We start from the raw sequence: 186,547 nt of genomic DNA on the forward strand, positions 1-186,547 counted from the left end.
GCTCCAGTACCGCCATCAGATGGCCACCATCTTGCGGCGGCGCACGAGCCAGACGAAGAACGGGCCGCCGATCAGCGCCAGCACGATCCCGACCTGCAGCTCGCCCGGGCGCACCACCACGCGGCCGAGCACGTCGGCGACGAGCAGCAGCGCGGACCCGGCGAGCGCCGAGGCGGGCAGCAGCCAGCGGTAGTCCGGCCCGGTGAACGACCGGACGATGTGCGGGACGACGAGCCCGACGAACGCGATCGGCCCGCACGCGGCCGTGGCCGACCCGGCCAGCAGGGTGATCGCGACGACGCCCATCGTGCGGGTGCGCCGCACGGAGTGCCCGAGCGAGCGGGCGACGTCGTCACCGAGCGACAGCGCGTTGAGCGCGGGGGCGCTCGCGAACCCGATGAGCGCGCCCGCGAGCAGGAACCACTGCACCTGCCCGGCGATCTCGACCTCCCGGCCCGCGAGCGAGCCCACGGCCCAGAAGCGGTAGGCGTCGAGGGTCTGGACGTCCATGAGGATCACGGCCGACGTGAGGGCGGCGAGCAGCGCCGACACCGCGGCCCCGGCGAGCGCCAGCGTGACCGGGGTGGGCCCGCCGCGGGAGACCGACCCGAGCACGAACACCGCCACGCTCGCGGCGAGCGCACCGGCGAAGGCGAACCAGACGTACCCGTAGAGGTTCGTGACGCCGAACGCGTAGATCCCGATGACCACGAAGAACGCCGCCCCGTTGTTCACGCCGAGCAGCCCCGGGTCGGCGAGCGGGTTGCGGGTGTGACCCTGGATCAGCGCCCCGGCGAGGCCGAGCGCACCACCCGCGAGCACGCCGAGCAGCGTGCGGGGCATCCGCAGGGAGCGCACGACGATGTCGTCCTCGGTGCCGGCGGGGGTGAACAGGGCGTGGAACACCCCGTCCAGCGGGATCGCCTTGGCCCCGACGGCGATGCTCGCGAGGCAGGCCGCCACCAGGACGACCGCGAGGACCACGAGCCCCGCGATGCGGCGCCTGCGCATCCCCCCGACCGCGGGCGCGGGGGCGGCGGGCGTCGTCAACACGGACCCACCATAGGTGAGGCTGGCCTTCATCCCCTAGCGAGACCTGTCACAGCCCCAGGCGGCGGGCGATGGCGGCGGCCTCGCCGCGGGTGGCGGCGTCGAGCTTGAGCAGGATGCGGGAGACGTGCGCACTCGCCGTCTTCGGCGACAGGAACAACCGGGCGGCGATCTGGCGGTTGGTCAACCCTTCGGCGAGCAGGCGCAGCACGTCCTGCTCGCGGGCGGTCAGCCCGGCCAGGGGGGTTGCGGTCGCGGCCGGTGCCGCCTCGACGGGCAGCCGTCCGCGCCGGACGGCGGCGCCGACCGCTTCCGCGAGCGGTGCGGCGCCGAGTTCGGTGGCGATCTCCCCGGCACGGGCGAGCCGCTCGGCGGCCACGGCCCGGTCCCTGCGCACCAGGGCGGCCTCCCCAGCGCGCAGCAGGGCCCATCCCAGCGGCAACGGGAGCGGGGAGTCCTCCCAAGCGGCGAGCTCCGCCTCGCGGGCTGTGCCGGCATCGGCTCTCTCGGTGAGGGCGCGCAGCGCGGTAGCCCGGTGGGCACGCTGCACCGTGCCCAGTACCGGCAACTCGGCGAGCGCGCGCCGCACGGCCGGCTCGTCGTCCGGTTCCGGGCGGCGCCCACGCCGCAGCGCGACCAGCTCAGCAGCCAGCGCAAGGAGCGGCCATGCGTACTCCGGGGCGGCGGCGAGCACGACCGGCACGAACGCCGGGCGCAGCGCGGCGGCGGCCTCGGCCACCCGGCCACGCGCGAGGTGGGCGGTGGCGACGGCGTGGAGCAGGGGCAGCCGGTCCCGGGCAGCGAGCGCCTCCGGGACGTCGGCGGGTAGGCCCGGCGCCGGCCCAGCGGCCGGCACGTCCTCGTACGCCGGTCCGGCGAGCTGTCCGCGAGCAGCCAGAGCGTGTGTCCGGGGTGCCGCGAGCAACCAGCCGTCGACCCGGCCGTGCCCGAGCCGCTGGAACGGTTCGAGCACGTCGAGCGCATCGTCCCACTGCCCGAGGTCGACCAGTCCTGCGGCGAGCAACGCCCCGATCCGGGCGCCGACGCTGCGACCGACCCCGGCGTTGTTCGCGGCTTCGAGGGCGGTGCGGGCCGCCTCAACGGCGTCGGCAACGCGGTCCACCCTCCGCAGCAGCACCGCCTCGTCCACGGTGACGAGCACGGCCAGGTCAGGGGCACGGGCCTCGACGGCCAGCGCGGCGGCGCGGGCACGCAGCGGAGCCGCCCGGACCGGGTCCGTCGCCACGCCGGCCCGGACGACGGCTGCCGCAGCCACCGCGCGGGCGTCGCCCGCATCGGCAGCCAGCCGTTCGGCGAGCGCGGCGGTCTCCGCGGCACGCGCCCATTCGCCGTCGATCGCGTGCTCACGCGCGACCGCGGCGAGCAGCCGGGAACGCAGCGCTCCCGAGACCGGTGCCTGCTCCACTCCGACCCGCAGGTCGTCACGCACACCCGGCAACCCCAGTCCGCGCCGCATCGCGGCCTGTCGCAGCCGCACGGCACCCGCGACCTCCGCCGCACCCCTTCGCCGGGCTTCCGCCAGTGCCTGCGCGGCCAGCTCCATCCCGAGGTCGGGTTCGCCGCTGTCGTCGGCGGCCTCCACGGCCGCGAGCAGCACCTGGGGCCACGGCACGCCGACGACCCGCTCGGCGTCGGGTATCCGGGGCCACAGCGTGATGAGCCGGCGCAGCTCGGCCAGCCGCTGCTCCGCGTGGCTGAGCAGATCGCGCCCGTCCTGCGCCGAGCGCCAGGTCGCCGCCGCCGCGCGCGCCGGCTCTCCCGCGGCGAGCCAGTGCCGGGCCGTCTCGCTCGGCGCGTAGCACGCGATGGGCGGGGAGAGGGCAGGATCGGCCTCGATCGCCTCGGCGAAGCGCGCGTGCAGCCGGGTCCGCTCGCCGGGCAGCACGTGCAGCCGGTAGACCGCCTCCTGGACGAGTGGGTGCCGGAATCGATATTCGGCGCCGCCCGCGTCCGGAGGGCCGATGTCGATGATGCCCGCTGCGTGGGCCGCGGCCGCGTCGAGCGCGGCACCCGAAAGCCCCGAAACGGTTGTGAGCAGCGGCTGCCGGACGGGGTGCCCCGCCACCGCGAGGACGTGCACCAGCCGGCGGGCCGCGGCGGGCAGTCCCTCGACCGGCACGGCGAGCTGCTTGAGCAGGTGCTCGGCGTCCCCGCGGCCGCCGCTGTCCAGCAGTGCGTGGGCGTGAAGCGGGTTGCCGCCGCTGCGGGCGTGCACGGCGCCCACCCGGCCGGGGTCGCGCTCGCCGCGGGCCGCCGCGAGGTCCTGCGTCTCGATGGGATCGAGCGGCTCCAGGTCGACGGTCACGACATCCGGCGCGCCGGCGAGATCGGCCGGCAGCGCCGCGGTGCGCTGGTTCGGCAGCGGCGGACGCGCGGTGAGCACGAGCAGCACCGGACCGGCGGGCAGGTTCGCGACGAGGTGTGCCAGCAGGTCGGCCGTGGACGGGTCGGCCCAGTGGACGTCCTCGACCACGAGGACCACCGGTGCGTCCGCGGCCAGCCGCGCCACCAGCGCGAGCACCGACTCGAGCAGCCGCACCCGGGCGTGGTCGTCCCACCCCGGCGTCTCGCCGAGATCGGGTAGCAGGAACGCCAGGTGCCCGAGCGCCTGTGCGGAGACCAGCGACGCGATCCCGTCGGGGCGGCCGCGCACGATGTCGCGCATGATCGCCACGAACGGCAGGAACGAGGCGCTGTCCTCGGCCAGCTGCAGGCAGGTGCCGCGGAAGACCTGCGTGACACCGGATTCCTCGACGAAGCGGCGCACGAGCGCGCTCTTGCCGATGCCGGCCTCACCCCGGACCAGCACGGTCACCGGTCCACCCTTCTGCGCCGCCGCCCAGGCCTCGTGCAGCTGTGTGAGCGGTCCGGCGCGCCCGACGAAGGTTCGGGGTGCTCCGGCACTCATGCCGCGCATGATCCTCCAACGTGCACCGACGGGTCGGTGTGCGGTCCTGCTACCGGCGAGTGCGGCATCCGTCGGGCCTCCCGTGCTCGGAGAGGAGGGCTGCGGTTCCTCGCGTGGGGAGTGCGTAAGGAGGAGGCACTACCCATCTGGGCACTTTCCCGATGAGCCGGCGTGCGCGGTGCGGGATGGTCGGGGGCATGACCGTGCGGTGGGGTGTGGCCGGGCCGGGGCCGGTAGCCGACAAGGTGCTGCGGGACCTCGCCCACGTGCCGGACGCGGCACTCACCGCGGTCGGCTCGCGCTCGGCCGAGCGGGCCGAGGCGTTCGCCGCCGCGCACGCCCATGACGGGAGGGTCCCGACGGCGCACGGCTCCTACCGGGCGCTGATGGACGACCCGGACGTGGACGTGGTGTACGTGGCCACCCCGCATCCCACGCACCGCGCGCTCGCGCTGGCCGCGCTGGGTGCCGGCAAGGCCGTGCTGGTGGAGAAGTCGTTCACGGTGAGCCCGACGGCGACGCGGGAGGTCGTCGCGGCCGCAGGCGCCGCGGGCCGCTTCACCATGGAGGCGATGTGGACCCGATTCTGCCCGGCCACGGTCCGGCTACGCGAACTGGTGGCCGACGGGGCGATCGGCGACGTGTGCACGGTGACCGCCGACCTCGGGCTGCGCCACCCAGTGGACCCGGCCACCCAGACCTACCACCCCGAGCGGGGCGACGGCCTGCTGTTCCACCTCGGCGTCTACCCCGTCTCGTTCGCCCAGATGATCCTGGGCACCCCGGAGGAGGTCGTCGCGCACGGCGTCCTGCACGAGTCCGGAGTGGACGTGGAGGAGACGGTGCTGCTGCGCTACCCGGACGGCCGCTCGGCCCAGCTGTTCGCCTCACTCCGCAGCCCCGCCCCGGGAGAGGCGCGGGTGCTGGGCACGACCGGCTGGATCCGGGTTCCACCCCGGTTCCACTACCCCAGCCGGATCGTGCTGCACCGCGCCGGGCACGACCCCGAGACCATCGACGCCCCGCCCACCGGCGCCGGCTACACCCACGAGCTGGCCGAGGTGACCGAGCGCATCGCGGGCGGGCACACCCAGAGCGAGACCATGCCGCTCGCCGACACCATGGCCGTCCAGAACATCCTGGACCAGATCGCCGACCAACTCGGCATCCGCGTGATCGAAGGTCCCGTCGAACTGCCCTGAACTTCGGCAACCGCCAATTTGCGGGTTATGTCCGGACCTACTTTTGCGCAACGTCTTGTCCGACTCTGCATTCGGGACATTTGTCTGCGCCGGTCGCCTGCTTGCGCCGAGGTCGCGCCCGCGTCCAAGATTCTGGTGGGCGAACCGTCTCGCCTGTTGGTGGAGGGCGACGATGAGCGGTGGCAACCCGGGCGGGTTCGTCGGCCGCAATGCCGAGCTCGTCGCCGTCGCCGCCGCGTACGCGAGGGCCGAGCAGGCTCAGCCGACCGCCCTCTTCGTGACCGGTGATGCCGGAATCGGGAAGTCGCGTCTCGTCGCGGAGTTCCGCGGCACGGCAACGGACGCGCTGGTGCTGGTCGGGCGCTGCCTCGACCTGGTCCCGGCCGCTCCCTACGGGCCCCTCGTCTCGATGCTGCGCTCGCTCGTGCGCAAGATCGGCATGGACCGCATCCGCACCATGTGCCATGGCGGCGCGGCCGGCGAGCTGGCCCGCCTCATGCCCGGCCTCGGCACGCCGCCCGCCGACGGGGAGGGTGTGCGAGCCCGGCTCATGGATGCGGTTCTCGTGCTGTTCGAGAAGCTCGCGGCAGAGGCGCCGCTGGTCGTCGTCATCGAGGATGCACACTGGATCGACCGCGCCAGCTGGGACGTGCTCAGCTACTTGATCCACAATTCCGACGCCAGCCCGATCATGTTCGTCGTGACGCATCGCGAGCTTCCGCGCGGACATCCGCTCCGGGCTCCCATCGCCGACCTCGGCTGCCGTGAGCAGGTCACCGTGCTGCCGTTGGATCCGCTCGACCGCGCCGCTGTCGCGCAGCAGGCGACCGCCATCCTCGGGCACGAGCCGTCTGCGGACCGGCTCGACGACCTGGTCCGGCGCAGCGGGGGCAACCCGCTGTTCGTCGAGGCGCTGCTGGGCACCCACGGCGACGCGCGGTTCGGCGACGGTCCGGTACGAGACCTTCTCCTTGCGCCCGTCGAGCGGCTCCCTCCGCTGTCCCGGGATGCACTGCGAGTCGCGGCCGTCGGTGGGGCCGGGGTGGGGCATCGGCTGCTCGCCGCGGTCTCCGGGATGTCGGAGGAGGCCCTCGACGAGGCGCTGCGTCCCGCCGTGGGGGAAGGTGTGCTCGTCGCGACCGCCGACGGCTACCGGTTCCGGCACGACCTGATCGCCGAGGCCATCTACGATGTGCTGCTCCTGCCGGTGCAGCGGCATCGGCTGCACCGCCAGTTCGCCACGTTGATCGAGGCCGACCCCGGGCTCGCCCCGCCCGTGCTGGCGCACGCGCCGAGTGAGGCCGCTCGCCACTGGGAGGCCGCCGCCGAGTGGGCAGCTGCGCTGGGCGCCACCTGGCGCGCCGCGCGCGACAGCCGTGGACTGCTCGCGCACTCCGACCGGCTTCACATGCTGGAGCGCGTGCTCGCCGGGTGGTCGCGCGTGCAGCGACCCGACGAGGTCATCGGTGTCGGCCGGGCGGCTGTACTGCGGGAGGCGGTCGAGGCCGCGCACGAGAGCGGCGAGGCGGAGACCGGGCTGCGGCTGGCCGACGAGGCGCTCGACGCTGCGCTGGCCGTGGGGGCACACAGGCTCGCGGCGCTGGTTCTGGAGCGTCGGGCACGCATCCGCCGCCACCTCGGGATCGACGGCGCCGTTGCGGACATCGAGCGCGCGCTGCAGCTGGTGCCGGAACAACCACCGAGTACGCTGCGCTGCCGGCTGCTCGGCTATCTCGCCTACCGCTTGCGGGCGCGCGGCAACCGCGCCTCGGCCTACGAGGTGGCCTTGCAGGCCGAGGCCCTTGCCGGCGAGGTCGGCGACGGGTACGGCCTGGCGAACTCCCTCGTCACGCTGGCCGGGCTCGAGGCCGAGGAGGGTGATCTCGACCTTGCGCGCAGCGGGTGGGACCGCGCTCTCGAGATCGCGCGCCGCGAACGCCTGCCGATGCTGGTCGTCCATACCTACCTCAACCAGTCCGCCTCACTGGCGACCGCCGGTGAGCTCGACGCATCGATCACGGCGGCTCGCCGGGGTGTGCGGGAGGCCGGCACGGTCGGCCTCGCTCGCACGCTCGGTGTCTGCGCGGCGACCAACCTCGCCGGTGCGCTCACGGCGCGCGGCAGTTGGGACGAGGCGCTGGAGGTGTTGGCGCACGCGGTCGACCTTCGGCCGCCGCGCACCTACCTCGCGGCCGTGCAGGCTGTGCGCGGCCACATCCTCGTCGCGCGCGGAGACCGCGAAGCGGCAACCGCGGTTCTCGGTGAGACGCGCAGCCTGTTCCCGTCCCGCTTCGAGGCGGCGGGGGAGCAATTCGCCCAAGCCGCTTGGGAGTCGGAGCTGCACCTGCTGGAGGGCAATCCGCACTCCGCGCTCACGTGCGTCCTCATGGCCCTCGGCGAGTTCGCTGCCGATCTCGCTCCGTCCCGGGCGTGGCCGCTGATGGTGCAAGGCGCGCGGGCGCTGCGCCTCGCCGAGCACGCGGACCTCGCGAGGCGCTCGGCGGTGCCCGTCCCCGAGAACGCACTGACCGTCCTGCACGCGACCGCGGGCGCCCTCTCCTGCCGCACCCGCACCGATCGCGCGTGGCGGGCCTCCTTCGCCGCCGAGACATCCGATCGGGCCGGCCGGTGGGAGGCCCGCGAGGCAGAGCTGGCAGCGTGGGAGCTGACCGGTCAGCCGCACCGGATCGCGCTCGCTCTGGTGGAGTCGGCGGAGGGCTGTGTGGCGCAGCGGGACCACTGCCTCGCGGCCGAACGGCTGCGGCGCGCGATCGCCACAGCCGAGTCGCTGCGGGCTCGGCCGCTGCTCGACGCTGCGCAGAGACTCGCGAACCGGGCGCGGATCGAGGTGGCGGACCGGCCGGTCGAGCCGCCGGCGACACCGACGGGTCTCACCGCGCGGGAGAGGGCGGTACTGCAACGAGTCGCGCTGGGGCAGACCAACCGGCAGATCGGGCAGGAGTTGTTCATCTCGGCGAAGACCGTCAGCGTGCACCTGTCGAGGGTCCTGACGAAGCTCGGTGCGGCCAACCGCGGCGAGGCCGCGGCGATCGCGCACCGCCTCGGGCTGCTGAGCCGGGATGTTTAGGTAGCGCGCCACCGTCCGTCGCCTCAGATCAGAGCGACGACCGTTCCGATCCCGTACAGCTGTCGATCAGCGAGGCCCACGACCTCGATGTCACACCAGGCCGACAGTCCGTCGCACGCTCGCACCACGGAGTACGCCGACAGCGCACCGTTCGACAGGGGGCGCAGCACACTGGCGTGCAGCGAGACGGCGACGGTACGGCTCACCGGTCCGGTCGCCGCCGCGGAGATGGCATGCGTACCGGCGGCATCGATCAGCGCGAGAACCGCCCCCTCGTGAACGCGTCCGTCGGCGTCGAGGTTGTTCGCGATCGGCGGCATCAGCACGACCGCGGCGCCGTTGCCGACCGCCTCGAGCGCCATGCCCCGCGTCGCGAGCGAATCGGTCCCCGCCGAGCAGACTCCAGCAGCAGTGGGTGCAGGCGGGCCGGGCAGGTCGGCAGCTTCGCGCGAGGACGCGCCAAGGCCGGCGGCCAGGACCACGGTCGCCTGCCCGGCTCGCCTGCCGCCGCCCTCGGCGATGCGGACGTCGCAGAACCCGCGTCCCTCCGATCGGCGCGCCATCGCCGTCGACAGGTGGAACGTTCCGGTGCGTGCCGGTTGCCCGAAGAGGGCGATCTGAACGGACACCGGGCGCGATCGCTCCATGCCGTGGTGCAGCTGCCACTGCGCCATCCTCGATCGCGCAGCGAGCACGGCGGCAGCAGCGAGCGCACCGATGCGCCCGGCCCCGGCGCCGAGGCCCGACGCGTCGAGGCGGAGGTCGTTCCGATCGTCGCAACGCTGAATGCGCAGGCTTCGGACGAACGGGCTGCCGTCGAGCTCGCCGGACCGCGGGACAACCGGTGCATCCATCGCTTTCAACGGTGGTCTCCAGGCATCGATGGTTCTCGGGCAGTGATCGTCACCAACAGCGCGAGGGCGTACAGGCGTGACGTCGTGGCCGTACCCCGGCACCCTCAGGCCACCGCGGTCGCGGTGCCCGCCCAGGTGGCCAGTGCGGCGCGGAGGCCCGCGGCGTCGGGGCGGTCGGTCGCCCAGGCGAAGTAGCCGTCGGGACGGACGAGGGCCGTGGTGCGACGGTCGCCCGTCCAGTGCGCGTTGGCCACGTGGCCGGGCACGTCCGCGTCCTGACCGGCCGGTGTGATCAGCACGAACCTGCCGCCGCGCTGGAGGACGTTCAGCCGTCCCTCGGCCAGTTCGAAGTCGGGGGCGCGCCGTCCGGTCAGCTTGTGCGCGCCGCGCGGGGCCTTGTAGGCGATGCCGATCCCGGTGATCATCGACGCCGCCTCGTCGGCCAGCGGACGGACGTTGCTGACGACCGTTCCGGCCGCGCGGCGCAGCTGCCGGGCGGCGAATCCGCGTAGCAGGGCGGCCCGCACCAGCGCCCCGCTCATCCGCAGCACCAGCTTTCCGACCGCGTGCCGTTCGGTCTGGTAGGTGTCCAGCAACCGCTCGTCGGCGCCATCGCGCAGCACGGCCACCAGCTTCCAGCTCAGGTTGGCGGCGTCCTGGAGGCCGGTGTTCATGCCCATGGCGCCCGCCGGGGAGTGCACGTGCGCGGCGTCACCGGCGAGGAACACCCGCCCGACGCGGTAGGCCGGGGCCTGCCGCTCGTCGCTGTGGAACCGGGACATCCACGGGATCTCGGTGATGCCGTAGTCGGTCCCGAAGTTCATCCGGAGCAGTTCCTGGACCTCGTCCGCCTCCAGCGGCGCGTCGTCGGGGAGCTGATGGTGCCGGTTCCAGCCGGTCACCCGATGCAGACCGCCGCCCATCTCGGTGAGCAGCACGAACCCGTCCGTGACGGCGTTGACGATGAACGGCCGCTCCGGTGCCTGGTCGAGCCGGACGTCGGCCAGGATCAGCGAGCTGAGGATCGTCTCACCGGGGAAGGGCTGGCCGATCGCGGGCCGGACCGAGCTGTGCACCCCGTCGGCGCCGACCAGGTAGGGCGCGCGCAACGGGACGCCCGGCTGCCCGTCCTCGTCCTCCGTCCGGGCCGTGACGCCGTCCGCGTCCTGCTCCACCGCGACGACCTTGGTCTCGTACACGAAGGTGACCCCGGCCTCGCGGGCCCGGCGCTCCAGCACCTTCTCAACCTCGTACTGCGGGGTGAACAGGATGAACGGGTAGCGGGTGGGCAGCCGCGAGGGGTTGAGCCGGGCCGACTCGAACAGCGCCAACCGGCTGATGGTGTAGCCACCTGCAACGACCTCGTCGGCGATGCCGCGGGCGTCGAACTGCTCCAGCACCCGGGCGTGCACGACCAGCGCCCGGGACAGGTTGCTGACCTCGTGCCGGCGGCGCTCGACGAGCACGACCGACAGCCCCGCCTCGGCCAGATCCCCGGCGAGCAGTAGCCCGGTCGGTCCCGCGCCCACGACCAGGACGTCGGTGTTGGTGACGGTGGATGACATGGCGTCCCCCCTCGAGAGAATGTTGCCAACGTCGGTAGGCCGTCGGCTGTTGCCACACGGCAGGACGGCGGGTCCGCCGAGCCAGGTGGTGACGGCGCCCACGCACCGGACCCTCAGCAGATGCCCCGGTGCCGGCTCCGGCCGGACTCGTGACGAGGATGCGTCCCCCGGACCCAGCAGCGCATCGGTCACGTTGCCACGTGACGGGCGCCCAGAGCCTTACACCGGCGCTCGGAGCCGCCGAGTACGACACGGAGAAATGTCTCGGGCGCCCACGTTCCCACGCGTGTGCTGGGATGGCCCGGTGCGCATGCTGCTGCCCCTAGATCGCGACCTGGACGACGCGCAGCTCGCCGCCCGCTACGCCTACCCCGAGGACCTCGGCGCTCCGTTCGTGCGCGTCTGCTTCGTGGCGAGCGCCGACGGTGCGGTGTCGTCCGGAGGCCGCTCCGAGGGGCTGAGCTCGCCGGCCGACCGGCGCGTCTTCCGGCTGCTGCGCCGCCTCGCGGACGTGATCCTGGTCGGGGCGGGCACGGCCCGCGCGGAGGACTACCGCGGCGCCCGCAGGCCCACCACCGGCCGGGACACGCCGCCGCCGATCGCGGTGGTCACCGGCTCGGCCCGGCTGGATCCGGCCGGCAGGCTCTTCACCGACACCCGCGTGCCACCGATCGTCCTCACCCTCGCCGCGGCACCGGCCGAGCGGCGGGACCGGCTCACCGCGGCGGGGGCCGACGTCGTCGCGCTCGACCGGCTCACGCCGGACGCCGTGCTCGGCGAGCTCGGCCGCCGGGGCCTGCACCGCGTGCTCTGCGAGGGAGGGCCCACCCTGCTCGGCGAGCTCGTGGCGGCGGACGCGGTCGACGAGCTGTGCCTCACGGTGGCGCCGCTGCTCGTCGGCGGTCGCGCCGGCCGGATCGCCACCGGCCCCGACGGCGAGCACCTGCACCGGCTGGAGCTCGCCGACGTGCTGCAGGAGGATGGTGTCCTCCTGCTCCGCTATCGCCGCGACATCCGCGCTACACCGATCGAGTGACTTCGCGGGAGGGTGGTTCGGGAATCCGCGTCCCACTGGCGAACCCAAGAGGAGAAGGATCAGCCCCATGAGCGAGAGCACCGCGACTCCCACGACGACGACACCCTCCACCACCGTCTCGTCGCCTGCCCGGCTCGCCGACGACACCTCGCAGGGCAAGACCACGATCGCCGCCTCGGTCGTCCAGAAGATCGCCGGCATCGCCGCCCGGGAGATCTCGGGCGTGCACTCGATGGGCGGCGGCGTCTCGCGGGCCTTCGGCGCGCTCCGCGAACGCATCCCGGGCGGGGGCGCCGGCGCCGCCAACATCACCGGCGTGCAGGTCGAGGTCGGCGAGAAGCAGGCCGCGATCGACCTCGACATCGTCGTCGAGTACGGCGCGTCGATCGTCGAGCTGGCCCGCGCCGTGCGCCGCAACGTGATCACCGCCGTCGAGCGGATGACCGGGCTCGAGGTGATCGAGGTGAACATCGCCGTCAACGACATCCACCTGCCCATGGCCGTCGACGAGGACGCGATGCCGCCCGTGCAGTCCGCGCGCGTCGAGTGACCGCTCCCGCCAGCAGGATGACCGTCGTGCCGAGCCCACCCGACCCGGTCGCGCTGGCCGAGCGGGTGGCCGCCGCCGTGGCCGCGCACCCCGCGGTGGCCGGCCTGCACGGCGGCATCTACGGCTCGGTGGCCACCTACCTGCCGGGGCGCAGGCTGGTCGGCGTCCGCATCGGCGAGGGCGACGAACCCGTCGAGATCGCCGTCGTGGTGCACGCCGACCGCCCGATCCCGGAGGTGGTGCGGTCGCTGCGCAGCCAGGTGTCCCGGCTCTGCGGCGGTGCGGCCGTCGACGTCACCATCGCCGATATCGTCCTGCCCGACGAGACGGCGCTGGACGAGACGGCGCCGGACGACACGGCGCTGCCGGGTGGCCCGCGATGACCGAGGAGGAGCGGGCCGCCTACCGGGCATTCGTCCGCGAGAACCACCCCGATCGCGGTGGCGACCCCGAGGTGTTCGCCGCCGGGCTCGCGCGGTTCCGCGACGCGGACCGGCCGGCGGATGACGCCCGCTTCGACGCTCCCGTCGAAGTGGTGGGGCCGCTGCCGTTCCCGGTGCGGGTGGGGGTGGCGCTGATCCGCACCTGGCGCCGCAGGCGCAACCAGAGAGTCATTTAGGAGAACCGGATGAATGCCACCCAGACCGGCCTGCTGGCCGGCCTCGCGCTCGGACTGGCCGGTGCGTTCGGAGGCCTCGGCGCCTTCCTGATCGTGCTGGTCCTCGGCGCGATCGGGCTGCTCGTCGGCCGCGCCCTCGACGGCCAGCTCGACCTCAACGCCCTGCTCGGACGGGGCCGCGACCGGTGACCCCGCTCCCGGCCGTCGAGGAGCGTGGCCGGTTGGAGATCCATCCCGCCGTGCTGCGCAAGATCGTCGAGCACGCCGCCGACCAGGTGCCCGGCACCCTCCGCCACGAGCGGCGCCTCGCCGGCATCGACATCGGCGAGGCCGGGGCGAGCGCGCGCGTCACCACCGGGTCCGGCGACCCGCCCACCGTCGACATCCGGCTGGAGCTCACGCTCCAGTACCCGGCGCCCGTGCGCACCGTCGTCGCGGCCGTACGGGCCGCGGTCGGCGAGGAGCTCGCGCACATCGCGGGGCACCGCGTGCGCGCGCTGACCGTCACGGTCGCGGGCCTGCGTTCGGCGCGTCCCGCGGCGGCCCGGCTGCACTAGTGTCCCGGACCCCGGCGAAAGGACGAACGTCGTGCGCGTGCTGCTGCGGGTGCTCGCCCCGCTGCTGGGCCTTGCCGTCGCGCTGGTCGGGGTGCTGGTGCTCCTCGAGGTCGTCGCGGCGTCGGTGCGGCCCGACGACGGCGACGGGCTCGTGGTGCCGTGGCCGGAGTGGTACGCGGCGCTCGCGCGGACCGCATGGACCGACGCTCCGGTGCCCGGCATCGCGATCGGCACCGCCGTCCTCGGGCTGCTGCTCGTGCTCGTCGGGCTGCTCGCCCGGCGCCACGACATCGCGGTCGACGGGCCGGCCCCCGAGATCACCGTCACCACGTCGCCCCGGATGCTCGCGCGCCTCGTCGGGCGCCGGGTGCGCGCCGCGGACGACGTCGCCGCCGCGTCGGTCACGGCGTCCCGGCGGCGGGTGTGGGTGGCCGCCCAGGCGTGGAACGACGCCGGCCCCGAGCTCGCCGACGGCGTCCGTGCCCGCGTGGAGAACCTGCTCGACGAGATACCGCTGCACCACCGCCCCCGGGTCACGGTGACGGTGCAGGACCGGAAGGGACCGCGATGACCGGCCCGGACCCGCGGACGACCACCGCGCTGCGCCGCCGGGCGGCCGCCGCGATCGCGCGCTCGACCGTGGGCGAGCGCACGCTCGCCGTGGTGGTCGGGCTCCTCCTGCTCGCCGGAGGCTGCCTCGTCGCGCTCCTGTGCTACGGGGTCTTCGGCACCGGCCGCGCGAGCCGCCCGCTCCTCGACCCGATGATCGTCGACGCGCTGCGCACGCAGCCGCTCGTCGCCCGGTTCGCCGCGATCGTCGGCGGTCTGCTGCTCGCCGTGCTCGGGCTCGTCTGGGCGGCGCACGCCCTTCGCCCGGAACGCCGCCCCGACCTCGTCATCGACCCGGGCGGGCCCGACGGCGGCCCGGACACCTCCATCGTGGTGAGCGCCGCGGCCGCGGCCGAGGCCGTCGCCGCGCAGGCCGCCGCGCTGCCCGGGGTCGGCCGGGCCAGGGCCCGCCTCGTGGGCACCGAGGCCGCGCCCGCCATGCGCGTCACGCTGTGGCTCGCCGACGACGCGGACGTCCGCGACGTGCTCGCCCGGCTCGACGCCGAGGTGCTCGCCACGGCCCGTGCCTCCCTCGGGCTCGCCGACCTCCCGGCGGCGGTGCGGTTGGAGCTCGATCACCCGCAACCCGGCCCCCGGGTCGCCTGAGGAGCGGGACCCGTCCGTTCACCTCCCCCATACCGGCGGTGAGGCACGCTGTTCCCTGATTCAGCACGACCGGGAGGGCACCGTTGGCACGACCACCGCGCCGCGCGGTCGGGGCAGCTCTCCCCCGCCTCGTGGCGCTGCTCGGGCTCGTCGCCGTGCTGGCCGCGTGCACGGTCGGCCCCTCGCAACGCCCCCCGGTGGCCGTACGCGGCGAGAACGTCCCGGTGGCGCCCGGTTCCCCCACGCCGACCGACGTGCCCGAGCTCCCCGATCCGGAGCCGCAGGAAGCGAGCATCCCGTTCTTCGAGTGCACCGAGGACACCCTCGTCACGCTCGTGGACCCGCTGCCCGCCGACCGGCAGCTCCAGGTGGACTGCGGCGAGCTCACCGTGCCCGCCGACCCCGACCAGCCCTCGCTCGGCGCCGTCACGCTGGGCGTGGTCCGCGTCGGGGAGGCCGGGGCGCCCGCCGACCGGCCACCGCTGCTCGTGCTCGGGGACAGCACCCGCGAGCCGTCCACGCGGCACGCGGCGATACTCGCCGGGCAGGTCGACCCGGCCCTGCTGCGCCACTACACGCTCGTGGGCCTCGACCGCAGGGGCGCGGGCGAGGACATCCTGCACTGCGCGCCCGAGGACGCGCGCTCCGCGCTCGTGGACGCCGATGCCGCCTCCACCAGCGAGGCGGATCTCGCCGCGCTGCTCGAACGGGCACGGGCGGTGGTCCAGGAGTGCAACCTCACGCTCGACGGCGGCCTCGCCAGCTACCGCACGGCCGCGACGGCCGCCGACGTCGAGCTCCTGCGCGCGGCACTCGGCGTGCAGCGGCTCTCCGCGATCGGCGTGGGCGACGGTGCCGCCGCCCTCGCGATGTGGGCCAGGTCGGCCCCGCGCTCCGTCGGCCGCCTGATCCTCGACGGGCCGCCGCACCCCACCCAGGACGAGCCCGACCTCACCGACAGCCGCGCCGCCGCCGCCGAAGCCGCACTCGGCGCCTTCGGGGTGTCCTGCTCCGCGCGCCCCGACTGCCCGCTCGGCGCCGACCCGCGCGCCACGATCGCCGGGCTCCTCGCGCAGCTCCAACGCCGGCCGTTGCTCGCAACCGACGGCAGCAGGCTCACCGCGGGCGCCACCGTCACCGCGCTGCTGGCCGGGCTGGGCGAACCACGCCACTGGCCCGCGCTCGCGGCGGCCCTCGCCGCGGCGAACGCGGGCGACCCGGTCCCGATGCTGACGATCCTCGCGCCGCTGACCGGTCCGCGTGGCCTGTTCGACGGGATGCTCGCCACCAGCTGCAACGACACCCAGCGGCGCCTCGCGCCGGGCGAGATCGGCGAGGTCGCGCAGCGCTGGACCGTCGCGTACCCGACGTTCGGCTCGACGTTCGCGCTGCGGCTGCTCGCGTGCGCGCCCTGGCCGACCGGGCGCGCGGAGCCGCTCGCCGGACAGGCGGAGGCCGCGCCCCCGATCCTCGTGATCGGCACGGCCGCCGACCCGCGCGGCGCGCTCGACGGCTCCCGGCGCACGGCCGACTCCCTCGCCACCGCGCGCTTCGTCAGCTGGCAGGGCGCGGGCACCGGGGCCTACCCGCGCACCCCGTGCATCTCCGGTCTCGTGGACGCGATGCTGCTCGACGGAGTGGTGCCCGACTCCGGCACCCTCTGCCCGCCCTGATCGCCGCCGATACGGCTAGCAGTACAGCTTCTTGGCGAACTTCACGACGTCGCTCGCCTGGCTGCGGGTGACGTCCGGCAGCACCGCCGGCACCGACCGCGCGAGCTGCGCGTCGTCGGCCCCCTGGTCGAGCTGGGTGCAGATCGCGGCGGCCGCCTCGGTCTCGGCCTGGCCGCTGCTGCTCGTGGGGATGTCGGCGTCGCGCAGGGCGGTGAGGAAGGCGACCGCCTTCTCGCTGTGCGGGTCGATCGCGGACGCGGCGGGCTCGGGCTGCGGCCCCACCGGTGCGCTCAGGGCCGCCGGGGCGGGCTCCGCCGGAGCGGCCTCGGGCTCGGAGGTCGTGAAGAACGCCACGATCGCGGCCAGCACGAGCACCGCCCCCACCCCGACGGCGGCGATGACGGGCCGCGACCTGAGCCGGTCGACCAACCCGTTCTCCTCCGGCTCGGCGTCGTGCTCCGCGTCGTCGGCGTCATCGACGTCGTCCGTCGCCGCTGCGGGCTCGGCAATGGGCCGGCGCCGGGTCACCGTGGTGACCTCGGCGGGCGCCTGCGCCGGCTCGGGGGCCTGCGGCCGCACGGGGTCGCGCAACGCGTCGAGCCCGGTCAGCACGGCGGTGGCCTCCCCGTCCGCACCGTCGGGAGCCGCGCCGTCGCGGACCGGCCCGTTCCGGGGCCCGCCACGGGGCGGGGGCCCACCGGTACGGCCGGGCTCGTCGGGGCGGGCACCCCGCGGTGGCGGCCCCGCCGGGCGGCGCGGCGGCGGGCGCCGGCCCGGCGCGCGGGATGGCGCGATGAGCGGGACGGCCTGGGTCGGCGGTTCAGGCGCCTCCGTTCCGCCGTCCGGGCTGCCGGGCGCCTCGCCGCGGGCGACGGAGTCGGCGATCGCCCGCACCTCGGCCTCCGCCGCTTCGTTGGCCTTCGCGGCGGCCTCGGCCGCGGTCACGGCCGCCGCCTCGGCCTCCGCGGCCGCCCGCGCCGCGGCGGCGATGGCGGCGGAGGCGCGCTCGGCCGCCGATGCCGCCGCCTCCTCCGCGGACGCGGCGGCCTGCTCGGCGGCACGACGACGGGCTGCGTACTCCTCCAGCGGAAGCGCCGGTTCCTCCGGCGCGCCGCGCCTCGCGGGACCGGCCGGGGCCACGGCGCTGAAGGCGGTGGTGGGATCCGGCGCCGCGTCGCGCGGGTCCTGTCCCGCCTGCGGCCCGTGGTCGAACGCCGGGTCACCCGCCGGCGCCTCCGCCTCGGCGATGTGGATGCGCCCGGTGCGGGTGCTCTCGGTGAACGCGGGGTCGTCGCCGAACGGGTCCGCGGCGCGCGGGGGCGGTGCGTCGGAACGGTCGCGCTCGCCCGGGTCGAACAGGTCGGCGCCGAGCCGGTCCGGGCCGAGCAGGTCGGAGCCCGCCTGCTCGTCGGCGAACGGGGCCGGCGCGGACGGCCGGTCACCCCCCTCCCGCTGCGGACCGCTGGGCCGGTCGCGATCGGCCCAGCGACGCAACCGCGGATCCGCGTCCACCAGCTTCCGCTCCCCGCGCTCGGTGGCCAGCGGGTCGCGCTCGAGGTCGAGCCGGTCGTCGGCCCGGCGCCGCTCGTCCGACGGCACCCGGTCCACGTCAGCGGGAACGGCGGGGCGGTCCGGCTCGGGCGGCTCCGGGTTCAGCGGGTCCCGGCCCAGGAGCACGCGGTGCGGCGGTTCGGCGTCGCGGTCGAAGCGCGTGTCGCTGAGGTCGTCCTCCGGCTCGCGGCCGATCCCGTCGAGCACGCCGCGGTTCGGCAGCGGTGGCGCCAGGGGCGACCGGTCGAACCGGTCGCGCTCCAGCGGGTCCGGCCGGGCCCCGGGATGATCACCGTCCATCGGTACATCGTCCAGCGCATCCGGCTCCGGGGTGTCCCGGTCGCCGAGGCCGTCGCCGAACGGGCCCGGCTCGGCGCGGACACGCCCGGTCGAGAGCGCGTCGAGCGGGTCACCGTCGAGCCCCCTGCCGCTGAACGGCTGGTCGTCGAACCGACGGTCCTCGAACAGGCGGTCCTCGAACAGGCGGTCTCCGGCGCCGGGTTCGTCGAAGAGGCCCACGCCGGGCCGGTGATCAGGTGTGCGCCGGGCCTCGAACCCGGGCGTGGGAGCACCCCAGTCGTCGCTGCCCAGGTCGTCGCTGCCCAGGTCGTCGCTGCCCAGGTCGTCGCCGCCCAGGTCGTCGCTGCCGCGGTCGGACCAGCCCCGGTCGTCGGCCCGGTCCTGATCGATGCGGTCCTGACCGACGCGGTCGGGTTCGTCGTCGTCCGCGCCGTCGTCGCGGGAGCTCTCGCCGTGCAGGCGCGGTGTCGGGAAGCGCTCCTCCGGGCCGTCCGGGTCACCGCAGTCGGCCCGCGAGCGCTCGTCCCAGAGTTCGGGGATGTCGTGCAGCGGCTCCCGGTCCGGGGCGTCGCGCCGGGACGGGTCGCCCCACCCCCAGTCGAAGGCCTGCTCGTCACCCGCGCCCGCCAGCAACCGGTCGACCAGCGACCGATCGTCGGAGTCCGGATGCCGCCGCGCTCCCCCCTCGTCGGCCGCGGCATGCCTGGCTGCGCTGTAGCGCCCCGTCACCGCCTCACCGGCCATAGCACGCTCCCGTCCGTCCCCCAGATCACGTTCTTGCCGTGTCTGTACAACGAGCGGATCACGGGGAAGGAGCGGTCGCCCGCGTCACGGTGCGCCCTCGAGTGAGGTCCGTCACACCACGTATGCGCAGGTCACGCGGTACGCACCTCAGTGGTCACGCGCGGTCACCCCGGTCGGGTCCCGTGCACACGGCGGGTTCGACTGTTCGGGCTCGCGCCATACGCCCGGACGGACTAGCCGCCGGATCGGGTGAATCCGCGCGCCCTTGATCCCGCGCGAGGAGCTGCCTATGTTCGGACGAGAGCTTAGATTTAGCACCTGAACAAAAGGAGCGCTCGTGCCGGAACCGGCGGCGTGGTGGCGGCAAGCCGTCGTCTACCAGATCTACCCCCGCAGCTTCGCCGACGCCAACGGCGACGGCATCGGCGACCTGCCCGGGATCACGAGCCGCGTCGGGTACCTGCGCGAGCTGGGCGTCGACGCGGTGTGGCTCTCGCCCTTCTACCCGTCGGCGCTGGCGGACGGCGGCTACGACGTGGACGACCACCGCGCCGTCGACCCCAAGATCGGCACGCTCGCGCAGTTCGACGAGATGGTCGCCGCGCTCAAAGCGGCGGGGATCCGGCTGATCGTCGACATCGTCCCCAACCACACCTCGGACCGGCACGAGTGGTTCCGCGCCGCGCTCGCGGCCGCCCCCGGCTCGCCGGAGCGCGACCGGTACGTCTTCCGCCGCGGCGAGGGCCCGCACGGCGAGCGTCCGCCGAGCGACTGGACCGCGGCGTTCGGCGGGCCGGCCTGGGAGCCGGTCGGCGACGGGCAGTGGTACCTGCACATGTTCGCGCCCGAGCAGCCGGACCTGAACTGGGACAACCAGGAGGTCAGGGAGGACTTCCTGCGGACGTTGCGGTTCTGGGCCGACCGCGGCGTCGACGGCTTCCGCGTCGACGTCGCCAACGCTCTCGCCAAGGACCTCACCCCGCCGCTTCCCAGCCAGGCCGAGCTGGACGCCGAGGACCTCCCCGACGGCGTGCACCGGCTGCTCGACCGCGACGAGGTGCACGAGATCTACAAGGGGTGGCGGGAGCTCTTCGACCGCTACGACCCGCCGCGCACGGCCGTGGCCGAGGCGTGGGTGCGCTCGGCCCACCGCCGAGCCCGTTACGCCTCCCCGGAGGGCCTCGGCCAGGCCTTCAACTTCGACCTCTTGCTCGCCTCGTGGGACGCCGGTGACTTCCGCAAGATCATCGAGGAGAACCTGGCGCTCGCCCGGTCGGCCGGCACGTCGTCGACGTGGGTGTTCTCCAACCACGACGTCGTGCGGCACGCCACCCGGTTCGCGCTCCCGTCCGGCACCGATCTGGACGAGTGGCTCCTCGGCAACGGCACGAACCCGCCCGCGGACGCCGAGCGCGGCCTGCGCCGGGCCCGCGCGGCCACCCTGCTCGCCCTCGCGCTCCCCGGGTCCACCTACCTCTACCAGGGTGAGGAGCTCGGGCTCCCCGAGGTGGCCGACCTGCCGCCGGAGGCGCTGCAGGACCCCACCTGGACCCGCTCCGACGGCACGCGGAAGGGCCGCGACGGCTCCCGGGTGCCGCTGCCGTGGACCACGGCGGGCCCCTCGTTCGGCTTCGGCCCCGGCCCCGCCCACCTCCCCCAGCCCGCGGGCTTCGGCGAGCTGTCGGTCGAGCGCCAGGAAGCGGACGAGACCTCCACCCTCGCCCTCTACCGCCGGGCGCTCGCGGAACGCCGCCGCCTGCAGACCGACGAGGGCCTCGAGTGGGCCGACGCACCGCCGGACGTCGTGGAGTTCAGCCGTGCCAACGGCTGGACGTGCATCACGAACTTCGGGGAGACCCCGGTGCCGCTGCCGCGGGGCAGGCTGGTCCTGTCCAGCACACCCCTGCCCGGCAGCGTGCTCCCCGGCGACACGACGGCCTGGCTCGAGGTCGACTGACGCTCACACACCAACTGTGGCGCCCACACACCAACTGCAGTTCGTGTGCGGGCACCACGGTTGGTGTGTGAGCAGGTGTCGGCTACCGCGCCGCGTCGTCCAGGCCGCCGCGCAGGGCGTCCGTGATCAGCTCGATGTGCTCGTCGGCCAGGGTGAGGGGCGGCGACACCGCGACGGCGGAGACCATCGGCCGCACGAGCACGCCACGCTCGCGGGCCCCGGCGGCCACCGCGGCCGGCAACGCCGGGTTCGCAGCGAGCCGGTCGGGGTCGAGCTCGATCGCGGCGAGCACGCCGGTGCCGCCACGGGCCTCGACGACGAGGCGGTGGTCGGCGAGCGACTGCACGGCCTCGTGGAGCGGGAGCTCCAGCCCGTCGGCCCGCTTGAGCAGCTCCTCGTTCTCCATCACGTCGAGGTTGGCGAGCGCGGCGGCGCAGGCGGTGGGGTGGCCGGAGTAGGTGGCGCCGTGCCGGAACGGGGCGGCGCCGTCGGCGAAGAACGGCTCGGCCACCCGCTCGTGCGCCACGACCCCGGCCAGCGGCACGTACCCACTGGTGACGCCCTTGGCGAACGTGACGAGGTCGGGCTCGATCCCGAACCGGTCGACGCCGAACCAGTCGCCGAGCCGGCCGAACCCGCAGATCACGCTGTCGATGACGAGCAGCACCCCGTGGCGCGTGCAGATCTCGCGCACGCGCTCGATGTAGCCGGGGGGCGGGGGCAGCACGCCGCCCGCGCCGATCACCGGCTCGGCGAAGAACGCCGCCACGCGCCCCGCTCCGATCCGCTCGATCTCGGCCTCCAGCGCGGCCGGGTCGTCCCACTCGACCTGCACGACGTCGGGCACGAACGGGGCGGCGAGCCGGTTGGCCGGGATGCCGGCGAGCGCCGTGCCGAAGCCGTGGGTGCCGTGGTAGGCGTTGCGGCGGCTGATCAGCACGGTGCGCTCGGGCTGCCCGGTGCGGGCGAAGTACTCGCGGGCGATCTTCGCGGCCGTGTCGACCGCCTCCCCGCCGCCGTTGACCAGGAAGATCTTCGCCCCCGGTACGGGGGCCAGGCCGGCGAGCCTGCGGGTGAGCTCCAGCGCCGGGCGGTTCGCGACGTCGGCGAACGTCTGGTAGGTCGCGAGCTCGCGCATCTGCGCCGCCACGGCCTCGACGATCTCGGCACGCCCGTGGCCGACGTTGACGCACCACAGGCTCGCGGTGGCGTCCAGGTAGCGGCGCCCGGACTCGTCCCAGAGCCAGACGTCCTCGCCGCGCGTGACCACGAACTCGCCGTGGCGCACTGCGCCCATCGCGGCGAACGGATGCCAGAAAGCGGTGTCGGTCGCGTCACTCATGCCGGTGACGTTACGCGGTCAGTCGTCCAGCCTCCGCTCCTCCGACACGACGTGCACCGCGGCCTCCTCCGCCGACGCCGCTCCCCCGTCGATCCCGGCGTCGAGCGCGTACAGCTCCTCGTCACCGTCGAAGTCGTCGTCGATATCCCCGTCGGTGGAGACCAGGCGGCCGGCGCGCGCGTCGCCGACCTCGTCGTCGAGCAGCTCGCCGTCGGTGTCGGAGGCGTCGCCGATGCCGTCGCCGGTCCAGTCGCCGCCGTCGGGGAGCTCGCGCGCGAGCCGGGCGTCGAGGGGCTCGGCACCGGCCTCCTCACGGGCGGTGGTGCCCCACCCGGTGCTCGCCCACGGCTTCTCGGCGGGCGACCAGCCCTCGTCGAGCACGTCGCCGACGCCGCGGTCGTCGAGGCTGTCCTCCGGCTCGAGGACGCCGGAGTCGTCCTCGTCCGAGCGGTTCTCGGGATCCATGCCGCAAGGGTGGCACGCTCAGGGGAGGCGCTCCAGGGCGAGGAGCACCACGGCGGCGTCGGCCGGCACGGTGACGTCGCGCCCGGTGAGCTCGGCGAACTTGCGCAGGCGGTTGAGCACCGTGTTGCGGTGGCAGTACAGCCGCGCCGCGACCCGCGCCACGGACCCGGTGGTGGCGTAGGCGCGCACCGCGGCCAGCAGCCGCTCCCGCTCTCGCGGGGGCACGGCCGCGAGCCCGGCCAGCTCCACCTCGACGAGGTCGGCGGCCGTGTCCGCCATGCGCGCGGCCGCGAGCGGGAGCCAGGCGTCGGCGAGCTCGCGCGGGCCGTCCACCCCCGGGCAGACGTCGACGATCTCACCGGCGATCCGGGCGCTGCGGGGCACGTGGGCGAGACCGCGGGCGAGCGGGCCCACCCCGCACGGCACCCCCGCGAGCGCCGCCCGCACCGGGGCGCCCGTCCCGCCCTCCCAGCGCGCGATCAGCACGACGTGCCGGCCCGTGGACTGCACGTGCACCATCCGCCCGCCGGCACCGAGCCCGTCGGCGGCCCTGCGCAGCGCCGGCCCGGCGGCGGCCGAGGCCGCCGCGACGAGCAGAGCCGCGTCGACGGCCACGTCGAGGGCGACGGCCAGCCGCTCCACCTCGTCCGGGTCGGGATCGCCGCCGGCCAGCAGGGACGCCACCAGCATCGTGCGCTCGCCCTGCCGCTCCCGCCCGAGCAGCGCCGCCTCGGCCTGGTAGCTCACCTGGATCTGCGTCGAGTAGTCCTCGACGGCCGACCAGACGTCCTCGACGCGGGACACGAGCAGCGGCTCGTCGGCAGGCTCCGCCCGCTCCCGCAGGCCCGCCCAGAGCACGCGGAAGTCCAGCCGCACCGCTGTGAGCAGGTCGTTCAGCGGGACGCCCCGGCGCGCCCTGTCCCGGCCGATCGACGGCCCGATGTCGAGCAGCCGCTCCGGGACGGGCTGCCCGGCGACCCGGCGCAGCAGGTAGTCGAAGGTGCGGTCGGCGTCGGCTTCGAGGACCTCGTGCGGCACGACCCCGCGCCCGTACGGGCCGATCGCCCGCACGCGGCCGACGAACTCGGTGACGAGCGCGTCGGCGTCGGCGCGCAGGCGGCCGACGAGGGTGGTCCACCTGCCGTTCGCGGCGCCGTCGAACTGCTGCGGCATGGGCCCCCGCCTCACGTCAGCATGGTGGCTCTACTGGCACAACACGGCAGTATGGCCACCATGCCGGCGCGCTCGGGGGCCAGGCCCCGGCGCCGTCAGGCGCCCAGCGCCTCCGCCAGCCTCCGGCTGCGCTTGCGGTAGTCGGCCCTGGCGGCGAGGGCACCGTCCAGGTCCACCTCGACGAACCGGGTGCGGGTCTTCGGCGCCGACTGGGCGACGAGGTCGAGGTCCCCCGACAGCACGGTCGCGATCATCATGTAGCCCCCGCCCGAGACGGCGTCGCGGTGCAGGATGATCGGCTCGACGCTGCCCGGCACCTGGATCGACCCGATCGGGTACGGGGCGTCCACGATGTTGGACGGGTCCTGGCCGGCCCCGAACGGGGGCTCGCGCGGCACCGTCTCCAGCTCCGGCCCGGCGTAGCGGAACCCGATGCGGTCGGCCACGGGCGTGAGGTCCCACGTGGTGTCGAGGAACGTCGCGCGGCCCGCGTCGGTGAGGCGGTGGTCGTAGAGGCCCATCACGACCCGCACCTCGACGTCCTTCGCCAGGCCGGGCCGCAGGTCGCCGGGCACGCTCCGGCCCGGCGCCGCGCCCCCGGCAGAACCCACCGGCAGCCGGTCCCCGGTCGCGAGCGGCCGCCCGGAGAAGCCGCCGAGCGCACCGAGGGCGTAGGTCGAGCGGCTGCCCAGCACCTCCGGCACGTCGATCCCACCGGAGACCGCGACGTACGCCCGGGCGCCCGCGGTGAGGTAGGCGAAGCCGAGCACGTCGCCCGCCGAGACCGGGAACGACTCCCAGTTCGGGCGCTCGTCCCCGTTCACCTTCGGCACCATGCCCGCGCCCGCGACGGCGACCACGGCGTCCTCGGTGAACGCCAGTTCCGGCCCCATGTAGACGACCTCGAGCGCCGCTGCGCCCGCCGGGTTGCCGACGAGGAGGTTCGCGGCGCGCAGCGAGTACTGGTCGAGCGCGCCCGACGGCGGGATGCCCAGGTGGTAGTAGCCGGAGCGGCCGGCGTCCTGCACGGTGGTGGACAGCCCCGGCTTCAGCACCTCGATCACTTCAGGACCTCCAGCAGTCGGGCGTTGTACCCGTCGGGATCGTCGAGGAACGACTGCAGGTGGAAGTCGACGGGTCGCGCCGTGACGTGGAACGTGCCTGCCCCCACGTCCGCGATGAGCTCGTCGTAGCGCTCGCGGTCGATGGGGGTGAACCGCACGATGTCGGCCGGGCGGAACAGCACCATGAAGTCGGTGAAGTCCGGCAGCGTCTGCGACGGGTCGTAGATCGGGGCAGGCGTGATGCCGAACATCTGGTACCCGCCCGCGCCCCGCACCGAGTAGATGCAGGAGAAGCAGCCGCCGTAGCCGACGGTCTGCTTCGGGGTGTCGGTGCGTGGCCGCAGGTACTTCGGCACGATGATCTGCCGTTCCCGGGGCACCATCTGGAACAGGAACGGCAGCCCGGCCACGAACCCGACCATCGAGGTGAACCACGGTGAGCCGGAGTGCGCGGCGATGAAGTCGTCCACCGACGAGAAGCCGTTGATCCGCGCCGCGTACTCGATGTCCGTCGAGGACGGGTCCTGGTGGCGGTCGCGGAACCGCATCAGGGTCTCGGTGGTCCACGGGTCGCGGTAGAGCACCGGGATCTCCAGCACCCGGGTGGACAGCGCGAGCTCGTGGGCGTCGCCCACCTGCCGCTCCAGGTCCTGCAGCAGCGCGAGCAGGTCGGCGGGCTCCAGCACGTCCGGGTCGAACCGCACCTGGTACGACGCGTTCGCCGGGCAGATCTCCAGCACGCCGTCGGGCCGCGCGCCGGAGAGCTTCTCGGTGATCGCCATCGCCCGGAAGTTGGCCTGCAGGCTCATCTCCTCGGCCAGCTCGACGAAGACGAACTCGTCGCCGCCCCAGCTGTAGCGGGCCGGCGCCACACCGGTCGTCGCTGTCATGCGTCCTCCCACCACTGCTCCAACGTGCCGGTGTGGAACTCCCCCGCCCCGAACCACTCCTGGTCGAGGATCTCGGTGTGCAGCCCGGCCGTCGTCGCGACGCCCTCGACGGCGAACTCCGCGAGCGCCCGGCGGGAGCGGCGGATGGCGGACTCCCGGTCCTCGCCCCACACCACGACCTTCGCGAGCAGCGAGTCGTAGAACGGCGGGACGGTGACGTCGGGCTCGAGCCAGGTGTCGACCCGGACCCACGGCCCGGCCGGCAGCTCCACCCGCCCGACCTTCCCCGGCGAGGGCAGGAAGCCGCGCGCCGGGTCCTCGGCGTTGACCCGGAACTCGATCGCCCACCCGCGCGCCGTGATGTCGTCCTGCGCGTGGCGCAGCCGCTCGCCCGCCGCGATCCGCAGCTGCTCGGTGACGAGGTCGATGCCGGTGACCAGCTCGGTGGTGGGGTGCTCCACCTGGATGCGGGTGTTCATCTCGATGAAGAAGAACTCGTGCGTCTCGTCGTCCACGAGGAACTCGACCGTGCCTGCGCTGCGGTAGCCGACCTCGCGGGCGAGCCGCGCGGCCGCGGCGGTCATCGCCTCGCGCACGCCGTCGTCGATGCCCGGCGCGAGCGCCTCCTCCACCACCTTCTGCCGGCGCCGTTGCAGCGAGCACTCCCGCTCGAACAGGTGCACGGCGTCGGCGCCGTCGCCGAGCACCTGCACCTCGACGTGCCGCGCCCGGCGCACGAAGCGCTCCAGGTACATCCGCCCGTCGCCGAACGCGCTCGCCGCCTCCCTCGAGGCGTCCGGGAAGGCGGTGCGCAGCCCGGCCTCGTCCTCGACGACCCGGATGCCCCGCCCACCGCCGCCCGCGGCGGCCTTGAGCATGACCGGGTACCCGATCTCCGCGGCGGCGGCCACCGCCGCGGCGACGTCGTCGACCCCGCCTGCGGTGCCCGGCACCGTGGGGACGCCGGCGGCGGCGGCGACCTGGCGAGCCCGGACCTTGTCGCCCATCCGGTCGATCACCGCGGCGTCCGGCCCGACGAACGCGAGCCCGGCGTCCGCAACGGCTGCGGCGAACCCGGCCCGCTCGGACAGGAACCCGTAGCCGGGGTGCACGGCGTCGGCACCCGCCGACCGCGCGGCCTCGACGATCGCGTCGACCACCAGGTAGCTCTTGCCCGCCGGTGGCGGCCCGATCTCCACCGCCGCGTCGGCGAGCCGGACGTGGCGGGCCTCGGCGTCGGCCGTGGAGTGCACCGCCACCGTGGAGATCCCGAGGTCGCGCGCGGCCCGGATGATCCGCACCGCGATCTCACCGCGGTTGGCGACGAGGAGCCGTTTCACGCACAGCCTCGCTCACGCTCGGCCGGCGTTCCACGTGTGCGCTGTGACATCGATTCGCTCGCGAGCTCGCTCATCCCGCCTCGATCACCGCGACCGGCTGGCCCGCGTCGACGACGTCCTCGTTCTCGACGAGGAACTCCACGAGCGTGCCCGCCGCACCGGCCGGGACCGGGTGGAAGGACTTCATGACCTCGACGAGGCAGACGGTGTCGTCTGCCCCGATGCTCTGCCCCTCCTCCGCGTACACGTCGCTGTCCGGGTCCGGCCGGCGGTAGAAGACACCGGGGATCGGCGAGATCACCTCATGACGGCTCACGGGACTCCTCTCTGGTCCAGGTGGGGACGCAGTGCGTCGTGAACGGCCTTCGCGAGGTCGACGGCGTTGGGGGTGTCGGAGTGCACGCAGACGCAGTCGGCGCGCACCGGGATCTCGGTGCCGTCGACCGCGGTGGCGACACCGTCGGTGACGGCCCGCACCGCCTTCTGGGCCGATGTCCCGGGATCGAACGCGGCGTGCTCGCGCGTGATGATCAGCGAGCCGTCCGGGCGGTAGTCGAGGTCGGCGTAGTACTCGGACAGGAACCCGCCGGGGCTCGGCCCCCACACCCGCTCGTGGACGGTGCCCGACATCCCCATCAGCGGCACCCCGAACACGGCGGCGGCGTCGGCGACGGCCCCGGCGACCTCCTCGTCCCGGGCCGCCATCCCGTACAGCGAGCCGTGCGGCTTGATGTGGTTGAGCTCCATCCCCTGCTCGCGCAGGAAGCCGGCGAGCGCCCCGACCTGGTAGATCACGGCCGCCGTGAGCTCGTCGCGTTCCATCTTCATCTCACGGCGCCCGAAGCCCTCGCGGTCGGGAAGCGACGGGTGCGCCCCCACCCGCACGCCGTGCTCCTTGGCGAGCGCGACCGTTCGCCGCATGACCCGCGGGTCGGAGGCGTGGAAGCCGCAGGCCACGTTCGCGAGGGTGATCCAGGGCATCAGCCCCTCGTCGTCGCCGCACCGGTAGATGCCGAAGGCCTCGCCCATGTCGCAGTTGATCGCCACCATGCCCGGCCCTCCCGGATGTCGATCTCGGTAGCTCCGTGCTGGCAGTCTCGCGCGCCGCGCGGCCGCCTCGCCAGTCGGAGGACCTCACGGCCGCGGTCCGAACAGCTGGGCGGCCATCTCCAGCGAGCGGTCGACGACCTCGAACCCGCGTGGGAGCATGACGCGCTCGTACGCCGCGACCGCATCGACGGGTGCCGCCCCGCCGAGCAGCTCACCGGCGAGCGTCTGCGCGTCCCGCAGCGCGGTGTTGGCGCCCACCCCGCCGGTGGGCGGCATCGTGTGGATCGCGTCGCCGAGCAGCGTGACGGGGCCCGGTTCCCACGCGTCGACGCGCTCACCGGCCCGGAGCGTGATCGGGAAGAACGTGGCGGGGTCCCCATGGGCGAACAGCTCGCGGACTGCGGGATGCCATGCGGCCGTGGCCTCGACGGCCAGCTCCCAGATCTCCTGCGGCGCCATCCGGAACAGCTTGTCGTCCGGCACGCCCATGCGCTCGGGCGTGGCCGTGAGGACGGTCATGAGGTAGTCGGACGCGCCGTTCCGCGGCGGGGTGCGGAACCGCACCGGGGCGAACCCGGCGCCGTACCCGGTGCGGTCGGCCACCCACGAGAAGCCACGGTCGAAGTCCGCCGGCACCAGCGGGTCGGTGCCGGCGCCGAGCACCATCCGCCCGTACAGGCAGCGGATCCCGAGGTCCCGCACCGTGGCGTGCGGGACCAGCAGGCGACGCACCGCCGACCCGATGCCGTCCGCGCCGACCAGCAGGTCGCCCTCGTCGCTGCCGCCATCGGCGAAGCGCACGTGCACCCGCCCGGACCCCAGCACCTCGTACCCGCTCACCGCCCGCCCGAAGTGGACTGCGCCGTCCAGCCCGGTGAGCAGGCCCTGCCGGAACGTGTAGCGGTCGACGCAGGTGATCCCGTCGTCACCCGTGAGCGGGAACGTCTGGGCCATCACCTGCTCCAGCTGGTCCGTGTAGCCGGCCACCAGGTCCCCGTTGACGCCGCTGGTGCGGCGCACCAGGTCGAGGACCTCCGGTGGCAGGCAGGCGGCCAGCGCGGCATTGCCGTCGCCGTCGATGTGAATGCGGTAGCCCTGGTTGCGCAGCCGCGGCGAGGGTTCCCGCTCGTACACCGCTACGTCCAGGCCGCCCCGGCGCAGGCCCTGCGCGAGCGCCAGCCCGCCGATGCCGCCACCGCTGATCAGGATGCGTGTCATGCCCGGAGGTTATCATCTATCTGTTTGATTGAGTCATGCTGCTTTACAGGTTGTGCATCTGCACAGTTCGGGCGCCGGATCCGGTGGGACATTCGGCTTTCCCAGCACCGGAGCGGACACCATGCTGTCCCGATGCCGACCCCGGAGGGGCCATGCACCTGACCCCCCGCGAACACGAGCGACTGCTGCTCGCCGCGGGCGCCGACCTGGCCCGGCGCCGCCTCGCCCGTGGCGCCCTGCTGGGCGCACCCGAGGCGGTGGCGCTCGTCTGCGACGAGATCTGCGAGTTCGCCTGGGACGGCCTGCCGTACGAGGAGGTCGTCGCCAGGGCGCGCGAGCTGATCACGCCCGGACAGCTCGTCGAGGGCGTCCCGGCCGCGGTGCCCGCCCTGCAGGTGGAGGCGCTGTTCCCGCACGGCTCGGTGCTGGTGCACGTGGACGCGCCGTTCGGGCCGCCACCGCCCGACGGTCCGGGCGCGGTGCGCGCGGCAGGCGGGGACGTCGAGCTGGCCCCCGGCCGCGAACGGGCCACCGCCGTGCTGCGCAACACCGGCCACCTGCCGATCTGGGTGTCCTCGCACGTCCCGCTGGACCGGCTCAACCCCGCGCTGCGGGTGAGCGCCCCGGAGGGCCGTTACCGGCTCGACGTCCCGGCGGGCACGGCGGTCCGGGTGGACGCCGGCGCCGAGCGGGAGGTCGCCGTCGTGCGGATCGGGGGCACGGGGTGACCGCGATCGATCGCACCGAGTACGCCCGCCGCTACGGCCCCACCACCGGCGACCGGATCCGGCTCGCGGACACGGGGCTGTGGGTCGAGGTGGAGGCCGACGACACCGAACCGGGCGAGGAGCTGCTCGGCGGGTGCGGCAAGACCGCCCGGCACGGGGCGCTCGTGGAGAGCGTCGCCGACCGCTCCAGCGCACTGGACATGATCGTGCTCGGCGTCGTGCTCCTCGACCCGGTGCTCGGGATCCGCAAGACCAACATCGGCATCAAGGACGGCCGGGTCGTGGGCATCGGCCGCGCCGGGAACCCGGACGTCCTCGACGGCGTGGACCTCGAGGTCGACGCGCACACCGCGATGATCACCGGCGAGGGCCTGCTCGCGACGCCCGGCATCGTCGACTCGCACGTCCACCTGTCCAACGCCGACCTCGCCGCGGCAGCGCTGTCGGCGGGCGTCACGACGATCGTCGGGATGGGCATCGGCGGCGTCTGGGACGTCGGCGCCAACCCGCGCTACAACCTGCACTCCCTCATCGCGGGGTGGGCGGACGTCCCGATCAACGCCGCGTTCCTGGCCCGCGGATCGTCCACTTCGGCCGCGCTGCTGGAGGAGGCGGTGCTGTCGGGCTGCGCCGGGTTCAAGGTGCACGAGGACTGGGGCGCCACCCCGGACGTGATCGACACCTGCCTGGGCGTGGCCGAGGCCGCCGACCTGCCGGTGGCCCTGCACACCGACACGCTGAACGAGTCCGGCTTCCTCGCCGACACCCTCGACGCGGTCGGCGGGCGCACGGTGCACGCCTACCACGTGGAGGGCGGCGGCGGGCACCCCGACCTGCTCTCGATCGTCTCCCGGCCGAACGTCCTGACCAGCTCGACGACGCCGACGCTGCCGCTCACCCCGTCCACCGTCGCCGAGCTGCACCCGATGACGCTCACCGTGCACCGCGGCCACGCGCACGTGCCGAGCGACGCCGCGATCGCCGCCGGCCGCATCCGCGAGCACGCGATCTCGGCCGAGAACCACCTGCACGACCAGGGCGCGATCAGCATCGTCAACTCCGACGCGCTCGGCATGGGCCGCATCGCCGAGACCGCGCGGCGCACGTGGCAGCTGGCGTCCGTGCAGGCGGCGCTCGCCGGGGAGACCGGCCCCGACGTCGCGAACAACGCGCGCGTGCTGCGCTACCTGGCCAAGCTCACGCACAACGCGGCCGTCGCGCACGGGATCGCGACCCACGTCGGGTCGCTGCGGCCGGGCCGGCTGGCCGACATCGTGCTCTGGAACCCGGCCTGGTTCGGCGCGCAGCCCGAGATGGTGATCAAGTCCGGGTTCGTGGCATGGGGCGCGGCCGGCTCCGGCTCCGGGTCCACGCGGCTCACGCAGCCGCGCCGGATGCGGGCGTTCTACGGCGGGCACGGCGGCGCGCCCGCCCGGCTGGCGCACGTGTTCGTCTCGGAGCAGGCCGGCCGGGACGCCCTTCCGGCGGGGCGGACCTACTCCGCCATCGCCGACAGCCGCGGGCTGACCTGCGCCGACATGCTGCACAACACCGCCACTCCGCAGGTCGAGGTGGCGCCCGAACCGATCCCGGTCCGCGTCGACGGCCGCGAGGTCCCGCTGCACCGGTCCGCAACGCTCCCGCTCACGCGGCTGCACCACCTGGGTTGAGGGACAGATGGAGATCGACCTGCTCGTCCGCAACGCCGCCGTCGTCACCGTGGACGACGACCGGCCCCGCGCGCGCACGCTCGCGGTGCACCACGGCCGCGTGCTGGCGCTCGATACTCGTGACGATCGTGCCGGCCTCTCGGCGCGCACCGAGATCGACGCGCAGGGCGCCGCCCTCGTGCCCGGGTTCGGCGACGCGCACAACCACATGGCGTGGTTCGGGTCCTCGCTCGACGAGGTCGACCTCGCGGGCTCGTCCGACCTCGCCACCCTGTACGACCGGGTCGCGCAGCGCGCGGCCACCCTCGCCCCGGACGCGTTCGTGATCGGGGCGGGCTACGACGACACCGCGATCGGCGGCCACCCGCACCGCCGCGAGCTGGACCGGGCCGCCGGCGGGCGCCCGGTGGTGCTCAAGCACCGCTCCGGCCACGTGACCACGGTGAACAGCCCCGTGCTCGCGCGGATCGGCGTGCTCGACGGCACGGCGGTCGTGCCCGAGGGCGGGGTCGTGGTGCGCGACGCGTCCGGCGACCCGACCGGCACCCTCGAGGAGCAGGCCCAGAACCTGGCGACCGCGCTGCTCGTCCCCTATGCCACCGACGACCTCGCCCGCGCGATCGGCAACGCGTCCGCCGTGTACGCGGCGGAGGGCCTCACGCACGTCACCGAGTGCGGCATCGGCGGCGGCTGGGTCGGGCGTTCCCCGCGTGAGCTCGCCGCGTACCTGCAGGCGCGCGAGACCGGCGTGCTCACCGTGCGCGTGCAGCTGATGCCCGTGGCCGACGCGCTGCACCCCGTGGCCGGGCACGCGTCCGACCCCGACGGGATCGGCATCGATCTCGGCATCCGCACCGGCTTCGGCGACGACCGGCTGCGCATCGGCCCGATGAAGATCTTCACCGACGGCTCGCTCGTCGCCCGCACGGCCGCGATGCGTGATCCCTTCTGCGACCGGCACAGCCACGGCTACCTCCAGGACGACCCGGAGCTCCTGCGCTCCCGCATCCTCGGCGCGCACGCCACGGGCTGGCGGGTCGCGGCGCACGCGATCGGCGACCGCGCGATCGACCTCGCCCTCGACGCGATCGCCGACATGCAGCGCGCACACCCACGCCCGGACGCTCGCCCGCGCATCGAGCACGCCGCCGTCACCTCGCCCGAGCAGGTGGCGCGCATGGCGGAGCTGGGCGTCACGCCGGTGCCGCAGCCGCGGTTCCTCCACGAGATCGGGGACACGATGGCCGCGGCGGTCGGGCCGGACCGGTCGGCGGGCCTGTACCGGCACGCGAGCTTCCTGCGCGCCGGGCTGCGGGTGCCGGGCAGCTCCGACCGGCCGGTCGCGGCCGGGGCGCCGCTCCTGGGCATGCAGTCGATGGTGCTGCGCCGCTCCGCATCCGGCGCGGTGATCGGCCCGGACGAGCGCGTCGACGCCGCCACCGCCCTGCGCGCCTACACGCTCGACGCCGCGTGGGTCGCGGGTGAGGAGCGCGAGCGGGGCAGCATCACCCCGGGCAAGCTCGCCGACTTCGTGCTGCTCACCGACGACGTCACGGCCGTCGAGCCGGACCGGATCGGCGACGTGGGCGTCGTCGCGACGTTCGTGGGTGGGCAGTGCGTCCACGGCGCCGAGAAGCTCGGCATCGACCAGGAGGGATGACATGGCCGTCACCGTCACCGAGGCCGAGGCGCGCAAGGTCGCCTTGGGCGCGTTCGTCGGCACCGCGCTGGAGTGGTACGACTTCTTCCTCTTCGGCACCGCCGCGTCGCTGGTGTTCAACCGGCTGTACTTCGCGAGCGACGACGTGGTCGTCGCGACCGCGGGCGCGTTCGCGTCGTTCGCGGTCGGTTTCCTCGCGCGCCCGCTCGGCGCCGTGGTGTTCGGCCACCTCGGCGACCGCATCGGGCGGCGCAAGTGCCTGATCGTCACCGTCAGCATGATCGGGTTCGTCACCGGCGCGATCGGGCTCCTGCCCACCTACTTCACGATCGGCGTCGCCGCGCCGATCCTGCTCACGCTGCTGCGGCTGCTGCAGGGCGTCGCCGTCGGCGGGGAGTGGGGCGGCGCGGTCACGCTCGCCGTCGAGCACGCGCCGAAGGAGCGCCGCGGCCGCTACGCCGCGATGCCGCAACTCGGTTCCCCGATCGGCACGCTGCTGTCGTCCGGCGCGTTCCTGCTCGTCTCGCTGCTGCCGTCGGAGAGCTTCGACTCCTGGGGCTGGCGGTTGCCGTTCCTCGCCGCGTTCCCGCTGCTCTACATCGCGCTGTGGATCCGGCGGCGGGTCGAGGAGTCGCCGCTCTTCGAGCAGCTGCTGAAGGAGGACGAGCTGGCGAGCTCCCCGGTCGTCGACGTGTTCCGCACTACGTTCCCGCAGCTGCTGGTGGGGGCGGGTTCGGCGCTCCTCGGCATCGGCGGCTTCTACCTCATCACCACGTTCGTGATCAGCTACGGCACCGCGAACCTCGGCATGCCCCGCTCGCTCCTGCTCACGGCCACGCTCGTCGCGGCGGCCGTCGAGATCGTCGTGCTCGTCGTCGGCGGGCGGATGGCGGAACGCTTCGGGGCCGGGCACATCACGCTGATCGGCGGCGTGATCTCGGCACTGGTCGCGTTCCCCACGTTCTGGATGATCGACACCACCAACCCGGCGCTCGTGATCATCGGGGTGACGCTCGCCGTCGCCTGCCTGTCGATCCCGTACGCGGTGTCCGGGGCGCTGCTCACCGACCTCTTCCCGGCCCGGCTGCGCTACAGCGGGGTGGCGCTCGCGTCCAACGTCGCCGGCGTGGTGAGCGGGTTCGTCCCGCTGCTCGCCACCGCGCTGCTGGCCGCGAGCGGCGGCCGGTCGTGGTCGGTCGCGCTCCTGCTGATCGTGATCGCGCTGATCACGGCCGGGGCGGGGGCACTGGCCCCGCGCATCTCCCTCTCCCGCGACGAGGTGGTGTCGCGCGGGTAGGCCTCGGCGGTGTCAGGAAAGCCACTTTCACGACCTCTCGCGTCGTGAAAGTGGCTGCGCTCTCCCCGGCGAGCCCCCGCCTTGCTTCGCCGCGGCGGTGGTTCCCCGGAAGTGCGTTTGGGCTGACGTCCCGGCCGGAGGGCTGACCCGGCGGAGCACCAGCGACAGGGCCAGCGCTCCCGCGAGCAGCACCGTCACGTAGACCACCACCGCGGGCCAGCCGCCGTGGTCGTAGGCGACGCCGCCGGTCGCGCCGCCGACGCTGCTGCCCAGGTAGTAGGCGAAGAGGTAGAGCGAGGACGCGACGGCGGGCGAGCCCGCGGGCAGCACCGACGCGCGCCGGCCCACCCAGCTGCTGGCCACCGAGTGGGCCGCGAAGAACCCGACCGTCACCACCAGCAGCCCGGCGAGCACCGTGGCCAGCAGGTCGGGCAGCGTCACCCAGGCCCCGGCGACGGCCACGAGCACCGCGGCCCAGAGCACGCGGCGCCGGCCCCACCGGTCGCCGAGGCGGCCGGCCCCGGTGGACGCCCACGTGCCGGCGAGGTAGCCGAGGAAGACCAGCCCGACGAGCGCGGCCGGCAGCCCGAACGGCGGCGCCAGCAGCCGGAAGCCCAGGTAGTTGTAGACGGTGACGAACGCGCCCATCAGCAGGAACGCGATGCCGAAGAGGCACCGCAGCCCGGGATCGGCCAGCTGCGCGCGCAACGGCCGCCCCAGCTCGCGCAGTCGCACCCGCGGCGGGGCGGGGGCGAGCGCGGGCGGCAGCAGCATCCGGAACGCCACGGTGCACAGCAGCGACAGCCCGCCGATGACCGCCAGTGCCACGCGCCACCCGGCGACGTCGGCGACGGCGCCGGCCACGAGCCGCCCGGACAGGCCGCCGATCGTGTTGCCCGCGATGAGCAGCCCGACGGCGCCGCCGAGCCAGCGCGGCGCGACCTCGCGCGTCACGTGCGCCATCGCCAGTGCGGGGAGCGCGGCGAGCGTGACGCCCTGCAGCGCCCGCACCGCGACGAGCGCGCCGAACGTGGGCGCGAGCGGGGCGAGCACACCCAGCACGGCGGACGCCGCGAGGGCGGCCGTCATCACGCGGGTCCGGCCCCACGACTCGGCCACGGCGGAGAGCGGGACGATCGCGAGCGCGAGCGTGCCCGTGGTGGCCGACAGCGCGAGGCTCGCCACGGACGAGGACACCTCGAACTCCGCAGCGAGGGTCGGCAGGAGCGCCTGCACGCAGTAGACCAGCACGAACGTGGCCAGGCCCGCACACCACATCGCGGCACCGAGGCGCCGGTAGGCGCGCGTGCCGCGCTCGTGGCCCGCGACTGCCGGCACGGTCGTTGTCATCGCTCACCACCGTAGGCAGCCACCCTTCGATGCGTCCAATGCATCTCTGCCCGCCATACGATGAGGAAGTGGATGAGTCCGAGCTGCTGGCCGCCCTCGCACCCCGGCTGCGGCAGTTCACGGCGGTCGCCCGCACCGAGCACATGACCCGCGCGGCCGACGCGATCGGCGTGCCGCAGTCCACGCTGAGCCGCGGTATCGCCCGCCTCGAACACGACCTCGGGGTGGCCCTGTTCGTCCGCGCAGGCCGCGCCGTGCGCCTCACCCGCGCCGGCCGCACGCTGCTGCGGCACGCCGAGCGCGCCGTCGCCGAGCTCGACGCGGCGGCTCGCGAGATCGTCACCGACGCCGATGCCGTGCGCGGCCGCGTGGCGCTGGGCTTCCTCCACACGTTCGGCGCCGAGGCGGTGCCCCGGCTGCTGCGCGAGTTCCGCCGCACGCACCCGGACGTGCGGTTCGACCTGGCCCAGGGCGGCAACGACGCGATCATCGAGCGGCTGCGCGCCGGCGAGGTGGACGTGTGCGTGACCTCGCCGCTGCCCACCGACCCCACGCTCGTCAGCGCCCCGATGTACGAGCAGGAGCTGCGGCTCGTGGTGCCGGTCGACCACCCGATCGCCGCCGCCCACCGGGACGGGCTGCCTCTCGCCGCCGCGGCGGGCGCCCAGTTCGTGGGCTACCGGCCGGGCTTCGGGCTGCGCAGCCTCACCGAGGCGTGGTGCCGGGAGGCCGGGTTCGTGCCGCGGATGGCGTTCGAGGGAGAGGACGGCGAGACGCTGCGCGGCCTCGTCGGCGCCGGGCTCGGGGTGGCCCTGCTCGCCCCCTCGTCACACGTGACGCCGGGCGTGGTCGAGCTGCCCGTCACCGAGCCGCGCACCAGGCGCACCGTCGGGCTCGTCTGGGTGGCCGACCGGCCGGCCGGACCGGCTGTGCGCGTGTTCCGCGACTTCCTGCGCCGGTCCGGCCCGGCGCTGCTCGCCCCGGCGGGACCGGGCATGCTGGGCGCGTGATCGCGCCGGACCCTTCCGGGACCAGGCGACGCTGGTCGGCGAGCGCGTCCGGCTCGAACCGCTCGGCCCCGCCGTCCTGGACGACTACCTCGCCACGCCCGACGATCCCGAGTTGCCGCGCCTCACGGGAAGCCACGCCGACCACGATCGGGAGGAGGTCGTGGGTAGTCCGAGCACGCATGCTCGCCGCCGCGTTGGGCGCGGCGACGATCGCCGTCGCGATCCCCGTCGCCACCGCCGCTCCCGCCTTCGCCGCCGAAGCCCACTGCATCGACTACCTGCAACGCGAGGACGGCATCATCGTCGGCCCGAAGGTCAGGCAGGCCTGCGCACTGGGCGGCAGCGACTCGTGGGTGCTGCGGCAGCAGTGCTACCCGTTGCTGGTCGCCGCCGGGCTGAGCGACCGGAAGGCCGAGCGGGCGTGCTACTTCGCGAGCGAGTACTGAACCTCCTACGGTTTCCCGCATGAACGACGACCTCGGTCTCGACGTCCCGCTGCCCACCCGGGTGGAGCGGGTCGTCTCGATCGTGCCGTCGCTCACCGAGGCGGTGGCGGCCACCGCGCCGGGGCTGCTCGTCGGCGCCACCGACTGGTGCACCCACCCGCCCGACCTCGACGTCACGCGGGTGCGCGGCACCAAGAACCCGGACGTCGACGCGATCGTCGCCCTCGCCCCCGACCTCGTCCTCGCCAACCAGGAGGAGAACCGCGCGAGCGACCTCGACGCGCTGCGCGCGGCCGGCCTGGCCGTGTGGGTCACCGACATCCGCACGCTGGACGGCGCCTTCGCGTCGCTCGCCCGGATGCTCGCGGCGTGCGGCCTCGACCGGCCGGCCTGGCTGGACGAGGCCGAGGCCGCCTGGGCGGCGCTGCCCGAGCCGGCCGTCCGGCGACGCGCGGTCGTGCCGATCTGGCGCAGGCCGTGGATGGCGGTCGGGCGCGACACGTTCACCGGCGCCGTCCTCGCCCGGCTCGGCGTCGACAACGCGCTCGCCGACGCCGACGAGCGCTACCCGCGGATCGACCCGGCCCGCCTGCCGGCCCACGACCTCGTGGTGCTGCCCGACGAGCCGTACCTCTTCACCGTCGACGACGGGCCGGAGGCGTTCCCGGACGTGCCGGCCGCGCTGGTCAGCGGGAGGCTCCTGACCTGGTACGGCCCGAGCCTGGCGGAAGCTGCGCGCGACCTGCCCGCCGCGGTGGCGCGGTAGGGGTGGTGTGGCGAGAACCCTCCATGGCTCCACAACGCTGGTTTCCGCGGGCGAGAACAGCACTACGGCTCCATCGTGCTGCGCGGGTCAGAACTTCGGCAGCGCCGCCGAGGCGTGGACGCGCTCCCGGTCGTGGAACCCGAAGCCGGCGCCCTCGCGCCGGTACAGCTCGGCGTAGCGCTCCACCCGGTCGCGGTCCAGCTCGACGCCCAGCCCCGGGCCCGTGGGCACCGTGAGGTGGCCTCCGGAGTAGTTCGTGGCCGCGCCGCCGAAGCCGGCGACGACGTCGTCGGCGAGCAGGGCGCCGTAGGCCTGGTGGGCGGGGCGGGCGTTCGGCGTGGCCGCGAGCGCGTGCACGGCGGCCGCGAGGGCCACCCCCAGCTCGCCGAGGCTGTGCTTCACAACCGGCAGCCCGGCCGTCTCGCACATCCCGGCGGAGCGGCGCAGGTTCGCGAGGCCCCCGTCCATCTGGTTGTCCACCGAGATCACGTCGGCGGCGCCGGCCCGGATCACGGCGAGCTGGGCGTGCCGGGTCCAGGAGGCCTCGTTGGCCAGCAGCGGCACGTCGATGCGTGAGCGGACGTAGGCCATCTCGGCGAGGTTGCGGCCGGAGACCGGCTGCTCGACGAGCTCGAGGTCGTAGCGCGCGAGCTCCCGGATCACGCGCACCGCCGAGCCCGGCGACCAGGCCTCGTTGGCGTCCACCCTGATCCGCGCGCCGGGCCCGGCGCCGTCGCGGAGCGCGGCGACGCGTTCGACGTCCCGGCGCGGGTCGTCGGAGCCGACCTTGAGGTAGCAGGTGGAGAACCCTGCCTTCGTGGCCCGGCGGCCCTCCTCGGCGACCTCGTCGGCGTCGGAGCGGGCCACGTACCAGAAGAACTCGACGCTGTCGCGGAACCGGCCACCGAAGAGGTTCACCAGCGGCTGGCCGCACACCTTGCCCGCGATGTCCCAGCACGCCATCTCCACCGCGGCGATCGCCGGGCTGCTCGCGCCGACGTGGTGCCAGGTGCCGACCACGTCGATGCGCCGGACGAGCTGCTCGATGCGCAGCGGGTCGGCGCCGAGCACCAACGGCTCCAGGCTCGCGAACACGGAAAGCACGATGTCCGCCGACGGGTACGTCGCAGCCTCGCCGAGCCCCACGACCCCCTCGTCGGTCTCCAGCTCGAGCAGGACGCTCACCTGGCCGCGGCGCCTGCCGAACGCCCAGACCTCGTCCGCGCGGAACGGGACGGCGACCGGGGTGGTGCGCATGCCGGTGATCCGCATCAGGCCACCACCGTGAGCTCGCGCGCGACGGTCGTCAGCAGCTCGCACCCGTCGTCGGTCACGAGCGCGCTGTCGGAGACGACGTGCCCGACCGGGCGCTCGACCCACGACATGAGGTGGAAGACCATCCCGGCGACCACCTCGACGTCCCCGCCCGGCCGGATGCCGAGCACCTCCGGGCCGCCGACCCAGCTCGGCGGGTAGCCGATGCCGACGAGGTAGCCGCAGTGGTGCCGGCGTGGCATCCCGCCCACCGCGCGCTGCCACGCGGCGAAGACCTCGCCGGTGCGGATGCCCGGCCGCAGGGCGGTGCGGGCGGCGGCGAGCCCGGCGAGCGCGCGCTCGGAAGCCTCGACGGCCCCGGACGGCGCGTACCCCGGGTAGACCGTGCGCGACAGCGGTGCGTGGTAGCGGCGCACGCAGCCCGACAGCTCCACGAAGAGCCCGTGGCCGGGGCGCAGCGGGCGGTCACCCCAGGTGACGTGCTCCTGCCCGAGCATGGCGACGGGGCGGATCAGCGGGACGAAGCCGGGCGACTCGCCCCCGGCCGAGATCATCGCGTGGTACGTCGCCGCGGCCACCTCGCGCTCGGCCGCACCCGGGCGCGCGGCGGTGATCCCCGCCCGCATCGCGGCGTCGGACACCCCCGCCGCCCGGCGCGCCCAGCCCGTCTCGGTGGCCGACTGCACGGCCCGGGCCGACGCGAGGAGGCCGGTGCAGTCCACCCAGCTCAGTGCGGGGAGCGCGGCGCGCAGCGCATCGAGCACCGCGGGCGGCAGGAACGACCCGCGTCCCTCGACGCCCACCGTCCCGCCCTCCGGCACGATGTGGGCGAGCGCGCGGACCGCCGCGTCCGCGGGGTCCTCGCCGTCGGCGAACGTGACGTGCCGGACCTCGGGCACCTGGGCCACCACGGTGGCTCGCTCCATCTCGCGCGTGACGAGCACGGGTTCGCCCTCGGCAGGCAGCACGACCATCGTGAAGGCGAAGTAGCCGAGGTGGTCGAGTCCCAGCAGGTAGTACACGTTCTCGGGGCTGGTCAGCGCGACGGCGGTGAGACCGCGGGCTGCCATCGCGGCGCGCAGCGCGGTGGTGCGGGCCTGCCGCTCGGGGTCATGGAGCGGGGCCACCAGTGGGGCGGTGATCGTCACCCGCGAAGGGTGCGGCCGCGGCGGTCTTCAGGACAAGTGACGGTTTCTTCCGAGGATCAGTAGCATCACTTCATGTTGGAACCACGCAGGCTGCGGCTGCTCCGGGAGCTCGCGAGCCGGGGCACGATCGCCGCCACCGCGCAGGCGTGCGGGTACACGCCCTCGGGGGTCTCGCAGCAGCTCGCACTGCTCGAGCGCGAGGTGCGCACGCCCCTCCTGGTGCGCGCGGGCAGGCGGGTGGCGCTCACCACGGCCGCCCGGGTGCTCGTCGACCACGCGGAACGCGTGCTGGCCGAGCTGGAGGCCGCCGAGGCGGCGCTCGCGGGCCTCGCCGGCTCGGTCCGCGGCACGGTGGGGCTCGCGGCGTTCCCCACCGCGGCGGCGGCGTTCGTCCCGGCCGCGATCGCGCGCTGCCGCGCCGAGCACCCGGACCTGCGGGTGATCCTCTCCGAGCTGGAGACCGACGAGGCCGTGGCGGCCGTGCGGTCGGGCGGGATCGACCTCGCGCTCGTCTACGAGTACGCGGTGCTCCCCCGCGTCGCCGAGCCCGGCGCCGACGTCGAGCCGCTGTTCACCGAACCGCTGCTCGCGGCCCTCCCCTCCGGGCACGGCGCGCCGGAGCAGGTGTCGCTCGCGATGCTGCGCGACCAGGCCTGGATCGCCCCGCACAGCGACACCGCGCTGCGCGCCGTGCTGGACCGCGCCTGCGGGCTGGCGGGCTTCGCACCGACCGTCGACTACGCGAGCGACGACTACACGGTGATCGTCGCGCTGGTGGCCGCCGGGCTGGGGGTGGCGCTGCTGCCGCGGCTGGCCACCGAGGCGCTGTCCGCCGACGTCCAGCTACGCCCGGTGCTGGACCCCCCGTTGACGCGCACGATCTCCCTGGTGACCCGCAAGGGCAGCGCCGGAAACCCCCCGATCGCAGCCGTAGCAGCCGCCATCCGGAGCGCTGTGGAGCCGTAGTGCTGCCCTGACGGCCTCTCACACAGCGGTGTGGCTCCACAGTGCCGAGATGGGCATGATCCACAGCCGGCCGCCCAGATGGCTCGGGGCCGGAGCAGTGCACAGCACCAGGCCTGCCGCGAAGTCTCCGCCCATGCGCTGCTCCAGCAGACGCAACCCGCGGAGGTCTTCGGCTCGGACGGTGGCGCCGGCCTTGACCTCGACTCCGACGACTCGACCGTCACCGGACTCCAGAACGAGATCGACCTCGGCGCCATCGCGGTCTCGAAAGTGGTACAGGCTCGGCCGCGTCGAGGACCACTCGGCCTGGGCTCGCAACTCCCCTGCGACGAACGTCTCGACAAGACGCCCTGCGAGCTCGGCGTCAGCACGGAGCCGCCCGCCGAGCAGCCGCGCAGCGAGACCGGTGTCGGTGACCGTCACCTTGGGCCGGTGCACGACCCGCGCGGTCAGATTGGTGGACCACGCGGGAACGGTCTGGACGAGGAAGACGCCTTCGAGGTGCGCGAGGTAGCTATCGGTGGTGGGACGGGACAGCCCGATGTCGCGCGCCAGGTCGGCGATGTTGAGCTCACCTGACGTCCGGGCCGCACACAGCCGCAGGAGCCTCGGCAACTCGCGCAGGTACGTGGCATCGGTGACGGTGCGCACCTCGCGGTCGATGACGCCCTGGACGTAGCTGTCGTACCACGCCGTGCGCCGTCGATCGGTTCTCTCGAGCGCCGGGATGAAACCTCCTGCCATCGCCCGCTCCAGCACCTCGGACTTCGGCACGGCGGGTGGGCGGATCCCGGAGAGGTCGTCGCCGAAAGCTCGGTCGATCAGGCCCGGTGCCGCCCCACCACCGTCATCCAGCTCCGCCTGGGTGAACGGCCACAGGGTCAGCGCTTCCATCCGGCCCGCCAGTGAATCGGCGAGCTTGGGTGCTCCGAGGAGGCGAGTGGATCCGGTGAGCAGAAACCGGCCCGCCCGCCGTTCCCGGTCGACCTCCGCCTTCACCGCGAGCAACAGCTCCGGTACGCGCTGCGCCTCGTCGATGCCGACCAGTCCGGTTCGTCCGCTGACGAACCCGACGGGATCGTTGCGTGCAGCGTCGAGAACGGCCGCGTCGTCGAGGGTGAGCCACGTCCCCCCGGCATCGGCGACTACGTGTTCGGCAAGGGTGCTCTTGCCGGCCTGCCGCGGACCGGCGACCACGACGACCGGGGTGTCGGCCAGCGCATCCCGGAGGGGACCGATGAGTGAACGGGGCCGGTACACGCCGTCAGAATAGCGCCCTGCTCTGCGTTTCGCGGTCTCCAGCCCTGCAATCCGCGACCCGGTCTACTGCGATTCGCGCCGAACGCGCCTGCGATCCGCGGGCAACGGACCTGCATATCGCGCTCACGGCTCCGGCGCCTCCTTCACCCGCGCCACCAGCTGCGTGGGGTTCACGTAGCGCAGGGCGATCACCAGGAGGACCAGCATCGTGCTCGTGTAGATCACGGCCATGGCGTCCACCGACTGCTGCGCCCTGATCCCGGCGGCCGACATCGAGTAGTACAGCGCCACCACCAGGGTCTGCGAGTCCGGCCCCGCCGTCAGGAAGGTCAGCTCGAACATCCCGACCGTGCGGACCAGCACCAGGATCGACGCGGCCAGGATGCCCGGCACCAGCAGCGGGCCGAGCACGCGCAGGAACAGCGCCCGCATGCCGGCCCCGCACATCCGGGCCGCCGACTCGATGCTCGGGTTGATCTGCTCGATGAACGGGGTCATCGTGAGGATCACGAACGGCACCGACGGCACCAGGTTCGCCAGCACCACGCCGGACATGTTGCCGGCGAACCCGTACTTGTAGAGCACGGTGGCGAGCGGGATGCCGTAGGTGATCGGCGGCATGAGGATCGGCAGCAGGAACGCGAAGTACACCAGGTTCTTGCCGGGAAAGGTGCGCCTGGCCAGCACGTAGGAGGCGGGCACCCCGATCAGCACCGAGATCAGCACGACGAGCAGCGAGATCTGCAGCGTGACGACCACGACGTCGAACAGGTGGAAGCTGGTCCAGGCGTCGGCGTACCAGTGCGTGGTGAAGCCCGCCGGCAGCCAGGTGCCGAACCACTGCGTACCGAAGGAGCTGATCAGCACGGACCCGACCACGCCGGCCAGGTTGACCAGGAAGAACGCGACGGCGCCCCACACGAGCCATGCCCCGGGGCTCGCGACGATCCGGCGTCGCGTGGGGACGACGGTGGCCATCAGCCCTTCCCTCCCGTCGTGCCGGTGTAGAGCCGCGACCGCCACAGCAGCACCACGGCGATGACGATCAGCTCGACCGCGCCCATCACCATCGCGATCGCCGAGGCGAGCGAGTAGTCGTACTGCTCGTACGCGGCCTGGTAGGCGGCGAGCGCGAGCACGCGGGTCTCGCCCGCCGGGTTGCCGACCAGCACCGCCGACGGGAACACGCTGAACGCCAGCACGAAGGCCAGGCAGAACGTGGTGGCGAGGCCGGGCGCGAGCAGTGGCAGCGTGATGTAGCGGAACCGCGCCTTCCAGTCGGCGCCCAGCGTGGCCGCCGCCCGTTCCAGCGTCGGGTCGATCCCGGACAGGTAGGACAGGATCAGCAGGAACGCGAACGGGAACCCGGTGATCACCAGCGAGAAGAACACACCCCAGTAGTTGCCGACCAGCCGCGCGGGTTCGTCCACGCCGAGGCCCGTGAGGACCTTGTTGAACCAGCCTGCCGGGCCGAGGAAGTTGAGCAGGCCCTGGGCGGTGAGCACGGTGCCCAGCGTGATCGGCACGACGAGCACGGTGGTGAGCAGCCGCTTGCCGCGGAACCGCCCGCGCATCCGGTACGCGATGGGCACCGACGCCAACACGTTCAGCAAGGCCGCAGGCAGCGAGAGCCCGAGGGTGATCCAGATCGTGCCGCGCTGGTACGGGTCGGAGAAGAAGGCCCCGTAGCTGGCGAGCGGCCCGCCCTCCTCGGGCGCGAACGAGAGCTGCAGCCCGTAGAGGAACGGGTAGAGGAACAGCAGCACGACGAACAGCACGGCCGGGGCGAGCAGGAGCAACTGCCGGTCCACCCCGCGCTCGGCGAGCCGGTGGCGAAGGGCGGGTACCTGTGGGGTGCGCTCGGCCCGGTGGAGGGTGGCGGTCACGCGCCACCCCCGGCCCCGAACGACAGCATGGTGGCCTCACTGGCACAACACGGCAGCAAAGCCACCATGCCGGCATTCAGGAGGGCCCTCATCCCGCCACCTCCGCCAGCTCCGACGGGGCCGGTTCCGCGGCCTCCCTCGGGTAGACCAGCAACCGCTCCGGGGCGACCGCCAGCGTCACCGCGTCGCCGGGGGCGAGGCGCTGGTCGGTGCGCAGGTGGAGGGCGCGGCCGGTGCCGGTGCGGGCCTCGACGGCCAGCTCGCGGCCCTGGTACTCGACCACGTCGACGGTGGCGGTGATCCGGTTCTGCCCATCGGCCTCGACGACCAGGACGTCCTCGGGGCGCACCGCCGCGACGACCGAGGCCCCGGCCTCGACCGGGGACATCGCGGTGCCGACGAGCCGCAGGCCCTCGCCCTCGAGCACCACCTCGTCACCGGACGCCTGCGCCGCAGTCATCTCGACCATGTTGCGGAACCCCATGAAGTCGGCGACGTGCCAGTTGGCCGGCCGGGCGTGCAGGTCCTCCGGCGTGCCGATCTGCTGCACCCGGCCCGCCCGCAACACGACGAGCCGGTCGGCGAGCGAGAGCGCCTCCTCCTGGTCGTGCGTGACGTAGACGGTGGTCAGCCCGAGCGACTGGTGGAGCCTGCGGATCTCGGTGCGCATCTCCAGCCGCAGCTTGGCGTCGAGGTTGGACAGCGGCTCGTCCATGAGCACCAGCGAGGGCTCCAGCACGACGGCCCGCGCGATCGCCACGCGCTGCTGCTGCCCGCCCGACAGCTGCCCGGGCAGCTTGTCGACGTGCTCCTCGAGCTGGACGAGCCGGATCGCCTCGGCCGTGCGGCGCGCGACCTCGGCCTTCGACAGGCGCCGCATCTGCAGCCCGAACGCGACGTTGCGACGCACCGACATATGCGGGAAGAGGGCGTAGTTCTGGAACACCATGCCGAACCCGCGCTTCTCGGGCGGCAGGACGTCGATCCGCTTCTCCCCATCGGAACGGCGCTGCCAGATGCTGCCCGATGTGAGCGGCAGCAGGCCGGCGAGGCAGTTCAGCGCCGTCGACTTGCCGCACCCGGACGGCCCGAGCAGGGCGATGAACTCGCCCGCCCGGATCGTGAGGTCGAGATCGGCGAGCGCGTCCTTGCCGGAGAAGCGGCGCCCGACCCCGTCCAGGCGCAGCTCCTGGAACCCAGGGGTCATGAGTTGCCTCCGCCGATCTCGCGGTCCCACCGGTCGAACGCCGCGACCATGTCCTTCGTGGCGAGCGGGGTGGCCTTGGGGTTGTTCGCGATCAGCGCGTCGTACTCGGGACGACCGAACTGCCGGATCACCTGCTGCGACTCCGGCGGCGCCATGTCCAGGGTGACGCCGTCCACGGCCGGGCCCGGGTAGAAGTAGCCCGTGTCGTAGGCCTTGGCCTGCTCCTCCGGGGTGAGCATGAACTGGATCAGCGCGAGCAGGGCGGCCTGCTTGTCGGCCGAGACGCCCTTCGGGATCGCGGCGTAGTGCGCGTCGGTGACCCACGTGAAACCCTCGAGCGTGCCCACCTCGTACTCCGCCGGAACGGTGCCGAGCGCCCGCGGGTTGATGTCCCACCCGGTGGTGCTGACGATGATGTCGTAGGTGCCGTTGGCCAGGTTCTTCATCGTGTCCGACGTGCCGGACGGGTAGGACGTGATCGTCTTGTCGAGCTCGGCGAGGTAGGCCCAGGTCTTGTCCCACCCGTTCACCGGGTCCTTGGGGTTCGAGTCGCCGAGGATGTAGGGCAGGCCCATCAGGAAGGTGCGCCCCGGCCCCGAGTTGGACGGGCGCGCGTAGCCGACCTTGCCCGGGTGCGCCTGCGCGTACGCCAGCAGCTCCTGCGCGGTCTTCGGCGGGGTGGCCACGCGGTCGGGCGCGTACTCGATGAGCGGTCCCGAGGGGTAGTAGGTGACGACCACGCCCTGGTCGGCGGCCAGCTCCTGCATCGCGGCCGCGGGCTCGAGGTAGGACTTCATACCCGAGAGCCGGTCGGCGAACTGCGGCAGCAGCGGGGTGAACAGCCCCTGCTCGGTGCCGGCGGACAGGCCGTCGGTGCCGGTGAGCACCATGTCGATGCCGAGCCTGCCCGCGTCCTGCTGGGCCTTGATCTTGCCGGCCATCTCGGGCGCCGCCGCCTTCTCCGTGGTCACCCGGGAGACGATGTCCGGGTTCTTCGCCACGAAGTCGTCGATCATCCCCTGCGTGAGCTGCAGGTTGCCGGCCACGTCGAGGATGTTGAGCGTCACCGGCGCGGACGGCTTGTCCGGCACCTGCCCGGCAGGCACCTCCGTCGAGCCCGGCTTCTCCGGGGCGCCGCAGCCGGCCACCAGCAGGATCGCGCTGATCCCGCCCGCGGCGAGTGCCCTGCGCCATTGCACGGTCATCGGGTGGTTCCCTTCGTCGGGGGCGCGACCTCGGTGGTGGCGCGCACGATGAGCTGGGTGGGCAGTTCGCGGTGCAGGGGGCTCCCGTCCGCGCCCGCGTCGAGCAGCGACAACAGCAACCCGACGGTGGCCCGGCCCGCGGCCCGTTTGGGGACGGAGACCGTGGTGAGCGCGGGGTGGCTCATGGCCGACATGCCGATGTCGTCGCAGCCGACCACGCTCATGGCCGACGGCACCGGGATGCCCCGGGCACCGAGGCGGCTGAGCAGGCCGAGCGCCACCAGGTCGTTGTAGGCGATCACGGCCGTGGCCCCGGACGCGACCGCGAGGTCGGCCGCCGCGACCCCACCCTCGAACTGCGGCGGGAAGTGGCCGAGGTGCACCAGCTCGACGTGCCCCGCCTCGGCGCTGCGGTGCAGCCCCTCCTCGCGCTGCGTGTTGGACCACGACGTGCGCGGGCCCGCGACGAACGCGACCCGGCGGTGCCCGAGCGCCACGAGGTGCTCGAGGGCCTGGCGCATGCCGTCGGCGTTGTCGACGGTGACGCTGGGCCGATCGCCCGCCCTCCGGTTCATCAGCACGATGGTGGAGTCGGAGTCGACCGCGGCGAGCTCGTCGTCGGGCGCGCGCGGCGAGCACAGGATCAGGCCGTCCACCTGCTTGGCGAGCGCCCGGAGCAGGTCGGCCTCCACGCCGGCCTCCTCGTCCGTGTCGGCGATGAACACCGAGTGGTCCGCCGCCCGCGCCGCGGCCTGCACGCCCTTCACGACCGCCGCGAAGAACGGGTTCGACAGGTCGGGGACGATCAGGCCGAGGTTGCCGGTGCGGCCGGTGATCAGGCCGCGGGCGGCCCGGTTGGGCCGGTAGCCCAGCTCCCGCGCCGCAGCCTCCACGCGGGCCCGCGTGGTGGGTCGCACCAGCTCGGGCATGGACAGCGCGCGCGAGACGGTCGCCTGCGACACCCCCGCCGCATGGGCGACGTCGCGGATGGTCGCTGCCACGAGTCCCCCGTCGTTGGTCCGCTGTTGCGTGCGGAAGTCTGAAACCGTTTGCGGACGGCGTCAAGACCTGACCTACAGGCGAGTCGACTTCGTTGCAGGACGACCGGTGTAATCCGCTGCAATCCTTTCCAGAAGGTTCAGCGGACGCGGATCGCCGGGACGTCGGGCTTGCCGTACTCCTCGCGCAGGGCCGGGAGCAGCTCGCGCTCGGCGAATGTGAGGTAGTCGGGCTGCGTGTCGCCCCCCACCTGGACCAGCGCGACGTGGGTGAAGCCCGCGTCGACGAACGGGCGTACCACCTCGACGTGCGCCGCGACGTCCGGGCCGCAGGGGATGGCGCCCGCGACGTCGCCGGGTTTCACGAACTGGGTGGCCGCGGCGAATGCAGCCGTGCCGGGCAGCTCGGCGTTGACCTTCCAGCCGCCTGCGAACCAGCGGAACTGGTCGTGCCCGCGAGCCACCGCCGCGTCGCGGTCCGGATCCCAGCAGATCGGCTGCTGGCCGATCTTGGGCAGCGTGGTGCCCGCGGCGGCGTCGAAGCCGCTCACCAGGTCCGGCAGCGGCTCGACGGCGATCATCGCGTCGGCCACCGGCGCGAACGCCGCCGCCGACTGCTCCCCCGACACCGCGACCGCGATCGGCACGCCACCCTCCGGGCAGTCCCACAGCTTCGCGGAGTCGACGCGGTAGTGCTTCCCGCTGCGGTTGACGTAGCCGCCGGTGAACAGCTCCCCGATGATCTCGACGGCCTCGCCGAGCATCTCGTGGCGCACGTTCACCGGCGGCCAGCCCGCTCCCACCACGTGTTCGTTGAGGTTCTCCCCAGCCCCCAACCCGAGGCAGAAGCGCCCCTCGCCTGCGAGCAGCGCCACCGTCGCCGCCTTCTGCGCCACCACGACGGGGTGGTATCGCATGATCGGGCACGTCACGTACGTCATCAGCGGGATCCGCTCGGTGGCGGCGGCCACCGCTCCCAGCACCGGCCAGGCGTGCGGGGCGTGTCCCTGGCTGTCGAGCCACGGGAAGTAGTGGTCGCTGATCACCGCGAAGTCGAACCCCGCGTCCTCGGCCCCGACGGCGTCGGACACCAGCTCGCGCGGTCCACGCTGCTCGCAGAGCAGGGAGTAGCCGAAGGCGACCATCGTCCGTCCTCTCGCGTCGGGAGTGGTCCCGAAGCGATACCCGCGGACAGGGGCGCTTACGCCGCGCTGCTGAGGCGCTGCGCCATCGCGCGACCGGTCTCGACGGCGCGCTCGTGGGCGCGGACGCGCAGCGCCGCGGCCGTCTCGCGCAGCTCGGCCATCGCCGGGTTGACGTCGGCGAGGGTCAGCTCGCACTCGACCACGGTGAGGTCGACGTGGAAGACGTCCTCGAAGATCCGCCGCAGGTAGGGGGTGGCGTGGTCCCAGCCCTCGCGCGGCGTGCCGGCCCCGTACCCGCCACCGCGGGCGATCACCAGCGAGACCGGGTGGCCGGCCAGCGGGCTGCTGTCCCCGCCCGGCCGCAGCTGCGGGGACGTGAGCAGCAGGTCGATCCAGGCCTTGACGTGCTGCGAGATGCCGAAGTTGTACAGCGGGACGGCGATCACGGCGGCGTCCGCGGAGATGAGCTCGTCGGCCAGCTCGACGGCGAGGGCGAGCGCGGCGCGTTGCTCCGGCGTCTGCTGGTCCTCCGGCAGGTGCTGCGCCGTGGCCGCGTTCGGCCAGGCGTCCGACGGCAACGGGTCCGCTCCGAGGTCGCGGCGGAGCACGGCGTCGTCCGGGTGGTGGTCGGTCCAGGCCCGCTCGAGGCTGTCGGCGACCTCGCGGGTCACCGAGCCCTCGCGGCGGATGGAGCTGTCCAGGCGGAACAGGGTCATCGTGGGTCCTTCCCGGGGAGCCGTGCTGTCGGCCCGATCTTCTGTTAAGCAGACGATCGTGTCAACAGAGCATCTCGCGGAGAACATTCCCCGGTACGATCGAGGTGTGACCAGCCCCTCGAACGTCGAGTCCGACCTCGGCTGGGCGCTGGGCACCGTCACCCGCTCCTACCTGCGCACCGCGGCGGAGGCGGTGGCCGACGTCCCCGGCGGTCCCCGGGGCTACCAGGTGCTCTCCTCGGCGGCCGTGGGCGACGCGGGCAGCCAGCTGGCGATGGCCCAGCGCCTCGGCGTCGACCGCACGGTGATGACCTACCTCCTCGACGATCTCGAGAAGGCGGGGCTGGTCGAGCGCAAGCCCGACCCCGCCGACCGCCGCGCCCGCCGCGTGGTGCTCACCGAGCACGGCCGGGCCAGGCTGTGCGACGTCGAGCGCAGGCTGCGCCGGGTCGAGGACCACGTCCTCGGCCCGCTGGAGCCCTCCGAGCGCGACACCCTCCGCACGCTGCTGCAGCGCCTCGCCGTCGCGAGCGGCGAGGAGCGAGCCGACGCGTGCACCGTGGCCGAGGAGATCGAGAACAGCTGCTGAGGCATCGACCGGCCCCATCCCGGGTAGGCGGGGACCATGGCCGATGTCGACGACGAGCTGTGGGCCGAGTTCCACCGGGTGGTCAACATGACCTCGCGCGAGCTGTCGGAGTGGCTGCGCACCCGCGACGCCGGCGAGGAGGGCGAGGAGCTGCCCGACCAGGCCGGTACGCCCACCGGACAGCAGGTGCTCGCCATCCTCGGCAAGCGCCGCCAGGACCTGACGCCGCACGACACGGACGTGATGCAGCGCGTCGTGGACCGCGTGCACGCTCAGCGCCGCGACGACCTGGAGCCGACCGCCGGCCAGTCCGGCTGGCGCCACCGCCTGATGTCGCTCGGGCACGACCCGCTGAAACCGGCCGGGGCCTGAGCCCCGACGGTCGCAATCAGCACACCGAATCGTCGCTGGCCCCGGCCGCCCGCGACGCTGCCCGTAGGGGCCGCAGAGGCTCGGAGGTCATAGGTCGCGCCGGCGATCGCGCAGCGACGCCGGAGGCGCCCTCGACCTCCGAGGGGCCGCCCCGCACCATGCGCGGCGCGGCCAGGAGGCCGGCGAGAAGGACGCCACGGTCTTGCACACAGCCGTGACGCACTGCCCAGCCACGAGGCCCGGTCAGCCGGAGAAGTCTTCGCGAGCATGATCGGGAGGGGAGATCGTCGTCCAACGATCTTCGAGAGCAATCGTTCACCCTTGATCTCCCTGCGGCCGGGTGCCCGCGAGACCCGGCGCGGGGCGCCCGGGGCGATCACGTGGTGCCCCGCCGCGTGAAGAGGAGCTCGATCAGGCCGGCGTTGTCCTCGTGCCCATGGCCCTCGGCCGCCCGGCGCAGCATCAGCGGGTGGAGCGGTGCGAGCAGCTCGGGGCTCACGCCCTGTTCGTGCGCCGCATCGATCAGGTTGTGGTAGGCGGCGGCCTGCATGCCGAGGTTCGAGACGACATCGCGGGTGTAGTCGCGGGCGTCCACGAGCTGGGCGGTGCGTTCCTGTAACCCGCCGACGGCGGCCATCCAGCGCTGCAGCAGCGGCGCGAACCCGGTGGCCGCGACGCCGGCCGAGCGGACCATGGCGAACGCGTGCAGCTCCCCCATCATCGCGCCGTACATGGCGCTGAGCAGGGCGATGTCGTAGAGCGCCGCCCTGCCGTGGTCCGGCCCGACGTACCGGCTCTCGCCGAGGGCGTCGAGGGTCTCGCGGTGGGTCGTGAAGGCCTCCTCCGGCCCGCTGTAGAGCACGAACGCTCCGGGGGCCCCGATCATCGGGGGGACGGCCATGATCCCGCCGTCGAGCAGAGCGAAACCGTGGGTCCGCGCCCACTCGCCCAGCTCGCGGCCCTGGCCCGGGGTGCCGTTCGTCAGGTTCACGACCACGCGCCCGGCGAGCGCGGCGCGCACCGGGTCCAGCGTCTCGTGCACGGACCGGTGGTCCCACAGGCAGACCACCACGAGCCCGCTCGCCCGGACCGCCTCCTCCACCGCCGCGGCCTCCGTCGCCCCGCCGGCCACCAGGTCACCCGCCTTGCCGGGGGTGCGGTTCCACACCGTCACCGGCCGGCCCGCGGCGAGGAACGCGCGGGCGAGGGCCGATCCCATCGCGCCGAGACCGAGCACGGTCACGGACTTCTCGTCTGTCATGCCACGAGCGTCGGTGGCGGGGCGCACGGCCCCCGCACGATCGGCGCACGGCGAGGGCGGTGTCGGTGCGGCTAGTGGTCGCCGCCGGAAGTATCGGTGCGTACATCGGCGGATCCAGGTTTCCGCTGGGTGCGCCGGCGGGCCGGCCTCGTACTGGACGTACTCGGCCGGTTCGCCGGCGCGGCCAGCGGGAAGCTGGGCGTCGAGATGCGTGCCGTACTTCCGGCGGGGACCACTGGGCTAGTTACCGTTGCGGGGTGCGATTCGGGGTGCTCGGCCCGCTGGCCGTCTGGGCGGCCGACGGCAGCCCGGTGCGGGTGCCCGAGCGGAAGGTCCGCGCCCTGCTGGCCGACCTCATCGTCCACGAGGGGCGGCCGGTGGCCGTCGAGCGGCTCGTCGAGCACCTGTGGGGTGGGCGGGAGCCCGCCGACCCGCTGAACACGCTGCAGACCAAGGTCTCGCAGCTGCGGCGCACGCTGGGGCGCGACCTCGTCGTCCGGCAGCCACCGGGCTACCTGCTGCGGCTCGAGCCCGGCGCGCTCGACGTCCACCGGTTCCGCGCGCTCACCGCGCGGGCCCGGGAGGCGCCGGACGTGGGCGAGCGCGCCGCTCTGCTCACCGACGCGCTGGCGCTGTGGCGCGGCCCGGCGCTCGCCGACGTCCGTGACGAGCCGTTCGCGGCCGCGGCCGCGGCCCGGCTCGACGAGGAGCGGCTGGCCGCCGAGGAGGAGCGCGCCGAGGCGCTGCTCGCGCTCGGCGGAGCCGAGCTGGGTCCGCTGGTCGCCGAGCTTGGCCAGCTCGTGGCCCGCCACCCGCTGCGGGAGCGGCTGCGCGGTCTGCACATGCGCGCGCTCTACCGCGCCGGGCGGCAGGGCGAGGCCCTCGCCGGGTTCGCCGCGCTGCGCTCCGCCCTCGTCGCCGAGCTCGGGCTCGAACCCGGGCCGGAGCTCGTCGCCCTGCAGCGCGCGATCCTCGCGCAGGACCCCGCGCTGCACGGTCCGCCCGCGCGCCCGCGGCACACCGTCGCGGCCCCGCTCACCGAGCTGGTCGGCCGCGAGGAGGCGGTCGCCCGGGTGCACGAGCGGCTCCGCGTGGCGCGGCTCGTCACGCTCACCGGCCCGGGAGGGGTCGGCAAGACGAGTCTGGCGGTGGCGGTCGCCCGCGAGCAGCCCGCCGCCTGTCTCGTCGAGCTCGCCGGCCTCGACCGGCAGGTCTGCCCCGAGGACGAGTGCCCGGCCGAGCACTGGGTCGTCGCCGCGGTGGCGGGCGCGCTCGGGGTCCGCGACTCGGGTGACCTCGTGCACCGGGTCGCCGAGGCGCTCGCCGAGTCGCCCACGCTCCTGGTGCTCGACAACTGCGAGGAGGTCGTCGACGCCGTCGCCACGATCGCCGGGAGGCTGCTGCGGGCCGTGCCCGGCCTGCGGGTACTCGCCACGAGCCGGGAGCCGCTCGGGGTGGCGGGCGAGGTGCTCCACGAGGTCCCGCCGCTCGAGCCGCCCCCGGAAGGCGGCGACCTCGAGGCCGTGCGGGCGTCGAGCGCCGCCCGGCTGTTCGTGTCCCGCGCCGCCGCGGTGGCGCCCGGGTTCGTCCTCGACGCCGGCACCGCACCCGCGGTCGCGGCGATCTGCCGGCGGCTCGACGGGCTGCCGCTCGCGCTCGAGCTCGCCGCGGGGCGGGTGCGGGCCCTCGGCGTGCACGAGCTGCTGGCGCGGCTCGACGACCGGTTCGCGCTGCTCGCGGGCGGGCCGCGCGACGCACCCGACCGGCAGCGCACCCTGCGCGCCGTGGTCGACTGGAGCTGGGAGCTGCTCACGCCCGGCGAGCAGGTGGTGCTGCGGCGCCTCGCCGTGCACCCGGAGGGCTGCGACCTGGAGGCGGCCGAGGCGATCTGCGCGGGCGGCGGCGTGGGTCCCGGCGAGGTACTCGACCTGCTCACCCGCCTGGTCGACCGCTCGCTGGTGGTCGCCAAGGCTCCGCGGTTCCGGCTGCTGGAGACGGTGGCGGCGTACGGGCTCGAGCGCATGGCCGAGGCGGGCGAGCTCGACCGCGTCCGGCAGCGCCACAGCGCCCACTACCTCGCGCTCGCCGAGCGGGCCGAGCCGGAGCTGCGCGGCGCCGACCAGCGGCGGTGGCTGGAGCGGCTCGACGCGGAGGCCGCCAACCTGCGCGCCGCCGTCGACCACCTCGTGCAGCAGGCCGACGGCGCCGAGCAGGCGTTGCGGCTGGTGCAGGCGCTGTGCTGGTACTGGTTCCTGCGGGGGCGGACCGGCGAGGCGGTCCGGTCGCTGCGCGCCGCCCTCGCCGTGCCCGGTGCCGCGCCGGAGGGCGCCCGGGCGCAGGCCGCGGCATGGCTCACCGCGCTGCGCGTGCTCGACGGCGAGCCGGCCCGCGACGCCGCGCTCGACGTCTCCGCCGTCACCGACCCGGTGGCGAGGGCCCGCGCCCAGTGGTTCCTCGGCCACGCGCTCACCACCGTGGCCGACGGCCGGGCCGGACCGCCCACGTGCGCCGCCCTCGCCACCTTCGAGGCGCTGGGCGACCGGTGGGGCATCGCGGCCGCACTGGCCGACCGGGTGAGCCAGTCCTTCTACGCCGGTGCGCGGGAGCACGCCGAGCGGGCCGCTGCGCTGTTCCGCGACGTGGGTGACCGCTGGGGCCAGGTGCAGACCACGTTCGCGCTGGGTGCCATCGCCGAGCTCGCCGGCCGCTACGCCGACGCCGCGGAGCAGCACCGCGCCGGCCTGCGGATGGCCGAGGAGCTCGGCCTGTGGGCGGAGGTCTCCTACCAGCTGTCCTGGCTCGGCCGGGTGGCCCTGCTGGAGCGGCGGTTCGCCGAGGCCGACGACCTGCACCGGCGCGCCGTGGACACGGCCGTGGCGCACGGGTTCGCGCCCGGCCGGATCTACGCCCTCACCGGCCTCGCCCTCGGCGAGCGCCGCACCGGGCGGCTCGACGCCGCCGAGCGGCACCTCCTCGAGGTGCTCGATTGGCACGTCGGAGCCGGCGCCGAGATCGCCACCACGCTGATCCACGCCGAGCTGGGTTTCGTCGCGGAGCTGCGCGCCGACGCCGATGGCGCGCTGCGCCACCACCTCGCCGGGCACGCCGTCGCCCGGCGCAGCGGCGACCCCCGCGCGCTGGCCCTCGCGCTGGAGGGGCTCGCCGGGGCCGTCGTCCTCGCCGGAGCACCGCGGCACGCCGCCCGGCTGCTCGGAGCGGCTGCCGCGGCGCGGGAGGGGGTCGGCGCGCCGCTGCCGCCCGCCGAACGCGGCGACGTCGACCGGATCACGGCGGCCGCCGCGGGCACGCTCGGGGAGGCCGCGTTCGCCGAGGAGCTCGCCCGCGGCGCCGTCACGGGCCCCGACGAGCTCGTCGACGCGGCGACGTCCGCGGCGACGTCCGATCCCGCGCACCGAACCGCCCGTACAGCGCCACGACCGGCGTGAGCAGGCCCGCCGACCCCACCAGCGCGGTGGTGAGCGACACGGCCGCCCCGATCACGCCGAACACCGGCCCGCCCGCGGCCTGCCCGACCGAGTTGGCCGACCACGGTCCGAGTGCCCCACACCTTTCCGGACCTGCGTGAGTCCCAGCTCACATCCCCGGGTGTCACACGGGCGGTGCGCGCCGTGTCAGCACATCGACACCCGAACCCGAAGGAGAAGTCATGGACGCCCGCATCGACTACTACGCCAACCCCGTCGCCGCGAAGTTCGCCCGCTACATCAACTCGGCGGGCAAGGCCGTCTCCGACTCGACGCTGCCGCCCACCGTCCAGGAGCTGGTGAAGATCCGGGCCAGCCAGATCAACGCCTGCGCCGTCTGCCTCGACATGCACACCAAGGACGCCGCTCACGCCGGGGAGACGCCGGTGCGGCTCAACATGATCGCCGCGTGGCGCGAGGCGACGGTCTTCACCGACGCCGAGCGGGCGGCGCTCGCCCTCACCGAGGAGGGCACGCGCCTCGCCGACGGCGCGGGTGGTGTCAGCGACGACACCTGGGAGCTGGCGCGCAAGCACTTCGACGACGACCAGCTCGCCGCCCTCGTCTCCCTGGTCGCGCTCATCAACGCCTACAACCGCATGAACGCGATCAGCCGGATTCCCGCGGGGGACTACGAGCCCGGCAAGTGGGGCTGACCCCTCCTCACCGCACGCCGGGGCCGAGCTGCAGGTCCCGGTCGATCCGCGCCACTGCGCCGCGGCGACGGCCCGGAACGCCTCGGGCAGCGACACCCGGGTGACCGGGGCTGAGTCCGGCGGGCCGCACGAGGTCGTCGGGCCCCGCACCGGCGCGCAGCTCGCGCCGCCCGCCGTCATCCGCTGCGCCGCCTCCCGGATCGGCAGCGCGGGCGAGGCGCGGGCGAGCGGGGCCCGCAGCAGCTCCCGCACCGGGACCCGCGGAGCTCGCGGGGCGGGAGTCGCACAGCGGGCCGGGGCGCCGACGACATCAGCGACCGGGTGACGTAGCGCAGCCCGCGCCGGCTCGCCGAGCACCGGGCGCACGGCGCCCGCGACGAGGCGCCGGGTGCTCCTCCGGCTCGACCACGACCGCCGGCGCGGCGAGCAGCGCGTCGAAGGGCGGATGGGCGCTCAGGAACCGGCTACGTCATCCACGGGTCGCCGGTCGCCCGCGAGCAGCTCGCTCGCCTTCTCCCCGATCATGTAACAGGTGATGTTCGGGTTGATCGCCGGCAGGAACGGCAGGATCGACGCGTCCGCCACCCGCAGCCCGTCCACGCCGCGCACCCGCAGCTGCGGGTCCACCACGGCGGCCGGGTCGGTGGTCGGGCCCATCTTCGCGGTGCCCGCCGGGTGGTAGACGGTGTTGTGGGTCTTCGCGATGTAGTCGGCCAGCTCGTCGTCGGTGACGGCGTCCGGGCCGGGCGTGAGCTCGCGGGCCACCCACTCCTTGAGCGCCTCCTGCTCGGCGATGCGGCGGGCGAGCCGCACCCCGGTGGTCATGACGCGCATGTCGTGGCCGTCCGGGTCGGTGAAGTAGCGCGGATCGACCCGCGGGCGGTCGCGGAAGTCCCGGGTGCGCAGCCGCACCGTGCCCCGCGAACGCCCGCGCGTGACGTTCGGGGTGAGGCAGAACCCGTTGTCGGTGGTCGGGTAGCCCCAGCGCACGGTGTTGAGGTCGAACGGAACCGACCCGTAGTGCATCATCAGGTCCGGCCGGTCCAGGCCGTCGCGGGTGCGGGTGAACAGGCCGATCTCCCACCACTGGGTGGAGCGGGTGACCATGGGCCGCGCCGCCTCCCACATCACCAGGCCCTCGACGTGGTCGTCCAGGTTCGCGCCGACGCCCGGCGCGTCCACGAGCACGTCGATCCCGAACTCGCGCAGGTGCTCCGACGGCCCGATGCCCGAGAGCATGAGCAGCTTCGGGGTGTCGATCGCGCCTGCGCTGAGCACGACCTCCCGGCGGGCGGTGACGGTCCGCCGGCCCGGCCCGATGTCCTGCTGGTACTCCACGCCGGTGGCGCGCCTGCCCGCGAACAGCACCCGCGAGGCCCACGCGCCCGTGCGGACCTCCAGGTTCGGCCGCTTGCCCATGATCGGGTGCAGGTAGGCCCGCGACGACGACGCGCGCGTGCCGTCGGGCTCGCGGTTGATCTGGAAGAACCCGGCGCCCTCGCAGACCGTCACGCCCTCGTTGAACCGCACGGTCGGCAGCCCGACCGCCGCGGCCGCCTCGAGCAGCGCGACGCCGCACGGGTCGTCCGGCGGGACCTGCATGATCCTGACGGGCCCGCTGCGGCCGTGGCCGTCCCACGGGCCGTCGTTGTTCTCCAGTCGCGCGATGAGCGGCCAGCACTCGTCGGCGCTCCAGCCGTCGCAGCCGGCGGCGGCCCACTCGTCGAGGTCCTCGCGCGGCGTCCAGAAGGCGATGCACGAGTTGTGCGACGAGCAGCCGCCGAGCACCTTGGCGCGGGCGTGGCGCAGGAAGCTGTTGCCGTGCTCCTGCGGCTCGACCAGGTAGTCCCAGTCGTAGCCGGAGTCGAGCAGGGCCATCCAGTCGGTGAGCCGCAGGATCGCCGGGTCGTCGACGTCGGACGGCCCGGCCTCGAGCAGGCACACCGTGACGCCGGGATCCTCGGAGAGCCGCGCGGCGAGCGCGCAGCCCGACGACCCACCCCCGACGATCACGTAGTCGAAAGCGTCGTCCGCAGGTTCGCTCACGCCTGGCTCCCCTCGGGCCGCGGGTCGGGCGATGGCAGCGTCGGGTCCACCTCGTGCGCCTCCTCGAGCTGCTGGGCCATGTGCTCGGGCAGGGTGCCGACCTGGCGCCGCCCGCGGACGAGGTACCAGAGCAGCCCGGCGCCCGCGACGATCCCGATGAAGATGAACGCGATCCACGCGAGCCACCCGGAGCCGTAGACCTCCTCGCGGGGCCACGCCAGGTTGACCGACATCGCGATGCCCCACACCACCGCCAGCACGTTGACGACGATCCCGAACCGGCCGAGCGAGAAGTACCCGCTGCCGCTCGCCCCCGGATCCGGCCACTCGCCGCGCAGCCTCCGCCGCAGCATCGGGATCGTGACCAGCAGGTACGCGATGTAGATCATGATGATCGCGACGCTCGTGACCGCGGTGAACACCTCGGGCGTTCCCATGTTCACCACGAGGATGAGCAGCGCGAGCACCCCGATCAGGATCGACGGGATCACCGGGGTCTTGTGCACCGGGTCGATCTTGGCGAGGTGGGAGCCCGCGGGCAGGGCGTTGTCACGGGCCATCGCGAACATCAGCCGGATCGCCGCGGTGTGCACGGCGAGCGTGCACACGGTGATCGCGATCGCGATCGCGACGAGGAAGACGGTGCCCACCGGGCCGCCGAGCACCTGGAGCAGGATCAGCTGGCCGCCGCCCGACTTCTCGCCGTAGGCCGGGTCACCGAGGTCGGGTGCGGCGAGGATCAGCAGCAGCAGGATCAGTCCGCCGATGACGAACGACGCGATCACGGCGCGCATGATCGCCGTGGGAGCGGTGCGCCGCGGGTCGACCGTCTCCTCCCCGAGGGAGCTCGCCGTGTCGAACCCGTACATCACGTAGGCCGACGCCAGCGCCGCGACCAGGAACACGCCCAGGTAGCCGCCGCTCCCGCCCTCGCCGAGGCCACCCGTGTCGAACAGCACCGACGGCGGGTTCACGATGTTGAACGCCAGCAGCACGATGATCAGCACCGCGGCGATCAGCTCGATGAACACGCCCGCGCTGTTGATCCGCGCCATCAGCTTGACGCCGATCGCGTTGATCACGGTGGTGAACACGATGAGCAGCCCGCCGAGGATCGTGACGTTCGCGGCGGCGTCGTCCGCGTCGGCGGCGCTGCCGATGATCTGGAAGCCGGACCAGATCTGCGGCAGCACGAGCTGGTAGGCCAGCACGACCGCGGTGATCGTCACGATCGAGGCCGTGAGCATCATCCAGCCGGCCATCCACGACGTCGTGCCGCCCGCGAGGCGCTTCGACCAGTTGTAGACCGAACCGGCCACCGGATACCGCCCGGCGAGCTCGGCGAAGGACAGGGCGACCGTGAACTGGCCGGCGAAGACCAGTGGCCACGACCACCAGTACGGCGCCCCGCCGGTGCCGAAGCCGAAGTAGAAGAGCTGGAAGGTGCCGGTCAGGATCGAGATGTAGCTGACGCCGGCGGCGAAGCTCGCGAACTTGCCGATACTGCGGTCGAGCGTCTGGGAGTAGCCGAACTCGACCATCCCGTCCGCGCTCGCCCCGTCCGCGCTCGCCCCGTCCCCGCCCGCGTGGTGCTCCCTCGCGATCATCGCCCCTCCGACCCGTTCAGCCCCTGAACCACCGCGCCGGGGCCGGCTCGGTGTTGTGCCAGATGTGCTTGTGCTCCTGGTACTCGGCCAGCCCCGTCGGGCCGAGCTCACGCCCGTTGCCCGAGCGCTTCATCCCGCCCCACTCCGCCGCCGGCGTGTACGGGCCGAAATCGTTGATCCACACCGTGCCGTGGCGCAGCGCGCGGGCCACCCGCTCGGCCCGCCCGGCGTCGCCCGTCCAGACCGCGCCGGAGAGCCCGTACTCCGTGTCGTTGCCGAGCGCGATCGCCTCGTCCTCGGTGCTGAACCGTTCCACCGTGAGGATCGGGCCGAAGGTCTCCTCGCGGATCACCCGCATGTCGCGGCGGACGTCGGCGAAGACCGTCGGCCGGTAGAAGAAGCCCTTCTGCAGGTCGGGCTCCTCGGGCCGGTGCCCGCCGGCCACCAGGCGGGCACCCTCGGCGTGCGCCGACGCCACGAAGTCCTCGATCTTCGCCCGCTGGGCCGCCGAGACGAGCGGGCCCGACTCCGTAACCTCGTCCAGGCCGTTGCCCAGCCGGATCCGCTCGGCGCGCCTGCCGAGCTCGGCGACGAGGTCGTCGTGCAGCGCGTCCTCGACGATCAGCCGGGCGCCCGCCGAGCACACCTGGCCCGCGTGCAGGAAGACGGCGGTGACCGCGTTGTCGACGACGGTCTCGAAGTCACCGTCGTCGTCGACGCTGTCGGCGAAGACGATGTTCGGGTTCTTGCCCCCCAGTTCCACCGCCACCCGCTTCACGGTGCCTGCGGCGGCCCGCATGATCGCCTGACCGGTCGCGAGGCCGCCGGTGAAGCTGACCATGTCGACGCCTGCGTGCTCGGTGAGCGGGGCACCGACCGACCGGCCGTCGCCGAGCAGGATGTTGACCACGCCCCGCGGCGCGCCGGCCTCCTCCAGCAGCCGCACGAGCAGCACCGACGTCAGCGGGGTGACCTCGCTCGGCTTGATCACCACGGTGTTCCCGGCCGCCAGCGCGGGCGCAACCTTCCACGACAGCTGCAGCAGCGGGTAGTTCCACGGCGTGATCAGCGCGCACACCCCGACGGGCTCGTGCACGACCCGGCTCACGACGGCCGGGTTGCCGGTGTCGACGAGCCGGCCGGAGTCCTTGCCCGCGAGGTCGGCGTAGTAGTGGAAGACCGCCGTGACGTCGTCGACGTCGATGCGGCTCTCGACCAGCGTCTTGCCGGTGTCGAGGGTCTCGGTGCGGGCGATCTCCTCCTTGTCGCGCACCAGGAGGTCCGCGACGCGGCGCAGCAGCGCCCCGCGCTCCGTGGCGGGCGTGCGCGGCCACGGCCCGGTGTCGAACGCCGTGCGGGCCGCGGCGACCGCGCGCTCGACGTCGTCCGGGCCGGCCTGGCCGACCATCTCGATCACGCCGGCGTCGAACGGGTTGACGACCTCGGCGGGGCCGCCGGACCCGGATGTCCAGGTCCCGTCGATGTAGAGGCTGGGCACGCGCCGATCGTCCTCGCGGACGGCCGGACGTCAAGCGGAAGCGGCTTCCGCGGGCGTCAGCGCTCGAGGGGGCGGGACGCGCCCGCGGCCAGCAGGCCCAGCACCAGCGCGCCCAACACGACGAACAGCGCGCGCAGGATGCCCGCGTGCTCGCCGAGGATGCCGATGAGCGGCGGGCCCGCGATGAACGCGGTGTAGCCGATCGAGCTGACCACCGAGACGCGGGCGGCGGCGCGGGCCGGGTCGTCGGCGGCGGCGCTCATGCCCACGGGGAAGCCGAGCGACGCCCCGATCCCCCACAGGAGCGCGCCGGCGAGCGCGACGGGCACCGACCCGCCGAGCAGCATCAGCAGCAGGCCGGCGAGCGCGATGACGGCGGTCGCGCGCACCACGACGACCCGCCCGAACCGGTCCAGGGCCGTACCGCCCGCCATCCGGCCCGCCGTCATCGCCGCCACGAAGAACCCGAACGCGATCGCGCCGAGGGTCTCGCTCGTGCCGTGCCCGTCGACCATCGCGATGGCGACCCAGTCGTTGGCCGAGCCCTCGGTGAACGCGAACGCCAGCACCATCAGCCCGACGACGAGCGTGCGCGGCTCCCGCCACGCGGTGAGCACACCCGACCCCGTCCTGGCCTCGCCCGCCGCCGCCTCCGGCACCGGGAGGAAGCGCCGCACCGCGGGCGCGACGACGATCGGGAGCAGCACCACGATGCCGACCAGCTGCCCCTGGAGCGGCACGCCGAGTGCGGCGCAGCTCGCGCCGATCCCCGCGCCCGCGACGGTGCCGAGGCTGAACCCGGCGTGCAGCCGGGGCATGAGCGAGCGGCCGAGCCTGCGCTCGACGTCGGCGCCCTCGACGTTCATCGCGACGTCCCAGACGCCGGTGCCGAGGCCGGACGCGACCAGGCCGAGCGCGGCGACCGGGACGAGTGCGGTGGCCATGCCGACCGCGAGCAGTGCGAGCCCCACCGTCATCGAGAGCGCGCCTGCGAGCACCGCGCGGCCGGGGCCGAGCCGGTGGACGAGCGGGCCGGACAGCGGCAGGCCCGCGACGGCCCCGCCCGACATGCAGAGCAGGAGCAGCCCGAGCTGCGCGGTGGACAGGCCGAGCGCGTCGCGCAGCGCGGGCGTGCGCGCGATGAACGACGAGAACGCGAGGCCCGCGGTGATGAAGGCGATGACCACGGCCGTGCGCGCCCTCAGCAGCTGGGCGGGCGGCAGCGCCCCCGTCGTGGTCACATCGTCCCCCATCGTGGTGCGTCTCGTGGCTGTCGAATCGATTCGACAGTGAGGCTACGGGACCCGGACGCCGGGCTCAACCGGGTTCTGCTCACACCGCTGGCCACCGCACTAGGGTTCGGGCGTGTCCAGCCGTCCGACGCTCGCCGCCGTCGCGGCGCGCGCCGGCGTGTCCCCGTCGACGGCCTCGCTCGCGTTCGCCGACAGCCCGCGCGTCGCACCTGCCACCCGGGAGCGGGTGCTCGCGGCGGCCGCCGAGCTCGGCTACGCGGGCCCGGACCCCCTGGCGGCCTCGCTGCGCCGTGGCCGCAGCGGCGTCGTCGGCGCGTTCATCGGCGAGCGGCTCCTCTACGCGTTCCGCGACCCGGTGGCGCTGCAGCTGCTCGACGGCATCAGCGAGGTGCTCAGCGCGCACGACGTGGGGCTGCTGCTGCTCGCGGGCGACGTCGGCAGGCCTTCGACCAGCCAGATCGCGCGCATCCCGCTCGATGCCGCCATCTTCGCCACCTGCGGGCTCGAGGACGACCCCGCGCTCGGGCAGCTGCGCGCCCGCGGCGTGCCGATCGTGGCGGTGGAGGGGCCCGCGTTCGAGGGCGTCGCGATGATCGACATCGACGATCGCGGCGGCACGCGCGAGCTCGCCCGCCACCTGTACGACCTCGGCCACCGGAGGGTGGAGGTCGTCGCGATGCCCCTGCGGCTCGACGGCACCCGCGGCCCGGTCACACCGCAACGCCGCGCGCGGGCGCACTACCGGGACGTGCGGCACCGCATCGAGGGCGTCGAGGACGTCTTCGGCCCGGTGCCGATCTACGAGACCTCGAGCAACGCGGTGGACGAGGGCGCCGCGGCCGCGCGACTCCTGCTGGACCTCCCCGCGGCGCAGCGGCCCACCGCGATCATCGCCCAGAGCGACGTCCTGGCCGCGGGGGTGCTGCGGGCCGCGGCCGAGCTCGGCCTGCGGGTGCCCGATGACCTGTCCGTCGGCGGCTTCGACGGCGCCGACCTGCACTGGCTCGCCCCGGCCCGGCTCACCACCGTCGTGCAGCCGAGCGAGGAGAAGGGCCGGGCCGCGGCCCGGGCCGCCATGGAGCTGGTGGCGGGCGGCGACCCGGCGGACGTCCTGCTGCCCGTCGCGTTGCGGATCGGTACCACGAGCGGGCGTGCTCCGTCCTCCGATCGGTCGGCACGCTGGTAGGAAGCGCGGCGGCCGGGGCATCCTGACGACATGGTGGTCCGCGTGCTGATCGTCGATCAGCAGCCGGTGTCCCGCCGCGGCCTGGAGGAGGCGCTGCCGGCGGCGAGCGACGGCGGCGTGCGCGTCGTGGCCCGCACCGTGCGCGCCGCCTCCGCCGGGACGCTGGTGCGGCGTTACCGGGCGGACGTCGCCCTCGTGGACCTCGAACTCGCCGCGCCGGGCCCGCTCGCCGCGCTCGCGGCCATGCGCCGTGTGCAGCCGCGCCTTCCGGTGCTCGCGCTCGCCCGGCACGTCCCCACCCTCCAGAGCGTCGTCGAGTTCCTCGGCGCAGGCGCCTGCGGCGTGCTGCTGCGGACCCGCTCGGCCGCCGGGCTGGTCCCGTCGCTGCTCGCGGCCACCGGCGCGGCGCACCGGCCGTCCGCGCCCCGGCCCGGGCCGCAGCTCTCCTGCAAGGAACGCCACCTGTGGACGCTCATCGCGGGCGGCGCCAGCACCGCCCAGATCGCGCGGGCGCTGCACGTCTCCGAGCGCACGGTCAAGCGCCTCACCGCCGGCCTGCTGCGCACCCTCGGCGTCGCGAACCGGACCGAGGCAGCCGCCCTCGCCGGCCGCGCCGGGCTGCTGGACGACCTGCTGCCCGCCGACCTCCCGCTGCCCGGGCAGCGCACGGCACCGCCCTCCTAGTGCCCCCCGCCCGCACCTGTTCGCCACCCTGGCCATCCGCGTGCCGTAACGGCCTGCCCGAGGCGACCGGCTCGTCACCCACGGCGATCGCGGAGGCTCCCGTGCTGGAACTGATCTGTCATCACACCTATGACACCTGGCAAGGGCGGCCCGTGGACCGTTCGCCGTACGGCCTGAGCAACGGCGACCCACACGGCACGCGCTTCGACCAGGATGGTGTCGCCGCCGGCTCGGGATCCCTCCACCTCGGCCCGGCAGTCGGGTGGCCGTCCCGGTGAGCAAGGCCTGGGAGAACCTGGGCGCGCTCCGGGTGGAGATGCTCCTACGCCCAGATCGTCCGCCCACCGTGCTGCGCCGGCGGACCCTGATCGAGGGCGACCGCTCGTTCCGGCTGGTGATCACCGCGAGCGTCGCCGACGACGCGGCCCTGCTCCAGGCGCAGATCGACGATCCCGAGGCGGATTCCGGATACCAGGGCGTGGTCGGTCAGCAGGTTCCCTCCCCCGACCGGTGGGCGACCGTCGGCTTCGCCTACGACGGGCTCGCCACCCTCCAGCTGCTGATCAACGGGCATGTCGTCGGCCAGGGCCGGGTGTCCGCGCCGCTGCGGCCCGTCGGCCCCCGGGGCGTCGCGGTAGGCGGAACCACCGAGCCGGGGCAGAGCTTCTCCGCACTCGCCTCGGTCGACGAGGTGAAGGTGTGGCGCCGCGATCCGGACGCGATGCGCCGCAACTTCGTCGACCGCATCATGGAGCCCGGCGGGGCCGACTGCTGGACCAAGGCATTCCGCGCACTGCTCGAGTCCTGGGTCGCCGATACCCAGCGCGCCGCCCGCGACCAGCAGGGGGCGGCATCGATCGTGGCGTTCATCCGGGCCCGGATCGCGGCAACCGGACCGGCCGGCGTCGCCGAGTACCAGTCCCTGCACCGCGAGTACGCGCCGACTGTGGGCCGCCGGTGCCTTGGACACCACCGAGATGTCGGCAGCCCTGGGCGCGATCGTCGCCTGGTGGCGAGACCGCGCAGGCGTCGAGATCTGGAAGGACCCCGACCTCCTCGGTGCCATCGGAGGCCTCACCCCGGCCCCGCCCGGCGTCGTCGCGTCCTGCGATCCCGTCCTCGAGAACTTCCTGACCCGCGTCCTCGACCTCGTGAGGAGCTGACCCCGGATGCCACCCAGCGGCGAGCAGATCGCCCTCGTGAGGCGCTTCGAGCCGGTCCTCTACCTGTCGGGCAGCGAGCGTTTCCTGCCCAGCGACCCCAAGCGCTACCTCGAGCGCAGCGCACTGTGGCGCTCCCGCCCGCCCGGCACCGGACCCGACGACTGGGGCGAGGAACCCGCCACCACCCGCCCGAAGACGCCGATCACCGGGCCCGGCGGCATCGCAGGCCTCCAGTCCGAGGAGAGCAGTACCCGGACCTGGATCGGCAAGCTGCTGCCCTCCACCGTGAACGAGGACCGCTTCCTGTCGCTGGCGGGCTGGACGGACTCGAACGCACCCGAGGTCGGCTCCCAGAACCGGTTCGCCGACCTCGACTCGATCGTCGCCGGCTACCGCGACACCCCCCTGCTCGCCGCGAGCCGGCCCTGGTACAGCGCCGAGATCCTCGACGCCGTCGAACTCAGCAGGCTCGCCGCGGCGTCCCCGCCGCCCGGCTTCACGACGAACCAGATCGGCTCGATCCTGGGGCAGCTGCAGGATCCCACCCTGATCCTCTACTACCTCTTCTACCCGGGCCACGACGAGCCGCTCGACCACTGCGAGCGCGACGGTGAAGCTGCACTGTTCGGCGGGTTCGCCGGCGACTGGGCGTGCGTCGCAGTCGTGGTCGAGCAGGGCCAGCCCACCTACCTGGGGCTCACGCGACGCAACGCGGGCTCCCGGGACCCGATGGACGAGCAGACCCGACTCGGCATGGTCGTCCGGCGCTGGGAGAACGTGCAGACCCTCGCCGACACCCACCCGCAGATCACCGTCGCCTCGGGCAACCACAGCATGTTCATCGACGTCGACGGGCCCACCACCCGCGAGCCGATCTCGTTCACCACTCCCCGCTTCGACGTCGGCACCACCTCCTGCGGCGACGTCGAGAAGGTCGACGGCATCATCCCCCGCAGCTCACCCAGCGGACGGGACACCCCCGGCGACGTCCTCATCGCGCTGATGAAGGTGTTCTGCACCGGCGGCATCCCGATCGTCGGCGAGTTCCTCGCCCCGGTCGCGATCACCTGGCTCGTGGCCGAGTTCGGCGAGTCCTCCGCCTTCGACCCGTTCGGGGCCGCCCCGGACATCGCCACCGCCGATCAGACGCCGACGTCCACCGCATACGGCACCGCCATCGCCCCGAAGAGCGTTCTGACGGGAGCCCGCGAGTGGCCGACCGACGCCGTGTCGGCTCCGGGCGGCGTCGTGACCGTCGGCAGCCGGAAGTACCCCTTCATCGTGGACCGGCAGGAACAGCTCTACTGGGCCTCGCCCGACAACGTCGGCTACCAGGGGCGCTGGGGCCCCGCCGTCGCGACCGACCCCGCGGGCCGCAGGTCCGGCATGCGGTTCCCGCGCTTCTGGCAGCTCTTCCTGGCGGGACTCGCGCGAATGTGACCACTCGCCCGCCGTGGCGAGGGCCGCTGCAAGCGACCATTTGCCCTTGATCAGCGGGGCAGCCCCGGAGTTGTCCACGCCGTGCGGCACGAGCGGCCCAATGCCGTTCGCCGCCGCCGCGCTGGTCGGCGCCTTCCACGGGTCGTGGCCGATCTCGCCCCCACATCGTCCTGGCCTGCGCGGTGACCTCCGGGTCGCTCCTCGCCGCTCCGCGGGCGCAGTGATGGGTCACACCACGTCCGATCGGCGCAACCCTTGCCGTCCGCCGCCATTCTGTATACATCTGATACCCAGAGACCAGGCCGAAGGGACCGCCCGTGCCGCACCCCCTCCAGCGCGCGGCCGCCGTGGCCGTCGGCGGCGTGCTGGCGGTCGCGCTCGCCGCCTGCATCCCGGTGCAGCCGGTCGTGCCGGCACCGCCCCGCCCCGACGTCCCCGGCGTGGCGTTCGACGGCCGCCCGGTCCGCGAGGGCGGTCACCTGGTGATGGCGCTGTCCAACGAGCCGGACAAGCTCGACCCGACCACCTCGTCGTCGCTCTACACGCGCTACGTGATGAACGCGATGTGCGAGAAGCTCTACGACATCGACGCCGAGGGCGACATCGTGCCGCAGCTGGCGACCGCCTTGCCCGGGGTCGCACCCGACGGGCTCACGGTGACGATCCCGGTCCGCACCGGGATCAGGTTCGCCGACGGCACCCCGTTCGACGCTGCAGCCGTCGTCACCACCCTGCAACGCCACCTGACCATGGAGGGCTCCACGCGCCGTGGCGAGCTCGGGCCGATCAGCGGCATCGAGGCCCCCGACCCGGCCACCGTCGTGATCCGCTATGAACGGTCGTTCGCGCCCCTCACCGCCTCCCTCGCCGACCGCGCCGGGATGATCATGTCCCCCACGGCGCTCGCCGAGCTGGGCGCGGACTTCGGCAGCGCACCGGTGTGCGTCGGGCCGTTCCGGTTCGCCGAGCGCGTGCCGCAGACGTCGATCACGGTGGTGCGCGACCCGAACTACTACGCCGCCGACGAGGTCCACCTCGACTCGATCACCTACCGGATCATGAGCGACGCGAACATCCGCGCGGCCAACCTGCGCTCCGGTGACGTCCAGGTCGCCGACCGGATCTCGACGCAGGACGTCGACGCCCTCCAGCTCGAGCACGGCATCGGCGTCCTGCAGATCGGCTCGCTCGGCTACCAGGGGATGACGTTCAACCTCGGCAACGTGAACGGCACCGGCGAACCGCCGCAGCCGATCGACACGCCGATCGCATCCGACGCGCGGGTCCGACAGGCGTTCGCGCTGGCGGTGGACCGCACGACGCTGATCAACACCGTGTTCAACAACTGGTTCGACGCCGCGTGCTCGCCGATCGCCCCCACCAGCTCGTTCTCCACGCCCCTGAGCGAGGCGTGCCAGCCCTACGACCCGGTCCGGGCCCGCGAACTGCTCTCCGAGGCCGGCGTGCCGACCCCCTACCGGCTCACGATGCTCGTCAGCAACGACCAGGAACAGCTCCGGCTCGCGCAGGCGCTGCAGGCCAGCGTCCGCGAGGCCGGCTTCGAGATCACGATCCAGCCCGTCGAGTACTCCACGCTGCTCGACGTCCAGGACCGCGGCGACTTCGAGGCCCTGCAGCTGGGCTGGTCCGGGCGCATCGACCCGCACGGGAACACGGCGAGCTTCCTGACCACCGGCGCCAGCAACAACTACTCCGGCTACAGCAACCCGGAGGTCGACCGCCTGGTGAAGGAGGCGGCCCAGCTCACCGACCCGGCGGCGCGCGCCGACGCCTACGGCCGGGTGGTCGAGATCATCCAGCGGGACCTGCCGATCCTCTACATCTACCGGCTGCGCAACCTCACCGCCTACACCACGGACGTGGCGGGCATCGAGACCTTCGCCGACGGGGTGGTCCGGCTGGGACGCGCTGGGTTCCTCGCCGAGGGAGGCGAGTGACGTGGCCCGCTACCTGGTGACCCGCCTCGGCCACGGCGTGATCACGATGTTCCTGGCGTCGATCGTGGTGTTCGCGGGAGTGCGGGCGCTGCCGGGCGACCCGGCGCTCGCGATGGCCGGCGAGGAGGCCACCCCGGAGACCCTCGAAGCGGTACGCGCGCAGCTCGGGCTCGACGAGTCGATCGTCGTGCAGTACCTGCGGTTCCTGGGCAACGCGCTCACCGGCGACTTCGGCGACTCGGTGCGCACCGGCACCCCCGTCACCGACCTGATCGCCACCACGCTGCCGGTCACGGCGTGGCTCTCGCTCTACGCGATCGTGATCGCCGTCGTCGTCGGGATGGCCGCGGGCGCGCTCGCCGCCGCGAACCGGGGCCGGTGGCCGGACCTGGCCGTCGGCGGGGTGTCGCTGCTGTCGCTGTCGGTGCCGAACTTCTGGCTCGGGCTGCTCGCGATCCTCTACCTCGCGGTCGGGCTGGGCTGGTTCCCGGCGTCCGGTTACGTGGCCGTCTCCGCGGAGCCGCTGCGCGCGCTCTGGCACCTCACGCTGCCCGCGCTGATCCTCGGCACCGGCCTCGCGGCGATCGTGATGCGCCAGGCCCGCTCCTCCATGATCGACGCGCTGGCCGCCGACTACGTGCGGACAGCGCGGGCGAAGGGCGCGTCACGCGGCACCGTGCTCGTCCGCTACGCCATGCGCAACAGCCTGGTCGTCGTCGTGACGATCGTCGGCCTGCAGCTGGGCGGGCTGATCTCGGGCGCGGTCGTGACGGAGCGGATCTTCGCCCTGCCCGGCTTCGGGAAGCTCACGCTCGACAGCGTGTTCACCCGCGACTACCCCGTGATCCAGGGCGTCGTGCTGGTCGTGACGCTCGCCTACATCCTCATCAACCTCGCCGTCGACGTCCTCTACTCGGTGATCGATCCACGGATCCGGGTGGCAGGGGGAGGGAACGCCTGATGGCTCTCGTGACGCCCGAGATCGGCGCGGCCGACGACGAGCTCGGCAGTCGCCGCGGCCGGGTGCTCACCGGGCTGCTGCACCACCGGCTCGGCGTGGTGGGCGGCGGTCTGCTGCTCGTCGTGGTGCTGGCCGCGCTGCTCGCCCCGTGGATCGCGCCCTACCCGCCCGACGAGGTGCACTTCGAGACGCCGTTCCAGCTGCCCCGGACGATCGGGTTCCCGCTGGGCACCGACGACCTGGGCCGCGACATCCTCTCCCGCATCCTGTACGGCACGCGGGCGTCGCTGCAGGTCGGCGTGCTCGCCGTGGCGCTCGCGATCGTGGTGGGCACCCCGCTCGGGCTGCTCGCCGGGTACTGGCGGTGGCTCGACGCGCTCGTGTCGCGACTGACCGACCTGCTGCTCGCGTTCCCGTTCCTCATCGTCGCCGTCGGCCTCGCCGCGATCAACGGGGCCAGCCTGGCGAACGCGGCGATCGCGCTCGGCCTCGCCCAGGTGCCGACCATGATCCGCGTCGTCCGCGCCGAGACGCTGCGGCTCGAGGGCCACGAGTTCGTCCTGGCCGCCCGCACGATGGACGCCTCCGGCGTGCGGATCCTCGCCACGCACGTGCTGCCGAACGCCCTCTCGTCGATCATCGTGCAGGCCACGGTGATCATGCCGGTCGCGGTGATCGGCGAAGCCCTGCTGTCGTTCCTCGGGCTCGGGATCCAGCCGCCGAGCCCCAGCTTGGGCATCATGCTGTCCGACGCCCAGCAGTACATCGTCCGCGCGCCGTACGCGGCGTTCTTCCCCGGCCTGGCGATCGTCGTGATCTGCCTGGCCTTCAACCTGTTCGGCGACGCGCTGCGCGACGTGCTGAGCCCCGGCTCGCGCCGGTGACAAGGAAAGGTCCCTCGTTGAGCTTCGTCCCGCCTCCCGAGTTCACCACCCGCCCCACCCTGCAGGGCACGTTCGGCATGTCGGCCACCACGCACTGGCTCGCCACCGCCACCGCGCAGGCCGTGCTGGAGCGCGGCGGCAACGCGTTCGACGCCGCCACCGCGGCCGGGTTCGTGCTGCACGTCGTCGAGCCGCACCTCAACGGCCCGGGCGGCGACCTGACCGGCGTGTTCGCCACGGCGGACGACCCGGCCCCGACGGTCCTCATGGGCCAGGGCCCGGCCCCGGCGGGCGCCACGATCACCCACTACCGCGGTGAGGGCCTCGACCTCGTCCCGGGCGCCGGTGGGCTCGCCGCCGCCGTGCCCGGCTCGGTGGACGCCTGGCTCGTCCTGCTCGCCGAGCACGGCACGTGGGAGCTCGCCGACGTCCTCGCCTTCGCGATCGGCTACGCCCGCGACGGCCATCCCGTGGTCGGGCGCGTGGGCACCACCATCGAGACCGTCGCCGAGCTGTTCACCGAGCACTGGACGACGTCGGCCCAGCTGTGGATGCCGAACGGCAGGCCGCCGCGCGCGGGCGAGATCATCCGCCTCCCGGCCTACGCCCGCACCCTGGAACGGCTGCTGGAGGCAGGCTCCGGCGCAACGGACCGGCGCGCGCGGATCGAGGCGGCCCGCCGCGAGTGGAACGAGGGGTTCGTCGCGAAGGAGGCCGCCGCCTTCCTGCGCATCCCGCACCGGCACTCGTCCGGCACCGACCACGCGGCCGTGATCGAGGCGGCCGACTTCGCCGCCTTCTCCGCCTCGTTCGAGCCCGCCGTCACCGCCGAATTCCGCGGCACGACCGTGGCCAAGACCGGCCCGTGGGGCCAGGGCCCCGCGCTGCTGCAGGCGCTCATGATCCTCGACGGGCTCCCGGACGAGGCCATCGACCCGTCCACCGCCGACGGCGCGCACCACGTCCTCGAGGCGCTCAAGCTCGCCATGGCCGACCGGGACGCCCACTACGGCGACGCCATCGCCGACGGCGTGCTCGACGTGCTGCTGTCGCCCGAGTACGCGCGGGAGCGGCGGGCGCTGATCGGCGAGGACGCCTCGCACGAGTTCCGCCCCGGCCGCCCCGGCGGGCGCGAGCCGTTCCTGCCCCCGCTCGTCACCGACGCCGAGGAGGGGGCCACCGCGGGCGTCGGCGAGCCCACCGTCGTGCTGTCCGGGGAGACCCGCGGCGACACCTGCCACGTCGACGTCGTGGACCGCTGGGGCAACATCGTCGCCGTCACGCCGTCCGGTGGCTGGCTGCAGTCCTCGCCGACGATCCCGGAGCTCGGGTTCTGCCTCGGCTCCCGGCTGCAGATGACCTGGCTGCAGGAGGGGACGCCGTCGTCGCTCACCCCGGGCGAGCGGCCGCGCACCACGCTCACCCCCACGCTGCTGCTGCGCGACGGGAAGCCGGTGGCCGCACTGGGCTCCCCCGGCGGCGACCAGCAGGACCAGTGGCAGCTGCTCTACCTGCTGCGCACGCTCGCCGGCGGCTACTCGCCGCAGCAGGCCATCGACGCCCCGGCCATGCACACCACGTCGATGCCAGGGTCGTTCTGGCCCCGCACCTGGACGCCGGGCGGCGCCGTCGTCGAGGACCGGATCGGCGACGACGTCATCAGCGAGCTGGAACGGCGCGGCCACCAGGTCAGCCGGGCAGGCGACTGGGAGCTCGGGCGGCTGTCCAGCGTCGGTCGCGACCCGGAGACCGGGATCCTCTCCGCGGCCGCCAACCCGCGCGGCGCGCAGGGGTACGCGGCGGGCCGCTGATGACCGACGATCCGCTGCTGCGCATCCGCGGCCTCGAGGTCTCCTACGGCCGCGAGCCGCGGCCCGTCCTCCACGGCGTGGACCTCACGGTGCGGCGCGGGCAGCGGGTGGCGATCGTCGGTGAGTCCGGGTCGGGGAAGTCGACCACCGCGGCCGCCGCGATCGGCCTGCTGCCCGGCACCGGGCGCGTCACCGGCGGGACGATCGAGTTCGACGGCGAGGACGTCACGGCGGCGGGTGAGCGGCGGCTGCGCAGGCTGCGCGGGCGCCGGATCGGCCTCGTCCCGCAGGACCCGATGTCGAACCTCAACCCGGTGGCCCGCGTCGGGCGGCAGATCGCCGAGACGCTCGTGATGCACGGCATGGCGCGCGGGCGGGCGGCGCGCGAGCGGGCCGTCGAGCTGATGACCGAGGCGGGCATCCCGGATGCCGCGCGGCGGGCCCGGCAGTACCCGCACGAGTTCTCCGGCGGGATGCGCCAGCGGGTACTCATCGCGATCGCGCTGGCCTGCCAGCCGCAGCTGCTCATCGCGGACGAACCGACGTCCGCGCTGGACGTCACCGTGCAGCGCCAGATCCTCGACCACCTCGAGCGGCTCACCACCGCGCACGCCACGGCGATGCTGCTCATCACGCACGACCTCGGTCTCGCCGCGGAGCGGGCCGACGACGTCGTCGTGATGTGGCAGGGCCGGGTGGTCGAGACAGGGCCCGCCGCGCGCATCCTGCGCGACCCGCAGCACGAGTACACCCGGCGGCTGGTGGCGGCGGCCCCGTCGGTGGCCGCGCGGTCCCGGGCCGCGCCGGCGCCACCGCCCGCGGCGGACCCGGTGCCCGCGCTCGAGGTCATCGACCTCGTGAAGACCTACAAGGTGCGCGGGCAGCGGGAGCCGCTGCACGCCGTCGACCGGGTGTCGTTCACGGTGCCGGAGGGCACCACGACGGCGATCGTGGGCGAGTCGGGGTCGGGCAAGACCACGACCGCCCGGCTCGTGCTGGGGCTGGAACAGCCGACGGCCGGCCACATCGCGATCGCCGGGCGCACGTTCCGCGGTGCCGACCGGGCCGGCAGGCGGGCGATCCGGCGCGAGATGCAGCCGGTGTTCCAGGACCCGTACGGCTCCCTCGACCCGGTGCTGCCCGTCGAACGGTTGATCGACGAGCCGCTGCGGGTGTTCGGCATCGGTGACTCCGCCACCCGCAGGCAGCGGGTGGCCGAGCTGCTCGACCACGTCGCGCTCCCCCGCACGGCGGCCCAGCGGCATCCCGTGGAGCTCTCGGGCGGGCAGCGGCAGCGCGTCGCGATCGCCAGGGCCCTCGCACTGCGGCCGAAGCTGGTGATCTGCGACGAGGCCGTGTCCGCGCTCGACGTCCTCGTCCAGGACCAGATCCTGGAGCTGCTCACCCAGCTGCAGCGCGAGCTCGGGCTGTCCTACCTGTTCATCGCCCACGACCTCGCGGTGGTGCGCCTCGTCGCGCACGACGTGCTCGTGATGCGGCGCGGCCGGATCGTCGAGCACGGCAGCACCGCGGACGTCTTCGACGCGCCGCAGGACGACTACACGCGCGCGCTGCTCGAGGCGATCCCCTCACCCGCCTGAGCCGGCCCGCTCGAGGTGCTCGAGCAGCGCGGCCGCCGCGGGCACGAGCGGGCCCTTGCGGTGGACGACCCCGGCGGTCCAGGTCGGGGCACGCCGGATGGCGACCGTGCGCAGGTCGGGGAACAGCGCGGCCAGGGTGGCCGGGAAGATCGTGACCCCGAGATCGGCGCGGACCAGTTCGACCGCGGCCAGGATGTCGTTCGTCTCGAACACGCCGGCCCGCTCCACCCCCGCGGCGCGGAAGGCGCGGTCGACCACGTGCCGGATGGCCCAGCCGGGGGCGATGTCGACGAACGGGTGGCGCGCCAGCTCGGCCAGGGTCACCCGTGCGTCCGGCAGATCCGCCCGTGGGCCGACGAGCGCGACCATCCGGTCCCGCATCAGCTCGACGCCGACCAGGCCGCGCGGCCGCCCGGTGAGCGCGATGACGGCCAGGTCGACCGTTCCCTCCCGGACCGCGTCGACGATCTCCTCGGCGGGCGCCTGGCGTAGCCGCACCACCACCCCGGGATGCGCGCGGCGCAGCGCCCCGATCGCCGGCGGGAGCCCGCCCAGCAGACCCTGCATGACGCCGAGCGTGACCCGGCCGCGCAGCACCCCCCGCACCGCGTCGACGGCGGCGTGCACCTGGTCGGCTGCCGACAGCGCGGTGCGGGCCGCCGCCACGAACGCCTCGCCGGCAGCCGTCGGCACGGCACGGTGCGTCGAGCGGTCGAACAGCGGCACGTCGAGCTCCCGCTCGACCGCGCGCACCGTGGCCGACACCGCGGACTGCACCAGCCGGAGCCGCCTGCCGGCCGCCGAGAACCCTCCCGCCTCGGCCACGGCGACGACCACCTGCATCTGCCTGAGCTCCACGGCACCCATCTCCGAGCGAGATAGCTGACATCTCGGATCATCGCACGGACCGGGGAAGCTCGGGCCCGGCGCGGCGGGTTGGAACCGGGGTGCACACCTCATACGCCGCCGCACCGGCGCAGGGCTCGATCCGCCGCCACGACCGCGGCTTCTGGCTGGTCGCGTACCTGTTCACGGTCACGATGGCCTCGTCGACGCTCCCGACCCCGCTGTACCCGCACTACCAGCGCCAGGACGGCTTCGGAGCGCTCGTCGTCACGATGGTGTTCGCGGTCTACGCGGTCGGTGTGCTCGCCTCCCTGTTCCTCGGCGGGCACGTCTCGGACTGGATCGGCCGCAGGCGGGTGCTCGTGCTGGGGCTCGTGCTCGGCATCGCGTCCAGCGCGACGTTCGCCGCTTCCGCGGCCCTGCCCGCGCTCGTCACCGGCCGGGTGCTGTCCGGCCTGAGCGTCGGGCTCGTCACCGCGACCGCCACCGCGCACCTCGCCGACCTGAACGGGCGGGCCCGTCCCGGCGGGGGCCTGCGGCGCGCCGAGGTGGTCGCCACGGCGGCCAACATGGGCGGGCTCGGCCTCGGCCCGCTGATCTCCGGCCTGCTGGCCGAGTACACGACCGCCCCGCTGCGCGTGCCGTACGCGGTGTCGGTCCTGCTGCTGGCGATCGGGCTGGCTGCGCTCGCGGTGGTCCCGGAGACCGTGCGGCGGCCCGACCCGCTTCCCGCGTACCGCCCCCAGCGCACCGCCGTGGCGCCCGAGCACCGGCGCACGTTCATCGGGGCGGCGACGGCCTCCATCGTGTCCTTCGCGGTCTTCGGGCTGTTCAGCTCGCTGGCCGCGATCGTCATGAGCACGCTGTTCCACATCGGGAGCCCGGTGCTGGGCGGCCTCGCCGCGCTACTGGCCTTCGGCTCCGGCGCGGCCGCCCAGGTCCCGCTGCACCGGGTGGCCGCCCGCCCGCAGCTGCTGAGCGGCCTCGCCGTCATCACGGCGGGCGTGGTCGTCCTCGTCCTCGGGGTGCACCTCGGCGTGCTCGCGCTCTTCCTGGCCGGGGGCGCCGTCGCGGGGGCCGGCGCCGGGATCGCGTTCAAGGGCAGCATGTCCACCGTGCTCGCCACCGCCCCGGCGAACCGGCGCGGCGAGACGAGCGCGGCCCTGTTCCTGGCCGCCTACGTCGGCCTCACGGTGCCGGTCCTCGGGCTCGGGGTCGCCGCGCAGAGCCTCCCGGTGGCGGTCGCGCTGTACATGTTCGCCGGCGTCCTGCTGCTCGCGCTGGCGTTCGCGGCCTGGCGGATCGCCACCGCGCCGCCCGGACGCGCCATGATGGGCGCATGACGGACGGGATCGACCCCACGGCCGCGCCGAGCGGGGCGGGCTGCCGCGAGTGCGACGAGGCCGGCGGCTGGTGGGTGCACCTGCGCCGCTGCGCATCGTGCGGGCACGTCGGCTGCTGCGACACCTCGCCGGCCCAGCACGCCACAGCGCACTTCCGGGAGACGGGGCACCCGCTCGTGCGCAGCTTCGAGCCCGGCGAGAGCTGGTACTGGGACTACCGCACGGAAACCCTGCTGGAGGGCCCGGACCTGCCCGAACCCCAGCACCACCCGGAGGACCAGCCGGTCCCGGGCCCCGCGGGCCGGGTGCCGCAGGACTGGCGCGCGCACATCCACTGAGGGCGTCGTCCCGAGTGTCAGCAACGCCACTTTCATGACGCCTGACGTCGTGAAAGTGGCTTTGCTGACGCCGACCGGAGAGGATCACCGCGTGGAACCTCTTCGGATCGGCGTTCTCGGCGCGTCCCGCATCGCCGTCAACGCCATCGTCGCCCCCGCACAGCTCACCGGGGCCCGGCTCGTCGCCGTGGCGGCGCGGGACCGGGGCCGAGCCGAGACGTTCGCCGCCGACCACGGCGTCGAGCGAGTGCTCGGCTCCTACGCGGAGGTGCTCGCCGACCCCGAGGTGGAGGCGATCTACAACCCGCTCGCCAACGGCCTGCACGGCCCGTGGAACGTCGCGGCGCTGGCCGCGGGCAAGCACGTGCTCACCGAGAAGCCCTCGGCGAGCGACGCGGGCGAGGCCCGGGAGGTGCGCGCCGCCGCCGAGCGCGCGGGGCTGGTGTTCATGGAGGCCTTCCACTACCTCTACCACCCGGTGGCCCAGCGACTGCTGGACGTCGTGGGCTCCGGCGGGATCGGCGAGCTGCGCCACGTCGAGGTGCACATGGAGATCGCGCCGCCGCCGGACGGCGACCCGCGCTGGTCGCTCCCGCTCGCCGGCGGCGGGCTGATGGACGTCGGCTGCTACGGCGTCCACCTGCACCGGATGCTGGGCCGGTTCGGGGGCGGCGCCCCGCGGGTCACCGGCGCCGAGGGCCGGGAGCGGGCCGGGCACCCCGGCGTGGACGAGTGGGTGCGCGCCGAGTTCGCGTTCCCCGGCGGGGCCACCGGCGTGCTGCACAGCTCGATGGCGGCCGACGAGCTGCGGATGACGGCCCGCATCGTCGGGGACACGGGCGAGGTGCGCGCCGCGAACTTCGTGCTCCCCCACCGCGACGACCGGGTGTGGGTCACCACGGGGGGCGTCGAGCGCGAGGAGCGGGCGGGCCTTCGCCCGTCGTACGCCTACCAGCTGGAGGCGTTCGCCGCCGCCGTCCGGGACGGGGCGCCGGTACCGACGGACGCCGACGACGCCGTGGCCACCGCCGAGCTACTCGACGACTGCTACCGGGCCGCGGGCTTCGACCTGCGCCCGCGGACGGCACCGATCGCCTGACCCCGGGTGGGGCCCGGATCGGGCGACGCGGCCCGGCGGGTGCAGGATCGATGGGTGGTCTCCCGCACGGCTCCGCACGCCCCCTCCCTCGCCGACGCCGTCGGCGCCGCCGCCGCACGGCTCGAAGGCGTCGCACTCCCGACGCCGCTGCAGCCCAGCGAACGGCTCTCGGCCGTGACCGGGGCGCAGGTCTGGGTGAAACGGGAGGACCTGCAGGTCGGGCGGTCGTACAAGCTGCGCGGCGCGTACAACCTGCTGGCCCAGCTCGGGCCGGAGGAGCGGGCGGCCGGGGCCGTCTGTGCGAGCGCGGGGAACCACGGCCAGGGCGTCGCGTACGCCTGCCGCAGGCTGGGCATCCGCGGCCGCGTGCACGTGCCGAGCACCACGCCGCGGCAGAAGCGGGAGCGGATCGCCGCGCTCGGCGGCGACGCCGTGGAGCTGGTGGTCGGCGGCGACACCTACGACGAGGCCGCCGCGGCGGCCGCCGAGCACGCGGCCCGCACCGGCGCAACCGTCGTCCCGGCCTTCGACGACCTGCGCACGATCGCCGGGCAGGGCACGGTGGCCGCGGAGATCATGGCCCAGCTGGACGGCGCGCCGGACGTCGTCGTGGTGCCGGTCGGTGGGGGCGGGCTGCTCGCCGGGGTCGGGGGCTTCCTGGCCGAGCGGTACCCGCAGGTCCGGGTCGTCGGCGTGGAGCCGGCGGGCGCGGCCGGCATGACGGCAGCACTGGCCGCGGGCGAACCGGTGGCCCTGCCCGAGCTCGACTCGTTCGTCGACGGCGCCGCCGTGCGCCGCGTCGGCGACGTCAGCTTCCCGCTGGTGCGCGACTGCGGCGCCGAGCTCACGACGGTGGCCGAGGGCCGCGTCTGCACGGAGATGCTCGACCTCTACCAGGTGGACGGGATCATCGCCGAGCCCGCGGGCGCGCTCGCCGCCGCCGCGCTCGACGGGATCGAGCTGGAGCCCGGTTCCACCGTCGTCTGCCTGCTCTCGGGCGGTAACAACGACGTCAGCCGCTACGCCGAGGTGATCGAGCGCTCGCTCGTGCACCGCGGGCTCAAGCACTACTTCCTCGTGGAGTTCCCGCAGGAGCCCGGCGCGCTGCGGCGGTTCCTCGACGAGGTGCTCGGCCCGGACGACGACATCGTCCTGTTCGAGTACGTCAAGCGCGACAACCGCGAGACCGGCGCCGCGCTCGTCGGCATCGAGCTGGCCCACCGCGACGGCTACGAGCCGCTGTGGAAGCGCATGGAGGCCAGCCCGCTGAAGATCCAGCACGTCGCCCCGGGCACCACGGCGTACCGCTTCCTCGTGTGACCCGTCGCCGCTGAGAACAGCGGATACTGGCGGGAACCGTCCGATGAGGGGGCGAGGCCGTGGCCGTCATCCCGAGCGAACGCGGCGAGATCGCCACCTCGGCCGAGATCGTCAGCGATCTCCTCGGCCACCTCACGGTCACGACGAAGCGGGTCCACCGCGCCGTCGCCCGCCGGGGGTTCGCCAGGTTCCTCCCGGCGCCGGTCCGCGCCGCGCAGGAGAGCGTCACGGCGAGCGTCTACGGCCTCGTGTGGGCGGGGATCACGGTCGTGGGCGGCGCCGTGGTGGACGTGCTGGACTCCGTCGAGCGCACCCGGACCGCGCGGCCGTTCACGACCACACCACGCGGCCGCCATCTCGCGGGCCTGCTCAACGGCGTGGTCGGCGACCGGCTGCACGACCACTACCCGCGGCTGGCGAGCCCGATGCGCATCCGGGTCGACGGCGCGGATGTCGAACCCGAGTCCGCGGCGTTGGCCCGGCACTTCCCGGCGGCGGCGGGGAAGGTCGTGGTGTTCGTGCACGGGGTGATCGAGACCGAGGAGTGGTGGAACACCCCGGCCCGCGCGCACGCGGGCGATCCGGCCGCGATCTCCGTGGACTTCGGCGCGCGGCTCACCCGCGATCTGGGCTGCAGCAGCGTTCACGTCCGCTACAACAGCGGCCGGCACATCTCGGACAACGGCGCCGATCTCGCCGACCTGCTCGAGCGGCTCGGCACCGCGTGGCCGGTACCGGTGCGGGAACTCGCGCTGGTCGGGCACTCCATGGGCGGCCTCGTCGCCCGCAGCGCGCTCCACCAGGGGTACGCGCGCGGCCTCGCCTGGTCACGCCGCACGCGTCACCTGGTGTGCCTCGGTTCCCCGCACACCGGCGCACCGCTGGAACGGGGGGCGAACATCCTCACCGCGGTGCTCGGCGAGTTCGACGAGTCCGCCCCGATCGCCGCGTTGATCGCCGGACGCAGCGCCGGTATCAAGGACCTGCGGCACGGAAGCCTCCACCGCCAGGAGTGGCACGGGCGAGATCCGGATGCCCCGCGGCCCGCCTTCTCTCGTCGCCCCTACCGCCCGCCCGACGGCGTCGAGCACAGCAACCTCGCCGCGACGGCCTGGCGCGCGCCCGGACCGCTGTCCGACCGGGTCGGGGACCTGCTGATCCCCACCGCCAGCGCGTTGGCGCCGACGCCCCCGGCCCGCCGGTGCACGATCCGCGGGCTGAACCATCGCGACCTGCTCACCCACGACGCGGTCTACGCGCAGCTCCTGGGTTGGCTCAGCACGTGAGGGCCTCCCGACACCCTCCTCATCGGGACGCGGCGAGCCCGTGCAGGAGCAGCTCCGCCAGGCGCGCGTAGGCCTCCGCGTCGTCCAGGCCGGTGGACGCCGCGACCTGCCGCTGCTGGATCCGCACCATCACCGCCGTCACGACGTCGGCGACGAAGCCCGTGTGGACGTCGCGGAACGCGCCCACCGCCACGCCGTCGGCCACGAGCTGCTGCACGCGGGCCGCGGCGGCCCGGGTGTTGCGCTCGTACACCTCTGCGGCCGGGGCGAAGCCCGCGACGTCGTCGAAGAACCGCGCGGACGCGGGCGCGAGCTCCGTGGCGACGGCGTGCAGGTACGCGCCCACCCGCTCGGCCGGGTCGGCCCGCGCGGCGACGGCGGCCTCGACCCGCTCGGTCGCCCCGCGGAAGAAGTGCACCACCGCCGTGCGGACCAGCTGCTCCTTGCTGCCGGCCAGCGCGTACAGCGTGCGCTTGGAGCAGTGCAGGCGGGCGGCGACGTCGTCGAGGGTCAGGTGCGCGAAGCCCTCGGCGAGCAGCAGGGCCACGAGGGCGTCGAAGAGCTCCTCCCGACGAACGGCTCCGCGCCGCACCACGCCCATATCGGCTATTGTAGCCGGTACTGACGTTCCAACATCAGTACCGATACGAGGAGCGGTCATGGCCGTCGAGCGCCTGCTGCCCACCACCGAGGCCGAGGACCTGCTCGCGCTCGCCCGCGAGATCGCCGACAAGGAGCTCGCCCCGCGCGTCGAGGAGCACGAGCGGGCCGAGACCTACCCCGAAGGGCTCTTCGCCACGCTCGGCACGGCCGGCCTGCTCGGCCTGCCCTACCCCGAGGAGCACGGCGGCGGGGCCCAGCCGTACGAGGTCTACCTGCAGGTCCTCGAGGAGCTCGCCGCCCGCTGGGCCGCCGTGGCCGTCGCGGTGAGCGTGCACGGGCTCGCCTGCCACCCGCTCGCGACGTTCGGCTCGCCGGAGCAGCAGGAGCGCTGGCTGCCCGGCATGCTCGCCGGCGAGGTGGTGGGCGCCTACAGCCTGTCCGAACCGCAGGCGGGCTCGGATGCGGCGGCGCTCACCTGCAAGGCCGAACGCGGCCCCGAGGGCTACCGCATCACCGGCACCAAGGCCTGGATCACCCACGGCGGCCGGGCAGGCTGCTACGCACTGTTCGCCCGCACCGCACCGGGCCCAGGCGGGGTGTCCTGCTTCCTCGCGCCGGGACGGGTCGATGGGCTCTCCTTCGGCCGGCCCGAGGAGAAGATGGGACTGCACGCGATCCCGACCACCACCGCGCACTGGGACGGCGCCGTGCTCGACGCCGACCGCCTGATCGGGACCGAGGGCCAGGGCCTGCAGATCGCGTTCTCCGCCCTCGACTCCGGGCGCCTGGGCATCGCCGCCGTCGCCACCGGACTCGCCCAGGCCGCCCTCGACACCGCCGCCGCGTACGCGAACGAGCGCACCGCGTTCGGCCGCCGGATCGTCGACCACCAGGGCCTCGGCTTCCTGCTCGCCGACATGGCCGCCGCCGTCGACGCCGCCCGCGCCACCTACCTCGACGCCGCCCGGCGCCGCGACGCGGGCCGGGAGTACCGGCGGGCGGCGAGCGTGGCGAAGCTCGTGGCCACGGACGCCGCGATGAAGGTCACCACCGACGCGGTGCAGGTGCTCGGCGGCTACGGCTACACGCGCGACTTCCCGGTGGAGCGGTACATGCGCGAGGCCAAGGTCACGCAGATCTTCGAGGGCACCAACCAGATCCAGCGGCTGGTGATCGCGCGGTCGCTGGCGGCGGGCTGACGACCGCGCGGTCACACACCAACCGTGGCGCCGACACACGAACTGCAGTTGGTGTGCCAGCACCGGAGTTGGTGTGCGAGCACCACTCACCGGGCGTTCACCGGGACCAGCGCGCGGAGCGCCGCAGCGATGTCGGGCCCCGACGGCGCCGCCTCGGCGTCGACGAGGGCCTGGAGAACGATGCCGTTGACCAGTGCCAGCCCGAGGGAGCCGACGCGGCGGGCCGTGTCGTCGTCGACCTCGCCCTCCGCGAGGTCGAGCAGCATCGCCGCGAACGCCCGCCGCGCGCGGGCGTAGGCCCGCGCGAGCTCCTCCCGCACCGCGGTGGAGAACTCGACCTGTGCCACCCACTGCACGCTCGCCGCCACCACCGCGCGGTCGGTGCGCACCTTGCCGATGAGGACGTCGAGGAACGCGGCGAGGCGGTCGGCGGCCGGACCGTCGGGATGGTCGCGCAGCGCTGCCTCGATGTCGTCGTCCCAGTCGTCGAACGAGTCGAGGATCGCCGCGTCGAGCAGGGCGTCCTTGGAGCCGAAGTGGTAGCCGATGGACGCCAGGTTGGTGCCGGACGCGGCCACGATGTCGCGCGCTGTCGTGTGGGCGTACCCCTTCTCGACGATGCAGCGCTTCGCCCCGGCCAGGAGCGCCTCCCGATTCCCCATGCGCGCAGGGTAGTGGACCGTCGGGACGAACGTCTGAGACATTTGTCCTAGACGCCCGTCCTTGACGTCCGTACCATTCGCCCCGTGACCCGCACCCAATCCCGCGCCGGGCACCGGGAGTGGATCGGCCTCGCCGTGCTCACGCTCCCGGCACTGCTGGCCTCGATGGACCTCTCCGTGCTGTTCATGGCCGCCCCGTGGCTCGCCGCCGACCTCGCTCCCACCGGCACGCAGCTGTTGTGGATCATGGATGCGTACGGCTTTCTCATGGCCGGCCTCCTGCTGACGATGGGCGCGCTCGGCGACCGCATCGGGCGTCGCAGGCTGTTGCTGATCGGGGCCGCGGCGTTCGGTGCCGCCTCCGTGCTCGCCGCCTACGCCCCCACCGCCGAGCTGCTCGTCCTGGCGAGGGCACTGCTCGGCATCGGCGGTGCGACCCTCGCCCCGTCGACCCTCGCGCTGCTGCGCGGCATGTTCACCGACGCCACGCAGCGCCGGGTCGCGATCGGGGTCTGGACCGGGGCGTTCACCGGCGGGATCGCGCTCGGCCCGATCGCGGGCGGGCTGCTGCTCGAGCACTTCTGGTGGGGCTCGGTCTTCCTGATCAACCTGCCGGTCATGGCGCTGCTGCTGGTGCTCGGGCCGGTGCTCCTGCCGGAATCCCGGGATCCGGACGGTGGCCGGTTCGACCTCGTGAGCGCCCTGCTGTCGATCGCAGCGGTGCTGCTGGTCGTGCACGGGGTGAAGGAGCTCGTGCACGCGGGGACTGGCGGGTGGCCCGCGGTCCTCGCGGGGCTCGCGCTGGGTGCGCTGTTCGTCCGGAGGCAGCTGCGGCTGCCCGATCCGCTGATCGACGTCCGGCTCTTCCGCGGGGGCGGGTTCAGCGCCGCGTTCGGCGGCTACGTCGTGATGATCGTCGGCAGCGCGGGGCTGGGTTATCTCGCGGTGCAGTACCTGCAGGTCGTGCTGGAGATCCGGCCGTTCACCGCCGCGCTGTGGCAGCTGCCCACGGTCGCCGCCACCGGGATCGGCATCGCCCTGACCACGACGCTCGTCCGGTGGGTGCGCGCCGCGGTGCTCGCCGGCGCCGCGCTCCTCGTCGCGGCGATCGGCTTCCTCCTGGTCGCCCAGGTCGATGTCGGCACCTCGCCCGCGACCATGGTGGCCGCCTATTCCGTGGCGACCCTCGGCACCGGGATGCTCGTGCCGCTGGCCATCGACCTGATCATCGGCGCGGCCCCGCCGCACCGCGGGGGCGCCGCCGCCGGACTGAGCGAGGCGGGCAGCGAGCTCGGAGGTGCGCTGGGCATCGCCGTCCTCGGCAGCATCGCGGCGGCGGTCTACCGCAGCGAGTTCACGTCCGGCGAGCTGCCGGCCGACGCGACCGAGACCGTCGGCGGCGCGGTCGCCGCCGCAGGCGCGCTGCCGGCCGCGCTCGCCGACGCGCTGATCGCCGACGCGCAGCGCGCCTTCACCTCGGGCTTCACGACGGCGGCGACGGTCATGGCGGCGCTGCTGGCGATCACGGCAGTGGTGGTGACCACCCGCCTTCGGCGGTCGTAAGAGTGGATACGAGTGCTCCAGCACTCGTATCCACTCACGGCTGTGTCAGCGCAGGGGGCCCGTCACCGACTCCGCCGCGGCGAGCAGCTCGCCCGAGGCCACCAGCCGGACGGCCTCCTCGATCTCCGGGGCGAGCGTGCGGTCCGGGCCGGGGCCGGCGACGGCCGCGCGCAGGCGGTCGCGGGCCGCGCCGGTGGCCGGGGCGGGCGCGTACGGGGCGCGCAGGTCGAGCGCCCGGGCGGCGGTGAGCAGCTCGATCGCGACCACCCTCGTGAGCCCGTCGACGGCGCGGCGCAGCTTGCGGGCCGCGGCCCAGCCCATCGAGACGTGGTCCTCCTGCATGGCGCTGGACGGGATCGAGTCGACCGACGACGGCGCGGCGAGCCGCTTCAGCTCGGACACGATCCCCGCCTGCGTGTACTGCGCGATCATGTGGCCGGAGTCGACGCCGGGATCGTCGGCGAGGAACGGCGGCAGGCCGTGGTTGCGGGCCACGTCGAGGAAGCGGTCGGTGCGCCGCTCGCTGATCGAGGCGACGTCGGCGACGGCGATGGCGAGGAAGTCCAGCACGTAGCCGAGCGGTGCGCCGTGGAAGTTGCCGTTGCTCTCCACCCGCCCGTCGGTGGTGACGACCGGGTTGTCGACCGCGGCGGCCAGCTCCCGCTCCGCGACCGCATCGGCGTGGGCGAGGGTGTCGCGGGCGGCGCCGTGCACCTGCGGGGCGCACCGCAGCGAGTACGCATCCTGCACGCGGGTGGTGGCGTCTCTGCGATGGCCTGCCATGATCGCCGACCCGGCGAGGAGCACGCGCAGGTTGGCCGCGCTGTCGGCCTGGCCCGGGTGCGGGCGCAGCGCCTGCAGGTCGGCGGCGAACACCGCGTCGGTGCCCAGCAGCGCCTCGACGCTCATCGCGGCGGCGAGGTCGGCCGTCGCGAACAGCCGGTGGAGGTCCGCCGAGGCCAGTAGCAGCATGCCGAGCATCCCGCTCGTGCCGTTGATCAGCGCGAGCCCTTCCTTCTCGGCCAGCTCCACGGGCGCGATCCCGGCCGCGGCGAGCGCCTCGGAGGCGGGGCGCAGCACCCCGGCCGCGTCGCGGACCTCGCCCTCCCCCATGAGCGCGAGGGCGCAGTGCGCCAGCGGGGCGAGGTCGCCCGAGCACCCGAGCGAGCCGTACTCGCGCACGACGGGTGTGATGCCGGCGGACAGCATCTCGGCGTACGCCACGGCGGTGCCGGTGCGCACCCCCGTGCGGCCCGTGGCAAGGGTGGCGAGGCGCAGCAGCACGAGCGCGCGGACCACCTCGCGCTCGACCTCGGGGCCGTTGCCCGCCGCGTGGGAGCGGACGAGGCTGCGCTGCAGCTGGACCCGCCGCTCGACCGGGATGTGGCGCACGGCGAGCGCCCCGAAGCCGGTGGAGACGCCGTAGTGCGGCTCCGCGTCGTCGGCGAGCGACTCGACCACCTTGCGGCTCGCGGCGATCTCCGCGAGCGCCTCCGCCGAGAGCGCGACGGGTACGCCGTCCCTGGCGACCGCGACGACCTCCCGCATGGTGGGCGGATCGAGGCCGATGACGAGCGGAGCCTGTGCGAGCATCGCACAATCTGACACCCATCGGCCCACCCCCACCAGCGGCCAGCAGTGGAAAACCCGATCACGCTGCGCGAATTCCTGCTGGCTGGAAGCGCGCTGCGTCCTCCCGCGCCGATCCGCTCGTGCAGGCGGCGCAGCGGCGCAGGCGCGCACCCGTCTGCGCTCCCCGGGCCGCGGTCGCCGGGTTCTCCCGGTCAATATTCATCGAGTGTTGAGTTACAGCCCGAACGGGGCTACCGTGCCCCCATGGCCAGCGAGGACTTCGTCGTCGGGCTGAAGACCCTCGACGCGCAGGCGCTTCCGCGGGTGGGCGGCAAGGCTGCGAACCTCGGGGAGCTGATCGCTGCCGGCTTCCCGGTGCCGCCGGGATTCGCGGTCACCACCGGCGCGTACGCGGGGGTGGCGGCTGCCCTCGACCTCTCCGATCCGCAGCGCGCGCGGGATGCGCTGGCGGGTACGGAGCTGCCGGCGCCGGTCGCCGACGCCGTACGGGCGGCGTACACGGGGCTGGGCGTCGACGTCCCGGTGGCCGTGCGCTCCTCCGCCACGGCCGAGGACCTGCCGTGGGCGAGCTTCGCCGGGCAGCAGGACACCTACCTCAACGTGGTCGGCGCCGACGCCGTGCTCGACGCCGTGCGCCGCTGCTGGGCCTCCCTGTGGACCGAACGCGCGGTGAGCTACCGCGAGACGCAGGGCATCGACCACGCTGCCGTCCAGATCGCGGTGGTGGTGCAACGGATGGTCGACGCTCAGGTGGCCGGCGTGCTGTTCACCGCCGACCCGGTGACCGGCACCCGCGACCGCACCGTGATCGACGCGAGCCCCGGGCTCGGCGAGGCCGTGGTGTCCGGAGCGGTGAACCCCGACCACATCGTCGTCGACGCCGACGGCGTCCACGTCACTCCCGGCGACAAGGCGGTGCAGGTACGCGCGCTGCCCGGCGGCGGCACGGAACACGTGTCGGTCGCGGCCGGGGCCGGGGCGTGCCTCACCGACGAGGAGGCCGTCGCGCTCGCCGACCTCGGCCGCCGCGTCGAGGCGCACTTCGGCGCACCCCAGGACATCGAGTGGGCCCTCGACCCCGAGGGCGAGCCGTGGCTCACGCAGGCCCGTCCGATCACCACGCTCCACCCGCTGCCGGCCCCGTCCGCCGAGGGCCTGCGGGTCCTGTTCTGCGCGAGCCTCGCGCAGGGCCTCACCCGACCCGTCACGCCGATGGGCCTGTCCGGGTTCCGGGTGCTCGCCGCCACCGTGTCCACGCTCGCGTTCGGCGTGCCGGTCGCCGACCCCGTCGCCGGCCCGCCGCCCTTCCGGACGGCGGGCGGGCGCGCTTTCGTCGACGTCACGCCCGCCCTGTGCAGCGCGCCGGGGAGGGCGCTCCTCCCCCGGGTCCTCGACGTCATGGAGGCGCGATCGGCCGTCGTGCTGCGCGGGCTGCTCGACGACCCGCGGCTGTCACTCACGACCACGTCGTGGGCGCCGTTCCTCCGCCGGCTGCTGCGCACGCTGGTCCGCTTCCGGGTGCCGGTGCTGATGGCGCTGGCGCTGCTCAGGCCCGACGCCGCGAAGCGGCGCGTCGAGCGGGTCGGCGACCGCGTGCGCGCGCTCACATCCACGCCCCCGGATCTCACCGTCGACGAGCGGCTCGAGCGCGCGGTGCACGTGCTCCGCCAGGCCTTCCCGGTGCTGCCCCTGACGGTGCCGGCGGCCGGCGCAGGCTTCGTCATGCTCGGCGCCGCCCGGCAGATCGCCGGCCCCGACCTGGACGCCGCCGTCGTGAACGACGTGCTGCGGTCGCTCCCGCACAACAGCACCACCGAGATGGACCTGCGGCTGTGGGCGCTCGCCCGCAAGCTGCGCCGCGACCCGGCCTCCGCCGCCGTGCTGCGCACCGTCCCGCCGGCCGACCTGGCCCGGCGCTACCGCGACGGCGCGCTGCCGCCCGCGCTGGAGAGCGGCCTGGCGGCGTTCCTGCTGCGGGACGGCCACCGCGCGGTCGCCGAGATCGACATCGGCATGCCGCGCTGGTCGGAGGACCCCACGCACGTGCTCGGCGTGCTGGCCAACTACCTGCGCCTCGACGACACCGCGCTCGCGCCGGATGCCGTGTTCGCCCGGGGCGCGCAGGCGGCCGACGCAGCCGTCGCCGCCGCCGTCGAGCGGGTGCGAGCCCGTTCGCGGCTGCGCGCCGCCGCCCTGCGGTTCGCGCTGGACCGGGTGCGCAGGCTCGCCGGGCTGCGCGAGGAGCACAAGGACTACCTCATCCGGATCTTCGCGCACGCCAGGGCACTGCTCACGGCGGTCGGCACGGAGCTCGCCGCCCGCGGCCTGCTCGACCGTCCGGACGACGTGTTCTTCCTCGACCTCGCCGAGGCCCGCACCGCACTCGCCGGCGCCGACGCGAGGGAGACCGTCGCGGCCCGCCGCGCCGAATACGACCGCGAGCTGCGCCGCAGGCGCGTCCCGCGGGTGCTGCTGTCCGACGGCACGGAGCCGGAGGCCGTCGCCCGCCGCGGCGCCGGGGACATCGGTGCCGGGGACGAGGGCGCCCTCGTCGGCACCGCGGCCTCCGCAGGCACCGTCACCGCCCCGGCCCGGGTGGTGCTCGACCCGGTCGGCGCCCACCTCGAGCCCGGCGAGATCCTCGTCGCGCCGTCCACCGACCCCGGCTGGACCCCGCTCTTCCTGACCGCAGGCGGTCTGGTGATGGAGATGGGTGGCCCCAACTCCCACGGCGCGGTGGTGGCGCGCGAGTACGGCATCCCGGCGGTGGTGGGAGTCGCGGATGCCGCGACGCGGATCACGACGGGCCAGGAGATCACGGTCGATGGCGCGGCAGGCGTGGTCCGGATCGGCACGACGGCTCCATAACCCCGGCCCTCGGGGGTACCTCCCTCTCATGGCACGGGCTATCTGGACCGGGGCGATCAGTTTCGGGTTGGTCTCCATACCCGTGGGGCTCTTCAGCGCCACGGAGGACCACACGATCCACTTCCACCAGTTCGAGCGCGGCACCTCCGACCGCATCCGCTACCAGCGGGTCAACGAGCGGACCGGGAAGGAGGTGGAGTACTCCGACATCGTGAAGGGCCGGGAGGTCGGCGGCGGCGACTACGTGCTCGTCGAGCCCGACGAGCTGGCCGACATCGCGCCCGGCCGGTCCCGCACGATCGACATCACCACGTTCGTCGACCTCGACGAGATCGACCCGATCTTCTTCCAGAAGACCTACTGGCTCGCCCCGACCGACGAGCAGTACGCCCGCCCGTACGCCCTGCTCCGGGAGGCCATGACGCGCACGAACCGGGCCGGCATCGCGACGTTCGTGATGCGCGGCAAGGAGTACCTCACCGCGCTGCGCGCCGACGGCGACGCGCTCGCGCTGGAGACGCTGTTCTTCGCCGACGAGATCCGCGACCGGTCCACGCTCGACCTGCCCGGGGGCGCGAGCGCCGAAGGCGCCCCGAAGAAGGGTAAGGAGCTGGACATGGCGACCGGGCTGATCGAGGCGATGAGCGGGGAGTGGAAGCCGGACGAGTTCCGCGACACCTACACCGAGCGCGTCGAGAAGCTCATCGAGGACAAGCACAAGGGGCGCGAGGTCGTGCGCGAGGCCGAACCCGCGGAGCCGACGGCGATGTCCGATCTCATCGCGGCCCTCGAGCGCAGCGTCGCCGACGCCCGGGGTGGCGGGAAGTCGCAGCAGAAGAAGGGCGAGCAGAAGAAGGGCGAGAAGGCGAAGAAGGGGAAGCCCGCCACCGACGGCGCACCTGACCTGTCCGAGCTGAGCAAGAGCGAGCTCGTGGCGCTGGCCCGCGAGCTCGACGTCAAGGGGCGCTCCTCGATGAGCAGGCCGAAGCTCGAGAAGGCGGTCGCCGCAGCGTCGGGTGCCACCCAGGAGCGGCGCCGGAAGGCCTCATGACCTGCCCCGACTGCGCCCGCCTCCTCGACCACTGCCACGGCACGCTCCTCCTGGACGCCGACGGGACGCCCGGGTGCACCGACCCCGCCTGCGTCGACACCGGGCGCGAGCGGCACGAGCTGATCGCCGAGGTTGCCGGGCCCGGACAGCGGGCACCCCTGCCGCACGCCGACCGAGGAGGCGAGATGGCGGGAACCGAGTTCGAGCAGCACACGCACGACGCGGTGGTGCACGACCACGAGCACTGGCACGTCACGCACAACTGGAGCGAGACGGCGGGCACGTTCGAGCACCTCGCGTCCAAGCACAGCCACCCGCACGACCACGCGGAGCTGACGCACTCCCACGTGCCGCACGTGGACTTCGACAGCGAGCACGCGGGCGAGGCGCACATCCACGACCACGACCAGCCGGTGGACCGGGACGCCTGACGCCGGTCAGGGCAGCGCCGCTCAGGGCAGCGCCGGTCAGGGCAGCGCCGCTCAGGGCAGCGCGGGCCGGGGCGAGCGCAGCACGAGCGTGTCGCCCCGGTGCACCTGGAGGCGCCCGCACGCGCACCGGCTCCAGGTGATCGTCCCCTCGGACGTGGGGTGGCGCGAGACCACCTGGTAGGGCTCGGCCGTGGGCCACCCGCACACCGGGCAGACGTCGTGGGATGGGCGTTCCATGCATCCAGGATCGCCCAGCCGACCCGTCAGGTCCATTTCACGTTCGTTCAGGTGACCGTACAATCTGACTACATGTTGGACCTGCGCCGCCTGCACGTGCTCCGCGTCGTCCACCAGCTCGGCACGGTCACCGCGGCCGCGGGTTCGCTGCACCTCACACCGTCGGCCGTCTCGCAGCAGCTGCGTCAGCTCGCCCACGATCTCGACGTCCCGCTGCTCGAGCCCGACGGCCGCCGCGTCCGGCTCACCCCGGCCGCGCTCACGCTGCTCCGCCACGCCGACGAGATCGCCGCCCGGTGGGAGGCGGCCCGCGCCGACCTGCAGGCCGGGGCCGGCCGGGCCCTGCCCACCCTGCGGCTGGCGGGGTTCACCACGAGCCTGCGGACGCTGGTCGTCCCGGCCGTGGAGCACCTGCGCGCGCGGGAGCCCGTGCTCACCGTCCGGATCATGGAGGTGGAGACCTCCGAAGCCTTCGGTCAGCTGCTGACCGGCGAGATCGACATCGCCGTGACGCTGCCGAACCAGGGCGGCCCCCCGCTCGACGACCCGCGCTTCGAGCAGGAGCCGCTGCTCGACGAGCCGCTCGACCTCCTCGTGCGGCGCGACCACCGGCTGGCGGGCGCGGGCCCGGTGACCCTGGAGGACGCGGCGCACGAGGCGTGGATCCTGCCGAGGCCCGGGACGTGCGACCACCAGGAGATCAGCGCGGCCGCCTGCGCCGCGGCGGGCTTCACGCCGGAGGTCGCGCACGAGGCCATGGACTGGCCCGCGGTCGCCGCGATGGTGGCCTGCGGGCTGGGGATCTGCCTCAAGCCGCGGCTGGTGCGCGTGCCCGCCGAGTTGCCCGTGATGGCGGTGCCGCTCGCCGGCCCGGCCGCCCCGCACCGCCGCCTGCTCACCTGCACCCGCCGCGGCAGCCGGGCTCAGCCGCACATCGCGGCCGGCCTCGACGCGCTGGCGACCGCCGCGACGACCGCGACCGCGCCCCGGATCCGGACGGCGAGCTGAGCGCGGAGGGGTTCAGGAAAGCCACGTTCCTGAACCTGGAGGACAGGAACGCCACGTTCCTGAACCCCCGCAGCCGCTAGCCGTGCGACCCTCCGGACGAGCCGCCGCCTCCGTTCGAGCCACCCCCGTCGGAGCCACCCCCGCCGGAACCGCCGTGGTCCGAGCCGCCGCCACCGCCGGAGCCGCCGCTGTGGTCCGAACCGCCACCGTCGCTCGAACCGCCGTCGTTCGAGCCGCCGTCGTTCGAACCGCCGCCATTCGAACCGCCACCATTCGAACCGCCGCCATTCGAACCGCCACCATTCGAACCGCCACCGTTCGAACCGCCACCGTTCGAACCGCCACCGTCGTGCGAGCTACCACCATCGCCGGAACCGCCGCCGTGGTCGGATCCGCCGTCGGAGCCCCCGTCGCCGGAGCCCCCGTCGTGCGAGCCGCCGTCGCCCGGCTGGTTCGGGTCGTCGTCACCGGGGTCGTGGGTGGGCGGGTCGGAGGGGTCCTGGGTGGGCGGATCGGGGTCGGGCGACGGCGTGGGATCCGGGTGCGAGTCGTGGTCGGAGTTGCCCCCGCCGGAGTGGTGCCCGCCGGAGTGGTGCCCGCCGGAGTCGTGGTCGCCGGGGTTGTGGTCGCCGCCCGAGTTGTCGCCGCCCGAGTTGTCGCCGCCTCGGTCGTCGGACCGGTCCGACCCGGACGACGGGTGGTTGTCGGTGGGGGGCGCGATCGTCGGGTCGCCGGCGACGGGTGCGGCCGTGAGGGGCACGGGCGCCGCGGCGACGGGCACGTTCGCGACGTGCGGCGCGGCGCCCGGCAGCACTTGCGGGAACGCGGCGGAGGCGAGCACGGTCGGGGCGCCGGCGGCGAGCCGGGCGAGTGCGGCGATGCGGCTGCCGTTCGTCACGTCGTGGTCGGCGCTCGCCCCCGTGTCGCCCGCCTCGGCGGCGAACAGGCGCGGGGAGCGGTCGTCGGTGATGTTCCCGGCCTCCTGCACGTCACCGTGCACGAGGTCGACCGGTGCGCCCCCGGTGGAGAGCACGACCACGGAGGAGATGCTGGCCGCGGCGGCGCCGGCCACGGCGGTGGCGGCGAGCAGCGGGGCCGGAGCGATGCCGCGCGTGGGCCCCCGCCGGTGGGCACCCGCCGGCCGGGCGGCGGCACTGCGGGGCTCGCGGCTCATCAGCGCGTCGACGCTGACTCCGCCCCGGCGCGAACGCGGGGACCGAGAACCGCCCGGCGTCGCCGATTCGTTACCGTGCGTGTCCACCCAGCACACTCCCGGGGAGCAAAGACGCCTGACCGGGTGAGGGTCAGGGCCCGAACGGGGCATTCGTGCGGGGTGAATCTAACTCATCGTGTCCAGCCCTCGTCCAGGGCCACCGTCAGGAGCACTCCTGGCGCAGCCGCTGCAGCGCCGCCTCGGCCTCGTGCATCTCCTGTGCGGCGCGCACCAGGTCCGCCACGAGCGGACGCCGTCGCGGGGTTGCGGGCCGCGGCCTGCGCCGGCGCAGCGCGATGAAGCCGGCCACGAGCCCCGCGGCGGCGGGAAGGGCGAGCAGCGAGGCCGGGCCGAGGTAGGCCGTCGCGAGCAGCCAGATGATGAGCAGCCCCATCAGGATGCCCCCGCCGACGACGAGCAGGAGCATCTGCTGCCAGCTGGGCATGGGTCGCCAGGTCCCGTCCCCGGAGGTGGGGGCGGCGGCCGCTTCCTTCAGCGCGCGGTAGCGGGCGGCAGCCCCCTCGGCTTTCCGCTCAGCCGCCTGCAGGCGCCGCGCCGTGCGGTCGTCCGAATGCGTCCGGGCGCGCTGCCAGGTCATGCCGACGGCCCGTCCCACGTCGACACGGCCCGCCTCGATGCGACTCGACGCTCGCATGGACACCCTCGTTCACCTCCACCCCTCGTCAACGACCAGTACCCGGCGGGCCTGAATGCCAGCTCGCTCGATCCGGTGTAGATCCCGATCCCATTGGGCACGAAGCGCGGTGACGGGCCCGACGGGTCGTTGACGACCGTCACCGCGGTCGCGCCGGGGTCGCGGAACACGAGCGTCGACGAGCCGCCGCCGTCGAGGTTGACGGCGTCCTCCACGCCCAGCTCGCGCAGCAGCTGCGCGAGCTCCTGCAGCGTTGCCCCGACGCTGTCGGACTGGCGGCCGTCGAGGGTCAGGAGCCACATCCGACGCCCGTCGTCGCTCGCCCCGGCCGCGCTGCGGGGGGCGCGCTCGTGGTCGTCGAGACCGGGCACCGGGTCGCCGTCGAACATGATCGGGCTCCCGCCGACGGCGAGCTCCGGCGGGTGCCCGCTCCGCGGCACGAGCTCGTACTCGACGTCGACGTGGTCCCCGACCCGCAGCGACCGCACCGCGGCCGCCCCGTCCTCCCGCCCGGTCAGCGCCAGCTCGCCCTCGGGGATCCGGCCGCCACGGGGTCGCCCGGCGGCCACCACGACGCCGTCGCGCACCAGCACCTCGGCCTGCTCGTCCGCGCACGGCGCCTCGCGGTCGGCGTCGGTGCCGCACAGGGTGTGGGCCCGGTCCACGTCGCCCCACTCGTGCGTGAAGATGCCGATCCCGTCCTCCGGCACGGCGTACTGGTTGAGCGCGACGACCTCGTACGTCGTGGACGGCCCGATCGCCCTGGCCTCCAGCCGCAGGCGGTCGATGCGGGCCACCCGATCGGTCCCGACGGTGAACACGGAGTCGATCTCGGCACCGGGGACGACGGGGCCCATCCGGCGCCCGGGCGGCACCGCGGCCTTCAGCGGGTGGCCGTCGGCCACGGCCGGGCCCGCGGGCGCGTTGGTGCGCCCGATGTCGAAGAAGTCGCCGTTGATCGCCGCGACGGCGCCCGCGCGGTCCGCCATCTCCGCCACCGGGCCGCGGGCCGCGATCGCCCCCGGCATCAGCAGGCCGGCGTGCACCGTGGGGTCGCTGAGGTCGACCTCCACGACGTCGCCGAGCACGGCGCCTGCCGCCGCCGTGGTGTGCAGCGCACGGTGGGTGACGCCGGGGGCGAGCTGGGTCCGCGCCCCCAGCTCCGCGAGCGCCCGTTCGGCGAGGGGCTGCGGCGGCTCACCGATACCGGTGCTGAAGATCAGCACCGCGGCGAGAACCGCTGCCAACACCGCTGGTCACCCCCCGTCCACGTCGTCCGGATGGGATCACGGCCGGCCGCGCGGGAGGCAGGTCGCCACGGCACGGTTCACCCTCGGGAGTCCCACACGACATCCGATCCGGTGAGCGGCGCGGTTTCACCAGCGGTGCGGAAGGGTAGAACCGATCATGAGAGCGATCCGCACGTGCATGGTCGGCGCCGCGATCGCGATGCTCGCCGGCTGCGCCGCGGCGGAGCGCCCCGACGTCGAGCGGGTGGCCACCGAGTTCAGCACCGGTGATCCCACCGTCCGCTGCGCCCTGCTCGCCCCGGCCGCCCTCGCCGCGCTCGAACGGGAGGGGCCGTGCGCCGCGACGGTCGGCACGGCGGTGCCGTCCGCGGGCGAGGTGCTGCAGACCGCGGTGTGGGGTGACGAGGCCCAGGTCCGGCTGTCCGGCGACACGCTGTTCCTCACCCGCACCTCGGCCGGGTGGAAGGTCGTGGCCGCCGGGTGCACGCCGAACGGCGACCTGCCCTACGAGTGCCGTGTGGAGGGGCCGTGAAAGCACTGTTCATCGCGTACTTGGCCGTGATCGGCGTCGGGCTGGCCTACTTCACGCTGCTCGGCCTGCTGGGACGGTGAGCGGCATGCGGCGCACCCTGCGCGACAACGGCATCGGCCTGGTGTTCGGCGGCCTGTTCCTGCTCATGCTCGTCGGGCAGGCGTTCTCCGGGCAGGCGCAGTACAACGACCAGCAGCTCGCCTCGGGCGGCGAGCCGGTGTCGATCGGCCAGTACGTGACGTCCTCGTCGTTCGCCGTGGACGTGGTGGAGAACTGGCAGTCGGAGTACCTGCAGTTCTTCCTCTACATCTTCCTCACCGTCTGGCTGGTGCAGCGCGGCTCCCCCGAGTCGAAGGACATCGAGAAGGTCGGCACGGAGACCGACGAGGAACAGAAGGTCGGCGAGCACGCCCGCGAGGACTCCCCGGCCTGGGCCCGCTACCAGGACTGGCGCGGCGCGCTGTTCTCCCGGTCGCTCGGGATCGTGATGGGGACGATCTTCGTGCTGTCCTGGCTCGCGCAGTCGGTGGCCGGGTGGGCGGCCTACAACTCCGAGCAGCTGGGCGACCGGGAGGACCCGATCACGTGGCTCGCCTACCTCGGCGGGGCCGACTTCTGGAATCGCACCCTGCAGAACTGGCAGTCGGAGATGCTGGCGGTGGGGTCCATGGCCGTGCTCGGGATCTACCTGCGCCAGCGCGGCTCGCCCGAGTCGAAGCCGGTCGGCTCGGCGCACGCGGACACGGGTGAGAGCGGATAGCCCCTCACGACCCGGCGGGTACCGAACGCCGGTCGACGCTCAGGGCCGCGACGAGGCCGCGGTACAACTCGTCGGCGGCCAGCAGCTCGTGGTGGGTGCCGCGGGCACGGACGCGGGCGCCCTCCATCACGACGATCGTGTCCGCGTCGACCACGGTGGACAGCCGGTGGGCCACCGTGACCACCGCGCCGATACGGGCCTGCTCCCGGATCGCGTCGTGCACCGCGGCCTCGGTGAGCCCGTCGACCTGGGCGGTGGCCTCGTCCAGCAGGAGCACCTCCGGGGTGCGTACCAGCGCGCGGGCGAGCGCGATGCGCTGCCGCTGGCCGCCGGAGAGCGACGACGCGGTCAGCTGCGCGTCGAGACCGCCGTCGAGCGCCGCCACCGCCTCCCGCAGCCGCACCCGTTCGAGCGCGGCCCACAGCTCGTCGTCCGTGGCGTCGGGGTGGGTGAAGCGCAGGTTGTCGGCGATGGTGCCCGGAACGACCGGGGTCTCCTGCTCGACGTAGGCGAGGCGGGCGCGCACCTCGTCGGGTGTCTGCTCGCGGTACGGCCGCCCGGCCAGCCGGATCTCGCCGGCCTGCGGTTCGAGGAACCGCAGGAGCAGGGCGAACAGGGTGGTCTTGCCCGCGCCGGACGGCCCGACGATCGCGGTGTGGCCGCGGGCGGGCACCACGAGGTCCACGTCCTGCACGGCGGGGGCGCGTCCCGGTCCGTACGCGGCGGTGACACCGCACAGCTCCAGCACGGGACCCGCGCCCGGCTGCGGGACCACGGCCTCCGCCGCCGCTCCCCCGGTGGTCTCCTGCTCGAGCTCCTCGACCTGACGGATGCGCTTGGCCGCGGCGATCCCCGCCTGCAACGCGGTGAGGTTCTGGCTGAGCTCCATGATCGGCTCCATCAGCCCGAAGGCATAGAGCAGGAACGCGATCAGCGTGGAGACCTCGAGCAGCCCGAGCCCCACCCGCCACGCGCCCACACCGAGGATCACGATGATCGCCAGCTGGATCCCGGACCAGGCGATCGTCCACGCGAATGCCTCGCGGCGCACCACGCGGACGCCGTGGCGCATCGCCTCGCCCGCGTGGCCGAGGATGCCGGTGGCCAGGCGCTCCTCGGCGCGGCTCGCCTTCACCGTGCGGATCGCCCGCAACGACGTCTCCAGGACGCCCCCGAGCCGCCCGACGTGCTCCTGCGCCCGTTCCTGCGCCCGCGCGATCCCCGGCATGAGCACCGCGAACAGCAGGACGACCACGACGACCGTGGCGACCGTGGTGGCCAGCAGCACCAGGTCGAGCACCGCCATCAGCACGAGCGTGCCCAGGAGCATCACGACGCCGTTGACCAGCCCGACGAGGCCGGACGAGACCGCCTCGCGCAGCAGCAGCGTGTCGGAGGTGACCCGCGTGACCAGCTCACCCGTCGGCCGCCGGGTGAGCCCCGGCACCGCGGCGCGCAGGAACCGGCGGACCATCGACTCCCTGGCCTCCAGCACGACCCGCTCGCCCAGCGTGCCCAGCAGCGTCCACTCGAGGATCCAGATCGCGGCACCGAGGACGAGCAGCGCCAGCAGCGCGCCGATCGGACCGGCGAGCGGCGCCGACGCGTCCAGCGAGTCCAGCACCCACTTCGTGACGAGCGGCGTGGCCAGGCTCGTCGCGGAGCCGGCCAGCGCCAGCACCAGCCCGAGCGCGAGGGTGCCCAGGTGCGGTCGAGCGTACGAGCGGAGGATGCTCAACCCGGGCGCGGCGGCAGGACTGCTCATGCTCGGTAGTGGAGCATCAGTGTTCCGTTTTTGTCAATCTGGTTCCGTTCTGGAGCAGTTGCTACTCTTCGCGCCGTGGTCGACGAGCCCGCCGCTCCGGAGAGCGGTACGCGCGCCCGCACCCGGCGCGCCATCCTCGACGCCGGCGTGCGCGTGCTGTCCCAGCAGTCCGGTGCGTCGCTCGCCGAGGTGGCCGCTGCGGCCGGGGTGGGGCGCACCACGATGCACCGGTACTTCCCGGAGCGCGCCGACCTGCTCACCGGCATCACCAACGACCTGCTGGAACAGATCGCCGCCGCCACCCAGCGCGCCCGCCCGGAGCAGGGTCCGGCCGTCGCGGCGCTGGAGCGGCTGTGCCAGGCGTACTTCGCCCTCGGCGACGGGCTCCTGCTCACGCTGAACGAGCCGCACCTGTTCACCGATCCGGCCTGGAACGAGGAGGGCGAGCCCGAACGGGCGCTGCTGCAGCTCGTCGAACGCGGGCACGCCGAGGGCACGATCGACCCCGGCCTGAGCCCGGCGTGGGTGCAGGACGTGCTGTGGTCGCTGCTCTACGCCGCCTGGATGCACGCCCGCGACAGCGACGTGCCCGAGCACGACGCCCTCGCACTGTGCCTGCGCACGCTGCGCAAGGCCGTGGCGCCGTGATCAGCGGAGGGCCGCGGTCAGCTCGAGCTCGACGAGCTGGTCCGGGAAGCCGAGCGCGGTCACCCCGAGCAACGTGCTGGCGCTCGTGAACGCCGCGCCGATCGGGGACTCCGCGAAGCGGTGCCATGCGCGGGCCGCCGCCTCCTGGCCGCCCACGACGTAGACGACCGACCGAACGACGTCCTCGGGATGCGCCCCGGCGGCGGCGAGCGCTCTGCGCGTGTGCTCGACGGTGACGTCGACCTGGTGGCCGAGGTCACCGACCCCGACGACCCGCGTCCCCGTCTCGTCCATCGGCATCTGACCGGCGAGGAAGGCCGGCCGGCCCGGGCTCGCGATCGTCACGTGGTGGTACCCGGAGGCGGGGTGCAGCCCGTCGCTCGTGCGCCGTTCGATCACACCGGCCACGGTGCCAGTGGCGTCAACGGGGATGCGTCGAACGGTGACCGACCAGCGCGTGGGGTGGCGTCACCACTGTCCGGAGCCCTCCGGGCGCCGTCGGGCACCAGGACAGCCGCCGGCCAGCAGCGCGTCGAGCAGGCAGTCCAGGCCCGCCTTGATGCGCGCCCGCGAGAACCCGAGTACCCGGCGCTGGTGCAGGAGCAGGCTCGCGCCGACCGGAGCGAGCAGCGCGTCCGCGCAGTAGGCGGCGTCGTGCTGCTGCGCCTCGCGCAGCAGCACGACGAGGTGGGTGCGGGCGGTGCGGTAGGCGGCGCTGTCGTAGCGCGCCGCGCCGGCACGGGACTCGGCCAGTGCGTGCAGGTCCCCTTCGGTCTCCATCCGGTCGACCATGGCGTGCAGGTACGCCCGGATCCGCGCGCCGGGCGGGGCCCCTGGTCCGAGCGGCGGAGGCCCCGAGAGGTGGGCGCGCTGGAACTCGCGCTCCTGCTCGTCGAGCAGGGCGAGGGCGAGGCCGCCGAGGTCGCCGAAGCGCCGGTAGACGGTGCCCACCCCGACGCCGGCGGCCGCGGCCACGCGATCCATCGTCAGCGCGTCGATGCCGCTCTCGACCATGATCGCGTGGGCCGCCGCGAGCAGAGCACGCCGGTTGCGCGCGGCGTCGGCCCGCTCCGGCGGGGGCTGGCCGAGCACCGGCAGCAACTCGCGTCCCGTCGCCGTGGTCGCCATCCCGTCCCCTTCGTGTTCCTCTCGTCACGGTACCCGATCTCCCTTGCATTCGGAGAGTTCTCCGCTTAGCTTGGTCCAAACGGAGAGTTTTCCAGTTATGAGAGGACGATGATCATGACCGTCAGCACGCGCCCGTTCACCGGCACCTTCCTGGTCGATCAGGTGCACTCGTCGGTCGAGTTCGCCGTGCGGCACATGGGCGTCTCGCTGTTCCGAGCGCGGTTCGAGGAGGTCACGGCCCGCCTCGTCGCCGGCGAGGACGGGGTGCGGCTCGAGGGCTCGGCGCCGGTCGAGTCGGTCTCGATCCGCAGCCCGCGCGAGTTCCGCGACCACGTCGTGTTCGGCGCCGATTTCTTCGACGCCGGCAACCACCCCGAGATCACGGTCACCGCGAACGACGTCGCCCTGCACGCGGACGGCACCGCCACCGTGCAGGCCGAACTCACGCTCCGCGGGGTCACCCGGCCCGTGACCGCGAGCGGGACCTACCACGCGCCCGTCGTCGCCCTGGACAACCGGCTGCGCGGCGCGCTCGAGCTCACCGCCACCGTCGACCGCAGGGACTGGGGCATCGACTGGCAGGCCCCGCTCCCGGCAGGCGGAGACGCCCTCGGCAACGAGGTGCAGCTCACGGCGCACCTCGAACTGGTCGAGGAGGCCTGACCGTGCTGCTCCTGGGAATCTCCGGGAGCCTGCGCCGCGGCTCCCACAACAGGAGGCTGCTCGACGCGGCCGCCGGCCACCTCCCGGCCTCGGTCACGATGCGCGTGTTCGACGGACTGGCCGAGATCCCGCCCTACAGCGAGGACGAGGACGCGCCCGCCGCCGTCCAGCGGCTGCGTGCCGCGCTCGCCGGCGCGGACGGCCTGCTCTTCGCGACGCCGGAGTACAACGGCTCGGTGCCCGGGCAGCTCAAGAACGCGCTCGACTGGGCGTCGCGCCCGTTCCCGGACAACGCGCTGCGCGGCCGCCCGGCCGTTGTCGTCGGCGCGTCGACGGGTCTCTTCGGCGCGGTGTGGGCGCAGGCAGAGCTGCGGAAGGTGCTGCGGACGGCGGGCGCGGACGTCCTCGACGACGAGCTACCGATCGGGATGGCGGACGTCGCGTTCACCCCGGACGGGGCGCTGGCCGACCCGGAGCAGGCCGCGGCGCTCGGCCGGGTCGTGGACCGGCTGCTGCAGCACGCGGGCGGGCGCATCGGCCCCGCCGGGCTCAGCCGGTGTTGACGACGTCCACGAGCCTCGGCGGCTCTGGCGCGGAGCTCGGCGGGTCGACCGGGTCGACCGGGCGGACGACGGGCTGGGTCCCGGAGGTGAGCGGCGGCATCTGCCCCGCGGTGCCCGCCGCCTGGATGACCCCCACTCCCGCCGTGAAGAGGACGACGACCACGAACCACAGCGCTCCCCACGCCAGGGTGTGCGGCCGCAGGAGTCCGGCCATGCCGGATCCCGGTGGACCGGCTGCGGTCATGTATCGTCCTTCCCCCGCCCAGCCGGCCGCGGTGGCTGCGGTCGGCGCGGAGAGCGGCTCACGAGCCCCACTCGTGAGTCGTCCCCCCGTTCTGCCATCGCCCGATCAGGGGGGCCCATTACGAACCGCAGCACGGCGACGGGGAGGTTCACCCGGTCGGCTGCAGGAACGTCACTCGTCCTGGTGACGACGGCGGGGCCGACGGGAGGAGCAGGCAGGTGACGACGGCACGCCGGGCCGTGCGGCCGCTGCGTCCGGGTGACCGGGTGGCCGTGGTCGCCCCGGCCGGGCCCGTCCCGCCCGATCTCCTGCACCGCGGCCGGTCCGTGCTCGAGTCCTGGGGCCTGCAGGTGGAGCTGGCGTGCACCGCCGGCAGCCGGGACACCCCGCTGCCGTACCTCGCCGCGGACGACGCCACCCGCGCCGGGCAACTGCAGCGCGCGTGGTGCGACCCGGACGTCGACGCGGTGCTGTGCGCCCGCGGCGGATACGGGGCGCTGCGCGTGCTCGACCTCGTCGACTGGGACGCGATGACCGCCGCGGGACCGAAGCTCTTCGCCGGGTCGAGCGACACCACGGCCCTGCACGCCGTGCTCGGCCCGCGGTGCGGCGTCGTCACCCTCTTCGGGCCGATGGTCGCCACCCGCGCCGTCACCGACGACCCGGCCGCCCGGGAAGGCCTGCGCCGGGCGCTGTTCGACCCGCCCGCAGTGCTGTGCGGTGGCCCGGACGCCCGGCCACTGGTCGGCGGGCGGGCCACCGGGGTGACGGTCGGCGGCACGCTGAGCCTGCTCACCTCCACGCTCGGGGTCCCGGGCGTCCCGCCCCCGCCGGACGGCGCGATCGCGCTGCTGGAGGACGTCACGGAGGCGCCGTACCGGATCGACCACTTCCTCACCCACCTCCTGCGGGCCGGCTGGTTCGACCGGGTGGCGGGTATCGCGCTGGGGTCGTGGCAGGAGTGCGGCCCCCCGGCGGAGGTGCGCGACGTCGTGCTCGACCGGCTCGGCGGGCTCGGCGTGCCGCTGGTGGAGGAGCTGGGGTTCGGGCACTGCGCCGGGCAGCTGACCGTGCCGCTCGGGGCCGAGGTCGAGCTGGACGCCGACGCCGCCACCATCCGCCGCTGCGACGCGTAGCGCCCGGCAACGAGCACGGCGGCAGCGCTCACGAGGGCGGCGATCGCCGACCCCGACCTCACGCCGGCATCCGTCGCCGATGCGCACCACATCTCGGTGCGCCACCTGCACAAGATCTTCCGGAGCGACCGGACGACGGTCGCCGCGCACATCCGGCGTCGCCGCTTGGAGCGCTGCAGCAGGGACCTGACCGACCCGGCGGCGGCGCACCGGCCGGTGTGCGAGATCGCCCGCGCGTGGGGCTTCCGCAACGCGGCGCACTTCAACCGGCTCTTCGGCGACGTGTACGGCATGCCGCCGGGCGAGTTCCGGCTCGCGAAGTCCCGTCAGGCGGAGGTTCCGCGGACCGCGCGGGGCGAGCCGCCCAGCTCCCGGCGGCAGGCCTTGTTGAACGCCTGCAGGTCGCTGATGCCGACCGAGGCGGCCACCGCGGGGATCGACATCGTGGTGGCCGTGAGCAGGTGCCGGGCACGCGCCATCCGCCGCTCCCGGATCCAGCCCACCACCGGCAGTCCGGTCTCGGCGCGGAAGAGCCGCGTGAGGTGGTTGTGCGACACCCCGGCCGCGCGGGCGACGTCCGGCACGGAGAGCGGACGCGCGAGGTTGGCCTCGATGAAGGCGATCGCGGACGCCACGGCGCTGTGGTGGGTGCGGCCGGGGACGGGCTCCGGGAGCTGGGCGATCCGCCACAGCGCCGTCCACACCTCGGCGGCCGTGCGCGCCGAGCCGCCGGGCCATGCGGCGATCGCCGCGCGCAGCAGCTCGGACAACCCGGCGGCGGCCGGACCGGCGTCCCGCGCGACGGGCACCGTCTGCGGCTCGCCGCACTCCTCCGGCCGGAAGTGGGCGAAGAGGTGCTCCGAACGGCCGGTGTAGTCGAACCGGACCTCCACGCCCGCCGGTACGAAGCTCACCCAGCCCGGCGCCACCGCGTAGGTCCGCCCGCCGATCGTGACGTCGGCCGAGTAGCCGTAGAGGTGCAGCTGCCACAGGTCGGGAAGCCGGAAGACGTCGTGCAACCTGCGCACGCCGTGCACCCCGACGCCGGCGTTGGCGATGAACGGCGGCCGCCCGATGCAGAGCGGAACGCGCTCGACGGCCACGGTGAGAAATTACCAGCATTGGGGAGCCAGGACCACGCGATATGACCAGTTCGCACCCTAACCTCGGTGCGCGAGAACCACCCAGGTGAGGGAGGATCGTGCACCGCAAACACCTGCTCACGTCCGTGCAGATGGCCCGGTTCGTCGCGTACGGCTCGCACCGCATCGACGGCGTCGTACCCGCCGACATGAACGCCGAGGCGACCGACGTGCTCCGCGCCGGCATCCCGGCGGTGCCGTACGGCACCCCCCTGTCCGAGACGTTCGCCGACGGCTCGTTCGCGCAGCGCCTCGTGCAGCTGCCCGAGATCGCCGGGGCGATCCACAGCTTCGTCGGCCCCGACCCGGCCGTCGACCACCACGCCGTGCACATCCGCAAGGCGCGCGAGGGCGACGCCCAGAACCTGCACGGCGACGCGATCATCGACGTGCGGCCGGACGCGTTCGACGTGCAGCTCATGTACTACCCGCAGGAGGTCACCCTCGAGATGGGCGGCACGCTGTCGGTGCCGGGAAGCCACCTGCGGCGCACCAACGAGTCCGACACCGGTCGTTACCAGAACCTCCTCGGCCAGACCCGCCTCGTCTGCCCCGCCGGCACGGTCGTCTTCCTGCACCACGGCATCTGGCACGGCGGGCGGCGCAACGACAGTGACGTCGACCGCTACATGTTCAAGATCCGCTTCAACCCGACGGTCCGGCAGCTGCGGCTGTGGAACACCGACGATCTGTACGACCCGGCCGTCGCCGCGGAACTGGGCACGCGTTTCCCCTGGTACGAGAACGCCACCGGCCGGCTGGAGATCTACAACCGGGTGCTGCTGTGGCGCGCGCTGATCGGTGACGACAGCTACGACCCCGACTACTGGGTCACCCGCGTGACGAACCGCCCGGCGCGGGTCGTCGCGGGACGCAGCCTCAACCCGCACGCCCCGGCCCGGGTCGAGGAGATGGCATGACGACAACCCGCCAGAAGGTGCTGGTGCTCTACCTCGCCTCGTCCGCGCTCGACGCGAAGGTCGTGGGCTGGTCGAGCTACGACGGCACCGGGGAGACCACCCCGACCACGGGCGACAGCGACGTCCCCCCGTACGAGACCGGGCTCGAGGCACTGAAGGACGGATGGCGCCTCTTCCAGGCGTCGCAACTCCTCCCGCCACAGCCGGGTCACGAGTACGACGTCTCGTTCCTCAAGCACGAGTTCTTCTTCGAGAAGCTCATTTGACATCCGATCTTTGATCGGCGTGGACCCTTGACGCGCCGGTAGAGGCGCGCAAAAGTGAATCGAACATCGGATGTCTCACTCAATGCCGAGGAGCACCATGACGGTCAAGACGATTCGGAAGCGCGCGCTCGCGGTGGCTGCTGCCGCCACCCTCGCTCTGGCCGTGGCCGCATGCGGCTCCGGTGGCGGCAGCGGCAGCTCCACCGCGGACGGCAGGACCACGATGGTCTGGAACATGTGGAGCGGGTCCACCGCCGAGGTGGACGCGTGGAACCACCTCTCCGAGATGGTCACCGCGAAGCACCCCGACCTCGCCCTCGAGTTCCAGACCAGCAGCTTCAACGACTACTGGACCAAGCTCGCCGCACAGGCGAGCGGCGGTGACACGGGCTGCATCCTGGGCGTGCAGTCCTACCGGGCGCCGAGCGTCAGCCAGCTGCTCGTGCCGCTCGACGAGATGCTGGCCGGCGCCGGGATCAACGCGGCCGACTTCGACCCGTCGATCTGGAAGGCGCTGCAGGTGGACGGCCAGCAGCTCGCCGTGCCGTACGACTTCGGGCCGTTGATCATGTTCTACAACGCCGACCGCTTCCGCGAGGCCGGCGTGCCCGTGCCGACCACCGACTGGACGGTGGACGACTTCCTCGCCGCGGCCCAGTCCCTGACCAGCGGCGGGAAGCACGGTTTCGCCGTCTACCCCACGGTCGACAGCGTGATCCCGTGGTCACTCTCGCTGGAGGGCACCTCGCCGGTGAACGCCCAGGGCGGGCTGGACCTCACCCAGGAGGGCTTCGTCAAGGCCGTCCAGTGGTACGCCGACCTCGTCACCAAGCTGAAGGTCGCGCCCCAGGTGGCGGCCACCAACGACCCCACGCCTGCGCTGAACTCGTTCATCTCGGGGGACGCCGCGATGGTCGTCGACGGGCCGTGGCAGCTGGTCAACGTGATGGACCAGGCGCAGTTCGAGGTGGGCGTGGCCCCGATCCCGGCGGGCGCGTCCGGTTCCCACAGCCAGGTGGCCGGGTCCGGGTTCGGCATCTCGCAGAGCTGCCCCGACCCGGACAAGGCGCTGCAGGCGATCGCGGTGCTCACCAGCCCGGAAGCACTCCAGTACCTCGCCGAGCAGGGTCGCGCCTTCCCGGCGCGCACGGCGCAGCAGGAGTCGTGGTTCAGCCCGAAGCTCGCCGGGGCGCGCGACGGCCTGCAGGTCGCGATCAAGAACGGCGTGCCCGCGCCGGCCACCGACAACTACACCCAGGTCTCGCAGCTGTTCCAGCAGTACGGCGTGGAGGCGGTGAACGGCCAGCAGAGCGTGCCGGACTTCCTGAACTCGGTGCAGCAGCAGGCGGGGTGAGGTCGCCGTGACAGTGTCGGCCGCACCGCCCGCGGCACCCGTCGCCGAACCCGGCGGCGGCGTGCACCGCCGCGACGGCCGCGCCGCACTGGGCTTCCTCGCGCCGAGCACGAGCGGGTTCCTGCTGTTCACCCTGATCCCGCTCGTCGGATCGCTGCTGATCAGCTTCTTCGCCTGGCCGGTGCTCGGGCGGCGCCGGTTCGTCGGGGTGGACAACTTCGCCGAGCTGCTGACCGACCCGGTCTTCCACCGGGTCATGCTCAACACGCTGGTGTTCGTGGTGGTCTACGTGCCGCTCAACATCGTCGTGTCGCTCGGGCTGGCGCTGTGGATCTCGCCCCGCATCCGCGGGCGCGGGCTCTACCGGCTGCTGTTCTTCATCCCGACGGTCACGCCGATGATCGCGAACGCGCTGGTGTGGCGCCTGCTGTACCAGCCGGGCGGCCCGATCGACCAGGGGTTCCAGGCGCTGCTCGGCGTGCCGTCGCCCAACTTCCTCGGCGACAACCGCTGGGCGATGGCCGCGGTGATCCTCATGTCGGTCTGGCAGGGGTTCGGCTACAACATGCTGGTCTTCTCCGCCGGGCTCGACGCGATCCCGCAGAGCCTGCACGAGGCGGCCTCGATCGACGGGGCCGGGCCGCTGCGCCGGTTCTGGAGCGTCACGCTGCCGATGCTCTCGCCGTCGATGTTCTTCGCGATGATCATGACACTGATCACCTCGTTCCAGGTGTTCGTGCAGCCCTACGCCCTCACCGCGGGCGGGCCGGGCGTCGCCACGGAGACGATGGTGCTGCACCTCTACAAGGAGGGCTTCCAGCAGTTCGACCTGGGCACCGCGGCCACGATCGGCTGGTTCCTCTTCATGATCATCATGCTGGTCACCGCGCTGCAGTTCCTCGGCCAGAAGCGGTGGGTCCACTATGACGATTGACAGCGCGACGACCGAGACACTCCCCCGCCCCGCGACGGCGGATGCGGCTCCCGCACGCCCGTCCCGCCGGCGCACCAGCCCGCGCACCGTCGTGTCGCAGGTGCTGCTCACGGCCGTGCTCCTGCTGTTCCTCATGCCGTTCGTCTGGATGATCGCGACGGCGCTCAAGCCGCCCGCAGAGGTGTTCGGCGCAGGCAGCGGGCTCGTCGGGTCGGAGATCCGCTGGTCCAACTTCGCCGAGGCGTGGAGCTACCTGCCGTTCGGCCGGTTCATGCTCAACGGCCTGTTCGTCGCGGCGGCGGGCACCGTCGTGGTGTGCGTGACGTCGGTGCTGTCGGCGTACGCCTTCGCGCGCCTGCGCTTCCGGTTCCGGGACCGGATCTTCCTGCTCTTCCTGGGCACGCTGATGGTGCCGCAGGAGGTCACGGTGGTCCCGATGTTCATCCTCATGCAGCAGTTCCGCTGGGTGGACAGCTACGCGGCGCTGATCCTGCCCTGGGCGTTCACCGCGTTCGGAACGTTCCTGCTGCGCCAGTTCTTCCTCTCGATCCCGCGGGAGCTGGAGGAGGCCGCGACGATCGACGGCGCGAGCCGGCTGCGGATCCTGCTGCAGGTGGTCGTGCCGATCGCGCGACCGGCCATCGCCGTGCTGGCCGCGTTCACGTTCATCAACTACTGGAACAGCTTCCTGTGGCCGCTGATCGTCGTGAACAGCCGCGACATGTCCACGGTGCCGCTCGGGCTCAACCTGTTCCTGTCGCAGAACGGCAACCAGTGGCACCTGCTCATGGCCGCGTCGGCGATCTCGATGGTGCCGACCGTCGCCATGGTCGTGCTGCTGCAGCGCCACCTCGTCCGCGGCATCGCCCTGTCCGGCCTCGGTGGCCGGTGACCTCCGGGAGGACCTCGTGACCGTCGACTGGAGCCGGCTCTCGCGCCCACTCCCGGACTGGTACGCCGACGCCAAGTTCGGGATCTTCGTCCACTGGGGCGCCTACTCGGTGCCGGCGTGGGCGGAGCCGACCGGCGAGCTGGGCACCGTCGACGAAGGGGTCTGGTTCCGCCACAACTCCTACGCCGAGTGGTACTGGAACACGATCCGGTTCGACGACAGCCCCGCCCGCGAGCACCACCGCCGGGTGCACGGCGACGCGCCCTACGACGACTTCCTCGACGCCTGGAAGGCCGAGGAGTTCGACCCGAAGGCCTGGTGCGACCTCTTCGCCAGGGCCGGGGCCCGCTACGTCGTGCCGACCAGCAAGCACCACGACGGCATCGCCCTGTGGGACGCGCCCGGCACCGCCACCCGCAACACCGTGCACCGCGGCCCGCACCGCGACCTGATCGGCGACCTGGCGAGCGCCGCGCGGGCGGCCGGCATGCGGTTCGGCGTGTACTACTCCGGCGGGCTCGACTGGAGCGTCACCGAGCACCTCCCGGCGATCGACACGTTCGCGAACGTGCGCGCGCAGCGTCCCATCGACGCGGCGTACGCGGCCTACGCGTACCTGCACGTCCGCGACCTGGTCGACCGGTACCGCCCCGACGTGCTGTGGAACGACATCGAGTGGCCCGACGCCGGCAAGCACGCCGGGCAGCTCGGCCTGTTCGAGCTCTTCCGCCACTTCTACGCCACGGTCCCCGACGGCGTCGTCAACGACCGGTGGGGCGACACGCACTGGGACTACCGCACGAGCGAGTACCAGCACGGCCTCGAGGCCGAGACCGCCCCGGCGTGGGAGAACAACCGGGGCATCGGGCTGTCGTTCGGCTACAACCGGGTGGAGGACTCCCGGCACCTGATCAGCGGCCCGCAGCTCGTGCGCCACCTCGTCGACGTGGTCTCCCGCGGCGGGAACATGCTGCTCAACGTCGGCCCGACCGCGAGCGGCCTGATCCCGGAGGGGCAACGCCGGACCCTGGAGGAGCTGGCGGGCTGGATGGCGGCGAACCCGGGTGTCGTCCACGGCTCCCGCCCGCTGGAGGACGGCATCGCCGACGACTCCGACGAGCCGTGGGTGCGCTGGACCCGCACCGGCGACCGCGCGTGGGCCGTCGTCGACGCGTCCGGCCGCCCCGGGCGATGGAAGCAGGCGGGGCGGGTGCGGGTCGTGCTGCCGGCCCGCGCCGACCGGCTCGAGCTCGCCTCGGCCGCGCTCGCCGACGGCGCGCCCGTCGCGGCGCAGGCCGAGCCGGCCGGAGTGGCCGTGGAGCTGCCGTCCCGGGACCTGCCGGTGGCGGTCGGGTTCGACGTCCGCTGATGGCCGTCACCGACGAGGCCATCCTCAAGATCAAGGAGATGATCCGCGCAGGCGAGCTGGGGCCGGGCGACCGGCTGCCCCCGGAGAAGGAGCTGTCCGAGGCGCTGGGCCTGTCCCGCAGCTCGCTGCGCGAGGCCGTCAAGGCCCTGGAGATCATCCGGGTGCTCGACGTGCGGCGCGGCGACGGCACCTACGTCACCAGCCTGACCCCCGACACCCTGCTCGACGCCATGTCCTTCGTGGTGGACATCCACCAGGACTCGTCGCTGCTGGAGCTGTTCGAGGTGCGCCGGATCCTCGAGCCCGCCGCGGCGGCGATCGCCGCCGCGCGCGGCGCGCCCGCCGACGTCGAGGAGCTGCGCGGGCTGCTCGCCGCGCTGGGCGACCGGCCCACCGTGGACGAGCTCGTGGCGCACGACCAGGTGTTCCACCGGCGCATCGCCGAGATGGCCGGCAACACCTACCTCACGAGCCTGCTCGAGACGCTCTCCAGCAGCACCCTGCGCGCCCGGATCTGGCGCGGGCTCTCCCAGGAGGGTTCGACGGAGCGCAGCCTCACCGAGCACCGGCTGATCGTCGACGCGCTGGAGCGGGGCGACGCCGCGCTGGTGGCCGCCCAGGCGACGGTGCACATCGACGGGGTGGCGGAGTGGCTGCGACGGGCGGTCTCCTGAGGGTGGTCGACCGCTAGGCGTCGTCGGGCAGGCGGGCGGCCAGGCCGTCGAGCAGGCATCCCAGGGAGAAGGCGAAGCGCCGGTCGGACCGGGCGGCGACGTCGGCACCGGTGCCGGCCCGCATCGCCGAGGCCGCGGCCGGGTGCACCTCGGACGCGGCCGCGAGGTACCCCCCGAGCCGTTCGTCTCCCGCCAGCGCGGCGGTGTGCCGCAGGCCCGTCTGAGCGAGCACGGCGCCCACCACCTGGTCGTGCAGGGCAGCGGCCACGGCGCCCGGGTCGGGGAAGCCGGCGCGCGTCGCGACTCCGAGTGCGGCATCGGCCAGCTCCACGGCGTTCGGCCCGATGTTCGGCAGCCGGCCCAGCAGCGGCAGTGCCCAGGGGTGACGCAGCAGCACCTGCCGCATCCGTCCCGCCTGCGCCGCGAGCGCGTCGCGCCACTCCCCCGGGACGTCGTCCGGCACCCGCGCCTCGCCCAGCACCTCGTCGAGGGCCAGCTCGAGGAGCTCGTCCTTCGTGGCGACGTACCAGTACAGGGCTCCGACGGTGACGCCGAGCTCCGCGGCGACCCGCCGCATCGACACGCGCTCCAGTCCGTCGGCGTCGAGCAGCGCGACGGCCGCGCGCACGAGCGACCCCCTGCTGAGGCCGGTGCTCGCCGGCTTCGCCCGGTCCACCCAGATCGAGGAGGGCACGGACGCACCCTATCGCTGAACAGCGCTCAGTATCATTGAGCAGTGTTCAACGACATCGCGGTGACCGCCCTCGGCAATGCCGCCGACCGTCCGCCGGCCGTCCTCGTGCACGGCGTGCTCAGCTGGGGCGCCGACACCGAGTACGGGTTCGGAGCCCAACGACCGCTCGCCGGGCATCGCCGGCTGCTGCTGATGGACCGCAGGGGCTACGGCGCGAGCCCCGACCTGCCGCCCGGCCCGTACCGCAGCGACTACGCGATCGACGCCGAGGACGTCGTGCACCTGCTCGGGGACGGCGCTCACCTCGTCGGGCACTCCTACGGCGCGGTCGCCGCGATGCTCGCCGCCGCGGCGCGCCCCGACCTGGTCCGGTCGTTGTGCCTCGTCCAGCCGGGCTCGCTGCGCGCGGCCGAGTCCCATCCCGCGATCGCGGAGTTGCTCGCCCGCAACCGCGCCGCCGTCGTGGAGCTGCCTGCCGACCTCACCCCGGAGAGCTACCTGCGCCTGTCGACCGAGTCGGTCGGCATGCCCACGCCCGAACCCACGGCGGCCCGGCTGCGGGCGGCGCACACCACCATGCACGAGCGACCCTGCTGGGACGCGGAGATCCCGCTCGACCGGCTGGCCGCCGCCGGCTTCCCGGCCCTCGTCGTCCGCGGCGACTGGTCCGGCGCACCCGACGCGTACCGGCGCCTCGCCGGCGAGCCGTTGATGATCACGGCCGAGGTGGTCGCCGAGAAGCTCGGGGCCCGGCTGCTGACGGTGCCCGGCTACTACCCGCAGGTCCAGCAGCCGGCCCTCGTCAACGAGGCCCTCGCGCAGCTGTGGGAGCGCGCGGACGCGAGCTGACCGTTGCGAGTCCGCCTCGAGTCACGTATCGACGAACCTACGTTCGAGAGCGTCGGCGAGTTGGAGGTCGGCGATCCACCCTTCTGATCCGAGGAGGCACCGGCCGGGGTGCGGGACGCGTCGCGGCCCGCACCCCAGGCTCATCCCGTCAGTCGCGGGTGGGCGACAGCACCTGCCGTCCGCGGTGCTGCCCGCAGGCGGGGCAGAGGACGTGGGCCGGCTTGACCTGGCGGCACCGCGGGTTCGGGCACGGCGCGAGCTGGGGCACCGACATCCTCCGGTGCCACTGGGCCCGGTGGTGCCGCACCCTCGACCGGGACTTCTTCCGGAACATCGAACTGGACACGGGTCGTCCTTCCGTCCACTCGTGGGATCAGGGGCGATTCACCGCAGGCACGGCGGATCACGCCCGACCTCGGGACGGACGACGAGCAGGAACAGACACAGGGGCACGAGGGCTCCGCGGGCACGGTGGGGACGGGTACGCCGAGGAGGCCCCAACCGGCGAACTCACGGTGGGGCCGGGGCGGTACCGCTAGGACGCCGTAGGGGTGTCCCCGCCGCTCGTGGCCATGGGCCGACCGTAACAGCGCACCACAACCGCATTTCTCCGCCGACGACGGCGGCAGGGATCAGCAGAGCACCAGCCGGTGGCTACGCTCTCGCCGGGGGTGGTTCGACTACGCCGCCGAGGACGCGTACCTGCGCGCTCACCCGGCGCGCCGGCCCACCCGGAGGACGCTGAGGTAGCGGCGTGGCGCCCGGTCGCCCATCCGCGTGCGGATGCGTTCGGCGACCGCGTCGAGCAGCGGCTCGCGGACGTCGCGGTCGAGCTTGCGGTACAGCGAGGTCGAGCGGAGGAGGTCGGCGAAGCCGGCCCCGTCGAACCACTGGACGGTCGGGTACCAGCGCACGACCGGCGGGCCGAACAAGTTGCCGGGACCGTCGGCGAGCCCCCACGCGTCGTCGGTCGCGCGCACCTCGTCCTCGAGCGGCGGATGACCCCAGCCCGGGTTCGCCGGGGAGAAGCGCTCGTGCAGATCGGCGGTCTCGGCGTACACCTCGGGCTCGCCGGGCCTGCGGACGACCACGTGGCCGAGCACCACCATCCAGCCCCCTGGGCGGAGCACGTCGTGGGCCCGCCGCCAGCGGACCGAGGGGTCGACCCAATGCCACGACGTCGCCGCGACGAGGGCGTCGAAACGCCGGCCGCGGTCGCCCCACTCCTCGAACATCGAGGTCTCGATGTCGACGTTCCCGAAGGTGGCGACGTTCCCGAAGGCGGCGCCGTTCCCGAAGTCGGCGACCCGGCGGCGCGCGAGTGCGGCCATCCCCACGCCCGGCTCGACGGCCGTCACCGAGCACCCGAGCGCGGCCAGTGGACGCGTTGCCTGGCCGGTGCCGCACCCGACCTCGAGCACCGACGCCCGCGCGTCGATGCCGGTGACGGCGGCGAGGTCCGCGAACAGCTCGTCGGGGTAGCCCGGGCGAACCCGGTCGTAGATCTCCGGTACGTCGTCGAACACCCGACCGAGGTCACGTCCGTCCATCGCACCCAGCTTCCCATGATCGCCACCCACTCGGGTGGCAGATCTCCGGAGCCCTTTCTGCACGTGATCCCCTCGCTACGCTCGGTGGATCCACGGCGAGTGGTTCGAGACGGGAGATCGGCGCCTCATGTCGCGTTTCCGAGATCTTCTGATCGTGGTCGGGCCAGCGCTCCTCGTGGCACTCGCCGCGTGCGCGGCACCCGAGCCGGCGCCCGCCCCCGCGCCCCCGGCGCCGCGCACGCCAGCCGTCCCCGGCGACGTGCTGAACCTCGCGAACTGGAAACTGACCCTGCCCACCGGCGCCGGGAACGAGCCGGAGGAGATCCACCCACCGCAGCTGACCTCGTTCAGCGACGACTTCTTCCGGCTCGACGACACCCGCGACGGGGTCGTGTTCACCGCCAACGCGGGCGGGGTCACGACCAACGGGAGCAGCTACCCGCGGTGCGAGCTCCGGGAGATGGACGGTGGCGCGCTGGCGAGCTGGTCCAACCGCGCCGGCACCCACACGATGACCCTCCGGGAGGCGATCACCAAGCTGCCTGAGGTCAAGCCGCACGTCGTCGCGGCGCAGATCCACGACGCCGAGAACGACGTCGTCATGGTGCGACTGGAGGGCACGCACCTCTTCGTCGAGTACGACGACGGCGAGGGCGAGTTCACGCTCGACGAGCACTACGCGCTGGGCACCCCGTACGACCTGCGGATCACCGCCGCGAACGGCCGCGTCCAGGTCGCCTACAACGGCAGGCAGGCGGGCGACGTCCCCCTCGCGGGCGACGGGTGGTACTTCAAGGCCGGCACCTACACCCAGTCCAACCCCGAGCGGGGCGAGGCCCCGGCGGCGGTGGGCGAGGTGGTCATCTACTCGCTGGACGTGCAACACACGCCCTGACGGCTCGCACACCAACGCTGGTGCCGGCACACGAACTGCAGTTCGTGTGGGAGCGCCACCGTTGGTGTGCGACGGCCCGGCGCCCGGTCAGCGGTAGCAGTACGAGTCCGAGGACGCGTCACCGCCCTGCAGGCGGATCTGGTGCGGCCGCAGGCCCCGGAAGTCGTCGCCGTGCGGGAAGAAGCGCTCGTCCACGGCGAGGCCGCCGGCGGGGTCGGCGTCGAGCTTCGCCATCCACGCGCCGACGCCGTCGGGGTAGAACTGGTCGTCCCACGCGCCGTAGAGCGAGTTCGTGAAGTAGACGCGGCGGCCGTCGCGGCTCACCTCGACCATCTGGGGCCCGCCGGCGAGCGGCAGGTCGGGCCGGGCCGGGTGCGGGGCGCGGTCGACGATGCCGCCGAGCCGGACGGAGCCGGTCTGCCGGGGGCGCGCCGGATCCGACACGTCGAACTGCTTCATCTCCCCGGTGCCCCAGCAGGAGACGTAGAGGAACCGGTCGTCCACCGAGAGGTCGATGTCGGTGATGAGCGGCGGCACGGCACCGAACGGCTTCAGGGCGGGAGGCAGCCGGTCGGGGTCGGCGGGTTCGGCAGGGACGGTGATGACCTTCTCGACCTTCCACCCGTCACCGTCGCGGAACCACCGCCAGATCGAGCCGGACAGGTCCTCCGTGGAGACCACGACGCCGACGAACCCCCAGGTGGCCTCCGGGTCGTGGGACGGGCGCACCTCCAGCACCATCTGGTGCTGCGCACCCAGGTCGACGCTCTGGACGTGCCGGCCCTCCGCGAGGTCCCAGAAGTGGAGGGCGTGGCCGTACCGGTTGCCCAGCAGCAGCTCGGGGACGACCCCGTTCTCGATCATCGACGGGCTGCCCCACTCGCTGGAGATGAGCGTGTTCTGGTTGAGGTGCCACCAGGCGTCGTAGGCGAAGTGCTGCGGGCCGCGCTCGGTCTCCCATGCGCGCAGGACGTCGAACGTCGAATGGTCGAGCAGCGCGATCCCGCCGGGCCCGTCGTCGTCGCCCTCCGGGCCGCCGAGGCAGGTCAGGAACACGCCGTCCGGACCGCAGTGCATGGTGTGCGGGCGCGAGTAGCCCGCCTTCTCCGACAGGTCCGTGCCGCTGATCGTGCGGACGAGCCGCGGCGCCCGCGGGTCAGGCTGGGTGTCGAGCACGTGGATGTCCGACGAGCGCAGGCCCGGCACGAGCAGGTACCGGCGGGCGAGCTCGTGGCCGTGGCCCTCGTGGCGCAGCGCGCTCGAGCACGCGTTCCAGCCGAAGTGGTGCAGCTCGTGACCGAGCCCCGGGACGTCCGTCCAGCCGACCACCCCGCCGTAGCCGTCGGACTCCGGGTTCACGTCGACGACCGTCATGGCGTCGTGCTTCTGCGCGGCCCGGTCGAAGGCGACCACGTAGGCCAGCTCCTCGGGCGGGGCGGCGGCCGCATCGGCCGCCGAGCGGTAGAAGGTCGGGTCGACGGTCGGCTGGGTCATGGTGCGCCTCCTCTGCCCGGATCACTCCTGCGTAACACCGCGGCGGCGACAGCACAATGCTCCCCGCTCAGCTCCGCCGCAGCCGGTGCAGCCACGCATGGCCGGGATCCCGCCGCTCGATCGCGGTCCGCAGCCAGGTCCGCTCGGGCGGACCGAGGACGGGTAGCGCGGCGTCGAAGTCGATGAGGTCCTTCGGGCGGTGCGACCCGGCTTTGTGGTACAGCTGCACCTGGGGCGCGAGGTACGGCACACCGGCCGCGGTGCAGCGGACGGCGAGCCCGAGCGGCAGGCGGACGCGTGGATCGCGCCGCGAGACCCAGTCCGGCCCCTCGGATTCGTCGATCATGAGCTGGATCCGCCACGCCGTGGTGGCATCGGGGCGGCACCACACGTCGTGCACCTCTCGCGACAGGACTTCGCCCCTCACCCATGGCCGCAGGCTCCCCGGCGGGTCGGCTGCCCACAGCTCCCACCCGGGAAGGACGTCGTGAGCGGCGACGTGGTCGGTGCGCAGCACGCCGATGTCGACGTCCGCGTGATCACGGATCCGACGGCCGACCGCCAGTTCGATCGCCACCCCGCCTGCGACCCACCACGGCCCGGGGTGACGGGCGAATGCCGCGGCGACCTCCTCGACGGGTGCCGGCTCCCACCGGCTCGGCTCGGGGCGCATCGCCTCAGACTGCCCGACCCGAGGCCAGGACTTCGCCCTCCACGGGCCGCGGTGGCGGCGCCGGTGCCGCGAGCTACCGCTCCTCCTCGCCTTCCTCATGTGTCGGGTAGGGCTGCCCGGCAGTCTTGCCACCGACCTGGACCGGATCACTCGACGCCCGGACGCGCAGCCGCGGGGGCAACAGCACCGAGGCGGGCCGGGCGCCGTCGAGGATCTCGACCAGCAGCTCCACTCCCCTGCGCCCCATCTCGAGGTTCGGGGTGGCGACCGTGCTGAGCGGGATCGGCAGCTCCGCGGCGAGGGACACGTCGTTGTAGCCGACGATCGCCACGTCCTGGCCCACGCGCAGGCCGGCGTCGCGCAGGGCCCCCATCGCGCCGATGGCGGCGAAGTCGTTCACGGCGAAGACGGCGGTGGGCAGCGGCCCGGGAGCGTCCAGGACGCGTTGCATCGCCTGCCGCCCGCCCGCGGCGTCGAAGGGACCGTGGACGACCCGGTCGGCGGGCACCGTCCGGCCGGCGGCCGCCCAACACTCCAGGAACCCCCTGGTCCGGTCGCTGCCGGTGCTGGCGTAGGGCTCGCCCGCGAGCACGGCGACCCGGGTGTGGCCCCGGTCGAGGAGGTGTTCCGCGACGAGGCGGCCGCCGGTGACGTCGTCCCCGGTCACCGCGGGGTGGGCGCCGGTGCGCCTGCTGACGAGCACGAACGGCACGCCCCGGCGCTCGAGGTCCGCCAGCAGGTCGCCGCGCTCGGACGCGTCGCCGATGATCAGGCCCTCGACGCGGTGGTCGAGCATGACCTCCGCGCGCGCCCGTTGCTCGTCCGGGTCGTCGTAGGTGTTGGCGACGACCGTCCGGTACCCGGCGAGCCGCGCCGCCTCCTCGACACCCTCGTAGATCGTGGCGAGGACGTAGTCGGACAGGCGCGGGACGAGCATCCCGAGCAGCCGGCTGCGCCGGGTGCGCAGGCCGCTGGCCAGCTGGTCGCGGGAGTACCCGAGCCGGGCGGCGGCGGCGCGGACCCGTTCGGTGGTGCCGGCCGACGGGGCCCGGGCACCACCGGTCACCCCGTGCAGGGCGCGGGAGGCGGTGGTCACGGAGACGCCCGCGGCCTGCGCGATGTCCTTCAACCTCGCCCGGCGGTGTGGCGGGTCCGGCACTCCTCACCCTCCGATCGCGGACGTCGCCCCTTGACGCGACCGCACGCGCTACGGTTCAGTGGCTGTACAAACGATAGTACAAGATCGAGGGGGTCGAACGTGTACATCTGTGGCACGTGCGCGGTGGAGCACGCGGAGAAGGTGGATGTGTGCGCGATCTGCGCGGACGAGCGGCAGTGGGTGCCCGCGGACGGGCAGCACTGGACGACCTTGGACGAGCTCGCCGCGGCCGGCCACGCGGTGCGCGTGCGCGAGCTCGAGCCGGACCTGTACGGCATCACGGTCGAGCCGAAGCTCGGGATCGGCCAGCAGGCACACCTCGTGCGCACCCCGGCCGGCAACGTCATCTGGGACATGGTCGGCTACGTCGACGATGACGCCGCCCGCCGGGTCCGGGAGCTGGGCGATGTGGCCGCGATCGTCGCCAGCCACCCGCACATGTACGGCGTGCAGGTGGAGTGGAGCCGGGCGCTGGGCGACGTCCCGGTGCTGGTCTCCGAGGCGGACCGGGAGTGGGTGGCGCGGCCCGACCCGGCGATCCGCACGTGGAAGGACAGCCTCGACGTCGTGCCCGGGGTCAGGCTGCTGCAGCTCGGCGGGCACTTCCCCGGCAGCGCGGTGACGCTCTGGGCCGCGGGGGCCGGGGGCAAGGGCGTGCTGCTCGGCGGCGACACGATCCAGGCCAACCCGGACCGGGCGACGATGACGTTCATGCGCAGCTACCCCAACCGCATCCCGCTGTCGGCCGCGGTGGTGGAGCGGATCACGCGCGGGGTCGAGGGGCTCCGCTTCGACCGCCTCTACGACAACTTCGGCAAGACCGTCGACACGGACGCGCGCGCCGCCACGCGCCGGTCCGCCGACCGCTACATCGGCTGGGTGCGGGGCGACTTCGACCACCTCACCTGATCCAGGGTGAGGGCGGACCGGAGCACGTCGATCAGGGCGTCGAGGGTGGGTGACCACGCGTGGTCGGCCGGCGTGGCGTAGCCCACCAGGATGCCAGCGAGCCGCGAGCCCCGGTCTCCGTGCCAGCCCCGGCCCAGCCCGACGAGCCGGATGCCGCGCCGGGCGGCGATGTCCACGACCTCGGTCTCGGTCGGCCCTCCGGCCGGGAGCTCCAGCAGCACCTGGACGCCCGCGGCCGCCCCGTGCACCCGGACCGCCGGCACGTCCCTCGCGAGCCGGTACAGCAGCTCGCGGCGCCTGCGCCGGTACTTCAGCCGCTGCACGCGCACGTGCCGGTCGTAGTCGTGGCGGCGGATGAGCTCGGCGAGCACCAGCTGGCCGATCGACTCGGTCTGCGCGTCGGCGTAGAACTTCGCCTCCGCCACGGCGTCCACGAGCCGTCGGGGCAGCACCAGCCAGCCGAGCCGGACCGCGGGGCCGAGCGTCTTGGACGCCGTCCCGGCGTACACCACGTGCTCGGGAGCCATGCCCTGCAACGCGCCGACCTGCTGCCGGTAGGACAGCTCACCGTCGTAGTCGTCCTCCAGCAGCACCCCGCCGGTCGACGCCGCCCAGTCGAGCAGCGCGCGGCGCCGGGCGGGCCCGAGCACCACGCCGAGGGTGGCCTGGTGCGCGGGGGTCAGGACGACCGCGCCCACGTCGGCGGGCACCCGGCCGGCCGCGCCGATCTCGTCGACCGGGAGCGGCACGACGTCGAGGCCCGCACGCCGCACCACCTCCCGGTGGAACGGCGCGCACGGGTTCTCCATCGCGATCCGCGTGCACCCCTGGTCGTGCAGCACCCGCGCGACCAGCCCGAGCGCCTGCATGTAGCCCGATGTGACCACGATGGTGTCCGGGTCGGCGATGACGCCGCGGGTGCGGCCGAGGTACTCGGCGAGCGCCGCGCGGAGCTCCGGCCGCCCCCTCGGGTCACCGAGCGCGAACGCCGCGGGCTCCACTCGCGGGAGCACGGTGCGCGCGGCGTTCAGCCACGCCTGCACCGGGAACGCCGAGACGTCCGGCCGCCCGGGCGACAGGTCGTGCCGGAACCGCGGCGCGGCAGGCGGCGGGGCCAACGGCTCGCGCGGCGCCCGGTCCGCGGACGGCACGCGGGCCACCACCGTCCCGGACCCGCGCCGCGCGGACAGGTACCCCTCGGCGACGAGCTGGCCGTACGCGGCCGTCACCGTGCCCCGGGCAACGCCGAGCTCGTCCGCCAGCGCCCGGGTGGCCGGCAGCCGGGCGCCGGGCGCCAGCCGCCCGTCCCGGATCGCCGTGCGCAGGGCCACCTCCAAGCCGGTGCGACGGCCGTCGCCCGCAGGGTCGAAGTCGAGGTGCAGGTCGAGCCCGCGTCGCGAATTGGCCCACTCGGATGCCACGACTTTGGACCATACCCACTGGACCAATCGGTTCTAGCGTCGACGGCGTGACAACCGAGACGACAACAGCCCCGCGTACCGCGGACGACGCAGAGCGCGTCGCGATCCCGCCGAGGTTCGACCTGCGCCCGCGCACCACCGACCCGGTGTTCCAGGCGATGCGGCGGTTCACCCGGGCCACCGAGGAGCAGTGCCTGGAGCGCTCGCTCATGGAGCTGGTGAAGATCCGCGCGTCGCAGATCAACGGCTGCGCGTACTGCATCGACATGCACACCCTCGACGCCGAGGCGCGGGGCGAGAGCCACCAGCGGATGCACACGCTCGCCGCCTGGCGGGAGGCGCCGTTCTTCACCGCGCGCGAGCGGGCGGCGCTGGCGTACGCCGAGGCCGCCACGACGCTCGACCACGCCGCGATCGAGGCCGCGCTCGACGCCGCCGAGGCGCACTTCGGCGAGGACGAGCTGGTCGCGCTCGTCTGGGTGGTCGCGATGGCCAACACCTGGAACCGGGTGGCGATCCCGGCGCGGGCGACGCCCGGCCGCTACACCCCCGGGCGGGCGTCGTGAGCACGGCGGTGGAACGGGCCGCCCGGCTGCGCGCGCTGCACGTCCCGGGCACGCCGCTGGTCCTGCCGAACGCGTGGGACGCCGCCACGGCCCGCGCTGTGGTCGCGGCCGGCTTCCCGGCCGTCGCCACCGCCAGCGCCGCGATGGCACCGGCGCTCGGTTACGACGACTCCGAGGGCACGCCACCGGACGAGGTGTTCGCCGCCGTCGCCCGGATCGCCCGTGCCGTGGACGTCCCGGTGACCGCCGACGTCGAACGCGGCTACCGGCTGGCCGCGGCCGAGATCGGTGCCCGGCTGGTCGCCGCGGGCGCGGTCGGCTGCAACCTGGAGGACTCCGACGCCTCGACCGGGGAGCTCGTGCCGGTCGAGGAGCAGGCGGAGCTCCTCGCGGGCGTCCGGGCGGCGGCCCCCGACGTCGTGATCAACGCCCGGGTGGACGCGTTCCTGCACGGATCGGGATCGCGCGAGGACCGGCTCGCCGAGGCCGTGCGCCGGGGCCGGGCGTACGCCGAGGCGGGCGCGGACTGCGTGTACCCGCTCGTCGTCGACCGCCTGGATCTCGCGGAGGTCCGGAAGCTCGTCGAGGCGATCGGGGTGCCGGTCAACCTCGCCTTCCTCCCGGGCGGGCCGTCCCTCGGCGAGCTCGCGGAGGCGGGGGTGGCGCGGGTCAGCTACGGGCCGGGGCTGTTCCGGGTGCTGCAGGGCCACCTCGAGGCCGCCCTCGCCGCGATCGCGGCGGGCGGCAGCCCCTACCCGGGAGGGCCGGGGCCGGCGTGACCCGGACTCCCCGGTCGACCGGGCGGCAGCTCGTCGACGCGGGTGTCAGCCCACCGGACGCGACGAGAGCTCGGCGGCCTGGCGCAGCGCCTCGACCATGCTGCCGGGCTCGGCCACGCCCGTACCGGCGATGTCGAACGCCGTGCCGTGGTCGACCGAGGTGCGGATGACCGGGAGCCCCACGGTGATGTTGACGCCCGACTCGATGCCCAGCACCTTGACCGGCGCGTGCCCCTGGTCGTGGTACATCGCGACGATCAGGTCGTAGTCGCCGCGCCCTGCGAGGAAGAACGCCGTGTCGGCGGGGAGGGGGCCGCGGGCGTCGATGCCGTCGGCCTGCAGCACCTTCAGCGCCGGGACGATCTTCTCCTCCTCCTCGCCGTGGCCGAAGAGGCCGTTCTCGCCCGCGTGCGGGTTGATCCCGCACACACCGATCTTCGGTGCGGCAACCCCGGAGCGCACCACTGCCTCGTGCCCGCGCCGCACGGTGCGCTCGACGAGCCCCGGCTCGATCTTCGCGATGGCGTCGATCAGGCCGATGTGGGTCGTCACGTGGATGACCTTCACCTTCGGCGTGGAGAGCATCATCGACACCTCCTCGGTGCCGGTGAGGTGGGCGAGCAGCTCGGTGTGACCCGGGAAGCGGTGCCCCGCGGCGTGCAGCGCCTCCTTGTTCAGCGGCGCGGTGCAGATCCCCTGCACGGCGCCGGAGACCGCGAGCTCCGCCGCCACCCGGATGTACTGGTAGGCGGCCTCGCCCGCGACGGCCGAGACGGCGCCCCATGCCAGGTCCGCCGGGAGGAGCCCGAGGTCGATCACGTTGATCCGGTTCCCGCCGAACTCGGCCTGCGCGGGCTCGCCGATCGCGACGATCTCCACGTCCTGCCCGACGATCCCGGCCGCCTGCCGGAGCCGGGCCGCGTCGCCGATCACGACGGGACGGCAGCGGGCGAGCGTGTCCGGGTGCACGACGGCGGGAACGATCACCTCCGGCCCGACGCCCGCTCCGTCGCCCATCGTGACGGCGACGAGGGGCAGGGCGTCCTGCGGTGTTGCGGTGGCGGTCATGGTGCCTTCCTGATCTGCCTGTGTGACGGACTGCAGCTCCGCGACGATGTCGCGCAGCGAGTCGACCCCGCCGAAGCTGCCGGGCCGGGTGACGACGTGGCGTCCGTCGGGTGTGCGGCTGCGCACGGCGCCGTGCCCGATCTGGGCGAGCGGTTCGAGCTGGTCGATCCCCAGCTCGTCGAGTACCCGCCGCGCGGTCTCCCCGCCCGTCAGGACGAGGTCGGCGCCGTCGGGGCCCGGATCGAGGTCGAGGACGGCGCGGGCGAGCCCGGCCACGACGGCCCGCGGATCGGCGCCGGTGGGGGCGGCGGGGCGCAGGACCGTGACGCCCGGCTCGAGGGTGGCCCCGGCGACCGGCGGCCGGATCTCGCGGGCCCCGTCGGCGAGCAGCCGCTCCACCTGCCGGGCGGCGACGTCCGCGGCCGAGCCGACCACGACGAGCACCGAAGGGGGCAGCTCGGCGCGCCGAACGCCGGGTTCCCGCGGGGGACCGGCCAGCACCCGCCCGACGGCGGCCGCGAACCCACCCGACCCGGCGAGGGCCAGGCCCGGCCGGGCGAGCGCGGCGGCGGCCAGTGCGTCCAGGTCGGCGTCGGTGGTGGCGTCGCAGATCACGACGGGTGCCCGTTCGAGGGCGGCGTCCAGGGCCCCGCCGAGGTCAGCCTGCCCGGTGGCGGCACCGAGCACGGTGGTGCGCAGCGGCGCCAGCGCGGCCGCGACGCTCGGCGGCGCGGGCACTGGCTCGATCCCCCACGCGTCGGTCTCGTGCAGCGGGCTCCCGGCGAGGTGCACGACCCCGTCCCGAACGGTGCGATCGCCCACCGGCAGGGCCGGGGCGAGCACGACGGACCGGGCGGCGGCGAGCGCCCCGATCTCGGCCGCGAGGTTCCCGCGGAGCAGTGAGTCGATCTTCTTGAAGATCCGGGCCGACGGGGGCGCGGCCGCGAGGGCGGTGTGCACGGCGCGGGCCGCGTCGGCGGGCACCGCCGTGCGGCTGTCGAGGTCCACCACGGTGAGGCCGGACGCCACGGGGAGCGGGCGCCCGGCACCGGCGAGCACGACCCGGGCGGCGACGCCGGGGCGGGCGAGCACGGCGGCGGTCTCCGCGGCGCCGGACAGGTCGTCGGCGATGACGAACAGCTCGGTCGGCGTCGGCATCGGCCCCTCCCTTCCGCGACCGGGTCCATCATGCGCTGTCTGCGCGATCCGAGCGACCTTCCCACGATCTTGCGCACTCTGCGCAGGTTCGCCGAGGCCGGGCATCGTCACCCCCGCCACCGCCGTGGCGAGGAGCAGGCAGGCGGCACAGGCCACGAACGCCGCGGCGTCCGCGGGCGAGGGCCGTCGTCGGATCCGCCGTCCCCCGGGTCACGGCCGCCACGACGGTGGTGAGCGTCGCGAGACCGGCCGCGCCGCTCGTCTGGCGGACCGTGTTGAGCACCCCCGCCGCCGGGCTCGCCCGCTCGGGCGGCACGGCCGACCGTGAGCGGGGTGAACGCCGCCGCCGTCCCGAACCGAACACCATGCCGGCGACCGCAATCGGGACGATCGACCCGCCCCGCACGAGCGCGAGCGCCACCGCGGCCGTGCCCGCGGTGGCAATCGCGCCACACGTGACGGTGGCGCGGCGCGGCCCGAGCCGGACCGTGAGCGGACCGGCGGCCTTCGCGCCGGCAGCTCGAGGACCTCCGGGCGGCCCGCAGCTACCTCGGTCTCCTGCTCGGATGCGCCTCGGAGCAGGGGCTCGAACGCTGCGCCGGCTTCCGGCGGTCCGCGCGGCTCCCGGCGGGTGACCGCGACGCGCTGCTCCGGACGGCCCCTCAGGCGCCCTCGACCGAGCCCGGCGGCAGGAAGTTCACGTCGTGCTCGGCCGAGCGGCGCACGACCTCGTCGGGGTCGGTGAGGTCGTGGAGCTGGTCGAACAGCGCCGCGAGCTTCCCGGCGGGGCTCACCCAGAACAGGCCGCGGGTGGGTGCCTCGCTCCGGTTGTAGTAGGCGTGGGGCAGGTTGCGCGGCATGAGCACGGTGTCGCCCGGCCCGGCCGTCGTCCACTCGCCGTCCAGGTACAGCGTGAACACGCCCTCCAGGATGTAGATGTGCTCGTCCTGGAGGGGGTGCACGTGGGGCGGCACGCCGGTGCCCGGCGGGTCGTAGGTCTCGAACGCGAAGCTGGAGTCGCTCGCGGCCTTCGGCCAGTAGGTGTGGCCGAGGATGTTCCAGACCTTCTTGCGCATCCCCTCCCCCGCGAGGGTGATGCCTTTGGGCAGCGGGCCGAGCACGATCTCGTCACCGGTGAGCATCGCCCGATCATCCACCCTCCAGGGCCGGAACACAGCCGACCGGCGGGTGGCTTCCGCTGCCCCGTCCCTCACCCGTGAGCGGCGGCGACCTGCCCGAACGCCGAGAGCGCGACGTCCTGCCAGCGCTCCCACTCGGCGATCCGCGCCATGTGCTGCGCCCGCACCGGCTCGAAGGACCTGCCGAAGAAGACCCGCAGCGGCGGCTCGTCGGCGTCGACGACGGCGAACAGCGCCGCGGCCGTGGCCGCGGGGTCACCGCGTTCGAAGGCGGCGGCATCGGGCCGGATCGGGTCGTAGACGGCGATCGGCGTGCTGCGCCGGCCGGCCTCCAGCCACCCCGTTCCGTACGGGCCGGGCTCGACGTTGGTCACCCGGATCCCGAGGTGGCGCACCTCCTTGGAGAGGGTCTCGCCCAACCCCTCCAGCGCCCACTTCGACGCGTGGTAGGCGCCGACGCCGGAGTAGGTCCGGACCCCGCCCTCGCTCGAGACGTTCACCAGGTGGCCGGAGCCCTGCTCGCGCATGATCGGCAGTGCGGCCTGCAGGACCCAGAGCGCGCCGAAGAAGTTCGTCTCCATCTGGTCGCGGATCTCGGCCTCGGTGAGCTCCTCGACGGCGCCGAAGTGCCCGTAGCCCGCGTTGTTCACCACCACGTCCAGCCGGCCGAAGACGTCGGCGGCCCGGCGGACCGCCTCGAACACCGCGTTCCGGTCGGTCACGTCGAGCCGGAGCGGCAGCAGGGCGTCGCCGTGGGTCGCGGCGAGGTCGTCGAGGGTGCGGGGATCGCGCGCTGTCGCGGCGACCAGGTCTCCACGCTGCAGGGCCGCCTCCGTCCAGATCCGGCCGAAGCCGCGGGAGGCGCCGGTGATGAACCAGACCTTGTCGTTCGTTGCCATGCACCCAGCGTGCGTCGCGCCGAGGTGTGCGACAAGCGACGGTTCTGCACATTACCCATGATTGGAGCGCATACCATGCGCTCATGGCCGAGATGACCCTCGTCGGGCTCCGCGTCGTTCTCGAGGTCGCGCGGCAGGGCTCGTTCAGCGCCGCGGCGGTCGCACTGGGCTACACGCAGTCCGCGGTGTCCCGCCAGGTCGGTGCCATGGAGTCGGCGGCGGGCGGCACGCTGTTCGAGCGCCTCGCCCGGGGCGTGCGGCCGACGGCAGCGGGCGAGGTCGTGGCGCGGCGCGCTGCGCGGATACTCGGGGAGGTCGACGGTGCGCTGGAGGAGGTCTCCGGGGTGCGCGACCGGTTGGCCGGCCGCCTGGTGGTCTCGGGCTTCCCCGCTGCCGCGGCGGTCCTGCTGCCCCGCGCGCTCGCCCTGCTCGGGCAGCGACACCCCGACCTCCACGTGGAGCTGCAGGAGGCGGCGAGCCCGGTCCAGCTGCGCCGGTTGCGGGCGGGGCGGACCGAGGTCGCGCTGGTCGCGACGGTGGACATGGAGCCGGAGCGGGACCTGGCCGGGCTGCGCCACGAGTCGGTGACGATCCCGCGCGGCTCCGGGATCGGCGTGGCGGACGGCCACCGGCTGGCGGACCAGGAGGTCGTCACCGTCGCCGACCTGGCCGACGAGACCTGGATCGTCGGGACCGGCCCGACGGGTGAGCCACAGTTCGGGCCGTGGCCGGGGCTGGACCGGCCCCGGATCGGGCACGCGGTGCGGAGCTGGGCCACCCGGTTCGGGCTGGTCGCGGCCGGGCTGGGGATCACCCGCGTGCCGGGGCTGGCGGCGGACTCGGTCCCGCACGGCGTCCGATGGGTCCCGGTCCACGACCCGGTCACCAGCGCGCACGGCACGCTCGAGGTCGTCACGGCGGAGTCGCCGTCAGCGGCTGCGCGGGCGGCGGTTCACGCCCTGCGCGTGGAGACGGCGCGGATGGTGCGGTGAGCAGCGCTCGCCGGGCTCACGGCTCGAGGGCGGCGAGCAACCCGGCCGTCCCCGTGTCGTGCAGGGTGTGCAACGCGCGCAGGTACGGCTCCGTGAACGCGGGCCGCTCGGCGAGGTCACCGAACACGTCGGTGGCGGAGAGGAACGCGAGCGGCTCGGTGCGCTGCCGCGCCGCCAGCGGCGCCAGGCGCTCGTGCAGCGGGTCGGAGATCGGCAACGGCCGCCCGGACTCGTCGGTCCCCTCCGAGTACCGCGCCCACATGGCGACCAGCGCCGCGCCCGCGACGACCGGCCGGCCCGCGGCCAGGTTGTCGCGGACGGCCGGGAGCACGAACTTCGGGATCCGGTCGGACGCGTCCGTGGCGAGCCGCGCGAGCGTGTCCGCGATCGCCGGGTTGGCGAACCGCTCGAACAGCTCGGCGGTGTAGGCGTCGAGGTCGATCCCGGGCACCGGGGGCAGCGTCGGGCGGGCCTCCGCCATGTGGGCGCCGAGGAAGCCCGCGATCCGCGGGTCGGTCGCGGCCTCGTGCGCGAAGGTGTGCCCCGTCAGCAGGCCCGGGTAGGCCAGCCCCTGGTGGCTTGCGTTGAGCAGGCGCAGCTTCATCAGCTCGTAGGGCACGACGTCGCCCACGACCTGCACGCCGACCTCCTCGAACGCGGGGCGGCCCAGCGGGAAGCGGTCCTCGAGCACCCACTGCACGAACGGCTCCGCCGGCACCGGCCAGCCGTCGTCGATGCCGTACCGGTCGTGCACGAGCTGCCGGTCCGCGTCGGTGGTGACCGGCGTGATCCGGTCGACCATCGAGTTGGGGAACGCGACCTCGGCGTCGATCCACGCCGCGAGCTCCGGGTCGACGTGCCGGGCGTACGCGGTGACCACCCGCCGCGTCACCTCGCCGTTGCCGGGCAGGTTGTCGCAGCTCATCACGGTGAACGGGGGTGTGCCGGCGGCGCGGCGGCGGGACAGCGCCTCGGTGATCAGGCCGAAGGCCGTCGCCGGCTGGTGCGGGGTGCGCAGGTCGCGCTGCACCGCGGGGTCGCTCGCGTCGAACTCGCCCGTGGTGCGGTCGACGAGGTAGCCGCCCTCGGTGACGGTGAGCGACACGATGCGGGTCGTCGGGGCCACCAGCACCCGCAGCACGGCCTCCGGGTCGTCGGGGGCGAACAGGTAGTCGTGCACCGAGCCGATCACGCGTGGTTCCACCGTGCCGTCACCGTGCTTCACCACCAGCGTGTAGAGGAGGTCCTGGGCGGTCAGGACGTCGCGCATGCGGGCGTCGCCGGGCAGCAGCCCGACGCCGCAGATCCCCCACTCGAAGGCCGTGCCGCGGTTCATCAACCGGTCCACGTACATGGCCTGGTGGGCGCGGTGGAAGTTGCCGAGACCGAAGTGGACGATCCCGGTGCTGATCCGGGACCGGTCGTACCCGGGCCCTGCGACGCCGGAGCGCGGCTCGATCGTGAGCGTCATGGCCGTCCCTTCTCAGTCGAGCCCGAGCAGCCGGGCGAGGTTGCCGCCGCAGACGAGCTGGCGGGCGTCCTCGGAACCGGCGGCCCGCGCCATCTTCTCGAACTCGAACGTGTAGTCGACGAACGGCGAGTCGGTTCCCCAGATCACCTTCTCCGGGCCGAGCTCCTTGACCGACAGCGCGACCTCGAAGATCGGGACCCGGGCGGTCTCCAGGTAGAGGTTGGGCGTCTCGGCCGCGATCTCGACGGCCTGGTCGTGGGACCAGAAGGTGCCGCTGTGCGCCATGAGGAACAGCACCTCGGGATAGGCGCGGCAGGCCCGCGCGAACTCCGGCGGCGCGTTGTACAGGTCGGAGGCGCCGTGGCAGATGACGACCAGGCCGCGCTCCCGGACGGCGTCGAGCACCGGGCCGACGAGCCCGAGGTCCGAGAGGTGGTAGCCGTGGATGGTCGGGTGCAGCTTCAGGCCGCGGTAGCCCTTGTCCGCCCTGCGGTGGACCTCGGCGACGGCCTCATCGCGCTGCCACGGGTTCACGGCGAGGAACGGGATGATCCGGTCCGGGTCCGCGGCCCGGGCGGCGTCCACGTCGTCGTTGTCGAACACGCCCTCCACGAACGGGAACGCGCAGGCGCGGTCCACGTCGGCCGCGTCCATGCGGGCGAGCAGCTCCTCGCCGGTCTGGCTCGCGCCGTGGCGCACGCCGATGTGGTTGTGGGCGTCGAGGGTGAGCGGCATCGATGGCTTCCTCTCTTCGTCGTCGGGTCAGCGGGTCGCGCGGCGGCGCAGGACGCCGAGTGCGAGCGCGAGCAGGATGAGCGCGCCGTTCAGGCCGTACCGCCAGGGCGCGCCGAGGCCCAGCAGCACCAGCCCGTTCGCGAGCAGGGTGACGAACACGGCGCCGAGCACGGTCCACAGCACGCTGATGCGCCCGCGCGGCGATGCGGTGGCGCCCAGGTACACGGCGGTGAACGCGTCGAGCAGGAAGGGCTGCGCCGAGCCGGGGACGGCGAGCCCGGTCCGTGCGGTGAGCATGAGCCCGCCGACGGCGGCCAGCAGCCCGCAGAGGACGAACCCCGACGCGAACGTCGCCCGCACCGGTGCCCCGGCCAGCTCCGCGGCGCGGGCGCTGGAGTTCACCAGCTCGATCCGGCGGCCCCACGTGGTGCGGGTCGTCGCGAACCAGGCGACGGCGACCACGACGACGGCGGCGATGAGCAGCAGCCGGAACGGACCCCACGAGTCGCTCCCGAACACCAGCATCGGCCGGACGAGGTCGATCGGCGCGGTGAACAGCTGCTGCGGGGTCCCGTTGTCGGAGACGACGAGCGCGACGGCCGTGAGCACGAGGTTGAGCCCGAGCGTCGCGACGATGGCGGGGACGCCGAGGTACCCGGCGAGGACACCGTTCACGACGCCGACGGCCAGCCCGACCGCCAGCGCGACCAGCACCGCCACCGCGGTCCCCTGCTCGTCGAGCAGGGCGCGGGCGGCCAGGTAGCCGGCGAGGTCGGCGGTGGCCGCGATCGACAGGTCGAGGCCCTTCATCGACAGGAGCACGCTCAGGCCGACGGCGAGGACCACGAGCACGGTGGCGTCCACCGCCACCGCCGCGAGGTTGCGGGGGTCCACGAACAACGGCCGCGCGATCGCGACGACCGCGATCACCACGACCATGCCGAGGACCGTGGAGTAGGAGCGGAGGGCGTCGAGGCGGGGCGGCCGGGACAGGGTCGTCGCACTCATCAGAAGATCACCACCTGGCCGAGGGCGCGGCGCCGGGCGACCGCGACGAGCACCGCGAGCAGCAGCACCACGCCCTGCACCCCGCCGAGCCACTCGTCGGAGAGGCCGTTGGCGATGAGCCCGGCGCCGGTCGCCGTGACGAAGAGGGAACCGACCGCCGCCGTGGCCGGGTCGAAGAGGAAGGTGCGGGTGAGCGCCGAGCCGAGGAACGCGGCGGCCAGCGCGGTGACCAGCAGCTCGAGCGAGGCGTCGCGGGCGGTGGCACCGCTCGCGTAGGAGGCCAGCAGCACACCGGCGAGCCCGCTCATGGCGGCGGAGAGCACCAGCGCGGTCACGATGCCCCACCCGGTGCGCACACCCCGCAGCCGGGTGGTGCGCTCGTCGTCGCCGGTGGCGCGCAGCCGCAGCCCGGTCGAGGTGTACCGCCAGAGCAGCGCCACCACCGCGATGACGACGACGGCCGTGATGACGATCGCGGGCACCGGCCCGACGAAGCCCTGGCCGAGCAGGAGGAACGAGACGGTGTCCGCGGGCACGGCGAGCCCGCCGTTGACGCCCAGGGTGACGCCCACGAGCAGGAAGAGCATTCCCAGGGTCGCGACGAAGGACGGCACCCGCAGCAGCACGGTCACTCCCCCGTTGAGCGCGCCGACCACCGCGCCGGCGAGGATCCCGATCAGCAGCACCAGTGGGGTGGGGACGCCCGCGGAGACGAGCGCTGCCGACAACGTCGCGGTGAACTGCGCGACCGCGCCGACCGACAGGTCGAAGGCGCCCGCGCCGAGGGCGACCGCGAGCGCCGCGGCCAGCAGCATCGGGGTGCCGGCCTGGCGCAGCACGTCCCAGAAGCCCGAGGAGAGCAGGAACCCGGGCGACCCGCCGACGAGCGCCGCCACGACGAGGAGCATCGCCAGCCCGACCCCGGCCTGCCGCAGCCAGGCCGGGCGGTGCGGGGCCGGTCCGGGGACGGCCGCGTCCGTGGCCGCGGTCGCGACCTCGGTGCCGTCCGCGCCGGCGGCCCGCGCGGTCAGCGTCTCCTCGTCCACCTCGCCGCGGCCGAGCTCCTCGGCGACGACGCCGTCGCGGACGACCAGGATCCGGTCGCACAGGCCGATGAGCTCCTCGAAGTCCGACGACACGACGAGCACCGCGGCGCCCCCGGCCGCGAGCTCGCCGAGGTGGCGGTAGATCTCCGCCTTCGCCGCGACGTCGACGCCCGCGGTGGGCTCGTCGACGAGGTAGAGGCGGCCGCCGCGGGCGAGCCAGCGGCCGACCACGACCTTCTGCTGGTTGCCGCCGGACAGCGTCGCGACGTCCTGGGCGGGTGAGCGCGGGACGATGCCGAGGCGCTCGACGAGCTCCTCGGCGGTCCGCCGCTCCCGCCGCCGCGACAGCAGCCCGCCCCGGGCGTGGGCACCGAGGCTCGAGGCGGTGAGGTTGCTGCGGACCGACAGCCCGGGGAACAGCGCCTCGGTCCGCCGCTCCTCGGGCACGAGCGCGATCCCGCGCCGGACGGCGGCGCGCGGGGCGGTCGGGGCGCGGTCGTGCCCGCCGAACCGCACCTCGCCGGTGGCGCGCCGGTCGCCGAACAGGGCGAGCAGCGTCTCGCTCGCCCCGGACCCGACGAGCCCGGCGAGCCCGACGATCTCCCCGGACCGCACCGACAGGTCCATGTCGCGCACCAGCTCGCCGGAGCGCAGGTGCCGCACCTCCAGCAGCGGCTCCCCGGGGGTGTGGGGCACGTCGGGGAACAGCGCCTCGAGGTCCCGCCCGACCATCGCCGCGATGATGTCCTGCGTCGACAGTCCCGCGGCGGGCGTGACGCTGGTGCGCCTGCCGTCGCGCAGGACGGTGACGCGGTCGGCGAGCGAGGTGATCTCGTGCAGCCGGTGGGAGATGTAGAGGACCGCGACGCCGTCGGCCCGGGCGGCGCGGATCAGGTCGAAGACCGCGGCGGACTCGGCGGCGCCCAGTGCCGCGGTGGGCTCGTCGAGGACGAGGACCCGCGGCTCCGCGGCCAGCGCCGCGGCGATCGACACCTGCACGCGCTGGGTGGGCGTGAGGTCGCCGACGACGTCGTCGGGCGCGCAGTCCGCGCCGACCCGCTCCAGCACCTGCCGGGCCATGCGGTGCATCGCGGCGCGGTCGAGCACGACGCCGGCGTGCACCCGTTCGCGGCCCAGGAACATGTTCTCCGCGACGGTCATCCGGGCGGCGAGCGGCTGGTCCTGGTAGACGATCTCCAGGCCGAGCCGACGGGCGTCCTCGGGGCCCGCGAGGTCGACGGGCTGCCCGCCCACCTCGATGTGGCCGTCGGCCAGCGGGTTGACGCCCATCAGGGCCTTGACGAGGGTGGACTTCCCCGCGCCGTTCTGGCCGACGAGGGCGTGCACCTCCCCGGCCAGCAGCTCCAGGTCGACGCCGTGCAGCACGGTCGTCGGGCCGAACCGGACGACGGCACCGCGCACCGCGGCGGCAGGGACGTGGTCGAGCACTTCGGTCATGTCGTCACCTCCTTCAGCCGCGCGGGGACATGGGCTGCATGACCACCACGTCCTGCGTCTGGGGCCACTGCCGCTCGACCTCGGCCCTGTCGAGCTTCACCTGCTCCCAGATGCCGGGCCCGTAGCGCCGCTCGGCGGCCGCGATCCCGTTGTGCCGGGTGGCCACCCATGCCGTGGTGAAGACGTTGGGCGCGACCGGCTTCCCGGCCCGTGCGTCCAGCGCGGCCTGCGCGGCCAGCTGTCCGATGAGCTGGGCGTTCTGCACGACCGTCGCGACGAACGGGCTGTTCGGGGCGTAGAGCATGGGGAAGGTGGCCCGGTCTCCGTCGATCGAGGCCACGGCGATCTCCGGCCGGTTCGCCTGCTGGATGGCCTGCACCGCGCCCGACGTCATCTGGTCGTAGGCACCCCACACGCCCGCGATCGAGCCCGCGTCCGGGTTCGAGGTGAGGATCGCCTGCATCTGCGACTGCACGCGGGCCGGGCTGAAGTCCGACGGCTGCAGGTGCAGGCGCACGTCGGGGTAGTCCTGCACCATCGCCTGCAGTACCCGCAGCCGGGTCTCGAGCAGTGGCGCTCCCGGCACCCAGAACGCGTAGAGGTCGCCCCGGTAGTTCACCGCGTCCAGCAGCGAGCGCGTCATCATCTCGGCCATCAGCGACTCGTCGCCGCCGACGTCGGTGACGGCGCCCGGGACGGTGGAGCCGACGCCCGCGGTGACGACCACGACGCCCTTGCTGCGGGCCTGCGCCACCACCGGGCCGAGCTGCGCCGGGTCACCGAGCTCGATGACGAGGACGTTGACGCCGGAGTTCACCAGCGTCTGGATGTTGTTGATGTGCCGGGTGGCGTCCCCGCCCGCGTTCGTCGTGGTGACGGTCGCGCCCTGGGCCCGGAACGCCTCCTCGGCGCCGGCCACGATGTCGCGGTTGTAGTCGTTGACGATCTCGCGGGCCGCGATGCCGACGGTGAGCGGGCCCTGCAGGAACGGGGCCTGCCCGTCGCCCGCGGCCGCTGCGGTCCCGCCGGTCGGGGCGGTCCCCGACGTCGCGTCGGTCACCGGTCCGTTGAGGGAGCAGGCGGAGGCGAGGGCGACGGCCAGCAGGCCGGCGAGGAGCATGACGAGCCCGCGCGCTCCAGCGGTCGCGGATCGGTTCACAGTGCGGTCCTTCGGGTTTCGGGGGAGGTGCTACGACGACGCGGGCGGTCTCTCGAGCAGCGCCTGCGCGGTCGGGGTATCGGTGACGACGGCGTTCGCGAGCCCGCCGGAGAGCGCGGCCCGCAGCGACGCGACGCGTTCCGGCCCCGCGGCGGCGGCGACCCGCAGCGGGCGCGAGCCGATGACGTCGAGCTCCACCGACAGCGTGCGGTCGGCGAGGTCACCGCCGACCGGGCGGCCGGAGGCGTCGAAGAAGCGGCCCACGGCATCCCCGACGGCGCCCTGCTCCTGCAGCTGCCGCAGGCCCGCGTCGTCGAGGTAGCCGTTCGCGTAGAGGGGGGTGGTCTCGGTCACGTGCCCGACCCCGAACATGCAGATATCGGCTCGCGCGGCCGTTTCGAAGGCCGTGCTGATGCCGCGGTCGGCCCGCAGGCTCGCCACGGTCGAGGGGTTGTCGACGTAGAGCGGGGCGGCGATGAGGATCTCGTGGGCCGCGAGGGCGTCCGCCACGGCGGAGACGGTGCGCATCGGGTTCACGCGGGTCGGGTCGCTCGGCGCCGCCCCGGCCAGCTGGACGACGGTGACGTCGAGGACCTCGTCCGTCGTGCGTCTCAGCGTCCGCAGGACCTCGGCCGTCCGCGCGATCCACTCGTTGGGGTTGGAGCTCCAGCCCAAGCCGATGACCGTTCCCGGCTCCACCCGGCGGGCGAGGATGTCGGCGCACCCCTGGCCGAGGTCGACGTTGCCCGCGCCGTCGGTGTCGGCCGGGTCGACGACGACGGCCTCCTCCAGCCCGAAGGCGGACTCGAGCGCGAGCTCGGTCTCCACCTGCCTCGTGATCCCCGAGACGATCTCGATCCGCACGATGCCGGAGGCGCGGGCCTGCGCGACCAGGCGCCCCGCGGTGGCCCGGCTCACCCCGAGGTGGCGGGCGATCTCCAGCTGGGTCTTGCCCTCGCCGTAGTACATGACGGCGGCACGGACCAGCAGGCGCTGCTTGTCGACGTTCGGCAGGGGCACTCTCTCGCTTCTCGGTGAGCATATGCTCACATGATGCGCATTTGTCCACGACACTACGTCTCGATCCCGGCCGCCGTCAACGAGGCCGGGATGGGTCGGGACGGGCGCACGAGAGCGCGCGCCTCGCGAGAACGCCGAGCGCGTGAGGCCGCCGTCGACGGCGAACTCCTCCGGCGTGCCGAGGCGAGCCATCGGGATGCCCGCCGTGGCCTTCTCGGGCACGCCGTCCGGGAAGTGCCCCCGCACCCGCGGGGTGAGGATCAGGCCGGGCGCCACGCAGTTGACCGTCACCCCGTCGGGCGCCAGCTCACCGGCCAGGATCTTGAGGTACCCGGCGACCGCCGGCCGGACCAGGTGGGCCAGCGCCCCGGTGGACCCGGTCGCGCTGCCGTCGACGGCCCAGGTGGGAACCGTGGGCCACATCCCGCTGGCCGACGAGTTCGGGTACGACCTGCACCTCATGATCAGGGGCTGCGGGTGGAGCGGGAGCGGGTGGGCCCCCGGCCCGGGCGGACCTGACGGGTTCAGGTCGTTCCGCTGTCGTCGATCAAGGCGAGATGGTGGTCCGTTGATCTATGTCAGCGACCATTTGCCCTTGGTCACCGACCGGGAGCCAGTAGGGTGCCGGGCCGTGGACTACACGCTCGTGGGACTGGTGGTCGCCTGCGCACTGGTCGTGCTGACCGCCGGCGCCCTGGCCGGCAGCCGGGAGACGGAGCGCCGGCAGATGCGACAGCTGGCACTCCTCGAGCGCAAGCTGGACGCGGTGCTCCACCGGCTGGGCGTCGAGGTGCCGGATCCGGAACTCGAGCAGGTCAAGGCGCTGGCGGGACAGGGCCGGACGATCCAGGCGGTCAAGGCGTACCGCGAGGCCACGGGCGCGGGGCTGCGGGAGGCCAAGGAGGCGGTGGACCGGCTCGGCGGGCGAGGCTGACGACCCTCGCTCACCGGATCACGAGAGGTGGGCGAGCACGTTGACCACCGTGCCGCTCGGATCCTCCACGAAGAAGCGACGGACACCCCATGGTTCAGTCGTCAGCGGATACACGACGCGAAGCCCTCGGCGCACCGCCTCGGCGTGCGCCGCGTCGACCGCGTCCGGGTCGCCGAGGTCGACCCCGAAGCGCGGCGGAGGGTTCTCCATCCCCCGCGGCGGAACGAGGACCTGGGCAGTGGGATTGGTGGGCGAGGTGACACCGAGGACCGGATCTTCCATGGCGACCTGGAACCCCAGGACGCCGACGTAGAAGTCCCGGGAGGCGGCGAGGTCATCTCCGTCGGCGTAGGCGACGACTCTTCTGATCACCCGGACAGGATGGCATCGCGGCGTCCCCGGCGGCTTGGAGGAATCGGAACGCGCGCCGGCAGCACAAGGCGACCGTTCCTTCTGGTGCTTCGTGGTCGCCGTGGCGCCGTCGACCACCAGTGGAGGCAAGGCCTGGTCTTGGTCCGGAACGCCGGCCAGACCCCTGGCGCGGGGCCGTGCTCCTCCGGTTGGACTCGAACCAACAACCCTGCGATTAACAGTCGCATGCTCTGCCAATTGAGCTACGGAGGACCGTACGGGCGCGGGGGCTGAGCCCCCGCTGGCAGGAAGGACCTTAGCGCACGGCCCCCGCTCGCCCGCGGGCCCCCTCCCCGGCGGCGTCGGCGTGCCTGTGCCCGTTCACCGCCTCCTCGACGCGGGCGCGGACGACGCCCGCGGCGCCCTGGACAGCGGGGTGGTCGGCGACGCGCTGGTAGGTGCGGCGCAGCTGCTCGTAGCGTTCCTGGCCGGCCCGGGCGCCCAACACGTACCCGACGGCGGCCCCAAGCAGGAACTTCCACATCTCGTCTCCCCGGTTCGTGCGGCCCCCCGTCCGTCCATGGTGCCGCGCGGCGGGAGCGCCGGAATCGGCCGATCGCCGATGGGTACGTTCGGCGCTGCGGCCGGACGGACCCGTCCGCCTTGACACGTGCCGGACGTCACACCAGGGTCGCTTGGGTTTCTGTTCGGACCTGTTGTCTTGTGTGCGAGTCACTGATGAGAGGACGACGTGCTCCCCTTCCCCGGCATCGCGATGGGATGCGACTACAACCCCGAGCAGTGGGACCCCTCGGTGTGGCGCGAGGACGTCACGCTCATGAAGGAGGCGGGCGTCGGGTTCGTGACGCTCGGGGTGTTCTCGTGGGCGATGCTGGAGCCCACCCAGGGCGAGTACGACTTCGACTGGTTCGACGAGGTCATCGAACTGCTGCACACGAACGGCATCGCCGTCGACCTGGCCACGGCCACCGCGTCGCCGCCGCCGTGGCTCACCACGCGGCATCCGGAGATCCTGCCGGTCGACGTCGACGGGCGCACGCTCTGGCCGGGCAGCCGGCAGTCGTGGTGCCCCAGCTCACCGGTGTTCCGCGACCACGCGCTGCAGCTCGTCGGGGAGCTGGCACGCCGGTACGGCAGCCACCCGGCCGTGAAGCTCTGGCACGTCAGCAACGAGCTGGGCTGCCACGTCGTCCGGTGCTACTGCGACGTGAGCGCCGCCGCCTTCCGGCGCTGGCTCATCGGCCGGTACGGCTCGATCGAGAAGCTGAACGAGGCCTGGGGCACGGCGTTCTGGTCGCAGCGCTACTCGTCGTTCGACGAGGTGCTGCCGCCGCGGCACACGCCCACGTTCACCAACCCGGGCCACGAGCTGGACTTCTCCCGCTTCTCCTCCGACGCGCTCCTGGAGCACTACCAGGCGGAGCGCGACGTGCTGCGGTCGCTGTCGCCGGACGTGCCGGTCACCACGAACCTGATGGTCAACCCGCGGCAGGCCGGCACGGACTACTTCCGCTGGGCGCCGCAGCTCGACCTCGTCGCGCAGGACCACTACATCGACACCCGGCTGCCGCGCCCGCGCGCCGAGCAGGCGTTCAGCGACGACCTCACCCGCGGGGTCGCGGGCGGCGAGCCGTGGATGCTGATGGAGTCGGCCACGAGCGCGGTGAACTGGCAGCCGGTCAACCCGGCGAAGAAGCCGGGGGAGCTGCTGCTCGACTCGCTGCGCCACGTCGCCCGCGGCGCCGACACGGTCGGGTTCTTCCAGTGGCGGGCGTCGAAGGCCGGTGCGGAGAAGTACCACTCGGCGCTCGTGCCGCACGCCGGCCAGGACTCGGCGCGGTTCCGCGAGGTCGTGGAGCTCGGCGCCGCGCTGGCGAAGCTCGGCGGGGTGGCCGGGAGCCGGGTCGAGGCGGACGTCGCGCTGCTCGTCGACTGGGAGGCCTGGTGGGCCTGCGACCTGCACTCGCACCCCAGCTGCCAGGTCCGCTACATGGACGCCGCGCTGCGCTGGCACCGCGCGGTCACGGAGCTGGGCGCCACCGCCGACGTCGTGCACCCCTCGGCCGACCTGTCGGCCTACGAGCTGGTGATCGTCCCGACGCTCTACCTGTGCACGGACGAGACGGCCGCGGCGCTCCGGGCGTACGCGGAGGGCGGCGGGCACGTGCTCGTCACCTACTTCTCCGGGATCGTCGACGAGCACGACCACGTCCGGCTCGGCGGGTACCCGGGCGCGTTCCGGGAGCTGCTCGGGGTGCGCACGGAGGAGTTCGCGCCGCTCCTGCCCGGCGTGACCGTCGCGCTCGACGACGGCAGCACCGCCGACGTCTGGACGGAGCTCCTCGAGGTTCGCGACGCGGAGGTCGTCGCCAGCTACGCCGACGGGCCGCTGCCCGGCACGCCCGCGCTCACCCGCCGGGCCGTCGGCGACGGCGCGGCGTGGTACCTCGCCACCTGGCTGGACGACGACGCCACGGCGGCGCTCGCCGACCGGCTCACCCGCGAGGCCGGGGTGACCCGGCTGGACGCGCCCCAGCCCGGCCTGGAGGTCGTGCGCCGCGGCCGGTACCTGTTCGTGCTCAACCGCGGCGACCTGCCGGCCGGCGTCCCGGCCACCGGCACCGACCTGCTCACGGGCGAGCGCGTCGAGGGCGAGGCGCGCGTCGCGGCGGGGACGGCCGCCGTGATCGAGTCGGACGAGGGCTGATGCTCGCCCGGCAGCGCCAGGAGCTCATCCTCGACGCCGTGCGCACCGACGGCGGCGTGCGCGTGTCGGATCTGGTTGCCCGGCTGGGCGTTTCCGACATGACCGTGCGCCGCGACATCGACGAGCTCGCCCGGCGGGGCCTCGTCTCCCGCGTGCACGGCGGCGCGACCGCGGCCGGCAGCAGCGTCGAGGAGCCCGGCTTCGCGGTGAAGTCGACGCTGCGCACGGCGGCGAAGCGGGCGATCGCGGAGGCGGCCGCCACGCTCGTCGAGCCGGGGGCCTCGGTGGCGCTGTCGGCAGGTACGACGACGCATGCGGTCGCGTCGGTGCTGCTGGGGATCCCCCGGCTCACGGTCGTCACGAACTCGCTGCGGGTGGCCGAGGTGCTGCACGCGGCGCCCCGCCCCGACCTCACGGTCGTGCTCACCGGCGGTGAGCGCACCCCGTCGGACGCGCTGGTCGGTCCGGTCGCGGTGGCGGCGCTGCGCGGGCTGCACGTCGACTGGCTGCTGATGGGGGTGCACGGGATGGACGTCGAGGCCGGCTTCACCAGCCCCAACCTGGCAGAGGCGGAGACGAACCGGGCGCTGCTGGACAGCGCCCGGCAGGTGGCCGTGGTGGCCGACAACTCGAAATGGGGAGTAGTGGGGTTGAGCACGATCGCGACCCTCGACGAGGTCGACGTCGTCGTGAGCGACGACGGCCTCGAACCGGAGGCACGCCAGGTACTGGAGCAGTGCTGCGGACGGCTGGTGCTGGCGGCATGACAGTCACTCGGACAACAGCCCGGATGGCCGACGGGCGCGAGCTGATCTACTTCGACGACGTCACGCCGGACCGCGTGCCGCCGCCCGACACCCGGGACCTGCCGAAGGTGCAGACCGGGTCGATCATGCGCTACGACGTGCTCACCGGCGAGTGGGTGGCGATCGCGGCGCACCGCCAGGACCGCACGTTCCTCCCGCCAGCGGACGCCTGCCCGCTGTGCCCGACCCGGCCCGGCCGCGCCCCGTCGGAGATCCCGGCGTCGGACTACGACGTGGTGGTGTTCGAGAACCGCTTCCCGTCCTTCGCCCAGGACGTCGACACCGACGTCCCGGCCGAGGTGGACGGCGACCCGCTGTTCCCGCAGCGCCCGGCGATCGGGCGGTGCGAGGTCGTCTGCTTCACCAGCGACCACAACTCGTCGTTCGGCGCGCTGCCGGTCGAGCGGGTGCGCACCGTGATCGAGGCGTGGGCCGACCGCACCGCCGAGCTGTCGGCCATGCCGGGCGTGGAGCAGGTGTTCCCGTTCGAGAACCGCGGCAAGGAGATCGGGGTGACCCTCGAGCACCCGCACGGGCAGATCTACGCCTACCCGTTCGTCACGCCGCGCAGCGGACAGCTGCTGAACAAGGCGGCCGAGCACCGCCAGCGCACCGGCCGGGACCTGTTCGACGACGTGCTGGCCGCGGAGCGCAAGGCAGGCACCCGCGTGGTCCGCGAGGGCACCCACTTCACGGTGTTCGTGCCCGCCGCGGCGCGTTGGCCCGTGGAGGCCCACCTCGTGCCGCACCGGCCGGTCCGCGACTTCGCCGACCTCTCCGGGGAGGAGCGCACCGAGCTGGCCGACCTGTACCGCGACCTGCTGCACCGGTTCGAGGTCTACTTCGACGAGGCACCGCACCCGCCGTACATCGCCGGGTGGCACCAGGCGCCCGTGCACACCGGGCGCGACCTCACCCGCCTGCACCTGCGGCTGTTCTCGTTGCGCCGCGCGCCCGGGAAGCTCAAGTACCTCGCCGGCTCGGAGTCCGGGGCCGGTGCCTGGATCAACGACGCGCTGCCGGAGCGGATCGCGCAGCGGCTGCGGGAGGTCGGATCATGACCACGTTCGGGGAGCTCTTCGACCGGGAGCCCGACGGCCGCTGGGCCGGGCCCGGTCGGGTCAACCTGATCGGCGAGCACGTCGACTACGCGGACGGCCTGTGCCTGCCGTTCGCGATCGCGCAGCGCACGGTCGTGGAGGTCGCGAAGCGCGCGGACGACCGGCTGCGGCTGCGCAGCCTCTCCGAGGTGGGCGGCTTCGACGGCGAGCTCGCCGACGTCGGGCCGGGCCGCCCGGAGGGCTGGGCTGGCTACGTCGCCGGGGTGCTCTGGGCGCTGCGGGAGGCGGGCCACGCGGTCGGCGGGATCGACCTGCTGGTCACCGACACCGTGCCGCTGGGGTCGGGGCTCTCGTCGTCCGCGGCCCTCGAGTGCGGGGCGGCGCTGGCCGTCGACGACCTGTACGGGCTCGGCCTCGGCGGCTCCGCCGAGGGCAGGAAGCTGCTCGTCGACGCGTGCCGCCGGGCGGAGAACGACGTGGTCGGCGCGCAGACCGGCGGCATGGACCAGGCCGCGTCGTTGCTCGGCACGGCGGGGCACGCGCTGCTGCTCGACACCCACGACGACTCGACGCGGCAGGTCCCGTTCGCGCCCGCGGATGTCGGGCTCACACTGCTCGTCATCGACACCAAGGTGCGCCACAGCCACGCGGACAACGAGTACGGCGCCCGGCGCGCGTCCGTGGAGAAGGCGGCGGACGCGCTCGGCCGGCCCAGCCTGCGCGACGCCACCCTCGACGACCTCGCGGCGCTCGACCCCGAACTGCTCCCCCGCGCCCGGCACATCGTCACCGAGATCGCCCGCGTCCGCCGCACGGTCGCGCTGCTGGACGCCGGCCGGATCGCCGAGATCGGGCCGCTGCTCGACGCCTCGCACACCTCGCTGGCCGGCGACTACGAGGTGTCGTGCCCCGAGCTCGACCTGGCCTGCGCCACCGCGCGCGCCGCGGGCGCGCTCGGGGCCCGGATGACCGGCGGCGGGTTCGGTGGCTCGGCCATCGCCCTCGTGCCGACGGACGGGATCGACACGGTCGCCGGAGCGGTGCGCGCGGCGTTCGCGGCGGCGGGCCACCGCGAGCCGGACATCCGCGCCACCGAGCCCTCCGCCGGAGCGGAGCGGATCACGTAGCCCCTTCGGGGGTCGTGAGTGGATACGGGTGCTGGAGCACTCGCATCCACTCACGGGGCGGCAGCGCACACTGGAAGTGTGTACGTTCCCGCCGCCTTCACCCCCGACGACGCGACCGTCCGGGAGCTGCTGTCCCGCCCGCAGGCCGCCGACCTCGTCACGATGACCGAGGACGGGCTGGCCGCCACGTTCCTGCCGTTCGTCCACCGCCCCGACGAGGGCGAGCACGGCGTGCTGCGTGGGCACCTGGCGCGCAACAACGACCAGTGGAGCCGGCCCGCGGTCGGGGAGGCGCTGGTGATCGTGCACGGGCCGGACGCGTACATCACGCCGAACTGGTACCCGTCCAAGGCCGAGCACGGGCGCGTGGTCCCGACGTGGAACTACGTCACCGCGCACGTCTACGGGCAGCTGCGCGTGCACGACGACCCCGCGTGGCTCGCCGATCTGGTCCGCGAGCTCACCGACCTGCACGAGGCGGGCGAGGCGTCGCCGTGGGCGGTGGACGACGCGCCCGAGAAGTTCGTCGCCGGGCAGCTGCGCGCGATCGTCGGCGTCGAGCTGGTGATCAGCCGCATCGAGGCCAAGGTCAAGATGAGCCAGAACCGCCCGCCCGCCGACGTCGAGGGCGTGGTCGCAGGCCTCGACGCCCGCGGCGACACGGCCACCGCCGAAGCGGTACGGGCCGCCACCTCGTCCCGATGACAGCATGGTGGCTTTGCTGCCGTACTACGCCAGTAAAGCCACCATGCTGTCGTTCGGGCACCGGCCTCAGCGGTCGCGCTCTGCCGGCAGCAGGTCGCCCAGCGGGCCGAGGTCGATGTTCAGGTCCTCGGGGCGCAGGCCGAAGTGCTCGCGCAGCTCCGTCATGGCCTCCTCGAGGCGCATGAGCCCGAGCCCGAGCTGCTCGACCTTCTCGTCCGGCAGGTCACCCGCCTCCACCCGCCGCAGCGCCTGCCGCTCCATCAGCTGGCGGACGAGCTCGACGAGCGTCAGGACGAGCCTGCCCAGGCCCTTGCCCACCGAGTCGGGGTCGAGCTCGAGCCGCTCCGGCACCTCGGTCACGGTTCCACCAGGGTCGACACGGAACTGATCAGGGCCCGCAGGGAGACGTGCACCAGGTCGACGTCGGCGAGCGAGATCGTGATCTCGCCGGCGATCACGACGCCACCGGCGAGCAGCCGGTCCAGCAGGTCCACCAGTGCGACGTCGCGATCGAGGGCGCGATCGACGGTCACGGTTCCTCCAGGGTCGCGAACGAGTACGGCGCCCACGGGCCGGTGAGCTCCAGCCGCACGGTCCCGGCGGCGTGCTGCTCGACCACGTGCCGCAGCGCCTCGTCGTCGGCCACGAGGTAGGCGGCGTTGAGGACCATCTCCTCGCGCCGTCCGGTGAGCCGCGGGTCCTGCGCCGGGTAGCGCCTGCTCGCGGCCGCCACCGCGGCGAGCTCGCGGTGCACGGCCTCGGCCGCCGCGAGCGCCTCCTCCTGCCCCCGGGCCGCCCGGTTGCGCTCGGCGAGCCGCCGCGCCAGGTACGAGGCGCCCGGCCCGGCTCCCGGCGCCGGCTCCGGTTCGCCGGGCGCTGCCGACGGCACGGCGAAGCCCTTCACCCCCCACTCGACGCGACCGCGGACGCGGTCGAGCGCCGCGCCGAACTCCGCACCCCGTTCGGCGAGCAGGCCGCGGATCCGGTCGTCGTCGAGGTAGACGGTGGCGAACCGGACGGGCGCCACGGGGCCGCTCCGCGCCGCGGCGTCCACCACGGCGTGGTGGGCCCGCGCGGTGGTCTCGAGCCACTGCAGGTCCTCGAGGCTGCGCCGCAGCGACTCCTCGCTGAACCGGACCGGGTCCACCGAGCTGACGACGGCGGCGAGCCCGTGTCCGACGACCCGCCGGACCCGGGCGCCGTCGACGCCCGCGTCCACGGCCGGCTCCGGGAGGCCTGCGTCGGTCACCGCGTAGAGGTAGACGAGCGCGTCAGCCATCGCGCTCGCTCCGCTCGACCGGCTCCGCCTCGCGCGGCCCGCCGTCGCGCTCCGCGGTGCGCCCCGCCTCCAGCGCACCGATGCGTTCGCGCAGCATGCGGTTCTCCTCCGCGAGGTCGCGCTGGCCAGAGCTCAGCGAGGGATCGTGCTCCCACCAGTCGATGCCCATCTCCCTCGCCTTGTCGACCGACGCGACGAGCAGCCGGATCTTGATCGTCAGCAGCTCGATGTCCAGCAGGTTCACGCGGATGTCGCCCGCGATCACGATCCCCTTGTCCAGGATGCGTTCCAGGATGTCGGCGAGGTTCGTCGACTCCTGCCGGTGGTCCGCGGCGCGAGTGCGGCCGCCGGGGACGGGGAGGCCTCCGGACGTCATTGGCACCTCCCGTCGAGCTGGCTACGGGCGTAGCGGCGGGTGCGCCGGTAGGACACCAGGTCGCCGTGCCCGTCGACCCGCACCTCGTAGATCGCGAGCACGTCCTGCGTGTCCGGGATGCGCCGGGTCTCCACGACCTCGACGCCGACCTTCCACCCGTCGTCGGCCGAGTCGATGGCGACCACGGTCTCGACGTCGCGCCCCGTGAAGTCCACGACGTGCTCCGCCGCCCGGCGGGCCGCGGCCTGTGCCGGGATGCCCCGGTGGCCGTCCCGCGCGTCCGGCCCGGCGGCCTGCTCCTGCTCGGACTCCGCCTTCCGGCGCGTCCGCCGCGGGCGGCGCGGCTCCTCCTGCTCGTCGTCAGCCAATCGGGATTCCTCCTCGCCGAATCACTGCCGGCGCACCATCAGCCGTTGCAACAGCTCGTTCTCGAGCTCGGCCGCCTCCTCCTCGGAGATCTCGCCCGCCCGGCGCGCCTCGTCCACTCGCTCCAGGTGCGCACGGATCCGCACCGGGTCGTAGTACTGCTCCTCGGCGTGGTCCCGGATCTGCTCGGCCAGCCACAGGACCCCGCGCACGGGAGCGAGTGGCAGGCCGAGCAGGCCGGTGAGCAGACCCACCGCTACCCCTCCTCCGCCGGGACGAAGTCGTAGGGCGCGAGCGGGCCGAGCAGCCGCAACCGGGCGCGCCCGTGCAGCCGCTCGCCCTGCCGCTCGACGGCGTCCTCGAACTCCCGGACCCGCTCGCGCTCCACCAGGAACGCCGTGTTGACGACGTCGTCGGGCTGGCCCGGGTCGTGCACCACCACGTCGACGGCGTGCGGTTCGAGCTGCCGCACCAGCTCCTCCGCCTCGGCGTCGCGCCGCTCCTCGAGCGCACCGACCACGAGCTCGCCGAGACGCAGGCGCTGGTGGTAGGTGGCGTCCTCGGGCAGGTCGCGGATCTCCTCCTGCAGCTCGCGGACCTCCGGGTGCTCCTCAAGCACCTCCTGGAGAACCACGTCCCGCTCGTAGCGGCCCTTGAGGGTGTACTGGACGCGCCCCTCGAGCTCGCCGAGCGCCGCCACGAAGCGGTCGTGGTTCGGGGCGAGGAGCTCCTCGACGACCCCCTCCTCCTCGACCACGGCCGGGAAGCGCATCGGCAGCACCGAGGCACTCCCGGCCACCGTGTCGACGACCGCCTCGTGCGCGAGCAGGTCCTCCCGCGTCCCGAGCGGCCGGCCCGCCGGGACGTCGCTCACCAGCGCGGCGACGTCCCCGTGCACGATCGTGGACACCTTCCCGGACGGCCCGAGGCCCTTCAGGTCCTCCGGCAGCTCGGTGTCGGCTCCGACCAGTCCGTAGACGTACGTGGCGGTCATTCCTCGCTCTCCCGGGCCCGCCGCTGGGGACGCCGCCGGGGCGCCTCCTCCCGCTCCGGTTCCCGGCCCCTGTTCAGCGCGTCACCGACCTTGTCGGCCGCCGCGTCGAGCATGCCGGACGTCTTGCCCTTGGACCCGCCGTGCGTCGCGCCCTCCGTGACGCCCTCCACGAGCTCGGGCAGGTCCTTGCCGCGCTTCTCCTTGCTGTACAGGTCCAGGCGGTTGGTCGCCTCCGCGAAGCGCAGGTACGTGTCCACGCTGGCCACGACGATCCGCGCGTCGACCGTGAGGATCTCGATCCCGACCAGTGACACGCGCACGAACACGTCGATCACCAGGCCGCGGTCGAGGATCAGCTCGACCACGTCGGCCAGGCTGCTGGAGTTCCCGCCGCCCCGGTCGACGTACGCGCCGCCTCCCTGTCGCTGGGTCGCCACCGTCATCCGTTACCCCCTCGTCGTGCTCTCGACGCCGTCACCGGCTCCCTGTCCTCCTCGGCCTCCGGCTCGCTCTCCTCGTCGGCCGCCTCGTAGTAGTCCTCGTCCGCGTCCTCGTCCGCGTACTCGTCCTCCGGGTAGTCGTCCTCCGCGTACTCGTCCTCGGGCTGGTCTTCCTCGTCCGCGTACCCGTTCTCCTCCGCGTACTCGTCCTCGGCGGCCTCGTCCTCCGGGCCCTCGGCAGCGGCCTCCTCGCGGGGCTCTTCCTGCTCACGCCCCTGCTGCTCGTCCTCGAGCGCCTCCTCGTTGGTCAGCACGACCTCGCTGTCGCGGATCTCGCCGCGCCAGCCCTCGACCTCGTCCTGGCGCGTCAGCGCGTGGCTCATCGCGTGCCGGCGGAAGTGCTGGAACTCCAGGCGGGCGCGCCGCCCCTGGGCCCGCCAGATGTTGCCGGTGCGCTCGAACAGGCCCTGCGGGTAGTACTCGAGCACCAGGAGCACGCGCGTGAGGTTGGGCCCGAGCGCCGTGAACGTCACCGCGCCGTCGACGTGCCCCTTGGCCCCCTTGGAGCGCCACACGATGTGCGAGTCGGGCACCTGCTCGACGATCGTGGCCTCCCAGGTGCGGTGCGACCACAGGACCTGGGCCTTCCAGTTGGTCTTCTCGTCGCTCTCCTGCTCGACGCTCTCCACCTTCTTCATGAAGCTCGGGAAGTCGGCCAGCTGCGTCCACAGGTCGTAGGTCGTGCGCAGCGGCAGGCCGATGTCCTGGTCCTCGCTGATGACGGTGACCTTGAGCTTCTTGCCACCGTCACCGCCGCCGCCACCGCCGAACACGCTCTGTGCCTTCTCCTTGAGCGCGCTGAACCCGCGGCTGAGCAGCCCGCCGCGCGACTCGCCGTCGTCCTCGTCGTCCGCGCGCCGCCCACCGTCGGGGTTGAGCGCCTCGCGCAGACCCCGGCCGCCGTTCTCGGCGACGCCGGTGAGCCGGTCGGACAGGTCCGTCACGCGCTCGGTCGCGGCCTCCGCGGCGCGCTGCACCAGCAGGCCGAGCAGGCGGGTGCCGGCATCGCGCAGCGCATCGGTGGGAAGCGCGTCCTTGACCGATCCGCCGGCGACCTTGTCGGTGGTGCTCTCAGCCATCGCCCTCGCTCCTTCGGGTGCGCGGGTTGCGCGTGGTGCGCCGGCCGGTGGCGGCCTTGCCCGCGGAGCCGGCCGTGCTCGTCGTGCCGCCCGCGGTGCGCCGCGGCGTCGCGGTGGCCGCAGGGGACTTCGCCGCCCTGGCCCGCGCCGGGCGCCGCCGGGCCGGCGGAGCCTCCTCGTCGCCGGGAGCCCCGGTGCGGCCCCCGTCGCGGTCCTCGTCGGCACGGCCCTCGTCGGCACGGCCCTCGTCGGCACGGCCCTCGTCGGCACGGCCCTCGTCAGCACGGCCCTCGTCAGCACGGCCTTCGTCGGTACGGCCTTCGTCCTCGTCGTACTCGTCGCGCGGGGCCGGCTCGTCGGCCGGCTCCTCGGACCTGCGTTGCCGCGGCAGCCCCACGTCGCCGAGCGACTCGACGCGCTTGCCCACCCGGTCGGTGAGCGACTCGACCTGCCGGGTGGCGACGGCGAGCGCCGCGGTCTTGCCCGCGTCCAGGAGCCGGCCGCGCACCTGGTCGGTCAGCTGTGCCAACTCGGGGGTGCTCCCGAGCAGCTTGCTGCCGGTCTTCAACAGCTCGCCCGGCCCACCCGCCTGCCGGCCTGCGGCCATGCCCGCGAGCATCAGCGCGAGCTTCATCTTCTTGGTTCGCCCCAGGAGGTAGCCGCCGGCCACGCCGAGGGCCACCCGCGCTCCACATTTCACTGGATCTCCACTCCCTCACCGTTTCCGCGCGATATCCACTCCGACCGGAGCGCTCCTGCGTCTACCCCGCGGACAGATCACGCACACGTGAGCGCCGCCGGTCCGGAAATAATCACCAAAGTTTTAGGCCGTTCGGAGCATTCGGGGTTCGCAGCCGTTCGCGTCGACGTGCCGATCGGGCGCAGAAAGCGGACGAAAGGCGTAGGGCGTTCACCGGTGGAGCAGCGACCGGACGGTCAGCGGGACGACGCCCGGACCGCGGCCACGACCGCCGCGATGATCAGGAACAGCAGGAGGAGGACGACGGTCACCGGGAGCAGGAGCAGCGCCAGCACGAGCGCGGCGATCAGCGCGACCCGCGCGGCGGGGCTCATGGCCCGGAAGCCGCCCACGATCGCGCCCCACACCGGGTTGCGCCCACCGAGCGCAGCGCGGGCCCCGCCGAGCAGCGCGTTCATCCGGATCCCGCCGCGCGCGGCCACCTCGTCCAGCCAGCCGGCGAGGTCCTCCACGCGCTCGAGGGCGATCCCGAACGCGCGGTCCAGCACCGTCGCGAGCAACCGGCGCAGGCTCGCCTTCAGCTCCTCCAGCGGGGGCTGCTCGTCGGGCGCTGACCCGTTGCCGCCGGGCACCCGCAGCACTCCCGGGCCCGCGGTCTCGACCCCTCGGACCATCTCGCCCCCGTCCGCCGAAAGGTGCCGCCGTGTGGTGATCACCGCTCCCGCGTACCCGGCCCGGGCCCATCCCGCACGGTTGATCGGGCAATTCGCGCGTCCGCGGAACTGCCCGTCACCCATTTCGCGCAACCATTACTCTGCTCGTCCGCCATTCGGCACACGGGACGCGGCCAGTTCGGCGGCCAGCTCCGCGTACGTCGGCGCGAGGCGGCGGAGCAGTTCGACCGCGGTTCCCCGGTCGCCGCGCACCAGGGGGTGCTGGAGCCCTCCCACGAGCCGCGCCTGGCGTTCCGCGACGGCGGCGGCACCGTCCAGGCCGAGCCGGGCGAGCCACGCGGCGGCATCGGCGAGACGGCGGGCCCCCACCCGGACCGCGAAGTGCACGAGGTGGCCCGCGTGCCCGTCGGTGAGCCCGCCCGCGACGAGCCCGGCGAACCGTTCGACTGCGTCGGCGGGGCGCTCGCCATCGGGGGTGAGCAGGCGCCGGGCCGCGGGCAGCGACGCGAGCAGTGCGTCGGCGACGGCCACCTCGCGGACGCGGCGGAATCCCGAGCGCATCGTGTACGGCTGCGCGTGATACTCGAACGTCACCGACTGCCAGGCGGCGGTGAATTCGTCGACCGGCAGCGTGGCGAACGGGAATCCGTGCGGGTCGTGGAAATGCACGGTGCCGTCCGTGACGCCGGTGACCACCATGAAGTGGTCGGAGTCGAGGATCTCCCCCGAACCCGGGTGGTGGCGCAGCAGGCCGAACTCGACCGGCCCGACGAGCACCGGCCCGCTGGTGTCCCGGAGCCGCTCCACCGCGTCGGCCGCCGAGCCGCCTGCCGCGCGGTGGCAGGACCATCCGAGCAGGTCGAGGGCCTTGGCCAGGCCGAGGTCCGGATCCCAGCCCAGCGGGTCGAACCAGGCGAGCCCGCCGCCCAGGTGGAACCCGAACGGCGCGCCGGTGAGCACCTCGATCGCCGACGGTGGCGGTGCGGCCTGGCCGAGGACCATGGCGAGCGAATTGCTGTAGCAGTACGGCCCTGAGCCGACGTAGGGGAATCGCATGCGACGAGCATGCCGGAATTTCGCGGAATTCGCCGCGGCCCCAATTTGTCGCGGCCCGAATTCGGGTACCACGTTCCACGACGGGCTCGACCGCCGTCGCCGCAGCTGCCATAGTGGCGCGAGCAGGGGTGCAGAGAGAGTGGTGAGATGCCCGAACCCGAGCCGGACGGACCCGCTCGCCAGCACCCCGTCGCCCGGGCCATCGACCGCGCCAAACGCCATCCGGTCGTGCTCATCGCCAGCACCGTCGTGGCCGTGCTCGTGTTCTTCGGCACGGTGGGCGACGTGTTCGGCCGCATCTCCGGCGCGGTCACCGGCGTCGTGAACCCGCACCGGCAGGACTACGAGCACCTCGCGCAGATCGAACTGGGCGTCACCCCGCAGTACCTCGAGCAGCGGCTGGGCACCGCCCGGCGGTCGGTCGACCTGTGCACGGAGATCCCGTGTCCTCCGGAGGGCGCGGGCGAGAAGCTCACGATGAACCTCTACCAGTCGGAGTCCGTCGCGGTCCGGGCGCTCTTCGGCGACTCCGGCCTGGAGTGGTTCGCGATCACGCTGCTCTCCGGCGACGTGAACCCGCCGATGAAGTGGCTGGACCGCGACCTCGGCGCACTCGGTGAGGTCACGTTCACGGAGGCCCTCGAGGCCGCGAAGGTCGAACCGACCGACGCCGACATGTTCCTCGGACCGCAGTCGACCGCGTATGTCGAGGTGGTCGCCGCGGGTGCCGCGGGGGACCACCGCGGCCTCATCCTGGCCTTCGCACCGGACGGCTGGTCGGGTGAGTTCGAGCGGGACGCGGCGGACGCCGTCGAGCAGCTGAACGACGCGACGTACGACCCGGGAGTGGCCGCGCCGTTCCGGTCGGCGTCGCAGCCCGACACGTACGGCGAGTTCCTCGACGACGGTGGGGTCGTCTCGGTACTGGCAGGCGACGCCGAGTTCGATCGTGGGCTGCTGTACGTGTTCACCTCGCCCTGACGGCGCTCGGGCTCAGACGAGGGGCTCACCCGCGTGTTCGATCTGCGTGCGGATCGCGAAGGCGGGCTTCAGCATCATCGTCACCTCGGTGCGCTCGAGGGCGTCGGCGAGCCGGTGCGCCTCGGCCCGGTCGAGCCGGAACCCGAGCAGCACCCGCCGGTAGAGCAGGGTGGGCGGGCCTGCGTCGAGGGTGACGACCACCTCGATGTCCCCCGGGTCGCCGTCGCGCTCGAGGTGGGTGCGCGCCGACATCGCGCTGCACGCCGCGAGCGCGCCCGTCATCAGCTCGACCGGCGTGGGCCCCGCGCCCGGTCCGTTCTCGGCGTGGTCCGCGGTGACGCGGTGCGGACCCAGCTGCAGGCCGACCGCGCGGCCGGCGTCGGAGGCGAGGCGGGCGCCGGCCGTGGCGAGCGGGATCTGCATGGTCACCTGATGGGCTCCTCGGTGATCGGCAGGAGCACGCGGAACCGGGTGTCCCCCGGCTCCGAGGCGACGGAGATGTCGCCGCGGTGCCGGTTGACGATCACCCGGTAGCTCACGTCCAGACCCAGGCCGGTGCCGCGCCCGACCGGCTTCGTGGTGAAGAACGGCTCGAAGATCCGCCGCCGGACGTCCGGCGGGATGCCCGGCCCGGTGTCGCCGATCTCGACGAACACGCAGTCGTCGACGCGGCCCGTCCGGACGGTGAGCGTGCCCGTGCCGGCCATGGCGTCGATGGCGTTGTCGATGATGTTGGTCCAGACCTGGTTGAGCTCGGCGGGGTAGGCCGGGACCTGCGGCAGCGTCCGGTCGTACTCCTTGACGATCCGGATGCCCGACTCCCCGCCCGACTCCGGGGGTGCGAGCTTGCGCCCGAACATCACGAGCGTGGCGTCGAGGCCCTCGTGCACGTCGATGAACCGGTGCGGCGCCCGGTCGAGCTGCGAGTACTGCTTGGCCGCGAGCACCAGGTCCGAGATCCGGGTGGTGGCGTCGAGGATCTCGCGCAACAGGCTCTCGGTCTCCACCGTGTACGCGAGCCAGCGGACGGCGCCCTCGAGCGTGGTCTCGTTGGCGGCGGCGTTCACGGCGTCGAGGTCCTCCACACCCAGCCCGCCCGCGACGAACACCGGGGCGAGGTCCCAGCCGCCCTCGATGCCGTGGTCGTCGAGCCAGTCACCGAGCTCGTCCTCGCGGTCGGTGGCCTCCAACGGCGAGAGCGTGGGCGCGTGGCGGACCTTCTTGACGAACTCGTCCTGCGCCATCACGAGCTTCTTGAGCTGGTCGCCCGCGATCTTCCCGTCGGCGATCATCGCGAGCTTGGCCCGCATGCCGGACACCTTGTCGCGCAGCGCGTCGGCCGCGCGGCCCGCGGCGGCCGCCGGGTTGTTCAGCTCGTGGGTGAGCCCCGCGGACAGCTTGCCGAGCGCGAGCAGCCGCTCCCGCTCGGCCACCTGGGAGTTGTTCTTGCGCAACCCCATCAGCATGCCCTCGAGCAGGTGCACCGCCATGGGGAACCAGCTGGCGAACGCCTGCGCGAAGTCCTTCGCGGGGAGGGCGAGCACCGAGCAGTCGGTGATCGCCCGCACGGACGCCGGGTAGACCAGGGCGGTGTCGCTGTTGAGGTAGAACTGCGTGGCGCCGAAGTACACGCCGCGCTGCTCGGTGCGGGTGGTCTCGACGGGGTCGCCGCTCACCAGCTTGCTCATCGAGATCGTGCCGGACAGCAGCACGTAGAAGCAGCGCGCGGGCTCACCCTCGCTGACGACGTACTCCCCCGCCGGGAAGCCGACGACGTCACCGTTCTCGATCACCCACGCGGCCTGGTCGTCCTCGAGCTCGGCGAACAGGAAGAGGGTGCGCAGCTCCTCCGGCGTCAGGCTCGCCGTCTCCGGGGCCGTCACTGTTCCGCCAGGTAGCGGTGCACGAGCGTGACGGCCATCGCGCCCTCCCCGACCGCGGACGCGACCCGTTTCACGGAGTCGGCCCGCACATCTCCTGCCACGAACACCCCGGGCACGCTCGCCTCCAGGTGGTAGGGGTCTCGATCCAGTGTCCACCCCGGTGGACGCTTGCCCTCGACGACGAGGTCAGGGCCGGTGGGGATGAAGCCGCGCTCGTCGCGCTGGACGAAGCCGTCGAGCCACTCCGTGCGCGGCGCCGCCCCGATGAACACGAACATCGAGCCTGCCTTGACCGAGTCGACCCGGTCGCCCTCGCGGAGGCAGATCGACTGCAGGTGGTCGTCGCCGTGCGCCTCCACGACCTGGCATCCGGTGCGCACGACGATGTTGTCGATCGCCTCGATCTGCTTGATCAGGTAGGTCGACATCGACGCCTCGAGGCTGGGCCCGCGCACCACCAGCGTGACGGTGGCGGCGTGCCTCGAGAAGAACACCGCCGCCTGGCCCGCGGAGTTGGCGCCGCCGACGATGTAGACGTCCTCACCCCGGCAGGCCGGCGCCTCGGTGGCCGCCGACCCGTAGAACACCCCGCGACCGGTGAGCTCGGCGACGCCGGGGGCGTCCAGGCTGCGGTACGAGACGCCGGTGGCCAGCACCACGGCGTGCGCGGCGATCTCGCTGCCGTCCCCGAACCGCACCACCCGGGCCGAGCCGCGCGCCTCCAGCGAGACGACGTCGCGGGCCGTGAGCACCTCGGCGCCGAACTTGGCGGCCTGCCTGCGCGCGCGGTCGGTGAGCTGTGCGCCGGACACGCCGTCGGGGAAGCCGAGGTAGTTCTCGATGCGGGAGCTCTGGCCGGCCTGCCCGCCCGTGGCCTGGCGCTCGACGAGCACCGTGCGCAGGCCCTCCGACGCGCCGTACACGGCCGAGCCGAGCCCGGCCGGGCCGCCGCCGACCACGATCAGGTCGTAGAAGTCGGACACCGGGTCGGTGGTGAGCCCGCACGCCGCCGCGATCTCGGCGTCGGTGGGCGAGCGCAGCGCCGTGCCGTCGGTGGTGATCAGCACCGGGACGTCCTCCGGCCCGGCACCGGCCGCCTCAAGGAGCCGCGCGCCCTCCGGCTCGTCGATCGAGTAGTACCGGTAGGGCACGGAGTTGCGGGCGAGGAAGTCGCGGGCCGAGAAGCACTCGGCCGACCAGCGGTGCCCGACGATGCGGATCTCGTCGATCGGCCGCTGGCCCACCGCGCGCCAGGTCTCGACGAGCGCGTCGACGACGGGGTAGAGCTTCTCCTCCGGCGGGTCCCACGGCTTGAGCAGGTAGTGGTCGACGTCGACCAGGTTGATCGCCTGGATCGCCGCGTCGGTGTCGGCGTAGGCGGTGAGCAGGGCCCGGCGCGCGTGCGGGGCGATGTCCATGGCCTGCTCGAGGAACTCGATGCCGTTCATCTCCGGCATCCGGTAGTCGGCGAGGATCGCCGCGACCGGCTCACCGCGCAGGGTGAGCTCGCGCAGCGCGTCGAGCGCGTCGCGGCCGGACTCGGCGCGGACGATCCGGTGGTCCTGCCCGTAGCGGCGCCGCAGGTCGCGCGCCACGGCGCGGCTCACACCCGGGTCGTCGTCCACGGTCATCAGGACGGGCTTTGTCGAGCGCGGCTCGATCGTGGTCATGCAGGCTCCAGCGGGACGTGCGGTCCCACCCCGGGTGAGGGGCGGGATCCCCCATCGAACCTAGCGCCGTGGCGGGCGGACGGCGAGCGTCGCGAGAGGCGCTGAGCGACGAACGGCACTCTCGTCGGCGGGGGGCACTAGGTACCGACGAGAGTGCCGTTCGTACAGCGGATCAGGCTCCTGTGAGGACTCCGTCCAGCCTGCGGGGCAGGCCCAACGGGTTCGCGTCCTGCAGGGCCTCGGGCAGCAGGGCCTGCGGGGTGTTCTGGTAGCAGACCGGGCGCAGGAACCTCCGGAGCGCCGTGGTGCCCACGCTCGTGTGGATCGACGCCGTGGTGGACGGGAACGGGCCACCGTGGTGCATCGCCCACGACACGGCCACCCCGGTGGGCCAGCCGTTGTAGACGAGCCGCCCGGCACGGTCGCGCAGCGCGTCGAGCAGGGGCGGCAGCGCGGCGGCGTCGGCGTCCTCGGCGTGCACGGTGGCGGTGAGGTTGCCCCCGAACGCCTCGGCCGCGGCGAGCATCTCGTCGCCGTCGGCGTACTCCACGATGATCGACGTGGGCCCGAAGCACTCCTGCAGGATCGGGTCCGGGTCGGCGAGGAGCTCCTTGGCCGTGGTGGCGAGCAGCGTGGGCGCCACGCCGGAGTCGCTCTCGGCGCCGTGCACGAGCGTGCGCACCGGGCCGAGGCCCTCCAGCCGGTCGCGCTCGTGGGCGTGGCCCTCGCGGATCCGGTCGTTCAGCATGCCGGCGGGCGAGGTGCCCCGGACCGCCTCGACCAGCCGCTCCTCCAGGCCGTGGCCCGCGGGGAGGAACAGCAGTCCGGGCTTGGTGCAGAACTGCCCGGTGCCCAGCGTGAACGAGCCCACGTAGCCGTCGGCGATGTCGGCGCCCCGGGCCGCGATGGCCGCGGGCGTGACGAACACCGGGTTGAGGCTGCCGAGCTCGCCGTAGAACGGGATCGGCTCCGCGCGCTTGGTGGCGATGTCGAGCAGGGCGAGGCCGCCCTTCACCGAGCCGGTGAAGGCGCCCGCCTTGATGCGCGGGTCGGAGAGGATCGTCGACCCGGCCTCCATGCCGTGGACCACCGCGAAGGTGCCCTCGGGGGCGCCGGCCGCGCGCAGCGCCTCGACGAGCACCTCGCCGGTGCGCACGGAGAGCTGCGGGTGGCCGGGGTGGGCCTTGACGACGACCGGGCAGCCGGCCGCGAGCGCCGATGCGGTGTCGCCGCCGGGCACGCTGAACGCGAACGGGAAGTTGCTCGCGGCGAACACCGCGACCGGGCCGAGCGGCACGAGCATCCGGCGCAGGTCCGGCCGCGGCACCGGCTTGGCGCCGGCGTCGGCGGAGTCGAGGGTCACCTCGAGGTAGGAGCCCTCCTCGAGCGCGTCGGCGAACAGCCGCAGCTGGCCGCTGGACCGGGCCACCTCGCCGGTGAGCCTGCCCTCCGGCAGCGACGACTCCTCGATCGCGATCGGTACGAGCTCGCCCGCCGCGGCGTCGAGCGCATCGGCGGCCGCGCGCAGCAGCCGGGCGCGTTCGGCGGGACGCAGGGCGGCGAGCGGCCCGGCGGCCTGCGCCGCCGCGGCGAGCACGCGCTCGAGCTCCTCGGGGGTGGTATCGGTGACTGTCACTGCTGGCCCTTCCTCCTGGCTGCGGGCCGCTCAGCGGCGTCCACCAGCCAGGACAGTGGTTCGCGGCCCCGTACGACGGGGTTGGACAGGGTGCCGACCTGCGCGATCTCGATGTCGACGCGGTCGCCCTCCGTGAGCGAGAAGTCCAGCTCCGGGACGATGCCCGTGCCGGTGGACAGGATCGCGCCGTCGGGGAAGTCGCTGGGGGCGTAGAGCACCCCCACCAGCTCCTCGAGCGTGCGGTGCAGGCGGGCGGTGCTCGTCTCGCCCTCGAACACGACGGCGTCGCCGCGCACGACCTTCATGCTGATGGCGAGATCGGCCGTGTCGACCTCCCACGCAGGCCGGATACCCGTGGCCACCGCGCAGCAACCGTTGAAGATCTTCGCCTGCGGGATGTAGAGCGGGTTCTCGCCCTCGATGGAGCGCGAGCTCATGTCGTTGCAGACCGTGTAGCCGACGATCTCACCGCGGCTGTTGGCGACGACCGCGAGCTCCGGCTCGGGGACGTCGACCTCCGAGTCGGCGCGCACGGCCACCGGCTCGCCGTCGGTGACCACCCGCCACGCCACCGACTTGAGGAACAGCTCGGGGCGCGGCGCGTCGTAGACCAGCTCGTACACCGACGCCTGGACGCTCTCCTCCACCCGGCCCTCGCGCGAGCGCTCGTAGGTGACGCCGGACGCCCACACCTCGGTGCGCCCGTCGACGGGCGGCAGGTAGGTGACGGAGTCGGCGTCCACCTCCCCTCCGGCGGGCTCCAGCCCGGCGCGCAACGCGTCGAGCGGTTCGCGCAGGAGCTCGGCCACCGAGCCGAAGCGGACCGGGGCGATCTTCCCGTCCCGGCGCACCCCCACCCGTGGCTGTGCGGCCCCTTGCTCGACGTAGCGGACGATCTCCATGCTCTCCACCGGCTCCTGTCCGTCGCGTCATCGCTGCCCCCGGATCCTATAGGATCTTGCCGGTGTTGCCAGGGCGGCTGGTCGACGACGTCCACGAGACGATCAAGGCGCGGATCATGGATCACGCGATCGCGCCGGGGGCCCGGCTGTCCATCGACGGGCTCGCCCGCGAGCTCGGCGTCTCCCCCACCCCGGTCCGCGAGGCCCTCGCCCGGCTGGAGTCGGCGCAGCTCGTTGTGAAGGAGCCGCTGCGCGGCTACCGCACCACGCCGCTGCTCACCCCCGACCAGCTGGCCGACCTCTACCGCTTCCGGCTGCTCATCGAGCCATGGGCCGCGGCCACGGCGGCCGAGCGGGCCACCCCGGCGGGCCGCGCCCGGCTCAGGGCCGAGCTCGCCACCGCCGACGCCCCCGAGGCCGACACCTACCCCGCGTACCGCGCGTTCTCCGCCCACGACGCCCGCTTCCACCTGCTGCTGGCCGAGCTCGCGGGGAGCGACCAGGTGCGGGAGGCGTTCCAGCGCACGAACTGGCACCTGCACATCTACCGCCAGCACTACCACCGCGGCATCGGCCCGCAGGCGCTCGCCGAACACCGGCGGATCGCCGACGCCGTGCTCGCCTGCGATCCCGCGGCGGCGGCGGACGCGGTGCGGGACCACCTCGAGCTGTCGCACGCCCGTCTCAGGGAGGAGAACCATGACCGTCGTTGACGAGCTGGCCGCAGGCCTCCCGGCCGACGCGCTGATCACCGATTCCGCGAGCACCGACGCCTACCGCTTCGACGAGGCGAGCTTCTGCGCGGCGGGGGCGCCGCTCGCGGTGGTCCGCCCCACGGAGACCGAGCAGGTGCAGCACGTGCTGCGGGTGGCGTCGGCGCACCGGGTGCCGGTGGTGCCGCAGGGCGCGCGGTCGGGCCTGTCCGGGGCCGCCAACGCCGTGGACGGCGGCATCGTGCTCGCGCTGACCCGGATGGACCGCATCCTGGAGATCGACCCCGTCGACCAGGTGGCCGTGGTCGAGCCCGGCGTGCTCAACGCCGTGCTGTCCCGCGCGGTGCTGGAGCAGGGCATGTACTACCCGCCCGACCCGTCGTCGTGGGAACTGTCGACGATCGGCGGCAACCTCGCCACCAACGCGGGCGGGCTGTGCTGCGTGAAGTACGGCGTCACCACCGACTTCGTGCGCGGGCTCGAGGTCGTCACCGCGAGCGGGGAGCTGCTGCGCACCGGGCGGCGCACCGCGAAGGGCGTGGCGGGCTACGACCTCACGAAGCTGATCGTCGGCTCCGAGGGCACCCTCGGCGTGATCACGAAGGCGACGCTCGGGCTGAAGCCCGCCCCGGAGCCCGCGCTCACCATGGCCGCCGCCTTCGCCTCGCCCGCGGACGCCCTCTCGGCCGTCACCCGGATCATGGCCGCAGGCCTCCAGCCGTCGCTGTGCGAGTTCCTCGACCGCGTCACCGTGCAGGCCATCCAGGACTACCGCGACATGGGCCTGCCCACCGGCGCCGGCGCGCTGCTGCTCACGCAGTCCGACCGCGGGCCGCGCGCCGCCGAGGACGTCGAGGCGATGGGCGCGATCTGCACCGAGCTGGGCGCGCTCGACGTCGCCGTCGCATCCGACGCGACCGAGTCGGAGATGCTCATGCAGGCGCGGCGGATCGTCCACTTCGCGGTGGAGAAGCTCGGGTCGACGCTCATCGACGACGTCGCCGTGCCCCGCGCCAAGCTCGTGGAGCTGCTCGACGGCATCACCGCGATCGCCGTGGAGCACGACGTGCTCGTCTCCTGCCCCGGCCACGTCGGCGACGGCAACATGCACCCCACCGTGATCTTCGACCGGGGCGACCCGGCCGCCGTCGAGCGGGCCCAGCGGGCGTTCGACGCGATCATGCAGCTCGGCCTGGCACTGGGCGGCACGATCACCGGCGAGCACGGCGTGGGTGTCCTGAAGCGCGGCTGGCTCGAGACGGAGCTGGGGGAGCTGAGCCTGGGCCTGCACCGCAAGATCAAGGAAGCCTTCGACCCGCTGGGCATCCTGAACCCGGGCAAGGTGCTCGCGGCGCGCTGACCCGTTGCAGCAAAGCCACTTTCATGCAACGAGGTGGCATGAAAGTGGCTTTGCTGCAATCCGTCAGGCCCCCAGAGCGGCCACCAGTGCCTGGGTCGCCTCCGTCGTCGACGCCGTTCCGCCCAGGTCCCTCGTGCGCGTCTCCGGCTCGGCCAGGGTCTTCTCCATCGCCCGCAGGATGTCGGCGGCCGCCGCCCCGTGGCCCAGGTGCTCCAGCATCATCGCGGCCGACCACACCGCGCCCACGGGGTTGGCGATGCCCTGGCCCGCGATGTCCGGTGCCGAGCCGTGCACCGGCTCGAACATGGAGGGGAACTCCTCCTCCGGGTTCAGGTTGCCGGACGGGGCGATGCCGATCGAGCCGGCGACGGCGGCGGCGAGGTCGGAGAGGATGTCGCCGAACAGGTTCGAGCCGACGACCACGTCGAACCGCTGCGGCTGCAGCACGAACTTCGCGGCGAGCGCGTCGATGTGCTCGCTGTCGAAGCGGACGTCCGGGTGCCGGGCCGCGCGCTCGGCCACCACCTCGTCCCAGAACGGGAGCGTGTGCACGATCCCGTTCGACTTGGTGGCCGAGGTGACGTAGCCGCGCCGGGAGGCGGCGAGCTCGAACGCGTAGTCGGCGATCCGGCTCACCCCGACGCGGGTGAAGATCGCCTCCTGGATCGCGGCCTCGTCCGGGAAGCCCCGGTTCACCCGGCCGCCCACCTCGGAGTACTCGCCCTCGACGTTCTCCCGCACGACCACGAAGTCGACGCCGTCGGCGCCGCGGAGCGGGCTCTGCACGCCCTCGAACACGCGGATCGGCCGCAGGTTGACGTACTGCCGGAACGCGCGCCGGATCGGGATGAGCAGGCCCCACAGCGAGACGTGGTCGGGCACACCGGGCCAGCCGACCGCGCCGAGCAGGATCGCGTCGAACCCGCGCAGCGTCTCGATGCCGTCGACCGGCATCATCGCGCCCTCGCGCTGGTAGCGCCGGCAGGACCAGTCGAACTCCGTGTACTCGAGCATGACGCCGTGCCGCGCGCACGCGGCGTCGAGCACGGTGCGGGCGGACTCGATGACCTCGGTACCGATCCCGTCGCCGGGGATCACTGCGATGCGGCTCACGACGACGAGTATCGACGCCGGCGCGGGGCGTCCCACGGACAGGGCCGGAACCACAGGGCACCATGATCGCGTGCCGCTGCCGACCGCTGCCCTCTTCCCCGTCCCGCGCTCGATCGAGCTGCTCGCCGAACCCGGCCCGGCGACCGACGCCGCGGTCCGGGTGCACCACGACCCGGACCTGCCGGAGCAGGGCTACGCACTGGTGCGCGACGGCTCGGGCACGCGGATCGGCTATCGCGACGACGCCGGGCTCCGCTACGCCCGCCAGACCCTCGACCAGCTGCGCGCCGCTCCCGAGCTCTCCGGGCGGGCGGTCCGCGTGCGGGACTGGCCGGACTTCGCCGTCCGCGGCTTCCTGCTCGACGTCAGCCGTGACCGGGTGCCCACCCGCCGCACCCTGCGCCGTTACGTCGAGATCCTCGCGGCCGCCCGGATGAACCAGTTCGAGCTCTACACCGAGCACACCTTCGCCTACGCCGACCACGCCCCGGTGTGGGCCGCCGCCAGCCCGCTCACGGCCGACGACATGCGCTGGCTCGACTCCCTGTGCGCGGCGCACGGGATCACGCTGGTCGCGAACCAGAACACGCTCGGGCACATGGAACGCTGGCTCGCCCACGAGCCGTACCGGCACCGCGCCGAGAAGCCGGAGGGGTTCACGATCCACGGCCGGCACCGCAGGCCCAGCACCCTGCAGCCGACGCCCGAGAACGCCGCGTTCGCGGTCGGGCTCGTGCGGGAGCTCGCCGGCACGGTGCGCGCCCGCCGGGTGAACATCGGCGCGGACGAGCCGTGGGAGCTGGGCAAGGGCCGCAGCGCCGCCGACGCGGCCGAGCGCGGCCTCGGCCGGGTCTACCTCGACCACCTGCTCCGGGTGGCCACCCCGCTGCTCGAGGACGGCTACGAGGTCATGTTCTGGGCCGACGTCGTCGCCGACCACCCCGAGGTCGCGGAGGCGCTGCCGGACAGCGGGCTGGTCCCGGTGGTGTGGCAGTACGACGGCCCGGCCCACGCACGCGCGGCCATCGACAGGGCCACCGCGGAGAAGCGCGCGCAGTGGGCGGCCGACGGGTTCGACATGGAGGCGCTCGCGGGCGGCTTCCGCCGGCGGGCCAAGGCGCTCACCTCGGCCGGGCGGCCGTTCTGGGTGGCGCCGGGCACCGGAGCGTGGAACTCGCTCGTGGGGCGGCTGGACAACGCGGTCGAGAACCTCCTCGACGCCGCCGAGATCGGCCACGAGCACGGCGCGGGCGGCTACGTGGTGACGACGTGGGGCGATCACGGCCACCACGAGCCCCCCACCGTGACCTATCCCGGCCTGCTGTTCGGGGCGGCCGTGAGCTGGTGCCTCGACAGCAACCGGGACATCGACGTCGCCGCGGCGCTCGACCGCGTGGTCTTCGACGGCCCCGGCCTCGGCGCGGCGCTCACCGCGGCGGGCTCGGTCGCCGACCTGGTCGACGCGCCGCTCCTCAACGGCTCCGCGCTCTTCGCCGCGCTGTTCGCGTACGTCGACGTACCCGTCGTGGCGCCGGACCGGCTGGCCGAGGCCGAACGCGTCCTGTCGGCGGCGGCCGACAGCCTCGCGCGCGCCCGGCCGGCCGCCGCCGACGGCGACATCGCGGTGCGGGAGACCGCGCAGTCCATCGCACTGGCCCGCTTCGCGGTGGCGCTCCTCGCGGCGGGCGGGGTGGCCGGGGCGAGTCCCGCAGCGGCCGCCGACCTGCTGGCCGGCCTCGACGAGCTGCTCGTCGCGCAGCGGGCGTGCTGGCTGCTCAGCGCCCGCCCCGGCGGGCTGGACGACAGCATCGCGCGGTTCGCCCCGCTCCGTGCCGCCCTCGCGCGGCGGGCGGCGGCAGCTCGGTAGGGCGAGGCTCGGTAGGGCGAGGGCTCAGTAGGGCGAGGCGGCGGCCGCGTACTGGGCGGCCGGGGCCGCCTTGCCCGTCGGGTAGGAGATCACCGCCGGGTTGCCGTCGGAGGTGTAGCGGGTGGTGGGGCTCGCCGCCATCTTGTCCAGCCACACCGTGGACCCGAACTCGGCCTCCTCCCCCGCCGGGCCCTCCGAGCGGATCCGCGGGATGGCCAGCGGCTTGAACTCCTCGGCGAACGGCGACGGGGCCGGGTTCGCGCCCACCAGCAGCACGCCCGAGTAGTCGTACCCGTCCCCGTGCGCCGCGACCTCGGGCGGCCGCGGGGTCGCGCCGAACGGGAGCGCGAGCGTGGCGGGCCGGTAGCCGGGCAGCGCGTCGCGGATCAGCGTGTCGCCGCGGACGATGTCGGTGCGGGCCTTGTCCGTCGACGCCGTGCGCAGGTTCAGGTGGCTGAACGTGTGGTTGCCCACCTCGAAGCCGTTGTCGTGCAGCCAGCGCAGGGCCGCCGTACCGGCCGGACCGCCGCCGAAGGGATCGGCGTTGACGTAGAGGCTCGCCACCGGCCGGAACCCGGGGTGCGCCGCGGCGACGTCGAGCAGGATGCGGATCGCCGACCCGGGGGCGGGCGTGCCGTCCGGACCGAGCGTGATCTGGGTCGGGTCGCCGTCGTCGAACGTCAGCACGACGGGGTGCGTGCCCGCCGGGATGTCGATGCGCCCGGCCGCGAAGTCGGCCGTGGTGACGGGCACGTAGTTCTCGCGCGCGAGGCGTTCCAGCTCCGCCCGGAAATCGTCGGGGGTCCGGTCGTACACCGAAGCCGGCGTGGCGACGATCCGGTGGTACATGAGCACCGGAATGCGGCCGAGCTCATTGGCCTGTACCTGCGCGGGATCGACCGGCGCTGGTGCCGGCGCCGGTGGCGCGGAAACGGGGTCGGCGGCGCCGGAATCCGTTCCGCAACCGGCGGCGGCGAGCACGGCGATCGCCGCCGCAACGATACGCAACCGAGGCATGCGGCGACGCTACCCGCGATACCACCCGGATTATCACTTGATCACACCATGGTGTTGTTCCGGCACACGGACCGTCCGGGAACTGGGAGAGTGATCACCTTCCACCGTGTCGAAGGAGTTCCGATGGACCGCCCGGTGTCCGCACCCCACCGGTTCCTGCTGCCGACCGCGATCGGGCTGATCGTCGCCGGCATGCTGGTTCTGGTCGTGGCCTGGCTGCAGCCGGACGTCACCGTGACCGGGGTGGCCGACGGCGGGTCCTTCACCCCGGCAGCACTTCGTGACGTCCAGATCACCGCGCTCACCGACCCGGCCGAGGTCGAGGTCCTGCTCGACGGCGCCCCGGCACCGGTGCGCCGCGACGGAGCCCGCTTCGTGCTCGACGCGTCCGCGCTCCCCGAGGGCGAGCACACCCTCGCGGTCCACTCCCCGGACGCCGCCATGCCGCTGCCCGGTTCCGGCACGACGATCGACTTCACGGTGGACGCCACCGCGCCCGCCGTGTTCGTCGACCCGGTTCCCCCGGCGGCCCTGCAGGCGACCGCCGAGGTCAAGGGCCGGGTCGAGGGCGCCGACGAGCTGCTCGTGAACGGCGGGCCCTACGAGCTCGAGGACGACGGCGCCTTCACCCTCACCGAACCGGCGGGCTCCGCGGACGTCGACCTGCTCGCGCGGGACGAGGCCGGCAACACGACGGAGCAGAAGGTGCCGATCCCGGTGCAGCACCCGGGCATGCGCGCGGTGCACATGACCGCGCAGGCGTGGGCCGCGCCGTCGCTGCGCGAGCCCGTGCTGCAGCTGGCGAAGGAAGGCGCCATCGACACCGTCCAGCTGGACATCAAGGACGAGGACGGCGTGGTCGGCTACACCTCCCAGGTGCCGCTGGCCGTCGAGATCGGCGCGAACAAGGGCTACTACGACGCGCGCGCCGCACTGGACCAGCTGCACGCCGCCGGCCTGCGCGTCGTCGGGCGGATCGTGGCGTTCCGCGACCCGGTGCTCGGGGCGGCGTCGTGGCGGGACGGGCACCCCGAACGGCTGGTGCAGAACGCGAACGGGACCCCCTATACGAGTGGTTACGGTCAGTACGCTTTCACCAACTTCGCCAATCCCGACGTGCGCGCCTACAACGTGGCGCTCGCCGAGGAAGCCGCCGCGCTCGGGTTCGACGAGATCCTCTACGACTACGTTCGGCGGCCGGACGGCGCCATTTCCGGAATGCATTTCGAGGGCCTCACGACCACCCCCGAGCAGTCGATCGCCGACTTCCTCGCGGAGACCCGGCCGGCCGTCCGGAAGCACGGTGCACTGCTCGGCGCCTGCGTGTTCGGTATTGCCGCGACGCGCCCCACCCAGATCGCGCAGGACATCACGTTGATGGCCAAGTACGCCGACTACGTGGCGCCGATGGTGTACCCGTCGCACTGGGGGCGCGGCGAGTACGGCGTGGCGAACCCGGAGTCGTCACCCTTCGACATCACGGCCCGCTCGCTGGCCGACTTCCAGAAGCTGACGCAGGGCACCGGGTCCTCGGTGATCCCGTGGCTGCAGGCGTTCAGCCTCCGGGTGCACTACGGGGCGACCGAGGTGCGGGCGCAGATCGATGCCGCGGAGTCCATCGGCATCCGCTCGTTCATCCTCTGGGACCCCAACTGCCGCTACGCGCAGGCCGACGCCCTGCGCCCGGCAACCCAGTGAGCCAGGTGCAGCGAGTCAGGTGCAGCGAGTCAGGGCGCGGTGAGTCAGGGCGCGGTGAGCGGTTCCGCGTCGTAGGCCCGGTGCAGGAGCGCGAGGAAGTCGGGCGCATCGGGCACCGGCACCGGGCCGATGCGCCGCACCGCGACCCCGGGCGTCCACGAGTTCATGACGACGGCCCCGGACAGCGCAGGCAGGTCGGCGAGGGTGACCTCCTGCTCCCGCTGCGGCACCCCGATGCGCTCCAGCTGCCGGCGCAGGATCTGCATCGTGATGCCGCCGAGCACCTCCGCCTCGGGCCACACGACGGCGGCGCCGTCCCAGAACGCCAGGTTCCAGATCGTCGCCTCGCCGATCCGGCCCCTGCGGTCGACGAACGCGGCGTCGTCGTAGCCCTGCGCGACGGCCCGGCGCTTGAGATGGGTCTTGGCCGCCTCCCCGACGTGCTTCACCGCGGGGAGGTACCGCTCGTGCTCGACGGCCGTGAGCGCAAGGGGCCCCTCGGGCCCGGACGCGGCCGGGCCGGTGCGGACCAGCACGTCGAGCCCTGCGTCCTCCGCCGTCGTGAACTCCCCCGCCGGCTGGTGCACGAAGGCCATCAGCGACGCGTCCGCCGGGCCCGCCTCGACGGCGCTCCGCAGGTAGGACCGCATCCGCTCGTCGGGCAGGGCCCGGCCGAACAGCTCCGCCGACTGGGCCCGTAGCCGCGCCAGGTGCAGGTCGAGTCCGCGGATCCGGCCCCCGCGCACCTGCGCAGCGGTGAAGTGCGCGTAGCCCGCGAAGGCGAGCGGGGCCAGGTCCTCGGTGGTGGCCGGGCGGCCGTTGCGGTGGACGATCACGCGTCGACGGTAAGGACTGACATCAGTGTGAAGGTCAAGTCAGTCACCCTTGACGTTCAGCACCTGGCGCAGCGTGTGCTCCACCGCCACCAGGTCCTTCGCGTCCTCCATGATCTGGTCGACGTCCTTGTACGCCGAAGGGATCTCGTCGAGGAACGCCGCGGCGTTCGCCGCCCGCCACTCGATGCCCGTCATGGCCTCGGCGAGCTGCTCCACCGTGAACCTGGCCCGTGCGGCCCGCCGCGAGAAGTTGCGGCCCGCCCCGTGCGGCGCCGAGTGGAACGCGGCCGGGTTGCCCAGGCCGGCCACCACGTACGAGCGCGTGCCCATGGAGCCCGGGATGAGCCCGCGGCGGCCGGGCGAGGCGTCGATCGCGCCCTTGCGGGTGAGCCAGACGTCCGTACCGTAGTGCCGCTCCTGCTCGGTGTAGTTGTGGTGGCACTGGACGTCCTCGGCGCGCTCGATCTCCCGGCCCGCCCACGCGGCGACGCACCCGACGACCCGGTCGAGCATCTCGGCGCGGTTCTCGCGGGCGAAGCGCTGGGCCCAGCGCAGCTCCCGGACGTAGTGCCAGAACTCGTCGGTGCCTTCCTCCAGGTGGGCGAGGTCGCGGTGCGGCAGCTCGACCCCCGACCGCTCGCACAGCCGCTGCGCGGTGCGGATGTGCCGCTGCGCGATCTTGTTGCCGACGCCGCGCGAGCCGGAGTGCAGGAACACCCACAGCCGGTCGGCCTCGTCGAGGCACACCTCGATGAAGTGGTTGCCCGCTCCGAGCGTGCCCAGCTGCAGCCGCCAGTTCCCCGCGTAGGACGCCGGGTCGAACTCCGCCCGCTCGGCGAGCGCCTCCAGCTCGGTGACGCGAGTCGCCGCCGTGTCCGTCAGCCGCCGGTTGTAGCCGCCCTTGGAGACGGGAACCGCCCCCTCGATCGCCTCCCGCAGCGCGGAGAGCTCGCCCCGCTCGGTGACGTCGCCCTTCGTGAGCTGGGTGCGCACCGCGGCCATGCCGCACCCGATGTCGACGCCGACGCTCGCCGGCATCACCACCCGCACGGTGGGGATCACGCTGCCGACGGTGGATCCCATGCCGAGGTGCGCGTCGGGCATCAGCGCGACGTGCGGGTGCACGAACGGCATGCGGGCCGTCCGGAGCGCCTGCTCACGCGTGGCGTCCTCGAGGATCGACGCCCAGCTCAGCAGGCCATCCGCGATCTTCTCCACGCAGGAGGTCTACCAGCCGTCAGCCGCCCTACACCTGCGATTTGTGCGCCACCGCGAAGATCCTCCGGAACGGGAACCAGGTGCTCCCGTCGGCGTTCGGGGGGTAGGCCCCGCGCAGGCGGGGCGCCAGCTCGGCGCGGAACGCCTCGTAGTCGGCGGGGGCCAGAGCGTCGCGGACGGGGCGCAGCGCGGTGCCGCTCACCCACTGCAGGACCGGGTCCTCGCCGGTGAGGCGCTGCAGGTAGGTGGTCTCCCAGACATCGACGTCCGCCGCGTGCATCGCGAGGAGCTCCGTGTACTCGGCCGGCTCCCGCACGGCCAGTTCGCCGCGCAGCTCCACGCTCCCCCGCCATCGCGGCTCGGCGGCGAGCTCCCGGATCAGCGCGTGGGACGGGGCGCCGAGGTTGCCCGGCACCTGCATCGCGAACCACGCCCCGGCCGGCAGCGCCTCCAGCCAGCGGGGCAGCAGCCGCGGGTGCGACGGCACCCACTGCAGCACGGCGTTGGTGACCACGACGTCCGTGCCGGGCGACGGCATCCAGTCGACGACGTCGGCGAGCTCCGCGGCGACGCCCCGCTCCCGCGCGGCCGCCACCATGTCCGGCGAGGAGTCGAGGGCCATGACCTCCGCGCCGGGCCAGCGCGCGGCGAGCAGCTCGGTGAGGTGCCCGGGCCCGCAGCCCAGGTCGACGACCCGGCGCGGCGAGGACGCCCCCACCCGCGCGAGCAGGTCGCGGAACGGGCGGGAGCGGTGGTCGTCGAAGTTCAGGTAGAGCGCCGGGTCCCAGGAGGTTGCCGTCACTCGTGCCCCAGGGTTCGTTCGACGTCGGCGACGACCTGGCGCACCATCGCCACGTCGGTGCCCGGGTCGGGCCGGACCTGCAGCACGATGCCGTCGCGGCCGGGCACCTTGCGCTGCACGAACCACGCGCCACCCCCGGGGAGGTCGCGGTGGTGGCGGCTGCGGATCGACGCCTCCACCCGGGCGTGCACGGTCTCCGGCACGCGCCCGGGTTCGACGAGCCGCAGGCGGCGCGGCGGCCGGTCGGTGAGCAGCACGGCCCCTCCGATGGTCTCGGTCTCCTCGGCCTCGATGACGGTGAGCGCGCCACCTCCCCAGGTGGCCTTGCTGACCAGGTGCCAGCCCACGAGCCGTGCGCCATCCGTGCCGGGCAGCCACAGCCCGTGGGACGTGACGACCAGGCGCTCGCCGTCCCCGAGCGCCGCCATCGCGACCACGTGCTCGTCGGGCGCGAGCCGCCCCGCGACGTCCGCGGGCACCTCCTCGCGCCCGAGCAGCTTGCGCAGGAAACTCATCGCTCGGCCTCGCTGCGCTCGGCCGGCGCTTCGCGGGTGCGCTGTGACATCCATTCGCTCGCAAGCTCGCTCATCGCGCCGCCTGCTCGCGCAGCGCGATCCGGTACTGCTCGAGCGGCACCAGGTCGCCGAAGAGCTGGTGGTAGGCGTCGGGGTCCTCCACCGGGTTGGTGCGCTGCAGGCGGGCCTTCAGCTCGGCCACCTGCGCCTCGACCAGCGCCAGCCGCACCCCGGCGATGACGCTGCCGACGTAGCGGGCCTCGTCGGTGTTGCGCCTGGGCAGCTCGAGGGGCTCCACGGCCAGCTCGGTGACCAGCGGGCGGGCCTCCTGCGAGCACTCCGCGAGCACCGCCTCCAGCCACGCGTGACCCTCGCGGCCGCTGCACACGCCACCCGCGGCCTGCACGGCGCGGTGCACGGCGGCGAACACCGGATGGACGAAGACCTGCTCGGGCAGCTCGTCGTAGCTCGGCCCGGCGACCGCCGGGATCTGCAGGGCCGCCTTCAACGCCTCGCGCTGCAGGTGCAGGCGCGGGTCGTCCTTGGACGGCGGCGCGGGCGCCTCGCGCCGACCGTTGCGGCCGCCCCGAACCGGCTCCGCGGGCGCCCCGGCCGCCTCCCGGACCCGCCGGACGACCATCGCGATGTCGTCCCAGCTGGTCCAGCCCGCGAGGCGGCGGGCGTACTCGTCGCGCAGGTCCTCGCGCTTGATCCGGGCCACGAGCGGCACCGTGCGTTGCAGCGCGGCGACGCGCCCTTCCGCGGTGTCGAGGTTGTGATCGCGCAGCATGCTGCGGATCGCGAACTCGAACAGCGGCTCGCGCCGCGCCACCAGGTCGCGCACGGCGGTGTCGCCGTGGCTCTGCCGCAGCTCGCACGGGTCCTGCCCGTCCGGCGCGACCGCGACGAACGTCTGCGCCGCGAAGCTCTGGTCGCCCTCGAAGGCCTTGAGCGCCGCCGCCTGGCCCGCCGCGTCGCCGTCGAAGGTGTAGATCACCTCGCCGAGGTCGAACGAGTCGTCGCCGATGAGGCGGCGGATCACCGAGATGTGCTCGGCCCCGAAGGCCGTGCCGCACGAGGCGACGGCGGTGGGCACGCCGGCGAGGTGCATCGCCATCACGTCGGTGTAGCCCTCGACGACCACCACCTGGCGCCGCTTGGCGATCTCCCGCTTGGCGAGGTCGAGCCCGAACAGCACCTTGGTCTTGTGGTAGACGGGTGTGTCGGAGGTGTTGAGGTACTTGGCCTCGATGCCGTCGTCGTCGAACAACCTGCGGGCGCCGAACCCGACGACGTCGCCGCCGAGGTCCTTGATCGACCACAGCAGGCGCCGGTGGAACCGGTCGATCGGGCCGCGCCTGCCCTCCTTGGACAGGCCCGCCTTCATCAGCTCGTCGAGCGTGAACCCGGCCGAGAGCAGGTGTTTGGTGAGCAGGTCCCAGCCGGCGGGCGCGTACCCGCAGCCGAAGTGCTGCGCCGCCGCGACGTCGAAGCCGCGGCTGGTAAGGAACTGGACCGCCGTGGCGGCCTCCGGCGTCTTGAGCTGCGCGGCGTAGAACTCGGCGGCCCTCTTGTTGGCCTCCAGCAACCGCGAGCGCGTGCCGCGGTCGCGCTGCACCGAGCTGCCGCCGCCCTCGTAGGTGAGCCGGAGGCCGACCCGCTCGGCGAGCCGCTCGACCGCCTCGACGAACGAGATGTGGTCCATCTTCATGAGGAACGCGATGGCGTCGCCGCCCTCACCGCAGCCGAAGCAGTGGAACGTGCCGTGGCTGGGGCGGACGTTGAACGACGGCGTCTTCTCGTCGTGGAAGGGGCACAGGCCCTTCAGCGACCCCGCCCCGGCGCGGCGCAGGGCGACGTACTCGCCGACGACCTCGTCGATGCGGACTCGGTCGCGGACCTCCGCGATGTCACTGTCCCGGATCCGGCCCGCCACGGGCTGAAGTCTAGGCACGCCCACCGACGGGCCGGCGCGCTACCGGCGCTGGCGGACCGCCACCCGCTCCGGGCGCCGGTCCCGGTCCAGCAGCAGCGGCACGGAGGCCATCACGAGCAGCACCGCGAGCCCGCCGCCTGCGGCCAGCACGGTGAGCACGTCCGCGAAGTTCGTCATGGCTCCACGATCCGCCCGGAACACGGAGAGGAACCTCAGCCGGAGGTATGGATTCGGCGTGAACGCTCGGCCTTTCGGCCGAGCAGGCCAGGCGCCGGCTACGCAGCACCTGCATCCTATGACGGTGCGTGACCGCCTTCTCGGGATCGTCCTCGTGTCCGCGGCGTTGGCGCTCACGGGTTGCGCCGGGCTCCAGGTGCGGATCGATCCCGCCCCACTCCCCACCGGCGACGCCGCGACGGCACTGACCACGCTCCCCGTCAAGGGCCGCGCACTGCGCACCGGGTACGACCGCGAGGAGTTCGGCCAGTCCTGGAGCGACGTCGACCGCAACGGCTGCGACCAGCGCAACGACGTCCTCGCCCGCGACCTCACCGAGGTCGAGTACCGGCCCGGGACGCACTCGTGCGTGGTGCAGGCAGGTACGTTCACCGATCCCTACTCCGGCCGCACGGTGCCCTTCCAGCGCGGCCGGGGCACGAGCGACGACGTGCAGATCGACCACGTCGTTGCGCTGGCCAACGCGTGGCAGACCGGCGCCCAGCAGCTCGACGGGGAAGCCCGCGAGCGGTTCGCCAACGACCCGCTCAACCTGATGGCCGCCGAGGGGGAGGTCAACCAGCAGAAGGGCGACGGTGACGCCGCCACCTGGCTACCACCCGCCCGCGGCTTCCGCTGCGCCTACGTGGCCCGGCAGGTGGCGGTGAAGGCGAAGTACCGGCTGTGGGTCACCGCCGCCGAACGGGACGCGATCGCCGGGGTGCTCGGCGCCTGCCCCGGCCAGGAGCTGCCGCCGGACTCGGGCATCGCAGGGGCTCGGTGACCCGAGGCCGGGGCACCGGCGACTTCGTGATCGGCAGGTTCGGGACGCGGACGTGGACGGGGCCGCGGCACCCGTGCATCGTCGTCCGGATCGAGCGCGGCCGGAGGGCGTTGACAGGTGGGGGCGGTGATCAGCCGTACCGCACGGCGGTGGCGGCAACACCCGCGGGATGCGCCTGATGTCCCGGCTTGCTGATCACGAACGGGTGGGGTGATCACACCAGCCGCCGACCGAGCTCGGACCTGCTCGTCCGGTCCCGTCCCAGGGCCAGCAGGAGCGCCTCGGTCAGCTCCGCCCCGGTGGGTGCGGCGTCCGGGTCGAGCAGCCACTGCACGAGCAGGCCGTCACAGATCACGATCTGCAGCGAGGCGAGCGCCCTGGCCTGCGGCCCCTCGGGCACGCCGATCGTCTCGGAGATCATCGTCGCGACGGTGGCGCGGCTCTGCTCGTAGATCGCCGCGAGCTGGGCCCGGAGCTCGGGCTGGCGCTCGGCCTGGGCGAGCGCCTCCGTGAACGCCACGGCGAGCCCCCGGTACTCGGCGAAGGAGGCAAGCATGGCCTCCCACGACGCCGCGAGCGTGGTCATCGGATCGCCGTCCGGCTCGATCGCGAGCGCGAGCGAGCGGACGCGTTCGGCCCACTCCTGGAACGACGCCCCGAGCGCCTCGTTGAGCAGCGCCTCCTTGGACCCGAAGTGGTAGCCGATCGAGGCGAGGTTCGTGCCCGAGTCGGCCACCAGGTCCCGCGCGGTCGTGCGCGCGTAGCCGCGCTTCTCGAGGCAGCGGCGCGCCGCGGCGAGCAGGTCCTCCCGATGTCCCACGCGGCGATCCTAGCCAGCGTATCTATACGTACGTATGATCGGGTGGCATGCAGCCGGTTCCCGGTCCCCGCCTCCCGTCCGCCCTGCAGACCGTGCTGGTCTGGTGCCTCCCGCGCTGGTTCCTCGACCGCTGCCACCGCCGCTACGGCGACGTGTTCGCCGTGTACGCCGCGCCGACGGGCACGCTGGTCTACCTCGCCGATCCCGACGACATCAGGACGGTGTTCGCCGGTGACCCCGAGACGTACCGGGCGGGCGAGGCGAACGCGGTGCTGGGTGGCGTCCTCGGGGAGAGTTCCGTGCTGCTGCTCGACGGGGCGCAGCACCGTGAGCGGCGACGGCAGATGCTGCCGCCGTTCCACCGCGACGCGGTGCGCCGGCAGGCCGAGCAGATGGCGGAGATCGCCGCGGCCGACGTCGCGACCTGGCCGCTGGGGCGGGAGTTCCCGGTGGCGCCGCGGATGGCGGCGATCACGCTCGAGGTCATCCTGCGCATCGTGATCGGCAGCCGGGACGAGCGGCGCCTCGACGCGCTGCGCCGCGCGCTCCCGCCCGTGGTGAACACGGGCCTGTTGGAGGCCGCCGCCATGGTCCACCGGCCCCTGCTGCACCACTGGCCGTGGCGCGGTGTCCGGCGCGCCCGCGCCGAGGCCGACCGGCTGCTGCGGGCCGAGATCGCCGACCGGCGGGCCGACCCCGAGCTCGCCGAGCGCACGGACGTCCTCGCGATGCTCGTCCGATCGACGGACATGACCGACACCGAGCTGCGCGACCAGCTCATGACGCTGCTGATGGCCGGCCACGAGACCACCGCCACCGCCCTGTCCTGGACCCTCGAACGGCTGGTACGCCACCCCGACGCGCTCACCCGCGCCGTGCGGGCCGCCGACGGGGCCGAGGACGGGGACGAGTACCTCGACGCGGTCGTCCGGGAGAGCCTGCGGGTCCGCCCGGTGATCTTCGACGTGGTCCGCGAGCTCGCGGCGCCGGCCGAGGTCGCGGGCCACCGGCTGCCCGCGGGCGTGACCGTGGTGCCCGCCATCGGGCTCGTGCAGCGCTCGGCGCGGCAGTACCCGGACCCGCTGCGCTTCGACCCGGACCGGATGGTCGGCGCCACGCTCACCCCCACCACGTGGCTGCCGTTCGGCGGCGGAGCCCGCCGCTGCCTCGGCGCCACGTTCGCGCAGGTCGAGATGCGGGTGGTGCTGCGCGAGATCCTGCGCAGCGTCGAGCTGGCCCCCACCACCGCCCGGTCCGAGCGCCAGCGCGCCAAGCACGTCACGCTCGTCCCGCACCGCGGGGCCCGGATCCGGGTGCTCGCGCGGCGCCGCTCCGAACGGGCGCTACCGGCCGCTGTCAGCGGCCACGCGTAGCGTCGGCGCCGTGCTGACCGACGAGCGGGTGTTCGAGGAGCACCGGGCGCACCTCGTCCGCGTGGGCTACCGGATCACCGGCAGTCTCGCCGACGCCGAGGACGCGGTGCAGGAGGCGTGGCTGCGCCTCGCGGGGCTGGACGCCGCGGCACGCGCGGAGATCCGCGACGAGCGGGCGTGGCTCACCACCGTGGTGGGCAGGCTGTGCCTCGACCGGCTGCGCTCGGCGGCCGCCCGCCGCGAGCACTACGTCGGCCCGTGGCTGCCCGAACCGCTGCTCACCAGCGGCGACTCGGACGAACCGCTCGCTGCGGTGGTGCGCGACGAGGGCGTGCGGATGGCCGCGATGGTCGTGCTGGAGCGCCTCTCCCCACCGCAGCGGGTGGCGTTCGTGCTGCACGAGGCCCTGGCGCTGCCGTACGCGCAGATCGGCGAGGTGCTCGGCTGCCCGGAGGCCACGGCCCGCCAGCACGCGGCCCGGGCCCGCAAGATCGTGGCGGACGCCGACCCGCCGCCGCGGGCGTCCACCGCCGAGCAGGAGGCTCTGCTGGCCCGCTTCAGCGAGGCGATCTCCCGCGCCGACGGGGCCGCTCTGGTGGAGCTCCTGCACCCGGACGTGGTCTGGGTCAGCGACTCCGACGGCCGCGCGCGGGCCGCCCGCCGCCCGGTCGTCGGCGCGGAGAAGGTGGCCCGGCTGCTGCTCGGGCTGATCGAGAAGTACGGCCTGGAGTCGCTGCTGCGCCATGGATCCGCGGTGCACGTCAACGGCGAGCTCGGCATCCGGACCCCGGCCACCGGCACCACGCCCGCCGGGGTCGGCGTCTTCGCCGTCCGCGACGGGCGCATCGCCGCCGTCTACCACGTGGTCAACCCCGGGAAGCTGGCGCGCCTGCCGGCGTGAGCGACGCTTGCGAGCTCACCGACCAGCGCCGAGGCGCACCTTGCACACCGCGTCGAACCCCTGGTCGGTGATGCCGAGGGCGTGGTTGGACCGGCCGCGCATGTTCTCGAGGCCGATCGCGTGGGTGAGCTCCACGAGCCCGGCCCGGCCGAACTCGGCCTCCAGCTCGGCCACCTGCGCGTCGGTCACCGTCATCGGTTGCGCGGTCATCGCGTCGGCGTAGGCGATCGCGAGCCGCTCGGCCCGGTCGTAGAGCGGGTTCGTGGCGTACTCGTCGATGTGCTCCAGCCGCTCGACGTCCAGCCCGTCGAGGCGCTGGAGCATCGTGCCGAAGTCCACGCACCACGAGCAGCCCACCACCGTGGCCGTCCGGTACACGGCCAGCTCTCGGACCCGCTTCGGCAGCACGCGCGGCGCCCACTCCTGCACGCCGTCCGCCACCAGCGACGCCCAGAACAGCCGCCGGTGGTGGCGGATCACCGCGAACGGCTCCGGGACGGCGCCGAGCTTGCGGCGGGCGAGGCGGTACACGAGCCGGCCGAAGAAGCCGGCCTCGGACTCGGGGACCGCGGGGATGCGGGGCATGTCGTCCTCCTCGATGTGGCCTACGCAGAGGAGACGGGGCGGGCCGGCGGTTCGTGACACGTCATCCGGCGATGGCGCGATGCCGGGCGATGGCCTGCTGGTCGGTCAGGATCGCGACCTGGTCGAGCACCACCCGCACCCGGGCCGCGTCGTCGGCGGCGGCCTTCCACTCCGCGGCGAACACCGGGTCGAGGGACCCCGGTGCCCCGTCGCGCAGCGCGGTGGCCAGTGCGACGAGCAGCTCGCGCTGGCGGGCCTGCATCGCGAGCCGGCCCGGGTCGCTCATCACGTACCGCAACGCCACCGCCTTGAGCAGCGCCACCTCCGCCGCGGCCCGGGCCGGGACCACGAGGTCGGCGGCGTAGCGCAGCAGCGGGCCGTCGCCGTGCGCGGAGCGGGTGGCCTCCACGGCGGCGTGCACGAACCGCCCCACGAGCTCGCTGGTGAGCCGTTTGAGCGCCACGTGGTCGGCGGCGGAGGCGTCGGCGGCCGAGAAGCCGCGCACCGCGGCGACGACCGGCAGCGCGAGCAGCGCGTCGGCCGCCTCGCCGAGTGCGTCCGGGTCGCCCCCGAAGTGCCGCACCGCCAGGTCCACCAGCGCGGCCCGCTCCCCCGGGACGCCCAGCGCGGCCATGTCGATCCGCCCGGCGAAGATGCCGTCCTCCACGTCGTGCACCGAGTACGCGACGTCGTCGGACCAGTCCATGACCTGCGCCTCGAGGCAGCGCCGCCGCGGGGGTGCTCCGTCGCGGACCCAGGCGAACACGTCGGCGTCCTCCGGGTAGGCGCCGTACTTCCGGTCGCCGGGGCGCCGCACCCACGGGTACTTGCAGGATGCGTCGAGCGATGCCCTGGTGAGGTTGAGACCCACCCCGTCGATCTTGGGTTCCAGGCGGGTGAGGATGCGCAGCGTCTGCGCGTTGCCCTCGAACCCCGGGCCCGAGAAGCCGCCCGCGAGCCCGCACGCGGCCGCGAACTCGTCGAGCGCGCGCTCCCCGTTGTGCCCGAACGGCGGGTGGCCGATGTCGTGGGCGAGCCCGGCCGTGTCGACGACGTCCGGGTCGCAGCCCAGCTCCTCGGCGATCCCGCGCCCGATCTGCGCGACCTCGAGCGAGTGGGTGAGCCGGGTGCGCGGCACGCCGCTGACCTCGGCCCCCTCCCCCGGCCCGACGACCTGGGTCTTGCCGGCCAGCCGGCGCAGGGCGGCCGAGTGCAGCACCCGGGCACGGTCGCGGGCGAACGGGCTGCGCCGTTCGGGTCCCGTGCCCTTCGGGGACTCCGGCGCCGGGCGGGCGCGGTCGTGCGCGGAGTACCCGGCGGCCACTAGCCGAGCCCCGTGGACTCGGTGTCCACGGACGCGTGGGTGAGCAGGTAGTACAGGAACGCCCCGGTCTCCCGGACGATGTAGCGCGCCTGCGTCTCGCGCGTCTGCACCACCGGGCCGCTGCGCGTGGGCGAGGTCCACGCGTCGAGCCCGCTGTCGCGGGCCATGGTGCGGGCGCGCAGCGAGTGCCACGGGTCGCTCACGACGAGCGCGCTCGACCAACCGTCCTGCCCGGCCCGCGCGGCGACGGCCTGCAGGCTGCCGAGGGTGTCCGACCCCTCGGCTACGGCGATCACGTCCTCGGCCGGCACCCCGCGCTCGATCAGGTACCGCCGACCGGCCTCGGCCTCGGTGTGGGCGTCGCCCGCCCGGTTGCCGCCGGTGGTGACGATCCGCGGGGCGAGCCCCTCCTCGTACAGGGCCTCCGCGTGCCGCAGCCGGTAGGCGAAGATCGAGCTGGGCTCACCGTCGTACTGCGCCGCACCGAGCACGATCACGGCGTCGACGGGCTGCCGGTCGTCGACGCGCGCCACCTGCCACACCCGGACCGCGGTGCTCCCGACCACCAGTACGACCATCAGCAGGGCACCGGCCACCAGCCGGAACACCCAGCTGCGCCGCCGCGGCGGCGGGGGGAGGTCGCGCAGCGGGAGCGTGGGCGCCTCCGCCCCGACCAGGTCCGCGACGCGGGGCGGTGGGTCCGCGGTGGAGAGCGCGCGCGTGAGCTCGTGGCGGGCCGTCATCAGCCGATCCGGCCGTCGCCGGCCGCGAGCGCGCTCCCCGCCCGCCCGTACCGGACCGCCACCACCTGGGCGACGATCGACACCGCCGTCTCGGCCGGGGTGCGCGCGCCCAGGTCGAGCCCGACGGGCCCGTGCATCCGGCCCAGCTCGGCCTCGGTGAGGCCCGCGGCCAGCAGCCGCTCCCGGCGGGCGGCCTGGGTGCGGCGCGAGCCCAGCGCCCCGATGAAGCCGCGGCCCCGGCGCAGCGCGTCGACCAGCACGACGTCGAAGGCAGGCGCGTGGTCGAGCAGCACGAGGACGTCGGCGTCGGTGAACCCGGCGACGGCGCTGTGGACGGCCTCGAGGCCGGTCTCGGCACGGGCCTCCCAGCCGAGGAGCGCGGCCTGCGCGAGCAACGCCTCGCCGATGGCACCCGCCCCGGCGACGAGCACCGACGGCTTCGGCACCCAGACGTCGACCAGCAGCTCGCCGGCACCCGCCGGCACGCGTTCGGTGGCGGTGGCGCCGCGGCGCAGCAGCCCGCGGGCCGCCTCCGCGGCCTGCGCATCGAGCTCCGGCGCGCCCAGCGACCCGTGCGCGGAGCCGAGCTCCGGCCCGGTGAGCACGATCGCCCCGGCGCCCTGCACGGTGGAGATCAGCGCGGCCGGCACGCCGCGTTCGAGGGCCTCGCCCAGCGCCGTGGCCGGTGCGGCGGGCAGCGGGTGGCCCAGCAGCGTGGCGCCACCTGCGCAGGCGAGCCCCGCGTGGACCGCGGCCGCCTCCGCGACGTGCGCCTCCCGGGTGTGCGCCGCCGACACGGCGGCCTCGGCCAGCGGGAGGACCGCGTCGTCGAGCGCGCCGCGGTACAGGACACCGGCCACGGAACCACCGGCCGTGCCCGCGACGAGCTGCCCGCTCTCGACGGTGCCGAACCCGTGGCGTGCGAGCACGCGGACCACGCCGACGCCGTCGGGCGCCCACCTCCGCAACGCCGCGCCGAGCTCCCGGAGCTCCGACACCGCAGCAGCGCCCCCCGCTTCCGTCACGGATCCCAGGGTAGCGACCGGTGCCGGTGGAATCCGGGCGTGAACGCGCCGATCGTGTGACGCGATCGGCCGGCGGTCGCGGGAACTCCGTGTCGATCTCCGACGTTGGGACGGACGCAACCCCCGCACCCACGACACAGGAACCATGGATCCCTCAGACAGTACCGGCGCCGTCCTCGCAGGACGGCTGCCTGCACGGGCCGGTCGCCCGTGACCATCCTCTCCATCGTCCTCGGCGTGCTGGCGGTCGCCGGCCTCACCGTGCTCACCGGCTACTTCGTGGCCCAGGAGTTCGGCTACATGGCCGTGGACCGTTCGCGCTTGCAGGCCCGCGCCTCGGCGGGCGACGCGGGCGCACGGCGCGCGCTCGGCATCACCCGCCGCACCTCGTTCATGCTCTCCGGGGCCCAGCTGGGCATCACCGTCACCGGCCTGCTGGCCGGCTACGTGGCCGAGCCGATGATCGGCGAGGGCGTGGCGGAGCTGCTCGGGGGCGCCGGCGTCCCGGCCGGGCTCGGGGTGGCCATCGGCGCCCTGGTCGCGCTGGTCGTGGTCACGGTCGTGCAGATGGTGTTCGGCGAGCTGTTCCCGAAGAACCTCGCGATCGCCCGCCCCGAGCCCGTCGCCCGCGCGCTCGCCCTCTCCACGTCGATCTACCTCGCCGCGTTCGGCTGGCTGATCCGGCTGTTCGACGCCGCGTCCAACGTGCTGCTCAAGGCGCTGCGGATCGAACCCGTGCACGACGTCGAGCACTCGGCCACGCCCCGCGACCTGGAGGCGATCATCGACGAGTCCCGCGACAGCGGCGACCTCGACGACGACCTGTCCACCCTGCTCGACCGCGTGCTCGACTTCACCGACCGCACGGCGCGGGCGGCGATGATCCCCCGGCCACGGGTCACCTCGGTCCGGGCCGACGCCACGGTGTCCGCGCTCGTCGGGATGATGGCGTCCGGCCACTCGCGCCTCCCGGTGATCGGGGAGAACCCGGACGACGTGGTCGGCGTGATCTGCCTGCGCGACGTCCTCGCCCTCGAGGGCCGGGCCGACCTCGACACCCTGCGCGTCGTCGACGTGGCCCGCACCCCGGTGCTCGTGCCGGCGTCGCTGCCGCTGCCCACCGTGCTCGACCGGCTGCGCGCGGCCCGCGAGGAGTTCGCCGACGAGTTCGCCGTGGTCGTCGACGAGTACGGCGGCCTCGCGGGCGTCGTCACCGTCGAGGACATCGCCGAGGAGCTCGTCGGCGAGATCACCGACGAGCACGACCCCGCAGGCGCCGACGGCCTCGCCGCCGGCGACGGGGAGTGGACCGTGCCCGGCACGCTGTCGGTCGAGGAGGTGGAGCGCCTGCTCGACGCCGACCTCCCCGACGGCGGGTACCGGACCATCGGCGGCCTGGTGATCGACGTGCTGCAGCGACTCCCCGAGCCGGGCGACGCCGTCCGCCTCACGCTCGCGAACCCGTCGCTGTCCGTGGAGGACGAGCCACCGCGCACGCTGGAGCTCAGAGTGCTCGCCGTCGAACGGCACGTGCCGTCGTCCGTGCGCCTGGCCTGGGCCGAGTCGGGGGTGCCGGCATGAGCATCGGGATCGCACTGGGCGTCTCCGTGGTGCTGGTCGCGCTCTCCGCGTTCTTCGTCGCGATCGAGTTCGCGCTCGTGGCCGCCCGCCGCTACCGCCTCGAGGAGGCCGCCGCCACCAGCGCGTCGGCCCGGGCGGCGCTGCGCTCGGCACGCGACCTGTCGATGCTGCTCGCCGGCTCGCAGCTGGGCATCACCCTGTGCACCGTCGGCCTCGGCGCGATCGGCAAGCCGGCCGTCGAGGAGCTGCTGCACCCGCTCTTCGGCGGGTTCGGCGACCCGTGGGCCACGGTGGTGTCGTTCCTGCTGTCGCTGGTCGTCGTGACGTTCGTGCACCTGGTCGTCGGCGAGATGGCGCCCAAGTCCTGGGCGATCGCCCACCCCGAGCGCTCCGCCACGATGCTGGCGCTGCCGATGCGGGCGTTCATCGCGCTCACGCGGCCGGTGCTGGTCGGGCTGAACGGCATGGCGAACTGGTGCCTGCACCGGGTGGGTGTCGAGCCGGTCGACGAGCTGGCGGGCGGGCACAACCCGGACGACCTGCGCGAGCTGGTGGAGCACTCCGCGACGACGGGTTCCCTCGACCTCGGCCGGCGCGATCGGATCGTCACCGCGCTGGAGCTGGACCGGGCGCCGCTGCGCGAGGTCGTGCGGCCGCGGTCGGAGGTGGCGGGTGTGCCCGCCGACGCCGACGCCGCCGCGATCCGCGCGACCGCCCGGGAGAGCGGCCACCTGCGGCTCGTCGTCGGCGACGCCGACGGGCGGCCGGTCGGTGTCGTCCACGTGCGTGACGCGCTGGCCGTGCCGGTCACGACGACCGCGCGGGAGCTCATGCGCCCGATCCGCACGCTCCCGGCCGACCTGCCGATCCACGACGCGCTCAGCGCCATGCAGGCCGAGCGCACCCAGATCGCGCTGGTGCAGTCGGGAGGGTCGGTCGTCGGCCTGGTGACGCTGCACGACCTGCTCGACCGCCTCCTCCCGGCCGGCGCTGCCTGAAGCTGCGCGGTCACACACCAACGCCGGTGCCGGCACACCAACTGCAGTTGCTGTGTCAGCGCCGGAGTTGGTGTGCGAAGCCTTGGCGCCCGGCCGGCCGGCCTACGAAACACGCAGCAGGACCCGGCCGATGTTCTCGCGGCTCTCGAGAGCGCGGTGCGCATCACCGGCCTTCTCGAGGGGCCGCACACTGTCGACGAGCGGGCGCAGCCTGCCGTCGCGGTACAGCTCCCAGAGCTCGGCGCGGTGCCGCGCGTACACCTCGGGCCGGCCGCCCGCGTAGTGCGCCATGGCGAAGCCGATCACGATGCGGGCGTTCAGCCGCAGCTGGTCGACGTCGACGCGGGGCGTCGTCGCGCTGAACGCCACGAGCCGCCCGAACGGGGCGAGGGCCGCGAGTGCCGCGGCCTGGACGTCGCCGCCCGTCCCGTCCGCCACGACGTCGACGGGTTCGACCCCGTCGGCGGCGAGGTCGGCGTAGGTGACCACCTCGTCGGCGCCGACGGACCGGAGGGCCTCGGCCTTCGCCGGGACGCTCACCCCGATCGCGGCGACCACCCGGCTCGCGCCGAGTACCCGCGCCAGCTGCACCGCCAGGTGGCCGACCCCGCCCGCCGCCGCCGTCACGAGCACGCTCTCCCCCGCCTCGAGCCGGGCCGCGCGCAGCACCCCGAGCGCGACCTGCCCGCAGCGCACGAGCACCACGGCGGCCTCGTCGTCGACGCCGTCCGGCACCGGGGCGGCGAAGGCCGCGGGCACGGTGACGAACTCGGCGTAGGCGCCGCCGAACGCGAGCGCCACGACGCGGTCGCCGACCTCCCAGCCGGAGACGCCGTGCCCGACGGCCTCGACCCGCCCCGCGACGTCGCCTCCCGGGGCGTGCGGGAGCGTGACGTGCGCAGCGCGGGTGAGCCGCACGTCGGGCCGACCGACGCCGGCGACCGCGGTCCGGATGAGCAGCTCCCCCGGCCCGGGCCGCGGGACGGGCAGCTCGTCGACGGCCAGCGCCTCCGGGCCGCCGTGGGCATGGATTCGGACGGCGCGCACGCCACACCTCCTCGTGGTGGTCGGGACAGGACGGACTGCCGTCAGGGCGTGTTGCGGATCAGCACGGCGCCTTCCTCCTACTTCAACGGCGTTGAAGTCAAACGCCGTTGAAGGATGCGGCAGACTGGCCCCGGGCCGCAAGGGGAATGTGATGGAGGCACCGGTGCGACTGACGCGGGAACACGTGCTCGCCGTGGCCCTCGACGTGCTGGACGAGGCCGGGCTCGACGGGCTCACGATGCGGCGGCTCTCCGCCGCACTGGGCGTGGAGAACGGGGCCACGTACTGGCACTTCCGGAGCAAGCAGGAGCTGCTCGAGCACATGGCCGACGCGCTGCTGGCGGAGGTGGCCACCGAGCTCCCCGCGGACCGGCCGTGGGACGAGCTCGTGCCCGCGCTCGCCCGCGGGCTGCGCCGGGCCCTGCTCTCCCGGCGCGACGGCGCGCGGCTGTTCTCCGGCCGGTTCTTCCCGCTGCCGAACGCGCTCGCCTACGGCGAGGCGCTGGTCGGGCTGCTGGCCGCCGCCGGATTGGACCCGCGGTCCGCCGCATGGGCGAGCGACGCGCTCACCTACTACGTGGTGGCCCACGTCACGGAGGAGCAGCTCGCGGCGGCGCTACCCGACGGGGGCGACGCCGCCCGCGCCCGGCTCGAGGCCGGCCTCGACCCCGCCCGGCATCCGCACCTGGTGGCGGCGCGTGCGGACCTCGCCTCCGCGGACCCCGACGCGCACTTCGAGCACGGCCTCGCGCTGGTACTGGCCGGGATCCGCGCGACCGCCCCTCAGCAGCCGACCAGCCGGGCGGCCAGGTAGTTCTCCACCTGGTCGAGCGCCACGCGCTCCTGCGCCATCGAGTCGCGCTCCCGGATCGTCACGGCCTGGTCGTTCAGCGTGTCGAAGTCGACCGTGACGCAGAACGGGGTGCCGATCTCGTCCTGCCGGCGGTAACGGCGGCCGATCGCGCCCGCGTCGTCGAACTCCACGTTCCAGTGCTTGCGCAGCCGGGCCGCCAGGTCGCGGGCCTTCGGCGAGAGGTCGGCGTTGCGCGAGAGCGGCAGCACCGCGGCCTTGACCGGCGCGAGCCGGCGGTCGAGCCGCAGCACGACGCGCGTGTCGACACCGCCCTTGGCGTTGGGCGCCTCGTCCTCGGTGTAGGCCTCGATGAGGAACGCCATCATCGACCGCCCGACGCCTGCCGCGGGCTCGATCACGTACGGCCGGTACCGCGCACCCGAGGCCTGGTCGTAGAACGACAGGTCCACGCCGGAGTGGTTCGAGTGCGTGGTGAGGTCGAAGTCGGTGCGGTTGGCGATGCCCTCCAGCTCGCCCCACTCCTGGCCCTGGAAGCCGAAGCGGTACTCGATGTCGACGGTGCGCTTCGAGTAGTGGGAGAGCTTCTCCTTCGGGTGCTCGTAGTGGCGCAGGTTGTCGCGCGCGATGCCGAGGTCGACGTACCAGCTGGTGCGCTCGTCGATCCAGTACTGGTGCAGCTCCTCGTCGGAGCCGGGCTCGACGAAGTACTCCATCTCCATCTGCTCGAACTCGCGCGTGCGGAAGATGAAGTTGCCGGGCGTGATCTCGTTGCGGAAGCTCTTGCCCATCTGGCCGATGCCGAACGGCGGCTTCTTGCGCGACGTGGTCTGCACGTTGAGGAAGTTCACGAAGATGCCCTGCGCCGTCTCCGGGCGCAGGTAGGCGAGGCCCTCCTCGGACTCCACCGGGCCGAGGTAGGTCTTGAGCATCATGTTGAACTCGCGCGGCTCGGTGTACTGGCCGCGCGTGCCGCAGTTCGGGCACGGGATCTCAGAGAGGTCGTCCTCCGACGCGTCCTTGCCGGTGCGCTCGGTGTACTCCTCGGCGAGCTGGTCGGCCCGGAACCTGCGGTGGCACGACAGGCACTCGACCAGCGGGTCGTGGAACGCGTTCACGTGGCCGGACGCCACCCACACCTGGCGCGGCAGGATCACCGACGAGTCGAGGCCCACGACGTCGTCGCGGCCGGTGACCATGAACTTCCACCACTGCCGCTTGAGGTTCTCCTTGAGCTCGACGCCCAGCGGACCGTAGTCCCACGCCGACCGGGTACCGCCGTAGATCTCCCCCGACGCGAAGACGAAGCCGCGGCGCTTGGCGAGCGCGACGATGGTGTCGATCTTGGCGGACGAGGGCTTGCTGGCCACGGGTGACTCCAGGTGGACGGACGGTGAGCTCCCAGCGTATCCGGCGCCCGCCACTGCAATGCCCACCCCCGGCCCGAGCACGAATAGCCGGGCTGTACTTATATAAGCTATGCCTGTAACTTGACGCCGTGCACGCGTTCGACGTCCTCGGCGATCCGGTCCGGCGGCGGATCCTCGAACTGCTGGCCGCTGGCGAGCAGACCTCCGGGGCGGTCACCGCGGTCGTCCGCGCGGAGTTCGGCATCTCCCAGCCCGCGGTGTCCCAGCACCTCAAGGTGCTGCGCGACAACGGGTTCGCCACCGTGCGCCCCGAGGGCACGCGGCGGCTCTACGCCGTGCGTGCCGAACCGCTGCAGGACGTCGACGCGTGGCTCGAACGGTTCCGCCGGTTCTGGACCCCGCGCCTCGCCGCGCTGGCCACCGAGATCGAGCGCGGCAAGCGGGAACGCAGGCTCCGCGCCCCCGACAACCCCGAGGAGTGACCCGATGTTCGATGTGGATCCGCAGATCACCGCCGTGCGCCGCCAGGTCGGTCGGCGCGCGCTCGACGAGGGCGATGCAGCGGTGGTGACGATCAGCCAGGCCTACGACACCGACGTCGACGACCTGTGGGAGGCCTGCACGAACTCCGAACGCCTCGCCCGTTGGTTCGCGCCCGTCTCGGGCGAGCTACGGGTCGGCGGGCGCTACCAGATCGAGGGCAACGCGGCGGGCACGGTCGAGCAGTGCGATCCCCCGAAGAGCTTCTCCGCCACCTGGGAGTTCGCCGGCGGTGTGAGCTGGATCGAGGTCCGGTTCTCCCCCGAGCCCGGGGGCGGCTCGCGTTTCGAGCTGGACCACATCGCGCACATGGACGAGCACTGGGCCGAGTTCGGTCCCGGCGCGGTCGGGCTCGGGTACGACCTGTCCCTGCTCGGCCTGGCCGCCTACCTCGCCACCGGGGACCTCCCCCACTCCGAGCAGCGCATGGCGTGGTTGGCATCGGAGGACGCCAAGCGCTTCCTGCGGGAGGCCGCCGAGCGCTGGTACGAGGCGGACGTCGCCGGGGGCACCTCACCCGAGACCGCCCGCGGAGCGGCCGACCGCTGCGCAGCGGCATACACGGCCTGACGCGCGCTACACCTGGTCCTCGCAGGGTCCAGGGGGTCTGCGAGGACCAGAGCCGGCGCGCGGCGCCGCTCTGCCACGCTGGGGGCGTGCACGTTCGTCATATCGACGTCGCCGAGCGGCGGCATCGGCTCGCCGTCCGCCACCTGCTCACACCTGGTGGCCGCACCGACGACGTCGTCGCCATCGCCGACGCGCTCGCCGGGCTGCACTCCACCGACCCCGTCACCGTGCACCTCTCGGTGGCGGCGCGGATGCGCCACCCCGTGCTGCCCGCGCTCGACAAGGCGCTGTACGCGGACCGGTCGCTGCTGCGCCACCACGCCATGCGGCGCACGCTCTGGGTGTTCGGGCACGACCTCGCGAGGGCGGCCCACCACTCGTCCACCGTCACGCTGCTGGCGCGGCAACGGAAGCTGCTGCTCGACGCGGTCGCGGGGGCGGGCCTGGGACCCGATCCGGAACGCTGGGTCGAGACCGCGTCCACCGAGGTCCTCGCCGTCCTCGCCGACCAGGGCCCGCTGAGCGCGCGCGAGCTGGGGAAGCTGGTGCCGCACCTCGCCGTGCCGATCACGATCGGTAGCGGCCGGCAGGTCGCCGAGCTGGCGGCCCACACCCGGATCCTGCTGGTGCTCGGGTTCGAGGGCCGGGTGCTGCGGGCCCAGCCCACCGGCACGTGGATCAACGGCCAGTACCGGTGGGCGGCGACGCACGCCTGGTCACCCGGGTTTCCCGGGCCGCTCGACCCGCGCACCGCGGACGCGACGCTCGCCCGCGCCTGGCTACGGGCGTACGGGCCGGGCACCCGGGCCGACCTGCAGTGGTGGGCCGGCTGGACGGTCGCCACCACCAAACGGGCGCTCGCCGACGTCGGCGCCGTCGGCGTCGAGCTGGCCGAGGGACCCGGCTACGTGCTGCCCGACGACGTCGACCCGGCGCCGCCCTCCGAACCGTCCGTGGCGCTGCTGCCCGGCCTCGACCCCGCCACGATGGGCTGGAAGCACCGCGGCTTCCACCTCGACCCGGCGCACGTCCCGCTGCTGTTCGACCGCAACGGCAACGGCGGCCCGACGATCTGGGTCGACGGCCGGATCGTCGGCGGCTGGGTGCAGCGCGCCGACGGGACCATCGGGCTGCGCGTGCTGGAGGACGTCGGCGCGGAGCGGCTCGCCGAGATCGAGCGCGAGGCCCACGAGCTGGAACTACTGCTGGGGGAGATCCGCTTCACGCCGAGGTTCCCGGCCCCGCTGCAGACCGAGCTCCGCAAATAGCACCTTGAGCCACCCTGCTGTCCTGCGGGCTCGAGATCAGCAGTACGGCTCCAAGGTGCACCTATGCGAGGAGGCTCCGGTGCGTGGTCGCCTCGCCTGACCTCGCCGTCACCAGCGTCTCGAACGTCGCCGGCTCGTCGGCCAGGGCCTCGCTCAGCAGCGGTACCACGTGCTCGCGCACCGGGAACGGGGAGAGCGCGCGCCGGTAGGCGTCCACCGAGGAGAACCGGACGGTCAGCACCCAGCGGTCCGGCTCGTCGACCGAGCGCCCGAACTCGCCGCCGAGACACCCGTCCGCAGCGGTGAGCAGCTCCAGGGCGGTGCGGGCGCGGGCGAGGAGGTCGGGGGCGGTGGTGAACCGGCAGACGAGCAGCACGCCACCACCCTTCCAGCACGCGCCTACGATGGTGGGGCGGCCCGCACGCACTGAACACCGGGGAGCGCGGCCGCCGCTCCCGGGGATGGGGACGCCGATGTCGATCGTCGCAGGTGCTGGGCCCACCGGCCGGGACGCCGCCGATGCCGGGCCGGCCACCGACGATCACGTCGTGCACGTGTCCGGCCTCCCGGGGTCCACCCCTGCCCCGGTGCACACCCCGCGCACGCTCACGGCCGCGGGCGACCTGCTGCGTGCGCTCGCCGCACCCGTGCGGATCGCGATCGTGCTGCAGCTGCTCGAGTCCGACCGCTGCGTGCACGACCTCGTCGACGCCCTCCGGGTGGCCCAGCCGCTCATCAGCCAGCACCTGCGGGTGCTGAAGTCGGCAGGCGTGGTGCACGGTGAGCGCCGCGGCCGCGAGGTGGTGTACTCCCTGGTGGACGACCACCTGGCGCACATCGTGGTCGACGCGGTCGCTCACGTCGAGGAGGGGCGATGAACACCAGCACGAACGGGCAGGCGCCCACCACGAGGGCGCTCCGCGCCACGCGGCAGCGGGCGGCGGTGTCGTCGATGCTCGACCGGCTCGACGACTTCCGCTCGGCCCAGGAGATCCACGAGGAGCTGCGCCGCTCGGGCGAGGGCATCGGCCTCACCACCGTCTACCGCACGTTGCAGACCCTCGCCGACGGCGGTGAGGTCGACGTGCTGCGCACCGGGTCCGGCGAGGCCGTCTACCGGCGCTGCGCCTCCGTGGAGCACCACCACCACCTGGTCTGCCGCCGCTGCGGCCACACCGTCGAGATCGAGGGTCCCGCGGTGGAGACCTGGGCCCAGCGGGTGGCCGAGGACCACGGGTTCGTGGAGCTGAGCCACACGGCCGAGGTCTTCGGCCTGTGCAAGGACTGCGGCGCCGCCCGCTGACGAGCCGCTCGCACACCAACTCCGGTGCCGGCACACCAACAAGTCGGAGGCCAAGCGGTCTTAGGAAGACAAATGTACGCAGCAACTC

The 186,547-nt window shown here is 73.9% G+C and carries 183 protein-coding genes, 1 tRNA gene and 1 pseudogene (1 of these 185 only partly in view); 88 read left to right on the plus strand and 97 right to left on the minus strand.

The features are described from left to right. The 3 genes in view from ABEA81_RS14110 to ABEA81_RS14120 are tightly spaced (at most 49 nt apart) and all read right to left on the minus strand, a layout consistent with a single transcriptional unit that may run on beyond the window. Positions 1–16: the 5' end (the start) of a FecCD family ABC transporter permease gene (locus ABEA81_RS14110; protein WP_345605483.1), read on the minus strand. Its footprint begins 1,073 nt before the window's first position; the window shows 16 of its 1,089 coding nt (coding positions 1–16); it begins with the start codon at positions 14–16; its stop codon lies off the left edge, out of view. Beyond that, a complete protein-coding gene (locus ABEA81_RS14115) occupies positions 16–1,050 on the minus strand; it encodes a FecCD family ABC transporter permease (RefSeq protein ID WP_425570557.1) in 1,035 nt (344 codons plus the stop codon). Before ABEA81_RS14115 ends, ABEA81_RS14110 begins: the two co-directional genes overlap by 1 nt. Positions 1,051–1,099: 49 nt before the next feature. Then, on the minus strand, positions 1,100–3,979 hold the full coding sequence (locus tag ABEA81_RS14120) for an ATP-binding protein (protein WP_345605484.1): 2,880 nt from the start codon (positions 3,977–3,979) through the stop codon (positions 1,100–1,102). A gap of 197 nt (positions 3,980–4,176) precedes the next feature. Here ABEA81_RS14120 and ABEA81_RS14125 point away from each other — a divergent pair, with 197 nt between their 5' ends. After that, on the plus strand, positions 4,177–5,181 hold the full coding sequence (locus ABEA81_RS14125; RefSeq protein WP_345605485.1) for a Gfo/Idh/MocA family protein: 1,005 nt from the start codon (positions 4,177–4,179) through the stop codon (positions 5,179–5,181). A gap of 172 nt (positions 5,182–5,353) precedes the next feature. Continuing rightward, complete coding sequence (locus tag ABEA81_RS14130; protein ID WP_345605486.1) at positions 5,354–8,269, plus strand: ATP-binding protein; 2,916 nt, start codon at positions 5,354–5,356, stop codon at positions 8,267–8,269. A 23-nt stretch (positions 8,270–8,292) separates the two neighbouring features. Here the strand turns inward: ABEA81_RS14130 and ABEA81_RS14135 are convergent, their stop codons facing one another. Beyond that, positions 8,293–9,225 carry a PaaI family thioesterase gene (locus ABEA81_RS14135; RefSeq protein ID WP_345605487.1) on the minus strand — a complete coding sequence of 311 codons (933 nt, stop codon included), beginning with the start codon at positions 9,223–9,225 and terminating at the stop codon, positions 8,293–8,295. Between the two features lie 2 nt (positions 9,226–9,227). Continuing rightward, positions 9,228–10,688, minus strand: coding sequence for an FAD-dependent monooxygenase (locus ABEA81_RS14140; protein ID WP_345605488.1), 1,461 nt, complete (start codon positions 10,686–10,688; stop codon positions 9,228–9,230). Positions 10,689–10,998: 310 nt separating this feature from the next. Here ABEA81_RS14140 and ABEA81_RS14145 point away from each other — a divergent pair, with 310 nt between their 5' ends. The 9 genes from ABEA81_RS14145 to ABEA81_RS14185 all read left to right on the plus strand — a co-directional run bounded on the left by ABEA81_RS14145 (position 10,999) and on the right by ABEA81_RS14185 (position 16,338). After that, positions 10,999–11,724 (plus strand): pyrimidine reductase family protein, encoded by a 726-nt coding sequence (locus tag ABEA81_RS14145; RefSeq protein WP_345605676.1) that lies wholly within the window; start codon positions 10,999–11,001, stop codon positions 11,722–11,724. A 67-nt stretch (positions 11,725–11,791) separates the two neighbouring features. Beyond that, positions 11,792–12,274 carry an Asp23/Gls24 family envelope stress response protein gene (locus ABEA81_RS14150; protein WP_345605489.1) on the plus strand — a complete coding sequence of 161 codons (483 nt, stop codon included), beginning with the start codon at positions 11,792–11,794 and terminating at the stop codon, positions 12,272–12,274. Positions 12,275–12,300: 26 nt separating this feature from the next. Then, the gene (locus tag ABEA81_RS14155; RefSeq protein WP_345605490.1) at positions 12,301–12,657 is read left to right on the plus strand and encodes an Asp23/Gls24 family envelope stress response protein; all 357 of its coding nucleotides are present in this window, start codon (positions 12,301–12,303) and stop codon (positions 12,655–12,657) included. Continuing rightward, positions 12,654–12,893, plus strand: coding sequence for a hypothetical protein (locus ABEA81_RS14160; RefSeq protein ID WP_345605491.1), 240 nt, complete (start codon positions 12,654–12,656; stop codon positions 12,891–12,893). The genes ABEA81_RS14155 and ABEA81_RS14160 overlap by 4 nt, the downstream gene beginning before the upstream one ends. Positions 12,894–12,902: 9 nt before the next feature. Next, positions 12,903–13,082, plus strand: a complete 180-nt coding sequence (locus ABEA81_RS14165) for a hypothetical protein (protein WP_345605492.1) — start codon at positions 12,903–12,905, stop codon at positions 13,080–13,082. Continuing rightward, positions 13,079–13,450: an Asp23/Gls24 family envelope stress response protein gene (locus ABEA81_RS14170; RefSeq protein WP_345605493.1), complete on the plus strand. Its 372-nt coding sequence runs from the start codon at positions 13,079–13,081 to the stop codon at positions 13,448–13,450. The genes ABEA81_RS14165 and ABEA81_RS14170 overlap by 4 nt, the downstream gene beginning before the upstream one ends. A 31-nt stretch (positions 13,451–13,481) precedes the next feature. Then, positions 13,482–14,021 carry a DUF6286 domain-containing protein gene (locus tag ABEA81_RS14175; protein ID WP_345605494.1) on the plus strand — a complete coding sequence of 180 codons (540 nt, stop codon included), beginning with the start codon at positions 13,482–13,484 and terminating at the stop codon, positions 14,019–14,021. Then, entirely contained in the window at positions 14,018–14,665 is a 648-nt protein-coding gene (locus ABEA81_RS14180; protein ID WP_345605495.1) for an alkaline shock response membrane anchor protein AmaP, read from the plus strand. Before ABEA81_RS14175 ends, ABEA81_RS14180 begins: the two co-directional genes overlap by 4 nt. 83 nt (positions 14,666–14,748) lie before the next feature. Beyond that, the gene (locus ABEA81_RS14185; RefSeq protein ID WP_345605496.1) at positions 14,749–16,338 is read left to right on the plus strand and encodes an alpha/beta fold hydrolase; all 1,590 of its coding nucleotides are present in this window, start codon (positions 14,749–14,751) and stop codon (positions 16,336–16,338) included. A gap of 15 nt (positions 16,339–16,353) precedes the next feature. Here the strand turns inward: ABEA81_RS14185 and ABEA81_RS14190 are convergent, their stop codons facing one another. Beyond that, the gene (locus ABEA81_RS14190) at positions 16,354–18,933 is read right to left on the minus strand and encodes a DUF732 domain-containing protein (protein WP_345605497.1); all 2,580 of its coding nucleotides are present in this window, start codon (positions 18,931–18,933) and stop codon (positions 16,354–16,356) included. Between the two features lie 337 nt (positions 18,934–19,270). Here ABEA81_RS14190 and ABEA81_RS14195 point away from each other — a divergent pair, with 337 nt between their 5' ends. Further along, the gene (locus tag ABEA81_RS14195; RefSeq protein WP_345605498.1) at positions 19,271–20,890 is read left to right on the plus strand and encodes a glycoside hydrolase family 13 protein; all 1,620 of its coding nucleotides are present in this window, start codon (positions 19,271–19,273) and stop codon (positions 20,888–20,890) included. Between the two features lie 82 nt (positions 20,891–20,972). Here the strand turns inward: ABEA81_RS14195 and ABEA81_RS14200 are convergent, their stop codons facing one another. The 9 genes from ABEA81_RS14200 to ABEA81_RS14240 all read right to left on the minus strand — a co-directional run bounded on the left by ABEA81_RS14200 (position 20,973) and on the right by ABEA81_RS14240 (position 29,432). Continuing rightward, positions 20,973–22,232 (minus strand): aminotransferase family protein, encoded by a 1,260-nt coding sequence (locus ABEA81_RS14200; RefSeq protein WP_345605499.1) that lies wholly within the window; start codon positions 22,230–22,232, stop codon positions 20,973–20,975. An 18-nt stretch (positions 22,233–22,250) separates the two neighbouring features. Further along, positions 22,251–22,697: a DUF5709 domain-containing protein gene (locus ABEA81_RS14205; RefSeq protein WP_345605500.1), complete on the minus strand. Its 447-nt coding sequence runs from the start codon at positions 22,695–22,697 to the stop codon at positions 22,251–22,253. Between the two features lie 18 nt (positions 22,698–22,715). Beyond that, complete coding sequence (locus ABEA81_RS14210; RefSeq protein ID WP_345605501.1) at positions 22,716–23,885, minus strand: helix-turn-helix domain-containing protein; 1,170 nt, start codon at positions 23,883–23,885, stop codon at positions 22,716–22,718. Positions 23,886–23,965: 80 nt separating this feature from the next. Beyond that, complete coding sequence (locus ABEA81_RS14215) at positions 23,966–24,934, minus strand: 5-oxoprolinase subunit C family protein (RefSeq protein WP_345605502.1); 969 nt, start codon at positions 24,932–24,934, stop codon at positions 23,966–23,968. Further along, positions 24,931–25,824 (minus strand): 5-oxoprolinase subunit B family protein, encoded by an 894-nt coding sequence (locus ABEA81_RS14220; RefSeq protein ID WP_345605503.1) that lies wholly within the window; start codon positions 25,822–25,824, stop codon positions 24,931–24,933. Before ABEA81_RS14220 ends, ABEA81_RS14215 begins: the two co-directional genes overlap by 4 nt. Beyond that, entirely contained in the window at positions 25,821–27,164 is a 1,344-nt protein-coding gene (locus ABEA81_RS14225; protein ID WP_345605504.1) for an acetyl-CoA carboxylase biotin carboxylase subunit, read from the minus strand. Before ABEA81_RS14225 ends, ABEA81_RS14220 begins: the two co-directional genes overlap by 4 nt. Before the next feature lie 70 nt (positions 27,165–27,234). Next, entirely contained in the window at positions 27,235–27,480 is a 246-nt protein-coding gene (locus tag ABEA81_RS14230; RefSeq protein WP_345605505.1) for an acetyl-CoA carboxylase, read from the minus strand. Continuing rightward, positions 27,477–28,214, minus strand: a complete 738-nt coding sequence (pxpA, locus tag ABEA81_RS14235; protein WP_345605506.1) for a 5-oxoprolinase subunit PxpA — start codon at positions 28,212–28,214, stop codon at positions 27,477–27,479. The genes ABEA81_RS14230 and pxpA overlap by 4 nt, the downstream gene beginning before the upstream one ends. A gap of 84 nt (positions 28,215–28,298) precedes the next feature. Next, positions 28,299–29,432 (minus strand): FAD-dependent oxidoreductase, encoded by a 1,134-nt coding sequence (locus ABEA81_RS14240; RefSeq protein WP_345605507.1) that lies wholly within the window; start codon positions 29,430–29,432, stop codon positions 28,299–28,301. Positions 29,433–29,584: 152 nt separating this feature from the next. On the opposite strand from ABEA81_RS14240, the gene ABEA81_RS14245 reads away from it, so the two are divergent. The 4 genes from ABEA81_RS14245 to ABEA81_RS14260 are packed head-to-tail and all read left to right on the plus strand — an operon-like array spanning position 29,585 to position 34,787. Continuing rightward, entirely contained in the window at positions 29,585–30,160 is a 576-nt protein-coding gene (locus ABEA81_RS14245) for an urease subunit gamma (RefSeq protein ID WP_345605509.1), read from the plus strand. Further along, complete coding sequence (locus ABEA81_RS14250) at positions 30,157–31,830, plus strand: urease subunit alpha (RefSeq protein WP_345605510.1); 1,674 nt, start codon at positions 30,157–30,159, stop codon at positions 31,828–31,830. Before ABEA81_RS14245 ends, ABEA81_RS14250 begins: the two co-directional genes overlap by 4 nt. Before the next feature lie 7 nt (positions 31,831–31,837). Beyond that, positions 31,838–33,490, plus strand: a complete 1,653-nt coding sequence (locus ABEA81_RS14255; RefSeq protein ID WP_345605511.1) for an amidohydrolase — start codon at positions 31,838–31,840, stop codon at positions 33,488–33,490. Position 33,491: 1 nt separating this feature from the next. After that, a complete protein-coding gene (locus ABEA81_RS14260) occupies positions 33,492–34,787 on the plus strand; it encodes an MFS transporter (protein ID WP_345605512.1) in 1,296 nt (431 codons plus the stop codon). A gap of 27 nt (positions 34,788–34,814) precedes the next feature. Here the strand turns inward: ABEA81_RS14260 and ABEA81_RS14265 are convergent, their stop codons facing one another. Next, positions 34,815–36,137, minus strand: coding sequence for an MFS transporter (locus ABEA81_RS14265; protein WP_345605513.1), 1,323 nt, complete (start codon positions 36,135–36,137; stop codon positions 34,815–34,817). A 68-nt stretch (positions 36,138–36,205) separates the two neighbouring features. On the opposite strand from ABEA81_RS14265, the gene ABEA81_RS14270 reads away from it, so the two are divergent. The 3 genes from ABEA81_RS14270 to ABEA81_RS14280 all read left to right on the plus strand — a co-directional run bounded on the left by ABEA81_RS14270 (position 36,206) and on the right by ABEA81_RS14280 (position 38,359). Then, positions 36,206–37,147, plus strand: a complete 942-nt coding sequence (locus ABEA81_RS14270; protein ID WP_345605514.1) for a LysR substrate-binding domain-containing protein — start codon at positions 36,206–36,208, stop codon at positions 37,145–37,147. 179 nt (positions 37,148–37,326) lie between these two features. After that, positions 37,327–37,593 carry a hypothetical protein gene (locus ABEA81_RS14275; RefSeq protein WP_345605515.1) on the plus strand — a complete coding sequence of 89 codons (267 nt, stop codon included), beginning with the start codon at positions 37,327–37,329 and terminating at the stop codon, positions 37,591–37,593. 19 nt (positions 37,594–37,612) lie between these two features. Further along, on the plus strand, positions 37,613–38,359 hold the full coding sequence (locus ABEA81_RS14280) for a helical backbone metal receptor (RefSeq protein ID WP_345605516.1): 747 nt from the start codon (positions 37,613–37,615) through the stop codon (positions 38,357–38,359). Between the two features lie 87 nt (positions 38,360–38,446). Here ABEA81_RS14280 and ABEA81_RS14285 read toward each other — a convergent pair whose 3' ends face one another. Both ABEA81_RS14285 and ABEA81_RS14290 read right to left on the minus strand, forming a co-directional pair. Further along, positions 38,447–39,631: a mandelate racemase/muconate lactonizing enzyme family protein gene (locus ABEA81_RS14285; protein WP_345605517.1), complete on the minus strand. Its 1,185-nt coding sequence runs from the start codon at positions 39,629–39,631 to the stop codon at positions 38,447–38,449. Next, entirely contained in the window at positions 39,631–40,782 is a 1,152-nt protein-coding gene (locus ABEA81_RS14290; protein WP_345605518.1) for a M24 family metallopeptidase, read from the minus strand. Before ABEA81_RS14290 ends, ABEA81_RS14285 begins: the two co-directional genes overlap by 1 nt. 72 nt (positions 40,783–40,854) lie before the next feature. On the opposite strand from ABEA81_RS14290, the gene ABEA81_RS14295 reads away from it, so the two are divergent. Next, on the plus strand, positions 40,855–41,748 hold the full coding sequence (locus tag ABEA81_RS14295; RefSeq protein ID WP_345605519.1) for a LysR family transcriptional regulator: 894 nt from the start codon (positions 40,855–40,857) through the stop codon (positions 41,746–41,748). 18 nt (positions 41,749–41,766) lie between these two features. Here the strand turns inward: ABEA81_RS14295 and ABEA81_RS14300 are convergent, their stop codons facing one another. The 8 genes from ABEA81_RS14300 to ABEA81_RS14335 all read right to left on the minus strand — a co-directional run bounded on the left by ABEA81_RS14300 (position 41,767) and on the right by ABEA81_RS14335 (position 50,165). Further along, a complete protein-coding gene (locus tag ABEA81_RS14300) occupies positions 41,767–42,945 on the minus strand; it encodes an ATP-binding protein (RefSeq protein WP_345605520.1) in 1,179 nt (392 codons plus the stop codon). A 186-nt stretch (positions 42,946–43,131) separates the two neighbouring features. After that, positions 43,132–43,986 carry an ABC transporter permease gene (locus tag ABEA81_RS14305; RefSeq protein ID WP_345605521.1) on the minus strand — a complete coding sequence of 285 codons (855 nt, stop codon included), beginning with the start codon at positions 43,984–43,986 and terminating at the stop codon, positions 43,132–43,134. Beyond that, complete coding sequence (locus ABEA81_RS14310) at positions 43,986–44,894, minus strand: ABC transporter permease (RefSeq protein WP_345605522.1); 909 nt, start codon at positions 44,892–44,894, stop codon at positions 43,986–43,988. Before ABEA81_RS14310 ends, ABEA81_RS14305 begins: the two co-directional genes overlap by 1 nt. A gap of 88 nt (positions 44,895–44,982) precedes the next feature. Further along, positions 44,983–46,101: an ABC transporter ATP-binding protein gene (locus ABEA81_RS14315; RefSeq protein ID WP_345605523.1), complete on the minus strand. Its 1,119-nt coding sequence runs from the start codon at positions 46,099–46,101 to the stop codon at positions 44,983–44,985. Further along, positions 46,098–47,306 (minus strand): extracellular solute-binding protein, encoded by a 1,209-nt coding sequence (locus ABEA81_RS14320; RefSeq protein WP_345605525.1) that lies wholly within the window; start codon positions 47,304–47,306, stop codon positions 46,098–46,100. Before ABEA81_RS14320 ends, ABEA81_RS14315 begins: the two co-directional genes overlap by 4 nt. Further along, positions 47,303–48,307 (minus strand): LacI family DNA-binding transcriptional regulator, encoded by a 1,005-nt coding sequence (locus ABEA81_RS14325; protein ID WP_345605526.1) that lies wholly within the window; start codon positions 48,305–48,307, stop codon positions 47,303–47,305. Before ABEA81_RS14325 ends, ABEA81_RS14320 begins: the two co-directional genes overlap by 4 nt. A 137-nt stretch (positions 48,308–48,444) precedes the next feature. Next, entirely contained in the window at positions 48,445–49,449 is a 1,005-nt protein-coding gene (locus ABEA81_RS14330) for a TIGR03557 family F420-dependent LLM class oxidoreductase (RefSeq protein ID WP_345605527.1), read from the minus strand. 56 nt (positions 49,450–49,505) lie between these two features. Continuing rightward, a complete protein-coding gene (locus tag ABEA81_RS14335; protein ID WP_345605528.1) occupies positions 49,506–50,165 on the minus strand; it encodes an FMN-dependent NADH-azoreductase in 660 nt (219 codons plus the stop codon). A gap of 106 nt (positions 50,166–50,271) precedes the next feature. On the opposite strand from ABEA81_RS14335, the gene ABEA81_RS14340 reads away from it, so the two are divergent. Next, complete coding sequence (locus tag ABEA81_RS14340) at positions 50,272–50,754, plus strand: MarR family winged helix-turn-helix transcriptional regulator (protein WP_345605529.1); 483 nt, start codon at positions 50,272–50,274, stop codon at positions 50,752–50,754. A gap of 36 nt (positions 50,755–50,790) precedes the next feature. Further along, positions 50,791–51,126, plus strand: a complete 336-nt coding sequence (locus ABEA81_RS14345; protein ID WP_345605531.1) for a DUF3140 domain-containing protein — start codon at positions 50,791–50,793, stop codon at positions 51,124–51,126. Positions 51,127–51,502: 376 nt separating this feature from the next. On the opposite strand, the gene ABEA81_RS14350 is transcribed toward ABEA81_RS14345, so the two are convergent. Beyond that, positions 51,503–52,387: an NAD(P)-dependent oxidoreductase gene (locus ABEA81_RS14350; protein WP_345605532.1), complete on the minus strand. Its 885-nt coding sequence runs from the start codon at positions 52,385–52,387 to the stop codon at positions 51,503–51,505. 257 nt (positions 52,388–52,644) lie between these two features. On the opposite strand from ABEA81_RS14350, the gene ABEA81_RS14355 reads away from it, so the two are divergent. The 3 genes from ABEA81_RS14355 to ABEA81_RS14365 all read left to right on the plus strand — a co-directional run bounded on the left by ABEA81_RS14355 (position 52,645) and on the right by ABEA81_RS14365 (position 56,853). After that, positions 52,645–55,833, plus strand: a complete 3,189-nt coding sequence (locus ABEA81_RS14355; protein ID WP_345605533.1) for a BTAD domain-containing putative transcriptional regulator — start codon at positions 52,645–52,647, stop codon at positions 55,831–55,833. A gap of 221 nt (positions 55,834–56,054) precedes the next feature. Further along, the gene (locus ABEA81_RS14360) at positions 56,055–56,528 is read left to right on the plus strand and encodes a carboxymuconolactone decarboxylase family protein (protein WP_345605534.1); all 474 of its coding nucleotides are present in this window, start codon (positions 56,055–56,057) and stop codon (positions 56,526–56,528) included. Positions 56,529–56,628: 100 nt separating this feature from the next. Then, positions 56,629–56,853 carry a hypothetical protein gene (locus tag ABEA81_RS14365; RefSeq protein ID WP_345605535.1) on the plus strand — a complete coding sequence of 75 codons (225 nt, stop codon included), beginning with the start codon at positions 56,629–56,631 and terminating at the stop codon, positions 56,851–56,853. 128 nt (positions 56,854–56,981) lie between these two features. Here the strand turns inward: ABEA81_RS14365 and ABEA81_RS14370 are convergent, their stop codons facing one another. The 4 genes from ABEA81_RS14370 to ABEA81_RS14385 are packed head-to-tail and all read right to left on the minus strand — an operon-like array spanning position 56,982 to position 62,920. After that, positions 56,982–58,574 carry a GMC family oxidoreductase gene (locus ABEA81_RS14370; protein WP_345605536.1) on the minus strand — a complete coding sequence of 531 codons (1,593 nt, stop codon included), beginning with the start codon at positions 58,572–58,574 and terminating at the stop codon, positions 56,982–56,984. Next, positions 58,571–60,181: an APC family permease gene (locus ABEA81_RS14375; protein WP_425570552.1), complete on the minus strand. Its 1,611-nt coding sequence runs from the start codon at positions 60,179–60,181 to the stop codon at positions 58,571–58,573. Before ABEA81_RS14375 ends, ABEA81_RS14370 begins: the two co-directional genes overlap by 4 nt. Before the next feature lie 16 nt (positions 60,182–60,197). Continuing rightward, positions 60,198–61,679, minus strand: coding sequence for an aldehyde dehydrogenase family protein (locus ABEA81_RS14380; RefSeq protein ID WP_345605537.1), 1,482 nt, complete (start codon positions 61,677–61,679; stop codon positions 60,198–60,200). A gap of 56 nt (positions 61,680–61,735) precedes the next feature. Beyond that, on the minus strand, positions 61,736–62,920 hold the full coding sequence (locus tag ABEA81_RS14385; RefSeq protein WP_345605538.1) for an MFS transporter: 1,185 nt from the start codon (positions 62,918–62,920) through the stop codon (positions 61,736–61,738). Between the two features lie 124 nt (positions 62,921–63,044). Here ABEA81_RS14385 and ABEA81_RS14390 point away from each other — a divergent pair, with 124 nt between their 5' ends. From ABEA81_RS14390 to ABEA81_RS14400, 3 genes are all read left to right on the plus strand, one after another. Then, positions 63,045–64,118, plus strand: a complete 1,074-nt coding sequence (locus ABEA81_RS14390; protein WP_345605539.1) for a LacI family DNA-binding transcriptional regulator — start codon at positions 63,045–63,047, stop codon at positions 64,116–64,118. Between the two features lie 30 nt (positions 64,119–64,148). Continuing rightward, the gene (locus tag ABEA81_RS14395) at positions 64,149–64,802 is read left to right on the plus strand and encodes a LuxR C-terminal-related transcriptional regulator (RefSeq protein WP_345605540.1); all 654 of its coding nucleotides are present in this window, start codon (positions 64,149–64,151) and stop codon (positions 64,800–64,802) included. A 101-nt stretch (positions 64,803–64,903) separates the two neighbouring features. Continuing rightward, complete coding sequence (locus ABEA81_RS14400) at positions 64,904–65,080, plus strand: hypothetical protein (protein ID WP_345605541.1); 177 nt, start codon at positions 64,904–64,906, stop codon at positions 65,078–65,080. A 44-nt stretch (positions 65,081–65,124) separates the two neighbouring features. Here the strand turns inward: ABEA81_RS14400 and ABEA81_RS14405 are convergent, their stop codons facing one another. Beyond that, positions 65,125–65,772: a hypothetical protein gene (locus ABEA81_RS14405; RefSeq protein ID WP_345605542.1), complete on the minus strand. Its 648-nt coding sequence runs from the start codon at positions 65,770–65,772 to the stop codon at positions 65,125–65,127. A gap of 7 nt (positions 65,773–65,779) precedes the next feature. Between ABEA81_RS14405 and ABEA81_RS14410 the strand changes: the two genes are divergently transcribed. From ABEA81_RS14410 to ABEA81_RS14440, 7 genes are all read left to right on the plus strand, one after another. After that, positions 65,780–65,965, plus strand: coding sequence for a hypothetical protein (locus tag ABEA81_RS14410; protein ID WP_345605543.1), 186 nt, complete (start codon positions 65,780–65,782; stop codon positions 65,963–65,965). 6 nt (positions 65,966–65,971) lie between these two features. Further along, positions 65,972–67,405 carry a hypothetical protein gene (locus ABEA81_RS14415; protein ID WP_345605544.1) on the plus strand — a complete coding sequence of 478 codons (1,434 nt, stop codon included), beginning with the start codon at positions 65,972–65,974 and terminating at the stop codon, positions 67,403–67,405. A gap of 317 nt (positions 67,406–67,722) precedes the next feature. Then, on the plus strand, positions 67,723–69,363 hold the full coding sequence (locus tag ABEA81_RS14420; protein WP_345605545.1) for an ABC transporter substrate-binding protein: 1,641 nt from the start codon (positions 67,723–67,725) through the stop codon (positions 69,361–69,363). A gap of 1 nt (position 69,364) precedes the next feature. Next, complete coding sequence (locus ABEA81_RS14425; RefSeq protein WP_345605546.1) at positions 69,365–70,324, plus strand: ABC transporter permease; 960 nt, start codon at positions 69,365–69,367, stop codon at positions 70,322–70,324. Further along, positions 70,324–71,208: an ABC transporter permease gene (locus tag ABEA81_RS14430; protein WP_345605547.1), complete on the plus strand. Its 885-nt coding sequence runs from the start codon at positions 70,324–70,326 to the stop codon at positions 71,206–71,208. Before ABEA81_RS14425 ends, ABEA81_RS14430 begins: the two co-directional genes overlap by 1 nt. A gap of 77 nt (positions 71,209–71,285) precedes the next feature. Beyond that, positions 71,286–73,019, plus strand: a complete 1,734-nt coding sequence (locus ABEA81_RS14435; RefSeq protein ID WP_345605678.1) for a gamma-glutamyltransferase family protein — start codon at positions 71,286–71,288, stop codon at positions 73,017–73,019. Beyond that, positions 73,019–74,620, plus strand: coding sequence for an ABC transporter ATP-binding protein (locus ABEA81_RS14440; protein WP_345605548.1), 1,602 nt, complete (start codon positions 73,019–73,021; stop codon positions 74,618–74,620). The genes ABEA81_RS14435 and ABEA81_RS14440 overlap by 1 nt, the downstream gene beginning before the upstream one ends. On the opposite strand, the gene ABEA81_RS14445 is transcribed toward ABEA81_RS14440, so the two are convergent. Beyond that, a complete protein-coding gene (locus ABEA81_RS14445; RefSeq protein WP_345605549.1) occupies positions 74,609–75,478 on the minus strand; it encodes a LysR family transcriptional regulator in 870 nt (289 codons plus the stop codon). The genes ABEA81_RS14440 and ABEA81_RS14445 overlap by 12 nt on opposite strands. 89 nt (positions 75,479–75,567) lie before the next feature. Between ABEA81_RS14445 and ABEA81_RS14450 the strand changes: the two genes are divergently transcribed. The 5 genes from ABEA81_RS14450 (at position 75,568) to ABEA81_RS14470 (ending at position 80,852) form a co-directional block, all read left to right on the plus strand. Continuing rightward, the gene (locus tag ABEA81_RS14450) at positions 75,568–76,809 is read left to right on the plus strand and encodes an MFS transporter (protein ID WP_345605551.1); all 1,242 of its coding nucleotides are present in this window, start codon (positions 75,568–75,570) and stop codon (positions 76,807–76,809) included. Beyond that, complete coding sequence (locus ABEA81_RS14455) at positions 76,806–77,147, plus strand: UBP-type zinc finger domain-containing protein (RefSeq protein WP_345605552.1); 342 nt, start codon at positions 76,806–76,808, stop codon at positions 77,145–77,147. Before ABEA81_RS14450 ends, ABEA81_RS14455 begins: the two co-directional genes overlap by 4 nt. Before the next feature lie 91 nt (positions 77,148–77,238). Continuing rightward, the gene (locus tag ABEA81_RS14460; RefSeq protein ID WP_345605553.1) at positions 77,239–78,246 is read left to right on the plus strand and encodes a Gfo/Idh/MocA family protein; all 1,008 of its coding nucleotides are present in this window, start codon (positions 77,239–77,241) and stop codon (positions 78,244–78,246) included. A gap of 54 nt (positions 78,247–78,300) precedes the next feature. After that, entirely contained in the window at positions 78,301–79,566 is a 1,266-nt protein-coding gene (gene ilvA / locus ABEA81_RS14465) for a threonine ammonia-lyase IlvA (RefSeq protein ID WP_345605554.1), read from the plus strand. A gap of 59 nt (positions 79,567–79,625) precedes the next feature. Beyond that, positions 79,626–80,852, plus strand: coding sequence for a PGAP1-like alpha/beta domain-containing protein (locus ABEA81_RS14470; protein WP_345605555.1), 1,227 nt, complete (start codon positions 79,626–79,628; stop codon positions 80,850–80,852). A gap of 19 nt (positions 80,853–80,871) precedes the next feature. Here the strand turns inward: ABEA81_RS14470 and ABEA81_RS14475 are convergent, their stop codons facing one another. Further along, on the minus strand, positions 80,872–81,453 hold the full coding sequence (locus tag ABEA81_RS14475) for a TetR/AcrR family transcriptional regulator (RefSeq protein ID WP_345605556.1): 582 nt from the start codon (positions 81,451–81,453) through the stop codon (positions 80,872–80,874). Positions 81,454–81,511: 58 nt separating this feature from the next. Here ABEA81_RS14475 and ABEA81_RS14480 point away from each other — a divergent pair, with 58 nt between their 5' ends. Continuing rightward, complete coding sequence (locus ABEA81_RS14480; protein ID WP_345605557.1) at positions 81,512–82,654, plus strand: acyl-CoA dehydrogenase family protein; 1,143 nt, start codon at positions 81,512–81,514, stop codon at positions 82,652–82,654. Positions 82,655–82,740: 86 nt separating this feature from the next. Here the strand turns inward: ABEA81_RS14480 and ABEA81_RS14485 are convergent, their stop codons facing one another. Continuing rightward, positions 82,741–83,316, minus strand: a complete 576-nt coding sequence (locus ABEA81_RS14485; RefSeq protein WP_345605558.1) for a TetR/AcrR family transcriptional regulator — start codon at positions 83,314–83,316, stop codon at positions 82,741–82,743. Positions 83,317–83,391: 75 nt separating this feature from the next. Here ABEA81_RS14485 and ABEA81_RS14490 point away from each other — a divergent pair, with 75 nt between their 5' ends. Further along, positions 83,392–84,879 carry an MFS transporter gene (locus ABEA81_RS14490; RefSeq protein ID WP_425570558.1) on the plus strand — a complete coding sequence of 496 codons (1,488 nt, stop codon included), beginning with the start codon at positions 83,392–83,394 and terminating at the stop codon, positions 84,877–84,879. 45 nt (positions 84,880–84,924) lie between these two features. Here the strand turns inward: ABEA81_RS14490 and hutH are convergent, their stop codons facing one another. Further along, the gene (hutH, locus tag ABEA81_RS14495) at positions 84,925–86,472 is read right to left on the minus strand and encodes a histidine ammonia-lyase (RefSeq protein WP_345605562.1); all 1,548 of its coding nucleotides are present in this window, start codon (positions 86,470–86,472) and stop codon (positions 84,925–84,927) included. A gap of 243 nt (positions 86,473–86,715) precedes the next feature. Between hutH and ABEA81_RS14500 the strand changes: the two genes are divergently transcribed. From ABEA81_RS14500 to ABEA81_RS14510, 3 genes are read left to right on the plus strand one after another with little or no spacing between them, the layout of a single operon-like run. After that, positions 86,716–89,340: a PEP/pyruvate-binding domain-containing protein gene (locus ABEA81_RS14500; protein WP_345605564.1), complete on the plus strand. Its 2,625-nt coding sequence runs from the start codon at positions 86,716–86,718 to the stop codon at positions 89,338–89,340. A 28-nt stretch (positions 89,341–89,368) separates the two neighbouring features. Next, on the plus strand, positions 89,369–90,391 hold the full coding sequence (gene ku / locus ABEA81_RS14505; protein ID WP_345605565.1) for a non-homologous end joining protein Ku: 1,023 nt from the start codon (positions 89,369–89,371) through the stop codon (positions 90,389–90,391). Continuing rightward, positions 90,388–90,822: a hypothetical protein gene (locus ABEA81_RS14510; protein WP_345605566.1), complete on the plus strand. Its 435-nt coding sequence runs from the start codon at positions 90,388–90,390 to the stop codon at positions 90,820–90,822. Before ku ends, ABEA81_RS14510 begins: the two co-directional genes overlap by 4 nt. A 51-nt stretch (positions 90,823–90,873) precedes the next feature. Here ABEA81_RS14510 and ABEA81_RS14515 read toward each other — a convergent pair whose 3' ends face one another. Then, positions 90,874–91,059 (minus strand): hypothetical protein, encoded by a 186-nt coding sequence (locus ABEA81_RS14515; RefSeq protein ID WP_345605567.1) that lies wholly within the window; start codon positions 91,057–91,059, stop codon positions 90,874–90,876. 51 nt (positions 91,060–91,110) lie between these two features. Here ABEA81_RS14515 and ABEA81_RS14520 point away from each other — a divergent pair, with 51 nt between their 5' ends. Next, entirely contained in the window at positions 91,111–92,067 is a 957-nt protein-coding gene (locus ABEA81_RS14520) for a LysR family transcriptional regulator (protein ID WP_345605568.1), read from the plus strand. A gap of 76 nt (positions 92,068–92,143) precedes the next feature. On the opposite strand, the gene ABEA81_RS14525 is transcribed toward ABEA81_RS14520, so the two are convergent. The 3 genes from ABEA81_RS14525 to ABEA81_RS14535 all read right to left on the minus strand — a co-directional run bounded on the left by ABEA81_RS14525 (position 92,144) and on the right by ABEA81_RS14535 (position 95,185). Then, on the minus strand, positions 92,144–93,241 hold the full coding sequence (locus ABEA81_RS14525; RefSeq protein ID WP_345605569.1) for a hypothetical protein: 1,098 nt from the start codon (positions 93,239–93,241) through the stop codon (positions 92,144–92,146). Positions 93,242–93,443: 202 nt separating this feature from the next. Beyond that, positions 93,444–93,896, minus strand: coding sequence for a hypothetical protein (locus ABEA81_RS14530; RefSeq protein ID WP_345605570.1), 453 nt, complete (start codon positions 93,894–93,896; stop codon positions 93,444–93,446). Continuing rightward, positions 93,875–95,185: a phosphodiester glycosidase family protein gene (locus tag ABEA81_RS14535; protein WP_345605571.1), complete on the minus strand. Its 1,311-nt coding sequence runs from the start codon at positions 95,183–95,185 to the stop codon at positions 93,875–93,877. The genes ABEA81_RS14530 and ABEA81_RS14535 overlap by 22 nt, the downstream gene beginning before the upstream one ends. A gap of 157 nt (positions 95,186–95,342) precedes the next feature. Here ABEA81_RS14535 and ABEA81_RS14540 point away from each other — a divergent pair, with 157 nt between their 5' ends. Together ABEA81_RS14540 and ABEA81_RS14545 are read left to right on the plus strand one after the other, a co-directional pair. Further along, on the plus strand, positions 95,343–95,717 hold the full coding sequence (locus ABEA81_RS14540; RefSeq protein WP_345605572.1) for a hypothetical protein: 375 nt from the start codon (positions 95,343–95,345) through the stop codon (positions 95,715–95,717). Between the two features lie 85 nt (positions 95,718–95,802). After that, positions 95,803–96,477, plus strand: a complete 675-nt coding sequence (locus tag ABEA81_RS14545) for a DUF6766 family protein (protein WP_345605573.1) — start codon at positions 95,803–95,805, stop codon at positions 96,475–96,477. A 4-nt stretch (positions 96,478–96,481) separates the two neighbouring features. Here ABEA81_RS14545 and ABEA81_RS14550 read toward each other — a convergent pair whose 3' ends face one another. After that, the gene (locus ABEA81_RS14550) at positions 96,482–98,242 is read right to left on the minus strand and encodes an ABC transporter ATP-binding protein (RefSeq protein WP_345605574.1); all 1,761 of its coding nucleotides are present in this window, start codon (positions 98,240–98,242) and stop codon (positions 96,482–96,484) included. Positions 98,243–98,317: 75 nt separating this feature from the next. Here ABEA81_RS14550 and ABEA81_RS14555 point away from each other — a divergent pair, with 75 nt between their 5' ends. Then, positions 98,318–98,890, plus strand: coding sequence for a TetR family transcriptional regulator (locus ABEA81_RS14555; protein WP_345605575.1), 573 nt, complete (start codon positions 98,318–98,320; stop codon positions 98,888–98,890). Here ABEA81_RS14555 and ABEA81_RS14560 read toward each other — a convergent pair whose 3' ends face one another. Further along, the gene (locus ABEA81_RS14560; RefSeq protein ID WP_345605576.1) at positions 98,891–99,289 is read right to left on the minus strand and encodes a RidA family protein; all 399 of its coding nucleotides are present in this window, start codon (positions 99,287–99,289) and stop codon (positions 98,891–98,893) included. Positions 99,290–99,358: 69 nt separating this feature from the next. Then, a complete protein-coding gene (locus tag ABEA81_RS14565; protein WP_345605577.1) occupies positions 99,359–100,018 on the minus strand; it encodes a TetR family transcriptional regulator in 660 nt (219 codons plus the stop codon). A gap of 114 nt (positions 100,019–100,132) precedes the next feature. Between ABEA81_RS14565 and ABEA81_RS14570 the strand changes: the two genes are divergently transcribed. Together ABEA81_RS14570 and ABEA81_RS14575 are read left to right on the plus strand one after the other, a co-directional pair. Then, complete coding sequence (locus tag ABEA81_RS14570; protein WP_345605578.1) at positions 100,133–100,681, plus strand: YceI family protein; 549 nt, start codon at positions 100,133–100,135, stop codon at positions 100,679–100,681. A gap of 2 nt (positions 100,682–100,683) precedes the next feature. Next, positions 100,684–101,244, plus strand: coding sequence for an NADPH-dependent FMN reductase (locus tag ABEA81_RS14575; RefSeq protein WP_345605579.1), 561 nt, complete (start codon positions 100,684–100,686; stop codon positions 101,242–101,244). On the opposite strand, the gene ABEA81_RS14580 is transcribed toward ABEA81_RS14575, so the two are convergent. Beyond that, complete coding sequence (locus tag ABEA81_RS14580) at positions 101,231–101,488, minus strand: hypothetical protein (protein ID WP_345605580.1); 258 nt, start codon at positions 101,486–101,488, stop codon at positions 101,231–101,233. The genes ABEA81_RS14575 and ABEA81_RS14580 overlap by 14 nt on opposite strands. A 218-nt stretch (positions 101,489–101,706) precedes the next feature. Here ABEA81_RS14580 and ABEA81_RS14585 point away from each other — a divergent pair, with 218 nt between their 5' ends. Together ABEA81_RS14585 and ABEA81_RS42675 are read left to right on the plus strand one after the other, a co-directional pair. Beyond that, positions 101,707–102,624, plus strand: coding sequence for a S66 peptidase family protein (locus ABEA81_RS14585; RefSeq protein ID WP_345605582.1), 918 nt, complete (start codon positions 101,707–101,709; stop codon positions 102,622–102,624). A 42-nt stretch (positions 102,625–102,666) separates the two neighbouring features. After that, a pseudogene (locus tag ABEA81_RS42675) lies at positions 102,667–102,924 on the plus strand (helix-turn-helix domain-containing protein); the annotation flags it as partial. 26 nt (positions 102,925–102,950) lie between these two features. On the opposite strand, the gene ABEA81_RS14590 reads toward ABEA81_RS42675, so the two are convergent. Beyond that, a complete protein-coding gene (locus ABEA81_RS14590) occupies positions 102,951–103,727 on the minus strand; it encodes an AraC family transcriptional regulator (protein WP_345605583.1) in 777 nt (258 codons plus the stop codon). Between the two features lie 98 nt (positions 103,728–103,825). On the opposite strand from ABEA81_RS14590, the gene ABEA81_RS14595 reads away from it, so the two are divergent. From ABEA81_RS14595 to ABEA81_RS14625, 7 genes are all read left to right on the plus strand, one after another. Beyond that, on the plus strand, positions 103,826–104,686 hold the full coding sequence (locus tag ABEA81_RS14595) for a phytanoyl-CoA dioxygenase family protein (protein ID WP_345605584.1): 861 nt from the start codon (positions 103,826–103,828) through the stop codon (positions 104,684–104,686). Continuing rightward, entirely contained in the window at positions 104,683–104,952 is a 270-nt protein-coding gene (locus ABEA81_RS14600) for a hypothetical protein (RefSeq protein ID WP_345605585.1), read from the plus strand. Before ABEA81_RS14595 ends, ABEA81_RS14600 begins: the two co-directional genes overlap by 4 nt. A gap of 97 nt (positions 104,953–105,049) precedes the next feature. Beyond that, on the plus strand, positions 105,050–106,306 hold the full coding sequence (locus ABEA81_RS14605; protein WP_345605586.1) for an ABC transporter substrate-binding protein: 1,257 nt from the start codon (positions 105,050–105,052) through the stop codon (positions 106,304–106,306). 7 nt (positions 106,307–106,313) lie between these two features. Beyond that, the gene (locus ABEA81_RS14610; protein WP_345605587.1) at positions 106,314–107,240 is read left to right on the plus strand and encodes a carbohydrate ABC transporter permease; all 927 of its coding nucleotides are present in this window, start codon (positions 106,314–106,316) and stop codon (positions 107,238–107,240) included. Then, positions 107,230–108,132, plus strand: a complete 903-nt coding sequence (locus ABEA81_RS14615; RefSeq protein WP_345605588.1) for a carbohydrate ABC transporter permease — start codon at positions 107,230–107,232, stop codon at positions 108,130–108,132. Before ABEA81_RS14610 ends, ABEA81_RS14615 begins: the two co-directional genes overlap by 11 nt. 16 nt (positions 108,133–108,148) lie before the next feature. Beyond that, complete coding sequence (locus ABEA81_RS14620) at positions 108,149–109,501, plus strand: alpha-L-fucosidase (protein WP_345605590.1); 1,353 nt, start codon at positions 108,149–108,151, stop codon at positions 109,499–109,501. Beyond that, positions 109,501–110,175, plus strand: a complete 675-nt coding sequence (locus ABEA81_RS14625) for a FadR/GntR family transcriptional regulator (RefSeq protein ID WP_345605591.1) — start codon at positions 109,501–109,503, stop codon at positions 110,173–110,175. The genes ABEA81_RS14620 and ABEA81_RS14625 overlap by 1 nt, the downstream gene beginning before the upstream one ends. 13 nt (positions 110,176–110,188) lie before the next feature. Here ABEA81_RS14625 and ABEA81_RS14630 read toward each other — a convergent pair whose 3' ends face one another. Continuing rightward, complete coding sequence (locus tag ABEA81_RS14630; protein ID WP_345605592.1) at positions 110,189–110,869, minus strand: TetR/AcrR family transcriptional regulator; 681 nt, start codon at positions 110,867–110,869, stop codon at positions 110,189–110,191. Between the two features lie 42 nt (positions 110,870–110,911). Between ABEA81_RS14630 and ABEA81_RS14635 the strand changes: the two genes are divergently transcribed. After that, on the plus strand, positions 110,912–111,718 hold the full coding sequence (locus ABEA81_RS14635; RefSeq protein ID WP_345605593.1) for an alpha/beta fold hydrolase: 807 nt from the start codon (positions 110,912–110,914) through the stop codon (positions 111,716–111,718). A gap of 148 nt (positions 111,719–111,866) precedes the next feature. Here the strand turns inward: ABEA81_RS14635 and rpmF are convergent, their stop codons facing one another. Both rpmF and ABEA81_RS14645 read right to left on the minus strand, forming a co-directional pair. Further along, entirely contained in the window at positions 111,867–112,064 is a 198-nt protein-coding gene (gene rpmF / locus ABEA81_RS14640; protein WP_425570553.1) for a 50S ribosomal protein L32, read from the minus strand. 364 nt (positions 112,065–112,428) lie between these two features. Then, complete coding sequence (locus ABEA81_RS14645; RefSeq protein ID WP_345605594.1) at positions 112,429–113,268, minus strand: class I SAM-dependent methyltransferase; 840 nt, start codon at positions 113,266–113,268, stop codon at positions 112,429–112,431. A 154-nt stretch (positions 113,269–113,422) separates the two neighbouring features. Between ABEA81_RS14645 and ABEA81_RS14650 the strand changes: the two genes are divergently transcribed. Further along, positions 113,423–114,163, plus strand: a complete 741-nt coding sequence (locus tag ABEA81_RS14650) for a polysaccharide lyase family 7 protein (RefSeq protein WP_345605595.1) — start codon at positions 113,423–113,425, stop codon at positions 114,161–114,163. An 87-nt stretch (positions 114,164–114,250) separates the two neighbouring features. On the opposite strand, the gene ABEA81_RS14655 is transcribed toward ABEA81_RS14650, so the two are convergent. The 3 genes from ABEA81_RS14655 to ABEA81_RS14665 all read right to left on the minus strand — a co-directional run bounded on the left by ABEA81_RS14655 (position 114,251) and on the right by ABEA81_RS14665 (position 117,489). Then, complete coding sequence (locus ABEA81_RS14655; protein WP_345605596.1) at positions 114,251–115,657, minus strand: selenium-binding protein SBP56-related protein; 1,407 nt, start codon at positions 115,655–115,657, stop codon at positions 114,251–114,253. A 67-nt stretch (positions 115,658–115,724) separates the two neighbouring features. After that, positions 115,725–116,330, minus strand: a complete 606-nt coding sequence (locus tag ABEA81_RS14660) for a nucleotidyltransferase domain-containing protein (RefSeq protein ID WP_345605597.1) — start codon at positions 116,328–116,330, stop codon at positions 115,725–115,727. A 73-nt stretch (positions 116,331–116,403) separates the two neighbouring features. Beyond that, positions 116,404–117,489 (minus strand): LacI family DNA-binding transcriptional regulator, encoded by a 1,086-nt coding sequence (locus tag ABEA81_RS14665; protein WP_345605598.1) that lies wholly within the window; start codon positions 117,487–117,489, stop codon positions 116,404–116,406. Between the two features lie 99 nt (positions 117,490–117,588). Here ABEA81_RS14665 and ABEA81_RS14670 point away from each other — a divergent pair, with 99 nt between their 5' ends. Then, a complete protein-coding gene (locus tag ABEA81_RS14670) occupies positions 117,589–118,398 on the plus strand; it encodes an MBL fold metallo-hydrolase (RefSeq protein WP_345605599.1) in 810 nt (269 codons plus the stop codon). Here the strand turns inward: ABEA81_RS14670 and pdxR are convergent. Further along, the gene (pdxR, locus tag ABEA81_RS14675; protein ID WP_345605600.1) at positions 118,356–119,819 is read right to left on the minus strand and encodes a MocR-like pyridoxine biosynthesis transcription factor PdxR; all 1,464 of its coding nucleotides are present in this window, start codon (positions 119,817–119,819) and stop codon (positions 118,356–118,358) included. The genes ABEA81_RS14670 and pdxR overlap by 43 nt on opposite strands. 47 nt (positions 119,820–119,866) lie before the next feature. Between pdxR and ABEA81_RS14680 the strand changes: the two genes are divergently transcribed. Then, a complete protein-coding gene (locus ABEA81_RS14680) occupies positions 119,867–120,385 on the plus strand; it encodes a carboxymuconolactone decarboxylase family protein (protein WP_345605601.1) in 519 nt (172 codons plus the stop codon). Further along, the gene (locus tag ABEA81_RS14685) at positions 120,382–121,164 is read left to right on the plus strand and encodes an isocitrate lyase/PEP mutase family protein (protein WP_345605602.1); all 783 of its coding nucleotides are present in this window, start codon (positions 120,382–120,384) and stop codon (positions 121,162–121,164) included. Before ABEA81_RS14680 ends, ABEA81_RS14685 begins: the two co-directional genes overlap by 4 nt. A gap of 45 nt (positions 121,165–121,209) precedes the next feature. Here ABEA81_RS14685 and pdxA read toward each other — a convergent pair whose 3' ends face one another. The 3 genes from pdxA to ABEA81_RS14700 all read right to left on the minus strand — a co-directional run bounded on the left by pdxA (position 121,210) and on the right by ABEA81_RS14700 (position 125,428). After that, entirely contained in the window at positions 121,210–123,390 is a 2,181-nt protein-coding gene (gene pdxA, locus ABEA81_RS14690) for a 4-hydroxythreonine-4-phosphate dehydrogenase PdxA (RefSeq protein WP_345605603.1), read from the minus strand. A 662-nt stretch (positions 123,391–124,052) separates the two neighbouring features. After that, on the minus strand, positions 124,053–124,532 hold the full coding sequence (locus ABEA81_RS14695) for a cupin domain-containing protein (RefSeq protein WP_345605604.1): 480 nt from the start codon (positions 124,530–124,532) through the stop codon (positions 124,053–124,055). A 68-nt stretch (positions 124,533–124,600) separates the two neighbouring features. Beyond that, positions 124,601–125,428, minus strand: a complete 828-nt coding sequence (locus tag ABEA81_RS14700; RefSeq protein ID WP_345605605.1) for an SDR family NAD(P)-dependent oxidoreductase — start codon at positions 125,426–125,428, stop codon at positions 124,601–124,603. An 83-nt stretch (positions 125,429–125,511) separates the two neighbouring features. On the opposite strand from ABEA81_RS14700, the gene ABEA81_RS14705 reads away from it, so the two are divergent. Next, a complete protein-coding gene (locus ABEA81_RS14705) occupies positions 125,512–126,420 on the plus strand; it encodes a LysR family transcriptional regulator (RefSeq protein ID WP_345605606.1) in 909 nt (302 codons plus the stop codon). Between the two features lie 16 nt (positions 126,421–126,436). Here ABEA81_RS14705 and ABEA81_RS14710 read toward each other — a convergent pair whose 3' ends face one another. Genes ABEA81_RS14710 through ABEA81_RS14735 form a run of 6 tightly spaced genes read right to left on the minus strand, consistent with a single transcriptional unit; the run spans position 126,437 to position 134,779 of the window. Then, the gene (locus ABEA81_RS14710; protein WP_345605607.1) at positions 126,437–127,891 is read right to left on the minus strand and encodes a mannitol dehydrogenase family protein; all 1,455 of its coding nucleotides are present in this window, start codon (positions 127,889–127,891) and stop codon (positions 126,437–126,439) included. A 12-nt stretch (positions 127,892–127,903) separates the two neighbouring features. Next, a complete protein-coding gene (locus ABEA81_RS14715; RefSeq protein ID WP_345605608.1) occupies positions 127,904–128,626 on the minus strand; it encodes an amidohydrolase family protein in 723 nt (240 codons plus the stop codon). Positions 128,627–128,653: 27 nt separating this feature from the next. Further along, on the minus strand, positions 128,654–129,634 hold the full coding sequence (locus ABEA81_RS14720) for an ABC transporter permease (protein WP_345605609.1): 981 nt from the start codon (positions 129,632–129,634) through the stop codon (positions 128,654–128,656). Continuing rightward, positions 129,634–132,138, minus strand: a complete 2,505-nt coding sequence (locus tag ABEA81_RS14725; protein WP_345605610.1) for an ATP-binding cassette domain-containing protein — start codon at positions 132,136–132,138, stop codon at positions 129,634–129,636. Before ABEA81_RS14725 ends, ABEA81_RS14720 begins: the two co-directional genes overlap by 1 nt. 13 nt (positions 132,139–132,151) lie before the next feature. Continuing rightward, positions 132,152–133,297, minus strand: a complete 1,146-nt coding sequence (locus tag ABEA81_RS14730) for a substrate-binding domain-containing protein (protein WP_345605611.1) — start codon at positions 133,295–133,297, stop codon at positions 132,152–132,154. A gap of 30 nt (positions 133,298–133,327) precedes the next feature. After that, positions 133,328–134,779 carry an SDR family oxidoreductase gene (locus tag ABEA81_RS14735; RefSeq protein WP_345605612.1) on the minus strand — a complete coding sequence of 484 codons (1,452 nt, stop codon included), beginning with the start codon at positions 134,777–134,779 and terminating at the stop codon, positions 133,328–133,330. A gap of 169 nt (positions 134,780–134,948) precedes the next feature. On the opposite strand from ABEA81_RS14735, the gene ABEA81_RS14740 reads away from it, so the two are divergent. After that, a complete protein-coding gene (locus ABEA81_RS14740; RefSeq protein WP_345605614.1) occupies positions 134,949–135,251 on the plus strand; it encodes a hypothetical protein in 303 nt (100 codons plus the stop codon). Between the two features lie 18 nt (positions 135,252–135,269). Here ABEA81_RS14740 and ABEA81_RS14745 read toward each other — a convergent pair whose 3' ends face one another. The 3 genes from ABEA81_RS14745 to ABEA81_RS14755 form a co-directional block, all read right to left on the minus strand. After that, positions 135,270–135,740, minus strand: a complete 471-nt coding sequence (locus ABEA81_RS14745) for a VOC family protein (protein WP_345605615.1) — start codon at positions 135,738–135,740, stop codon at positions 135,270–135,272. Positions 135,741–135,802: 62 nt separating this feature from the next. Then, positions 135,803–135,875, minus strand: a tRNA-Asn gene (locus ABEA81_RS14750). Between the two features lie 43 nt (positions 135,876–135,918). Next, positions 135,919–136,146 (minus strand): hypothetical protein, encoded by a 228-nt coding sequence (locus ABEA81_RS14755; protein WP_345605616.1) that lies wholly within the window; start codon positions 136,144–136,146, stop codon positions 135,919–135,921. Between the two features lie 207 nt (positions 136,147–136,353). On the opposite strand from ABEA81_RS14755, the gene ABEA81_RS14760 reads away from it, so the two are divergent. The 5 genes from ABEA81_RS14760 (at position 136,354) to ABEA81_RS14780 (ending at position 142,029) form a co-directional block, all read left to right on the plus strand. Then, positions 136,354–138,330, plus strand: a complete 1,977-nt coding sequence (locus ABEA81_RS14760; RefSeq protein ID WP_345605617.1) for a beta-galactosidase — start codon at positions 136,354–136,356, stop codon at positions 138,328–138,330. After that, positions 138,330–139,097, plus strand: coding sequence for a DeoR/GlpR family DNA-binding transcription regulator (locus ABEA81_RS14765; RefSeq protein ID WP_345605618.1), 768 nt, complete (start codon positions 138,330–138,332; stop codon positions 139,095–139,097). Before ABEA81_RS14760 ends, ABEA81_RS14765 begins: the two co-directional genes overlap by 1 nt. Positions 139,098–139,120: 23 nt before the next feature. Next, positions 139,121–140,197 carry a galactose-1-phosphate uridylyltransferase gene (galT, locus tag ABEA81_RS14770; RefSeq protein WP_345605619.1) on the plus strand — a complete coding sequence of 359 codons (1,077 nt, stop codon included), beginning with the start codon at positions 139,121–139,123 and terminating at the stop codon, positions 140,195–140,197. Beyond that, positions 140,194–141,324, plus strand: coding sequence for a galactokinase (galK, locus tag ABEA81_RS14775; RefSeq protein WP_345605620.1), 1,131 nt, complete (start codon positions 140,194–140,196; stop codon positions 141,322–141,324). Before galT ends, galK begins: the two co-directional genes overlap by 4 nt. Positions 141,325–141,402: 78 nt before the next feature. Further along, a complete protein-coding gene (locus ABEA81_RS14780; RefSeq protein WP_345605621.1) occupies positions 141,403–142,029 on the plus strand; it encodes an FMN-binding negative transcriptional regulator in 627 nt (208 codons plus the stop codon). 66 nt (positions 142,030–142,095) lie between these two features. On the opposite strand, the gene ABEA81_RS14785 is transcribed toward ABEA81_RS14780, so the two are convergent. The 12 genes from ABEA81_RS14785 to ABEA81_RS14840 all read right to left on the minus strand — a co-directional run bounded on the left by ABEA81_RS14785 (position 142,096) and on the right by ABEA81_RS14840 (position 149,053). Next, entirely contained in the window at positions 142,096–142,389 is a 294-nt protein-coding gene (locus ABEA81_RS14785; RefSeq protein WP_345605622.1) for a gas vesicle protein K, read from the minus strand. Then, positions 142,386–142,562, minus strand: coding sequence for a gas vesicle protein (locus tag ABEA81_RS14790; RefSeq protein WP_345605623.1), 177 nt, complete (start codon positions 142,560–142,562; stop codon positions 142,386–142,388). Before ABEA81_RS14790 ends, ABEA81_RS14785 begins: the two co-directional genes overlap by 4 nt. Then, entirely contained in the window at positions 142,559–143,308 is a 750-nt protein-coding gene (locus tag ABEA81_RS14795) for a GvpL/GvpF family gas vesicle protein (RefSeq protein ID WP_345605624.1), read from the minus strand. Before ABEA81_RS14795 ends, ABEA81_RS14790 begins: the two co-directional genes overlap by 4 nt. Further along, positions 143,301–143,684, minus strand: coding sequence for a gas vesicle protein (locus ABEA81_RS14800; protein WP_345605625.1), 384 nt, complete (start codon positions 143,682–143,684; stop codon positions 143,301–143,303). Before ABEA81_RS14800 ends, ABEA81_RS14795 begins: the two co-directional genes overlap by 8 nt. Beyond that, the gene (gvpO, locus tag ABEA81_RS14805) at positions 143,681–144,052 is read right to left on the minus strand and encodes a gas vesicle protein GvpO (protein ID WP_345605626.1); all 372 of its coding nucleotides are present in this window, start codon (positions 144,050–144,052) and stop codon (positions 143,681–143,683) included. The genes ABEA81_RS14800 and gvpO overlap by 4 nt, the downstream gene beginning before the upstream one ends. Positions 144,053–144,073: 21 nt before the next feature. Further along, positions 144,074–144,304 carry a gas vesicle protein GvpG gene (locus ABEA81_RS14810; protein ID WP_345605627.1) on the minus strand — a complete coding sequence of 77 codons (231 nt, stop codon included), beginning with the start codon at positions 144,302–144,304 and terminating at the stop codon, positions 144,074–144,076. Positions 144,305–144,306: 2 nt separating this feature from the next. Further along, positions 144,307–145,044 carry a GvpL/GvpF family gas vesicle protein gene (locus ABEA81_RS14815; protein WP_345605628.1) on the minus strand — a complete coding sequence of 246 codons (738 nt, stop codon included), beginning with the start codon at positions 145,042–145,044 and terminating at the stop codon, positions 144,307–144,309. Then, on the minus strand, positions 145,041–145,487 hold the full coding sequence (gvpJ, locus tag ABEA81_RS14820; RefSeq protein WP_345605629.1) for a gas vesicle protein GvpJ: 447 nt from the start codon (positions 145,485–145,487) through the stop codon (positions 145,041–145,043). The genes ABEA81_RS14815 and gvpJ overlap by 4 nt, the downstream gene beginning before the upstream one ends. Continuing rightward, a complete protein-coding gene (locus ABEA81_RS14825; protein ID WP_345605630.1) occupies positions 145,484–146,623 on the minus strand; it encodes an SRPBCC family protein in 1,140 nt (379 codons plus the stop codon). Before ABEA81_RS14825 ends, gvpJ begins: the two co-directional genes overlap by 4 nt. Continuing rightward, complete coding sequence (locus ABEA81_RS14830; protein WP_345605632.1) at positions 146,616–147,305, minus strand: hypothetical protein; 690 nt, start codon at positions 147,303–147,305, stop codon at positions 146,616–146,618. The genes ABEA81_RS14825 and ABEA81_RS14830 overlap by 8 nt, the downstream gene beginning before the upstream one ends. Before the next feature lie 254 nt (positions 147,306–147,559). Further along, positions 147,560–147,997, minus strand: coding sequence for a hypothetical protein (locus ABEA81_RS14835; protein WP_345605633.1), 438 nt, complete (start codon positions 147,995–147,997; stop codon positions 147,560–147,562). 135 nt (positions 147,998–148,132) lie between these two features. Next, complete coding sequence (locus tag ABEA81_RS14840; protein ID WP_345605634.1) at positions 148,133–149,053, minus strand: cysteine peptidase family C39 domain-containing protein; 921 nt, start codon at positions 149,051–149,053, stop codon at positions 148,133–148,135. A 147-nt stretch (positions 149,054–149,200) separates the two neighbouring features. On the opposite strand from ABEA81_RS14840, the gene ABEA81_RS14845 reads away from it, so the two are divergent. Further along, complete coding sequence (locus ABEA81_RS14845; RefSeq protein ID WP_345605635.1) at positions 149,201–150,034, plus strand: ETEC_3214 domain-containing protein; 834 nt, start codon at positions 149,201–149,203, stop codon at positions 150,032–150,034. A gap of 12 nt (positions 150,035–150,046) precedes the next feature. Here ABEA81_RS14845 and ABEA81_RS14850 read toward each other — a convergent pair whose 3' ends face one another. The 5 genes from ABEA81_RS14850 to ABEA81_RS14870 all read right to left on the minus strand — a co-directional run bounded on the left by ABEA81_RS14850 (position 150,047) and on the right by ABEA81_RS14870 (position 156,125). Further along, entirely contained in the window at positions 150,047–150,457 is a 411-nt protein-coding gene (locus ABEA81_RS14850) for an OsmC family protein (RefSeq protein WP_345605680.1), read from the minus strand. A gap of 2 nt (positions 150,458–150,459) precedes the next feature. After that, positions 150,460–151,917, minus strand: a complete 1,458-nt coding sequence (locus tag ABEA81_RS14855; protein ID WP_345605636.1) for an ATP-binding protein — start codon at positions 151,915–151,917, stop codon at positions 150,460–150,462. Continuing rightward, positions 151,914–153,587 carry an FAD-dependent oxidoreductase gene (locus tag ABEA81_RS14860; protein ID WP_345605637.1) on the minus strand — a complete coding sequence of 558 codons (1,674 nt, stop codon included), beginning with the start codon at positions 153,585–153,587 and terminating at the stop codon, positions 151,914–151,916. Before ABEA81_RS14860 ends, ABEA81_RS14855 begins: the two co-directional genes overlap by 4 nt. Positions 153,588–153,759: 172 nt before the next feature. Continuing rightward, entirely contained in the window at positions 153,760–155,223 is a 1,464-nt protein-coding gene (locus ABEA81_RS14865; RefSeq protein WP_345605638.1) for an aldehyde dehydrogenase (NADP(+)), read from the minus strand. Continuing rightward, a complete protein-coding gene (locus ABEA81_RS14870; protein ID WP_345605639.1) occupies positions 155,220–156,125 on the minus strand; it encodes a fumarylacetoacetate hydrolase family protein in 906 nt (301 codons plus the stop codon). The genes ABEA81_RS14865 and ABEA81_RS14870 overlap by 4 nt, the downstream gene beginning before the upstream one ends. A 62-nt stretch (positions 156,126–156,187) precedes the next feature. Here ABEA81_RS14870 and ABEA81_RS14875 point away from each other — a divergent pair, with 62 nt between their 5' ends. Beyond that, positions 156,188–156,838, plus strand: a complete 651-nt coding sequence (locus ABEA81_RS14875; RefSeq protein WP_345605640.1) for a GntR family transcriptional regulator — start codon at positions 156,188–156,190, stop codon at positions 156,836–156,838. Next, a complete protein-coding gene (locus tag ABEA81_RS14880) occupies positions 156,825–158,198 on the plus strand; it encodes an FAD-binding oxidoreductase (protein ID WP_345605641.1) in 1,374 nt (457 codons plus the stop codon). The genes ABEA81_RS14875 and ABEA81_RS14880 overlap by 14 nt, the downstream gene beginning before the upstream one ends. A gap of 63 nt (positions 158,199–158,261) precedes the next feature. On the opposite strand, the gene ABEA81_RS14885 is transcribed toward ABEA81_RS14880, so the two are convergent. Further along, a complete protein-coding gene (locus ABEA81_RS14885) occupies positions 158,262–159,311 on the minus strand; it encodes a tartrate dehydrogenase (protein WP_345605642.1) in 1,050 nt (349 codons plus the stop codon). Positions 159,312–159,381: 70 nt separating this feature from the next. Between ABEA81_RS14885 and ABEA81_RS14890 the strand changes: the two genes are divergently transcribed. Next, positions 159,382–161,178, plus strand: a complete 1,797-nt coding sequence (locus tag ABEA81_RS14890) for a family 20 glycosylhydrolase (protein WP_345605643.1) — start codon at positions 159,382–159,384, stop codon at positions 161,176–161,178. Between the two features lie 24 nt (positions 161,179–161,202). On the opposite strand, the gene ABEA81_RS14895 is transcribed toward ABEA81_RS14890, so the two are convergent. Next, complete coding sequence (locus tag ABEA81_RS14895) at positions 161,203–162,195, minus strand: polysaccharide deacetylase family protein (RefSeq protein WP_345605644.1); 993 nt, start codon at positions 162,193–162,195, stop codon at positions 161,203–161,205. Between the two features lie 123 nt (positions 162,196–162,318). On the opposite strand from ABEA81_RS14895, the gene ABEA81_RS14900 reads away from it, so the two are divergent. Beyond that, the gene (locus tag ABEA81_RS14900) at positions 162,319–163,893 is read left to right on the plus strand and encodes a putative glycoside hydrolase (RefSeq protein ID WP_345605645.1); all 1,575 of its coding nucleotides are present in this window, start codon (positions 162,319–162,321) and stop codon (positions 163,891–163,893) included. 44 nt (positions 163,894–163,937) lie between these two features. Here ABEA81_RS14900 and ABEA81_RS14905 read toward each other — a convergent pair whose 3' ends face one another. The 6 genes from ABEA81_RS14905 to ABEA81_RS14930 form a co-directional block, all read right to left on the minus strand. Beyond that, positions 163,938–164,729, minus strand: a complete 792-nt coding sequence (locus ABEA81_RS14905; protein ID WP_345605646.1) for an aminotransferase class IV family protein — start codon at positions 164,727–164,729, stop codon at positions 163,938–163,940. Between the two features lie 39 nt (positions 164,730–164,768). Further along, on the minus strand, positions 164,769–165,947 hold the full coding sequence (locus ABEA81_RS14910; protein WP_345605647.1) for an RtcB family protein: 1,179 nt from the start codon (positions 165,945–165,947) through the stop codon (positions 164,769–164,771). Between the two features lie 28 nt (positions 165,948–165,975). Continuing rightward, complete coding sequence (locus ABEA81_RS14915) at positions 165,976–166,749, minus strand: trans-aconitate 2-methyltransferase (RefSeq protein ID WP_345605648.1); 774 nt, start codon at positions 166,747–166,749, stop codon at positions 165,976–165,978. Next, complete coding sequence (locus ABEA81_RS14920; RefSeq protein WP_345605649.1) at positions 166,746–167,264, minus strand: hypothetical protein; 519 nt, start codon at positions 167,262–167,264, stop codon at positions 166,746–166,748. The genes ABEA81_RS14915 and ABEA81_RS14920 overlap by 4 nt, the downstream gene beginning before the upstream one ends. 70 nt (positions 167,265–167,334) lie before the next feature. Continuing rightward, positions 167,335–169,200 (minus strand): DNA primase, encoded by a 1,866-nt coding sequence (gene dnaG, locus ABEA81_RS14925; protein ID WP_345605650.1) that lies wholly within the window; start codon positions 169,198–169,200, stop codon positions 167,335–167,337. 39 nt (positions 169,201–169,239) lie between these two features. Continuing rightward, positions 169,240–169,377, minus strand: coding sequence for a hypothetical protein (locus tag ABEA81_RS14930; RefSeq protein WP_345605651.1), 138 nt, complete (start codon positions 169,375–169,377; stop codon positions 169,240–169,242). Between the two features lie 124 nt (positions 169,378–169,501). On the opposite strand from ABEA81_RS14930, the gene ABEA81_RS14935 reads away from it, so the two are divergent. Further along, positions 169,502–170,200: an HNH endonuclease family protein gene (locus ABEA81_RS14935; RefSeq protein ID WP_345605652.1), complete on the plus strand. Its 699-nt coding sequence runs from the start codon at positions 169,502–169,504 to the stop codon at positions 170,198–170,200. A gap of 214 nt (positions 170,201–170,414) precedes the next feature. Here the strand turns inward: ABEA81_RS14935 and ABEA81_RS14940 are convergent, their stop codons facing one another. Beyond that, complete coding sequence (locus ABEA81_RS14940; RefSeq protein ID WP_345605653.1) at positions 170,415–171,020, minus strand: TetR/AcrR family transcriptional regulator; 606 nt, start codon at positions 171,018–171,020, stop codon at positions 170,415–170,417. Positions 171,021–171,067: 47 nt separating this feature from the next. On the opposite strand from ABEA81_RS14940, the gene ABEA81_RS14945 reads away from it, so the two are divergent. Continuing rightward, on the plus strand, positions 171,068–172,393 hold the full coding sequence (locus ABEA81_RS14945; RefSeq protein WP_345605654.1) for a cytochrome P450: 1,326 nt from the start codon (positions 171,068–171,070) through the stop codon (positions 172,391–172,393). Positions 172,394–172,403: 10 nt separating this feature from the next. Continuing rightward, positions 172,404–173,294 carry an RNA polymerase sigma factor SigJ gene (sigJ, locus tag ABEA81_RS14950; protein WP_345605655.1) on the plus strand — a complete coding sequence of 297 codons (891 nt, stop codon included), beginning with the start codon at positions 172,404–172,406 and terminating at the stop codon, positions 173,292–173,294. 15 nt (positions 173,295–173,309) lie between these two features. Here sigJ and ABEA81_RS14955 read toward each other — a convergent pair whose 3' ends face one another. The 4 genes from ABEA81_RS14955 to ABEA81_RS14970 form a co-directional block, all read right to left on the minus strand. Then, on the minus strand, positions 173,310–173,879 hold the full coding sequence (locus ABEA81_RS14955) for a carboxymuconolactone decarboxylase family protein (RefSeq protein WP_345605656.1): 570 nt from the start codon (positions 173,877–173,879) through the stop codon (positions 173,310–173,312). A gap of 61 nt (positions 173,880–173,940) precedes the next feature. After that, the gene (locus tag ABEA81_RS14960) at positions 173,941–175,203 is read right to left on the minus strand and encodes a deoxyguanosinetriphosphate triphosphohydrolase (protein ID WP_345605657.1); all 1,263 of its coding nucleotides are present in this window, start codon (positions 175,201–175,203) and stop codon (positions 173,941–173,943) included. Continuing rightward, entirely contained in the window at positions 175,203–175,781 is a 579-nt protein-coding gene (locus tag ABEA81_RS14965) for a YdcF family protein (RefSeq protein ID WP_345605681.1), read from the minus strand. Before ABEA81_RS14965 ends, ABEA81_RS14960 begins: the two co-directional genes overlap by 1 nt. Positions 175,782–175,945: 164 nt before the next feature. Then, entirely contained in the window at positions 175,946–176,971 is a 1,026-nt protein-coding gene (locus ABEA81_RS14970) for an XdhC family protein (protein WP_345605658.1), read from the minus strand. A gap of 210 nt (positions 176,972–177,181) precedes the next feature. Between ABEA81_RS14970 and ABEA81_RS14975 the strand changes: the two genes are divergently transcribed. Further along, positions 177,182–178,552: a hemolysin family protein gene (locus ABEA81_RS14975; RefSeq protein WP_345605659.1), complete on the plus strand. Its 1,371-nt coding sequence runs from the start codon at positions 177,182–177,184 to the stop codon at positions 178,550–178,552. Further along, complete coding sequence (locus tag ABEA81_RS14980) at positions 178,549–179,550, plus strand: hemolysin family protein (protein ID WP_345605660.1); 1,002 nt, start codon at positions 178,549–178,551, stop codon at positions 179,548–179,550. The genes ABEA81_RS14975 and ABEA81_RS14980 overlap by 4 nt, the downstream gene beginning before the upstream one ends. Positions 179,551–179,652: 102 nt before the next feature. On the opposite strand, the gene ABEA81_RS14985 is transcribed toward ABEA81_RS14980, so the two are convergent. After that, positions 179,653–180,597, minus strand: coding sequence for a quinone oxidoreductase family protein (locus ABEA81_RS14985; RefSeq protein ID WP_345605662.1), 945 nt, complete (start codon positions 180,595–180,597; stop codon positions 179,653–179,655). Between the two features lie 163 nt (positions 180,598–180,760). Between ABEA81_RS14985 and ABEA81_RS14990 the strand changes: the two genes are divergently transcribed. After that, positions 180,761–181,411, plus strand: a complete 651-nt coding sequence (locus tag ABEA81_RS14990) for a TetR/AcrR family transcriptional regulator (RefSeq protein WP_345605663.1) — start codon at positions 180,761–180,763, stop codon at positions 181,409–181,411. Here the strand turns inward: ABEA81_RS14990 and ABEA81_RS14995 are convergent. Then, a complete protein-coding gene (locus ABEA81_RS14995; RefSeq protein ID WP_345605664.1) occupies positions 181,381–182,778 on the minus strand; it encodes a glycine--tRNA ligase in 1,398 nt (465 codons plus the stop codon). The two genes, ABEA81_RS14990 and ABEA81_RS14995, sit on opposite strands and share 31 nt — an antisense overlap. A 128-nt stretch (positions 182,779–182,906) precedes the next feature. Here ABEA81_RS14995 and ABEA81_RS15000 point away from each other — a divergent pair, with 128 nt between their 5' ends. From ABEA81_RS15000 to ABEA81_RS15010, 3 genes are all read left to right on the plus strand, one after another. Further along, entirely contained in the window at positions 182,907–183,260 is a 354-nt protein-coding gene (locus ABEA81_RS15000; protein WP_345605665.1) for an ArsR/SmtB family transcription factor, read from the plus strand. Between the two features lie 4 nt (positions 183,261–183,264). Next, the gene (locus ABEA81_RS15005) at positions 183,265–183,888 is read left to right on the plus strand and encodes an SRPBCC family protein (protein WP_345605666.1); all 624 of its coding nucleotides are present in this window, start codon (positions 183,265–183,267) and stop codon (positions 183,886–183,888) included. Between the two features lie 86 nt (positions 183,889–183,974). Then, positions 183,975–185,156 carry a winged helix DNA-binding domain-containing protein gene (locus ABEA81_RS15010; protein ID WP_345605667.1) on the plus strand — a complete coding sequence of 394 codons (1,182 nt, stop codon included), beginning with the start codon at positions 183,975–183,977 and terminating at the stop codon, positions 185,154–185,156. A 61-nt stretch (positions 185,157–185,217) separates the two neighbouring features. On the opposite strand, the gene ABEA81_RS15015 is transcribed toward ABEA81_RS15010, so the two are convergent. Beyond that, the gene (locus tag ABEA81_RS15015; RefSeq protein WP_345605668.1) at positions 185,218–185,532 is read right to left on the minus strand and encodes an antibiotic biosynthesis monooxygenase family protein; all 315 of its coding nucleotides are present in this window, start codon (positions 185,530–185,532) and stop codon (positions 185,218–185,220) included. Positions 185,533–185,629: 97 nt separating this feature from the next. On the opposite strand from ABEA81_RS15015, the gene ABEA81_RS15020 reads away from it, so the two are divergent. After that, positions 185,630–186,034 (plus strand): ArsR/SmtB family transcription factor, encoded by a 405-nt coding sequence (locus ABEA81_RS15020; protein WP_345605669.1) that lies wholly within the window; start codon positions 185,630–185,632, stop codon positions 186,032–186,034. After that, positions 186,031–186,459 carry a Fur family transcriptional regulator gene (locus ABEA81_RS15025; protein WP_345605670.1) on the plus strand — a complete coding sequence of 143 codons (429 nt, stop codon included), beginning with the start codon at positions 186,031–186,033 and terminating at the stop codon, positions 186,457–186,459. The genes ABEA81_RS15020 and ABEA81_RS15025 overlap by 4 nt, the downstream gene beginning before the upstream one ends. The last annotated feature ends 88 nt before the right edge of the window (positions 186,460–186,547 follow it).

This window comes from Pseudonocardia adelaidensis (assembly GCF_039543345.1).
GTDB classification, from domain to species: domain Bacteria; phylum Actinomycetota; class Actinomycetes; order Mycobacteriales; family Pseudonocardiaceae; genus Pseudonocardia; species Pseudonocardia adelaidensis.

What these genes read in the sequence shown, in the direction of transcription:
- ABEA81_RS14120 (WP_345605484.1), bottom strand. Translation starts at nt 3,979, where the DNA reads ATGAGTGCCGGAGCACCCCGAACCTTCGTCGGGCGCGCCGGACCGCTC.
- ABEA81_RS14180 (WP_345605495.1), top strand. Translation starts at nt 14,018, where the DNA reads ATGACCGGCCCGGACCCGCGGACGACCACCGCGCTGCGCCGCCGGGCG.
- ABEA81_RS14285 (WP_345605517.1), bottom strand. Translation starts at nt 39,631, where the DNA reads ATGCGGATCACCGGCATGCGCACCACCCCGGTCGCCGTCCCGTTCCGC.
- ABEA81_RS14455 (WP_345605552.1), top strand. Translation starts at nt 76,806, where the DNA reads ATGACGGACGGGATCGACCCCACGGCCGCGCCGAGCGGGGCGGGCTGC.
- ABEA81_RS14510 (WP_345605566.1), top strand. Translation starts at nt 90,388, where the DNA reads ATGACCTGCCCCGACTGCGCCCGCCTCCTCGACCACTGCCACGGCACG.
- ABEA81_RS14550 (WP_345605574.1), bottom strand. Translation starts at nt 98,242, where the DNA reads ATGAGCAGTCCTGCCGCCGCGCCCGGGTTGAGCATCCTCCGCTCGTAC.
- ABEA81_RS14125 (WP_345605485.1), top strand. Translation starts at nt 4,177, where the DNA reads ATGACCGTGCGGTGGGGTGTGGCCGGGCCGGGGCCGGTAGCCGACAAG.
- ABEA81_RS14765 (WP_345605618.1), top strand. Translation starts at nt 138,330, where the DNA reads ATGCTCGCCCGGCAGCGCCAGGAGCTCATCCTCGACGCCGTGCGCACC.
- ABEA81_RS14705 (WP_345605606.1), top strand. Translation starts at nt 125,512, where the DNA reads ATGGCCGAGATGACCCTCGTCGGGCTCCGCGTCGTTCTCGAGGTCGCG.
- ABEA81_RS14755 (WP_345605616.1), bottom strand. Translation starts at nt 136,146, where the DNA reads ATGTGGAAGTTCCTGCTTGGGGCCGCCGTCGGGTACGTGTTGGGCGCC.
- ABEA81_RS14600 (WP_345605585.1), top strand. Translation starts at nt 104,683, where the DNA reads ATGACGACAACCCGCCAGAAGGTGCTGGTGCTCTACCTCGCCTCGTCC.
- ABEA81_RS14430 (WP_345605547.1), top strand. Translation starts at nt 70,324, where the DNA reads ATGGCTCTCGTGACGCCCGAGATCGGCGCGGCCGACGACGAGCTCGGC.
- ABEA81_RS14410 (WP_345605543.1), top strand. Translation starts at nt 65,780, where the DNA reads ATGTCGGCAGCCCTGGGCGCGATCGTCGCCTGGTGGCGAGACCGCGCA.
- ABEA81_RS14835 (WP_345605633.1), bottom strand. Translation starts at nt 147,997, where the DNA reads ATGGTCCGAGGGGTCGAGACCGCGGGCCCGGGAGTGCTGCGGGTGCCC.
- ABEA81_RS14900 (WP_345605645.1), top strand. Translation starts at nt 162,319, where the DNA reads ATGGACCGCCCGGTGTCCGCACCCCACCGGTTCCTGCTGCCGACCGCG.
- ABEA81_RS14710 (WP_345605607.1), bottom strand. Translation starts at nt 127,891, where the DNA reads ATGACGCTCACGATCGAGCCGCGCTCCGGCGTCGCAGGGCCCGGGTAC.
- pdxA (WP_345605603.1), bottom strand. Translation starts at nt 123,390, where the DNA reads ATGCCGACGCCGACCGAGCTGTTCGTCATCGCCGACGACCTGTCCGGC.
- ABEA81_RS14515 (WP_345605567.1), bottom strand. Translation starts at nt 91,059, where the DNA reads ATGGAACGCCCATCCCACGACGTCTGCCCGGTGTGCGGGTGGCCCACG.
- ABEA81_RS14475 (WP_345605556.1), bottom strand. Translation starts at nt 81,453, where the DNA reads ATGGGCGTGGTGCGGCGCGGAGCCGTTCGTCGGGAGGAGCTCTTCGAC.
- ABEA81_RS14350 (WP_345605532.1), bottom strand. Translation starts at nt 52,387, where the DNA reads ATGACAGACGAGAAGTCCGTGACCGTGCTCGGTCTCGGCGCGATGGGA.
- ABEA81_RS14415 (WP_345605544.1), top strand. Translation starts at nt 65,972, where the DNA reads ATGCCACCCAGCGGCGAGCAGATCGCCCTCGTGAGGCGCTTCGAGCCG.
- ABEA81_RS14735 (WP_345605612.1), bottom strand. Translation starts at nt 134,779, where the DNA reads ATGAGGTGCAGGTCGTACCCGAACTCGTCGGCCAGCGGGATGTGGCCC.
- ABEA81_RS14845 (WP_345605635.1), top strand. Translation starts at nt 149,201, where the DNA reads ATGCCCGAACCCGAGCCGGACGGACCCGCTCGCCAGCACCCCGTCGCC.
- ABEA81_RS14870 (WP_345605639.1), bottom strand. Translation starts at nt 156,125, where the DNA reads ATGGAGATCGTCCGCTACGTCGAGCAAGGGGCCGCACAGCCACGGGTG.
- ABEA81_RS14200 (WP_345605499.1), bottom strand. Translation starts at nt 22,232, where the DNA reads ATGAGTGACGCGACCGACACCGCTTTCTGGCATCCGTTCGCCGCGATG.
- ABEA81_RS15025 (WP_345605670.1), top strand. Translation starts at nt 186,031, where the DNA reads ATGAACACCAGCACGAACGGGCAGGCGCCCACCACGAGGGCGCTCCGC.
- ABEA81_RS14965 (WP_345605681.1), bottom strand. Translation starts at nt 175,781, where the DNA reads ATGGTCGTACTGGTGGTCGGGAGCACCGCGGTCCGGGTGTGGCAGGTG.
- ABEA81_RS14145 (WP_345605676.1), top strand. Translation starts at nt 10,999, where the DNA reads ATGCTGCTGCCCCTAGATCGCGACCTGGACGACGCGCAGCTCGCCGCC.
- ABEA81_RS14280 (WP_345605516.1), top strand. Translation starts at nt 37,613, where the DNA reads ATGAACGACGACCTCGGTCTCGACGTCCCGCTGCCCACCCGGGTGGAG.
- ABEA81_RS14360 (WP_345605534.1), top strand. Translation starts at nt 56,055, where the DNA reads ATGGACGCCCGCATCGACTACTACGCCAACCCCGTCGCCGCGAAGTTC.
- ABEA81_RS14335 (WP_345605528.1), bottom strand. Translation starts at nt 50,165, where the DNA reads ATGACCCTGTTCCGCCTGGACAGCTCCATCCGCCGCGAGGGCTCGGTG.
- ABEA81_RS14305 (WP_345605521.1), bottom strand. Translation starts at nt 43,986, where the DNA reads ATGGCCACCGTCGTCCCCACGCGACGCCGGATCGTCGCGAGCCCCGGG.
- ABEA81_RS14800 (WP_345605625.1), bottom strand. Translation starts at nt 143,684, where the DNA reads ATGACGTCCGGAGGCCTCCCCGTCCCCGGCGGCCGCACTCGCGCCGCG.
- ABEA81_RS14160 (WP_345605491.1), top strand. Translation starts at nt 12,654, where the DNA reads ATGACCGAGGAGGAGCGGGCCGCCTACCGGGCATTCGTCCGCGAGAAC.
- ABEA81_RS14580 (WP_345605580.1), bottom strand. Translation starts at nt 101,488, where the DNA reads ATGACCGCAGCCGGTCCACCGGGATCCGGCATGGCCGGACTCCTGCGG.
- ABEA81_RS14500 (WP_345605564.1), top strand. Translation starts at nt 86,716, where the DNA reads ATGGCCAGCGAGGACTTCGTCGTCGGGCTGAAGACCCTCGACGCGCAG.
- ABEA81_RS14485 (WP_345605558.1), bottom strand. Translation starts at nt 83,316, where the DNA reads ATGGGGAATCGGGAGGCGCTCCTGGCCGGGGCGAAGCGCTGCATCGTC.
- ABEA81_RS14660 (WP_345605597.1), bottom strand. Translation starts at nt 116,330, where the DNA reads ATGCGCCCCGAGCCGAGCCGGTGGGAGCCGGCACCCGTCGAGGAGGTC.
- ABEA81_RS14190 (WP_345605497.1), bottom strand. Translation starts at nt 18,933, where the DNA reads ATGGCCGGTGAGGCGGTGACGGGGCGCTACAGCGCAGCCAGGCATGCC.
- ABEA81_RS14565 (WP_345605577.1), bottom strand. Translation starts at nt 100,018, where the DNA reads ATGGCGACCACGGCGACGGGACGCGAGTTGCTGCCGGTGCTCGGCCAG.
- ABEA81_RS15020 (WP_345605669.1), top strand. Translation starts at nt 185,630, where the DNA reads ATGTCGATCGTCGCAGGTGCTGGGCCCACCGGCCGGGACGCCGCCGAT.
- ABEA81_RS14815 (WP_345605628.1), bottom strand. Translation starts at nt 145,044, where the DNA reads ATGACCGCCACGTACGTCTACGGACTGGTCGGAGCCGACACCGAGCTG.
- ABEA81_RS14920 (WP_345605649.1), bottom strand. Translation starts at nt 167,264, where the DNA reads ATGAGTTTCCTGCGCAAGCTGCTCGGGCGCGAGGAGGTGCCCGCGGAC.
- ABEA81_RS14695 (WP_345605604.1), bottom strand. Translation starts at nt 124,532, where the DNA reads ATGCTCACCGGTGACGAGATCGTGCTCGGCCCGCTGCCCAAAGGCATC.
- hutH (WP_345605562.1), bottom strand. Translation starts at nt 86,472, where the DNA reads ATGCTCGCACAGGCTCCGCTCGTCATCGGCCTCGATCCGCCCACCATG.
- ABEA81_RS14715 (WP_345605608.1), bottom strand. Translation starts at nt 128,626, where the DNA reads ATGCCGCTCACCCTCGACGCCCACAACCACATCGGCGTGCGCCACGGC.
- ABEA81_RS14130 (WP_345605486.1), top strand. Translation starts at nt 5,354, where the DNA reads ATGAGCGGTGGCAACCCGGGCGGGTTCGTCGGCCGCAATGCCGAGCTC.
- ABEA81_RS14140 (WP_345605488.1), bottom strand. Translation starts at nt 10,688, where the DNA reads ATGTCATCCACCGTCACCAACACCGACGTCCTGGTCGTGGGCGCGGGA.
- ABEA81_RS14605 (WP_345605586.1), top strand. Translation starts at nt 105,050, where the DNA reads ATGACGGTCAAGACGATTCGGAAGCGCGCGCTCGCGGTGGCTGCTGCC.
- ABEA81_RS14645 (WP_345605594.1), bottom strand. Translation starts at nt 113,268, where the DNA reads ATGGACGGACGTGACCTCGGTCGGGTGTTCGACGACGTACCGGAGATC.
- ABEA81_RS14165 (WP_345605492.1), top strand. Translation starts at nt 12,903, where the DNA reads ATGAATGCCACCCAGACCGGCCTGCTGGCCGGCCTCGCGCTCGGACTG.
- ABEA81_RS14860 (WP_345605637.1), bottom strand. Translation starts at nt 153,587, where the DNA reads ATGACCACGATCGAGCCGCGCTCGACAAAGCCCGTCCTGATGACCGTG.
- ABEA81_RS14240 (WP_345605507.1), bottom strand. Translation starts at nt 29,432, where the DNA reads ATGACACGCATCCTGATCAGCGGTGGCGGCATCGGCGGGCTGGCGCTC.
- ABEA81_RS14825 (WP_345605630.1), bottom strand. Translation starts at nt 146,623, where the DNA reads ATGGCTGAGAGCACCACCGACAAGGTCGCCGGCGGATCGGTCAAGGAC.
- ABEA81_RS14150 (WP_345605489.1), top strand. Translation starts at nt 11,792, where the DNA reads ATGAGCGAGAGCACCGCGACTCCCACGACGACGACACCCTCCACCACC.
- ABEA81_RS14720 (WP_345605609.1), bottom strand. Translation starts at nt 129,634, where the DNA reads ATGAGTGCGACGACCCTGTCCCGGCCGCCCCGCCTCGACGCCCTCCGC.
- ABEA81_RS14375 (WP_425570552.1), bottom strand. Translation starts at nt 60,181, where the DNA reads ATGATCGCGAGGGAGCACCACGCGGGCGGGGACGGGGCGAGCGCGGAC.
- ABEA81_RS14570 (WP_345605578.1), top strand. Translation starts at nt 100,133, where the DNA reads ATGACCGTCAGCACGCGCCCGTTCACCGGCACCTTCCTGGTCGATCAG.
- ABEA81_RS14220 (WP_345605503.1), bottom strand. Translation starts at nt 25,824, where the DNA reads ATGACAGCGACGACCGGTGTGGCGCCGGCCCGCTACAGCTGGGGCGGC.
- ABEA81_RS14435 (WP_345605678.1), top strand. Translation starts at nt 71,286, where the DNA reads ATGTCGGCCACCACGCACTGGCTCGCCACCGCCACCGCGCAGGCCGTG.
- ABEA81_RS14725 (WP_345605610.1), bottom strand. Translation starts at nt 132,138, where the DNA reads ATGACCGAAGTGCTCGACCACGTCCCTGCCGCCGCGGTGCGCGGTGCC.
- ABEA81_RS14395 (WP_345605540.1), top strand. Translation starts at nt 64,149, where the DNA reads ATGGTGGTCCGCGTGCTGATCGTCGATCAGCAGCCGGTGTCCCGCCGC.
- ABEA81_RS14525 (WP_345605569.1), bottom strand. Translation starts at nt 93,241, where the DNA reads ATGAGCCGCGAGCCCCGCAGTGCCGCCGCCCGGCCGGCGGGTGCCCAC.
- ABEA81_RS14345 (WP_345605531.1), top strand. Translation starts at nt 50,791, where the DNA reads ATGGCCGATGTCGACGACGAGCTGTGGGCCGAGTTCCACCGGGTGGTC.
- ABEA81_RS14625 (WP_345605591.1), top strand. Translation starts at nt 109,501, where the DNA reads ATGGCCGTCACCGACGAGGCCATCCTCAAGATCAAGGAGATGATCCGC.
- ABEA81_RS14930 (WP_345605651.1), bottom strand. Translation starts at nt 169,377, where the DNA reads ATGACGAACTTCGCGGACGTGCTCACCGTGCTGGCCGCAGGCGGCGGG.
- ABEA81_RS14205 (WP_345605500.1), bottom strand. Translation starts at nt 22,697, where the DNA reads ATGGATCCCGAGAACCGCTCGGACGAGGACGACTCCGGCGTCCTCGAG.
- ABEA81_RS14265 (WP_345605513.1), bottom strand. Translation starts at nt 36,137, where the DNA reads ATGACAACGACCGTGCCGGCAGTCGCGGGCCACGAGCGCGGCACGCGC.
- ABEA81_RS14980 (WP_345605660.1), top strand. Translation starts at nt 178,549, where the DNA reads ATGAGCATCGGGATCGCACTGGGCGTCTCCGTGGTGCTGGTCGCGCTC.
- ABEA81_RS14880 (WP_345605641.1), top strand. Translation starts at nt 156,825, where the DNA reads ATGACCGTCGTTGACGAGCTGGCCGCAGGCCTCCCGGCCGACGCGCTG.
- ABEA81_RS14850 (WP_345605680.1), bottom strand. Translation starts at nt 150,457, where the DNA reads ATGCAGATCCCGCTCGCCACGGCCGGCGCCCGCCTCGCCTCCGACGCC.
- ku (WP_345605565.1), top strand. Translation starts at nt 89,369, where the DNA reads ATGGCACGGGCTATCTGGACCGGGGCGATCAGTTTCGGGTTGGTCTCC.
- gvpJ (WP_345605629.1), bottom strand. Translation starts at nt 145,487, where the DNA reads ATGACGGTGGCGACCCAGCGACAGGGAGGCGGCGCGTACGTCGACCGG.
- ABEA81_RS14840 (WP_345605634.1), bottom strand. Translation starts at nt 149,053, where the DNA reads ATGCGATTCCCCTACGTCGGCTCAGGGCCGTACTGCTACAGCAATTCG.
- ABEA81_RS14255 (WP_345605511.1), top strand. Translation starts at nt 31,838, where the DNA reads ATGGAGATCGACCTGCTCGTCCGCAACGCCGCCGTCGTCACCGTGGAC.
- pxpA (WP_345605506.1), bottom strand. Translation starts at nt 28,214, where the DNA reads ATGGTGGCGATCAACTGCGACATGGGCGAGGCCTTCGGCATCTACCGG.
- ABEA81_RS14955 (WP_345605656.1), bottom strand. Translation starts at nt 173,879, where the DNA reads ATGCCCCGCATCCCCGCGGTCCCCGAGTCCGAGGCCGGCTTCTTCGGC.
- ABEA81_RS14260 (WP_345605512.1), top strand. Translation starts at nt 33,492, where the DNA reads ATGGCCGTCACCGTCACCGAGGCCGAGGCGCGCAAGGTCGCCTTGGGC.
- ABEA81_RS14945 (WP_345605654.1), top strand. Translation starts at nt 171,068, where the DNA reads ATGCAGCCGGTTCCCGGTCCCCGCCTCCCGTCCGCCCTGCAGACCGTG.
- ABEA81_RS14655 (WP_345605596.1), bottom strand. Translation starts at nt 115,657, where the DNA reads ATGACCCAGCCGACCGTCGACCCGACCTTCTACCGCTCGGCGGCCGAT.
- ABEA81_RS15005 (WP_345605666.1), top strand. Translation starts at nt 183,265, where the DNA reads ATGTTCGATGTGGATCCGCAGATCACCGCCGTGCGCCGCCAGGTCGGT.
- ABEA81_RS14440 (WP_345605548.1), top strand. Translation starts at nt 73,019, where the DNA reads ATGACCGACGATCCGCTGCTGCGCATCCGCGGCCTCGAGGTCTCCTAC.
- ABEA81_RS14480 (WP_345605557.1), top strand. Translation starts at nt 81,512, where the DNA reads ATGGCCGTCGAGCGCCTGCTGCCCACCACCGAGGCCGAGGACCTGCTC.
- ABEA81_RS14700 (WP_345605605.1), bottom strand. Translation starts at nt 125,428, where the DNA reads ATGGCAACGAACGACAAGGTCTGGTTCATCACCGGCGCCTCCCGCGGC.
- ABEA81_RS14545 (WP_345605573.1), top strand. Translation starts at nt 95,803, where the DNA reads ATGCGGCGCACCCTGCGCGACAACGGCATCGGCCTGGTGTTCGGCGGC.
- ABEA81_RS14895 (WP_345605644.1), bottom strand. Translation starts at nt 162,195, where the DNA reads ATGCCTCGGTTGCGTATCGTTGCGGCGGCGATCGCCGTGCTCGCCGCC.
- ABEA81_RS14295 (WP_345605519.1), top strand. Translation starts at nt 40,855, where the DNA reads ATGTTGGAACCACGCAGGCTGCGGCTGCTCCGGGAGCTCGCGAGCCGG.
- ABEA81_RS14540 (WP_345605572.1), top strand. Translation starts at nt 95,343, where the DNA reads ATGAGAGCGATCCGCACGTGCATGGTCGGCGCCGCGATCGCGATGCTC.
- galT (WP_345605619.1), top strand. Translation starts at nt 139,121, where the DNA reads ATGGCCGACGGGCGCGAGCTGATCTACTTCGACGACGTCACGCCGGAC.
- ABEA81_RS14315 (WP_345605523.1), bottom strand. Translation starts at nt 46,101, where the DNA reads ATGACCCCTGGGTTCCAGGAGCTGCGCCTGGACGGGGTCGGGCGCCGC.
- ABEA81_RS14615 (WP_345605588.1), top strand. Translation starts at nt 107,230, where the DNA reads ATGACGATTGACAGCGCGACGACCGAGACACTCCCCCGCCCCGCGACG.
- galK (WP_345605620.1), top strand. Translation starts at nt 140,194, where the DNA reads ATGACCACGTTCGGGGAGCTCTTCGACCGGGAGCCCGACGGCCGCTGG.
- ABEA81_RS14330 (WP_345605527.1), bottom strand. Translation starts at nt 49,449, where the DNA reads ATGGTCGCCTTCGGCTACTCCCTGCTCTGCGAGCAGCGTGGACCGCGC.
- ABEA81_RS14275 (WP_345605515.1), top strand. Translation starts at nt 37,327, where the DNA reads ATGCTCGCCGCCGCGTTGGGCGCGGCGACGATCGCCGTCGCGATCCCC.
- ABEA81_RS14795 (WP_345605624.1), bottom strand. Translation starts at nt 143,308, where the DNA reads ATGGCTGACGCGCTCGTCTACCTCTACGCGGTGACCGACGCAGGCCTC.
- ABEA81_RS14245 (WP_345605509.1), top strand. Translation starts at nt 29,585, where the DNA reads ATGCACCTGACCCCCCGCGAACACGAGCGACTGCTGCTCGCCGCGGGC.
- ABEA81_RS14320 (WP_345605525.1), bottom strand. Translation starts at nt 47,306, where the DNA reads ATGACCGTGCAATGGCGCAGGGCACTCGCCGCGGGCGGGATCAGCGCG.